At 68.7% G+C, this 176,751-nt stretch carries 130 protein-coding genes, 1 tRNA gene, 6 pseudogenes and 1 riboswitch; of the genes and pseudogenes, 67 read left to right on the forward strand and 70 right to left on the reverse strand.

The annotated features are described in order from the left end of the window. From AB0I21_RS08555 to AB0I21_RS08565, 3 genes are all read right to left on the reverse strand, one after another. A partial coding sequence (locus AB0I21_RS08555) for a glycosyltransferase (protein WP_162189887.1) occupies nt 1-93 on the reverse strand: 93 nt, incomplete at its 3' end. Next, entirely contained in the window at nt 93-1,472 is a 1,380-nt protein-coding gene (locus tag AB0I21_RS08560) for a hypothetical protein (protein ID WP_360559724.1), read from the reverse strand. The genes AB0I21_RS08560 and AB0I21_RS08555, both read right to left, overlap by 1 nt. Further along, nucleotides 1,469-1,861 (reverse strand): hypothetical protein, encoded by a 393-nt coding sequence (locus AB0I21_RS08565; protein WP_360559725.1) that lies wholly within the window; start codon nt 1,859-1,861, stop codon nt 1,469-1,471. Before AB0I21_RS08565 ends, AB0I21_RS08560 begins: the two co-directional genes overlap by 4 nt. A gap of 1,638 nt (nt 1,862-3,499) precedes the next feature. On the opposite strand from AB0I21_RS08565, the gene AB0I21_RS08570 reads away from it, so the two are divergent. Continuing rightward, complete coding sequence (locus tag AB0I21_RS08570; RefSeq protein ID WP_360559726.1) at nt 3,500-10,780, forward strand: polymorphic toxin-type HINT domain-containing protein; 7,281 nt, start codon at nt 3,500-3,502, stop codon at nt 10,778-10,780. A gap of 56 nt (nt 10,781-10,836) precedes the next feature. On the opposite strand, the gene AB0I21_RS08575 is transcribed toward AB0I21_RS08570, so the two are convergent. The 3 genes and pseudogenes from AB0I21_RS08575 to AB0I21_RS08585 form a co-directional block, all read right to left on the reverse strand. Next, on the reverse strand, nt 10,837-11,472 hold the full coding sequence (locus AB0I21_RS08575) for a hypothetical protein (protein WP_360559727.1): 636 nt from the start codon (nt 11,470-11,472) through the stop codon (nt 10,837-10,839). 619 nt (nt 11,473-12,091) lie between these two features. Continuing rightward, the gene (locus AB0I21_RS08580) at nt 12,092-12,283 is read right to left on the reverse strand and encodes a hypothetical protein (protein ID WP_360559728.1); all 192 of its coding nucleotides are present in this window, start codon (nt 12,281-12,283) and stop codon (nt 12,092-12,094) included. A 410-nt stretch (nt 12,284-12,693) separates the two neighbouring features. Further along, nucleotides 12,694-12,918, reverse strand: a pseudogene (locus AB0I21_RS08585) (glycosyltransferase); the annotation flags it as partial. Between the two features lie 397 nt (nt 12,919-13,315). On the opposite strand from AB0I21_RS08585, the gene AB0I21_RS08590 reads away from it, so the two are divergent. Together AB0I21_RS08590 and AB0I21_RS08595 are read left to right on the forward strand one after the other, a co-directional pair. Continuing rightward, nucleotides 13,316-13,957, forward strand: a complete 642-nt coding sequence (locus tag AB0I21_RS08590; protein WP_360559729.1) for a DUF6461 domain-containing protein — start codon at nt 13,316-13,318, stop codon at nt 13,955-13,957. A gap of 54 nt (nt 13,958-14,011) precedes the next feature. After that, nucleotides 14,012-14,575 carry a hypothetical protein gene (locus AB0I21_RS08595; protein ID WP_360559730.1) on the forward strand — a complete coding sequence of 188 codons (564 nt, stop codon included), beginning with the start codon at nt 14,012-14,014 and terminating at the stop codon, nt 14,573-14,575. A 53-nt stretch (nt 14,576-14,628) separates the two neighbouring features. Here AB0I21_RS08595 and AB0I21_RS08600 read toward each other — a convergent pair whose 3' ends face one another. Then, on the reverse strand, nt 14,629-15,249 hold the full coding sequence (locus tag AB0I21_RS08600; protein WP_360559731.1) for a DUF6308 family protein: 621 nt from the start codon (nt 15,247-15,249) through the stop codon (nt 14,629-14,631). A gap of 238 nt (nt 15,250-15,487) precedes the next feature. On the opposite strand from AB0I21_RS08600, the gene AB0I21_RS08605 reads away from it, so the two are divergent. The 5 genes and pseudogenes from AB0I21_RS08605 to AB0I21_RS08625 all read left to right on the forward strand — a co-directional run bounded on the left by AB0I21_RS08605 (nt 15,488) and on the right by AB0I21_RS08625 (nt 21,048). Continuing rightward, on the forward strand, nt 15,488-16,846 hold the full coding sequence (locus tag AB0I21_RS08605; RefSeq protein WP_360559732.1) for a recombinase family protein: 1,359 nt from the start codon (nt 15,488-15,490) through the stop codon (nt 16,844-16,846). A 513-nt stretch (nt 16,847-17,359) separates the two neighbouring features. After that, complete coding sequence (locus tag AB0I21_RS08610) at nt 17,360-18,511, forward strand: ISAs1 family transposase (RefSeq protein WP_360559733.1); 1,152 nt, start codon at nt 17,360-17,362, stop codon at nt 18,509-18,511. Between the two features lie 230 nt (nt 18,512-18,741). Then, nucleotides 18,742-19,053: pseudogene (locus AB0I21_RS08615) on the forward strand (nitroreductase); the annotation flags it as partial. 533 nt (nt 19,054-19,586) lie between these two features. Further along, nucleotides 19,587-19,901 carry a hypothetical protein gene (locus tag AB0I21_RS08620; RefSeq protein ID WP_360559734.1) on the forward strand — a complete coding sequence of 105 codons (315 nt, stop codon included), beginning with the start codon at nt 19,587-19,589 and terminating at the stop codon, nt 19,899-19,901. A 322-nt stretch (nt 19,902-20,223) separates the two neighbouring features. Beyond that, nucleotides 20,224-21,048 carry a sigma-70 family RNA polymerase sigma factor gene (locus AB0I21_RS08625; protein WP_360559735.1) on the forward strand — a complete coding sequence of 275 codons (825 nt, stop codon included), beginning with the start codon at nt 20,224-20,226 and terminating at the stop codon, nt 21,046-21,048. A gap of 314 nt (nt 21,049-21,362) precedes the next feature. Here AB0I21_RS08625 and AB0I21_RS08630 read toward each other — a convergent pair whose 3' ends face one another. Further along, nucleotides 21,363-21,929 (reverse strand): DUF5994 family protein, encoded by a 567-nt coding sequence (locus tag AB0I21_RS08630; RefSeq protein ID WP_360559736.1) that lies wholly within the window; start codon nt 21,927-21,929, stop codon nt 21,363-21,365. 372 nt (nt 21,930-22,301) lie between these two features. On the opposite strand from AB0I21_RS08630, the pseudogene AB0I21_RS08635 reads away from it, so the two are divergent. After that, nucleotides 22,302-22,842 (forward strand): annotated as a pseudogene (locus AB0I21_RS08635) (inorganic diphosphatase). Between the two features lie 74 nt (nt 22,843-22,916). On the opposite strand, the gene AB0I21_RS08640 reads toward AB0I21_RS08635, so the two are convergent. Further along, nucleotides 22,917-23,585 (reverse strand): BON domain-containing protein, encoded by a 669-nt coding sequence (locus AB0I21_RS08640; RefSeq protein ID WP_360559737.1) that lies wholly within the window; start codon nt 23,583-23,585, stop codon nt 22,917-22,919. 546 nt (nt 23,586-24,131) lie between these two features. On the opposite strand from AB0I21_RS08640, the gene AB0I21_RS08645 reads away from it, so the two are divergent. From AB0I21_RS08645 to AB0I21_RS08655, 3 genes are all read left to right on the forward strand, one after another. After that, nucleotides 24,132-25,049, forward strand: a complete 918-nt coding sequence (locus AB0I21_RS08645; RefSeq protein WP_360559835.1) for a hypothetical protein — start codon at nt 24,132-24,134, stop codon at nt 25,047-25,049. A gap of 226 nt (nt 25,050-25,275) precedes the next feature. Then, complete coding sequence (locus tag AB0I21_RS08650; RefSeq protein ID WP_360559738.1) at nt 25,276-25,623, forward strand: DUF6401 family natural product biosynthesis protein; 348 nt, start codon at nt 25,276-25,278, stop codon at nt 25,621-25,623. A gap of 381 nt (nt 25,624-26,004) precedes the next feature. Next, nucleotides 26,005-26,134, forward strand: a riboswitch (TPP riboswitch). 203 nt (nt 26,135-26,337) lie between these two features. After that, on the forward strand, nt 26,338-26,691 hold the full coding sequence (locus AB0I21_RS08655) for a fumarylacetoacetate hydrolase family protein (protein ID WP_360559836.1): 354 nt from the start codon (nt 26,338-26,340) through the stop codon (nt 26,689-26,691). Nucleotides 26,692-27,247: 556 nt separating this feature from the next. Here AB0I21_RS08655 and AB0I21_RS08660 read toward each other — a convergent pair. The 8 genes and pseudogenes from AB0I21_RS08660 to AB0I21_RS08695 form a co-directional block, all read right to left on the reverse strand. Further along, entirely contained in the window at nt 27,248-27,442 is a 195-nt protein-coding gene (locus AB0I21_RS08660; protein WP_360559739.1) for a universal stress protein, read from the reverse strand. 181 nt (nt 27,443-27,623) lie between these two features. Next, a complete protein-coding gene (locus AB0I21_RS08665; RefSeq protein WP_360559740.1) occupies nt 27,624-28,352 on the reverse strand; it encodes a GAF and ANTAR domain-containing protein in 729 nt (242 codons plus the stop codon). A gap of 40 nt (nt 28,353-28,392) precedes the next feature. Further along, nucleotides 28,393-29,025: a GAF and ANTAR domain-containing protein gene (locus AB0I21_RS08670; RefSeq protein WP_360559741.1), complete on the reverse strand. Its 633-nt coding sequence runs from the start codon at nt 29,023-29,025 to the stop codon at nt 28,393-28,395. A gap of 210 nt (nt 29,026-29,235) precedes the next feature. Then, complete coding sequence (locus AB0I21_RS08675; protein WP_360559742.1) at nt 29,236-29,496, reverse strand: hypothetical protein; 261 nt, start codon at nt 29,494-29,496, stop codon at nt 29,236-29,238. Between the two features lie 152 nt (nt 29,497-29,648). After that, on the reverse strand, nt 29,649-30,722 hold the full coding sequence (locus AB0I21_RS08680; protein ID WP_360559743.1) for an acyl-CoA desaturase: 1,074 nt from the start codon (nt 30,720-30,722) through the stop codon (nt 29,649-29,651). 11 nt (nt 30,723-30,733) lie between these two features. Continuing rightward, nucleotides 30,734-31,849, reverse strand: a pseudogene (locus AB0I21_RS08685) (ferredoxin reductase). Nucleotides 31,850-31,947: 98 nt separating this feature from the next. Then, entirely contained in the window at nt 31,948-32,676 is a 729-nt protein-coding gene (locus AB0I21_RS08690) for a GAF and ANTAR domain-containing protein (protein ID WP_360559744.1), read from the reverse strand. 28 nt (nt 32,677-32,704) lie between these two features. Further along, complete coding sequence (locus AB0I21_RS08695; protein ID WP_360559745.1) at nt 32,705-33,400, reverse strand: GAF and ANTAR domain-containing protein; 696 nt, start codon at nt 33,398-33,400, stop codon at nt 32,705-32,707. Between the two features lie 632 nt (nt 33,401-34,032). Between AB0I21_RS08695 and AB0I21_RS08700 the strand changes: the two genes are divergently transcribed. Beyond that, nucleotides 34,033-34,341, forward strand: coding sequence for a hypothetical protein (locus AB0I21_RS08700; protein WP_360559746.1), 309 nt, complete (start codon nt 34,033-34,035; stop codon nt 34,339-34,341). Nucleotides 34,342-34,729: 388 nt separating this feature from the next. Here AB0I21_RS08700 and AB0I21_RS08705 read toward each other — a convergent pair whose 3' ends face one another. Then, nucleotides 34,730-35,758 (reverse strand): site-specific integrase, encoded by a 1,029-nt coding sequence (locus AB0I21_RS08705; RefSeq protein ID WP_360559747.1) that lies wholly within the window; start codon nt 35,756-35,758, stop codon nt 34,730-34,732. Continuing rightward, entirely contained in the window at nt 35,748-36,212 is a 465-nt protein-coding gene (locus AB0I21_RS08710; RefSeq protein ID WP_360559748.1) for a hypothetical protein, read from the reverse strand. The genes AB0I21_RS08705 and AB0I21_RS08710 overlap by 11 nt, the downstream gene beginning before the upstream one ends. Nucleotides 36,213-37,260: 1,048 nt before the next feature. Between AB0I21_RS08710 and AB0I21_RS08715 the strand changes: the two are divergent. Together AB0I21_RS08715 and AB0I21_RS08720 are read left to right on the forward strand one after the other, a co-directional pair. Continuing rightward, nucleotides 37,261-38,085 (forward strand): annotated as a pseudogene (locus tag AB0I21_RS08715) (DUF6444 domain-containing protein); the annotation flags it as partial. Nucleotides 38,086-38,138: 53 nt separating this feature from the next. Next, on the forward strand, nt 38,139-38,966 hold the full coding sequence (locus AB0I21_RS08720; protein WP_360559749.1) for a VOC family protein: 828 nt from the start codon (nt 38,139-38,141) through the stop codon (nt 38,964-38,966). A 29-nt stretch (nt 38,967-38,995) separates the two neighbouring features. On the opposite strand, the gene AB0I21_RS08725 is transcribed toward AB0I21_RS08720, so the two are convergent. Further along, nucleotides 38,996-41,518, reverse strand: coding sequence for an NB-ARC domain-containing protein (locus AB0I21_RS08725; protein ID WP_360559750.1), 2,523 nt, complete (start codon nt 41,516-41,518; stop codon nt 38,996-38,998). A 146-nt stretch (nt 41,519-41,664) separates the two neighbouring features. Between AB0I21_RS08725 and AB0I21_RS08730 the strand changes: the two genes are divergently transcribed. From AB0I21_RS08730 to AB0I21_RS08760, 7 genes are all read left to right on the forward strand, one after another. Beyond that, nucleotides 41,665-43,032: a hypothetical protein gene (locus AB0I21_RS08730; RefSeq protein ID WP_360559751.1), complete on the forward strand. Its 1,368-nt coding sequence runs from the start codon at nt 41,665-41,667 to the stop codon at nt 43,030-43,032. After that, nucleotides 43,029-44,159, forward strand: a complete 1,131-nt coding sequence (locus AB0I21_RS08735; RefSeq protein WP_360559752.1) for a ThiF family adenylyltransferase — start codon at nt 43,029-43,031, stop codon at nt 44,157-44,159. Before AB0I21_RS08730 ends, AB0I21_RS08735 begins: the two co-directional genes overlap by 4 nt. After that, nucleotides 44,160-45,095, forward strand: a complete 936-nt coding sequence (locus AB0I21_RS08740) for a hypothetical protein (RefSeq protein WP_360559753.1) — start codon at nt 44,160-44,162, stop codon at nt 45,093-45,095. Nucleotides 45,096-45,103: 8 nt separating this feature from the next. After that, on the forward strand, nt 45,104-46,342 hold the full coding sequence (locus AB0I21_RS08745; protein WP_360559754.1) for an MFS transporter: 1,239 nt from the start codon (nt 45,104-45,106) through the stop codon (nt 46,340-46,342). Between the two features lie 145 nt (nt 46,343-46,487). Next, nucleotides 46,488-48,377 carry a S9 family peptidase gene (locus tag AB0I21_RS08750; protein ID WP_360559755.1) on the forward strand — a complete coding sequence of 630 codons (1,890 nt, stop codon included), beginning with the start codon at nt 46,488-46,490 and terminating at the stop codon, nt 48,375-48,377. 444 nt (nt 48,378-48,821) lie between these two features. Continuing rightward, a complete protein-coding gene (locus tag AB0I21_RS08755) occupies nt 48,822-49,160 on the forward strand; it encodes a hypothetical protein (RefSeq protein WP_360559756.1) in 339 nt (112 codons plus the stop codon). An 88-nt stretch (nt 49,161-49,248) separates the two neighbouring features. Continuing rightward, nucleotides 49,249-49,485, forward strand: a complete 237-nt coding sequence (locus AB0I21_RS08760) for a LuxR C-terminal-related transcriptional regulator (protein WP_360559757.1) — start codon at nt 49,249-49,251, stop codon at nt 49,483-49,485. A gap of 60 nt (nt 49,486-49,545) precedes the next feature. Here AB0I21_RS08760 and AB0I21_RS08765 read toward each other — a convergent pair whose 3' ends face one another. Further along, entirely contained in the window at nt 49,546-50,805 is a 1,260-nt protein-coding gene (locus AB0I21_RS08765; protein ID WP_360559837.1) for an MFS transporter, read from the reverse strand. 2 nt (nt 50,806-50,807) lie between these two features. After that, nucleotides 50,808-51,395, reverse strand: a complete 588-nt coding sequence (locus tag AB0I21_RS08770) for a helix-turn-helix domain-containing protein (protein WP_360559758.1) — start codon at nt 51,393-51,395, stop codon at nt 50,808-50,810. A 391-nt stretch (nt 51,396-51,786) separates the two neighbouring features. Here AB0I21_RS08770 and AB0I21_RS08775 point away from each other — a divergent pair, with 391 nt between their 5' ends. The 13 genes from AB0I21_RS08775 to cmdF all read left to right on the forward strand — a co-directional run bounded on the left by AB0I21_RS08775 (nt 51,787) and on the right by cmdF (nt 75,097). Next, complete coding sequence (locus tag AB0I21_RS08775; protein ID WP_360559759.1) at nt 51,787-54,351, forward strand: condensation domain-containing protein; 2,565 nt, start codon at nt 51,787-51,789, stop codon at nt 54,349-54,351. Continuing rightward, a complete protein-coding gene (locus tag AB0I21_RS08780; RefSeq protein WP_360559760.1) occupies nt 54,344-55,204 on the forward strand; it encodes an alpha/beta fold hydrolase in 861 nt (286 codons plus the stop codon). The genes AB0I21_RS08775 and AB0I21_RS08780 overlap by 8 nt, the downstream gene beginning before the upstream one ends. 1 nt (nt 55,205) lies before the next feature. Next, nucleotides 55,206-56,915, forward strand: a complete 1,710-nt coding sequence (locus AB0I21_RS08785; RefSeq protein ID WP_360559838.1) for a non-ribosomal peptide synthetase — start codon at nt 55,206-55,208, stop codon at nt 56,913-56,915. A gap of 127 nt (nt 56,916-57,042) precedes the next feature. After that, on the forward strand, nt 57,043-58,812 hold the full coding sequence (locus tag AB0I21_RS08790) for a carbamoyltransferase C-terminal domain-containing protein (protein ID WP_360559761.1): 1,770 nt from the start codon (nt 57,043-57,045) through the stop codon (nt 58,810-58,812). Then, the gene (locus AB0I21_RS08795; protein ID WP_360559762.1) at nt 58,802-62,296 is read left to right on the forward strand and encodes an amino acid adenylation domain-containing protein; all 3,495 of its coding nucleotides are present in this window, start codon (nt 58,802-58,804) and stop codon (nt 62,294-62,296) included. The genes AB0I21_RS08790 and AB0I21_RS08795 overlap by 11 nt, the downstream gene beginning before the upstream one ends. Then, complete coding sequence (locus AB0I21_RS08800) at nt 62,296-62,850, forward strand: condensation domain-containing protein (protein ID WP_360559763.1); 555 nt, start codon at nt 62,296-62,298, stop codon at nt 62,848-62,850. The genes AB0I21_RS08795 and AB0I21_RS08800 overlap by 1 nt, the downstream gene beginning before the upstream one ends. Nucleotides 62,851-62,873: 23 nt before the next feature. Next, nucleotides 62,874-64,160: an IS21 family transposase gene (gene istA / locus AB0I21_RS08805; protein ID WP_360559764.1), complete on the forward strand. Its 1,287-nt coding sequence runs from the start codon at nt 62,874-62,876 to the stop codon at nt 64,158-64,160. After that, nucleotides 64,157-64,981 carry an IS21-like element helper ATPase IstB gene (gene istB, locus AB0I21_RS08810; protein WP_360559765.1) on the forward strand — a complete coding sequence of 275 codons (825 nt, stop codon included), beginning with the start codon at nt 64,157-64,159 and terminating at the stop codon, nt 64,979-64,981. Before istA ends, istB begins: the two co-directional genes overlap by 4 nt. 68 nt (nt 64,982-65,049) lie before the next feature. Next, entirely contained in the window at nt 65,050-70,968 is a 5,919-nt protein-coding gene (locus AB0I21_RS08815) for an amino acid adenylation domain-containing protein (protein ID WP_360559766.1), read from the forward strand. A gap of 4 nt (nt 70,969-70,972) precedes the next feature. Beyond that, nucleotides 70,973-71,206: an MbtH family NRPS accessory protein gene (locus tag AB0I21_RS08820; protein WP_360559839.1), complete on the forward strand. Its 234-nt coding sequence runs from the start codon at nt 70,973-70,975 to the stop codon at nt 71,204-71,206. A gap of 3 nt (nt 71,207-71,209) precedes the next feature. Further along, complete coding sequence (locus tag AB0I21_RS08825) at nt 71,210-72,271, forward strand: pyridoxal-phosphate dependent enzyme (RefSeq protein ID WP_360559767.1); 1,062 nt, start codon at nt 71,210-71,212, stop codon at nt 72,269-72,271. Further along, nucleotides 72,268-73,305, forward strand: a complete 1,038-nt coding sequence (locus AB0I21_RS08830) for an ornithine cyclodeaminase (protein WP_360559768.1) — start codon at nt 72,268-72,270, stop codon at nt 73,303-73,305. The genes AB0I21_RS08825 and AB0I21_RS08830 overlap by 4 nt, the downstream gene beginning before the upstream one ends. A gap of 205 nt (nt 73,306-73,510) precedes the next feature. Next, nucleotides 73,511-75,097: a tyrosine 2,3-aminomutase gene (gene cmdF / locus AB0I21_RS08835; protein WP_360559769.1), complete on the forward strand. Its 1,587-nt coding sequence runs from the start codon at nt 73,511-73,513 to the stop codon at nt 75,095-75,097. A 127-nt stretch (nt 75,098-75,224) separates the two neighbouring features. On the opposite strand, the gene AB0I21_RS08840 is transcribed toward cmdF, so the two are convergent. The 10 genes from AB0I21_RS08840 to AB0I21_RS08885 form a co-directional block, all read right to left on the reverse strand. Further along, nucleotides 75,225-76,292, reverse strand: coding sequence for a site-specific integrase (locus AB0I21_RS08840; RefSeq protein ID WP_360559770.1), 1,068 nt, complete (start codon nt 76,290-76,292; stop codon nt 75,225-75,227). Next, a complete protein-coding gene (locus tag AB0I21_RS08845; RefSeq protein WP_360559771.1) occupies nt 76,282-76,767 on the reverse strand; it encodes a hypothetical protein in 486 nt (161 codons plus the stop codon). The genes AB0I21_RS08840 and AB0I21_RS08845 overlap by 11 nt, the downstream gene beginning before the upstream one ends. Nucleotides 76,768-77,555: 788 nt before the next feature. Further along, nucleotides 77,556-78,674 (reverse strand): aminotransferase class I/II-fold pyridoxal phosphate-dependent enzyme, encoded by a 1,119-nt coding sequence (locus tag AB0I21_RS08850; protein ID WP_360559772.1) that lies wholly within the window; start codon nt 78,672-78,674, stop codon nt 77,556-77,558. A 401-nt stretch (nt 78,675-79,075) separates the two neighbouring features. Continuing rightward, a complete protein-coding gene (gene pabB, locus AB0I21_RS08855) occupies nt 79,076-81,178 on the reverse strand; it encodes an aminodeoxychorismate synthase component I (protein WP_360559773.1) in 2,103 nt (700 codons plus the stop codon). Further along, nucleotides 81,175-83,868: a condensation domain-containing protein gene (locus AB0I21_RS08860; RefSeq protein ID WP_360559774.1), complete on the reverse strand. Its 2,694-nt coding sequence runs from the start codon at nt 83,866-83,868 to the stop codon at nt 81,175-81,177. The genes pabB and AB0I21_RS08860 overlap by 4 nt, the downstream gene beginning before the upstream one ends. Continuing rightward, a complete protein-coding gene (locus AB0I21_RS08865) occupies nt 83,865-88,055 on the reverse strand; it encodes an amino acid adenylation domain-containing protein (RefSeq protein WP_360559775.1) in 4,191 nt (1,396 codons plus the stop codon). The genes AB0I21_RS08860 and AB0I21_RS08865 overlap by 4 nt, the downstream gene beginning before the upstream one ends. Next, complete coding sequence (locus tag AB0I21_RS08870; protein ID WP_360559776.1) at nt 88,049-89,206, reverse strand: prephenate dehydrogenase/arogenate dehydrogenase family protein; 1,158 nt, start codon at nt 89,204-89,206, stop codon at nt 88,049-88,051. The genes AB0I21_RS08865 and AB0I21_RS08870 overlap by 7 nt, the downstream gene beginning before the upstream one ends. Nucleotides 89,207-89,238: 32 nt before the next feature. Then, the gene (locus AB0I21_RS08875) at nt 89,239-89,979 is read right to left on the reverse strand and encodes a Type 1 glutamine amidotransferase-like domain-containing protein (RefSeq protein WP_360559777.1); all 741 of its coding nucleotides are present in this window, start codon (nt 89,977-89,979) and stop codon (nt 89,239-89,241) included. Beyond that, a complete protein-coding gene (locus tag AB0I21_RS08880; RefSeq protein WP_360559778.1) occupies nt 89,976-91,733 on the reverse strand; it encodes a carbamoyltransferase C-terminal domain-containing protein in 1,758 nt (585 codons plus the stop codon). The genes AB0I21_RS08875 and AB0I21_RS08880 overlap by 4 nt, the downstream gene beginning before the upstream one ends. Before the next feature lie 8 nt (nt 91,734-91,741). Continuing rightward, the gene (locus AB0I21_RS08885; protein WP_360559779.1) at nt 91,742-93,277 is read right to left on the reverse strand and encodes an MBL fold metallo-hydrolase; all 1,536 of its coding nucleotides are present in this window, start codon (nt 93,275-93,277) and stop codon (nt 91,742-91,744) included. 199 nt (nt 93,278-93,476) lie between these two features. Between AB0I21_RS08885 and AB0I21_RS08890 the strand changes: the two genes are divergently transcribed. Then, entirely contained in the window at nt 93,477-95,213 is a 1,737-nt protein-coding gene (locus AB0I21_RS08890) for a non-ribosomal peptide synthetase (protein WP_360559780.1), read from the forward strand. On the opposite strand, the gene AB0I21_RS08895 is transcribed toward AB0I21_RS08890, so the two are convergent. The 3 genes from AB0I21_RS08895 to AB0I21_RS08905 all read right to left on the reverse strand — a co-directional run bounded on the left by AB0I21_RS08895 (nt 95,133) and on the right by AB0I21_RS08905 (nt 98,740). Continuing rightward, on the reverse strand, nt 95,133-96,671 hold the full coding sequence (locus AB0I21_RS08895) for a carbamoyltransferase C-terminal domain-containing protein (RefSeq protein WP_360559781.1): 1,539 nt from the start codon (nt 96,669-96,671) through the stop codon (nt 95,133-95,135). The genes AB0I21_RS08890 and AB0I21_RS08895 overlap by 81 nt on opposite strands. 81 nt (nt 96,672-96,752) lie before the next feature. Next, nucleotides 96,753-97,766: a 2,3-diaminopropionate biosynthesis protein SbnB gene (gene sbnB, locus AB0I21_RS08900; RefSeq protein ID WP_360559782.1), complete on the reverse strand. Its 1,014-nt coding sequence runs from the start codon at nt 97,764-97,766 to the stop codon at nt 96,753-96,755. Then, the gene (locus tag AB0I21_RS08905; RefSeq protein ID WP_360559783.1) at nt 97,763-98,740 is read right to left on the reverse strand and encodes a pyridoxal-phosphate dependent enzyme; all 978 of its coding nucleotides are present in this window, start codon (nt 98,738-98,740) and stop codon (nt 97,763-97,765) included. Before AB0I21_RS08905 ends, sbnB begins: the two co-directional genes overlap by 4 nt. Nucleotides 98,741-99,944: 1,204 nt before the next feature. Between AB0I21_RS08905 and AB0I21_RS08910 the strand changes: the two genes are divergently transcribed. Further along, nucleotides 99,945-101,258: an IS701 family transposase gene (locus tag AB0I21_RS08910; RefSeq protein ID WP_360559784.1), complete on the forward strand. Its 1,314-nt coding sequence runs from the start codon at nt 99,945-99,947 to the stop codon at nt 101,256-101,258. A gap of 151 nt (nt 101,259-101,409) precedes the next feature. Here the strand turns inward: AB0I21_RS08910 and AB0I21_RS08915 are convergent, their stop codons facing one another. The 7 genes from AB0I21_RS08915 to AB0I21_RS08945 all read right to left on the reverse strand — a co-directional run bounded on the left by AB0I21_RS08915 (nt 101,410) and on the right by AB0I21_RS08945 (nt 111,381). Next, complete coding sequence (locus tag AB0I21_RS08915) at nt 101,410-102,303, reverse strand: IS982 family transposase (RefSeq protein ID WP_360559785.1); 894 nt, start codon at nt 102,301-102,303, stop codon at nt 101,410-101,412. Nucleotides 102,304-102,559: 256 nt separating this feature from the next. Further along, nucleotides 102,560-103,462: a site-specific integrase gene (locus tag AB0I21_RS08920; protein WP_360559786.1), complete on the reverse strand. Its 903-nt coding sequence runs from the start codon at nt 103,460-103,462 to the stop codon at nt 102,560-102,562. A 115-nt stretch (nt 103,463-103,577) separates the two neighbouring features. After that, a complete protein-coding gene (locus AB0I21_RS08925; RefSeq protein WP_360559787.1) occupies nt 103,578-104,051 on the reverse strand; it encodes a hypothetical protein in 474 nt (157 codons plus the stop codon). Nucleotides 104,052-104,422: 371 nt separating this feature from the next. Continuing rightward, nucleotides 104,423-106,330, reverse strand: coding sequence for a hypothetical protein (locus AB0I21_RS08930; protein ID WP_360559788.1), 1,908 nt, complete (start codon nt 106,328-106,330; stop codon nt 104,423-104,425). 319 nt (nt 106,331-106,649) lie between these two features. Beyond that, complete coding sequence (locus AB0I21_RS08935) at nt 106,650-109,817, reverse strand: DEAD/DEAH box helicase family protein (protein WP_360559789.1); 3,168 nt, start codon at nt 109,815-109,817, stop codon at nt 106,650-106,652. 496 nt (nt 109,818-110,313) lie between these two features. Then, the gene (locus tag AB0I21_RS08940) at nt 110,314-110,565 is read right to left on the reverse strand and encodes a hypothetical protein (RefSeq protein ID WP_360559790.1); all 252 of its coding nucleotides are present in this window, start codon (nt 110,563-110,565) and stop codon (nt 110,314-110,316) included. Between the two features lie 291 nt (nt 110,566-110,856). After that, nucleotides 110,857-111,381: a hypothetical protein gene (locus AB0I21_RS08945; RefSeq protein ID WP_360559791.1), complete on the reverse strand. Its 525-nt coding sequence runs from the start codon at nt 111,379-111,381 to the stop codon at nt 110,857-110,859. Between the two features lie 1,030 nt (nt 111,382-112,411). Between AB0I21_RS08945 and AB0I21_RS08950 the strand changes: the two genes are divergently transcribed. After that, nucleotides 112,412-112,933: a hypothetical protein gene (locus AB0I21_RS08950; protein WP_360559792.1), complete on the forward strand. Its 522-nt coding sequence runs from the start codon at nt 112,412-112,414 to the stop codon at nt 112,931-112,933. A gap of 8 nt (nt 112,934-112,941) precedes the next feature. Here AB0I21_RS08950 and AB0I21_RS08955 read toward each other — a convergent pair whose 3' ends face one another. Together AB0I21_RS08955 and AB0I21_RS08960 are read right to left on the reverse strand one after the other, a co-directional pair. Continuing rightward, complete coding sequence (locus tag AB0I21_RS08955; RefSeq protein ID WP_360559793.1) at nt 112,942-113,898, reverse strand: hypothetical protein; 957 nt, start codon at nt 113,896-113,898, stop codon at nt 112,942-112,944. 14 nt (nt 113,899-113,912) lie between these two features. Then, on the reverse strand, nt 113,913-114,065 hold the full coding sequence (locus AB0I21_RS08960; protein ID WP_360559794.1) for a hypothetical protein: 153 nt from the start codon (nt 114,063-114,065) through the stop codon (nt 113,913-113,915). 466 nt (nt 114,066-114,531) lie between these two features. Between AB0I21_RS08960 and AB0I21_RS08965 the strand changes: the two genes are divergently transcribed. Together AB0I21_RS08965 and AB0I21_RS08970 are read left to right on the forward strand one after the other, a co-directional pair. Further along, nucleotides 114,532-115,221 carry a hypothetical protein gene (locus AB0I21_RS08965; RefSeq protein ID WP_360559795.1) on the forward strand — a complete coding sequence of 230 codons (690 nt, stop codon included), beginning with the start codon at nt 114,532-114,534 and terminating at the stop codon, nt 115,219-115,221. Nucleotides 115,222-115,417: 196 nt separating this feature from the next. Then, entirely contained in the window at nt 115,418-116,428 is a 1,011-nt protein-coding gene (locus AB0I21_RS08970) for a hypothetical protein (protein ID WP_360559843.1), read from the forward strand. Between the two features lie 347 nt (nt 116,429-116,775). Here the strand turns inward: AB0I21_RS08970 and AB0I21_RS08975 are convergent. After that, nucleotides 116,776-117,591: pseudogene (locus tag AB0I21_RS08975) on the reverse strand (ISAs1 family transposase); the annotation flags it as partial. A gap of 441 nt (nt 117,592-118,032) precedes the next feature. On the opposite strand from AB0I21_RS08975, the gene AB0I21_RS08980 reads away from it, so the two are divergent. The 4 genes from AB0I21_RS08980 (at nt 118,033) to AB0I21_RS08995 (ending at nt 126,159) form a co-directional block, all read left to right on the forward strand. After that, nucleotides 118,033-118,251, forward strand: a complete 219-nt coding sequence (locus tag AB0I21_RS08980) for a hypothetical protein (protein ID WP_360559796.1) — start codon at nt 118,033-118,035, stop codon at nt 118,249-118,251. A 247-nt stretch (nt 118,252-118,498) separates the two neighbouring features. Continuing rightward, on the forward strand, nt 118,499-120,478 hold the full coding sequence (locus AB0I21_RS08985) for a CHAT domain-containing protein (RefSeq protein WP_360559797.1): 1,980 nt from the start codon (nt 118,499-118,501) through the stop codon (nt 120,476-120,478). Between the two features lie 171 nt (nt 120,479-120,649). Then, nucleotides 120,650-123,970 carry a hypothetical protein gene (locus AB0I21_RS08990; protein ID WP_360559798.1) on the forward strand — a complete coding sequence of 1,107 codons (3,321 nt, stop codon included), beginning with the start codon at nt 120,650-120,652 and terminating at the stop codon, nt 123,968-123,970. Continuing rightward, nucleotides 123,967-126,159, forward strand: coding sequence for a CHAT domain-containing protein (locus AB0I21_RS08995; RefSeq protein ID WP_360559799.1), 2,193 nt, complete (start codon nt 123,967-123,969; stop codon nt 126,157-126,159). Before AB0I21_RS08990 ends, AB0I21_RS08995 begins: the two co-directional genes overlap by 4 nt. Here AB0I21_RS08995 and AB0I21_RS09000 read toward each other — a convergent pair. Continuing rightward, nucleotides 126,152-127,408 carry an alpha/beta hydrolase gene (locus AB0I21_RS09000; RefSeq protein ID WP_360559800.1) on the reverse strand — a complete coding sequence of 419 codons (1,257 nt, stop codon included), beginning with the start codon at nt 127,406-127,408 and terminating at the stop codon, nt 126,152-126,154. The two genes, AB0I21_RS08995 and AB0I21_RS09000, sit on opposite strands and share 8 nt — an antisense overlap. Before the next feature lie 142 nt (nt 127,409-127,550). Then, the gene (locus AB0I21_RS09005) at nt 127,551-127,961 is read right to left on the reverse strand and encodes a hypothetical protein (RefSeq protein WP_360559801.1); all 411 of its coding nucleotides are present in this window, start codon (nt 127,959-127,961) and stop codon (nt 127,551-127,553) included. Between the two features lie 122 nt (nt 127,962-128,083). Between AB0I21_RS09005 and AB0I21_RS09010 the strand changes: the two genes are divergently transcribed. From AB0I21_RS09010 to AB0I21_RS09025, 4 genes are all read left to right on the forward strand, one after another. Then, nucleotides 128,084-128,968, forward strand: a complete 885-nt coding sequence (locus AB0I21_RS09010; RefSeq protein ID WP_360559802.1) for a GNAT family N-acetyltransferase — start codon at nt 128,084-128,086, stop codon at nt 128,966-128,968. A 191-nt stretch (nt 128,969-129,159) separates the two neighbouring features. Continuing rightward, complete coding sequence (locus AB0I21_RS09015; protein ID WP_360559803.1) at nt 129,160-131,001, forward strand: hypothetical protein; 1,842 nt, start codon at nt 129,160-129,162, stop codon at nt 130,999-131,001. 598 nt (nt 131,002-131,599) lie between these two features. Continuing rightward, entirely contained in the window at nt 131,600-132,106 is a 507-nt protein-coding gene (locus AB0I21_RS09020) for a hypothetical protein (protein WP_360559804.1), read from the forward strand. A 617-nt stretch (nt 132,107-132,723) separates the two neighbouring features. Beyond that, entirely contained in the window at nt 132,724-133,011 is a 288-nt protein-coding gene (locus tag AB0I21_RS09025) for an HNH endonuclease signature motif containing protein (protein ID WP_360559805.1), read from the forward strand. 122 nt (nt 133,012-133,133) lie between these two features. Here AB0I21_RS09025 and AB0I21_RS09030 read toward each other — a convergent pair whose 3' ends face one another. From AB0I21_RS09030 to AB0I21_RS09060, 7 genes are all read right to left on the reverse strand, one after another. Continuing rightward, nucleotides 133,134-133,937, reverse strand: coding sequence for a DUF4145 domain-containing protein (locus tag AB0I21_RS09030; RefSeq protein WP_360559806.1), 804 nt, complete (start codon nt 133,935-133,937; stop codon nt 133,134-133,136). Between the two features lie 208 nt (nt 133,938-134,145). Beyond that, on the reverse strand, nt 134,146-134,490 hold the full coding sequence (locus AB0I21_RS09035) for a hypothetical protein (protein WP_360559807.1): 345 nt from the start codon (nt 134,488-134,490) through the stop codon (nt 134,146-134,148). A 286-nt stretch (nt 134,491-134,776) separates the two neighbouring features. Then, a complete protein-coding gene (locus AB0I21_RS09040) occupies nt 134,777-135,817 on the reverse strand; it encodes a tyrosine-type recombinase/integrase (protein WP_360559808.1) in 1,041 nt (346 codons plus the stop codon). Next, nucleotides 135,807-136,271: a hypothetical protein gene (locus AB0I21_RS09045; RefSeq protein ID WP_360559809.1), complete on the reverse strand. Its 465-nt coding sequence runs from the start codon at nt 136,269-136,271 to the stop codon at nt 135,807-135,809. Before AB0I21_RS09045 ends, AB0I21_RS09040 begins: the two co-directional genes overlap by 11 nt. A gap of 126 nt (nt 136,272-136,397) precedes the next feature. Beyond that, nucleotides 136,398-136,480: transfer RNA gene (locus tag AB0I21_RS09050), tRNA-Leu, on the reverse strand. A 180-nt stretch (nt 136,481-136,660) separates the two neighbouring features. Continuing rightward, nucleotides 136,661-136,807 (reverse strand): GPGG-motif small membrane protein, encoded by a 147-nt coding sequence (locus AB0I21_RS09055; protein WP_360559810.1) that lies wholly within the window; start codon nt 136,805-136,807, stop codon nt 136,661-136,663. A 39-nt stretch (nt 136,808-136,846) separates the two neighbouring features. Further along, nucleotides 136,847-137,491 carry a hemerythrin domain-containing protein gene (locus tag AB0I21_RS09060; RefSeq protein ID WP_360559811.1) on the reverse strand — a complete coding sequence of 215 codons (645 nt, stop codon included), beginning with the start codon at nt 137,489-137,491 and terminating at the stop codon, nt 136,847-136,849. Between the two features lie 143 nt (nt 137,492-137,634). On the opposite strand from AB0I21_RS09060, the gene AB0I21_RS09065 reads away from it, so the two are divergent. From AB0I21_RS09065 to AB0I21_RS09080, 4 genes are all read left to right on the forward strand, one after another. Continuing rightward, nucleotides 137,635-138,465 (forward strand): SGNH/GDSL hydrolase family protein, encoded by an 831-nt coding sequence (locus AB0I21_RS09065; protein WP_360559812.1) that lies wholly within the window; start codon nt 137,635-137,637, stop codon nt 138,463-138,465. Nucleotides 138,466-138,548: 83 nt separating this feature from the next. Next, the gene (locus AB0I21_RS09070) at nt 138,549-139,850 is read left to right on the forward strand and encodes a M20/M25/M40 family metallo-hydrolase (RefSeq protein ID WP_360559813.1); all 1,302 of its coding nucleotides are present in this window, start codon (nt 138,549-138,551) and stop codon (nt 139,848-139,850) included. A 43-nt stretch (nt 139,851-139,893) separates the two neighbouring features. Beyond that, the gene (locus tag AB0I21_RS09075) at nt 139,894-140,604 is read left to right on the forward strand and encodes a hypothetical protein (RefSeq protein ID WP_360559814.1); all 711 of its coding nucleotides are present in this window, start codon (nt 139,894-139,896) and stop codon (nt 140,602-140,604) included. Between the two features lie 1,190 nt (nt 140,605-141,794). After that, the gene (locus AB0I21_RS09080) at nt 141,795-141,986 is read left to right on the forward strand and encodes a hypothetical protein (RefSeq protein ID WP_360559815.1); all 192 of its coding nucleotides are present in this window, start codon (nt 141,795-141,797) and stop codon (nt 141,984-141,986) included. Nucleotides 141,987-142,067: 81 nt separating this feature from the next. Here the strand turns inward: AB0I21_RS09080 and AB0I21_RS09085 are convergent, their stop codons facing one another. From AB0I21_RS09085 to AB0I21_RS09095, 3 genes are read right to left on the reverse strand one after another with little or no spacing between them, the layout of a single operon-like run. Further along, nucleotides 142,068-142,259: a DUF5703 family protein gene (locus tag AB0I21_RS09085; protein WP_327010753.1), complete on the reverse strand. Its 192-nt coding sequence runs from the start codon at nt 142,257-142,259 to the stop codon at nt 142,068-142,070. A 12-nt stretch (nt 142,260-142,271) separates the two neighbouring features. Then, the gene (locus AB0I21_RS09090; RefSeq protein WP_360559816.1) at nt 142,272-143,231 is read right to left on the reverse strand and encodes a hypothetical protein; all 960 of its coding nucleotides are present in this window, start codon (nt 143,229-143,231) and stop codon (nt 142,272-142,274) included. Between the two features lie 10 nt (nt 143,232-143,241). Continuing rightward, the gene (locus AB0I21_RS09095) at nt 143,242-144,213 is read right to left on the reverse strand and encodes an aldo/keto reductase (RefSeq protein WP_360559817.1); all 972 of its coding nucleotides are present in this window, start codon (nt 144,211-144,213) and stop codon (nt 143,242-143,244) included. A gap of 105 nt (nt 144,214-144,318) precedes the next feature. Between AB0I21_RS09095 and AB0I21_RS09100 the strand changes: the two genes are divergently transcribed. The 5 genes from AB0I21_RS09100 (at nt 144,319) to mshC (ending at nt 148,864) form a co-directional block, all read left to right on the forward strand. Continuing rightward, the gene (locus AB0I21_RS09100; protein WP_360559818.1) at nt 144,319-145,368 is read left to right on the forward strand and encodes an LLM class F420-dependent oxidoreductase; all 1,050 of its coding nucleotides are present in this window, start codon (nt 144,319-144,321) and stop codon (nt 145,366-145,368) included. After that, nucleotides 145,365-146,063: an MSMEG_4193 family putative phosphomutase gene (locus tag AB0I21_RS09105; RefSeq protein ID WP_360559819.1), complete on the forward strand. Its 699-nt coding sequence runs from the start codon at nt 145,365-145,367 to the stop codon at nt 146,061-146,063. The genes AB0I21_RS09100 and AB0I21_RS09105 overlap by 4 nt, the downstream gene beginning before the upstream one ends. Nucleotides 146,064-146,166: 103 nt before the next feature. Continuing rightward, nucleotides 146,167-146,730, forward strand: a complete 564-nt coding sequence (locus AB0I21_RS09110) for a DUF3090 domain-containing protein (protein ID WP_344502147.1) — start codon at nt 146,167-146,169, stop codon at nt 146,728-146,730. A 5-nt stretch (nt 146,731-146,735) separates the two neighbouring features. Beyond that, complete coding sequence (locus tag AB0I21_RS09115) at nt 146,736-147,539, forward strand: SCO1664 family protein (RefSeq protein ID WP_354902688.1); 804 nt, start codon at nt 146,736-146,738, stop codon at nt 147,537-147,539. A gap of 74 nt (nt 147,540-147,613) precedes the next feature. Continuing rightward, nucleotides 147,614-148,864: a cysteine--1-D-myo-inosityl 2-amino-2-deoxy-alpha-D-glucopyranoside ligase gene (gene mshC / locus AB0I21_RS09120; RefSeq protein WP_360559820.1), complete on the forward strand. Its 1,251-nt coding sequence runs from the start codon at nt 147,614-147,616 to the stop codon at nt 148,862-148,864. Nucleotides 148,865-149,451: 587 nt separating this feature from the next. On the opposite strand, the gene AB0I21_RS09125 is transcribed toward mshC, so the two are convergent. After that, on the reverse strand, nt 149,452-150,327 hold the full coding sequence (locus AB0I21_RS09125; RefSeq protein ID WP_360559821.1) for a LysR family transcriptional regulator: 876 nt from the start codon (nt 150,325-150,327) through the stop codon (nt 149,452-149,454). Nucleotides 150,328-150,399: 72 nt separating this feature from the next. Between AB0I21_RS09125 and AB0I21_RS09130 the strand changes: the two genes are divergently transcribed. The 3 genes from AB0I21_RS09130 to mctP all read left to right on the forward strand — a co-directional run bounded on the left by AB0I21_RS09130 (nt 150,400) and on the right by mctP (nt 153,534). Beyond that, nucleotides 150,400-151,314: a pyridoxal-phosphate dependent enzyme gene (locus AB0I21_RS09130; RefSeq protein ID WP_360559822.1), complete on the forward strand. Its 915-nt coding sequence runs from the start codon at nt 150,400-150,402 to the stop codon at nt 151,312-151,314. A gap of 336 nt (nt 151,315-151,650) precedes the next feature. Continuing rightward, on the forward strand, nt 151,651-151,872 hold the full coding sequence (locus AB0I21_RS09135) for a DUF3311 domain-containing protein (RefSeq protein ID WP_360559823.1): 222 nt from the start codon (nt 151,651-151,653) through the stop codon (nt 151,870-151,872). A 6-nt stretch (nt 151,873-151,878) separates the two neighbouring features. Further along, nucleotides 151,879-153,534, forward strand: a complete 1,656-nt coding sequence (mctP, locus tag AB0I21_RS09140) for a monocarboxylate uptake permease MctP (RefSeq protein ID WP_360559824.1) — start codon at nt 151,879-151,881, stop codon at nt 153,532-153,534. A gap of 78 nt (nt 153,535-153,612) precedes the next feature. Here mctP and AB0I21_RS09145 read toward each other — a convergent pair whose 3' ends face one another. From AB0I21_RS09145 to AB0I21_RS09155, 3 genes are all read right to left on the reverse strand, one after another. Then, a complete protein-coding gene (locus tag AB0I21_RS09145; protein WP_360559825.1) occupies nt 153,613-154,710 on the reverse strand; it encodes a hypothetical protein in 1,098 nt (365 codons plus the stop codon). Further along, complete coding sequence (locus AB0I21_RS09150; protein ID WP_360559826.1) at nt 154,646-155,236, reverse strand: SigE family RNA polymerase sigma factor; 591 nt, start codon at nt 155,234-155,236, stop codon at nt 154,646-154,648. Before AB0I21_RS09150 ends, AB0I21_RS09145 begins: the two co-directional genes overlap by 65 nt. A gap of 191 nt (nt 155,237-155,427) precedes the next feature. Next, entirely contained in the window at nt 155,428-156,222 is a 795-nt protein-coding gene (locus AB0I21_RS09155) for a GntR family transcriptional regulator (protein WP_344502155.1), read from the reverse strand. 126 nt (nt 156,223-156,348) lie between these two features. On the opposite strand from AB0I21_RS09155, the gene AB0I21_RS09160 reads away from it, so the two are divergent. Then, the gene (locus AB0I21_RS09160; protein WP_360559827.1) at nt 156,349-157,563 is read left to right on the forward strand and encodes a pyridoxal phosphate-dependent aminotransferase; all 1,215 of its coding nucleotides are present in this window, start codon (nt 156,349-156,351) and stop codon (nt 157,561-157,563) included. 12 nt (nt 157,564-157,575) lie between these two features. Here the strand turns inward: AB0I21_RS09160 and AB0I21_RS09165 are convergent, their stop codons facing one another. Beyond that, nucleotides 157,576-158,460 (reverse strand): PAC2 family protein, encoded by an 885-nt coding sequence (locus AB0I21_RS09165; protein WP_344502157.1) that lies wholly within the window; start codon nt 158,458-158,460, stop codon nt 157,576-157,578. A gap of 105 nt (nt 158,461-158,565) precedes the next feature. Between AB0I21_RS09165 and AB0I21_RS09170 the strand changes: the two genes are divergently transcribed. Continuing rightward, a complete protein-coding gene (locus AB0I21_RS09170; protein ID WP_360559828.1) occupies nt 158,566-159,540 on the forward strand; it encodes a 2-dehydropantoate 2-reductase N-terminal domain-containing protein in 975 nt (324 codons plus the stop codon). A gap of 54 nt (nt 159,541-159,594) precedes the next feature. After that, the gene (locus AB0I21_RS09175) at nt 159,595-160,230 is read left to right on the forward strand and encodes an HAD family phosphatase (RefSeq protein WP_360559840.1); all 636 of its coding nucleotides are present in this window, start codon (nt 159,595-159,597) and stop codon (nt 160,228-160,230) included. A 174-nt stretch (nt 160,231-160,404) separates the two neighbouring features. Here the strand turns inward: AB0I21_RS09175 and AB0I21_RS09180 are convergent, their stop codons facing one another. The 7 genes from AB0I21_RS09180 to AB0I21_RS09210 all read right to left on the reverse strand — a co-directional run bounded on the left by AB0I21_RS09180 (nt 160,405) and on the right by AB0I21_RS09210 (nt 171,525). Further along, nucleotides 160,405-162,969: an FtsX-like permease family protein gene (locus tag AB0I21_RS09180; RefSeq protein ID WP_360559829.1), complete on the reverse strand. Its 2,565-nt coding sequence runs from the start codon at nt 162,967-162,969 to the stop codon at nt 160,405-160,407. A gap of 2 nt (nt 162,970-162,971) precedes the next feature. Then, complete coding sequence (locus tag AB0I21_RS09185) at nt 162,972-163,727, reverse strand: ABC transporter ATP-binding protein (protein WP_360559830.1); 756 nt, start codon at nt 163,725-163,727, stop codon at nt 162,972-162,974. A gap of 224 nt (nt 163,728-163,951) precedes the next feature. Beyond that, nucleotides 163,952-166,501 (reverse strand): FtsX-like permease family protein, encoded by a 2,550-nt coding sequence (locus tag AB0I21_RS09190; protein WP_360559831.1) that lies wholly within the window; start codon nt 166,499-166,501, stop codon nt 163,952-163,954. A 3-nt stretch (nt 166,502-166,504) separates the two neighbouring features. Then, nucleotides 166,505-167,290 carry an ABC transporter ATP-binding protein gene (locus tag AB0I21_RS09195; protein ID WP_360559832.1) on the reverse strand — a complete coding sequence of 262 codons (786 nt, stop codon included), beginning with the start codon at nt 167,288-167,290 and terminating at the stop codon, nt 166,505-166,507. A 104-nt stretch (nt 167,291-167,394) separates the two neighbouring features. Continuing rightward, a complete protein-coding gene (locus AB0I21_RS09200) occupies nt 167,395-168,066 on the reverse strand; it encodes a response regulator transcription factor (RefSeq protein WP_344502163.1) in 672 nt (223 codons plus the stop codon). A gap of 14 nt (nt 168,067-168,080) precedes the next feature. Beyond that, the gene (locus AB0I21_RS09205; RefSeq protein WP_360559833.1) at nt 168,081-169,289 is read right to left on the reverse strand and encodes a sensor histidine kinase; all 1,209 of its coding nucleotides are present in this window, start codon (nt 169,287-169,289) and stop codon (nt 168,081-168,083) included. Nucleotides 169,290-170,670: 1,381 nt separating this feature from the next. Then, complete coding sequence (locus AB0I21_RS09210) at nt 170,671-171,525, reverse strand: RecB family exonuclease (protein WP_344502165.1); 855 nt, start codon at nt 171,523-171,525, stop codon at nt 170,671-170,673. A gap of 169 nt (nt 171,526-171,694) precedes the next feature. Between AB0I21_RS09210 and AB0I21_RS09215 the strand changes: the two genes are divergently transcribed. From AB0I21_RS09215 to AB0I21_RS09225, 3 genes are all read left to right on the forward strand, one after another. Next, nucleotides 171,695-172,807, forward strand: coding sequence for a site-2 protease family protein (locus AB0I21_RS09215; RefSeq protein WP_360559841.1), 1,113 nt, complete (start codon nt 171,695-171,697; stop codon nt 172,805-172,807). Nucleotides 172,808-172,890: 83 nt separating this feature from the next. After that, nucleotides 172,891-173,739 carry a tRNA (adenine-N1)-methyltransferase gene (locus AB0I21_RS09220; RefSeq protein WP_360559842.1) on the forward strand — a complete coding sequence of 283 codons (849 nt, stop codon included), beginning with the start codon at nt 172,891-172,893 and terminating at the stop codon, nt 173,737-173,739. Next, nucleotides 173,717-174,286: a hypothetical protein gene (locus AB0I21_RS09225; protein ID WP_033362888.1), complete on the forward strand. Its 570-nt coding sequence runs from the start codon at nt 173,717-173,719 to the stop codon at nt 174,284-174,286. The genes AB0I21_RS09220 and AB0I21_RS09225 overlap by 23 nt, the downstream gene beginning before the upstream one ends. Before the next feature lie 4 nt (nt 174,287-174,290). Here the strand turns inward: AB0I21_RS09225 and AB0I21_RS09230 are convergent, their stop codons facing one another. Then, a complete protein-coding gene (locus tag AB0I21_RS09230; protein WP_360559834.1) occupies nt 174,291-174,566 on the reverse strand; it encodes a ferredoxin in 276 nt (91 codons plus the stop codon). 146 nt (nt 174,567-174,712) lie between these two features. On the opposite strand from AB0I21_RS09230, the gene arc reads away from it, so the two are divergent. Then, the gene (arc, locus tag AB0I21_RS09235; protein ID WP_344502168.1) at nt 174,713-176,479 is read left to right on the forward strand and encodes a proteasome ATPase; all 1,767 of its coding nucleotides are present in this window, start codon (nt 174,713-174,715) and stop codon (nt 176,477-176,479) included. The last annotated feature ends 272 nt before the right edge of the window (nt 176,480-176,751 follow it).

The following is a 176,751-nucleotide window of genomic DNA, read 5'->3' on the forward strand; positions in this document are numbered from 1 at the left end:
CTCCGTCGGGTAGTCCACGTCGAGCGCCTGTTTGACGGCGTCGGCGACGCGGACCTCCTCGTTGTAGACCGGCATCAGGATCGACAGCTTCATCAGGTGCTCCGGGGGTTGGTCGGTGCGAGGGCCGGGACCGGTGGGTCCGGCTGGACGGTGGAGGTCGGGCGGATCGCGGTGAGCAGTGGGGTGAGGGCGGTGACGGCCCAGCAGGCGGCGCTGGCGCAGGCGAGGACGGCCAGGACGATGGTGACCCGGTCGATCGAGGTTCTGAGGTGCCAGCCCAGGTCGTACGGGGTGACGGTGTAGATCAGGACGAGGCCGGCGGTGTGCAGGGCGGCGATGACCCAGAGCCAGCCGTCGGCGCCGAGGTCGAGCTCGGCGCGCCGCTGGCGGAGCAGGACGTTGCCGAGCACGGCGGCGGCGATGGTCAGCACCGCGAGCCAGCCGATGCGGTCGGTGAATGAGGCGTAGATGTCGGGCAGGCGGCCGAGGATGGCCGGGTCGCCGTGCAGGAGGGCGGAGAAGCTGCCGGCGGCGAGGACGTCGGTCTTGGCGTGCAGCAGGCGGGCGGTCACCGACCACACGGCGGTGACGCCGAGTGGGATCCACAGCGGCGCGGCGCGGCGCAGCTCGCGGCGGTACTTGACGGTGGCGACCAGGGCGAGGGCGGCGACGAGGCTGACGCCTTCGTTCTTCATGAGGGCGGCGGTGGAGGCGAGGAAGACCGCGAGGGTCAGCTGGCCGGGTGCCGGGCGGGCCAACAGGATGAGCACGGCGGCGGCGGCGAACGCGCAGGCGCACATGGCGTCGCTGAACCCGTCGGTGGGGCTGCGCCAGAACGGGGTCCAGGCGGCGTACCCGGCGGCGATCGCGGCCGGCCAGGACAGCAGCGCGGGCCCGCGGGCGGTGGCGACGCGCACGGCGTACACGACCATCGCGATGGCGGAGAAGGTGAGGAACCCGGTGACGAGGTGCGCCGGGTAGAAGGTGCGGATGCCGAGCAGTTCCCAGACGAGCGCGACGGGCGCGGAGGCCAGCGGCGGGTAGTCGGGGTGGGTGAAGCCGAGGATCGGGTTGCTGATGGCCTCGCGGGCGTAGTCGCCGCCGTGGGTGAACCAGCCGGCGTGCAGCCACCAGATGAGGTGGGCGTCGGTGCCGACGGGTTTGGCGGCGAGGGGGAGCAGCGGCGGTACGAGCGGCACGCTCACCAGCAGCGCGTCGCGCCAGCCGCTCAGGGGCAGCCGGGGCCGGTGGCGCAGCCGCCACGCGAGGGCGAAGGTCAGCGCGTACACGGGGATGAACCACGCGACGAGGGGGCCGGTGAAGGCCAGCATGAGCAGCACGGCGGCGGTGGCGACGGCGGCGCCGGCGATGGGGGCGACGACGAGGGCGAGCGGCACGGCGCGGGTGAGTGCGTACCCGAGCGGCAGTCCGGCCACGATCAGGATGAGCACGGCCAGGGCGACGTCGATCATGCGGAGGCCAACTGTTCGGTCTTGAGCCACATCCCGTGCGGCGCGGCGGGGTCCTTGTGCAGGTAGACCTTGACGGTGGCGCGCTCGCTGACGACAACGAGACCGTGCAGCACGGCGAACTCGATGAGCCGCAGCTGCAGGTCCTGGGTGTCCTCGACGATGGCGACCCTGGTACCGGCCGGCACCTGCCGGTGCAGCTCGGCGCTGAGGTACGTGATGAGCTCGTAGTACTCGATGCTGGTGGGCGCCGGCTGGTGCCCGGTCCGCACCGTGTAGAGGCCCTTACGACCGGATTGCACCGCCGGCTGCACTGCGAGCAGCAGCGCCGCGCCGCACACGGCGGCGACGAGCAGACTCATGGCGATCTGCAGGGGCGGTAGTCGGCGCATCGGCACACCTTAGGGCCTCGCCCGGTGCCGTCGGCAAGAGGCCAGCACAATTCGGGCGGGCACGTGCTGCAACGTGGGCGGAGAGCCCGACGCGGCCGCGGACCTGCCGTCAGCGATCCACCCCGAAGATACGCGTGTCCCAGCGCCTCGTTCAGTACCATCCCCGTTCCGGCCCTTCGCTCCGCTGAGGGCTGGTGCCAATCCGAAGCGCAGTGCGTGTTGCAGGAGTGCCGCGACCAGTCATCTAACGGGCGAGGCCAGCTCAAGTGTCCGGTGGGCACGTTGCAGAGCCCGGCTACTCACGTGCTTCGCATGCACCATAAACGAACCACAGATGGTTCCCTACGTGGACACCTCGAGGAGTACAACCTGCCCAGGAGTGGCAATCGCTGCTGTGGCGGCCGAGCCAGGACCGGGATGGGCGTCGGCCCGGGCGAATATGCACTCAGTCGGGTCTGCGGGACATGCTTGCTTGGACCGGCCTGCCGTGCTTGGTGGGCGGCCGCGTGCCTGGACCGTAGTGGCGGGGGCGGCTAAACCGGGCAATCGATGCAGCAACGGAAGTCTGGCGCCACCGCTGCCAATCATCTGCCGGGTCTGCTCAAGGTCGAACTCCAAACCGATCAGACGTTGCTGATACCTGCGGGCGACAGCTTCTGCCCGTTCGTAACATCAACTATCCAGTACTACGTAATAGTGTTTGGTCTAGTGATGTTGATGTGGCTCGCTCAATGCTGCCGCTGTGGGCATCGCACGTATGGTGCGGTCGCCGCCCGAGGTCTGCAGCTCCGTGAAGCAGCAGCCAGGAGGCCACGCGACGTTCGATGAACGGGTCACCGAATGCGTTCGAGAATCCAAATTTGACATGGTTCGGCATCGCTTCTATCGTCCCTTCTGTGTAGGTGGCTCGAAATGTGTCTCGCGGAGGACGATCGAGTTGCAAACCCTCCTTTGGCTGGGCCTCGAGAAGTTGTTCCGGGGGTGTGAGTTGCGGTCATGCAACAGCAGTCTTCCCGTGTTGTCGGCTTCGCATGCGCGATTCTGTTGATCGATCAGATCAATCCTTGCGTGTCTATCGATGAGGTGCGGTCGTTCTCGGGACAGTCGTTGCAGTGCTGGCCAGGAGGCCTGCCGGCGGCCATCGGGTGCTGGCGTTGGCCGGGTCCCCGATTTCCGGCGAGGTGTCGGCGGTATCGCGGCGATTGTTGGGGAATCCACCAGAATCGGTGGTCAGATCGGTATACGTTAAATGTGCATCGGTTTGCGGTCCGTTGTCTGAATGTGCAGTCAGTAACCATCGCAATGAGGTGTATCGCTGTTGTTTTCGTCACGACGCAGGTTGCAGCAGTTTGAGTCGTCCGCGTTGATGCCTGTGCCCCGTGGCTCTATGTGATTTGTAGTCGTGACCTCTTGTGTCGCGATCATGTCGCCGCGTAGCTTCCCGTCCGTCGATGTCCGGCTCGCGGGCTCGGCGCACGGGGAGGCTTCATGGCGGCGTCGGCTCGGTCTATGTCTGGTCCTCGGCGGAGCCGGTGGGCGCCGTCCCGGTCGCGGTTGCTGACTGCGACGACGGCCGGCCTTCTGCTCGTGTCCGGGTTGGCGGTGTTGCCCGCTGCGGCGAAGCCACCCTCGTGGCCAGTGCCCGCCGCACCGGCCGCTGGCAAGTCTGTACCGGTCTCGAGCGTGCCGGTGAAGGCGCCGGCAACGGCGGCGACGGACACGGCGAAGCAATGGGCGTCGACTGCGGTCTGGCCGGCCGGTGGTGAGGCGGTCGTGCCAGTGGACGCGGCCGCGTCGGGTGCGGCCCGGGCCGCGACCGCGACGGTGACCGCCGGGAAGGGCAAGCCGGGCGGGTTGCCGGTGGTGGTGCGGGGCAGCGCGGTGTCCAGCGACGCGCGCAGCACGCAGACCGCTGCTGCTGCGCCGGGGTCGGTGCGGCTTGCTGTCGCGGGCCAGGACGTGAGCGCCAAGGCGGGTGTGCGGGGTGTGTTGTTCACCGTTGCGCGGGCTGATGGTGCGGCGGGCACGTCGCGGGTGGCGTTGGACATCGACTATGCGGGGTTCGCCGACGGGTTCGGCGGTGACTACGGGCGTCGGTTGCGTCTGGTGCGGATGCCGGCGTGTGTGTTGACGACGCCGGAGTTGCCGGCGTGTCAGGTGCAGACCCCGGTCGAGGGGACGAGTAACGACCCGGAGACGCGGGTGATCTCCGCGGATGCGGTGGATGTGACGCAGTCTGCGGTGGCGTTGACGTCGTCGGCGACGTCGAAGACGTCGGAGCCGAAGCTCGGCGATGTCGCGGCCGGCACGGTGAAGCCGGGCGAGCAGTCGAAGGCGACGTCCACCAACACCAAGAACGAGACCGTGGCAGCGGCGCCGTCGGGCGGAACGGTGTACGCGCTGGCGGCGCAGTCGTCGGGCCCCGGTGGGGACTATGGTGCGACGTCGTTGTCGCCGACGTACGGGTGGGCAGCCGGTTCGCAGGGTGGCGAGTTCACGTACTCGTACCCGTTGCAGGCGCCACCGAGTTTGGGTGGCCCGACACCGGACCTGAAGCTGCAGTACTCGTCCGGGTCGGTGGACGGCAAGACCGCGCTGACGAACCCACAGTCGTCGTGGATCGGTGAAGGCTGGGACCTGAACGTCGGCTACATCGAGCGGCCGTTCAAGCCCTGCTATGACGATGGGATCGCCGGGGTCGGGGACCTGTGCTGGTGGACCAACGACGTGTTCACGATGGTGTTCGGCGGCAGATCGACACGGCTGATCAAGGGCAGCGACGGTAAGTGGCACGGCGAGGTCGACGACGGCTCCCGCATGGAGTTGCTCAGTGACACCACCCGCGGCAACGGTGACTTCAACGGGTACTTCTGGCGGCTCACGACCCAGGACGGCACCCAGTACCACTTCGGGTTGCACAAGCGGTTCGCCGGTGACACCGCGCCGACGAACAGCGCACAGAAGGCTCTCGTGCACAGCAACAACGCCGGCGAGCCGTGCCAGAACGGCCCCGCGTCCACGAGCGGTTGTTACCAGGTGTACCGATGGAACCTCGACTACGTCGTGGACCCGCGCGGCAACTCACTGACGTACTACTACCAGAAGTACGAAGGCAGCTACGGGCACTGGAACAGCAACAGCACGTACGCCTACGACATCACCGCCGCACTGATCCGCGTCGAGTACGGCACCCGCGCCGGGCAGGAAGCCGCCGGCGCGCCAATGCGGGTCCGCCTCGACGTCGGTCTGCGCTGCAATCTCACCAATGACCAGCAGTGCCAGGGCAACTTCGGAGCCTGGCCGGACACGCCGTGGGACCAGTACTGCGCCGTCGGCGCGCCGTCGTGTACGGAGAAGACGCAGACATTCTGGACGCCGTGGCGACTGAGGTGGGTCACCACTGAGGTGTGGGACCCGACCGGCACCCCCGGGTACCGGCAGGTCGACCGGTGGGAACTGCTGCACGCCTACCCGGTGCCCGGTGACGGTTCGCCGACGCAGATGTGGTTCGACGACATCATCCACACCGGCATGGACACCACCGGCGGCGGCAGCCAGATCACGCTGCCAGCACCGCACTTCGGCGGCATCAGCTACGCCAACGTGGTCAACGACGTCACACTCAAGTACAAGCGGTACCGGCTCACCCTGATCACCAACGGGTACGGCGGGCAGACGCTCGTCGAGTACTCCCCGCCGGAGTGCACCCCGTCGAACATGACCGGCATGCCGTGGGACCAGATCTGGCGCCGGTGCTATCCGCAGTACCACGACGGCGGCTGGGACCTGTATCACAAGTACGTCGCCACCAAGGTCACCGACATGGACCTCACCGGCGGCAGCCCCGACGTCTCCACCGAGTACTCGTACCTGCTGGACGGCAACGACGCGTACGTGCTGTGGCAATACGACAAGAACGACGCCGGCAACGGTTCCTACCGGACCTGGGCTGACTGGGCCGGCTACAGCACCGTCATCGCCACCACCGGCCCGGTCGGCGGCACCCAGACCAAGACGAAAACCCTGTACTTCCGCGGCATGCACGGCGACAAGACCGGCACCGGGACGCGTACCGTCAACATCACCGACTCCCTCAGCACCGCCATGCCGGACCTGCCCGCCTACCGCGGCATGGCCCGCGAAACGTCCACCATGGACGGCACCACGGTACGGGTGAAGCACATCAGCACACCCCAGCAGTTGCAGACCGCCTACCGGTCCGCGCCGTGGGTGATGGGCAACGTCAGCGCCCAACGCGTCTCAACTGCAGGCGACAAAACCGGCACGTTCATCGCGGCGAGCAACACCTGGCGCTGGACCAAACGCACCTACGGCTACGAAAACACCTACGGGCTGCGGACCCTCGTCACCGACCTCGGCGACGAAGCCATCGCCACGGACGACACGTGCACCACCACCACGTATGCGACACCGGACACCACGAAGTTCATGGTGGCCTACCCATCGCAGACGATCACCACGGACTGCGCGGCGACACCGTCCGGCGGCAACTACCTGTCCGGATCGCAGACGCAGTACGACACCCTCGCCGTCGGCGCGACCCCGACCAAGGGACTCATCACCCGCAGCAACGTCCTCTCGTCAGTATCGGGCACCGCGCTGACCTGGCAGAAGAGCTCCGGTACCACGTACGACACGTACGGCCGCGAGCTCGAGACCTCCGACGCGCTGGACCGCAAGACCACGATCGCCTACACCCCGGCCTCCGGCACCTCCCCAACGACGGTCACCAGCACCAACCCGCTCGGACACGTCACCACTGCCACGGTGGGCTTCACCCGCGGGCAGACCCTCGGCGTCGTCGACCCGAACAACCGCACGACCACCAACAAGTACGACGCGCTCGGCCGGCTCACCAAGGTGTTCCAACCACGCAACTCGGTTGGCGCCACCACCGCTTACACCGCAACGACGTCGACGGTGCCGTTCGCCGACATCGACGGACCCGGCTCGACCACCGTCGCATTGACCGGCGACGAGAGTCACACCCAGATCAGCCTGCCGTTCGCGTTCAACTTCTACGGCACCAACTACAACAGCGCCTACCTGTCCAGCAACGGCCTGCTGTCCTTCACCGGCCAAGCCACCGACCACACACCCACCACCCTGCCGAACACCGCTGCACCGAACGCCGCCCTGTACCCGTTCTGGGACGACCTCAACCTCGACGCCACCTCACAGGTCTACACCCGGACCAGCGGCACCGCACCGAACCGGCAGTTCGCCGTCGAGTGGTACCAGGCCTACCTGTACGGCCGCAGCACCCGCGTCTCGTTCACCATCACTCTGAACGAGAGCGACGGCAAGATCACCTTCAACTACGGCGGCATCGACAACGACATGGACCGCGGCAACTCCGCCACCATCGGCGTGGAAAACGCGTCCGGCACCGTCGCCACCCAGTACGCCTACCGCCAGACCCTGCTCGCCAACGACAAGTCGATCACGTTCACGCCGACCGCTCAGCCGCCGAACCCCCTGCCGGACATCGAATACAGCTACGCCGTGCAGTACACGGCCCCCAGCTGGGTGTCGACGAAGACCCTTGGCCCGAACGGCAACCAGATCGAGTCGTTCGCGTTGTACGACGGGCTCCTCCGTCAGCGACAGACCCACGAGCCTTCCGCCGGCGCGAGCGGAGGACGGGTCATCACTGACACGCAGTACGACGCTCGGGGACTCGTGGTCAAGAACAGCGTGCTGTGGAACGCCGGCACACCGACTGGCACCCTGCACAGCTTCAACGATGTCGATGTCCAACTGCAGCAACGAACAACCTACGATGCCCTTGGCCGGCCCGTCAGCGACTCGGCGTGGGCCGCCAACGTGCAGAAGTGGCAGGCCACCACCGCGTATGACGGGGACAAGGTCGTCATCACCCCGCCGATCGGCGGCGCAAACGCTGTGACATACGACGCCCTCGACCGCGCCACCTCGCTGCAGCTGTTCCCGACGAGCAACGGCACCGGCACTCCCGAAACAACCACCTACAGCTACAACCGTCTCGGGGCGCTCACTACGGTGACAGACGCCGGAGGTAACAGGTACAGCACCACCTACGATTTGCTCGGCCGAGCTACCACGGCAACCGATCCGGACGCCGGAACTACGGCAATTCAGTACGACCAGGCCAGCCAGATCACCTGGACCATCGACGGCCGCCAGCAGAAGATCTCCCACGAGTACGACGCGCTCGGCCGCGAAACCCGGCGCTGGTCAGGTGAAATCACCACCGGCGGCAAGCTCGCCTCCTACACCTACGACGCCAAAGCCAAAGGTTTGCTCGACGAAGCTGTCCGCTGGGTCGGCGGTGACCAATACGTCGAGACCGTTGACGGCTACACCACCAGGTACCAGCCCACCGGTCTTACGACCACCATCCCGATGATCCAAGGCGCTCTTGCCGGCGCCTATCAGGTGACCTATGGCTACAACGAGTTCGGCGACCTTACCTCCGTCGGCTACCCCAACAAGCATGGAATGCCGGCCGAGACCGTCAGCTACGCGTACACCAACCTAGGCCTTCCGAGCACCTCTGCAGGCCTCGACCCCTATGTCACCGCCAGCACATACAGCGAGTACGGCGAACTCAACCAACGGGTCTACGGCGCCAGCGGCCCTGCCCAGTTAACCCGTAACTACACGTACCAACCCGACACCGGCCGGCTCGCCAACATCACCTCGAAACTGCCGAACCAGGCTCAGCCGGGTCAGTTCAACACCGTCCAGAACGACACCTACACCTACAACCACACCGGCGACATCACCCGCGTCCTCGACGGCACCGACAACCAAGCCCAGTGCTACCGCTACGACAGCCAGCACCGGCTCACTGACGCCTGGACCGCCGTTGACGCGTGCGCCGCCAACCCGGCCGCTGCCGCCATCACCGGCTCTGGCAAGTACCCGTACTGGGACACGTTCACCTTCGACACCAGCGGTCGCCGAACGACGGACATCCATCGCACCAGCGCTACGGCTACCACCTCGCGCACATTTTCCTACCCGGCCACCGGTCCAACCTCGCAGCGCGTCCACGCTGCGACCTCGGTCGCCTACACCGGCGCGACTACCCGCACTGACACCATGACCTACGACAACGCCGGCAACACACAACAGCGCACCATCAACGGCGTCGTCACCGACTTCACCTACAACTCCGAAAACCAGTTCGCCAGCGCCACCGTCCATGCCGCAAGCGGCGACCAGCAGACCACCCATCTCTACAACGCCGTTGGTGGCCTGCTCGTCCGCAAGGAACCCGGCGGTACCACCCTGTATGCCGCAGGTCAGGAGTACAAACTCACTGGCGCCAGCACCGTCACCGCAACCCGGTACTACAACCATGGCGGCGCCACCGTCGCGGTCCGCATCGGCAGCGCGCTGTCCTGGCTCGCGGCCGACCACCAGGCCAGCACCAATCTCACCGTCAACGCCACCACAGGCGCCGTCCAACGCCGCTGGTACACCCCCTACGGCGCCGACCGCGCCACCCAGGGCGCTTGGCCCACCGACCGCGGCTTCCTCAACAAGCAGAGCAACACTTCAACCGGACTGCTCGACGTCGGCGCCCGCGAGTACGACCCCAACCTCGGTGTATTCCTCAGCCCCGACCCGCTACTGAACCTTGCCGATCCAAGGCACTTCAACGCCTACGCCTACGCCGCACACAGCCCCGTCACCTACAGCGACCCCAGCGGGCTCATGCAAAGCTCCGACGGTGGTCAACGCGCAATGTACAGCGGCGCGGGAGTCAAGGTCCCGGTCCGGCCCTTGCCGCCGCCCGGCAAGGGCTCGCAGCCGAATAAGAAACGCACCATTGAAGAGCAGAAATACGACCAGAGGCTGTACGAGTGGGGTAAAACGGTTGACTGGCACAATACCCCTTCGGCGAAGCAGCATGCGGAGGATCAAGAGCAGACCTTAAACTTCCGCAAGCAGCGCGGACAGATTCGAGAGGAAGAGCGGCAGCGGGTCCGCAACGAAGAAGAGTCGCGACCCGAGGCCAAGGAGGATGCCGAGGAGTCTACGTGTCACAGCTTTGATCCCGACACGGCAGTGCTCATGGCCGACGGCGCTCAAAAGGCGATCAAAGACATCGTCGTGGGTGACATTGTCACGGCCACTGACGCTGCTACGTCAGAGACCAAGGCGCAGACCGTAACCGCTTTGCATGCCAATCTTGACACGGACCTCACGGATGTCGCCGTCGTGGATTCCGATGGCGACATCCACGTGCTTGAGACGACCGACCATCACCCGTTCTGGTCGGATACAGCAAACAACTGGGTCGATGCAGCCGAACTGACACCGGGCGATCGTCTCCGCGCCGCTGATCACCGCACAATGGTCGTGCTGAAGGTCTACAGTCGCATTCAGGCCAAACTGATGCGAGACCTTACCGTCGGCAACTTCCACACCTATTATGTGGTTGCTGGCGACACTCCGGTCCTAGTGCACAACAACAACACTGCGTGTGACCGTTCGGCGCGTAGAGGTCTTTCGCTTGCTGCGGAAGCGGCCGAAGGGTTCGAGTATCCGGGCGGATCTACCGGTGCTCTGCACACCAATTTGGGATGGTTCGATGATCCGCTCTCATCTGGGAGTGGAAACATTCACCCAAGCATTCGTGATAGTCCTGCGCCAGGAACTAAGCGCGGTTGGGAGCATCATCTGGAGGCGCAGGTTGCAGCACTGATGCGACTCAACCCCGGCATGCGAACCGCGACTCTCTACGTCCACTTTTGGAGCAAGACCGCAAAGCGGGAAGTGTGCGAAGTATGTGACGAAAGGATTAGGGACATGCTGCCTGAAGGTGCAACCTTGCAGGTCGTCATCATGATGCGTGATGCCAGGATTTACAGGTCGGAACCATACGTGGGAAATAGTCGAATGTAGTCGATTTTGATGCGGCGTCGAGGGCTTCAGTCGCGGCCCTCGACGCCGCGCTTTCTTTATGCCCCTGGCGTCCGCCAATCTGCATCTGGAATGGTTCTAAGGCGAGACAGGGTCTCGGTCTTCAGGGTTGCCACTTCTATGTCCCAGGCCGAGCCCCCCCTCGTGTGGACGATTTCCACGAGCATGTCGTCCGCCATGAAGATTCGATACCCGGGCGCCGGCCAGTTCCAGCGCCCGAAGGCGACCTCTTCTAAGGGCTCGAGGACCTCCGCCAACGCTCGATCGGGTAAGAAGTAGGCGCTCAACCTGGCCGGCGCCGCGTAAATTGCCTCTCGTGTTGCATTGTGAACCAGGAATTGAGCTAGTTGCTCCGGGTTTAACGCCCAGGCTTCATGGCGCTCGGCTTCGTAGACTGCGTCGGGATTGTGAATGTCGAAGGACCAACTCCAGTCTGCAGTTGCGTCGACCATGAAGGTCGCCTTGCCGTCAACTCCTGCCCGAATTTCCTGTGGTGAAATCATTGATGTCGTAAACGTAAGAGGTGAATTTCGCTGTGAAGCGAGGTAGTGCCATTCGTGCAACGCTTGCGGCAGCCATTCGGTAGAGGGTGGAGCGGGGTCCGGGTCCCGAGTGGCGGGGCCGTGCCACGTGGCTACAAAGTTGGAGAGTGAGATGTTGCTGGGATCGATCACGGCGCCATTGTCTCACATGCAATTGTGGCGGAGGCAAGCTCGCCGTGGGTTGGGCGTCCTCAACGTCGTTGGCAATATTTTGCGTCATTCGGCGAGCTGCCTTGTTGATGCCGATGGCGGCGGTGCGACACGGCGGCTGAACCGTGAAATACCTCGTCTCCCATGTGAATCCGTGCAATATATGTCAGTTGTCTATGCGGAGGCAGTTGCGTTCGAGTCCTCGTGCCCCTGTCGGGCGCCCTACCGGGATGTAGGCCGAGCTGAACATGGCACGGGCCAAGATCCGCCGCGACGGCGAGCGGGCCGCCGCGCTCAGCATGACCCATCAAGGCGTTGCTCGCGGACTCCTCGGAGACGCTGAACGAATTTCTCAGCCGTGGGCTGCCGGGCGGCAGCTCAGGCGGGGACCGGCTGCAGGCGTAGCGACAGCCAGTCGGTCGGCGCGCTGATCGCGTCGAAGGGGGCGTCGAGGTAGACGACTCTGTTCGGTCAGCGCGGCGATGATCTGCTCGACCGGCCGCTCACCCATCGGGGAGCGTTGGCCGGACTATCTCGACCAATTTGGCCCGGCCGGCCCGCCTGGCGCAGTCCGGCCCGGCCGCCGCGGCGCGACAGTAGTTTAGCGCGACAGTAGTTTAGTTCGAGCACTGCTGGGCAGGCCGCATTTGGCAATGCGGAAGTCGACCGGCGGCTCGCCGCGGCCGTCAACGGTGGTCTGCCCATCGTTGACCTCGCCGCTCGGCTGGTCGACATCGAGGTTGTGTTGACAGTCGTCGGGCACCGCATCCGCATCAGGCTGAGTGCTATCCATCGAAATCATGGATATTGGACGAGTGATGAACAAGCGCGGCGAACCCGACGGCAACCTGCTGCGTCGTGGGGCGCGATTTCAATCAGCGCCCAAAGCACGTAGTAGTCGATCGCGGGGGAGTGGCACACCTGTCTGACGTAAGAGCCGTTATCGCACACCTGGTCGAAATCTCCGTCACCGGCCGGGCCGCAGGCCGACCAACCGGCACCGTCAGTGCACGTCGAGGACCGTCGCGCTGCGTTGCTGCGTGGACTCGGTCCGGGTTGCCGGGTCTCGGCGTGACCGCTGATGCGGTAGACCTGGGACATGAGCCGGTGGCCGAAGCTGCACCCACACCAGGCGGACCTGTTGCGCCGCATCGCCGACGGCGGAGACCCGGTCATGGCCGCCGAACCAGCCTTGGCCGCCGCCTTCTTTGACCTGCGGCGTCGCCACCTGGTGGCCACGCCGCGGACCCAGGGCATCTGGCGCTTGTCGTGAAGCCCGTTGAGGATCTCGGCGGTGCGGTCCCGGCTGCCGTCGTCGACGATGACGAGCTCGGTCTCGGTCGGGTAGTCCACGTCGAGCGCCTGTTTGACGGCGTCGGCGACGCGGACCTCCTCTTGTAGACCGGACATCAGGATCGACAGCTTCATCAGATGCTCCGCGGGTTGGTCGGTGTGGGTGCCGGGACCGGTGGGTCCGGCTGGGCGGCAGGGGCCGGGCGGATCGCGGTGAGCAGCGGGGTGAGGGCGGTGACCCCCAGCAGGCGACGCTGGCGCAGGCCAGGACGGTCAGGACGATGGTGACCCGGTCGACTGACGTCCGGAGGTGCCAGAGCAGGTCGTACGGGGTGACGGTGTAGATCAGGACGAGGCCGGCGGTGTGCAGGGCGGTGATGGCCCAGAACCAGCCGTCGGGGCCGATGTCGAGCTCGGCGCACCGTCGGCGCAGCGCCGGCGCAGCAGGATGTTGCCGAACACGGCTGTGGCGAGGTCTGGTGAATCCGGCCGAACGCACCCGTCGTAGCCGGACGTCGTCGACAATCTGGCCATGAGTGATGAGCTGGCAGGCTCGTACCTCGACGTCATCGGAGGCGAGAACGAATGGTTCGGTGTCGCCGGCTGCTGGACCGTCGTGCAGCCGGCGGCCTCGGACGCCGTCGACATCGACCGGGTGGTCCGCCGGCTCGGCTGCGACCCCGTTGGCCTCGTCACCCGTGCGCCGAGCCGTGCGTGGGAGGTCGAGACGGGCGGAGACGAGCTGGTATTCCTGGTGCAGACCGGCCCGGCGGTGTCAATGATCGAGGTCGGCGGATACCAGGGCACCCGCGACGTGGTGCTGTCCCGCCTCAGCGAGGCGGCCACGGTCCACAGCGCCTGCTGGAACGTCCTCGGCAAGCGGTACCTCGCCTACGCCGCCCACGGCGAGGTCGTCACCTACCTGCACAGCCACTTCCCGGACCGGCTCACCGGCGCCGATCCGGCGGCACTCGACGAGGACCTGCGAAACTTGCTGACGCTGGGCGAGGTCATCCGCAACAGCGCCTCGGACGACCTCGCCGACGGCGACGACTGGCTCGCGGAGATGCTCGCGGTCGTCGAACGCCGCACCGGCGTCCGTCTGAGTCCGGACCAGCTCTACGAGCAGCACCCGTCGATCGTTCTCAGACCCCTCCCGGACGAGGGACGCTGAGCCGGTGGAGCACACAGCACCGTCCGCGGGCTCCGAAAAGTTGGCCCGCGGACGGTGCTGTCGTTGCTGGATTCGTTACTGGAAGGTCTGCACCAGTGCACCGCCGCTGTTCGACCGTGGCAGGTACAGCTTCGTGTTGTCCGATGCGATACCCGTGATGCTGGTGATCCCGGTCCCGCTCGTGGCCGCGAGGGCGCCGGTCTGCTTGTCGATCCGGCCGAGCACGGAGTATCCGCTGCCGTAGCGTTCGAGTCGGCCGCCCGGCAACGCAACCTCGACAAACAGGCAGGCTTCTACGTTGACCGCGACGACGTCATCCTGTCTCCGCTAGAGGCTGGTGCCGAAGGAGTGCCGGACCTTGTCGTCCTAGCCGCCCAGGCCATCGAGATGCAGCTAATCGAGGACCATACGCGCCAGCAGGACGCCCTCGACGGCGCGCCGGTTGACTCGTCGCAGGATCTCCACTGGATGATTTTGCCGCTGGCTCATCCAGACGAGTTTGCTGACTTCATCGGGCGCAGCATCACGGCCGATGCCGCCACCGAGCAGGACGACCCGACACCCCGGGAACCTGACGGCGTCGTGGGCGCCGAACGTGCTGAGCCGAACCGATCATAACGACCAAGATCGAATGCGTGCTGCTGCCGCTGTCCGGGCGCGCGGCTATGTGGTCAGTGATGCTCCATCCAAAGCAGGACGTCCAGAATTCGGAGGGCGCTCGTCCCGGCCGGAACACCGTGGACAGCTGCGGCGAGTTCAACAAGCTGGCCGTGCAGACCGTCCTGTAGCCGGCGGTGGAGCGGTTCCCAGAACACCGTTGGATCGCCCAGTGCCCTCATGGTCACGGCGTCTTGAATCGGCACGAGGCGTGGTCGTTTGCGGGCAAGCAGCTTTGAGGTGATCGTCCGTCCGACGTCGTGCAGCGGTCGGATCGAGTCCCAGAGCTCGAGGCACGTCGAGGTGTCAGGGGCGGCTACCAGGTCAAGGTCGGTGGGGATGCAAGCCAAGAGTTGTCCAAAGCGGCCCGTCTCGTCGCTGACGAGCTGCCACGCCACGCGGGCGGGCACCTCAACGCCGAGCATGGTCACGGCCGTCATGTCTGCGGCAGTGAATCGGTTGGCGACTCCGTGTCGGTCACCGCCACCGTCGAACCGCTCAAACCATGAGCCCGTGTAGCCAACCTCGCCGGACCAGTCGACATCGCGGAAGTACTCCGACAGCAGACTCCTCGCGTGTGCCGGCGCGGCGATCAAACGTTCAACCACAGACCAGTCGGGCTCTCGAGTCGCCATGGAATCCAAGGTAGTGCACGAGGCGGAGGGCTCCGGGGCGTGGGCGACCAGAGCGGACCCATGACGCGGTCCCAAATCGACCGTGTCCGCCGGAAATACTCCCGAGCACACCAACCGCGATCAACGTGCTCGCGCACGATGCGGCGCGGATGCGGCCGAGTGTCAAGTCGACGTCTGCATTTGTGGACGGCAATGGGCAGGCTGTGATGTCGGCTGTCGATGAAGGTGGTGGCTCGGAGTGGGTGAAGACCGGGGCAACGTTGATCTTCTGGCGTCCTGGCTGGACCAGTCGCGTCCCGCGGTGCAGGACCGCCGTCGGCGGCCGGACCAAGCCGGTGGCTTGCGGTTCGCGTTCTACGGGCGCGTGTCGACGGCGGACTTCCAGGAGCGGGCGTCGTCGAGGCGATGGCAGCGGGATGCGGCGGATGAACTCGTCGCCGGTCATGGCGTCATCGTGGCGGAGTTCTTCGATGCGGATCGCAGCCGGCGGTTGCCGTGGCGGGACCGGCCCCAGGCCGCCAGGTTGCTGCAGTGCCTCGCGGATCCTGCGCGTGGGTTCGATGCGGTGGTGGTGGGGGAGTACGAGCGGGCGTTCTTCGGTGATCAGGCGTTGACGGTGCTGCCGTTGCTGGATGCTGCCGGAGTCCGGTTGTGGCTGCCGGAGGCGAACGGTCCCGTCGACCTGAGCCAGGCGTCGCATCAGGCGTTGATGATGCTGCTCGGTGCCCAGTCGAAGCGGGAGGTGCTGCGGGCGCGGTTCCGGGCGCTGACCGCGATGCGAGCGCAGGCACGTGACGAGGGCCGGTTCCTGGGCGGCCGGCCGTTGTTCGGTTATCGGCTGATTGACGCGGGCCCGCATCCGAATCCGATGCACGCGAAATGGGGCCGGCGGCTGCAACGCTACGACCCGGACCCGGTGACCGCGCCGACCGTACAGTGGATCTTCGCCCAGCGGTTACTCGGATGCAGCGTGTCGGGTATCGCCGCTGAGCTGAACCGTTCTGGTGTGCCGTGTCCGTCGCAGGCTGATCCCAGCCGGAACCGGCACCGGGCGGGCAATGGATGGATGCTGACCACGGTTCGGGCGATTCTAGGGAATGCGAAGTACACGGGCCGGCAGGTGTGGAACCGTCAGCCGGCGCAGCACACTCCGCCGCACCTTCCGGGCCCGTCGAGGGTACAGCGATGGACGGGCACCGACGATTGGGTGATCTCCACTCGGGTCGTGCATCCCGCGCTGGTGTCCGAGAGCGACTTCGTCGCTGTCCAGCGACTTGCCGCGGCCGCCACGCCTGACGCTCCAGTCCATCACTACCTGTTCGTGGGCCTGCTGCGCTGCGGCCGATGCCGACGGGTGCTGGACCCGTGCTGGTCGCACGGGCGTGCGGCGTATCGCTGCCGACACGGCCATACGAGCGCTCGGCCACAGCATGGGCGTCCGAGAAACCTGTACGTGCGGGAAGACCGGATGTTGGTGATCATCCGTGACCTGCTTGCCGTCATGGAGCTGGCTCCGGCAGCTCTCGCCGAACATCTCCGCCGTGAACGGCTCATGGTGCGTTGCACCGAGACGGGTTGCTCACTGCAACCGCTATGACCGCTTTACCCGCAAATGCCTGCGGGTGGGGGTACGTGTCGAAGGGGGATGTGAACCCCCACCCATAGCATCCCTGCAAGAAGCAGGGATGCATGCGTTCGACCATATCGACGAAGAGTCGTTCCTTCAAGCGTGTGGACGGTGACTCATTCTGTGGTCGTGGTTCGACTCGTGGATTGGATCGGCGCTGGCGTGGTCGCCCCGATCGTCGCGAGCCGCACAAACGGGGCGCAGTTGCGCGGTAGGGGTGTCGGTGGGTCCGAGGAAAACCGATGGCGTGCGAGGTGAACCAGGGCGATTCTGTAGTCTGAGGGCGGGCCTTTGAGCTGGGGTTTCGCCGGGGTGGGTGGCCTCTTTGGAGACGAAGGGGGCGGGTGAGATCACGTCGGTGATCATGAAGTTCTCTACGCCACACGAAGCCCCGAGGACCTCACCCGCCGATGGCATCATCGCTCATTGCCGCACTGACCGTCACGACACCCCACGCCGCCGTTCCGCCCGCTCCGATCACTGATGGTGAGCGCAACGGCCCTGCTGGCCGTGCTGTCGAAGGTTCCGGATCCGCGCGACCCACGCGGGATCCGGTACCCGCTGTCCGCGGTGCTCACCGTCGCGGTGTGCGCGGTCATGGCAGGGGCCTCAACGTTCGCGGCGATCACCGACTGGCTCCATGACCTCGACGAACACGCCCGTACCCGCCTCGGTTTCGTCGGCGGCGTGCCCGCCGGCACGACGGTGTGGCGGCTGTTGATCCGGCTCGATGCCGAGATCCTGTCGAGGGTCCTGGCCGGCTGGCTGCACGCCCGGACCGACCCACCGGACCCGCCGAGTTCGTGGTCTGTTCGCCGGTACCGCAGAGTGATCGCGGTGGACGGCAAGGCGCTGCGCGGCGCCCGCCGCGAGGACGGCCGTCACGTCCATCTGCTGTCCGCGCTGGACACCGGCACCGGCGTCGTGCTCGCCCAGGTCGCCGTGGACGCGAAGTCGAACGAGATCCCCGCGTTCGCGCCGCTGCTGGACGCCGTCGAGACGGTGCTCGGCACCCTCGCCGGAGTGCTGTTCATCGCCGATACCCTGCACACCCAGACCCGTCACGCCGACGAGGTCACCGCCCGCCAAGCACACCTCATGGTCCAGGTGAAAGCCAACCAGCCGACCCTGTTCAACCAGCTCAAACGACTGCCCTGGGCGCAGATTCCCGTCGGGGACCGCACCCGCGACCGCGGTCACGGCCGCCGCGAGACCCGCACCGTCAAAGCCGTCACCGTTCGCACGCCCGGCGGCATCGCGTTCCCACACGCGCAGCAGGCCGTCCGGATCACCCGCACCCGTATCGTCGCTGGCAAGACCAGCCGCGAAACCGCCTACCTGACCGTGTCACTACCCACCGGTCAAGCCCTGCCCCGCGACCTGCAGACCTGGATCCGCAGGCACTGGCACATCGAGAACATGATCCACCACGTCCGTGACGTGACGTTCCGTGAAGACCTGCACCAAGCCCGAACCAGCAACGGACCGGCCGTCATGGCCACCCTGCGTAACACCGCGATCGGCTGGCACCGCACCACCGGCGCGACCAACATCGCCCGCGCCATCCGCCAGGCCAATCGCCGCTCACACGACCTGATTACCACCGTGACCAGCGGTTACCCGAGAACGCAATGACCCTGAACCGGGACGGAGCCACGCCCCGGTCGCGATCACCACCGTCGACGGCGACCGGGACAACGGGGCTCGTGGACCTGCGGGCGCCGGTAGCCGAATTGACGAGGCCCCCGAACGACCAGTTGGTCAATACGCCTCCGCTGACCGTACAGGCGTCGATGAGATCGGATGGTGCTGCCCATGCCGGAAGTTCTCAACACCCCGCAACGCGAGGGCCTGGAGACACAACCATGAGTGAGATGCAGCGGCAGGCGTCGTTGTCGGCCGGGGATGTGTTGTACGAGGCGGCCCGCGTGGCGTGTCTGGCCCCGTCGATCGAGAACTCCCAGCCGTGGCGCTGGCGCATCCGCGGCAACACCCTCGAACTGCACGCGGATCGCTCCAGCCAGTTGACCGCCACCGACCCGGAGGGTCGGTTGATGATCGTCAGCTGCGGTGCGGTCCTGCACCATGCCACCGTCGTGCTCGCCGCCCTCGGGGCCGCCGCCACCGTCGAACGGATCGACGATCCAGCCGATCCGGACCTGCTCGCCAGGCTGACACTCATCGGCCACCACCAGGTGACAGCCGAGGACATGCGCCTGCATCATGCGTTGCGCACTCGTTGCGCACTCGTTGCACGACGAGACCTAGCGTGGCGCCGGCGCCCAGTAGCGCGAGGCGATCAGGAGGGCGGCGTGGGGGAGGTGCTCGCTCGTCTCCGGGTCGTGTGCGATCGGGTGAACAGGCGTAGGGTGAAGACGCTGCTCCGGACCCCGGTGGCCGACAGTCCGTCGTTGATGGACGCGTTCCACTGATCGATGTCGTCTCTTGTGCGATGTGCATGAATTGTCATCCTGGCGCGGGAGGCCACCGCTGCCGCGCCGTCTGCGTCGGCCGGCTCGGACCCATTGGAGCTGCCCGCGGTACCGAATGGAAAGCCGGTCCCGTCGGCCAGGGCGTAGTCGCCCGTCCGTGTTCGAACCTCGACCTTCCAAGAGACCCAACCGGCCCGCCGCACACGCCGGCGAGTGAGAGCCATGACCGCGTGAGCCGACGTTTCGCCGTCGGCGGTCCACTGATCGGAAGGTGCGAGATGGCTGTCCGGTACGGGTTTCTCGGCCCCGGCGTGCTCACCGAGACGGTCGTCGGCAGCATCCTGGTCCTCGCCACCACTTTCCCGCACGCCGTCGAACCGCTCAGTGACGGGCGCGGAGTGCTTGTGCCGCATCGGAACCCGGCCGCCTTGGCGACCGCCATCCGTCGGATCCTCATCGATCCCGCCACGGCCGCTCGCCTGTCCCGGCCTCGTGGGCCAGTCGTGCGCTCGCCTGCGGGCGCTGCACAGTACGAGGTGCTCGCGGGCCGGCTCATCGCCACACCGGCAGCCACCCGCGGCTCTGAACCGTAGCCCGTACGGTCCCGGCCGTGAGCGACTCGGTCTTGGTGTCGCGGCATGATCCTGGGCCTGACCCCAGATCCGCGACCGGTCATCATCAAGCTCTTCATGCCCGGCGAGCACGCCGTGCTGGTCCGCCGCCGTACGCACGCCTTGGTCGATCCTGCAGCGGTCCCGTCCACGACGGTGTCCTGTGACTGTCCCTACGGAGCCAGCAACATCCGCGTCGGCTTCGCCGCTGTCACCCCCACCGCACTCATCGCGGCGATGAAGCGTCCCAAACGCTCGCTGCGACCTGACCCCGAAGGGGGCGTTGATCCCTATGGCTCTTCTCATGGCACCGACCGTCCACATTGCTGCTCCCGCAGAAAGAGGTCTTCGGGCCGACCGGGAGGTGACCACGGAACAGCTGCTCCGTGCCCTCAGGAATCTACCGGCCGGTCATCCTGATCGGGAACCGCTGCGTGCACGGGCGATCGAAGCGAACCTGCCGCTGGCCAACCGGCTGGCGCAGCGCTACGCCGGCCGAGGCGAGCGCCCCGACGACCTCGCGCAGGTCGCCGCGCTGGCACTGGTCAAAGCGGTCGACGGCTACGACCCGGACCGGCTCGCACCGTTCGCCAGCTACGCCGTCCCGACGATCGTCGGCGCGCTCAAACGGCATTTCCGGGACACCGCGTGGGGCATGCGTGTCCCGCGCACCACGCAGGAACTGGTGCTCGGCGTGCGAGAGGCGACCGGCGACCTCGAGCAACTGCGTGGTCGCACCCCGACGGCCATCGAGCTCGCCGCACACCTGCGCGTCGATGTCGATGTACTCTCGGACGCGATCATCGCCTCGCAGGTGTACCGCCTGCAGTCGCTCAACGGGCCCTGCACCGGCAACGACGGCACCGAACCTGTCGATCTGATCGGCCGTATCGACCCACGCTTTGCCCGCATCGATGAGCGGCTGTCACATGGGGAGCTCGGCCGGCTCGTCGCGGCGCTGCCGCTGCGCGAGCGACGCATCCTCGCCATGCGGTTCTCCGACGAGATGACCCAGGCCGCCATCGCCGCCGAGCTCAGCATCTCGCAGATGCATGTCTCCCGGCTGTTGAGGGGGTCCCTCAACCGACTCCGGGTCGGCCTCCTCACTTCGGTCGAGCCGACGGCATGACCGAGAACAACGAGCACACCGGTCGGCCCGCCAGATCTGGAGCATCACCGCGGCCGTCACGGCGGAGGACACACGGCTGCACACCGTGTCCGCAGACCAGGTCCCCGAACTCGCCACCGCAGCCGACCACGCCCGACGCGCCGAAACCGGCGAACCCGCCTCGCGCGCCGACCTGTCCTACTGGACTGGCGGCGACCGGCATTCCCGACCCCGCGATCCCAGCCCGCGCCACACAGACCACCGTCCCCGAGCTTCCTTGGGGACGAGCATCCGCGGAACCTCGATCAGGCCGAACCGGCGGTTCCGAACGCAGGTCATGAGGCGTTCGCCGGCTGGGCTGGGACATGCCGTCGCGAGGGCTCCCGGGCGCTGTGGCCGCCTTCGTTGTCCCAAACGGTGCTGGGGTCGACGCCTTCATTGCGTTCGGCGGCTGGTGCGGTGCGGGACGCGGCGAGGATGGCCGGAGCGTGCAGTTGGTTGGCCGGGTCGGCGGCCGTGGCCATGGCGATGGCTGCGGCGGCGGCGTTGGCCTCGGGGGGCACGACGAGCAGGTCGATCTGGTCGCCGCGCTCGGTGGTGGCGATGAGCATGCCGGGGTCGACGGTGCTGAACCACCCGGCCCGCACCACGCGGGTGCCGACCGCGAGGCGCCGGAAGTGGCTATCCCAGCTGTGGCTGTTGAGCATCAGTTGACGGATCGGTCCGTACCGTTCGTTCAGGGCCAGGATCAACCCCGGCAGTTCCGCCACCGGGTCCCTGGAGCGGGGCCACCACCCGCCGTCGAGGACGGCTCGTGTGGCCCGCACGGCGGTGAGCGACAGCCGTGGCTGGGTCGGTGGTCCTGGCGCAACGACGGTGACGCGTTGGGCGGCGGTGAACATGACTGGCCCCTCTCCCGACCTGCGGCTGCCTCCGGGAGGTGACCGGTATGGGAAACCTGCCGCTTTGCGTCGGCGTGACTCGGTCCGCGCTGCGCCGACCGTGGTCCGTCGGCGGTGCACATTTCGGTCACCGGGGTCTCGAGTGCCCAGAGCCAACTCTACGCCTGCAGCACGAGAACGACGGGATGCCTCGTCGACGTTCCTGACGACTCCTGCGATCTCAGCGTCACGGGTTTGCCGGGGGAGTGGAGGTGCCGGCCGCTGTACCGTCGGAAGCGCCGTCGCGGCGAGCGACGGTCAACGGATCCGGCCGCAGCGCCGCACGATTCCCCGGTTGAGGCGGTGGCGGAGAGGCATGCGAGGGCGGAGCGTATGGAGTTCGACGTGACGGTCGAGAGTCCCAAGGGCACGCGCAACAAGTACGAGGTGGACCGCCGCACCGGCCGGATCCGGTTGGACCGCACTCTGTTCACCGCCACCCAGTACCCGGAGGACTACGGCTTCATCGAGCACACGATCGGCGAGGACGCCGAACCCCTCGATGCGCTCGTGCTGGTCCGGGAACCGACCTTTCCGGGCTGCCAGATCCGCTGCCGGGCATTCGGCATGTTCCGCATGCTCGACCCGAAAGGCCCGGACCCGAAGGTGCTCTGCGTCCCGACCGCCGACCCGCGCCTGGCCTACCTGGTGGACCTGCCCGACCTGGGAAACGTTCCACAAGCTGGAGATCCAACACTTCTTCGAGATTTACCAGGATCTCGAACCGGGCAAGACCATCGACGCCGAGCACGGCGTCTGGGCCGACCGCGCCGAGGCCGAGACGGAGATCACCCGATCGCGCCACCGTGCCGTCCACGCCGCAGACCGGTCCGGAGGCGGGACGGGAACCGAGAGGACCACAGCGCGCCGCTGAGACCAGCGTCGGCGCGTAGAGACAGCGAACGGCCGCGGGCGCGGATGCGCTCGCAGCCGTTGATCACAGCCGGGTCAGGACGCGATGTGCAGTTCGTTCCGAACGCTGGTCACGCCGGCGGCACTCCAGGCGGATCGCTCCGCCTCGCGCAGCTCCGACCACGACCCGACGCTGCCGTGCAGCGTCAGTTCGGATCCGTCGAGGTCGATCGTGATCCACCGCGGGTTCAGCATGGCGTTGCGTCGCATCGCGGCCTCGGCCGCTGCCTTGGTGTCGGCGGTCGGCGGCTGCGACTCGAGCGAGATCTCGTTGCTGATCTGCGTCACGCCCTTGAGGTACATGACCGCCCGCACTGCGGCGTTGCGCTGGTACTCCCATGTCACCTCACCCGAGAGGGTGACCTTGCGGTCGCAAACATGGGCGGTGACCGCGTTGGGCGGGACGTCGACTGCCCATGCAAGGACCTGCCGGGCGGCTTGGGCGATGTCCTGGTCGTTCATGCCCTGGGCCGTGGGGGCGCGGACGTTGGTCTTGTTCGTGACATTCTTGACGCCGCCGACCCGGATGGCGGCGTGCTTCGCCGCGAGCCGTTCCGGCAGGCTGGCGACCTCGCCGGACAACGTCACCGTTCCGTCGCTGACCTGCACTTCGACGCCGGATGCGTCGACGCTCGGGGTGTATTGCAGTTCCTCGATTACGGCGGTCTTCAGTTCCTGGTCGGTCTTGTGCGGTGTCTGTGCCACAAGCCCCACGATGCCCCACATCCGGAGTGGGCGCCAGCCCAATTCGGTCCATATTGCTGAGATCTTTTATGATCTGCGATAAACGCCCAATTTTATGGCTATATAGGCACTTCATTCGGCAAGGTATTTGGCCTTGAGTATTGGGCCGGCAACGGTTGCTCCAGGCCCCGGCAGCGTGCTCTCCTCGCTCAATCGGTGGTTTGCACGCGTTCTGCCTCAGCCGAGGCCCGGCGCACGTGGCGACCAGCCTGGTGGATTCGCACCGAGGGCGCTGCACCACGTGCAGACAGTCGGCCGGGATGACCGGCCAGGCAGGCCAGCCAGCTGGTGGAGTCCAACGGTTCGTGCAGCGCCAGGTGGCACTCCGCCGAAGGCGACACGGCCCCGCGAACAACGTCGCCGACCCTCGGTGATCACCACGACACATCATGTGTGCTGCGGTTCCGGGTGCTCCGGGTGACGGGCTGGTGTGGTGATTTGTGGTTTTCGGGTGATTGATCGGGTATACGGGTTAGCCCCGTCACTGTCCACAAATGAGGAGTCATGATGTCCCAATACCTTGCCGTGCGGAGCGTGGACATCGGCAGCCCGCTCAGCAACATGCTTCGGTCCGCGGCTGCCTTCCTCCCCCGAGCGATCGCGTTCATTGTCGTCCTGATCGTCGGGTATCTGGTGGCTCGCCTGCTGCGCGCGGCGGTCGACAAGTTGCTGGAGCGTGTGGGATTCGACCGGCTCGTGGAGCGCGGCGGTCTCAAGACGGCGCTTGCCCGGTCCCGCTACGACGCCTCCGGCATCGTCGCTCAGCTCGTCTTCTACGCGGTGCTGCTGATCACCCTGCGGATAGCGTTCGACATCTGGGGCCCGAACGCGGTTTCCACGCTCATCACGGCTGTGATCGCCTGGCTGCCGCGGCTCTTTGTCGCAATCCTGATCGTCGTGGTCGCCGCGGCGATCGCCTCCGCGGTGAAAGACATTGTGTCCACAGCATTGGGGGGAATCTCCTACGGTCGCGCGGTGGCGAACATCGCCTTCGTGTTCATCCTCGGTATCGGCGTCATCGCCGCGCTCAACCAGATCGGGGTGGCGACCACTGTCACGACCCCGGTGCTGATCGCGGTTCTCGCCACTGTGGCCGGCATCTTGATCGTCGGCGTCGGCGGCGGGCTGGTGAAGCCGATGCAGGCGCGCTGGGACCGATGGCTGGACCGGGCGGAGACAGAGTCGGCCCGCCGCTCCGAACTCCCGAAGGCGTACGCGGCCGGCCAGAGCGACGCCGAGCGGCTGATGGCAGAAAAGCAGCGGCCCGCCGCCGCGCCGGTCGCCGCCGGCCAGCAAGCGTCTTCGGCGTACCGCGACCAGTCCGTCGGCCAGCGTGCCCGCCCGCCGTCGGCACCGTCCGCGGCGGACGACGACACGCGGGCCGTGCCTCCGCAGACCGGTCAACGGCCGCCGGCGACCCGGTAGCGCGGGTGCTCGACTGCGGCGGTGATTGCGACCCTCCCGGGCCGTGCCACCGCCGTCCCTGGTGAGCGGCAACCCGGCAGTCCCGGCATACCGGGTTGCCGGGTCCGGCGGATCGTCCCGGACTCGCCCGTTCGGCCAGTCGGTCGGCAGCCGAACGGTCAGGATGCCGGTAAAGGAGCGGTTGCGGCATTTTCGCCCCGGTACGCCGTCTCTATGGTCGTACCTCATGAACATCCCCGCCTCGAACCTGGGCACCGACCACGCGACCGTGCAGATGCTGCTCGACCGCCTCCACCGCCGCATCGGCGCCGCCGGCCTCGCGGCAGCAGCTATGGTTCCCAGCCTGTCGGCGCGGGTGGACCAGCACGCAGCCGAGGTGCGGGACCTGCTCGGCGTCCGCGGCCGCCGGCCGACGCCCGCAGCGTTGGCGAGCTACGCCGACGGCCTGCTGGACGGGGCCACCGACCGCGGATGGCAGCCGCCGCAGCACGATCTGGCCGGCTGGGTCGACGCCGACGGTGTGACGGTCCGGCTCGTGGCCCTGTGCGACTTGGCCTGCAGCGCCATGGCGTAGCGGCAGAAGCAACGTTTCGCCTCCTGCTGCTCAGTGAAGGGCGCTGTACTCCTCGCGCATCGTCGAGTGGCGGCGGGCCCGCGACGCCAGCGCTCTGGCCGGGGTGGCCGACGAGCCGCGCCTGGTTTACCGACCTCGGCCCAGGCTTCTACGACACCCGCGTCAATCCCGAACGCCGCAAACGCAACCACATCCGCCAGTTCGAAGCCCTCGGCTACACCGTCACTCTCGCCCCAGCCGCCCGACCGGCCCGTAGTAAGCAGCATCCCAGCTGCGCCGGGATGCTGCCGCCTGCCCTCTCACCCTGCATTTTCGGATCAGCTTCACCCGAGCTCTCACCCTGCACCTGCCGGTTTCCGGCGTAGCGTATGTGAGTGCCTGCGGGACAAGCGGGAGAGCGAAGCTATTAGCCCAGCGGAGCTGAGAGGCCGAAAGATCGGAGAGGTTGGACGGCGATCCCCATTCACCTGATCCGGACAATGCCGGCGCAGGAAAATTGCCTCGCAGGTTATTCATCTGCACCGACCACTCGGCGCGCCGTCTTTGATGATGTCAACGGCCATGGCGATGTGGCGTGACGCATGTTGCGTGATCGGGATCAAGACTACTGCCAGTGAGGATCGCCGGGGTGGATGCCGCGCGCGATCCCGCGCAACGCGCCCTGCCGTGTCGTCGCCCAGATGACGAACTTCATCTCGCACGTCGACGAACTTCATCTCGCACGTCAAGGACACGGGCGGCAAGCCCGAGACGGTCCCGTTGACGTTCTTCCGCAAGACGTCGGGCTCGATCAGCGGCCCGTTCGACGACGTGGTCCGCCCCGGCCACGTGCGGCTGCTGGACTACGAGGTGGAGATCGGACTGGTCTTCGGCCGCCAGATGCCGGTCGGCACGACGGTCACCGCGGACAACCTCGCCGACTACGTCGCGGGCATGGTGGTTACCAACGACATCGCGGCGCGTGACGTCCAGCTTCCGCAGACCCAGCTCTACGAGGCCAAGTCGTCGAGACCGCCGTCGCCACCGACGACGGCGCGATCGACCTCGGCCGGCAGCGCACGGTCGTGAGGTACGCCCGATGACCGGGGACCTGCTGTGGCCGTACTACGCCGCGCCCGATGACCTGGCCACGATCGAAGCCGTACCGCTCAGGGCGCGGGGCCTGCCCGAATCGACCTACGCACCAAGCGGTCGCCCGCGACGGCCTGCTCGACGCCGTCCTCGTCCTGCGGCCCACCGAGGCAGCAGCGCGCCCCCAGCCGCTGCCCGCCGTTGAGGGCGCACGGCGATCCTGGCCGAGGGCTACGGGCTGAGCGAGGCGTCCTGCGCGAGCGCGCGCAGCTTCCCGGAAGCGCCGCGGCCGCATTCGGTCGGGCAGTGCCCGCCCTACCAGCAGATGAGGGTGGTGCGTGCCGGCGCCGACGGAAGCTGGGAGGACGTGCCCGCTGGGGGGAGAGTGGCTTGCTGGGGATCAGCGGCCCTACCGTCTTCCGGGGTTACGTCACCGGCCGCGGCGAGAACGGCCACGTCCTCGGGTGCCGCCGGTAGCATTGCCCGGGGCCGGGTCAGCCGGCCGGTGATCTGTTCGACCATCCGTAGGTCGCTGCCGCCCCAGGTCGCGGGTTCATGATGCTGCCTTCTCGGCATGAACGCGCGACGGGACGACGACGACCGGGCAGGGTGCGTGTTGCACGCAGTGTTGGCTGACCGAGCCGAGCAGGATCCCGGTGAACGTGCCGTGCCCGCGGCTGCCCACCACGAGGAGTTCGGCGCCGTTCGCGGCGTCCAGTAGGACCTTCGCCGGGTGGCCCTGCACCACCCGGGTGACGACATCGACGGTGGTGGCGTGCTGGGCGTTGACATCCGCGACGGTGTCGGCGAGGGTCTGATCGCCCTCGGCTGAGCCTCGAGAGTGTCACGGCGGGGCACCTGCACGTGGGCACGTACTCGCGGCGGCATTCCACAGTCCGGCGGGCAGGTCGTCGCGCCTGCGCACCGGGTCAATCAGCGGTGAGGTCGGGCAGGCTGGTCACGTCGGTGAGCACGCGAAGGGCGACGTCGCTGAGGCGGCGGTGGGTGCGCCGGGCGTGGGCCCGGATCAGCTCGAAGGCCGCGTCGACGGAGACGTGGTGCGCCTGCGCGACGGCCCCTTTGGCCTGTTCGATGATGATTCGGTTGTTCAACGCGCCCTGCAGCTGCTCGGTGAGCACCTCGCCGTGGTGGATCGCCCGTTCCTGCAGCAGGCCGATCGCGGCGACGTCGGCCAGTGCCTGCACGATCTGCACGTCGGCGTCGTCGAGGTCGTTGCGGCCGGTGCCGAAGACGCCCATCGCGCCGATGACGTCGTCGCGCAATCGTAGCGGGAACGCGTGCACCGAGCGGAACCCGGCGGAGGAGGCGTAGCGCGCGAACTGCGGCCAGCGGGGGCTTGCGGTGGACAGATCGGCGTTGACGACCGGCGCCGCGCCGCGGAATGCGTCCAGGCATGGCCCGTCCCGCCATTGCAGCTGCAGCAGCTCCAGCAGTGTGGTCGTCTCGTCCGAGGCGGCCATGAAGTGCAACCGGTCCTGCTCGTCGGCAAGCAGCAGGCCGACGGTGGTGTCGGTGACCAGCCCGGCGACGCGGTCGGCGAGCATCTGCATGAACTCGATCAGGTCGAACCCGCCGACCAGGGTGTCGGCCACCTCGACGAAGATCGTCGCCAGACGTTGTTCGGATACGGTGGTCATGACGGCTTCCCGGCCTTTCGTGCGGTGTTCGTGCCACTGTTCATGGATGGTCGGTGTCGAGGCGGAGCCGGTGGGCGAGGATGTCCGCGGCCACCTCGCTCAACGGCCGGTCGGTGGCGTAGGCGTAGGCCCGGATCCGCGCCAGCGCCTCCGCGAGGGAGGTGCGCAACTGAACCATCACCATGCCCTGGGCCTGGAACAGTGCGGCACGGTGCTCGAATGCCTCGTCGAGCTCGTCCGTGCCGGTGGTCCGTTCCTGACCGTCCAACAAGGTCGTCACGACCTGGTCGGCGAGCGTCAGCGCCCGGCCCAGCTCCGGTCTGGACATCGCCCCGGAGCGGGCCCGGAACACGTCGAGGACGCCGAGGCGAGCCGCCCCGACCTGCAGGGGAAACGCGAACACCGCCCGGATCCCCTCGTCCAGGACCGCAGCGGCGTACATCGGCCATCGGCGCATCGCCCCGTCGGTCAGGTCCGGCACCAGCACCGGGCGGCCGGCCGCGGCCGCGTCGATGCACGGGCCTTCCCCGAAGGTGAACTGCAGCTCCTCGATCCGCGCGGTGTCCGGGTCGGACGCCGCTGCCATGCCGTGAGTGCCGTCGGAGGCCATCAGGCTCACCCCGACCCCGGAGGCCGACAAGGCCTGCGCAGCGTCGACGCAGACCCGTTCCATCAGCTCCACTGTGCCGCCCACTGTAGAGATGTCCGGTGACGAGCCCGACCGGTACGGCCGCCGCTCGATCGTGACCCACGCCGGTCACGGCGACAGAACAACGTCGCGCGGCCGCAACTCGGCGCGGCAACGTGGGCGGCGGCTGGGGTTTCTGAGGACAGCCGCTTTCGACCGGACGCCGGACCAGCATCACTCCTGGTAAGGCTACCCTCACGCGTTCGGCTGGACAACGATGGCGACGCGGCCGGTGAAGTCCGGCCCCGCTTGAGGACTGTATGGATCACGAGCGCGGCCTGGCCGAACGTGACGGCGAGGAAGGCGGCCGTCACCAGCTGCCACCAGGACGATCCGGATGAGGAAGAACGCCTTCCAGCCGCCGAGGAACATGAGCGTGACGAGGCTCAGCCGGGCGAGGTAGTAGGCGGGCCGGCGCTGCCGCAGCCCCTCGGCGCCGATCCTGCGGGCCAGCACGGCGAAGTCGCTGCCGGGCGTCGTCCGTTGACGGCGTCGACGTGATCGCCGGTGTCATGGTGATTGCATGCTTCTATCGAACCGCCCGAGGCCGGCGTTGTCAGGAGCGCTACGTTCCGGGGCCCCGATGGTGCTGGCACCCCATAAAGCCCTCACTGGCCGGCTGGGCCTCGGCCGGGCAGGGCGAGGCGGACGATGGTTTTCCAGACGCTGGCGGTCTGGTGGGCGAGGGAGCCGGTGTTGTACCGCAGCCCGAACCGTTCGCAGAGGTCGCGGACCATCGGGGCGATCTCCGCGTAGCGATTGCTGGGCAGGTCGGGGAAGAGGTGGTGCTCGATCTGATGGCTGAGGTTGCCGGACAGGAGGTGGAACAGCGGGCCGCCGTCGATGTCGGACGAGCCCAGCAGTTGCCGCACGTACCATTCGCCGCGGGTCTCGCCGTCGAGCTGGTCCTCGGTGAACACCTCGGAGCCCTCGGGGAAGTGGCCGCAGAAGATGATGGTGTGTGACCACACGTTGCGGGCCACGTTCGCGAGGAGGTTGCCGAGCAGGGCCGGCACGAACGACGGTCCGGCCAGCAGCGGGAACGCCACGTAGTCCTTGATGATCTGGCGGCGGGCCTTGCGCAGCACCCCGCGCAGCTGGGTCAGTGCCTCACCCCAGCGTTTCTCGCCGCGCCAGGCACGCTCCAGCTCGACGTCGTAGATGGCGATGCCCCACTCGAAGACGACGGCCAGTGCGGCATTGTAGAGCGGCTGGGCGAGGTAGATGGGGTGCCAGGGCTGCTCGGGGCTGACCCGCATCGCGCTGTATCCGATGTCGCGGTCCTTGCCCAGCACGTTGGTGTAGGTGTGGTGCACAACGTTGTGCGAGTGTTTCCACATGTCGGCCGGCGCGGCGTGGTCCCACTCCCAGGTGGTGGAGTGGATGTCTGGGTCGCGCATCCAGTCCCACTGACCGTGCAGGACGTTGTGGCCGATCTCCATGTTCTCCAAGATCTTGGCGACGGCCAGTGCCGCGGTGCCGGCCAGCCAGGCCGGCGGCAGGATCGAGATCGCCAGCAGGGTGCGGCCGCCCGCCTCCAGGACCCGCTGGACGGCGATGACCCGGCGGATGTAGCGGGCGTCGTGGTCGCCCAGGCTGGCGGCCACCTCGTCACGGATCCGGTCGAGTTCGCGGCCGATCTCCTTGATGTCGACCTCGGTGAGATGTTCGGGCACAGGCACAGGTGGATCTCCTACACATCGATCTCGACGGGACCGGCCGCCGCGCTGACGCAGGTCTGGATGAGTTCACCCTCGTCGCCGTGCTCGCGTCCGGTGCGCAGGTCGCGGACCCGGCCAGCCCGCAGCCGCACCACGCAGCTGTGGCAGATGCCCATGCGACACCCGCTGGGTATGAGCACACCGGCGTGCTCGCCGACCGCCAGCAGTGGTATGCGCCGTCGGCGTCGGCCAGACGTCCGCTCGTGACGAAGCTGACCCGGCCGCCGGCACCCCCGGGGCATCCGGGCGGTCCGGAAGCGCTCGATCCGCAGGCGGTCGCCGGCTCCCGCCCGCCGCCAGTGCCGTTGCGCGTCGTCGAGCATCCCGGCCGGGCCGCACGCCCACGTGTGGCGTTCACGCCAGTCGGGGCAGATGTCACGAACCTGCGCCATCGTGATCCGGCCGCCGGTGCGGGTGTGCCGCTCGTACAACCGCAAGCTCTTCCAACCTGCGGCGAGGGCCCGCAGGTCCGGGCCGAGGATGACCTCCTCGGACGTCGGCGCGGACAGCACCAGTACTACGTCCGGCATACGATCCTGGGCGGCCAGGCTGTGCAGCATCGCCGCCACCGGCGTGACCCCGCTACCCGCGGTCAGGAACAACAGCCGTTGGGGCGCCGGGTCGGGTAGCACGAAGTCACCCTCGGCCGGGGTGAGGTGCACGATCGTGGCGGGCGTCACGCGGCGCACCACGTATGGCGCCACCAGCCCGTCCGGGGCGGCCTCGACGGTGATCGTGAGGCGTCCGTCGGGGCCGTGCGGTGGCGAGGACAGCGAGAAGGGCCGCCAGTGCCGGACACCGTCGATGTCGACCCCGACCCGCACGTACTGACCGGCGCGGTGACCTGTCCAGCCGATACCCGGGCGGATCACCAGGCACGCCGCGGAGGTGGTCTCCGGCCGCACCTGCTCGACCCGGCCACGCAGTCGCCGCAGCGACCACAGCGGATTGACCAGCCCGAGATAGTCATCGGGCAGCAGCGGCGTGCTCAGCCAGGACGCCGCGTCCAGCACGCCCCGACGTACCGTCGACCGGAGGCTGTGGTCGCTGCGGCGACTGGCAGAGGCGTAGAACGACGACCGGTGCACGCGTCGCTTCTACCCCTCTGTACCGGCGCTAACCTCGGCAGCCGGAGCGGCCACCACGAAGCACCGTCCGGCTTGCGTGAGTCCGGCCGTGCGTCCGGTCAGTCGGCGGTGAGGTTGTGCAGGGCGCTCAGGTCGGTGATCACGAGGCTAGCGACATCGCTGAGGCGGCTGTTGTTGCGTCGGGCGTAGGCTCGGAGCAGGTCGAACGCGGCGTCGATCGAGACATGGTGTGCCTGTGCGACGGCCCCCTTGGCCTGCTCGATGACGATGCGGGTGTTCAGGGCGCCCTGGAGCTGTTCGGTGAGGACCTCGCCGCGGTGGATGGTTCGTTCCTGGAGCATGCCGATCGCGGCGACGTCGGCCAGTGCCTGGACGATCTGCACATCGGCCTCGTCGAGGGCCGTGTCGCGGATGCCGAAGACGCCCATGGCGCCGATCACGTCGCTGCGCAGCCGCAGCGGGAACGCGTGTACCGAGCGGAATCCGGCGGTGGCGGCGTAGGGCGCGAACCGCGGCCAGCGGGCGCTCGCCGCGCTCAGGTCGGCGTTGACGACGGGCTCGCCGGAACGGAATGCGTCCAGGCACGGGCCGTCATGCCATTGCAGCTGGAACAGTTCCAGCAGCTTGGTCGTCTCGTCCGAGGCGGCCATGAACCGCAGCCGGTCCTGTTCGTCGGCCAGGAGTAGGCCCACCGTGGCGGCCTCGACGAGGCCGGCCGTGCGGTCAGCGAGCATCTGCAGGAACTCGATCACGTCGAACTCATCGACCAGAGTGTCGGCGACCTCGACAAAGATCCTCGCCAGGCGTTGCTCGGATACGGTGGTCATGACAGTGTCCCGGCCCTTCCATCAGTGGTCATGTGCGGTCGGTGTCGAGCCGGAGGCGACGGGCGACGATGTCCGCGGCCACGTCGCTCAGCGAACGGTTCCTGGCGTAGGCATAGGCCCGGATCCGAATCAGGGCATCCGCAAGCGGGATTCCCAGCTGGACCATGACCATGCCCTGGGCCTGGAACAGCTCGGCCCGGCTCTCGAACGCCTCGCCCCAGTCGGCGCCCCATGCCGCCCGGTCGATGTCGGCGGTGCGCGCCTGGTCGTCCAGCAGCGTCATCACCATCAGGTCGGCGAAGGTGAACGCCTGGCCCAGCTCGTCCCTGGACAGCGGCCCGGGACGGGCACGGAACACATCCAGTACCCCGAGGCGGGCCGCACCGATCTGCAACGGGAATGCGAACACCGCCCGCACCCCCACATCTTGGACCGCCGGGGCGTACACAGGCCATCGGCTGGTCGCCCCGTCGGCCAGATCCGAGACGAGGACCGGCCGGCCCGTCGTGTACGCCTCGATGCACGGGCCCTCCCCGAAGGTGAACTGCAGTTCCTCGATCCCCGCCGTGGCCGGGTCCGAGGATGCGCCCATCCCGCGCACACCATTGCCGGCCATCACGCTCATGCCCACCCCGGAGGCGGACAGCGCTCGCATGGCGTCGGCGCAAACCTGCTGCAGAACGTCAGCCACCCTGTCGGCCTCGGGGCCGACGCCGCGGAACACGAAGAGCGTCTCGCGCGCCGACGTTGACCGTGTTGGCGACCGGGACCATGGGCGGCATGCGGTTGCCTGTCGGTGCCGGGCCCTGCTCGTCGGGTCGGTCTCGGTGCTCGATCATCGCCGCATCCTTCCGAGACAGGCATTGCAGGCTTCCGAGACAGGCGTTGCAGGGGCCGGGCAGCCGGACGCCCGGTGAGGCACCGCACCGAGAACGCTACTCCCGGCTGCGCCTTGACGACAGCGCCGCTCGTGTGTATGGGCGTTTGCCCCCGCTACGCGGCGCGACCGGCCGCACCGCTGCGTCCAGCAACCGCGGCCGCCGGCGGACGGGGGTTACGAGCGGAGCTCTCGCAACCGGGCCGGTGAAAGGTCGTCCGTGGGGATGATGCCGAGGGCGAGCGCGACGTGCCACGCGTCGCGCCGGGTGCGTACCGCGAGCTTGCGGCAGATCGACGCGATGTGGGTCTTGACGGGCCAGCACCTTCGTGATGCCGTGGAGGATGTTCAGGGCATCGGCACCGGCGTAGATCTTGCGGTACAGCTGCCGGTAGGCGTCGTCGTAGACGGTCTTGAACGCGGCGCTGGCGAGGAGCGTTCCTTGAGCTTGTGGCCGCCCATCCCGGCGAAGCCGCGCCTTGACATCGACGTGGACCCAGGCCCAGGCCGTCCTGGCCAACGAGGGCCGGCTGGTCCTGGTCGGATTGGCACCCCAACCGCTGACGATCCACCAGACCACCCTGTTCAGCTTCCTGAAGCAGCAGGTCCGCGGCCACTACGGCAGCGCACCCGAGCACGTCGAGCAGCTCGTCTCCCTGGTGGGCCACCACCGCCCTGACCTTTCCGGGTCGATCAGTGATGTGCTGCCGCTGGCCGAGGCGCCCCGATGCGTCGAACGGATTGTGAAGAAGGAGGGCGGCCCGATCCGGCTGGTCCTCAAGCCCTGATCGCTGTTGCGGGAGGTGAGGTTCAGGCCTCCCGCACGCTGCGGTCGACGCCGGCGTGCCCGCAGGTTGGGCGGTCCGTCGGCTCAGCCTGCCGATCCGCCGCGACATCGGTCGAGGAGGCCGAGCGCGGCGGTTCGCCCGGCGTGCGCGGGCCGGTTCTGCCGCCGCGGTCGACCGGGCGGCGGCTTCTTCACGTCGTCGAGGACCTCGTCGCGCGGGGCACGCGAGACGGGGGCCGTCAGGCTTGACAGCCGCCCGCCGCGGCGATCGAGGCCGGCGACAGCAGCGCCTGCCGGCTGCCGCTCGTCCATGCCGCCCCCGCTGGGTCGGGGGTGCATTCGGCGACGACACACCGCAGCGCTGCGACGCAGGCGTGTTCAAAGTTTCACTAGACCACCCGATCGTCGTCGATGGGTTGCGCGAGTGGGTGCGGCTGACCGGTCATCGCAGCGAGCGCGGCGGCGACGGCTTGCAGGTTGGCCCGGATGCAGGTCGTGGTGGCCGGCCCGGTGGTGTCGGTGTGGCCGGCGTAGGCGCGGGCGGTGCCGTACCCGAAGTGCCACTCCACCCAGGTCAGCGTGGTGTGGCGCAACCAGTGTGCGGTGACGCCCTGCGCGGCGACCCACGGCAGGTGCCGGCCGATGCGGCGCCACAGCTCGTCGTAGCGGCGGCCGGTCAAGGCGTTGCCGTTGCGGTACCTCAGCAGCGGGTCGGCCGGCAGGACTGCGCCGCGGACGGCGGCGTGCTGGACGAGGCTGGCGGCGAGATCAAGGCTGATCGGCTGCCAGCGGACGGTGCCGCCCTTCTCGCGCAGGAGAAGTAGGCCGCGGTCGGCGTCGAGGTCCTGCAGCCGCAGGCCCAGGGCGCCGGCGCGCCGGCAGGCTGTCTCGGTGTGCAGCCGCAGCAGCAGTGCGTCGAGGATGGTGTCGTTGCCGGTGGTGCGGGCGACCTGGTTGATGTCGGTCAGTTCGGCCGGTGTCAGTGCTCGCCGGGTGCTGGGCAGCCGCCGCGGTTTGCCGACCCGGTGGGCTGGGCTGTCCGCGGCCTCGATGAGACCGTCGGCGATGGCCTGGTTGTAGAAGGTACGGGCGGCGGCGATGAGCAGCTCGCCGGCGTGGCGGCCGCCGCGGTTGTTGCGGCGGGCTCGTGCGTTGGCCACGATGCGCCGCTGAAGCGCCTGGATGTCGCTGGCGGTAACCGTGTCGATGGCGAGGCCGCCCCATGCCGTGGTCATCCGCTGCCAGTAGCTGCGGTAGGCGCGCAGCGCGCCCGGGCCGGCTGCGGCGAGCACCTGCGGCAGGTACTCGTCGAAGGTGGGCACTGCCGGTCGGGCGTCGCGTTGCAGATCGGCGAGGGTGACGCCGAGCTCGGCCAGGGCCGTCCAGGCGGCGTCGAGCCGCTGACGGTCAGCCGGCATTGCCAGCGGCGAACTGGCCGGCGAGGAGCCGGGCGACGGTTCGAGCGGGGTGGATGAGCAGCAGGTCGCGGCCGGGTTGGGCGAGGAGGACGACGAGGTCGCCGGCGGTGAGGTGACACAGCTGCCGGATCGGCGCCGGGGTGGCGAGGAGACCGGTGGCGCCGATGGTGTGTCGTCCGGCCGGGTCGGAGGTCGCGGTGATGACGCCGGCCGTGATGTCGAACTGGATGCGGTGTCCGGGTGGCCAGCCCAGCAGGTGCAGTAATGCGCGGGCCGAGATTCGGCCGGACGGGTCGAGCCGGCCGACGTCAAGGTGCGCCTCGGCCTGGTCGGGCCTGGTGGGAGGGTGGGGCAGGTCGGGCAGCGGTGGCCGTGGCGGGCGGGCGCGGGGGAGCGGCGCGGGGATGATCGCCGCGATCACCTGCTCGGCCGGGGCCGGAATGCTGCGCCGCACGCGGGTCATCGTCGCCGCCGGGGCGCGGTCCGGACATGCCGAAACCCGACCGGGTGATCACCCGCTCGGGTCTGATACAGCGATGCTACGAGATCCACGATCTTGGTAAACATTCACCAAGACCAGTGTCGAAGGGGGGACCCCGACACGAAAAGCCAGCACACACGCTGGAAACGTGTGCACATGCCGATAGCGTATCTAGCTCAGCGTACGACCTTAACCGGCATGGAGGCAGTCCCCGGGAAGGGTGACTCGGTCGGATCGAGCCTCGACGTGAGAACCCAGAACTGGGGGACAGACGTTCATTCCAATCACTGCGGCGAGATCTTAAGTCGCATGATCATGCCAGTTCATGACGTCCGGGGCGAGCCGGCACGCTCGACGTTTTACTCCAGGGCCGGGAGCAACGGGAGCCGAACGACGGCGGCGTCATCAGAACGCGAGACCGCCCAGTTTGAACTGGACCCTCCCAGGGCCGAATAGCTCGAACGCCGCACGCAACGCAGGTCCTGGCAACTCGTCCCCATCGACGTGAATGAGCATCGGGCCGCCAGGCTCCCGCAACCCCCACCGGGAGAGCCGCACACCGGCCCGCTCCAGATCCGGCATCTTGTGCTCGATGAACGTGTCCAGTGCGGCGCGTTGACGATCGGACAGGATGGCACTAGCGAACGTGACGTCGACCTAGTCTGGGGCTGCGGCCGAGTAAGCATCGGTCGCAGGGCCTCCTGGCGCGACCGTGTAGACGACCAGGACACCCTGCCTGGCATCGATGCCGACGTCAGCGAAGTCGGCATCCGACCGCCCGATTCGTCGGATCTCGCCTGCTTCCCGCTCCAGCTCGGCCTGACGCCTCCACGGATCGTCGCCGCTTCGGCGTTCCTGCTCCTGATTCAAGACAACCTACCGCCGCCCTAGAGTCGGCCACCCGCACCAACGGACGGGTGACCGGCGTCGAATGCCATACTCTACGTCTCAGGTGACTGGTCAGGTGCCCGGTCGGCGGGTTGGTTTGACTTGGGTTGATTGATGTCTGGATCATGTTCTGGTGTCTGGGACTCCGTCGATCGAGCAGTTGCTGGAGCGGCTTGTCCGGTTGGAGGCCCTCGTCGGTGAGCTTGAGCGGGACAACAGTGTCCTGCGGCAGCAGAACGCGGTGCTGCGGGCGGAGAACGCGGATCTGAAGGCCCGGTTGGGGCAGGATTCGTCGAACTCGTCGAGGCCTCCGTCGTCGGATGGGTTGGGTAAGCCGGCGTCGAAGTCGTTGCGGGCCAGGTCGGGGCGCCGGCCTGGCGGGCAGCCGGGTCATGAGGGCCGCACGTTGCGGCAGGTGGCCGACCCCCACGTGCGGGTCGTGCATGAACCGGCCGGGTGCGGCGGGTGTGGACATGATCTGCTCGCGGCGCCGGTGGCTGCGGTGGCGGTGCGGCAGGTGTTCGATCTGCCCGGTATCGGGGTGCGGGTCACGGAGCATCGCCTGGTGTCGCGGCGGTGCGGGTGCGGGCAGGTCACCTCCGGGCGGGCGCCGGACGGGGTGGACGCCCCGGTGCAGTACGGGGCACGGACGCAGGCTGCAGCGGTGTATCTGCAGCAGGCGTTGTTCGGGGCGCAGGCCCGCACCGCCCAGGCGATGCAGGATTTGTTCGGGGTGGCGATGTCGGCCGGTGCGGTCGCCGCCGCCCACACCCGGGCCGGTGATCTCCTGACCAATTCGGAGTTTGTCGACCGGGTCCGTGACAGGTTGACCGGCGCGGATGTGGTGCACGTCGACGAGTCCGGGCTGCGGGTCGCGGGCAGGCTGCAATGGGTGCACGTGGCGACCACCGGGAAGTACACGCTGATCTGGGTGCATCCGAGACGGGGCCGGGCCGGGACCGACGCCGGGCAGGTCATGGCCTCGCGCACCGGGATCACGGTGCACGACGTGTGGGCACCGGCGTGGGGGTCGTCGCGATCGGCTGCGACGATCCCGCTGCGGTCTGGAACCGGGCGGTCGCGGCGGGCGCCACAGCGCCGCCCGCCACGGCGGGCGGCGCGGCGGCAGCCGGGATCGCCGTGCGTGTGCCGGGCATGGAGCCGGTCACCCACCTGCTCGTGCCGCGGGCGAGGGACGCCGCCGGGCGGGGCCCCGGCGAGCCGGGGTCCGGCGACGGCACGGCCCCGCAGTGCGTCGACCATCTGGCGCTGAGCGTGCGGACCGGGGAGCTTGCCGGCGTCACCGGCTTCTACCGCGACGGTCTCGGCCTGACCCGCATCCACACCGAATACGTCGAGGTCGGCGATCAGGCGATGGACTCGACGGTGGTCCGCAGCGGCTCCGGCGGTCTCACCCTCACTCTGGTCGAGCCGGTCGCGGAGCGGGAGGCCGGTCAGCTCACCGACTTCCTCGCCGCCAACGACGGCCCTGGCGTGCAGCACGTCGCCCTGCTCGTCGGCGACCTCGTCACGGCGAAGGCCCGGGTCGCGGCGGGCGGCGCCGGGGTGCGGTTCCTCGACACCCCGGACAGCTACTACGACGTCCTCGCCGAACGCGTGGCCCTGCCCGGCGGCGAGATCGATGCGCTCCGTGGCACCGGCATCCTGCTCGACACGGACGGGTTCGGCTCGCTGCTGCAGATCTTCACCAGGTCGCCGTTCCCGCGCGGCACCCTGTTCTACGAGCTCGTCGAACGGCGGGCCGCCCGCAGCTTCGGCAGCGCCAACATCCGGGCCCTGTTCGAGGCGGTCGCCCGTGACCGGCTCAAGCTGCCCTGATCCGGGCGGCCGGCGCCGGTCGCGGCGGGTCAGGCGGCGCTGAGGGCGGCAAGCAGGGCGGCGGCGCGCTGTGCGCTGCGGCGGTGACCGGCGGCCAGGTGGATCTCGTGGCTGCGTTCGGCGTGCTCGTTCGCCCGGCCGGCGTCGCCGAGCGTGCGGTGGGCGCAGGCAAGGACCATGTGCGCGTCGCCTTCGTAGATCCGGAACGCCGACACCTCCGAGATCGCGAGCGCCGCCTCGGCCGTACGGACGGCGTCGACGCCGCGGCCCAGCCCGGCCTCGGCACCGGCGAGGCCGATGAGGGCTTCGACCTCGAAGAGGCGGCTGCATTCGTCGCGGCTGACGACGAGGGCCCGGCCCAGGAAGGCGGACGCTTCGTCGTGCCGGCCCGCCTCGAGGTGGATGGTGCCCAGGGCGATCTCCGCCTCCGCCTTGAGGATCGGCTGGCCCAGCTCGACGGCGAGGTCGAGGGCGGCGCCGGCGGTCCGCAGGGCGTCGCCGAGGCGGCCGGCGTCGCGGTGGGCGATGGCGATGTTGAGCAGCGTGTGCGCCTCGCCGTGCCGGTCGCCGAGCGCTTCGAAGGTCTGTTTGCCGCGCCATGCGTAGTTGAGGGCGGCGTCGAGGTTACCCGCGGCCGTCTCGGTCGCGGCCAGCCGGTGCAGGGTGAACGCGGTGCCCTGCAGCCACCCGGTCGACCGGCACAGCGCCTCGGCCTGCAGGTGAGCGGCGCGGGCCGCGTCGATGCGGCCGGCGACCAGGTACGTCATCCCGAGATGGCCGCGCGCCGCGATCTCGCCTCGCCCCCAGCCGGCCCGGTGCATCGCGGCGGCGGCCGCCTCGAACGCCGCGATCGCGTCGGCCAGCCGGCCCTGGTGTAGATGGGCCTGGGCGATGCTGAGCAGCGACGCGCCCTCGCCGTCGTGCGCCCCGGCGGCCCGGGCGGCGTCGTGGCCGATGGTCGCGGTGAGCAGCCAGTCGTTCCAGTGCCCGCCGAGCCAGAAGTAGCCGCGCAGCGCGTCGGCGAGCAGCCACGCCTCCTGCCCGCGGCCGTGCCTCACGGCCTGCGGTACCGCGTGGATCAGGCTGTCGCGTTCCGTGGTGAGCCACTCGTTGGCCGCGTCGCGGCCGGCGAACTCCGCCAGCGGCGGGCCGCACAGCTCCGCCGCGACCGGCAGGCGCAGCCGCTCCGGGTAGAGCAGCCGGGCCGCGCCGTCGACGGTCGCCAGGTAGGCCCGGTAGAGCCGGGTCAGTGCCGCGCTGGCGTCGTCCCGGGTGTCGGTGACTTCGGAGCGCTCCCGGGCGTAGGCACGGACGAGGTCGTGGAATCGGTACCGCTGACCGGGCAGCTCGTCGAGCAGATGCGCCCCGGTCAGTGCCCGGACGAGCCGCCGGGTGTCCACGACCGGAGTGTCCAGCAGCGCGGCCGCGGCCGGAACTCCCAGGGTCTCCCCGGGGGCGACCGCGAGGAGCCGGAACGCGCGGCGCTGCGGCGCGTCGAGGGTGCGGTAGGACTGCTCGAACACGGTCCGCACGGTGGTCTGCTCGTCGTCGGTGGTGAGCGTGCCGAGGCTGTCGTGCCGCAGGGCCTCGACAAGGTCGGCGATCGAGCCGTGTGCTCGGGTGGCGATGTTGGCGGCGGCGATCCGCAGTGCCAGGGGCAGCCCGGCGCAGGCCAGGGCGAGCTGGGCCGCGGCCGGCGACTCGGCGGCGACCCGCTCGGCGCCGAGCATGCCGGCCAGCAGGCCGACGGCGTCCGGCAGCGGCAGGACGTCGACGTTGAGCAGGACGGCGCCGTCGAGGGCGACGAGGCCGCTGAGCCGAGCGCGGCTGGTCACGACGACGACGCTGCCACCGCCGCCGGGCAGCAGCGGCCGGACCTGGTCGGCGCCGCGGGCGTTGTCGAGCACGATGAGCAGCCGGCGCTGGGCGACGAGCGACCGGAACAGGGAGGCGGCCTCGTCGGCGGTCGTCGGGATCTGCTTGCCGGGTACCCCGACGGCGCGCAGCAACGTCGACACCGCGTCGAGCGGGGTGACGGGCGAGCGGGTGTCGTAGCCACGCAGGTCGATGTGCAGCTGCCCGTCGGGGAACTCGCCGGCGCGATGGTTGGCCCAGTGCACGGCCAGCGCGGTCTTGCCGATCCCGCCGGGCCCGACGACGGCGATGACCGAGATCCCGTCGCCGGAGCGCGACCGGGTCAACCGGTCGAGGGTGTCCAGCTCCTGCGTGCGACCCGTGAAGTGGGTCACGGGAGCGGGCAGCTGCCGGGGGACGGTGAAGTGCGGTTCCGCGGCCGGCCCGGCGGCACGCCGGCTGGACCACAGGGCGTCGCGGGCGGCGACGAGGAACTCCTCGCGCTGCCGCCCGGCCAGGCCGACGGCGTCGGCGAGCAACGCCGCCGTGCTCGCCCGGGGCGCCGCGACGGCCCCACGCTCCAGGTCGCGGACGGTCCGCGAGCTAACCGCGGCCCGCTCCGCCAGCTCCTCCTGGGTGAGCCGGACGGCGAGCCGGAGATCTCGTAGCAGTGCACCGAAGACGCGCTCGTTCCCCACCGGAGTTCCCCCCGAAACGGTGGCGGATGTGTAGACGATGCACAGCTTAGCTCGCGCATAAAATCGATGCATCTGCGTATTTGACGCTCTGATATGGTGACGTCGCTCAATACGGCGGGAACGAAGCACGAGGACCGGGGGCCTGTGTGGGTCAGTTCGTCGCGGACAGCATGATCCTGTCCCGGATTCGTGAACGCCTGGACGACCCCGCCGAGATCGCGCGCCGGATGCGGCAGTTGAGCGAGCGGATGCACGAGGACGGCCTGCACATGGAGGGCCGCCCGTACCGGATCGAGGCTCGGCCGCTCATCGTGACCGCCGCGGAGACCGCCGCGATCGACGCGAACGTGCGGGAGCTGTACCGCGCCGTCGAGCACGCCCTCACCCTGTACGCGAAGGACGACGAGGTCCGGACGCTGTTCGCCGAGTACGCCCCGGCGCAGGACGCGATCCTCGACGTTCCGCCGTACACGCCGCTGATCCCGCACTGCAGGTTCGACAGCGTGTGGAACGGCGGTGGCGACTTCCGCATCCTGGAGGTCAACGCCGCCTGCCCGAGCGGGGTCGTGCAGATCCCGATGGCGACCCGCGCGTGGCTGTCGACGCAGTGGGCGGCCGACCTGCTCGACGGGCTGCCGCAGGAGCCGTACCCGATGCTCGCCGACCCGGACGCGTTCACCCGCGCGCTGCTGGCGGCGGCCGGGCAGGCTGGCTACGACGTCACCGCCGCCGCCGTGGTGAACCTGCGCGGGGTCTACACCAACGAGCTGGAGTGGCTGGCCCGCAGCTTCCACCGCATCGGGCTGGAGGCGCAGATCTGCGACGCGCGCAGCATGCGGGAGCGCAGCACCGCACTGTGGTGCGCCGGGGGGGATTACCAGCTGGTCTACAACAAGCTCGACCCGCTCGCCCTGCTGACCGATCCCGCCGCCGGGCAGTACGTCGACATGCTGCGCCGCCACCGCGCCTACAGCGTCAACCCGCTCGTGGCACAGACCATCGCCGAGGACAAGGCGATCCTGGCGGTGCTGAGCGACCCGCGCTACGCCGGCCTGTTCGACGCGGAGCACCGGGCCGCGATCGGCCGGCACGTGCCGTGGACCCGGCTGATGCGTCCCGGTGTCACCACCGACCCGGACGGCAGCCGGCACGACCTGCTCGACTTCGTGGCCCGCAACCGGCAGCGGCTGGTGCTCAAGCCGGCGAACCTCACGCGGGGCGAGTCGGTGCTCGTCGGGCCGTACGTGACCGACGAGGCGTGGGCCGCCGGCATCCGCGCCGCGGCCACCGACCGCTACGTGGTGCAGGACTACGTGCGGTTGCCGAGTCTGCGGGTACCGGCACCGGACGCCGGCGGGTGGCGTGACGTGTTCGTGGACCTGACCCTGCAGGTCGTGTCCGGGCGGCTCGCCGGGTACTTCTCCCGCTGCTCGTCCGGCCCGGTCGTCAACATGGGCGTCGGCGGGTCCCTCGTCGCGGTCGTGCAGCTGGCGGCCGCGGAGCCGGCCGCATGAGCGGGCAGTCCCGGTTCACCCGGCCGAAACTTATCGACGCGGTTGCCGCGGTCCGGCTCGACAGCGGCCGGCTGGCACTGCGCGACGGCGCTCGCGGCCGGACCGCGCTGGTTCTGCACGTCGGCCCGGCCGCCGCGGCCGCCCTGCCGGACCTGCTGGACGGGACGCGCGACCCCGATGCCGTCCGCCGCGCCCTCGCCGAGCACCTGGCCACCGGCGACCCCGACGACGTCCTGCGCCGCATCGAGGACGCCGGGCTTCTGGAGGACGGCGCCGCGCCGGTGACGCTGTCCGACGAGCAGGCCCGGCGGTACTCCCGCAACCTCGCCTGCTACGCCGCCGAGGCGGCCGGGCGTCCCGGGGACGCGACCCTCGGCTCGAAGTACGACGTCCACGAGCGGCTGCGCGCGTCACGGGTGCTCGTCCTCGGGCTCGGCGGCATCGGCTCGAACGTGGCGCTGGGCCTGGCCATGCTCGGCGTCGGCACGGTGGCCCTGGTCGACTTCGACACCGTCGAGGTGCAGAACCTCAACCGGCAGGTGCTCTACGACACCGCCGGGCTCGGCCGGCCGAAGGCGGAGGCGGCCGCGGAGCGGCTGCGGGCCGTCAACCCCGAACCGGACTACCCGTACCTGACCCGGCGGGTCGGCGGCACCGCCGACGTGGTGGAGCTGATCGAACGGTTCCGGCCGCAGATCACCGTCCTGGGCGCCGACCGGCCGGTCCGCGCGATCGACCGGTGGACGAGCGCGGCGAGCTGGCAGACCGGCGTGCCGTACATCACCGGCACTGTCAACGGCGGGTACGGCGCGGTCTGGTCGCACTTCCCCGGCCGGACCGGATGCGAGGAGTGCACCCTGCTCGGGCTGCGTGACCGCAGCGCCGAGGAGTACGAGATCGCCCGCCGCCGCGAGGCCGAGGACATCCTGCCGCTGACCTCCGCGCTCGGGTTCGGGGCGCAGACCGTCGCCGGGCTCATCGGCTACGACATCTACCACCACCTGATCGGGCTCACGGTGCGCTCGGCCGGGGTGTGGCTGCGCATCGACTTCGGCACGTTCACCGTGGACGAGACCCCGCAGCCGGTCCACCCGGCATGCGGCCTGCACATCGCGGGCACGGCCTAGATGGCCCGCCCCGGCGTATGGGTCCTGGACCGGTTCGCCCCCGGCGCCGAGGAGCTGCACCTCGCCGAACTGCTCACCGCCCGCGGCGTCGCCTCCCGGTGGCTGAACTGGGACGAGCTGAGCTTCGGCATCGGCGGGCAGTGGTGGTACCGCGGGGCCCCGGTCGCCCCGCCGGCGGCCGCGGTCGTCCGCTCCCGCGTCTTCACCCGCGCCACCGACCTCGCCGTACTGCTCGACAGCCTCCGGCTGATGGAAGGCGCCGGAGTCCGGCTGATCAACTCCGCCGACGCGATCGCCGCGGCGCACAACAAGGTCCGCGGCGCCGACGTCCTGGCGGCCGCCGGACTGGACGTGCCGCCGACGCGGCTGGTGCGCACGATCGAGGAGGCCGGGCGGTGCCTGCTCGACTGGTCCGAGGTCGTGTTCAAGCCGCTGACCGGGCACGCCACGATCGGCCTGGCCCGGCTGTCCCTGGAGCCCAGGGACACCGAGGACACCCCGCCGGGGGTCAGCATGTACCAGGAGATGCAGCTGTGGCACATGCTGCGGCACCACTCGGCGCTGTGCGCGCAGGAGTACGTCGCGCATCCCGGTCCGGAGCTGCGGGTGGTGGTCGTCGACGGCGACGTCGTGGCCTGCAACCGGCGCACGTTGCGCATCACCGACACCACCGGGGACCGCGGGCTCGGCGGGGCCCAGATGACCCCGGCCGAGTGCACCCCCGGCATCGCCCGGGTGGCCACGACCGCCGTGGCCGCGTTGCGGCTGTCGCACGCCGCCGTCGACATCCTCGAAGCGCCACGCGGGCTGGTCGTCGTCGAGGTCAACCCGATGATCTCCAGATGGATCGAGATGGACCGGCTCGGACTGCACAGCACCGAGCACGGCGTCGGCCCCCGGCTCGCTGACGCCGTCGCGGCGCAGGCGAGCGCTTGAGGCCGGGGATGACCGCGTCATTGGCCGGCGGGCTGCGGCACCGGTACTTCGTCTCGTTGCGGTACGCCGGCTACCGCCGGTTCCTCGGCGCGCAGCTGCTGTCCTCGACCGGCACCTGGATCCACCTGGCGGCGGAGACCTGGCTGCTGGCCCGGCTCGGCGCCGGCGGTCTGGGGCTCGGCGTCACCGTGGCCCTGCAGTTCGGGCCGATCCTGCTGCTCGGCCCGGCGGGCGGCGCCGTCGCGGACCGGTTCGACCGGCGCCGGCTGCTGCTCGTCACACAGCCGCTGCTGGCCGCAGTCGCCGCCGGCCTAGCGCTGCTCGTCCACCTCGACGCCGCCCGGATCTGGACCGTGTGGGTCGCCGCCGTCGTGACCGGTGTGCTGCTCACGGTGGACGGTCCGGCCCGGATGGCGTTCGCGGCCGAGCTCGTCGATGCCGAGCACCTCGCGAACAGCGCCGCGCTGGCCAACGCCGTCGCGGTCAGCGCCCGCGCGCTCGGCCCGGCCGTCTCCGGCCTGCTGATCGCCGGTGCCGGCGTCGCCGCGTGCTTCCTCGGCAACGCCCTGTCCTACCTCGCCGTCGTCGCCGTCCTGCTCGGTGTCCACCGGCGGCGCACCACCGCGGACCCGCCGGAACCGTCCCGCCGCAGCGGGCTGGTCCGGGAAGGGCTGCGGCACGCCGCCCGCGACCCGGTCCTGCGGGCCGTGCTCGGCATGATGACCGTCGTCGGTGTCTTCGGCCTGAACTTCCAGCTGCTCATCACCCTGCTCGCGACGGACACGTTCGGGGCGTCGGCGCGGTGGTTCGGTGCGCTCATGTCGGCCCTCGGCGTCGGAATGGTCCTCGGCTCGCTGCTGTCGGCCGGCTGGCACCGCCCGAGCCCGGGCGGGGTGGCGGTGCTGGCCGTCATGACCGGGGCCACCCATGCCGCCACCGGGTTCGCGCCGAACCCGTGGTTGGGCCTCGCCGCGCTCGCCGCGCTCGGCACGGCCGCCGGGATGTTCCTCGCCTCGGCCGCCGGTGTCCTGCAGCGGCGGGCCGGTGACGCGATGCGCGGGCGGGTCATGGCGCTGTACTCGGTGGCGTTCCTGGGCACCGGCGTCGTCGGCGGCCCGCTGATCGGGTGGGTCGCCGACACGGCCGGGGTCACCGTCGCGTACGTGACCGGCGGGGCGTGCTGCGCCCTCGCCGTGTTGCTGGCCGTCCCGGCGGCCGGGCCCGTAAGGACCGGCGACGGTGGATGACCCGGGCCCGGAACACCGCAACCCGTGCGGCGCGGCGCCTGTCCTGAGAGGATTCCCTGACGCTGCGTCGGGCACGGCTCGTCGACTGCGGACCCGGCCGGACGCACGCCGGACATGACGTCGTCGAACTGCGAGGTACAGCATCGTGAAACCCGCCGACCTGGTCCACGTCCAGACGCCCGACTCGCCGGCGCTCGCCCCCGACCGGCGAAGCGTCGTGTTCGTGCTGCGCCGCGTCGACGGCGACGGGTATGCCGGGAGCCTGTGGCGGGTCCCGGCCGACGGCAGCGCACCGCCGGAGCCGTTCCTGCAGGGCCGCGCCGACAGCTGCCCGAAGTTCAGCCCCGACGGCCGGTGGATCGCATTCCTGCGCGCCGACGGCGGGCCGCCGCAGTTGCACGTCGTCCCGGCCGGTGGCGGGCAGCCGCGGGCGGTCACCACCGCACAGACCCACCCGCTCGGCGTCGAAGGGCCGGTGTGGAGTCCCGGCTCGGACCGGATCGCCTACATCGCCAGGATCGCCGAGGCCGGCCGGTACGGCACCGCCGGGCCGGCGGCCGACCCGCCACGGCTTATCACCGAACCGAAATACCGCCGCGACGGGCAAGGGTTCCTCGACCGGCCCGGGCAGGTCCACGTCATCGACCCGTACGACGGCGACCCGGTCCCTGTACGGCTCACCGCCGGCGAGTTCGACAACACCGGCGTCGCCTGGAGCCCCGACGGCCGGCGGCTGGTCTTCGCCTCGGCCCGGCACCCGCAGCGGCACAGGACGATGAACGGCGACGTCTTCGTCATCGGCGTCGACGGCACCGGGTTGCGGCAGCTGACCGGCACCGACCGCACCGCCGAACGACCCGCGTTCTCCGCCGACGGCACGCAGGTGTACTTCGCCGGCGCCGAACTCGGTGCGTGCGGCTACGACTGGTTCGCCAACCAGACCGGCGCGTTCGTCGTGCCCGTCGACGGGCACGCCCCGCCGCGGCGTCTGTCGGACGCCGAACGGTTCACCCTCGACGGTCACTTCGGCCCGGGCCTGGGCGGACTGCTGTTCGCGAGCCAGCGGCAAGGTGCCGTGGAACTGCTGCGGTTCGCCGGCGACGGCAACGCGGACGTCGTCATCGGAGGTGACCGGCAGGTACGGGCGGTCGACACGGTCGGCGACACCGTCGTCGCCGTCGTCACCGACCCGATGTCCGCTGGTGACCTCGTCCTCATCGACGGCACCGGCGAGCGGACCCTGACCGCATACGGCGCAGCGCTGCGAGCACTCGTCCGGGTGCTGCCGATGACCGAGCTGACCGGCGCCGCCCCGGACGGCTATCCCGTCCACGGCTGGCTGGTCACCCCGCCCGGCGACGGCCCGCACCCTGTCGCGCTGCTCGTACACGGCGGGCCGTTCGCACAGTACGGTTGGACCCTTTTCGACGAGGCGCAGGTCTACGCCGAAGCCGGCTACGCCGTCGTGCTCGGCAACCCGCGCGGCTCCTCCGGCTACGGCCACCGCCATGGGCGCCACGTCGTCGGCGACGTCGGCGCCCGCTCCGCACCCGACCTCCTCGCCCTGCTCGACGTCGCGCTGCGGGATCCCGCCCTGGACGCCTCGAGGGTCGCGGTGCTCGGCGGCTCGCACGGGGGATACATGGTCGGCTGGCTGCTCGCGCACACCGATCGGTTCCGGGGCGGCGTCAGCGAACGATCCATCAACGCCGTGGACAGCCTCATCGCGACCAGCGACATCGGCTGGGCGTTCCGGTCGCTCTACGGCGACGACCCGGCCGGCTACGCCCGGCAGAGCCCGCTGACCTACGCCGACCGCATCACCGCCCCGGTCCTTATCATCCACTCCGAGGACGACCTGCGCTGCCCCATGGAACAGGCGCAGCGGCTGTTCTTCGAATTGTTCCGGTTGGGCCGGCCGGTCGAGCTGCTGCTGTTCCCCGGTGGCGGGCACGAGCTGTCCCGGTCCGGCAGGCCGAATCACCGCATCGCCCGTTTCGAGGCGATCCTGGACTGGCTCGCCCGGCACGTCTGAGCGGTACCACCGGCAAACCTCCGGTGAAAGCTCCGGTCGTCCCTCCTCGACCCGCGCTCCCTCGCGGCGCAAGGATGGGACGCGGCACGCCCCAGGCGTCGCCGACGGACCGACATTCACGGGGGTGTACGTCGCTGGTGACGCCGAAGCCGTCACATCCTCTGGAGGAGTAACGACGCATGTCGTAGGACGGCCTCGGTGATCTCTTCTGGCCGGAGGGCGGCGGCTGCGACGTCCGCAGTCTCCGCCGCGTCTTTGCCGCAGGCCGGCGCCACGCTGTGATCGGAAGGGATCTTCGGGCTTGCTTATCGACGTACCGTCACGGGAAGGACGTTCGATGAACGAAGAGCCGTCGTGGGTCATCGACCATGAGGAAGGCGGCCGGCCAGCGTCCCTGACACCGAGCGGGATCGACGTAAGGGGTGTGGTTCGGGGGAGGTTTGTATGACGACGCGAGTGCTGCTGTTCCACGAGTTCGGTATGGCGCTCATCGGCCTCCGTGTGTTGCTCCAGGTCGCCCCGGACGTCGAGGTCGTGGGAGCAACGAACGAGTTCGCCGACACCATGAGGCTGACTATCGATCTGCGTCCCGACGTCGTCGTGCTGGACGCCCAGTCCATCGGCACCTCGGCCTCAGATGCTGTCCGGTGCGTCAGACACGAGGCTCTGCGGACGGGTGAGGCTGGTGTGCTCGTAGTAGCCGCAGGGCTGGACGGGCGGCTGGTCGAGGTGTTCCGGGGCGGGTGTCAGCGGGATTCTCCTGGCAGAGTGCGGGCACCGTGAGCTCATCGCGGCCATTCGATCCATCGGCGCTGGTGGAACCCACTTCTCTCTGCCCGCTTCGCGTTACCTTGCCTCGCACCTGTCGCCGGTGCTCGCCGGCGGCGCGTTGTCAGGCTGCGACGATCTGACTTCACGAGAGTTGGAGGTGCTGCAGTTCGTCGCCGAGGGGATGTCTAACACCGAGATCGGCAGTCGGCTTCATGTGTGCGAGGCGACTGTGAAGTACCACGTATCGGCGTTGCTGCGGAAGCTGCGACTGCGGGACCGCCTACAGCTGGCAGTGTTCGCGTACAAGCAAGGCATCGCGATGCCCTGGCGATCTTGAGCCACCGCCGGGATCTCCTGCGACGTCGCACCGCTGAGTAACTACCCCGGACCTGACCTTTCAAGATCTGTAGTGACCGGGCGGGGTGGTTCCGGACTGCCGCAAAGCGGGGATGCGAATGGTGGCAGTCACTGCCACGAGCCCGACCGCAGCTATGGCGAGCGTCAGGAACAGTCTCTCGATCCCGATGAGCTTCACCATCAGGCCGCCGAATGCCGCACCGAATGGGATCGTCCCGAAGACCAGGAGGCGGGTGCCGGCGGTAACTCGACCAAGGATGCCCGTGGCTACGACGGACTGCCGTACGGTCACCATAAGGACGTTCGCCACGGCGATCGCGAAGCCGGCCAGCCCGATACCGACGCCAATGACCACTGGACTGGATGTCGCGACAGGCAACGCGAATGAGCCTGCCAGCAACACCGCGGCGGCCGACAGCACGAGTGCCGGTAACAACGCAGCGATCAGTCTCGCGGCAAGGATTGCCCCGGCTACCGAGCCGACCGCCGCACCTGCCAGCAGTAGCCCGTAGTCTGCCTCGGAGAGCCGCAGCGGCGCTGTCCTGCCGACGGCGTAGATCACGAAGACAGACATGAACGCACTCTCGGTCAAGTTCAGTACGCTCGCGTAGACCGCCAGACGGCGAAGCGTGGGTTCGCGGACAAGCTCAACGAGTCCGGTCTTGATATCGGCCAGGACAGACCTGGGTGGTGCCTTCCCGCCATCCGTCGATTGCGCACGGTGCTGGCCCGATATTCTCAGCAGAAGCAGACCCGCGATGACGTACATCAAACCAGGTGCGCCGAGGGCGGCAAATGTCGAGACCGCCACCAGTGCGCCGCCCAACGGGCTTCCCACGAACTCCATCAGGACCACCTGGGTGCTCATGACGCGTCCGTTGGCTCGCATGAGGTCGTCCTGCGTCACCAGGCCGGGAACCAAGGTCTGCGTGCCTGTGTCGTAGAGCGTGCTCGCGGTTCCGACGGCGAGAGCGGTGGCGTAGAGGATCACGATGTCAGTGCCGAAGAAGGTCACAACGACCGCCGCCGCACCAAGCGCCAGCCCGCGGAGCGATGTCACACCCACCATGAGTTTGCGGCGGTCAAGGCGGTCCAGGATCACGCCCGCGAAGAGCCCGAAGACCAGCCAGGGAAGGGTGCCCGCCACGCGGACCCCGGCCACCAGTGCAGGTTCGTTCGTGAAGCGCAGGGCGATGAGCGGGAGAGCGACCAGGACCACGCCGTCGGCCAGGTTTGCCGAGGCAGTGGCCGCCCACAGCGTGTGGAAGCGCCAGCCGAGACCGCTTCGTCGGGCGGCCATCGTCACGCCTCGCCGTCGATGTCCGGCTCCACCGTGGTGGCCATGAAGATTCGTACGCGGCGCGCGCCGTCGGGACGCCGGTTCGGATCCATCAGGCGGTCGAGGTAGCGGTCTGCGACCGCCTTGAGTTCCTCGCCCAGTTCCTCGAGCTCGGTGGAGGTCAGCCAGGTCGACGTACCGGCCGTCGTTGTCGCCCGCCGCCACTGGGCGGGCTCAGCAGCGGCACGGGACCGCCACGTTCGGATACGGCCCATCTCCCGCTCGATGAACACGTCTGCGAGGGCCTCCACGTCGGCGGCATGGTCCATCTCCGCGGCGTCGCGCGGTACGACCTGGGAGGGGTTGGTCAGCCTCCAGGGCTTTTCCCGCCCCGGGCCGACCACTTCCTCGATGAAGCCGTGCCGGGCGAGTGTCCTGAGATGGAACGAGCAACTGGCCACGCTTTCACCGATGACCTTGGCACATCGCGTGGCTGTCACCTCGGGTTCCGCCGCCAGCACTTCGAGCAGGGCAAGGCGGGTCGGATGGGCAAGTGCCTTCAGTCGACGGGGATCGTCCACCAGAGCGGAAGGTTGAAGAGAGGTCCGCATACGGGCCACCTTCCTGTAGCAAGGAACGTTTAGCACCACTACTTTAGCAAGAAACCTTTGTAAAGTCTCGACCGCTCCGGCTCATAGCTCGGTTCGGCCCCTCGGCAGCCGCAGCGGACTCGTGGCTCGTCGAGCCGCGGCGCCTGCCTAGACCTTGGGATAGGTGCGTCGCCTGGTGGAGAGGCCAGGAAACCTGCCTTTGCGAGGTATTCGCTTGCTTCCGCTCATCTGGCGAAGTTACGTGATACGTACCGGGCCGGGTCAGCGAGGGTAAAGGAAGGGCAGACGAGTGCGCGAAGCTTTCGGCGATCATGCGGCAGGATCTGCTGTGCGCGGAACTCCTGAGTCCGACCAGATACCACGCCGTGCCACGGATGCCGAGATTCGTCTGATGGGTACCCAGGAACGGCTCTGGTTTCTTGACCAGATGACTCCCGACACGGTTGCGTACAATGTGTCGGCAGCATTCCGCGTTCGAGGTGACCTGTATACGGATTCACTCGAGGCGGCGCTTGGGTACGTGTTCTGTCGCCACGAGGCGCTGCGGCTGCGGCTTGCCACGGAGGAAGGCCGCCCCGCGCCGACGTTGTGGCCGACGTCGGCCGTGGTGCCGTTGCGGCACATCACCTTTGCGGACCACCGCGATGCGGACGAGGATGCGCTGCGAGGCGTGGCCGTCGAGGAGCTGGCCATCCCCTTCGACCTGGCGAACGAGCCACTGTTCCGTGCTTGCCTGCTACGGCTTGACGACACCGACCACCTGCTGATGCTGACATTTCACCACGCCGTCATCGACAAATGGTCCATCGACCTGGTCCTCCAAGAAATGGCCACTGCCTACGGCGCCCATCTGGCCGGAACGCCGTTGGAGCCGACGGAGCCGACGTATCGCTACTTCGACTACACGGCCTGGCTCGCCGAACACCTGGCGTTGCCCGCGGCGCTTGCCGGACCGCTCCGGTACTGGAGTCATTGCCTGAGTGGCATCCCACCATTGTTGGACCTGTGTCTGGATCATGCCCGTCCGGTGATGAGCTCGCATGCGGGCGCATCGCAGAAGTTCGCCATATCGGCCAGTACGGTCAGCCGGATGCGTTTCTTCGCGGTCAATCAGGGCGCCACGCTCTTCGTCATAGCGATGACCGCGTTCGTAACCCTGCTGTCCCGCCATAGCGGGCGTACAGACATCGTGGTGGGGGTACCCGTTGCGGGACGGTATCGTCCCGAGCTCGAAACGATGGTTGGCCTCTTCGTGAACACGTTGCCGATCCGGGTCGACCTGTCCGGCCAGCCAGCCGGTGTTGTGGCAGTCGATAGAGTCGCAGAGGCGTTGTTCGACGCCTTCGACAACGCAACCCTCCCGTTCGAGCGGCTCGTGGAGATCGCCTGCACCGATCGGGACCCGGCATTTCATCCACTGGTCCAGGTCAGCTTCCAGATGCTGCACCACGGCGGCGGTGGTACACCCTGCTGGCCGGGGCTCAGGGTCACTCCCTGGCTGGGCGGCGACGAGGCGGCCGTACGCCTCGACCTCGAACTCACATTGGAGGAGACGGTGGACGGCGAGCTCCTCGGGCTCGTCAGCTATCGCACCGACCTGTTTGAAACGGCGAACGTCGACGATCTGGTTGACCAATTTCTGAAATTGCTGAGCGCGCTGGTCGATGCGCCGCATCTACCGATCGGGAGCTCCGCAAGCCCGCCCGTGAGTTCCGGTCAGAGGGGACCGCGCCGCGACCGTGCATCGAGCGGCGGCGACTGTCTCGGGATCGACTTGCCGAAACGGGCTCCGCGGTCCACCGCCGCGGTGATCTCAGCTCGCGGCTCCCTGACGTACGGCGAACTGGATGCACGCATGCAATGCGAGCGGCACCCCGTCCTCGGCGACGGCGAACTGCCTGAGTACGGGGATGAGCTGAATGATGTTTTGACGCTTCTCGCGGCCCTCCGCAGCCGGCAGGGCGATCGGCCGCGGAGGCTTGCGGCCTTGGCCGGTTCGGCGCTGCGGTGTCGACCGCTCCGTCTTGCGGACCGGACCCTCGTCCTGCCGGCGGCTGCGGGAATCGCCGGTTGTGCCTGGTTGCTCGAGCCACTCATGGCCGGCACGACGGTCGTGCTCGCTGGCGAGCCGGGCGCGGTTCCGCCAGAACAGCTGGTGGAGCTGATGATCCAGGCAGGCGTGGATGGACTGCTCGCGGCGCCGTCAGGTCTGCGGCAGTTGATCAAGGGCCTTGACGGAGCGAGGTTTCCTGAACTGCGCCTGTGCGAAATTGCAACCCCAGAGCCGCTTCCTCCGAATCTGCTGAGGCGGGCGCGGGCCAGTTTCCCTCGGGCCCGCCTGCTGATCCGCTATGCCATGCCGGACCACGAACTCCTCGGCTGGGCCGATGCACAGGCTGCGGATTCGATGTTCCCGCCCGAGGCCGTGTTCCGACCATCGGCAACGTCACTCGTAGTCCTTGACCGCGTCGCGCGTGGGGTGCCGACCGGTGTCGTCGGTGAGCTGCACACCGCAGTGGCAGGCGGGGAGCCCATTGCCACCGGGCAGTTCGCTCGTACGCGCAGGGACGGCACAGTGCAGTTGTTGGGCCCGGTTCACGACCGAATCGCCGGCCCCGGGCGGGACATCTACCCGCACCACGTCGAAGGTCGGCTCCTGGAACACCCAGCCGTGGAGGTCGCAGCGGTTGTCGAATCCAAGGTGTCCGGTGGTACGGCCGCCTACTTGCAACTCGCCGACACTGTTGGGATCCCGCCCACCGCCGCCGAGATGCGCCGGTTCCTCAGCGGCCGTCTGCCGAAGTACCAGATTCCGGAGCTGTTCGTGCCCGCCCCGGTACCCCTGACGACCGCCGGTGTGCCGGACCGTGCCGCGTTGCGCAATGCTCAGGCGGCAGGGAAACACCTGGCCGAGGAGCCTCTTGTCCTCGATCTGACCCGCGCCGGGCGTGGCTGACGTGCCCATATCTGAGATCTGGTTCCCCGCCGGAGCCGATTCCGACTCGCTGGAAGCGACCGACCGTGGGCCGAGCGGCGCCGCGCGGTCGCATCTGCCACACCGCGTCGATGACTGGTTCTGGCTTCCCCGGCCACGACCTGAAGCCACCACCCGGCTGTTCTGTTTCGCCCACGCCGGTGGCGGGCCGACCACTTTCACCGACCTGGCGAAGGGACTGCCGGGCAGCGTCGACGTGTGGGCCGCCCAGATGCCGGGCCGCGGTTCCCGCCTGACCGAACCTTGTCCGGACAACCTCGATGAGTTGGTCGCACAGCTCAGGTCCACCGTGCTGCCGAGAATGACCACGTCGTCCGTCCTCCTGGGACAAAGCTTTGGAGCGCTACTCGCGTACGAGTTGGCACGGCAGGCCCCTGAAGGCGCTGACATGTCGGGTCTCATCGTGATCGGTCTGCGTTCCCCGGACGCACTGGCCGAGATGTCGCCGGCCAACGGCAGCGACCTCGTTGACAGGCTCCATCTGACCGCCGAGGAAGAGGCGTTACTCCGCGACTCCGAGATGCGTGACCTGGTGTTGAGTGGAGTCGAGGCTGACCTGCGACTGTGCCAGAGCTACCGGCACAGCGCCGCTCCTGCGCTCAGGACTCCCATCGTCGCAATCGTGGGAGATCAGGATCCCGCGGTGACGCCCGACCAGATGGCCGACTGGCGTCGCTTCACGACGGGAACGTTCCAAATGGTGGTTGTGCCCGACGGTCACCTCGTGGTGCGCAATGGTGCGCCGCACGCCATTTCCGCCGTAACCGAGGCGCTGAACGTCTTCTCGAGGAGGAACGGTGACGTTGGACACTAAGGTGTGGGACGCGTTGGAGCGCCACTCCCGCGACTCGCCAAGTCGCGTCGCGGTGCTCGGTGAGGGTGCACATCTCACTTACCGAGAGCTCGCTGATCGTGTGCGGATCTACATCAGATCGATGCGGAGCAGGGGTGTGTCGCGGCGTGATCTGATAGCTGTGACGATTGAGGAAGGTCCCGACGCCATCGCCGCGCTGCTCGCCGGGTTCGTGTCGGGGATTGTGTTCGTATGGATGGACACTGCGCAGCCCGAACCGCGTCGGCAGCTCCTCCTGGACGACTGCCGGCCCCGGGGCATGCTCACCACCAGCGGGGGCGACCTCCGGATCGACTGGTTCGACTCGATGGGCGCCGGAACGCCCTTGCCGGACGATACCGCCTGCCTTGTCTACACGTCCGGCTCCACCGGAATCCCCAAGGGTATCGTCCAGTTTCGCGACAATCTCGAACAGTTCTGCGCCTGGTTCGCCGATGAGGTCCGTCTCGGCGCGAGCAGCCGCATGCTGCAGCTGGCGAACATGACCTACGACGCCGCCTATGCGGAAATTCTCACGGGAATCCTGGCGGGTGCCTCACTGATCGCTCCTGATGCCAACGTGAAGCGTGACGTCGCAAGCGTTTCGGATCTCATGGACCGGACCGACCCGACCCATATGATACTCGTACCGAGCGTCTGCCGATACCTGCTGCAGGTTCGCGCCGGGCGCCGCTCGTCTCCCCGTCGAGCCGTCGAGGTCGTGGGGCTGTTTGGCGAGACGCTGCCCCCCGACCTTCTCGGCGGGGTTCGAAAGCACTTCCCCGATGCCCGCGTCTACAATCTCTATGGCCCGACAGAGGCGACCTTGGCCACCTTCTACCGAGTGCCACACGACTTCGCGGACCACGTGGTTCCTATCGGCTGGCCGATTCCCGGCAGGGAAGTCATGTTGCACTCGGACTCCGCGGAGGCCGACGCGGATACCGGCGAAATATGGATTCGCAGCCGATATCTGGCGCACGGATATGTGAATCGTGATCAGGAGACCCGGGAGAGGTTCCTGCCGGACCCATCAGGTGTACCCGGTGTGCGCATTTACCGCACAGGTGACATTGGTCGGCGTCTGGCCGATCAAAGTCTTGTTTTCGTGGGGCGCCTCGATGACGAAGTGAAGATCCGGGGGGTGCGAATCCAGCTTGGTGAGGTGGAGGCCACGGTACGCTCCGCCCCCGGCGTGACGCACGCCAGCGTCCGGTTTTTCCCGGAGCATGAGGGTGGTCCTCGCCTCGCCGCCTACCTGCAGCCGTTGCCCGCGTCGAAGGTCGATGTCCGGACTGCGCACCGGTACGTTGCTGACAGATTGCCGCCCGCGATGGTGCCCTCGGCCTACGTCGTCCTGGACGAACTACCGCTGACCTCCACAGGGAAGGTGGACAGGAGCAAGCTTCCGAACCCATGGGATGTGCCAGACCGCCAACCGGGTTCCGAGGCCGATGCGAAAGGCCTAGATCCTACCGCTCTGGAGTTAGGTCGAATCTGGCGCGACGTCATCGGTTGTCCGGACGTAACGGTGGATGACGACTTCTTCGCTGTCGGCGGTACGTCGTTGTTGGCGCCGCAGGTAATTGCCGGTGTGCAGGCGAGCTTCGGTGTACGGCTGCCCCTGCAGGCGGTTTTTCAACAATCCCGGCTGGGGGACTTCGCGGAGTTGATCGAATCCAATCGATCTTGACTGCATTCGCGAATTCCCTGTCGTTCGGGTCGTGTGAAGACTATCCCCAGGGATAGGGATAAATGAGCAATATCCGACTATCGTTGCCCATGAAAGCAAATTGCTGGATGATGGGGGAGGTGGCGGCGTGCGTGTTCTCGGCTATAGCGGGCTGCATGGCAGCGTCGACTTCAAGAAGGGAATGTTCCCGCAGCTGGAGAATCGGCGATACCGCTTCTCGCAGGGTTTCGACTCGGCGGCTGCCCTGGTGGTCGACGGCGAGATCGTCGCAGCAGCGGCCGAGGAACGATTTACCGGCGACAAGACGACGGGGTCCTTCCCGGTCAATGCCATCTCGTACTGTCTGGCCGAAGCCGGGATAAAGCTGGACGAGGTCGACCGCATCGCACACGGCTTCGCGTACGCGCCGCCGTCGGCTTCTGCGTCGGACGCACGGGCGGCCAAGCGGTTCGAGCAGGTCTACTCCGCCCGAGCGCAGCTCAAACACTTTGCGGAGTTCCTGCCGACCCAGAACTGGCAGGATCGGTTCACGTCGGTGCCCCACCACCTGGCGCATGCCGCCAGCACCTTCTTCCCGAGTGGCTTCGAGAACGCGCTCGTCGTGGTCACCGACGGCATGGGGGAGTCCAGCAGCCTTACCATCGCGACCGGCCGCAACGACCACCTCGAGGTCGTGACCACCATCCCCGCGCTGCACTCGATTGGGATGCTCTACAGCCTCGTGACCCACTACCTCGGCTTCGTGCCCGCCATGGACGAGTACAAGGTCATGGGGCTCGCTCCGTACGGCGAAGCCGGTCGCTACTTGGACGTCTTCTCAGATTTTGTTCGGCTCCGAGAAGACGGCACCTACACCGTTCCGCTTATGGCCCGCGACCGTACCGCCGACGAGCGGGAGACGCACGACGGTGTACTGAGGGAGCTGGCGGAGCGGCTCGGACCGGCCCGCCGACCGGAGGAGCCGACCGGTCGGCGGCACGCGGACATCGCCGCGGCGCTTCAGGTGACGGCCGAGACAGCGTTGCTGCATGTGCTGCGGGTGGCCAGGTCGCGCACCGGTCAGCGGCGGCTCTGCCTCGCCGGTGGAGTAGCGCTCAACTGCACGGCCAATGGCGTGGTGTCGCGCAGCGGCCTCTTCGACGACATCTTCGTGCAGCCGGCCGCCGGCGACGACGGCACGGCCATCGGGGCCGCCCTCTACGTCGACGCCGCCGCCGCGGCGCACCGCGGCCGGATGACGATGCCGTATTGGGGACCCGGCTACGACGACGCGGAACTTGCCACCGTCGCCGCGGCTGCGGACGGATGCACCGTCACGGAGCTTGCGGAGGAGGCCCTGGTCGACCACGTGGCGGAGCTTTTGGTGGGGGGTTTCATCGTGGCCTGGTTCCAGGGTCGAATGGAGTTCGGCCCTCGCGCACTCGGTAACCGCAGCATCCTCGCTGACCCTCGGGACCAAAGCATGCGTGACAGGCTGAATGCCGTTGTCAAGGAGCGGGAGGGCTTCCGGCCGTTCGCGCCCGCTGTAGCCTCCGCGCAGGCGAGCGACTGCTTCGACATCGAGCCGGGCACCGAAGGCCGTTACGCGCACATGTTGTTCGTGACACAGGCTCGGCCGCAGTGGCGCGACAAGCTTGGTGCCGTCACCCACGTCGACGGCAGCGCTCGTGTCCAAACGGTCCAGCAGCGGGACAATCCGCGATTCTGGGGTGTCATCCAGGCGTTTGGTTGCCGCACAGGCGTCCCGGTCATCCTGAACACTTCCTTCAATCTCCGCGGCCAGCCTGTCATCGCTTCCCCGACCGAGGCGCTGCGCACCTTTCTCCGGTCCAATCTCGATGCACTCGTACTGGGCCGCACCGTAGTCCACAAGGGGGCAGCCACTCATGCTGACTGAATTCGACGCTCGTGCGGCCACGCAGCGAACACTTGCCGCGCTCTGGACGGAGACACTCGCTGGGCTGGCGCGACCGGACGAGATTGACGGTGCCGCAGACTTCTTCGCCCTCGGTGCTGACTCCCTCCTCGCGACAAGGCTGGCGGCTCGTGCTCATGCAGCTTTCGGCGTCGAAGTCACGGTGCAGGATGTTTTCGAACATCCAACGTTGTCCCAGCTGTCCAAGATGATCAGCACCCGCGACGCAGTCGCGGCGGTGCCGCCCATCCGGCCGGTTGGACGTTCCCTGCCGCTGAACATGTCGTCGCAGCAGCGAGGGATCTGGCTCGCTGAACAGCTCCGCCCGGGCACCTCGCAGTACAACGTGCCATTGGCTTGGCGGATCGATGGCCCATTGGACATAGAGGCCCTTCGTCGAGCCCTCGACGAGACCGTTGAGCGGCATGAGCCGCTGCGAACTGTCTTCGCCACCGCGGACGGCGATCCTGTCCAGATCGTGAGGCCGGCGTCGTCGGTGCCGTTGGAGATTGCGACCGTGCCCCCTTCCGACGATGGCGTGGCGCTGACGGAACTGGTCGACCGGGTGGTCAACGCGCCGTTCGACCTGGCCGGCGGACCGCCGCTGCGCGTGCTCCTGGCGCGTATGGCGCCCGAGAGGCACGTGCTGGTGCTCGTGATCCACCACATCGTCAGCGACCAGTGGTCCAATGCAGTGATCATCCGCGAGCTGAGCCAGCGGTACCGCGGCCACCCAACGGCTGCTCCACTGCACGTACAGTACGGCGACTTCTCGGTCTGGGAGCATGGACGTCTCAGCGAGCGCGGCGAGACCCTGCTCGCCTACTGGCGCACGCAACTCGCCGATCTACCGGCGGTCGAGCTGCCAACCGACAGGCCCAGGCCCGTAACACGTTCCGCAGCCGGTGCCACGCTCCGGTTCACGCTCCCGGACTCCTTGATCGCGGACCTTGACGGTATTGGGCGACACCATCGGGCAACACGGTTCATGACGTTCTACGCGGTGTTCCTCGTCCTGGTGCATCGCTATACGGGACAGACGGATCTTCCTCTGCTGACGTCTGTCGCCGGCCGCAACCATCCCCAGCTCGATCACCTCGTCGGGTCGTTCGTGAACACCGTGCTGCTCCGAACGGAGGTCCAGGGCACCCTCACGTTCGAAGACCTGCTCGCTCGTGCCCGGGACACCGCCGTGAAGGCGTTCGCTCATCAGGAGCTTCCCTTCGAGCACGTTGTACGGGCGGTCCGTGCCGAGGCGGACGGTGATCGAACGCCGCTGAGCGATATTTTGTTCGAGTTCCAGAATTCGCGCGTAGCCCCGCTGGTTCTGGGCGACACGACGGTCGAAGAGCTCGTGACGTACCCGAATACGTCTCGCTACGACCTGTTGGTGTCGTTCCGCGAGACCACACAGGGCCTGGCGGGCGAGATCGAGTACTCGACGGATCTCTACGACCAGTCGACGGTGGAGCGACTGGCTGAGCACTATCAGACTCTGCTGAGTGCAGTGGTGGAGAACCCGAAGGCGAGGCTCGCCGACCTCCGCATGCTGACCGTAGCCGAAGCCGATCGGATGACCCGCGAGTGGAACGCAACCAGCCGGTCATTTCCTGGCAATCGGTGCCTGCACGAGCTGGTCAGCGAACAGGCGGCTCGGACGCCGGACGCGACGGCCGTGCTCTTCGAAGGTCAAACGCTGAGCTATGCGGACCTGGAAGCCCGGGCCAACCGGCTTGCCCACCACCTTCGAGGTCGCGGAGTCGGCCCGGAGACCCCGGTTGGCGTTCTGGTCGAACGCAGTCTCGACCTGGTCGTCTGCCTGCTCGCAACCCTGAAGGCCGGCGGTGCATTCGTTCCGCTCGAACCGAGCTATCCGCCCGAGCGGCTCGGCCTCATCCTCCGACAGGCAGCGACCCGGATGGTCATCACCCAACCGATGCTGCGGGAAAGGGTTCCCGACGGTGCCCTGCAGATCGTGGACCTCGTGGCGGACGCGGGGGTGATCGACGCGTGCTCGTCGTCTGCGCCGAGGTCGATGACGGATCCGCGCAACCTCGCATACGTGGTGTTCACGTCCGGGTCCACGGGAGTGCCCAAGGGGATTGCCGCTCACCACCGTGGCATCAACAACTACCTGACCTGGATGCAGGCCGACTACCCCTTGGGCCCCCAGGACCGTGTGCTTCAAGCAGCCTCGATCGGCTTCGATGTCGCCGTCTGGGAGATCTTCTGGCCGCTGCTTGTCGGCGCCGCGACGGTGATCCCGCGGCCGGGCGGCCATCGTGACCCGCTCTACCTGGTGCGCCTGATCGAAGAAGCCGAGGTCTCGACGATGCACCTGGTCCCGTCTCTGCTGCAGGTCTTCGTGGAGCACACCGCACCGGGGCGTTGCCGGTCTTTGCGGTACGTGTTCTCCAGTGCGGAGCCGCTCACTGTGGCACTTCGTTCCGACTTCTTCGCGACCCTCGATGCGCAACTGGTGAACCTGTACGGCGCGACGGAGGTTTCGGTCGACTCGACGCACTGGCTGTGTCGATCGGCAGACGGGGCAGTCGTGCCCGTTGGGCGGCCGATCGCGAACACTTCTGTATTCGTCCTCGACCGCTACGGCGGGCACACACCGGTTGGAGTTGTAGGTGAGATCTTCCTCGGCGGCGAGAGCGTGTGCCGCGGGTACCTCCGCCGGCCCGCGCTGACGGCGGAGCGTTTTGTTCCTGATCCATCCGGTCATGGGCGGGTCTACCGGACGGGGGACATGGGCCGCTGGCGTGCCGACGGCAGCCTGGAGTTCCTCGGACGTCGCGACCACCAGGTCAAGATCCGCGGAGTGAGGGTTGAGCTGGGTGAGGTCGAAACCGCCCTCCTGCAGCACACCGCCGTCCGGAGGGTGGCCGCGGTGCTCCGCAAGCAGCCGGCAGGCACTCCTCGTTTGGTTGCCTACCTGGTGCCACAGCCCGGATGTAGCGTGGACCCGGCCGAGTTGCGTCGGTTCCTGGGCGAACGACTGCCCGAGGCCATGATTCCGAGCATGTTCCACCCATTGGACGAGCTGCCGATTAACGACAACGGCAAGATCGATCGTGCGGCGCTCCCGGAGGTTGACACGTCTACCCCGGCACGAGGCGTGCGGGCTCCACGTACCGGGTTGGAGATGCTCGTCGCCCGCATGTGGGCAGACGCGCTGGGGTTGGACGCCGTTGGGGTGGACGACGACTTCTTCGACCTTGGTGGCCACTCGCTCGTGGCCACCCGGATCCTCGCCAAGATCACCGAGATTCTGCACGTCAAGGTACCGATGACCGTCCTGTTCGAGCAGGGCACGGTAGGGGCCATCGCCGCCCACATCGAGGCGAACGAGACCGAGCCCGGAGCTATCGATCGACTGGTACGCGTCGCGCAGATCATGCAGACCGCCGAAACTCCCCAGCCGTCGGGGATGCGGGCGGAGAACGGAGCCCACCGCTGATGTCAACGGCCGACCTGCATCGCAACGTCGGGACAGCGCTTTCACCCGCCCAGCGGGGCATATGGTTCACGGAGCAGCTCGGCGCCGCTGATGGCACCTTCCATGTACCCGTTGCGCTTCGAATCGCCGGGCCGCTGTTGCTCGAAAGCCTGCGGCACGCCGTTGAGGAACTCGTCCGGCACCACGACGCACTGCGGGTCCGCCTGCGAACCGTTGCCGGCGAGCCTTTCCAGTCAGTTCTGGACCACGCGACGGTTCCATTCGCGGTGCGCAACGCTCCCAGCGAGGAGATTGCACGCCAACTGCTGAGCGCTGAAGCGAAGCTGCCGTTCGACCTGCAAATCGAGGCGCCGCTCCGAGTCTTGGTTATCCACCTCGCGCCGGATCAGCACTACGTTCTCCTGACAGCCCACCACCTGGTGCTCGACGGCTGGTCAGTCGACGTGCTGCTGGATGACATGGTGACGCTCTATTGCGCCCATGCGGAGGGGCGCACCGCCGTGCTGTGTCGACGGCGGCCTGAGACTGACCCCCTGCCGGCGGATTGGAATTGACCCCTCTCCGTAAGTGTGGAGGGGTGATCAAGTTGGAGGAGTGGGCTGAGATCCGGCGGTTGCACCTGGCTGAGGGTGTGCCGATCAAGGAGCTCGCTCGGCGGTTCGGGTTGTCGCGGAACACGGTGCGCTCGGCGGTGCGGGCGGTGGAGCCGCCGCGGCGTGAGCGTGGGCCGCGGGGTTCGTCGGTTGATGTGTTCGAGCCGCAGATCCGGTCGTTGCTGGCGCAGTGGCCGTCGATGCCGGCTCCGGTGATCGCGGAACGGATCGGTTGGACGCGGTCGTTGACGGTGTTGAAGGACCGGGTTCGGCAGTTGCGCCCGTTGTTCGTGCCGCCGGACCCGGCGGACCGCATCGAGTACGCGCCGGGCGAGGTCGCGCAGTGCGATCTGTGGTTCCCGGAGCCGGAGATTCCGGTCGGTGCTGGTCAGCAGCGGGTGTTGCCGGTCTTGGCGATGACGTGTGGGCACTCGCGGGTGACGGACGCGGTGATGATCCCGTCGCGGAAGGCGGGCGACATCCTGGCCGGAATGTGGGAGATCATCGGCGGGTGGGGTGCTTGCCCCCGCACGCTGCTCTGGGACCGCGAGTCCGCGATCGGCGGCACCGGGAAGCTGACGGTCGAGGCGACCTCGTTCGCAGGGACGCTGGGGGTCGGCATCCGGCTGGCGCCGCGACGTGATCCGGAGTCCAAGGGTCTCGTCGAGCGGCGCAACGGCTACTTCGAGACGTCGTTCCTGCCGGGCCGCACGTTCACCTCGCCGTTCGACTTCAACGTCCAGATCAGCGACTGGTTGACGACCCGGGCGAACGTCCGGCACCTGCGCGCGATCGGCGCGTCTCCGGCGCAGCGGTGGGACGCCGACCGGGCTGCGATGGTCGGCCTGCCGCCAGTGGCGCCGGCGATCGGGTTGAACCACCGGGTCCGGCTGGGCCGCGACTACTACGTCCGGGTCGACACCAACGACTACAGCGTGGACCCACGCGCGATCGGCCGGTTCGTCGACGTGTTCGCCAACCCGGCCCGGGTCGTGGCCTCCTGCGCCGGTCAGGTCGTCGCCGAGCACGCCCGCTTCTGGGGCACCCGGCAAACGATCACCGACCCGGCCCATCAAGCCACCGCCAGACTGCTGCGCGCAGAACTGGCGCAACGCCGACGCGAGCACGACCGCGAGGGGACCAGGACCCACACGGACGGCCATGTCGTGGCCATCCGCGCCTTGCCCGACTACGACGACCTGTTCGGTGTCGACTTCGATCCCCGCCCCGTCGAGCACCTGTCCGCACCCACTGCTGAAGGGATTTCATGACCACCACATCGAGCACACGGAGCAAGACCGCAAGACACAGCCACACCGCGGCCCGGCCGGACGGTCTGACGTCGAAACTGGCCTACCTGGCCCGGGTGTTGAAGACCCCCACGATCGGCCGGGTCTGGAAAGACCTCGCCGACCAGGCCCGCGACGCGAACTGGTCGCACGAGGAATACCTCGCCGCCGTCCTGGAACGCCAGGTCGCCGACCGCGAATCGGCCGGCAACATGATGCGGGTCCGCACCGCGCACTTCCCGGCCATCAAGACCCTCGAGGACTTCAACCTCGAGCACCTGCCCAGCCTGCGCAAGGACGTCCTGGCGCACCTGGCCACCGCCACGTTCGTCCCGAAGGCCGACAACGTCGTGCTGCTGGGACCGCCCGGGATCGGCAAGACCCACCTCGCGATCGGCCTGGGCATCAAGGCCGCCCAGGCCGGCAACTCGGTGCTGTTCGACACCGCCACGAACTGGATCACCCGACTCGCCCGAGCCCACCACGCCGGGCACCTCGAAGCCGAACTGAAGAAAATCCGCCGCTACCGGCTGATCATCATCGACGAGGTGGGCTACATCCCGTTCGACACCGACGCGGCGAACCTGTTCTTCCAGCTGGTCGCGTCCCGCTACGAGCAGGCCTCGATCCTGGTCACGTCGAACTTGCCGTTCGGCCGCTGGGGGGAGGTCTTCGGCGACGAAGTCGTCGCCGCCGCGATGATCGACCGGCTCGTCCACCACGCCGAAGTCCTCACCCTCGCCGGCGACTCGTTCCGCACCCGCGCCCGCCGCGAACTCCTCGCCAAGAACCGGGACAAATGACCAAACTGACCTGACGGGGGGTCAATCCCAAACCGTCCAGGAGGGGTCAGTTCTAATCCGCCGTTGACATGCTGGAGCCGCCGCGACTGCGGTACCTAGAGGTCGCCTCGCAGGCGAACGCATACTCGCAGCAGGAAGTCGATGCCCACGTCTCGTACTGGCGAGAGGCACTGACCGGAGCGCCGCCCGTGGTGGACCTGCCCACGGTACGTCCGCGTCCGCCGATCCAGACCACGCGTGGCGCCACGACGCTCGTCACCATCCCCGCGGAGCTCACAGAGGATCTGCGGAGATTCAGCCGGGCTAACCGAGCGAGCGTGTTCATGACGTTGCTGGCCGGCTTCGCCGGGATGTTGGGCCGGTACACCCAGCAGCCTGATCTCGTCCTCGGCACTCCGGTGACGGGCCGCCACGATTCGCGGACCGAGCGGACGGTTGCCTCACTGGCGAATCTGGTTCCGCTGCGGATCCGGGCCGACGGAGCACAGTCCTTTGCTGAGGTGCTGCGCGGGATCCGGGCCGTTTGCGCCGAGGCGTTGGATCACCAGGAGCTCCCATGGGAGGTGCTGGTCGATCGGCTCCGTCCGGAGCGGGCCCCCAGCCACTCGCCGATCTTCCAAGTCGTCGTCGGCTACCGGCTCACGAACCCCAGCCGCCTGAGTCTTCCGAGCGCCGAGGCGTTCCGGGATTTCGTGAGTACCGAGACGGCGAAGTTCGACCTCGTGTGGAACGTCGTCGATGACGGCAGCCGGATGTGGCTGGAGGCGGAGTACCGCACCGACCTCTTCGATGCGACCACGGTGGATCGTATGGCTGGGCAGTGGTTGAGGTTGCTGACCGCGGCTGTCGCGGCTCCTGGGACCGCTGTCGGCGACCTCGACCTGTTGTCGTTGGGGGAGTGGCGGTGGTTGGTGGCTGCGGGTGATGGTGGTGTGGTTGCTGGTCGGGGGGTGTTGTCGAGGTTTGCTGAGCAGGTGGCGCTTCGTCCGGATGGGGTGGCGGTGTGTGGTGAGGGTGGTTCGTTGACGTATGGGCAGTTGGCGGCGCGGGCGGATGCGGTGGCGGTGTGGTTGCGGGCGTCGGGTGTGGGGGTGGAGGACCGGGTTGGGCTGTGTTTGCCGCGGTCGGTGGACATGGTTGTGGCGGTGTTGGGTGTGTGGCGTGCCGGTGCGGCGTATGTGCCGGTGGATCCGGAGTATCCGGCGGCTCGGGTGGAGTTTGTGTTGCGGGATGCGGGTGTGAAGGTGGTGTTGTGTGTCGATGGCACGCGTGGGTGTGTGCCGGTTGGGGATTGGGGTGTGGTGGGGCTGGAGGAGGTTGGTTCGGCGGTTGCCGTGCCTGCGGAGCTGGTCTCGGAGCCGGTGCCGGAGAGTCTGGCGTATGTGATTTATACGTCGGGCTCGACAGGCACCCCCAAGGGCGTCCAAGTGTCCCATCGCAACCTGGCTGCCCTCCTGAGCGCAGGCAGCCAGATGGTGACCCCGACCAATCGCGACGTCTGGACCCTGTTCCACTCCGTGGCATTCGACTTCTCAGTCTGGGAGATGTGGGGAGCGCTCGCCTTCGGCGGGCGGCTGGTCATCGTTCCCTATCTCGTGAGTCGCACTCCCCAAGCCTTCTACGACCTCCTCGTCCGCGAGAGCGTCACAGTCCTCAACCAGACGCCCTCAGCCTTCCGGCAGTTGGTTGCCGAGGACTCGGGGCGCCCCAGCGACCGGCTGCGGCTCAGGCTGATCATCTTTGGTGGGGAGGCGATCGACCCTGGCAGTGTCCGCGAGTGGTACCGCCGTTACGACGTCCTTTCGCCGCAGATGGTCAACATGTATGGCATCACGGAGACCACGGTCCACGTAACTCATTGCGATCTTTTCGGCCTGTCGGAAACTCTCGACCGCAGTCCAATCGGACGTGCGATGCCGGGCTGGCGCGCTCTCGTACTCGACAGTCGAGGTCAGCTTGTCCCAGTGGGCGTCCCAGGCGAGCTGCACATCGGTGGCGCGGGGTTGGCACGGGGATATCTCGGCCGGCCGAGTCTGACGGCCGACCGGTTTGTTCCCGACCCCTTTGCGACAGAACCTGGTACACGGCTCTACCGCACCGGCGACCTCGCCCGGTGGGGCGAAGACGGCACGCTTGAGTACCTGGGACGAGCCGACCATCAGGTGAAGGTCCGAGGATTCCGCATCGAACCTGAAGAGATCGAAGTACATCTATCTAAACATCCTGCTGTCGGTGCCTGCGTGGTCACCGCGGATGGGGAGCGGGAGCATCGCAGACTGCTCGCCTACGTCGTCGCGGCGGAGGCGGGCCGAAACGGCACGGTCTCTTCCGATATGTTGCGCGCCTGGCTGGGGCAACGTCTCCCCGCGCACTTGGTGCCTGCCGTCATCATCTCACTGGATGCCCTACCTCTGACCCCGAGCGGCAAGGTCGACCGTCGCGCGCTTCCGTCGCCGGACCTCAACCGTTCGACCGAACGTGGCACCGCCTACGTCCCTCCCCGGACGCCGACGGAGCGGCTGCTCGCAGACGCGTGGGCTGAGGTCCTCCAGGTCGACGACGTTGGTGTCGGCGACAACTTTTTCGACCTTGGGGGCGACTCGATCCGCAGCATTCAGGTGGTGGGAGCCGCTCATCGCCGCGGTCTTCCCCTGACCGTCCGTCACCTCTTCGAACATCTGACGATCGCCGAAATCGGACAGATGATCCACGAAGAGGGGGAGGTTGCCCGCCCGGCATCCCGGCCCGCGCCATTTAGCATGCTCGGCCCGGATGATGCCGATCGGCTGCCGGAGGGCATCGAGGACGCGTACCCGATGACGGCACTCCAGGCCGGCATGGTCTACCACATGGCGTCCGACACGGAGACGATGCCGTACCTCAATATCGACAGCTATCGCGTTCGTGGAGACTTCGACGAGGAAGCCTTCCGCCGGGCAGTGCAGGCCGTGGTGTCGCGGCATCCCGTCCTCCGAACCACATTCGACCTTGTCGGCTACAGCGAGCCCATGCAGATGGTGCACCGTTGGGCGTCCGTCCCGATTGTGGTGGAGGATCTTCGCCACCTATCCGCAGACGTTCGCGAGGCAGCTGTCGATGCGCTGGTCCGGCGCGAACGGCAGACTCCATTCGACCTGAACCGCCCTCCGCTGCTTCGCTTCTTCGTCCAACGACTCAGCGACTCGCAGTTCCAATGGACCATTGTGGAGCATCACGCCATTCTGGACGGCTGGAGCCTGTGGTCGACCATCTCTGAGATCCTGGCGCAATACAGCCGTCTGCTGGCCGGCGAGGACCTACGGATCAGCGCGCCACCAGAGTCCACGTACCGCGACTTCGTGGAACTTGAGCGGCAGGCTGCCGCATCGGTCGAGGCGGAGCGGTTCTGGACGAGCGCGCTGAGCGGATACGCCGGTTGTGCCCTACTGGCCGATCACTGGGCACCAGCCGCACCGGCCTCGGCCCGGTCCGATGTGAAGTATCTGACGCTGACCGCCGGCGCCATCGACCGCTACGGCTGGCATGATCTCCGCCTACCCGAAAAGCTGGCGCAAGGCTTGGAGGAGACGGCGCGCCGCCTGGGCGTCACGCCGAAGAGCATTCTCCTGGCCGCTCACCTGCAGGTGCTGGCCGCACAGTCCGGTCAACGGGACGTTTGCTGCGGACTCACCCTGAACGGCCGTCTCGAGGAACCAGACGCGGCGGAGGTGCGCGGGTTGTTCCTAAACACCGTGCCGTTCAGGCTCTTGCTCGCCGCAGGCTCACGCCGCGATCTGGTGCGCAGGGTTTTCGAGTCGGAGCGGGCGATGATGCCGCACCGTCGGATGCCGCTGTCCCGGATCAATCAGGTGGTCGGGGCCGAGCAGCTCTTCGCGACCAACTTCGTGTACATCAACTTCCATGTCTTGCGCGATTCGTTGACCGATAGCCGGGTCCGGTTGCTCGCGACCGACGAGGACCTGTCGGCCACGCGGCGTCTCGAGCCTGCTGACGTCCCGCTCACCGTCGCGTTCTTCAAGAACCCGCCCACAGGCGAGCTGCTGCTCTACTTGGACTTCGATACCGAGCGGCTGGATCCAGGCCGGGTGAGTGACATCGCCGCCGAGCACATCCGTGCGCTGGAACTCCTCGTCGAGGAGCCCGACGGCACGGTCGAGCAGACCTCCGTGTTGTCGTTGGGGGAGTGGCGGTGGTTGGTGGCTGCGGGTGATGGTGGTGTGGTTGCTGGTCGGGGGGTGTTGTCGAGGTTTGCTGAGCAGGTGGCGCTTCGTCCGGATGGGGTGGCGGTGTGTGGTGAGGGTGGTTCGTTGACGTATGGGCAGTTGGCGGCGCGGGCGGATGCGGTGGCGGTGTGGTTGCGGGCGTCGGGTGTGGGGGTGGAGGACCGGGTTGGGCTGTGTTTGCCGCGGTCGGTGGACATGGTTGTGGCGGTGTTGGGTGTGTGGCGTGCCGGTGCGGCGTATGTGCCGGTGGATCCGGAGTATCCGGCGGCTCGGGTGGAGTTTGTGTTGCGGGATGCGGGTGTGAAGGTGGTGTTGTGTGTCGATGGCACGCGTGGGTGTGTGCCGGTTGGGGATTGGGGTGTGGTGGGGCTGGAGGAGGTTGGTTCGGCGGTTGCCGTGCCTGCGGAGCTGGTCTCGGAGCCGGTGCCGGAGAGTCTGGCGTATGTGATTTATACGTCGGGCTCGACAGGCACCCCCAAGGGCGTCCAAGTCGGCTGGAACTCACTGAACAACCTTGTCGGTGTCGCGGATCGCGTCCTGGACCTGGCCTCTGATGACCGCCTGCTCACGTTCGCCTCTCTCTGCTTTGACGTCTCGGTCGTGGATCTTGTCGGCGCGGTCGCCTCGGGTGCCACCTGCGTCGTCTCGCCGGGCGGCGATCACCGGGTCGGTCCGGGACTCCGGCAAGCACTGCTCGACTTCGAGCCCACCGTTCTATCCTTGCCGCCCAGCGTCCTGGCGCTGCTCGATCCCGCCGACCTCTCCGGGCTACGCCGCGTAGTAGTCGCCGGCGAGGCGCTTCCTCCGGCTCTGGCAGCCTCTTGGCGCCGCGTAGCCGAGGTGGTCAACGCCTACGGTCCAACGGAGGCGACTGTCTACGCGACCAGCTACATGTGCGAGCGAGACGATGCCTGCCCGATCGGGCGGCCGGTGCCCGGTACGACGGCATACGTCCTCGACGGCTTCGGTCAGCCGGCACCCATGGGTGTGCAGGGCGAACTATGCCTCGGCGGTGCCGGAGTAGCCCGGGGATACCTCGGACAGCCTGGCTTGACGGCCGACCGGTTCGTGCCGGATCCCTTCGCAGCTGAGCCCGGTGCGCGGCTCTACCGCAGCGGCGACCTCGCCCGGTGGGGCGAAGACGGCACGCTTGAGTACCTGGGACGAGCCGACCATCAGGTGAAGATCCGGGGGCTACGCGTCGAGCTCGGCGAGGTCGAGGCGCAACTCTACGAGCACCCCTCTGTGCGTGCCTGCGTTGTCGTCGCCCGGCATGAGGAAGCTGGGGGCTCCTACCTGGTCGGGTTCGTCGTGGTGGCGGACGGATCGTTGCAGGCCCAGAATCTGCGGGACTGGCTAGGGGAACGCCTGCCCGTTCATCTGGTCCCGTCGGTCATCACCGTGCTGGACGAGCTGCCGCTCACCCCGAGCGGCAAGGTCGATCGTCGGCGGCTGCCGTCTTCCGGGGCACCGGATCGCGGCGGCTATGTCCCACCGGAGAACGCGCTCGAACAGCGGCTCTGCCGAATTTGGGGCGCTGCGCTTGGGCGTGACCGCGTCGGCAGGCTCGACAACTTCTTCGACCTGGGTGGACATTCGCTGGTCGCCGTACGGATCGCATTCAGCGCTCAGCGCGACCTCGGGCTTCCGATCAAGCCCGCGAGCGTATTGCGCCATCCCACCGTGGCCCGGCTGGCCGAGCACGTCGCCTCGGCGATGACCGCCTCAGGCGGCGCTACCGACGCCAACCCTACCGATATCTGAGGAGATCACAGTGTTCGATGACGCGGACATGACGTACAAGGTCGTGGTCAACGGCGAGGAACAGTACTCCATCTGGCCCAAAGGGCGGGTCACGCCAGCAGGCTGGCGCGAGACCGGGCACAGCGGTGCCAAACAGGATTGTCTCGCGTGGATCGAGGAGGTCTGGACCGACATGCGGCCGCTCAGCCTGCGCCGATGGATGGCCGGCGACGCCGCCGTTGGCACCGACGGGGGCTGATTCATGGCGACGCGGTCGGTAGTTCAGCGCGGTACCTCGCCGCCCGGATCGCTGGAACCGGCAACGTTCTCCGCGGCCCGGATCGGCAACACGCCGTTGGTCGGCGTCCGGCTGCGCGTACGTGGCCACTGGCGCCGGCTATGGCTGAAGCTGGAGCACCGGAACCCGGGCGGGTCGATCAAGGACCGCACGGCCTACGGACTGCTCGTGGCCCTGTTGATGAACGGGCAGTTGCGGCTGGGTCGCACGGTCGTCGAATCGACCTCCGGCAATCTTGGTATCGCTCTGGCATACCTCGCCCGAGAGTGGGGCTTCGTGTTCGTTGCGGTGCTCGACCCGAAGGTTCCACCGGGCGTCGCTGGCCTGCTCGAGCGCCTCGGCGCCCGGCTGGACCGGATCGACGATCCGCGCGGATCGGGTTTCTACCTGCGGCGTCGGCTTGCTCGCGTGCAGGAGTTGCTGTGCGAGGATCCGGACACACTGTGGACGAACCAGTACGGTAGCCCTGCCAACCCGAGGATCCACTTCGAGCAAACGGGCCCGGAGATCCTTCGTCAGTTCGGTGTCGCCCAGCCGGGGGCAGTGTTCGCCGCGGTGTCAACCGGCGGCACCCTCGCGGGCATCGGCCGGTACATGAAGGTCGCTGCCCCGCGCGTGCGCGTAGTGGGCGTCGACATGCTGGGGTCTGCGGCGCTGGGCGGCGCACCCGGCAATTGGCTGCTCAACGGAATCGGCGCCGGCCGAAGGTCCGAGTTCCTTCGACCCACCTACTACGACGACACCTCACTCGTTGGGGATCGCGAAGCGATCGCTGTCTGCCATGTGCTCGGCGAGTACGCGGGCCTGCTGCTCGGGGGCTCCAGCGGAGCCGTCATCGCTGCGTGCACCCGGTACCTCGCTGAGCATCCCGACGTCGGCGACGTGGTCTGCGTATGCCCGGATGGTGCCGATCGTTATTACGAAACAATCTACGACAGCGAATGGTTGGCGGCTCGCAGCGTCGACGTCACGCGAGCCGCCGACCGGCTCTACTTCGACGAACTCGAAGTCCTGGGGGAGAAATGATCAAAGACGATGAGTTGTTATACCTCAGCCTGACGGCCGTCATCGAGGCATGCGTGGAGCTGGACCCGGTGGCCACCGTGTACGACACCCTTGTGCTCCATGCGCGCGACGAGGTGCGGATGCCGGACGAGGCGTATCTCGGCTGGCGAACCCCGGATGGCGCGGCGGCCCGCAGCCTCAACATGCCAGCGCATCTCGGGGGAGAAATCCAGGCATTGGGCACGAAGATCATCAACTCGAACCCCGACAATATCAAGCGCGACATGCCGCGGGCATCGGGACTTACCGTGCTGTTCGACCCGGCGACTGCTCGGCCTCTGTGCGTGATGGAAGCAACGCACATCAGCGCCCTCCGAACTGCCGCCGTATCGTTTGTTGCGGCGCGTGCAGTGTGGGCCTCCGAACCGCAGACAGTTGCGGTCTTTGGGGCAGGTCCGATCGCCCGGACACACATCGAGCTCCTCGTTCCACGCGCCCCGCGTATCAAGCAGCTCTTCCTGTACGACCTCGACCGCGGCCGCACCGAGGCCCTCGCGAGAGACCTGGCACCCCTCTCGGTGGGGCGCGACCTCACTATCACCGTCGTGACGGAACCGGTTGCGGCACTGGCGGCGGCAACCCTGGTCATCGCGGCGACGAGCACGACGACGCCCTACATCGGCGCGGCGCACCTCAAGCCGGGGACCGTGGTGGTCAACGTCTCTCTCGATGACGTCGACGCCGGGCTGATGCTCTCTGCGGACCGGCTTTACGTCGACGACTGGGGACTCATCTGCGCCGATCAGCACCGTCTGCTCGGACGGATGGCGCGGGACGGACGAATCAGCGGCCCCGGCACGACGGCGCTCGCGAACGGTCGAGCGGTGGACGGCACAATCGGGCAACTCCTGCTCGGCACGTGCCCGTCACCCGCCGGCGTGGCGGATAGCGTGGTGATCAATCCCTTCGGAATGGCCATCCACGACATTTCCCTCGCGCGGCAGGTCTACTCCGTCGCGATTCAGCGCGGACTCGGCCATCGGCTTCCGCGGTAGTGAGGAACGTGGAGCCTCGCACCATTTGTTGTGCCACCGCCAACTGGGAGACCTCCGCGACGAGCGGTTGGCCCCGTTGCCCCATCGGACCCCTGCTGCGACAGACGAGGTGGTGAGGCGCTGGACCCACGGAGAAATCGAGTGATGGGAAGCCCATCGGCGACATTGCACATCCCCGATATCCAAGGACAGTGAGGATTTGAACATGTCCCACCTGGTGATCAACGGCTCCGATCTCACGCTGGACAAGGTTTACGCGGTCGCGGTTTCCCGGCAGCCAGTCGAGATTGCCGGTGCGTGCATGGCTCAGGTGCGCAGCGCACACGACCGAGTCCAGCAGTGGGGCCGGGAGGGCCATCCGATCTACGGCGTCAACACCGGCTTCGGCGAGCTTGCGCACGTGGCTGTTGCCCAGAACAAGAAGACCGATCTGCAGGTGTATCTGCTGCGCAACCACGCATCCGGTGCTGGCCCCCGGCTCAGTGACGAAGCCACCAGGGCGGTGCTGCTGGCCCGGGTGAACTGCCTCGCTCGTGGCTACTCGGGCGCCAGTGAGGGCGCGGTGCGGATGCTGGTCGAGTTCCTCAATCGCGGCATTCATCCGGTGATTCCCGAGCAGGGCTCGCTCGGCGCGAGTGGAGACATCTCGCCGCTCTGTCATATGGCGCTTCCAATGATCGGTGAGGGCACCGTGGTGTACAACGGAGCCGAGAGGCCTGCCGCGGAGGTGCTCGCGGCCGAGGACATTGAGCCACTGACGCTGGGATTCAAGGAAGGCCTCGCACTGATCAACGGCACCTCCGCCTCCACCGGTACGGCGGTCCTCGCGATCCACCGCGCCGAACGGCTGCTGGCCCAGGCCGTCTTCCTGTCGTCCGTGTTCGTGCAGGTGCTGCGCGGTAGCAGCCGGGCGTTCGAGGCGCGAGGCCATGAGCTGAAGGGGCATCCGGGTCAGATTCGCGTCGCCGCTGCCCTGAGCGACCTGATTTCGGGTAGCAAGCTGGTCCGCGAGCACGCGGACCTGATGCGTGACATCAGTGAGCGCGCCAGCGGTGCGGCGGTGGAGGACGTCGGCGTCTACATCCAGTCGGCCTACTCGCTGCGCTGTGTTCCGCAGATCCTGGGGCCTGTCCTGGACACTCTCCGCTTCGGCCGACGTGTCGTCGAGCAGGAACTGAACTCGTGCAACGACAACCCTCTGATCTTCGACACCCCCGAGGAGACCTTCCACGGCGGCAATTTCCACGGCCAGTACCTCGCGATGGCGGCGGACTTCGTCGGCATCGCGCTCGGCGAGATGGGCGTTCTCACCGAGCGTCAGATCAACCGGCTGATCGACCCCCACCTGAACGGGGACCTGCCCGACTTCCTGGCCGCCGGAGACTCCGGCCTGTCTTCAGGTCTCAGCGGGACGCAGTACCTGGCCACCAGCATCGCCTCGGAGAACCTGGACCTCGTGGCACCGGCATCTGTGAAGTCACTGTCGTCCAATGCCGGGAACCAGGACGTGGTCAGCATGAGCCTGAATTCGACCCGGAAGGCACTGCGGCTGTGCGACAACGTCGCCAGCATCCTGGCTGTGTACGGTGCCTGCCTCTTCCAGGCGGCCACCGTCGTCGGTGTCGACCAGCTCAGCGATTCCGCCCAGGAGTGGCACCACCTTCTCGGTAAGTCGGTGTGCCTCTACCAGGACGAGTTTCCCGTGAAGGGCATGGTGGACGGGGTGCGCAGCTTCGCCGAAAGCCCTGAGGCGGTAGACTTCTTCACCAACGCGGCAACACTCGCGCCCTGACAGCCGTGTAGGCCGCCGGATGCCAGAGTCGGTCGCAGTTCGTCGATGGCGGCGCAGCTTTCGAATCGGTTGCGGCTCTCCTACTGGTGCTCCGACCACGAACGTCCACGGTTGGATGACACGCCGCTTAGCTTTCGGGCCGGGCGGCGTGTCTGCCGTCCGGCTGATTCCCACCCGGGCGTCGGTCGCCCGGTTGGGCCAACGGGTGCGACTGGCCGGTCATTGCAGCGAGGGCTGCTGCGACTGCCTGGAGGTCTGCCTTGATGTATGTGGTAGTTGCTGGTCCGGTGGTGTCGGTGTGGCCGGCGTAGGCGCGGGCGATGCCGTAGCCGAAGTGCCGTTCGACCCAGGTGAGGGTGGTGTGGCGCAGCCAGTGGGTGCTGATGCCGTGCGCGGTGACCCAGGGCAGATGCTGGCCGATGCGGTGCCAGAGGTGGTCGTAGCGGCGGCTGGTCAGGGCTTTGCCGTTGAGGTAGCGCAGCAACGCGTCGGCAGGTTGGACCGCGCCGCGGACTGCGGCGTGCTGGGTGAGGCCGGCGGCGAGGTCGAGGGTGATCGGTTGCCAGCGGACGGTGCCGCCCTTCTCTCGCAGCAGGACGAGTCCCCGTGTTGCGTCGAGGTCCTGGAGTCGTAGGCCGAGGGCGCCGCCGCGTCGGCAGGCGGTTTCGGTGTGCAGACGGAGCAGGAGTGCGTCGAGGATGGTGTCGTTGCCGCTGGTGCGGGCGGCCAGGTTGATCTCGGTGAGCTCGTCCGCTGTCAACGCCCGCCGGGTGCTGGGCAGCCGTCGAGGCTTGCCGACGCGGTGTGCTGGGCTGTCGGTGGCTTGGATGAGGCCGTCGGCGATGGCGCGGTTGTAGAAGGCGCGGGCGGCGGCGACGAACAGTTCCCCGGCGTGGCGGCCGTCGCGGCTGTTGCGCCGGACGTGGGCGTGGTCGGTGATCTGTTGTCGCAGGGCCTGGATGTCGCTGGCGGTGACCGTGTCGATGGCCCAGCCGGCCCAGGTCGTGGCCATGCGTTGCCAGTAGCTGCGGTAGGTGCGTAGCGCGCCGGGCCCGGCGGCTGCGAGGACCTGAGGGAGGTATGCGTCGAACGTCGGTCTCGCTGGTTGGGCGTCGTGTTGCAGGTCGGCGAGGGTGACACCGAGTTCGGCCAGCAGTGTCCACGCCTGCGCGATTCGTGCCGGGTCAGCGGCCATGGCCGCCGGCTGTCAGACGGGTGTAGAGGTCCGCGAGCAGTCGTGCCACCATCGCTGCGGGGTGGACGATCAGGAGGTCGTGGGTGTGCTCGGCGGCGAGGACGACGAGATCCCCGGTGTCGATGGCGCACATCTGCCGCACTGCGACGGGCAGAGCGAGGTCGCCGCGAGCACCGACCAGGGGTCGGCCGTCGGATGCTGGCCAGATGAGGATCGCGCCGTCGATGACGTCGACACGCAGGCGGTGGCCGGGACGCCATCCGAGCAGGCCGAGCAGCGATCGGGCCGACACCCGGCCAGAGTGGTCCAGCCGGGCGATGTCCAGCGTCGGCACGACTGGCTCGGCTTGCTCGGCCCCGGACGACAGGGTTGGCAACGTCGGCAGCGGTGCAGGTTCCGGCCGGGGACGGGGGAGTGGCGTGGGGATCAGCGCGGCGATCATCTGCTCGGTGGCGGCCGGGACGCTGCGTTGCATGCCGGTCATCATCGCCGCCCTGCCAGGGGCCGTGACGTGCATAAACCCGACCGGGTGGTCACCCGCTCGGGTCAGTCGGCGTGCCCGCCGTCGTGTGTGCTGGATGCTGATCTTGGTGAAATTCCACCAAGGGTGGTGTCGAAGGGGGGAATTGAACCTCCACCCATAGCACCCCTGCAAGAAACAGGGGTTCATGCTTTTAATGCTATCGACACCGAGTCATTCCTTCAAGCCCGATCGTGTGCTTTCGCTTGCGTCATCGTAAACAGTCGGATGCAGGGACCGGTGTCGGCATGGTATTACTCGTTGCTGTGCGTGCCGCTACGGGATGTAGTTGCATCGCGGCGGTAGGCGGTCGACGACGAACGCGACGCTGTGCCGTGCGCGGGTGACCGCGACGTAGAGCCGGTCGGGTGCCTTGAGTGGCCTGGGGTCTGCGGTCCTCAGCTACGCGAGCATCGGCTTGGTGGGGAAGATGAGGACCCGGTCGTAGGTGCAATGCCACGTAGCTACAGTTGATCAAGGTTGCGTGCTGGGAGTTTGTGGGTTGCTCGGTGTGGCGGCGTGACGAGGCCGTGGTGGGCCTGTTTGATGGCCAGCCATGGAATTGGGATCGGTGGTCACGCCGGATCAGGTGTCGTTGGGTGTGCTGATCTCGTCGGTGTTAGGCCAGTAGTTGAGGGCTACTACCTCACCCGATCCCTGTGTCACATGGTCAACGAGGTCGTACAAAGTCCAGAAGACCCTCATCTCCCGCGGCCTCCTCAGGTAGTACCGGGCATAGTTGGTCAGCCGGCGTCCCGGCCGTCCATGAGGCAGTCGATGGCGGCCGGATTCAAGAGGTTGATGCGCGCGTAACCTGGGTAGCCCGTGCCGCCGTAACAGGACATGTCCATTGCGAGAAAGCGATCCGCGGGCACCGTCGGCCTGGCGAAGAGAAAGTAGCCGCAGGAGGGCTCGACTGCCTGAGTGACCGCGCGAGCCGACCAGAGCCGTCGGTACCGGTCCTGTGCGAACGTCATCAACGGCAGGGCGCCTTCGTCGCTGGCGAGCACCTGCACCGCCCGATGGGCGAACCTCCTGTCGGCCAGTCCTGGCGCGCCGTGCAGTCGTCCGTGCAGCTCCGTGAAGTCCATATAGTGCCGCTCCGGCACGATCGCGTATGCGAAGCGGAATCCGTGTAGCCCGAGAGTCTTCGTCGGGCAGATCAGCCGGAAGGTCAGGTCGGGATCAAGCCGCGACGTCATTTCGGGTCGTCGACCGTGCCAATCCATGTGCTGGAAGGTGCCGTCGACGATGACGGTGGAACCTGTCTTGTTCTGCCAGTCGGCGATGACGTCGACAGTCCCGGCACGCACAGGGATTCCGGCGAACCACACCGGATCCGTAAGCCACAACAGACTGCGCCCGGTGGGCAAGGCCAGGTCGACCTCTTCGGCGAAGTCCACATCGGAGGCGACCCGGCGGACGGAGAACCCCAGGGTTCTCATCCACCAGGCCGCGTTGTAGTAGACAGGGGGCAGATACGCCACCTCCCGAACGCCCTTGAGGTACTGGAACATCAGGAGCGTTGTCAGGAAACTCGTGGAGCCAGCGCCGGGTAGGCACTGTCGCGCCGTCACGTCGACCTCACCGTACTTTAGGTTGTGCAGTTCCGCGATCTGCGTGGACAGCTCGGGGTCCTCGTCCATGTGACTGTAGGCCGACAATGAGCCAAGTTGGTGAACGGGCATGTCTGCGAACTCACCGAGAAAGTGATGGATGAACGGATGCTCTCCGTTCCAGTCCGACACGAACGGCCGGTCCGGCTCGGCTAGTAACTTCGAGCCGAGGCGGTCGTGCGCATCCAGTTCCGAGTAGAGCAGGCGCCGATCGTCGACCGGGTCCGTATCCGCCGGCAGCGGCATGCGACCTCTCCTTGGTTAAATATGCGGTGATCGAGTCATGCGGTGTCGTCGGACACCTGAGCCGCGGGTGCTATAGCCTTCGCTATCACCGACTTGGCCGCCATCCATCGCCCTGGGCACGTGGTCAGGTCCTGCGCCATGTCGAGCGGTGCGGGAGACGTGCGCGGTGAATGTGCCTGCGCTCTCATCGAGCTTGACCTCGGCTGCTTCGGATCCAGTTTGGTGAGATGGCGCCCCTCGGTCGACGAGCTGCAATACGCCGAGGGAAGGTGTACGGGTTCCGCGTCGATGTCGTTGCTTGTGAAGCGTTCCGATCGAGCCGCGGCCGCGGCGCGGTAGCCATGGCAGACGATGCGTCGCAGCACCGCAGGCGGCGCACTAACCTTGTCCGGGCCGGTCGGTTAGCCCATCAGGTCACCTCCCGGCATGCTGACCCGGCCGGCGACCGTTTCGCTGTCGAGCGTGAGGCGGACTGCACGGAGCAGCGCACGGACCTTGACCAGCGTTTCGTCGATCTCGGCCTGGGGGTCGGACAGCGCTGTGATGGCGCCGCCCGTGCCGGCCGTCAGCCGGCCGGGCTCGACAATGAAGGTCCTGATCACCATGCTCAGGTCGAGTCCGCCGTCGAATGAGAGGAATCCACTGGCGCCCGAGTAGATCCCGCGCGCTGCCCCCTCGAGGTCGTCGATGATGGACATGGTCCGCTCCTTGGGTGCGCCGGTCATGGAGCCACCCGGGAACGTCGCCTGGACACAGCCGATCGCTGAACGGCCGTCGGCTACATCGGCGCACACGACCGAGATCATCTGATGCACGTGCTCGTATGTCTGGACTCGGTATAGATCCTCGACCCGCACGGTGCCCGGCTTGGCGATCAGGCCGAGATCGTTGCGGACCAGGTCGGTGATCATCAGGTTCTCCGCGCGATCTTTGACGCTGGTCCGAAGGTCCTCGCGGAGGTGCTCGTCCTCGTCCGGGGTGGAGCCTCGTCGACGGGTTCCCTTCATCGGCTTCGACCTCACCGACCCGTCGTGGATCGTGAGGAACCGCTCGGGTGAGGCCCCAACGATTGCGAGGGTCTTTGTGCGGAAGAAGGTACTGAACGGTGCTGGACTCGTCTGCCTCAGGATGCGGAACAGGGTGAGTGGATCTACGTCCGCATCGATCGTGAGGTGATTTGTCAGGCAGACCTCGTAGGTCTCGCCGTCGCGGATGTGTTCCTGGCATGCGGCGATCATGTGGGAGTAGGTGGCAAGGTCGTGGCGCAGCACGACGTCGGGCCCGCATTCCGGTTCAGCGCCCAGGTCCGGCATGGGCTCTTCCGGGAGCCGATCGAGACGATCGGACGCGGACCGCCGCCACGCTGCGGCCTCTGGCGCCGTCATGTCGTCTTCCAGTGTGGCGAGCCAGGCAGTGGACGCCGAATGGTCGATGATGAGCATCCGGTCGGCGAGTACAAAGAACGCATCCGGATAGGGGGAGGTGTGGCGTTGGGCACCAGTCGTGAGCGACTTGAGTTCATAACCGAACCAGCCCACGTAGCCGAGGTTGAGCGGCGCAGGGGCGTCCACTGCGAGTCGGTGGGCGGCGAGCCGTGGGTTGAGGTAGTCGAAGATGGTCGCCGCCTCGGTTCGCTGGCCGTCGGGCCGGCTCACGGTCACGCTTGCTCGGCCCAGGTCATACTCGACCGTCTCGGAATGTGGGCCGCCGGAGCCACCGACATAGGTGTAGGCGTTGTCCTCCGAGTCGACGCCCAAGGTGTCGATCCAGAACGCGACGTCCTGTTCGCCGAAGAGGGCGCTGATCGCCGCCGCCGGGTCGGGTACGCTCTCCAGTCGCTGCCAGGAGACGCGGAGCTGGCCGCTTGACTCGCCCACCTGGGCCTGCGCGACCGGTCTGCGGGCACCGCCCGGTCGCCTCCGGCGAGGATCGCCGCCGGTGAGCCGCAGGAAGTTTGCCAGGAGTTCTGCTCCGAACTCTGTGCTGATCGATTCTGGGTGGAATTGGACTCCCCAGGCGGGCCATCGTTCGTGACGCACGGCCATGACGACATCGTCATCGGACCGGGCCGTGCAGGTGATGGCCGGCGGAAGGTCCACCGCTGCGAGAGAGTGGTAGCGGACTGCCCGGAAAGGGCTCGGGAGTCCCTCGAAGAGCTCACTTCCGTCATGGCGGATCCAGGAAGCACGGCCGTGCATCGGCTCCGGGGCTCGGACTATCCGGCCGCCGGAGACGACGCAGAGGCCCTGGTGGCCCAGACACACACCGAGGAGCGGGCGCAGCTGGTCCCGGACGGCGATCAGGCTGAGGCCGAAGTCCCCCGCCCGGTCGGGCCGCCCGGGGCCTGGGGAGATCACGATCCGGTCGATGTGGTCGAAGTCGAGTCGGTGCCAGGCTGCCAGGTCGTCGTTGCGGACGACGAGCGTTTCGCCCTGAAAGTTGGCCAGCAGCTGGTAGAGGTTATACGTGAATGAGTCGTGGTTGTCGATCAGAAGCGTGGTCACGCTCGGCCTCCCAGGATCGTCGCGACCGCTGCGCCGATGCGGTCCGGATCGTCCTGAGTGGTGCTCACCTCGATGACGAGTCGTTCGCCGCCGGTGTGCACATAGGCCGTAACCACCGATGGTGAGACCTCCCGCCGCCACATCGAGAGTTCGCGCCATGCGCGCACGCTTGACGTGCGCATCATCCATTCGTCTTCCGGCAGGTCCGACTCGGTGACCAGGAGGAGCCGGAACAGCTCCTCATCGGGTGGACAGCGCACTGCCTCGCGGATTCCGGCCTCACCGATGTGGCCGTTTTCCCGCGCCATGTTGATCGCCGTTTGGATGGAGGCGGCCGCGTCCTGGTCTGTGGTGAAGTCGAAGCGCAGCGGCGCCTCGAGTGTGGCCTGGCCGGCCATCCGTAGACTGCCGGGTATCGTGGCCGGGCGAAGCCCGACCCGCACGCCGATCGGCTCGTGTTCCGGGAGGTCCAGGACCTCCTGGAATGCCCGGCCCGCGAGCGCCAAGACGCTCGAGTTCAGGGTGGTCCTCGGATCTACGTGTTTGGTGAACTGCTCCAGGCGACCTGCCGGTTTCGGGGCGGACCTGCGCCGGTCCAGGACAGGACCCAGCTGGTTGAACCGGAACGTCGAGGTACCGGCCAGGTAGTGGGCCCACACCGCCGCGCTGTCTCCCGCCCGCGACGCCGACCATCTCCGGAACTCGTCGATCGAGGCCCCGAATGCGGGCGGTGGCAACAGGCCAGCGTCGTCGGCCATGTAAGCGTCCTGGATCGACCGCATCAGCGTGGCCGTCGACCAGCCGTCGAGGATCGCATTGTGCCAGCTGGCGACGATGGCGGTCGCCGCGGGCGCGCGCACGAGCCAGCAACGATAAAGCAGGTCGCCGGGGCCGAATCCCCGTGCGAGATCTGATGCGAGGATCTTGCGCGCGGCGGGGTCCAGATCGGACACGGACGGCACGTCCACGGCGTGGATCGGTGGCCCGACTGGGTCTGCCGCTAGGGTCCATTCTGGGCTGGCCGCCCATCGGGTGTTCACCACTCCGGTCGTGCGACCGACGTGGGCGACGGCCCGGGCGAACCGGGCGACATCGAGATATGTAGCGACCACGATAATGCTCTGCTCGTGCATGGGCTGGCGACCGAGACGATGCTTCTCCGTCCGTTGCAGTAGGCTGCGCTCCAGAGCCGATGTGGCGGTGACGGTCATGGCATCCGATGTTGCCGGCCCGGCGAGCCGGGCCGCGAGCCCACGCGGTGTTCGCCGCTGGAAGATGTCCGAGACGGAGACGGGTAGACCGGCTTCGGACAGTGCCACCGCAAGACGCATGAGGTCGAGCGAACCCACGTCCAGGCCGGTGAGATCGGTGTCCGACTCGAGGTCGGGCATGGCGAGCGCGCGGGCGCAGACGGCGACGACGGTTCGGGTCTCGCCGTCGCCGGCCCCGCCGACCGCCCGTGGTGCGGCAGCGCCCAGGTCGACGCCGGGCTGCACGAACGTTCGCGTGGGCGCGGCGAGCGCCTGCATGATGTGGTCGGTCAGCGGCGGACCGACATCGGGAACGCGGGCGGGGTCGGCGTGAATGTGGAGACTGGCGTCCTCGTCTAGCACGAGATCCAGGCTCACCGCGAACTCGGTCGCCTCGAAGGCAGACAGGATCTGCCAACGGTGGCGTTCCGCCGTGTCCGGTGGGATCGGCCTGTGCACGGTCAGCAGCACATCGGGCATACCAGCGACGCCGGCGGCGCGGAGTGGTCTGAGGAGATCGGTCAAGGAGACCGGTCGACGCCCGGCCACCGCGCCGCGGCCGAGGTGGATGACACGGACGAGTTCCCGGAAGGTCAATGCGCCGCCCGGATGCCAGGTGGCGGCAACGCCGCTGAACATGCCAGGCACCCCGTGCCGGCGGGGCGGGCGCAGATCCTCGGCCGTCAGCAGGAATCCGCCTGCCGGGACGGCGGCGGCGAGGGCGCTCACACAGGCAGCGATCGCGACCACCGCAGCGGTTGAGCCCGCGTCCGCGGCGATCCTCACCAGAGCCGCGCCATCCAGGCTGTGCGTCGTCGTCGCGATCGCGTCCGAGCGCCGTCCTGGAAAGCCGCATAGGTCGCGTGGGGGCGAGCCGAGCGACTGGGGGAGCTCGATTGGCACGAGCGTCTGCAGTTCGCGCGTCACGTCGACGAGCGGCACCGGCGCCGACGATCGGACCTCGTCGCCCTCGCAGAGTTGGCGCAACTCATTAAGGAGAGTCGTAACCGCCGGGCCGTCAAGCAGTTCGTGGAGCCAGGTCAGTGTGAGCACCGTATGCCTGTCGGCGTTGAGCAGACCGAGCGCGGCGGGCGCACCGGCGAGGACCTGGTCGGCGAGACGACTGTCAAGGTCCCGCAGTATGCGCTGCTGTTGCCGGTCGTCGACCCCGCTCACGTTTAGGCCTTCGAAGTTCGTGACCTTGGGTTCGTCGTCCACGACGAGGAGCCAGCTTCCGTTGTGTTCGACGAGCCGGCTGCGAAGAGCCTGCCATCTTCGATGCAACGTGCTCCAGGCGGCGGCAACGCCGTGGGGCTCGAGTGCCGGTGTCACGCGGTACGTCCGGGAGTCGACATAGCGTCGGCTTCGTGGGTCCGCTGTTCTCAGCCGGGCGATGGCCACCTGCAACGGCAGGGCGGGGAGGACCGCCTCGATGGTCACCGTTGCTCCAGATCGAGTTGGGTCAGCAGCCCGGCGAGTTCTTTGGCGTCCATGTCCAGGAGATCGAGCCCCGCGGGGACCTCCGATCGGGCCCCGTCGAGCAGGTCGAGGATCGCCGCCCGAAGTGCGGCGGCGTCCACGTCCCAGGCGCGGTCGCCCTGCTGTCGCACCGTCAGTGTTACGTGGGTCGTGTGTGCGGTCGTCGTCATGTCGACGACCACGGGTGTCGGCATACTGCGGGCGTTGAGCTGCGGTACTTCGAGCAGGTCATGGACTTCTTGGACATGTGCGAGTGCTAGCGCGGAGATGCCGGCCCTGGCGGTGTTGACCATGATGTCGGCGCTGCCCCATCCGCTCGTGTCGGCCGCGGCGCCGAGCGCGAGCGCGCACGAGCGCACGAGCTCCCTGTCGTCGCCGCTGACGTCCAGGTCGGTGGCGGCCAGGCCGACGTAGCACCCGACGCCCGTGGGCGCTGGCCGCGGGCCCGTCCTAGGGCCGAACCGCAGGTCGCGCTCGACTACCACGCGGGCCGTTGTTCGTCGCGCATGGGCGCTCCAGCCGCGAGCGACGACGGCGACGACGGCGGCTTCGACCGTGGCCGTGTCGGTTCCAGGCCGTGAAGGAATCTCCAGGCGGTGGATCGCTGAGGTGGCGTCGGCCTCACGCGACGGCGGGATCGTCACCGGTTCGTCGCCGGTGGCGCAGTGTGTCAGGTATCCCCATTCCGGGCTGGCGGGGCTCCCCCCGTCGAGGACATGATCGAGGTCACCGAGCAAGGCGGTCCAGCTCGAGCTGTCGACCACTGCGTGATGAGCGACCAGGGCCACCCTGGTGCGGCCGGGCAGGGCAGTGGAGGCCCACGCGACAAGTCGATCTTCACAGAGCTGCTCGATCGCGCGTTGCGTCAGCTCTTCCGGGGCTGTGCCCGTTGCGTGGAGCCAGATGTCGTCACCCGCTGTTGGGTCCAGCAGCCACCGTCCGTCGTGAAGTCCGATCCGTCCACGCAGGACCGGATGGGCGTCGAGAACCCGCGTGATCGCGTCGGTCATCTCCTGCTCGGAGACGGCTGCCTCGAAGGTCACGCCTTGGAGGAACGTGGGTCCGTCGGAGCCGAGATGCCACTGGACCACTGCGGGCAGTGGGACGCTCCGGTCTGGCGCGGGTTGCGGGTGGTCGACGAGAAGGTCGATGAACGCATCCAGCGACTGTGCGGTGTAGAGTGCTGAAATTTCGGCTTGAACGCCGTGCCGCCGAAGCCGGGTGATGACCTCGATCGCCCGCAGGGAATCTCCGCCAAGGCCGAAGAAGTTGTCGGTTCCTGCCACGGCGCCGGTTCTCAGGACGTCGGCCCACGTCGCCCGCACGAGCTCATGGGTCGCTGCTGGGATCGAGGTAGTGGAGTGGTCCAGCGCGAGCAGAGCGTCGCGGTCGATCTTTGCGTTCGCGGTCAGCGGAAGGCTGTCGACGATGACGACGCGAGGGACCATGAACGCGGGCAGCTGTGCGAACAGCCCCTCGCGCAGCACGGCCGCCGTGAGCGAGCGGTGGCCCGTGACGAATGCGACCAGTCGCGTTCCGGCTCCTCGACCTGAGGCGATGACAGCCGCCGAGGTCACACCATCGACGGACGCGCACGCACTTTCGATCTCGCCGAGCTCGATACGCCGCCCTCCGACCTTGACCTGCTGATCGCGACGGCCTTGGAAGACGAAGCGGTCGTGCTCGATTCTGCAGACATCGCCGGTCAGATACGTCCGCCCTGAGGAGCTGTCGTGGTCGGCGTGAAAGGCACCCCGGGCGTCCGGTTCGAGGTATCCGTTGCCGACGGCGAGGCCGCCAACCAGCAGCTCACCGTTGAGGCCTCGGGGTCGCATCCGGCCCCACCTGTCCACGACGAGCAGCTCGGCGTTGGCGACAGGGAGCCCAATGGGAACGACGACGCTCGCATCGTCCACCGTGCCGACGTGCAGCGCCACGTCGTCGCTGGCCTCGGCCGGGCCGTATGCGTTGACCAACGTCGCCCCGGGAAACATCCGCACCAATCTCTTCGCGAGACTCGTCGGGAATGCCTCGCCGGTGACATACAGGACCCGTATGGCCGGGTCCGTTCGCTCGGCGTTGGTGGCGGCGAGGTGATGCCACATTTCGAGATAGGAGGGCACTGCCTGCAGCACCGTGACGCCGGCGGCAGCGCACACTCTGGCCAGCTCGAGCGGATCCCGCAGTTCCTCCTGGCTGATGAGCCGCAGGCGCCCGCCCAGGACCAGCGGCGCCAAGATCTGCCAGATGTGTACGTCGAAGCTGAGAGGCGCCAGCTGCCCGAACACGTCAGTCGCCGAAAGATCACCGATCCGGATCATCTCGTCGAGATGGTTGATCATGCCGGCGACATGGATCTCGGCTGCCTTCGGGCGACCTGTCGAGCCGGAAGTGAAGACGATGTAGGCCGGGTCTCGGGGAGAACTGGGTTGATGGATCGGGCCCGACTCGCCCATGATCGTGCCCGAGGAGAGCTCGAGCATGACCGGCGGCGTTCCCATGCCCGCGAACCCGTCCGCCGGGCCGTCCACCAGCAGCACCCGGGCCGCGACGAGATCGAGCATGGTCGTGACCCGCGGCGGCGGGTTGTTACGGTCGATTGGAACATAGACGCAGCCCACTGCCCAGGTCGCCAGCATCGCGGCGACAAGGTCGAAGCTCCGCTCAAGGTGCACGGCGATGCGGTCGCCGGGAACGACACCAACGGCCTTCAGCATCGCGCCGATGCCGTCGACGCGGTCCGCGAGATGTCGGTACGTATAGGTGCACGACGACGTTTCAACCGCGATGTCATCCGCGCGGCCGGTCACGTGGGCGAGCACCCGGTCAACGACGGACCGCTGGTCGACCGCACGGTCAGGTCCCGATCCGAAGGCACGTAACGCTGCCGCCTCTCCGGGTTCCAGCAGTGGCACGTCCCGGAGCTGGGCCTCGGGGTCGTCGACCCAGGCCTGGGCGAAGCGGCAGAACAGGTCATGCAGGAGCTCCGCCTTTGCCGAGTCACGTCCGCGGACCTGCCAGCAGAGCTCCAGGTGATCGTCGTCCGCTATCGCTGAGAGGCTCACGTCGTACTGCGGCGCGACAACGCATTGGGCAGCGGGCGTGATGGTCAGTCCGGCCGCGGCCGCCGCGGCGGGTGGGACCCACGCCGTCATGACATTGAACTCGTAGTCGGTCAGCCACGACGAGCCGTCGGCTCGACGGCCCAGCCCGACGCGCCGGGCCAGCCCCACCACGCCGACGCTCCGATGGCGGTAGGCCATGAGGAACTCCTCGCGAAGTACGGAGCCCATTTCGCGGAGTGTTTGGTCGCCAGCGATCGTGCTGCGGACCGCGATTGAGCTCACCCCCATGCCCCAGGCGGCCCGGTCCGCGCGGCTGCGGATGTCGACCGGGGTGATCAGGACCAGGTCGTCGCTGTCCGACCAAGCGTGGGCGACGGTGGCATATAGCGTGAACAGGCAGTGGCTCAGCGAGAACGCCGCTGCGCGGGCGGTCGACCGCAGTGCCCTGGCGAGGTTGGCATCGACGGTGCGCTGCACCACGGTTACGGACCCGGCGTCCGGCTCTGGGCCGTCGAATGGCCTGTTCTGTTCAACACCGGCCAGGGACAACTCATACTGTCGCGACGCGGTCTCCGTGGGCGGCGCCGTGCCTGTGAGCCGCTTCGATGGAGGGGTCACGGGTTGGCCGCAGTAGGTGCTGAGCACGCCGCTGACGATGGCGTCGACCGAAGCACCGTCGAGGGCAAGGTGATGACCGACCGCGGTCAGCCACACGTCCGACGAGCATCGCTGCACCAGGAACCGTAGCCCGGGTTCGGTGTCCAAGGAGAACGATCGGCCGCAGAACCGCACCCGCCGAGCCTCCGCCGCCATGAGTCCCTGGTCCGAGAGATCCTCGATGGTCGCCTCCACCGGGCCTGGGGCGACCTCGTGGATCTCGAGCCGTCGACCTTCGGTCGCGTACCGCACGTGCAGGGCCGCCAGGGTGGAGGTGAACCGGTGAATGGCGTCGACGAGCCCGGCGACGTCCACGGGACCAGCGATCCGGACGGACCGGCAGATGTGGAACTCCGGCCCGCCGCCGACCTGAAGCGCGTGCCACACCGCCAGTTGGCCCGGGGTGGGCTCCACGGTGGCTACCACGGCTGGTCCACCCGTTCGATCAGCGCGCGCGCTGCCAGAAGGAATCGGCCTTCGCCCTCCTCGGTGCGGACGCCGGGCGACGTCGTCATGACCTGATCCCGGTAAGTGTTCCACGCCGTCGACCCGCCCTGCGCGAGTTCGAGCGCTGCAGCGGCGAACAGCGATCGCGCATGCGCCGCGTAGGGATTCATCGACTGGATCTCGGCGTAGGTCTCCGGGCCTGCGCGCAGCATTCTGGAGACCATAGCCTCGAGCAGCTGGTACGGCGGCGGGGCTGCCCGGTCCGGCGGATCAGAGGGAGCTTCGAGGAAGCGCGACGCGTGGCCGAACGCGAGGAGTGCGGCGTGGGCGAGGGCCTGCCATCGGGCGCAGAGCCGGTCATGCTCGCCGGCGTCCGCGAGCCGCAACACTGTGAGGCCGGCCCCCCGCAGCGCGCTGAGCACGTCAGGACAGCCCGACCCGGTCCGGTAGGTGACCGCGAGACAGACGGGGTTGGCGGGTGCGATGTTGCGCCCGAACATGGGGTTGAGGCCGATGGCTGCGCACCTCGGGTCCAGCCGCGCGACGAGCTCCGAATAGCTTGTCTTCGATGAGAGGAGGTCGATCACCACCGCATGCGGGGCGCATTGGACAAGCAACTGTTCGGCTGCCCGGTGAGTGACGTCGGACGGGGTCGCCAACACGATGAGGTCTGCTGCCGAGACCGCCGTCATCAGCTCGGGCGTGAGGGCCAGCACATCGCCGACCACGCCTGACGCCTCAACATCCTTGAGGTCGACCCTCGTGGTGCTGATGCCGGCTCGGTCGAGCCACTCGCACGTGATGCCTCCGGCTGTGCCCATGGCGCCGAAGACGATCGCGGTGGTGCCCTGGACCCGCGGGGCGAACGCCTGGGACTCCAGTCGGCACGCCTCACGAATGATCAGCTCGAACAGTTCCCGGGCGAACGTGGCCGACAGGCCGGCATCGGTCGCACCGGCCTCCGCCCGGTCCAGGACCTTCGAGACCTGATCCGGCTGCATGACTGACAGCCCGGTCCGCCCCTTGAGATGCGCCACCTCCAGGACCAGTTCGAGACGGCGGGCAAGGTGACCGACGATCTCGCGGTCCTCGGCTGCGATGAGTCCGCGTAATTCGTCCAGCGATCGCATCTCAGGCATTCCTCTCATCTCGTGCCGGTGCATCACAGTCCGCTGCCTGACAGGACCTCGAACCGGCTCCCCGGAGGGAACACGTTCGCGTGGATGCCTGCATCGGTGCGCCAGACGCGGTAGACCGAGTTGAGACCCGACACCGTCGCACAGCCCTGCCTGACGGTGAGAGCGGTGTTTTCGTCCACCAGGTAGCAGTCGTCGACCAGGCCCTCATGGATCGCGTGCAGCGTCCTTGAGACGGTGCCCCACTGGGTCCCATGGACGTCCACCGTGAACGGCACGAGCCCGAGTCCGTCCGCGGCAGCGATCGTCTCGATGCCCTCGTTTCGCCGTTCGGCGCAGACAGGCACCTCCAGACCTGGCAGGCGACGCCGCCAACCACCAAGGAGGGCCCGGTCAGCCGCGATCACGGCGCCCGCCGAGAAACCCGCGTAGGGAACGCCGTCAGCCATCACGAGCTGCCGCGCCTCTGCCGCGACGTCGTTGAAGGCGCTTTGATAGAGCGGGTTACTTCCGCCGCACACGAAAATGCCGTCGGCGTGGCGGAGTTCCCGCTGGGCCACCGATCGCCTCGCCGAGATTGTGACTCTGCGGACCGAGGTCAATCCCAGCTGTGTGAAGACGTCGACGAAGCGCGTGCCCGGGGTTCCGCTCTGCAGCACGTAGGCGAGTCGGCCGCCCCGGGCCCGGACCTGGGCGGCGAACTCGCCATACATTGCCGGCAGTGCCGCCGGGTCCCAGCCTCCGCCCAGCAGATACACCGAGCTCATGTCCGCTCCCGCAGGATGTCCTCCGCTGTCCAGGGTGGACGAAGAAGTACAGCCGCTCCGACGAACAGGGCGTCAAGGGCGGAATGCTCGAACGTCCAGAGCGCCTCTCGCGCGTCGCGCGCCATCGGTTGGCCCTTGACATTCAGCGAGGTGTTGAGGACGACCGGAACACCAGTGATCCTGAAAAACTCTTCGATGAGCGCCGCGAAGGTCGGGTTGGTCGCATGGTCGACAGCCTGCAGGCGAGCGGTTCCGTCGGTGTGTACAACCGCCGGTATGGTGGCACGCTTCGGGACGTGCACCGGGACCGCCACGGTCATGTGGCGCACGTCCGCGCCCGCGGGTATGTCGAAGTAGTTCGCCGCGTGGCTGGCCAGCACCGCCGGCGCGAGCGGCCGGAAGTCCTCCCGGAACTTGACCGTCGCGTTGACCTTCGTCCGCATCGCGGGATCCCGCGGGTCGGCGAGGATGCTGCGGTTCCCCAGCGCCCTGGGGCCGAACTCGAGCCGGCCCTGCGCCCACCCGACAACCGCACCGGAGCTGATGAGCCTTGCTGCCGCCCTCGCGGCCGCGGCGACACTCGGCAGAGATATCCACGCCCGACCGCTGCCCTCGGGTACCCCGGGATCTGGTCCGTAGGACGGGAAGGCGGGCACCATGGCCTGGGCCGTCTCGGGCAGCAGGGCCAACGCGGCGCCTACGGCCGTGCCCTCGTCGCCCGACGCGGGCACGACGAAGAGCCGTTCCACGCCGTGCTGGAGCAGCACACCGTTCGATACACAGTTGAGCGCGACGCCGCCAGCGAAGGCGATGTCCCGCGCGCCCGTACGGTCCATCCAGTGGCTGATAACGTGCAGAATCGATTGCTCGAGACGTCGCTGGCAGGCCGCCGCGACATCGGCGTGCTCCGGCCCCAGCCCCCCGTCGGCGTCCGGCACCGACGGTGTGGTCCGCTCGGCAAGCCACCGGCGTCCTGCGCGGTACTGCTCGCGGAACGGATCGTCGCGTGCGGAGTTCAGCAGCGGCACCAGGATGCGCCCGTCGCCAAGCAGCGTGACGGCGTCGGCCATGACGTCGGCGAACCGCTCCGGATCGCCGTATGCTGCCAGCGCCATGACCCGGTGTTCATCGCTGTTCGGCTGGAAGCCGAGATGCATGGTCACCAGCGAGTAGTACAAGCCCAGCGAACTGCGCATATCCAGCGCCATCAGATGGTCCAGCCGGCCCCCGCGCCAACGGTACACGCTGACTGAGTCGGTCTCGCCCATGCCGTCCATGACGACGGCGAGGCAGTCGTCGAACCCCGAACCGACCGCTGCGCTCAGAGCGTGGGCGCGATGGTGTCTGATGCCGGTGACCTGGACCCGGTCGAGCAGCTCAGGAAAGTGCTGCCCGAGGAGTTGCTGCTGACGCTTCGGTGAGTAGACAGCGGCGTACCGTTCTGCGCCGGACACGCTGGACTCCATCAGTCGGCGGTACGGCCCGAAGGCAAATCCATGGGCGACGGCATCGACGTCCCGGGGCTGGATTCCGGCTTCTTGCAGGCACCAGCGCATGGCGGCGGCCGGATAGCGGTTCTCGTATTTGTTCCCGGTGAAGCGCTCCTCCTGGACGGCCGCCACCAGATGGCCATCGACGAACAGAGCGGCTGCCGAGTCCATGCCTTGGAAGATGCGTCCCTCGTGCCCGACCAAACCCGGCTTTGCGGCAAGGTAGTCGGCGGAGTCGTGCAGGCCGCTGTAGCCGAGCACCACTCGCGGGATCACCTGGGGTCCCCGAGGCGTAAATCCTCGCCCGGCGTCCGGAGAACGAGGATGTCGAGGTCGGCCGCGACCGCCATCGCGCGCAGTCTGGCGCATTCTGACAGTGCGCGGGATGCGTTGCCGCTCGACCGGCCAAGAATGTGCTCCATCCCGGGCGCGCCAGTTCCGTAGATACGCACCTGTCTGGCCCCGAGCGTTCGCGCGATCTCCAGCACCTCTTCCGCGGTCGCACCCGCCAGTGGCTCGTCGGCCATGTGGCGTTGGCGATGGGCTGCGGCCAGCAGCGGCCCGTACAGCCAACCGGCGCGTGCGCCAGCCGGCTCGATGCCGATGACGAGCGCGTCGACGCGCCCGCCGATGTCTCGGTTGAAGACCGCCGGGTCGAGGCCGGTGGCGTCAGCGGCGAGCACAACCCCGAACTGGTCTGTCTCGACATGGAACGCCGCCTTGGCATGGATCGGGAGGTTGCCATGCTCTCCCAGGAACGGCAGCGCCGTCAGCCTGACCTCGTCGGTCTCGAAGGTTTCATACGGTCCAAGCTCAATCACCGAGGTGAACCCGAGGACCCTGGCGCCGTTCGCCAGGGACGCGTCGAAGCGGCTGCCGTCGACATTGCGCGGCACGACGACGGTGGGCTGCTGAGCCACCAGTGACAGCAGCGCTTCCGGACTGAAGTGGTCGGGATGACCGTGGCTGATGACCACGACCCGGACGTCGTCCAGGCCTCGGGCCGTGGGGCTGGAGGACGGAGGAACCGGATCGCTGACCAGGCGTCCGCCGCGAAGACGCAGCGCGACGCTGGCGTGCCCGAGGAATGTCGCCGCCCCGGCGCCGGGGTCGGGCGGTGGAACGGGCGACATGATGCCCTCGGTCCGGAGCCCCAGTGCCGCCGCACGGGCCACTAACGCGTCGGCGGGACAGGGGCGATGGTAGGCGTCCATCAGCGCCGCGAGCATTCCTGCAGCGCCCTCACCAACCTGCATGCGGGGGTCGTCGGCCAGACGCGGAGTGGAGCCGAACGAGGGTCGCCGCCGGCCGTCCTGCCACATCGCCGCCCCGATGGCGGGCCGGCTCGCGTGGGGACCACGCAAGATACGCATGCTGGGCCGGCCGTCGTCGGAGCGCCGCAGTTCGACACGTCCACGAAGTTCCGCGGGCAGGGCGCCGTATGCCGGAAGGGAATCGCATTTGACCAGTTCGTTTTGCAGGTCATTGAGTGCCTCGCCGAACCGGATCATCGGTTGGCTCACGTCCTCGTACCAGGCGAGATATCGCCGCACCTGGTCGAGGTTGACCGAGCCGAGATCGCAGAACGAACCCCCGGCCAGCCGTGTGTCCAGCACTGCCTTGGCATGCCGCTCCGGGTTGGCCACATAGGACCGGAGCAGAGCGACATGACGCTGGCGGTAGAAGCACGCGCCGATCGGATCGAGCAGGAACAGCCAGGCGGCCCAGCCGTCGACCGTGGGTTCGATCGCCACGTCGGGCGCGAAAGTTACCAACGACGGTTCGATCTTCTCAACACCGTCGGACATCGATTGAGATCGAGCAGGCTCATTTCGGACCAAATGACCGCCCCGGCTTGTCGGAAGCGTCAATTGTCCCTCCTGAGCTGAGACGGTGGACCGCTTGTGCCGCCTGGTGAAGGATAGCCTCATTGGCGCCGGTCCGTATAGCATCGGTCGACGGACGGCAATCAGCGCAGGTACGCGCACGGTCAGACGGAGGTTGCGTGTGATCGGGCCGACCCACACGAACGGGCAGATCGGGCGGCTCTTCGCCGAAGATGCTGCCAGCTCCTTCACCATCGAGGGTCGCGGACACCGCCTGCAGCGTGCAGACCTGGCTCGCGCGATCGGCGAGGTCGCCGAGCAGCTCGAGTTCCCTGCTTCTTCGAGAACCGTTCTTGTCGTGGCGCCGCGATGTCGAACCTCGACCACCGTGATGCTTCTGGCGCTCTGGGCCAACGGAATGGTCCCGCTCCTGGTCGACCGGGCATCGCCGACGGCTCGCGTCGATGCGGTGCGGCGGCTCGCCGATCCGAGCACGGTGGTGACGTTCGAAGGCGAGACCGGGACCAACCATGAAATCCTGGACGATCATTGGACTTCGGAGTACCGCGCCGCGGCGGTCGACACCTTCGATGGCTGCCCTGACCCCGCATACGTGTCGATGACGTCGGGTAGCACCGGCGACCCACTGCTGGCCCTGTGTCGCTGGCGAGGCCTGGACCTGGTCGCCCGGGAATGGGCGCGGGTGGCCGAGCTTGGCCCGGCCAGTAGGGTTCTCCAGTTCGCGTCGCCCGCATACGACGCCTTCTATACCGAAGTAGTGCCCGCCATCGTGGCAGGCTCGACGCTCGTGTGCCCCGACGACGACAGTTGGGCGGTGCCGTCCAGACTCGCCACGGCGCTGCGGGCGCGCAGGATCACACACTTCACCGCGCCACCCAGTGTCCTGTCGAGGGTCCTGGCAACGCCCGTGCCCCCGAGGCTCGAATTTCTCGGATCAGCGGGCGAGAAGCTCGAGACGACACTGGCGCGCACCGCACGTAGGCACTGCTCTCGCCTGGTCAACGCATACGGACCTGCCGAGGCGACAGTCTGCGCGACCGTTCATGTCGTCGACGGCAGCGAGGACGAGGTCCCGATCGGTCGTCCCTTGGAGGGCGTCGACGTCCGGATCAAGGATGGCGAGATTACCATCGCCGGGACGACCGTCGCATGGGGCTACCTTGGCCAACCGGCGGCCGGGACCCGGTTCGAGGCCGAGACACCAACGTCACCGGCCGTGTTCCGACCCGGGGACCTGGGCGAGCTGCGCGACGGTCTCATCTACTTCAGGGGCCGGCGCGACCGGCAGGTGAAGATCCGGGGTCACCGCCTCGACCCGAGTGCAATCGAGTGGCACCTGCGCCGGATAGCCGGCGTGACGGACTGCGCGGTCTTCGTCCACGGTGGCGATTTGGCGTGCCTCATGGTCTCGGACCGGCCCCTCAGTACGGTGTCGCAGGAATCGCGAACCATCCTTCCCGCCGCAGAATGGCCGGCACGGTGGGCCCGGGTCGACGCGATCCCGTATCTTCGTAGCGACAAGTTGGACGTCGCCCGGGCGCAGGTTCTTCTGGACCGCTTCGAGACACGAGACGCCCAGTCGGCCGGGACGGCGGACGGTCCCCGCTGGCTCGCGGAGCTCTGGGAACGCCATGCCTCCTTCACGGGCGACGACGCTGACTTTTTCCTCAGCGGCGGCGATTCACTCTCCGCGATGGAGCTGCTCGACGCCGTATACGAGTCGTGCGGAGTCGACGTGGATGTCGCCGACTTCCTGGCGGAGCCGACCTTCGGCCACCTTCGTCAGCTCGTGTCCAGGGGTGCAGGGCCGGGCTTGTCACCCGTCCCGCGACCACAGGCGGTCGTCGACGACGAATCGGTCGAGCTCCCTGGTCTCCGCGAACGCCAGCAGTTCTGACATCCGGTTGATGAACCCGCGACCGGGAAAGTTGAGCGAAGTGTTGCACAGCACCGGCACACCGGTGATCCGGCCGAATGCCGCCAGCAGGTCGTCGAGCCGTGCGTTGGCAGGCGGGACAACCTGAGGTCGGGCGCTTCTGTCGACGTGCGTGACTGCCGGAATCCGGTCGTCGATGACGCGGCAGAAATACAGCATGTACCTGTCCGGCGGACCGTCGAAGAACGTGTCGAAGTCTGCCTCTCGACAGCACGGCGCGATGGGCCGGTATCCCTCTCTGCCCTTGAGCGCGTTGAGGCGTTGCGTCATCGTTGCCTGCAGCGGGGACGCGAGCATGGACCGCTGGCCCAGCGCCCGCGGGCCGATCTCGGCCCGGCCCTGAACGAATGGAATGACCGCGCCGCCCGCGATCAGGGCCGCGATTTCGCGGGGATCCGCTCGCCTGTCACGCCAAGGCTGCGCGGGAACGGCGTCGTGCACGAAGTGCGCTCCGGAATCGACCGACCACTGCAATCGGTGGCCACCACCGAGCGCGTTCTGGATGTCCACCGCTGTCCCGATGGCGGAGCCGGAATCATTGGTACAGGGAGGCACGAAGACATCGACGAAGTGCCCGCACGACATCCAGCGCGAATTCCACTCACAGTTGAGGCCGCACCCGCCGCCGATGAGCAGTGGCAGGCCCGCCGGGAGCCGCTCGGTTGCCGCTTCGAGGAAACGATCGAAGATCCGGTCGGTCAGCAGACGCGCGGCGTGCCGGAAGTCCTCGTCCTCGAAGCCGCAGTTCCAGAGCGACGACGAACGGAAGTCCGCCTTCTTCAGCGTGAACGCCGACTCGGGTTCCAGGATCGCCCCGACGACACGGACGGCCTCGTCGCTGGCCTGGTCGGCGTCGCCGAACGCTGCCAACGCCATCAGCTTGCCGGCCACGTCGAGCGGCACGTCCCCACCCGGGAATCGTGGATCGGCCAGACAGTACAGGAAACCGTAACGATGGCCCGGTCCATGCAGGACGGGTATTCGCTCGATGTGCTCGCCGAACCCGTGCACGCGGTAGAACGATCCGATCACGCCTTCCCAGACCAGCACCGCCAGATCGGCCGACGCAGCTGTCGACATCCCCAGTGACATGAAGATGTGAGATCGCTCGTGGCTCGACGTTCCCACCACGCACGGCACGCCCATGACCGACCGCGCCCGCAGCCGCGGGGGCTCCAGCCCCACATATCCGGCCTCAAACGAGGATTCGAAGCCCGCGAGGCTCTTGTCCCACCCGCCGACGGCTATGGCATCGGGCGGAGATTCGAGCTTGAGCAATGACTCGACCACGACGACAACAGACAAGCCACCGTTCCTCGGGAACGAGTCCTTCTCCGATTCGAGGCTCCAAATCAGCCTTCCGTCCTCAACCAACGCGGCGGCTCCGTCGTGACCTGGGTTAAAAGCGAGGATTCTCACTACCTTCTCCCTCAGGCGCCACGCGTTGGCAGACGTCGACCGGGTGCCGACATCGGCGAGCGTACACACTTCCTTGTCGCGTCACGCGCCGTGCTCGTTGGAGAAAGGCGCGAAAAAGCCCGGGATCTCCTGTGCCAAGCCGTTCTTGATCGCCTGACGGTACACATGGCGAGCGACCGCAAGGTCGAGGACGCCGAGCCCGAATGGTGAGAACACGCGTGGCCTTGCCGGATCGGGCTCGAGAGCGCCGGCGATGACCTGGGCAAGAACACCCGAGACGAAGGCCCGGTGGCCCACGGCCTGCTCTGCCCGGTGCAGGGATGTGTTGGCCTTGAGCGCGTGATCGATGTCATCGACGATGTTCTGCGCGCGAAGAACCACGCCCACGGCAAGGTCGCGGAGCGAGAGATGGAGTACGGTATGCCGGGCCGTGAACAGGTCCTCAGCGAAGACGTGCGGTTCGACCGCGGTCGTTGTGAAGACCACAAGCTCTGAGCGCCGGACCACCTCGGCCACGGACGCACAGCGACCGCTGACGGCTGCTGGTCCGACGTGGTCGGTGAACGCGGCCGCCCGCACGGGGTCGACATCGTACGCCGCCACACTATCGAAATGCCAACCGTCCGCAGCCAGGAAGTCCAGCAACGCCCGCGCGATCACGCCACACCCCACCACGCCGAGACGCTGCCGCTGGGTGGACGGGTGCAGATGTCTGGCCGCGATCGCCGCGGACGCCGCGGTGCGAGCGGCCGAGATGAGGGAACCCTCGATACATGCATACGGAAATCCCGTGGACATGTCATTGAGTATTACGACGGCCGATGCACGTGGCAGACCGCGGCCTAGGTTCCCGGGGAAGCTCCCTATCCATTTCAGCCCGGCGTCGTCACCAGCATCGTCGGACAGCCGAGCGGGCAGGGCGATTATGCGGTCCGCGGGCCTGTCCGGAAACCGGAGAAAGTAGCTGTCCGGATTCACCGTATGACCGGTGTAATGCTGGAGATAGGCGGCACGCACAATATCCCGGATGAGCGGCCGCCCAGAATCCAGGATTGTCCGCACCGCCTGGACCCCGACCACGTGGAAGGTGCTCACCGACGAACCCTCGGAGTTGGAGAGTCGTCGGGCGACGCCCCGATGTGCCGCTCGACCCAGTCGTCGTTGTAGACCGTGTCGAGGTAGCGCTCACCATTGTCGGCGGAGATCCCGACGACCACGTCCGACGGCCCGAATCTCGACGAGTCGGCCCTGATCGCGGCCACGACCGCGCCGGTAGATCCGCCGAGAAGGAGACCGTACTCTGACACCAGCCAACGGCATGCGGCAACGGAGTCGCCCTCAGAGACATACTGGACCCGGTCCACCCGATCCCGATCCGCAATGGGCGGGACCTGACTCGTACCGATCCCTGGAATGTGACGCTTCGCTGGACAACCACCGAACGTAACCGATCCGATCGGCTCGACGGCCACGATCTGCAGTCGCTCGCGCATTGCCGACAGACCCATGCTGATGCCCATGATCGTGCCGGTGGTTCCGGTGCCGGCATAGATGTGCGTGACATCAGGAACGCATCTCATGATTTCCTGGGCAGTCGTGAGTTGATGAGCGGCCGGATTGGACGCATCCGCATACTGGTTGGGCCAGACATAGTCCGGATACTCCGCCAGTAGTTCACGGATGCGCTTGATACGTGTGCCGAGGTATCCGCCATTGTCGTCACGTCGACTGACGATCTCGACCACGCCTCCGTAGGCCGTGATAGCCGCTGAGTTCGCCGCTGAGATGTTCGGGTCACTGACACATACCGAGCCATATCCGCGGACTCGACACACGAGCGCCAACGCGACCCCGAGATTGCCCGAGGAGGATTCAACGACCGTGGATCTTCCACGGACGAGCTCGCCCCGCGCCTCGAGTGCGGTAATCATCGAACTCGCCGTCTTTAGCTTTATCGAGCCGGATGCGTGATAGCCCTCGAGCTTGAGCAGCGTTCTCGCGCAGGTGACCGACCCAAGGTCGAAGAACAGGTCGCCGAAGACGAGGTCCAAGGCGCTGGCGACGATCACTCCTTCACTCTAGGCGAGCCACCGCCGGACGAGAAGCGCCACAGCATCCCCAGTATTAGTCGGCGTCCCACATCGCGGCTTTCGCGGCCGCCGTGTCCCGTGCCGACCGCGCTTCCAGCGGCCTGTCTCGCTGGTTTAGCACCGCTCGCCTGGCGAGTCGACAGCATCGGCTTCCGTCTGGGCCCCGGCCGGGTCTGGTCATGCTCGCCCATTACGGCCACGCCCGTTTCGTTGTGGGCCGGGCCGGAACCGGGCAGCCCATGTTCGACCACGTCGACACGGCGCCGGTGATCGTGTCGAGGAGCCACGACAGGATCGGCAGCGCTCCGTCGAGCGACTTCAGGTGTTCGTCAGCAACTACTGGCAGGGTCGGCGCGGTGCCAACATGGTGGTCATCGCAGGATGCAGCCTCTGTACGTGCGCGTCGACAATGAGTCGGTCAGCCCTACTGGGAGCTGGTAGCAGTGCACGCGAGTCGCCATTCGCCGCACAACGCACTCGCCGCGGTGTGATCGCACCACGAATGCCTGCGTATCGTCCCGCACCGGCCCTCCTCCACGCATTCACGGCTTCGGCTCAGGTAGCGAGGTTGAAGGCAGTCCGTACAGGTCCGCCGCGGCTACTTGAGTAGCGCGAGCACTGCGACCGATGACAGAATCGCAACGATGGCGAATGCGATCGTGAAGGCCAATGTGGCACGATGCTTCGCGAGCCGAGCGCATCCGTTCGCATGGTTGTTGCCAGTTTCGTTGTCCCAATCTGTGTAGACATCATCGGGAAACCGTTCGATTCTTGTGAAACGATTCGACCAGTGCCGTGGTACAGCCATGGAACACCTGCCGTTTGTTCAGGTCGTGCTTGCGGTTCGCCGTCGAATTTCTCGATGAGCTGTGTGGTTGATCGGCCGTCGACATAGGGTAGCACCGCTACCTAGCCCCCAGTTGCTCATGACTTCAGACTCCGCTCTGAGGCCCATCGCGTAATCGCCGCCCTTGACGACGATGTCGGTTTCAGGAGTCGGAGCGCCTGCTCGGGCGTTTCCTCGTCGAATATCAAGACGGCGTCGACGCACGCTAGCGCGGCCAACATCGTCATGCGTTCACTCTGCGGTACTAGTAGGGCTTTGTTAGGTCGGCGTGTCGTGGGGTCGCTGGGACCGAGCGGGTAGTTTCATGCTTCGGTGACCCCTGACGAGCTTTCGGTTGTGCGGCAACGTCTTGAGGCGTTCGCGGCGGAGATGTTCGCGCCCATGGCACGTTCGGATCAGCGGGCGAAGGGCGAGACGTATCTGCGCGGGCTGTTGTTGAGCGGGCGGCGGAAGTCGATGCAGCCGATGGCGGAGCGGCTCGGGGTGGATCATCAGGGGCTGCAGCAGTTCGTGACCACGTCGACGTGGGACACGGCGGCGGTCCGGACGCGGCTGGCCGCCCGGGCGGTCGACCTCGTCCAGCCCGTCGCGTGGGTGATCGACGACACCGGCTTCCCGAAGGACGGCACCGGCTCGCCGGGAGTGGCCCGGCAATACTCCGGCACTCTCGGCAAGGTCGCCAACTGTCAGATCGGGGTGAGTGTCCACGCAGCCACCGACACCGCGTCGTGCCCCCTGGACTGGCGGTTGTTCCTGCCGGAGTCGTGGGACGTCCACAAGGCAGGCCCAGCGGCGGTGAAGGCGGCCAAGGCCAAGCAGCGCAGAACGTTGCACAACGCACGGCAGGCTGCCGCACCAGCCGCACCGACCGATACCACCATCGACGTCGAGGCGGTGACCGAGGCGGCGCGGCAGCGGCGGCGCAAGTCAGCAGTACCCGAGGATGAGGGTCACCGTCCGAAGTGGACCCTCGCTGTCGAGATGCTCGACAGCCTCGCCGGGCATGGGCTGCGGCCACCGCTGATCGCGGCGGACTCCGGATACGGTGACAGCGGCCCGTTCCGGGCCGCCCTCGACGAACGTGGCATCGCCTACAGCGTCCAGATCAAGGGCGAAACCCTCGCCCAGGCCGCCAACGCGGCACCGGCGGTCCCCGCCTGGTCCGGCACCGGCCGCCCACCGACCCGTCCGGACTACCCCGACGACGCGACCAGCCTGGCCGGGCACGTCCTGACCGCCGGACGCGCCGCAGCCGTCACCATCTCCTGGCGTGAAGGCAGCAAAGGCACCCTCACCTCCCAGTTCGTGATCCTGCGCGTGCGACCGGCGGGGCACCGCGTCCCCACCGCATCCGACGGCAGCCTGCCCGAACGGTGGCTGATCACCGAATGGCCCGACACTGAACCCGAACCAGTCACCTATTGGCTGAGCAGCCAACCCGCCGACACCACACCCGCCGACCTGATCCGCACCGCGAAACTGCGCTGGCGGATCGAACACGACTACCGCGAACTCAAGACCGGCCTCGGCCTGGACCACTTCGAAGGCCGCTCCTGGACGGGCTGGCACCGCCACGTCACCCTCGTCACCGCCGCGCACCTGTTCATCACCATGCTCAGGCTCGACCCAAAAGCGGATGCGCCGGCCTGACCCTCTACAAGGCCATCCACGAGCTGCAACTGCTGCTCGCAACCTGGACCGGCGCATGCCCCACCTGCCACCAAACCGTAAAACCGTTACGCCGCAACAACCATCGCCAGACCTAACAAAGCACTACTAGACGAGTAAGTCCGAAGTCTGGTCAGTGGTCGTAGGTGATCAGTGACCTGGTCACGGGCTGGCCGGTGGCGCGGTTGTGCCAGATCGCGGCGGTCATGGCCAGGAGGCGTTGGGCAACGCGGGCGGCGACGCCTTCGATGCTGCGCCCGCCATGCAGCTCCAGATCGAGTTGGCCCTTGAGAGTGTCGTTGACCGATTCGATGAGCTGCCGGATCGGTTTGAGCAGATGTTCGCCCGGTCGTGGGGTCCGGTTGCGGTACGACGGTCGCAGCAGCCGTACCCCACGCTCGGCCAGCCACCGGTCCAGCTCCGCGGACACGTAACCCTTGTCCGCGACGATCAGCAGCCCAGGCCGGTCCGCGATCAGGTCCGGGTCGTGCTCCAGGACCGCGGTCAACACTTGCCGCTCGTCGACCTTCGGCGTGGCCAGGGCCCACACGATCGGCAACCCGGCCGGGGTGCAGACCAGATGCAGGCGTAGACCCCAGAAAGACCGGGAGTGCGACGCGCAGTAGCCGTAGCCGGCCCACCCGGCCAGGTCCGAGCGTTTGACCGTCGGCCGGGACCGGCCGCACTCCACCGGTGTGGAGTCCACCACCCAGGTCGTGTCGTCCCACAGATCGGTGTCCGCCGCAACAACCCGGATCGCCCGCTTCAACAGCGGCAACGCGGCCCGCAGCCGCTTGTTGTACCCAGACTGCCCCGGCAGGTACGGAAACGCACCGGGCAGACGCCCCGGCACGAACCGCAGCCAACGGGCCTCGGACCGGACCCCGAGCAACGCCTGCGCCACCGCCAGGGTCAGCAGTTCCGCGTCGGACAGCCTCGGCGGCCGCCCACCTCTGCGTGGCCGCCCGAGCCAGTCATCGATCTTCACGTACAGTGCGGTCAGAAGGGTGTTGAGGTCTGTCGTCACAAACGGATCTTCAACACCCTTCACCCATGCCCACACCCCGGGGTCCGTTAGGACTTACTCGTCTAGCGGTCGAAGCAGCCTCCGGCGGCAATGACGCGGTCGCCGGCCGCACGGGTGCGTTCGGCGATCGTGAGGGCGTCGGCAGGTCCGGCCCGGCGAACGCGCGGTCGCTCGAGTGCGGCCTCGCCGCCTTGGCGACGTATTAGCCCGCCACGCCATGCCGCAGTGCTGCGACGCAAGCGTGTTCAAGGCTTCGCTAGACCACCCGATGACCGTCGATGGGCTGCGCAAGCGGGTGCGGCTGGCCGGTCATGACGGCGAGGGCGGTGGCGACGGCTTGCAGGTCGGCGCGGATGTAGGTGGTGGTGGCCGGTCCGGTGGTGTCGGTGTGGCCGGCGTAAGCACGGGCGGTGCCGTACCCGAAATGCCGCTCGACCCAGGTCAGGGTGGTGTGGCGCAGCCAGTGCGCGGTGATGCCCTGGGCGGAGACCCAAGGCAGATGGCGGCCGATGCGACGCCAGAGCTCGTCGTAGCGGCGGCCGGTCAGCGCGGTTCCGTTGCGGTAGCGCAGCAACGCGTCGGTGGGCAGGACCACGCCACGGACGGCGGCATGCTGGGCGAGGCTGGTGGCGAGGTCGAGGCTGACCGGTTGCCAGCGGACCGTACCGCCCTTCTCGCGCAGCAGGAGCAGGCCGCGTTCGGCGTCGAGGTCCTGGAGCCGCAACCGCAGGGCGCCGCCTCGTCGGCAGGCGGTTTCGGTGTGCAGGCGGAGCAAAAGCGCGTCGAGGATGGTGTCGTTGCCGGTGGTGCGGGCGACGAGGTTGATCTCGGTCAGTTCGGTTGGTGTCAGTGCTCGTCGGGTGGTGGGGAGCCGTCGGGGCTTGTGGACTCGGTGGGCCGGGCTGTCCGCGGCCTCGATGAGACCATCGGCGATGGCCACGTTGTAGAAGGCGCGGGCGGCAGCGATGAGCAGTTCGCCGGCGTGGCGGCCGCCGCGGCTGTTGCGCCGGGCTCGCGCGCCGGCGACTACACGTCGCTGTAGCGCCTGGATGTCGCTGGCGGAGACGGTGTCGATGGTGAGGTTGCCCCATGCCGTGGTCATGCGTTGCCAGTAGCTGCGGTAGGCGCGCAACGCGCCGGGCCCGGCCGCGGCGAGCACCTGCGGAAGGTATTCGTCGAATGTCGGTAGCGTGGGTCGGGCGTCGCTCTGCAGGTCGGCGAGGGTGATACCGAGGTGGGCCAGGGCGGTCCAGGCGGCGTCGAGCCGTGCTCGGTCAGCCGTCATCGGTTGCGGCGAACTGGTCGGCAAGGAGCCGTGCGACGGTGCGGGCCGGGTGGATCAGCAGGAGTTGACGTTGGGGGGCGGCGAGGAGGACGACCAGGTCACCGGAGGCGAGGTTACACAACCTTCGGGTTGCCGCCGGGACAGCGAGGAGGCCGGTGGCGCCGATGGTGTGGCGACCGGCCGGGCTAGAGGTGGCGGTGATGGTGCTGTGAGCGATGTCGAACTGGATGCGGTGGCCGGGTGCCCAGTCCAGCAGGTGCAGGAGCGGGCGGGCCGATATCCGGCCGGACGGGTCGAGCTGGCCGACGCCCAGGTGCAGATCAAGCGGGTCGAGCGTGGTGGGCTCTGCTGGCAGGTGTGGCAGCGGCGGCCGTAGCGGGCTTGCCCGGGGGAGTGGCACCGGGATGAGTGCCGCGATCATCTGCTCGGCCGAGGCCGGAACGCTGCGCCGCACGGGGCTCATCTTCGCCGCCGAGGAGCGGCCCGCACATGCTGAAACCCGACCGGGTTGTCACCCGCTCGGGTCTGCTGGGATGCTACGAGTTCGTGGGTCTTGGTAAACATTCACCAAGACCAGTGTCGAAGGGGGGATGAACCCCCACCCATAGCACCCCTGCAAGAAACAGGGGTTCATGCGTTTATGCTATCGACACCGAGTCATTCCTTCAAGTCGTCGTCAGATCGATCAAGCGGTTACCGATACAGCTGACCCAAGGCCGACTTTGACAACCGTACAGACATCGCTCCCGCCGTGGTCAGGTGTCGGCTGCCCTGCCCTGCCATGTCGAGGTGCTGGCTTGAGTTGCGAACGGGCGTTCGGGCGGCATGAGGCTTTCAGCGTCCGCGCGTGACGATGGATAGGGCTGCAACGCAACGGCGCCACCATCGATCCTGCCGCCGGTTGCCGGTTGGCGTTCTCAATGTCGCTCGCACCTGCGCGGCATCGCGGCCTGCTGCGTTGCCGTTGGTGACCAGCACCAGGACCGCGGCGGCACGCAATGCCAGCGCGGCATCGACCGGCCCGACACCGTCGGCGTAGCCGTGTGCGATGAGGTTCCGGAGGTTGGTGCCGTAATTGAGCAGCAAGGTGCGCAGGAAGCGTTCCCAGTCAGGGTCGAAGTCATTCTCAACCAGCAGCGGCAACAAGCTCCCGAGGCCGGGAAACTGGCCAACCGAGTCGCCGACGGCGGCCCGGTACATAGGTTCGTTGAGTTCGAGTAGCAACGCTCTCGTGGCGGCTTCTATCTTCGGCACGATGAGGTGGCAGCATGCGTCGTATTCTTCGACCCAGTACAGCTGGAACGCCGTGGCCAGTGCCTGGGCAAAGTTCGGCGCGGCTTCTGATTGGAGTAGAAATGCCTTGAGGTCGGCCTGGGATGGTATTCCGAACTGCTGTTGAAGTTGAACCAGTGCGCGGGCCAGGAAACGGCCGCGCATCTCCATTGTCTGTTGTTCGATCTGCACGAGCGCGTGCTCCAGGCGATCTGCGTCGCCGTCCAGCGCTCGGGCTGGAAGGTCGCCGTCGCGGAAGATCACCATGGAGGCGAGGCGGGTCATCACCGACGCCTGAAGGTTTCGGTTGGCTGCGCGTTCGTTGGCGGTGAAGCTGCCGCTGGGTGCCGTTGAGTGCAGCCAGATCGTAAGTGCTTGCCGCCACTCGGATGCCTGCGAGAAGCCGGGCAGGTGGGCATGGAAGAACCGGGATGGCGTAGTGATCTTGTACTCGGAGACGGTCCAGGAGACCCTGGGCGCAGACTGCAAGCCTGCGACCGCACTCTTCTCCAGATCGGCCAAACCGTACGTGTGGGCGGCCGCCGCGGCCTCGCTGTACCGATTCCTGATGATCATCGCATCGGTCGCTGCGTCGGCCTCGGCGATCATCGCGTTGACCTCGTGCCTGCTCGCCTGTTCGGCCCGCTCGCTGCCTTCGCCGGCGCGGCACCGGATGAGGGTGGCGAATCCGCTGATGATGTGGACCTGCGAGTACGCGAGGAGTGCCCGGTCCAGCAAGGTATCGACCGCGGGGTCGACTGATTCGGACCGTGTCCGCCCTGGGCTGATCAATGCCGCGAGGACTGTCATGGCGGGGTACGGGTCGCCTTGGTCGACGCCCTCCGTCGCCAGCGTCTTCATGGCCTCGCGGATCGCGTTGGACGTCGCGGTGTCGTTGAGGCTGACCCGGCGGGCGAGGACCCACGCTCGGACGAGGCCGTCGCCTCGGTGCCGACGTGAAGTAGGTGGCTTGGATGCCTCGAGGTACGCGTTTATCGCCTGCTCGGCGGAGGTGCGGCGGTTACGCACCAGGGTGAGGGTGAAGACGATGTCCCAGCATCGTGCGCGTGCCATGGGATGCCGAACATGTTCGGCAAGCCCGAGCCAAAGTGTGCGCATCGCTTCAGTGGCGTCGCGCAACGCCACCGGCAGCAGCGACGGTCCGTCCAGCGGCTCCAACCGTGCGTCGACTCGGGCCTGGTCCGGTGTCGTCACCTCCAGCAGGTACATGAACGTGTGAAACAGCGCCATCTTCTCGGAGCGGCTCGTCAGCGGATCGATCTGCGACGAGAGCTCGTCGACTCGCAACGCGACGCCATGCGGATCCGCTGCGCCATCACAGGCGGCGTCAACCAACGTTGCGAGCGCAGGCAGTCGCTCCGGATCGTAGGTGTATGGCGGGATGCGACCGGCTGTCACCACGTCGTCATCTGACGGAGTGGAGAGGGCGTCAACTTGTGGCTCGATCACGATGCCTTCCTGCAATACGTGGAGGGAGTCAAGTGAACCAGGTCATTCAGTTGCCGCTCCAACCGTTTACAGCGGGGCGCAGCGTCGGCGCCCGCCGCGGGTGGGCCAGTGGGGCTTTCTTGCTGATCTTGGCTCGTGCCGCACATGAGCCTGGGGTAGCATCCGGCGGGCCTCGGCCCTGCGGTGAGGACTCCAGACTCCAACTGCCGTCACTGGCGCGGGCTGCAAGCGAGTCCCCGCCGGAGAGAAGGCTGTCTCCGGTTGGGCTGGAGCATTTCGGCGCCATTACGCCAAGGTGCGGAGCGCTGGCATCAAGTAACTAACTGTTGCAGAGCACCTCGAGTGGTGCGTTGGCGGTCTCGTAGAGGTACGTCTCGGCGCAGGCGAGCAGTTGCAGTTGAGCTGCGCTGGCGCGGGCAGCGGACAGGCCGGGTTGGACGATGGTGACCTCGAGCCGAGCCCTGGTGACCCGGGCTCGGTGCTGAAGACTGCGGAGGGTGGCGTCGTCGCCGACTTCGATGCCGGTGTGGCCGTGGTTGGCTCTGCGGTCGCGTTCCCGCCTGATGAGGTGGTCGAGCAGGCGAGGGGCGTGCTTCCAGATGTTGGACTTGTGGGCTTGGCCGCAGAGTTCGTAGAGGTCTGCGACGCGGGCGCCGGGTGTGGGCTCTGATGAGTATTTGCAGTGCACCAGTCTGATGGTCATCTGGAGTGGGTCGGTTGCGATGGCGACGATGTCGGCGGCTTCGCCGGAGCCGTCGTCGTCGATGACGATGTCCCAGTCGCGTTCGGCGATGATGCGCTGGATGACGTGGTGTTGGATCGAGGTGGGATCGCGGTGGCGGCCTTGCGATTCCTTCTTGATGTCGATGCCGGTCCACGCGACGGTCGTCAGTTTGCTGCGGGGGAATGGCTCGATGGTCCGGTCGGGCCGGAGGAGGATGCCACCTTGTTCGACCGTCGTGTCGTCCTCGAAGTACATCGTGAGGCCCTCGCGCTCGAGCAGGTCGGTCAAGGGGTACTCGGAGCGTGGTGCCTGGACGTACACCTGCTGCTGCGCGGGCTTGTAGACGATACCTTTGTCGGTGAAGGCCGCGGTGTATGGAGCGGTCCAGGCGGGTGCGACGATCTCGAACTCGATCGGCCCGTGCAGCTTGTGCGATGCGACGCGCAGCTCGGTGTCGAACAGCCGCGCCGTCTGCCCGTTGAAACGCAGGAGCGTCTCGTCGCTCGTGTTGAAGTAGATCGCGTGGGGCCAGTCGACGCCGATGAGCGTCAGCGGTGGCCGCTCGTTGATGATCACCGGCCGGATGAAGCCGCGCATGACGTCGTCGACGGCGATGGTGTCGTCGGTGAGCTTCTCCCCGACAGCGTCGCACCAGTCTCGCCACTCGCTGAGTGAGCGCGCCGCGCGGTTGCTCCAGACGCGTCCCTTGAGCGAGCCGCCGAACCCGACGCGCGAGCCGTCCTCGTAGCCGTACGCGAAGATGTTGGTCTTGGCCTTGGTCTGTGCCTCGGCGGTGGGAAAGCCCTCGGCGACGTCGGCGCCGACGTGCATGGAGAACCGGCGAGCTCGGCTGCGCACGTCGAGCAGGCCGATGTTCGTGGGCACGGGTCGGTGGATGCTGGCCATGATGCGGTAGACCTGCTCGCCGCTGATGATGGTCGCCGTATCGCCCGCGACTGCCTCTGCCAACGGTCGGTGCACGCTGTCAGTGTTGGAGCTGTTGATGTAGAGCAGACCTCGGCTGGCATCCCAATAGAGTGCGTACAGGTTGTAGGCGATCTCGTCGACCGCGTGCAGGTTGCCCCACTTGACCGGTGTGCGCTCTTCTGTGACGAACCACGCCACGTTGTGCTGCCTGTTGACGGCGACCGTCGGGGTGAGCAGCGCGTGTTCCGGAAAAATCTCGTGGACGCCGAGCGTCGACCAGTCGGCGCACTGAGTGCGGTACACGACCGTGCTCATCTTCGGTGCCAAGGCGCGGATCGGGACTTCGTCGGGCAGGAACTGGAAGCCGGCTTCGAAGTCGCTGATGCGTTGTTCGGCGCCGGTTGCGTTCTGGGCCAGTTCTCGGATGACCTGGTTCCAGTCGGCGTCGTCGGCGTACAGGTCTCGGAGCGTCTCGTCGTACTCCGGGTCCGGTCGGTTCACCACGACGCACGCGTCGCCGAGCCGATCGGACTCGGCACGAGTGAAACGGCCGAGGAATTGCAGCGTGATCGGTAGGGACTTGTGTGCGTCATGGATGGCAGCGACCTTCAGCGCCGGCAGATCGTAGCCTTCACCGAGCATGTCCACGCATATGACGATTCGGCTGGTGCGTTGCTCGATCGCCTGCTTGCCGGCTCGTCGGAGTGTCGTCGGCATGCCGCTGTGCACCATGACCGGTGCGAAGTCGGTGGCCAACTCCTGGTAGATCGCAAGGACTTCTTCGGCCCGCTTGATCGTGTTGACCCTGGCCATCATGAGGTGGTTGTGGCCGGCCGCGATGTCGGCTCGCAGGCGTTCGATCGCCGTTCGGGCGATCGCCCGGTCCGGATCGGTGAAGTCGGTGACCGGCAGGTAGTCGATCCGTGAGAAGTAGCCGAGGCGTTGGGCTTCGCGCAGCGGGAACGTGAAGACCATTCGGCCGCCGAGGTGACGCCCGTCGGCGCGGAACGGCGTCGCGGTGAACTGCACCACGTAGCGGTCGTCGAAGTGCTGCCGGATCCGGTCCCACGAGGCCGCCGCGATGTGGTGGGCCTCGTCAACGAACAGGTGGCTGCACTCGTCAACAAGCGCTCGCTGGATCGTCTCGTCCGACCGGCACAGCGCAGCGACCGTCGTGATGATGACGTTGCATCGCTCAGTGAACGCCACTGCCTCGTCCGTCGAGGCGAAAGCGTGCCGGATGGTTCCGACCACGGGAAAGGGTGCCGTCTCAGGCAGCGCACCGACGGCTGGCAATATGCCCCAGGTCTGGAACTTCCGGGTCAGCTGCGTGCGGAGGGCGTCACTCGGCACGACCACGAGAAGGCGTTGCACCTGCCCGGTGGCGAGCAGCGCGATCATCGTGTCGGTCTTTCCGGTGCCGGTCGGCATCACCACGGTCGCGGGCTGCTGAGGCGCGCTCGCCCAGTACCCGAGTACCGCATGAACGGCCCCGATCTGGGGCCGACGAAGTCCCGCCCGCGTACCGTCAGTGGTGCCCTCAACGAACCGGAAGCCATCCGCGATCCCTTCCAAGACCTCAGCGGGATCGGCCACCTCCCAAGTGCCTCCGGCCCATTGCGCCGCGGCGGCGTCAACGCCCTGCGGGGAGCGAACGAGAACCAGTGCATGTGGATGGGTGGCGTCGTCCGGTGGCTGGTCTATGACCGGCCACGTATGCCGCTCGGTGCGCGCAACCAACTCTCCGCCAGCGGCCACGTCGATAGCCGCGATGGTCTCCGGTTCGATGAGCTGACGGATTTCGCCGCCGGACGATGTGACCGGCTCGGCCCACAACTCTGGGACGACGACGTTGATGTTTGCCTCACAGGCCAGACGTTGACGTGGACTCGACAGGAACCAGATCGACGTTACCCTCTGTGACGATCGACTGAGGGCTGGCTTGTCACTCGATCGGGCTCCGTCGACTGGTCAGTTCATGACAGTCGAACAGGCCTGACAAGTGCGGGAGCTGACGTATTGGGTACCGGTGATGTTCCGTCGGTACGAAGCGACATCACGCTCGGTGATAGGTCGACGCTCCTTGCCCGTCCCGACATCGCTGCACGGGCGTGCTGCACGGGCGGTTCGACTCGGCACACGCGCCATTGCAAACGAACCGGCAGGCGAATCGTCAGCGGCTGGATTTCCGTCGCGGTGCCAGCGTCCTGACTGGCGTGGTGAGCGATCCGCGAGCGACAACTGGCGCAACTCGTGCTTCGGTCAGTGGCGTCGGCAGCGGGCAAGCCAGTCCGGTTGGCGATGCCGGGCGGACGGACGTCTGCGCCGCATCTTAGTTTGCGGTGCTGGTGGCGGCCAGGTCGTTGAGCGCGGCGTTGATGACTGGCCAGCACATGTTTAGCGTGTCGCGGTCGGGCGCGTGGCCTTTGCGGACTTGCGCGTGCGGGTGGACCAGGTTGCGGTATTCGCGGAGCTTGTCGGCGAAGCCGTGGACGTCGGCTTGGATCCACTGCTGTTGATGCGCGACGTTGATGAGCCGGCTTAGCGTCCAGTTCTCGGCGGTCGGCTGGTCGCGTTCCGGCAAGCGCGTCGTCGCGCGTGGATCAGCACACCTTCCAGGAGGCTTCCGAGCATGATGATGGCGCTGGCGAACGCCCCGTTGCGGTCGCAGATGCGTGCCTCGGCCAGCCGGCCCTCCAGTACCTCGGCCAGGACTGGGTCGGTGACGAGGTCGGTCATCGCCACGTGCAGGACCGCGTTGGGGTTCTCGGCTTCGTCCTTGGTCTCCGGATTGAACTCGCGGATGACGGGTCGGCCGCGATGGTGGGTTACCTGGAAACCTTCGAACTGACGGTAGGGAAAGGAATGCGAGCCGTCATGAGGCGATCCGGCAGCAGGACGTACCTGGTCGACCGAACGCGATCGGGTGCTCAGTTCGTGGCCTCACCGACCTCGTCGGCGATTGCTTCGGCCATGGCCTGGTCGTCGGGGTTTGGCGGGCACGTTCGGCGAGGAGGTCGCGGCGGGCGCGCGGGCCGTCCCGGAAGCCGGTGTGGCGGCGCAGGACGGAGAGCCGCCCGTCGGTGACGGTGAGTTCGTCGAGGTAGCCGCCGCCGTTCCAGTCGTAGACGAAGCCGCGGGTGTCGGTGACGTGCGGGGCGATCCGGCGCAACGCGTTGTGCAGGTCCCCACCCGTGCAGGTAGGCACGGTCGGCGGGTGTGTCCAGCTCGAAACCCTCGACGAGCGCGGCACCCTGGGACTGGAACGCGAACGTCGGCACCATCGCAGCGCCGGGTCGAGGTCGCGGAAGCTCAGCGCCAAGCCGTAGTCGTACGCCGCCTCGCGGGCCTCCGGACGGACCGGGAAGGAGAGGCCGACGCTGTCGGTCGCCGGCTGCACGTGGATCGTGGCGAGCGAGTGTGAGCGGCCCCGCACGGCGCAGGCCGGGTCGTCGCCGGCGATGTCCCGGCCAGGTCTGGATCGTGCGCGGAGCGCTCGGCGAGCCGCGCAGAGCCGTCGGCGATTGCGGCAAGCAGCTCGGCCCGGGCAAGGCGCGGCCCACCCACGACTGCGAGGGTGCAGGCGAGGTCATAGCGGCCGCCGGGATGGTACGGGTCCCGAGCCAGCGCATCGTGAAACATCCGTTCGACCCAGCCGTCGCTGCCCCCTCGCGGCCGAGCGCGAACGCCTCGGCAAGCATCCGGTCGACTGGCGGCAGCCGATCGGCGTACGCCAGCGCGTCGCCCGGTTCCCGTTCGGGGCACAGCCGCAGGTACAGCGTGGTCAGCTCGTACCGGGCCAGCCTGTCCACGTCGCCGCCAGGGCGCGTCCGGCCCCAGCAGGCACGTCCGCCGGGCCTCGTCGCCCGCGCCGAGCCGGTCGCGTTGCAGGACCGCGAGATCGCGCACGGCCCGCAGACCCGCTCCCGCGTCCACCACCTGCCGCAGCGCGCCCGCCGCGTCGTCTACCCTGCCGGTGGCGGCCGCCAACTGGGCGTACCGACGACCAAGCGCCACACCGCCCACCTCAGCGAATCCCTGCCCGGCCACGGTGCGCGCCTCGTCGTCCCGCCCCACCGCAACGAGTCGCGCCACGCTGTTCAGATACTCCGCCGCCGTGTCTCACCCAGGGCCGGTCATCGTACCGCCGCCGAAAGGGGGAATGGGTATCGTGTGCAGTCCACGTGGAGTGGCAGAGGAGAACCATGAGACGGCTGCTGGCGCTCGTGACGGCAGGGGCGGTGGGGCTCGGGTGCGGGGGTGGGACGGCGGTCCGCGAACCGACCGCGCCAGTGTCGCGGGCCGTGCCGACGTCGGCCGGGGCGGTGTCGGGTCGGCCGGCCGGGACTTCGGTGGCGGCCTCAGCCGCCGCGCGGCTCGTGTGGTCCGGTGCGCCTGACGCTGAGCCGCCGGTACCGGCGCTGCCGCCGATGCCAGCTGCCCGGCCGTTCGTGGCCAGGTCGAATGATCCTTCGACGTTTTACGGCGGGTCTGCGGTCGTCACGGTCAGCGGCGCGTGGCGTGGGACGTTCACGTTCGAGGCGGCGGATCAGCGGGTGGCCTGCATGATGTATCAGTCGACGCTGCGATGGCTCGGCGGCGGGCGACTGCTCGGTACGTCCGCCGCCGCTGCCGACGACGGGGTTTCCTTCCAGGTCGATGAGGTCCACGGCCGGGTTGACCAACCACACACAGTCACCGGCAGACAGGTCAGCTTGACTCTGCGCGACAGCGGCGGCACCTCCTTCGAGGGCGCGGCCTCAAAACGCGACGGTGTGCCGAAGATGGCGTTGAGCGTCAGCCGAGACCGGCGGCAGATCGCGGTCAGCGCGACGATGCTGGCCCACCCGGCGTTCAGCCTGACCGACAAGCGGATCGGCTGGATCACCGTGCAGATCGTGGTGAGCTGCGATGGGCAGCCGCCCGCGCCGAATCCCACCATGGCCCGGTGACGTTGCCGTCACGCTGAGCGCAGGACCTGCCACTGGCTCCAGGCGAGTTCCGGCTCGATGTCGGCGTAGCCGCGGGTGCGTTCGAGGTGCTGCGCGTCGCCATACTGCATCGCGATGCAGGCGCCATCGCTGGTGAGGCGTTCCACCTTATCGCGGTGCAGTGGGCGGCCGGCCTGCCGCTCGGCGGCGGCGAGCACGGCGACCAGCGCGGGGACGAACACCAGCCGAAGCTCGCGCCGCGGATCCGCCACGCCGCCCTCGGGGCCCAGCCGCCAGGCGCCGAACGGGTTGTGGCAGGCGTGGTCCTGCGGGTAGCCGGCATCGGGCCAGCGTTCGAGGCGGCGGCGTGGGGTGTCCATGTCCGGCTGGAAGGTGTCGCCGGTGACCAGGACCGGGTCTTCGGCCAGCTGGTACACGTTGAACACCCCGAGGAGCCGGTTGGCCTCGGCGGGCGGGGCCTCGACCTCCGCGTCCGGCAACCCGAACGCGTGCATGCCGCAGGAGCGCGACACTCCGCCGTCCTGCAGGACCACGACGGTGCTGCGGTACAGCAGCCACGGGTCGCCGCCCTGCAGTGCCTGCATCCAGCGCGGGACGGTCCAGCCGAGCTTCGACTGCTCCAGCCGCACGCCCAGCGCCCCGGCGTCGCCCAGCGCGGCGATCAGCGCCGCCACCTGGTCCGCCGCCGCACCGAGGTACACCGGCAGATCCAGCACCAGCGCGCTGCCGGCACCGGCAATGGCGCGCTGCTCCTGCGGCGTCACCGTGCCGTAGCCGAACGAATCCCCGAACGAGCCGTCGTTGGCGACCCACTCCGCCAGCGCGCGGAGGCCGAGGTGCTGCGACGTGAGCGAGTCGCCGTCCAGCGTCAGGCCGGACCGTCCCAGGGCGTCCTGCCATTGGGCCGGGTCCGCGGCGGTACCGGGGACGAACAGCCGCACCGCGTACACAAGATCGTCAGCCATACCGCAGAGGGTAGTCAGCCCGTCCGGCCGTCGGGCAGCGTGTACTCCCAGCCTTCCCGCCAGCCGAACGGCGCCGTCGTCGCCACCCGCACCTGGCCGGTCTTCCAGTACGTCGAGGCGAAGATGGATGAGCCCGGATTCGACGCGAACGCCGTCATGAGCTCCATGCCCGTGATCTCCTGCGGGCAGCTGGCCTACTTCCTGATCCGCCGGCCGAGCATGCCGTCGCCCGCCACGAGGATCGAGCTGACCGTCGCGGCGCATGGCCCACGCGCCGACGCTCGGCCCGACCGTCGACATGTTCCTCGCAGTCCTCGCCGAACTCCGGATCCGTAGAGGTACTGCTGGCTTCGGCCACCTGCGGGTGATCGAGATCGTCGTGTCAGGCCCGCAGCTCGTGGCAGAACTTGGCTTGGCCGATTATCCGCACGCTAGCCTGCGGCTGGAGTGCTTGAGAAGGGTGACCAGCCCAGGTCTCCGACGATGAGTTAAAACAGCTGCCGGATCGCTATTGGTATCGCAAACAGGCCAGCGGCGATGGTGTGGCGACCGGTAGTGCTGGAGATGGCAGTAACGGCACGTCGACCGGCAAATTGCGGTGTCGAGACGCGGCCGCCGAGCTATCTTCTGCCGGTGACGAAAGACAACGAGTGGATCGGGGACCTGGGCCACCTTGCCCTCGCCGATGCGTCGCTTGGCGTGCTGCTGGTCGACATGCTGAGTCTCCTCGCCCATGCTGGTTACCCTGCTGGACCGTCCGCAGTGGACACCGGCAAGACGACCAGGCAATCGGCCCGGGCCGTCCAAGGTCTCCTGAGTGCGCAACCTGAGCTGTTCGGCGACACAGCGGGTGACTGGTTGTCGGACTTGATCGCAGTAACGGAGCTGCGTAACGAACTGCTGCATGCCGTGGCGTTGAATCGCTGTAGTGCCTGTGGGACGGCCAGCAGATTTCTTCATCCACGGTCAGGTAGAGAAGTCGATCGGTCCGAGCAGGTGGTGCGGGACGTTACTGCGCAAGCCTTGGCACTCTACAAGACTGGCATGGTCGTCGCTGCGCAGATTGCCGAGCGTGTCAACGCGCGCATCGTGGCCGGGGCCCGCCTGCAGGCGGAAGCTACGGGTGAAGTACAAAATCCGCCTCAGGTTTACCCACACCAGGCAGTCCACGAGTGCGCGAATTGTGCGGGCAATGGCCGCGGCAGGACGACGATGGCTATTGGTACAGCGGTTGAGGTCTACCCTCGCGAGCAGTTGCAGGCATTGATGGACGGTCAAAGAAGCTGCGGCCCTGACACCTCGCGAATCATCGCCGAGACCTGACCGAACACCGGCGGGTGGTGGGTCGAGGCTGTAGCTCTGTAATGACAGCCCAACTGATCCGCGTTGATGCTGCCAAAGGTTCCGGAAATGGTAGGTCGTCCGGCAGGAGCTCAAGGGGTGCTTAGTGGCCTTCCACTTCAGGATTCGATTCAGGTTCTCAGATGGTGCTCGGCTTCCCGTTGAAGACTCGGTCTGGGTGCTAGAAGACGACGGAGTGTCACAGGTTTACATGCGGTCACTCAAGGAGGCCGAGCCGCTTATTGAGGCGACCAATGCGGCCTTATTTGGAATTGGCTACCCCTCGGCGGGGGAGGCGCAAGCTGCGGGATCGCGCTGGCGATCCATTTTGCACGTGGCCTTCGCCCGCCTTAATATGGGAGTGGACTTCGGCGATCGCTCGCCCGCTTTTGAAGGTGGGTTGTCGGATTTTGGTATTGCGATGCTGTCGGATCAGTACGGTCAGCAGGTAATGAACGACCGACCTGGTGTTCTCGTGTACGGCGATCCCAAACCGCTATTCTTCTCTTCGTCGGCCATCGCCCGCGTACTTCCGAGTCGACGCAGGGCAGAGGGGACTTTCCTTGAAGCCGCACGGCTGGAGGGCCTTGACGTTACTCAGGCGGAGAGATTGGCATTTGAGCTATATGGAGCCTCGTTCTTTGAGACGCAAGCTGATGCTCGGCTCCTCATGGTCATGATGGCGCTTGAAACGCTGATGGAACCTCGACCTCGCGCACCTGAGACGCAGGCTCTCGTTCGTGACCTTATTCGTCAGGTGAAGGGATCTGACTTGCCGACGAGTGAGGTATCGTCGATTGTAGGCAGCCTGAAGTGGTTGGAAAGCGAGTCGATTGGCCAAGCGGGTCGGAGACTGGTGAGTGTGCTGGGTGGCCGCAGGTATATGGACATGGAGCCTGCTAAGTTTTTCACTAAGTGCTACACCCTTCGGAGTGCGCTTGTCCACGGCCACCTTCAAAGGCCAAGCCGCATGGACGTGGACATCGCTGCGTCGAACCTGCAGATGCTAACAGGTGAGTTGCTGGGTCGCCGTTTGTTGCACGTGACCGAGGAATGGCTAGTAGAGCAAGGGATGACGGAAGATCTGGAAACCCGCCAAGACACGGTAAACGACGAAGCGGGGCGAGGTCGAGCCGGGTCGATTTGGCGTACCGTACGGCGTCTTGCCGGCCTGCGGCGTGCCAGATAATTGATACCGATTTGGGGTAAGTCCCTATATCGGTCGCATTCGAGGTGATGTAGGCGCGTTCGCTTGTCGCCGCATCGCTTCCCAATGCCCCTGTGTTCGAGGCTCGTAGTCGGCGCCTGCGCGACCGAGCAGGTAATCGACCATCGCCCAGAGCGTTGCTGCGTCGCTCGGCGTCGACTTGCCCCTGATCCCAGGGTCATTGCGTTCTCGGATAGCTGCTGGTCACGACGGCAATCAGGTCGTGTGAGCGGCGGTTGGCTTGGCGCGTGGCGCGGGCGATGTTGGTCGCGCCGGCGGTGCGGTGGTAGCCGATCGCGGGTCTCGCGGCGACCGTGACCCCGGTCGCGGGTCCGGTCCCCGGCCGGGATCTGCGCCCAGGGCAGGCGCTTGAGCCGCTTGAACAAGGTCGGCTGGTCGGCTTTCACCTGGACCATCAGGTGCGCATGACGGCGGGTGACCTCGTCGGCGTGGCCGGTCTGGGTGTGCAGGGCATCCGCGATGAACAGCACGCCGGCAAGGGTGCCGAGCGCTGCCTGCACGGCGTCGAGCAGCGGCGCGAAGGCCGGGATCTCATTGCTCTTGGCGTCCACGGTGACCTGGGCAAGGACTATGCCGGTACTGGTGTCCAGCGCGGACAGCAGATGGACTTGACGGCCGCCGCCGAGGCGAGCGCCGCGCAGCGTCTTGCCGTCCACGGCGATCACCATGCGGTACCGCGTCGATCGCGGCGCTTGCGGTGTCACGGCCGGGGGTGCGCGTGCGGAGCCAACCGGCAAGAACGGCGCTGAGCAGCCGTCGTCGAGGCGGGTCAACAGCCGCCAGACGGTGCTGCCGACCGGTACCCTGCGGGTGAACCCGAGTCTGTCCTGAGCGTGTTCGTCCAGGTCGTGCAACCAGTCCGTGATTGCGGCGAAGGATGACGCCCCCGCCAGGACGGCGCAGACCGCAACCGCCAACAACGAGGTCAGCGGGTAGCGCACGCCGCGTGGGTCACGCGGATCGAGAACTGCGGCGAGGGCGTGCAGCAAGCCACCGCGTTCACCATCGGTGACCGGTGCAACCGGGCTGATGGAGGCGGGTGCCGTCACGGCCAGTGCTGAGATGAGAGATGATGCCATCGGCGGGTGGGTCTTCCTCGGAGTCGTGAAGCGTCGCAACTCCATGGTCACCGATGCGGCCTCACCCGCTCCCTTCGCCTCCACGAAGGCCAATCACCCTTCAAAACCCCTGTTCAACGCCCTGCCGCCCGACTACGCAATGGGCCTGCCCCTGATCCAGCCTTCATTGACGAGTCGGTCACCTTCACCGCGGGCTTCCGACCGGCTGCGGCCCGCACGATCATGCTCCACTTCGGCGATCCTGCCGCGGCGTACAGGCGCCGGAGCTCGCCGGCGAGTCTCGCCGCGGCACCGTCGCCCGTGGAGGTTATGGCCCAATCCAACACCACCGAGTTCGGGATGGAGCGGTCGCTCCCCGGAATCTCCGGAGAAGTTGCATTGAGCTGCACAAATGCCGGTCGCGGAGGTCGCTGGACGTCGCCGGAACTGTCGCTAGGCGCGACAACTGAACCGGGTCGGCGACTGGTGCAGGCCCACTACCCGGAGGTGACGATGGAGATCCTTAGCGACGTCGTGGGCTATTGCTTGAGCGGCGGCAAGATCGGCGCCGTGCTCGCGGGCAGCTACGGCTGCACGACGATGTACGCGGCCGTCGCGGCGGTCCGCGCGAAGCCCGCCACCCGCCGGCACGCGGCGGAACGTGTCCTCGCCATGCTGACGCAGCGGCGTACTTGTCGTCGCGTCTGTTGCACGACCACTCGGTGATCTACGTGCGCTTGGGCCGCCGGGCTCCGCCCTTGTGCCCGCAGGCAACGTGCCCCGCACCACCAAGCGGTCCACGTCTCGTCCGGCGACATGCCGCGGAATGCTGGGACAGCCCGCCCGGCCGGCTCACCCGAGCCGGCCGGGCGGCCAGCCCAGGTCACCGTTCGGACCGGATGCGTCGCGCAGCGTGCACCACGCCGGCGTGACGTGATTCGATGGCCTCAACCGAGAGGGAGGCCGTTCAAGCGTGGCGCTGGTCCTGACGGCGACGGACATCCAGAGCCCCACCCGGTGGCGCTGGCTGCTCAGCGACGAGACGGGCGCGTCGTGCGCCGACCGGGTCGTCGACCTCGACCCCGCCTCAGCACAGGTCGCAGCCCTGCGCGACCTGACCGCGCTTGCTGGACCGGCCGGGACCGCCGATATCGCCGCGCTCGGCGAGTGGATCGGGCGGGAGATCTTCGGCCCGACGTTATGGGCCTACCTCGACGACGTCGTGGTCGTCGTCGCGCTGCCGCCCGCGGCTGGATTCCTCACCGGCTACCCACTCGAGTTGGCCGCGTCAGAGGGCCGCTCGCTGAACGACCGCCTCGTCACGCTCGTCTACGAGTTCACCGGATCTGGACCCGGAGCCGGTGCCCGGCTGAAAGAGCCGGTCGGCGACGTCCTGCGCATCCTCGCCCTGTACTCGGCACCGACCCGCGAGGCACCGCTGAACCTGCGGCAGGAGCGGTTCGCGTTCGCGACCGCTGTGCGTCGCATCGAGTCGCGGCTACGCCGATCGGTCGAGCTGCGAGTCCTGCAGTACGGGGTGACCCGCGAGCGGCTGCGCACGGTCGCCGAGGAGTATCCCGGCTGGGACATCCTGCACGTCAGCGCGCACGGCCTGCTCGGCAGCCTGGTGCTGGAGGACGCGGCAGGCGCGCCCGACCCGGTGCCTACCGCCGAGCTCATCGACCTGCTGACCCCGGATCGCCGCCGGCTCAAATTCGTCACCCTGGCGGTCTGCGACTCCGGCGCCGCCGCGGCCGCGGAAGTGCTGGACACCGCTGGCCTCGAAGACCCGGCAGCGAAGGCCCTCGCCGCCGCCGAGCACCCGGCCCCCGGTCCGGTGGAGGGTCTGGCCCAGGGGTTCGTGCGCCAGCTCGACGCGGTCGTGCTCGCCATGCGCTATCCCGTCAACGACCGGTTCGCTGCCGCGCTGGCCGGTTCACTCTACCCGCGGCTGCTGGAACAGCGGTTGCCGGTCGCTCGGGCCCTGACCCTGGCGCTGCCGGAGGCGTTGGCCCAGGCCTCCGGCCCGGGACTGTCCGCGGCGGTGCCGATGCTTTACGGCGCCCAGGCCGAGCACCTGGTTCTGAACCCGCCGTCGGGCACCGTGTCGCTCGACCCGGCTGCCGTACGAATGGCTGGCTTCGACCCGGAACCGGATATTTTCGTCGGGCGCACCGCGACGCTCGCCGCGGCCGGCGCGCTGCTCGCCCCGGACAGCGGCGCCGCCGGCGTGCTGTTCCTCGGCCGCCGCGGCACCGGCACGACCAGCTGCGCCCTCGAGCTCGCCTACCAGCTGCAGGACCGGTTCGGCGCCCTGGCCTGGTGCCGGCTGCCGCGCGGCGAGGACCTGACCGCCGGCTTCACCGCCCTCGCCGCCACACTGCGCACTCAGCTCGGCATCGTCAACGTCCCGGACCTGTCCCGACCGGCCGACCTCGCGGCATTCCTGCCGGCGCTGCGCCGGTTGCTGCGCGAGAGCTCGCTCCTGCTCGTGCTTGACGATGCCGGCGCGCTGCTCACCGCCCAGGCCGGGTGGCGCGCGCCGCTGTGGTCGGACATCTTCGACACCCTCACCGGCCACGGCGGCGACTCCCGGCTCATCCTCACCGGCGACGTAACTCCGCCGGGCCTGGACGCCCGGCGGTTGCGCGTACTGCCGGTGGGGCGGCTGACGCTGCTGGAGGAATTGCAGGCTGTCATGCAGCGGGACCCGGCGGCGCCCGGCATCGGCGGCGCGCAGGCCCGACGGATGCTGACCCTGGCCGGCGGCCATCCGATGTTGCTGACACTTGCCGATCGGGCAACCCGCAGCAGCTCGGGCGTTTCGGCCGACCCGGGCGAGGCAGCCGACCAGCGCCTGCACGAGACGTTGGTGGCCCGCATCGACGCGGGCGACGACTGGGACACGATCGCCGGCCACCTGCAGCGCGCGCTGCATGGAGAGGGAGCTTGAATGGGCGGCAACGAGATGGAACTGCGCGCCGAGGAGACCATGCCCGGCCACTGGCGGTGGTTATTCCGCGGCCATCATTGCCGGGCAGTCTTCGATCCGCACGGCCCCGAGACCGGCTGGCGCGGTGAGCACGGCCAGCGGTCAGCGACCGCGGCCTGGATCTCTGATCGGGTGCTGGGACCTGAACTCGTCGAGGAAATCCGGCGCGAACGCCCGCACGCCCTGCGCATCGTGGCGCCACCGAGCGTCCTGCGGCTGCCGCTGGAGCTCGGCATCTCCGTCCCGATCGCCTACGAATTGCCCGATGGGCCGTCGTACCGGGCGCACCGGCCAATCGACCGGCTGCGGATCCTGATGATCGCAGCGACCGAGCCCGCACTCAGCCACAGCGTCCGCCGCGAGCAGCAGACCCTCACCCGGGTGGTACGGGCAGCCGCCACCCAGCACGGCAAGGCCGTCGAACTGCGGGTGCTGCAGCCCGGCCTAACCCGCGACCAGTTGCGCGAGACAATCGAGGAGTTCCCCGGCTGGGACGTGCTGCACCTCAGCGCGCATGGCCGCACCGACGGCATCGTGCTCGAACGCCCTGGCGGCGGTCCGGACCTCGTCGACAGCGAAAGCGTGCTCCAGCTGCTGCGCCCGACAAGCGACCGGCTGCAACTCGTCGTTGTCAGCCGCTGCCACAGTGACCGTGAATCCCTCGCCGAAACCCTGGACTGGCTCGGCCTGTCCGGCGAGCAGACCCCGGAGGAGTACCGGGGCCCAGGCTGGCACCACGGCGACCCGATCGGCTGGGCCGCGCTGGCGCACCGCAAGCTCGGCGCCGCCGTTGTGACGATGCGCTACCCGATCACCGCCGAACTCAGCAACGCCTTCGTCGGCACCTTCTACGAGGGACTACTCGGCGACGGCAACGTGAGCATCGACCGAGCCCTGCACGACGCCGCGGCCGACGCCGTGCAGCACAGCGCGATCGTCATCGGCGACACCACGCCGCTGCTCGTCCCGGACGGCCCCGCCGAGGCCGAGCCCGATCTTCGGCACCTCGACGGATTTCCGGAGCGGCCGGCGCGCTTCACCGGCCGCACCGAACAGGTCATCGCGGCTGGCGCAGCCCTCGCCGCCGACAGCGGACTGCCCGGCGTGCTGTTCCTCGGCCGGTTCGGCGTCGGCAAGACCGCATGCGCGATCGAGGTCGCCTACCAGCACCAGGACCGCTACCAGGCCCTGATCTGGTGGCAGGCCGCCCCCGGGATCCCCGGTCACCCGGCCGCCGTCGCGCTCGCGTTCGCGCTCGAGCAGGGACTCGGCCTGCCGGTGGTGCAGGCCGCCAGCGGCGAACCGCACCTGCGCCGATTCCTGCCACAGCTGCGCGCTGTATTGCGCGACCGGCCGGTGCTCGTCGTGCTCGACAACGTCGACGCGCTGCTGGACGACGACGGTCAATGGCAGGAGCCGCTGCTGCGCCAGCTCGTCGGCGCGCTGCTCGACCACGGCGGGCAATCGCGGGTGCTGATGACCAGCCAGACGGTGCCGGCCGACCTGACACGCAGGCCGCTGCGCTGCCGGCTCGACCCGCTGTCGGCCGGCGAGTCGGCGCTGCTGGCTCGGGAGCTGCCCAGGCTCGGCAAGCTCTTCCGCGAAGATCCCGAACTGTCCCGGCGGGTGCTGGTGCGCAGCGGCGGGCTGCCGAAGCTGCTCGAGCTGCTCGACGCCGCCTCCGCGGACACTGGCGCGCTGTCGACCAATTTGCTGCGCATCGGCGACGAGCCGACTACCGACGCACCATTCAGCGCCGAGCTGCTCGCCGACTGGACCCGGATCCTGCTCGAGGCACTCCCGCAGGCGGCGCGACTGCTACTGCAATTGCTCGCGCAGATCGAGGACGATGACCGCGTGGAGACGATCGTCCGCGATGCCTGGGTGGGCCTCGGCGACGAGTTCGCGCCGGACGCCCCGCCTCCGTTCCGCGACGCGCTCGCGCCGCTGCTCGCCAGCCGGATGGTCGAGGTCGTCGAACCCGAGGAGCCCGCCGACGAGCTGTCCACCTTGCGCCTGCCGAGCCCCCTGGCCAAACTCGTCTGCACCGCAATGCCGGCCCACGTTGCCCGGCTCGTCAACCGGGTCCTCGCGAACTACTGGAGCGAGGCATTCGAGCGGCTCCTCCACGAGGGTCACGACGGCGACGAAACTCCTGAGGCGGCGCTGCGGGCCCTGCCGTACCAGGTTCGCGGCGAACAATACGACGAGGCGCTGCGGTTGATGCGCAGCGTCGACCAGCGCGACCGGCAGCCGGCCGTCACCTTCGCGCTGCTGGGCCACCTGGCCAGGATCATCGCCCGGGACCCGGAGCCGGTGGTACGGGTGCCGGCCGAGGCCCTCGAGGCGCAGATCCTCGCCCGCCGTGAACCCGCCCAGGCCCGCGACCGCCTCCAGCACCTCTACCAGGCGGCCCGTGCGGAGGGCCTGGACCACGTCGCCGCCGCCGTAGCCACGGACCTGGCCACGGTGCTGTGCGAGCGCGGTGAGTTCACCGCCGCGGCGGACCTCGTCGGCGAGCGCAACCGCCTCGTACATGGGGTGTGGGACCAAGTCACCACCAGGTGCCTCGGACTGCACATCCAGGGCGCCCGCGGCGAGCTGGTGCCCGCACTTCACGGCGCCGTCAACCTCGCGGGCCGGATCCAGAGGTGGCCGCTGGCTGACCCTTCGATCGCCGGCGCCACCACGCCGTCGCGGGCCACCGAGGCCCTGCTGCGCGTGGCGTACAACGCGGCCGTCAGCCTGGACCGATGGCCGCTCGCGCTGCGCCTCAACGAGGCGATCGTCGCGAGCCTGAGCCGCCGCGGCGCGAGCCGACACGAGCGGGCGTGGGTCCAGTTCAACGCCTGCACTCCGCTGCTGCGTACCGGCGACCACGACGGGGCCCGGCGGCTGCTGAAAGAGTGCCTCGATATCTTCGAGCAGACCCATGACCTGCGCGCGCTCGGCGCCGCCTACAGCGCACAGGCGGAAATAGCGGCGCTGGCCGGCGACCGGCACGACGCGCGGGTCCTCGCCCTGGATGCTCTGAGGCTCACCTACTCCGGTGCCGAGCCGAACAACGTCGCCGCCGGGCACCACAATCTCGCCCGATACCTGGTCGCCGACCGCTCGCCGTTTGCCCTCGCCTCCGCGCACCGCATCGCGGCCGGCATGCTCCTGCTGGCGACCGGGCGGCACGGGCCCCTGGCCGCCACCGTGCGGGCGCTCGCCGCAGACCTGCGGGTCCACGGTGATGTGGACCTGCCGGGCAGCATCGACGTGTGCGTCAGCCGGGTCCAGTCCGCCGACGGCGTGCGCTTCGCCGACCTGCTCACTCTGCTGGCGCCGGACCCGGACCGGCAGACCGCGCTGTTCGCGGACGTGATCGCCGGAGCCAAGGAGGCCGGCAGGTCCGGCGATGAGCTGCACTCGACGCCGACGCTGCCCATCATCCTGGGGGCGTTGTGAGCGACGTCTACATGCTGCGCACCCACGACGTCGCCAGCGACACCCGGTGGCGGTGGGTGCTCACCGACGATGCCGGCGTCGCCGTCCTCGACCACGACGTCGAGCTCGATGGAGCGTCGTGGCAGTACGAGGCGTTCCGGGACTTGTACCGCTGGGTGCACGAACCGCAGGACACACCCGCGGCGAAGCTGGTGGCCGACATCGGCGACTGGATCCGCGCGGAGGTCCTGGGGCCGGCGATCGCCGAGCGGGTGTCCGGATCGACCGTGCGCGTCCGGCTGGAGCAGGACTCCGCATTCCTCTACGGTCTGCCGCTGGAGCTGCCGTTCGCGGCGACCGAAAGCTACACGACGTTCGTCTACGAGCTTGACGATGGTACGTCCGGCGGTCCCGCCGCAAAGACGCCCGTCACCGACGAGCTGCGGATCCTGGGTCTGTTCTCCACCCCGCGCGCCGGCACGTTGCTGCAGTTCCGCCGGGAGCGCTACGAACTGGCCCAGCACCTGCAGCGCATCGGCGGGAAGCTCCGCGTCGATCTGCGCATCATGCAGTACGGAGTCACCCGGGAATCGCTGCAGGAGGCCGTCGAGGAATACGAGAGCTGGGACGTGCTGCACCTGTGCTGCGGCGGCACCATGCCGGGCTTCTGGCTCGAGGGCCCCGACGGCCGCCCCGAGCGGCTCACGCTGGAGGAGCTCATCGCCGTGCTGCGCCCGGCCCGGAAGCGGCTCAAACTTGTCGTGCTGTCCGCCTACCGCTCCGGCGCCGACGCGGTCGCCGCCCTGCACACCATCGGCCTCGACGCTGTCGCGGCGGATCTGACGCTGGAGCTCGACGCGCGGCCGGACGATGGCGCGTTCCCGATCCGCGAGCTGATCCACGGTCTCGTCCGCGAGCTCGACGTGGCCGTACTGGCCATGCGGTACCCCGTCGTCGATGACTTCGCGATCACGTTCGCCCGGGACTTCTACTCCTCGGTTTTGACGTCCAAGAACCCGGTGACGCGGGCGGTCGCGCTGAAGCTGCCGAAATACCTCGCCGGGCCGCCATCGCTGCTGCGTCCGCCCCTGTCGGTGTCGACGCCTGCGCTGTTCGGCCGGACCGCCGTCGACCTGTTCCTCAAGCCCAGCGGCCGGCCGCTGAAGCCGCTGCCGGAGTATCCGTTCGTGCAACCTGAGGCGACGGCCCTCGTCGGACACGTCGATGCGCTCGCCAACGCCAACTTCAGCCTCACCCCGGACAGCGGCGTCGCCGGAGTGTTGCTCATCGGCCCGGCCGGCGTCGGCAAAACCACCTGCGCGCTCGAGCTCGCCTACGAGCGCCGCGAGCGGTTCAGCAAGGTGATGTGGTGGTGCGCCCTCGGCAACCCCGCCGAGCTCGCCGCGATGCGCGCAAGCCTGACCGCGGCGCTCGTCGAGCAGTTGGACCTGCACCACCCCGACGACGAGGCCCCGGACTTCGACCGCATCGTCGGCCGAGTGCAGCACCTGCTGCAGACCGAGACGTACCTCATCGCCTTGGACGGTGTGGAGGCGCTGCTCACCGACGCCGGGGACTGGCGCGACGAAAAGATCCAGCGTCTCGTCGGCGTGCTGACCGGTATCGGCGGCCGGTCCCGGACGATTCTGACCAGCCGGGTGCTGCCGACAGCGGCCGTGACGGCGCTGCACCACGAGGACGTCGGCCCGCTGCGTGACGAGGATGCCGTGATGCTCTGTTGCGAGAAGCCATGCCTCGGCGAACTGCTGCATTCCCCTGACGGAGCACCGGACGCGGAGGCCAGCCGCGCATTCGCCCGCGGCGTGCTCAAAGCCGCAGGTGGCTCACCGCGCCTGCTGGCGCTCGCCGAGCAGGTCATCGGCTTCGCCCGACGGTCCGCTGTCGACGCCGGTGGTGCTGCGGTGGGGCCGTTCGGCCCGCAGCGGGCCGCCGTTGTCGAAGCGCTGGCCCGGTCTGCCAGCGGGGCCGACGAGGCGGAGACCGGACTGCTCAGCGAGATCCTCGGCAGTCCGCTCGGCGGTCCACTGTGGATGGAGGTTGCGCCGGTATTAGCGCGAGTGGTCGCCGGCGAGCGCGGCGAAGCTCTCATGGTCGCGCTCGGCGCCCCAGCGGCGGCGCTCGTCGGCGAAGTTCTGGCGGCCTCCGCCGGTCCCTGCCCGGTGAACGCGGCCGACGGGCCAGTCAGTTAGCCAGGGCGCTGAACAGCCAGTAGTCGCGGCCCGCACGGTTCTTCCGCCCGCGCAGGCCGAACCGCTCGGCCGGCGGGTGGCCGTGGCGGATGAGGTCGAACAGGTCGGACAGCACCGAGGTGCGGTCGCCGAAGTAGGCATGGCCCATCAGGCCGGTCTCCAACAGCGACGCGTCGATAGTGTCCACGCCGTCGACGACCAGGATGTCCGGACCTGCCTGGCCGGCGCGGGGGTAGCCCTGCACCATCTGCGACGCGCGCAGCGCTTCATCGTTGGACGAGGCGTACAAGGTGTAGCCGGTCGCGCGGCCGGCGAAGCGGGCGGCTTGCTGGGTGAAGGACGAGGCGTCGACGTCCGGCGCGGCGAAGGCGACCTGGCCCAGGTGCCTGGCCGCGTCCGGACCGAGAGTGGCCAGGCCGTCAGTAAGGACCCGGTTGCCCATGCTGTGAGCAATGGCGTGCACGCGCCCCGCGCCGACACCGGTGAGCGCGAGGTCCAGGAAGTCCGCGAAGTGCCCTGCGGTCTCGTCGGCGTTGTTCTGGTCGGCGACGTAAGCGTGCAGCTGGGCTCGTGACGGCCAGCTGTACAGCATCGGTACGCCGGGAAAGTTGAGGTCGTAGGCGATCTGGGCGGCCCGGCGGGCGGCGTCGGCGAACGCGACGTTGTAGCCGTGCACGAATAGCAGGAGGTCGCCGCCCGCGATCGCGGCGCTCGTCCGGACAGTGAACGCGGCCCGGTCCAGCGGATCGACGCCAAGCAGCACGACGTGCTTCGCGGGGTCCGGACGGAACTGCAGACGCCACAGCTGGGGCTTTTCCAGGCCGCCCATGCGGTGGTCGTCGGGGATGCTGACACAGGCCACCCCGAACGACAGCTCACCACGATCGCCGCCGAAGCGCCGCTCGGGCTCGGTGCGGCCGGTGGCGGCGCGGTCGGTGGCGTAGTGGACGGGCACCTCGACATACCGCTCGTGCGCGACGGCGCCGGGGATACCAGGGCCGCGAGTGAGGTCGGCCTCCAGCAATACGGCGGCCAGCTGCCGCACACGCGCCCAGGCCGCAGGCCAGGAGGCGAACGCGTCCTCGACGGTGTACTCGGCCTCGACTGTCCCGGTGGACTCAAGCTCGCGCAGCGCCGGCAGCAGCGCCGACTCGAGTGCCGCCACGCCGTCCGGGCCGAGGTCCGGCAGCGCCAGCAGCTCCGGCCACGCCAGTGCGATCGCATCGACCAAAAGCCGGGAGCTGTCCATACGCGGATTCTGTCATTTACACCCGTGCGCCGGCCCAGCTCCGGCGCCGTTTTGTCCGAACGTCTCGATCAATGCCCCGACCCGCCAGTGTCCGCAGCCCGGGGCGCTGACCCCTGACCTTGGACTCCTCCTTGGACCCAGATCACATCCGTTCGACGTAGCCGGCGGCGCTGTTCTCGGGCGGGGTGGTGTACACCTGCGGGATCAACGCTGGGATGTCGGAGCCAAATCGCACGTACTGTTCGGCGTAGGTGCGCAGGATCCGTCGCTCGGCGTCATTGCCGCGTAAGGACTGATCCAGCCGGCTGTAAAGGCTCCGGGAGACGTCTGTCGACGATCGGCCGGTCAAGCCTTCCCGATCGGCCCACCAATCGATGAGCTCCTTCCAGGTGAGTCCGTTAGGACCCAATGGCCGGTCGTAGACCAGGCAGTACTGCTCGTTCTCCACAATGTCGAGGTCGTTTGTTGACCGCGTCACGGAAGACGATCTTCGGTTGGGCCCGTTCGCCGCAAAGATCAGGTTCTTAAGGTCACCGACGACGCCGGTTGGCACAGAGGGCAACCCGCCTTGCACTGACGCGCTAGCCAGTGGGACCGCCGAAGCGGACATCGAAAAGTGTCGTACCGTATCTGTATGGTGGCCTTCGGTGATGGGTCGAACTGGAAGGGGCACCTGTGAGCAAACGCAGCAGCCGGGCACGCCGCCGCGAGCGAATCCGCCACCCGATCCCAGCTGGCAGGCTGTCGCCCGGGGGTGAGCGCCGCTCGGGCGGGGACCTGACCGAACAGCACATGCGTGAGGGGTGGCGGGTCGACGACGGCGCGCTGCTGATTCGGCTGGCCCGCGCGGAGGAATTGCCGGCCATACGGAGGCTGCTGCCGTTGACAGGTGTACTGCTTGAGCCCGAGGTAGCCGATGCGGTAGAGACGGGCGTCATGGCGGGCGCGCTGCGCGTCGCGGTTCGTGAGGGGCGCGACGCGATGCTGCGGCATATGGCCGGCCAGTTCTTCAGCCACCAGGGCGGCGATTCCGTAGTGCCGCTGCAGCAGGTGACGCTGGTCCTGGTCGCGGAGCACCCGGCGCGCGGGGTGGTCGGCGTCGTGCTCGCCAATCCGCCCATCAACGTGATCCACCAGTTGACCGACCAGAGTCGGCGCGCCGCTGTCGGCCGGCAGCAGGTGACGCAGATCTTGCTGTCCGGCACGCTCGGCATCGCTCGTATCCGGGCGCTCGCGGTGGCCGAGGAGTTTCGCGGTCGAGGCGTTGGCGGGGAACTGTTGCGCCGCTGCTGGCAACTGTTCGACCATGCCGGCTACCTGATCGTGTACGGGCAGGCGCCGGACACCGAGCAGCTCGAGCGGTTCTACCGCTCCCAGGGCTTCGACGTTCTTGCCCCAGGCGCCGGATGGGATCCGTGGGTGGTGTTCGGCGTGCACGCGGACGTTCGGTCCGACGCTGAGGAACGGGTCTTCATCCGACATCGCCCGTCAGATGCGGAACGGCGGCGGGAACGCGCGATCCCGACACCGCGCCGTGGCGGCACGGCGGCCGAGTCCTGACTAGCGCTTCGCCGCCGACTGCGGCCGTCAACACCGTGCCCGGACGCTTCTCGAAGCAAAGGCGTTCGGACCATCGGCGGGTCTTCTGCGAACGCCGCTGTCTGGTGCGCGAAGCCATCTGACCACGGCGCCGCGACATCGGGTGGCTGCTGTTTATACATCTACATCTCTAGATGCAGGGAGAACCGGTAGTGGACGAGCGCAGTGACGCGGCGGCACCGGAGCGGCCCGACGGAGAACCTCTGAAGGGTGCTTCGGAGTCGTGGCTTGCAGAGGCAGGCAGTGTCGTGGTTGCAGCGGCCGAATCAATGTGGCGACAGGCTCGCGATCGTGAACACAGGGACTGGCCACCAACCTGGCTCAAACTGTTCATCGTCTTGGCCGCAACCGTGGTTCTAGCCATCGTTGTGGTTCCGCTGATGCGTGGTATCGGCATCGGCGTGGCCAAACTCACCGGCTGGGGCCGGGAGCAAGCGTTGGCGCGTGTCGTGCTCGACCCGGTGAACCGCTACCTCAACGAGCACGCCGCCGCTCTGCCGGTGGACGCAGACACACTGTGGTGGACCTGGTGGCTCACCGGCGGGGTCCTGGTGCTGTTCAGTGCGTTCCGTTCATTGGGCGCTCGGATCGGGTGGGTGCTGTACGGCGCGGCCGGAACGGCCATGATCACCGCCGGCACCGCCACATCCGGACGCTGGATCGCCGGCGGCGTCGGTGGTCTGTGCTGGTGCCTGCTGTCCATACCCGTACTACGGCGACCGCCTACGGCTCCAGCCATCACGGTTGTCGGCCCGGCGCCGGCCGCGACCGGACCGGCGGCGGATCGTCCCAACGGGCCGCCGACGCGAGCGGCGGATGCCGCAACCAACGGACCGGCGGATTCCCCGCCCGATGATGACGATGTTGCTTGGGCCGCACAAATGTACGAGGTTCTGCTGCGGCGCGAGCGTCTCGCCACGCGGTCCACCCAACGCTGGACCGCAACGACGCACGGCGCCAACGGGTTCACCGCAGTCGCCGACGACGGCCGGCGCGCGGCCGGCATCGCCATCTCAACCGAGGCGGTCCACGAGATGCTCGCCGGACTATCCGACCCGCCCGGTCAACGTCCCCGCATCGACTGGACCACCACGCCGCCGGCCGCGCCCCACACCCGCCGCGTGAACTATGACGACCTGCAAACGCCAGACGCGATCCATGACTTCGTCCGCCGCAATCGCAACGTCCTCGCGCAACTCATCGACGTCTTGCAGGAGCGTCGTGAGACCTGGCCGACCGAGAAATCCGAACTCCGTACCCGGATCGACGAGCGCGCAACGGCACTGAACCTCGGCTGCCCGCTGGCGAGCGCCGCGTCGTCGTTCATGCCCGAGCCCGCCGGCCCGGACACCTTCGGCACGATCGCCCTCAACGACTGGGTACCGATCGACACGATCATTGCCGGAGGCGGAGCGGCGTCCTGGAACGACTTTGCCACGCACCGGCCGCGAATTGTTGGGATGATCATCCAGAAGCTGCTCACAGCCGACGATCCGCAGCAAGCATTGCTTGAGATCCTTGCCGACGGCGGACACCTGTACCTGAGCCGCTACCACGGGCCCGCCGGACCGATCCACGTCATCACCATCAACGGCACGCATCGCACACATGCGTTGCGCCTGCTCGACGTGTCGCTGATAGCCGCCGAGGTAACGGTCGACGCCTTGCCCCCTCGAATTGATGTGTTCAGCACATCGAACAGCGACGGCTGGGGCGAGGATCGCCACCACGGGCCCACAGAGGCGCTCTGGCGGGCCTTGATGGACCGCGACCTGCTCACCGGACGGATCGTCAACGCCGGCTTCGACGCCGTGCTCGAGCCCTACCGCGTCACCGCGCCGTGGTTGCTCTGCAGCCCGCGCGACGCTGCCGCGACCAGCGCCGCCTACGAGCGGCTCTATCCAGGAGCCCTTGGTATCCCGATCGAAGCCATGGGCGGTCCCGCGCAATGGTGCCGTTGGCTACTCGACGACCCATTCCCCTCGCACAGATAGCCGCGGCGGCGACGGGCTGGGGCGGTGCGGCGGGCCCGATCGGCACCTCTTGGTACTAGTTGTTACCTTGCCGGCGGCGCGGGCGCGAGCATCACGATCGTGGTCGCCTCGTATCAATAATCGCCCGTTGGTGCAGCGCCGTCGGACCCGCTCCCGCCCGTCACGCCGTGCCGCAATGCTGCGACGCACGCGTGTTCAAGGCCTCGCTAGACCACCTGGTGGCCGTCGATGGGCTGCGCGAGCGGGTGCGGCCGCCTGGTTCCTCTGGGCCGCGTCCAGCACTCGGTCGAGCTCGAGTACGCCGATCGCGACTTGCAGTTGGAAGCCGCTGGCAAGCACGGCGAGCCATTACTGAACCTTGGTCTCGACGTTCCAGGCGCCTTGGCGAGGTCGCTGATGTCGGCCTTGTGTTTGAGCTTCTCGGCGAACGCATCGAGCTTGTCGATGACCTCGTTGCATCGCGGTTACCTCGATGCGCGAAGATCGTAGGATGCAGGACCCAGCCACCGGGCTCGTGCCTCACACTTTTGCACTAGCTTCGCACGTCCAGCGTGTGGACCTATCGATCGACGTGCACCGGCAGAGTGGCTACGGTCACGTGGGCGCCATCCTCGTTGACGCTATCCTGCAAGCTGGTATGCGATACGAGACGGTGAACGCCCGAGCACACCGGTTCCGCTCCGAACAGCCAGATGCGGACACAACAAGTGGTCTGTTGGCACTCGGCGGCCCAGATCGCCTACGCGAGATGCTCAAGTGGCCCGGCAAAAAGCCGGACCGCATCCATCGACTTGCCCTTCACCTGGCTACCCACGGCGTCGATACGGTCGAGCAACTTGCGGCTTTCGTCAGCAACCGAGAGAACGTCACCGCACTCTGTGCGATAAACGGTGTGGGTCCAAAGACCGCGGATTACCTGTGCATTCTGGCTGGCGTGTCCACTGCAGCAGTCGATGTTCATCTTCGTTCGTTTGCCGCCGACGCCGGCTTGCCGGATCTCTCATACGGCGACCTGCACAGCTGCTACTTAGGGGCCGCTGAGCGCCTTGAAGTGGATCCCCGGGACCTGGATCGTGCGGTCTGGAGGTATGTCTCGGGTCGTTAGAGCAACGACCGTGGTGAAGCCCGATCGGGCAACCCCAACGGGCCGACAGCAGGGGCAGACGGTGAGCGCCGAACAGGGGCAGGCAGTGATGCGATGAGCGAGTACGTCTATCCAGTCAACGAGAACGACCCGGAAGCGTGGGGATACGACGAGCGTGTACTCGACATGTTCCGAGCCGTCCGACCAGGCGACATCGCCGATTGGCACCTCGGCAGCAGCTTCCGCCTGCTGAAGGCCGCCGACACCATCTGGGTGTATGCAGGCGTTCCGTACTCTCGGATCGTCGCGCGCGGCGTTGCCGTTGATGGCCCTCGCTGGTCGGAAGCCCATGCCTGTTGGCGGATCTACATCCAGTGGGATACGCAGACGACCAGGCAGCTCCTCTCCGCCTCGACGCCGCCCGAGGTCCTGTCCTCCTCCCCGCGGACCGTACGCACGCTCGACTCGGCCGAAACTGACCGGATACAGGACTGGCTCGATGCCGTACGTGCACCGCGACCGCAGATACTGCCGAAGTCCCGCATCCGGAGACTCCAGCAGGTACTGGACCGACAAGGCCAACCGGCATTCCGGGCTGAACTTATGAAGGCCTACCACGGGCGGTGTGCGATCAGCGGGTGCGATGTCAGCGACGTGCTTCAGGCCGCTCACATCGACCCAGTCGCCAGCGGCGGACTGACCACGTCAGCAACGGCCTATTGCTACGTGCGGACCTGCACAACCTCTTCGACAAGACGCTCATCTGGGTCGACGGCCGCAACCACGTCCGCGTAGATCCAAGACTCAAGAACTCCGAGTACGCCGAGTTCGATGGAGTATTGCTACGTCAGCCGAGCGGATCCGCGAGTCGACCAGACAAGGAAGCGCTCCGTCGTCACCGAGAGCGAAGCCTCAGCAGCTCGTAGTTGGCGCTCGCAGGCACAACCTCCGACACGCGTCACAGCGAGTCCGCCCGGCTAGCGTCGATTCCCGACGTCCGCACGAGCAGGACAGCCAGCGAGAACTGCCACGGACCGGTCCGGGTGATTCACTCCTTGGCGGAGGTCGCTATGTCACGAGGGGCTGGCCCTCGGTGCTCGTTCACCAGGGCTGCACGGCGTTTCAGGTCCGCCTCGCTTGGGTCGTAGAGCAGCCGCAGCGCGTGGCTAAGCATCTGAGCGCCTTCCAGGACGTCCTGAGGGCTTAGCCCCGACTCGTGGCTGCCGGAGTTGCCAATCCACTTCACCGCCAGGAGCATTTCGGCGGCATCGGGCTTGGTCTGGGCGAATTCCGTGATGCGCTCGTGAGCCGTTCGAGGCTTAGGCGGCTGCCCGCCACCCTGCGTGTTGACCGGTCTGTACTTGTCGATCGCCTGCACGGTCATCAACTCCTCGACCGCCACCCGCAACCGGCCCGCGGCTCCGGCCGAGTCGGTCCACATCACCACCGCGGCCGCGCAAGCTGCGTCTTGAACCGTCTTCGGCGTGAGCGGTGGGCAGGCCACGATCGACGGCGCCGGGTACGCGAACCGCAACCGATACCGCTCGGCGTACCGCTCCTGATAGTTCCATTCGTTGAGGGGAGTGGGTTTATCGACGACCTCAAAGCCACCGGCCACCGCCACACCTTCCAGGCATCCGGAAAGCGAGCAGGTCAGAACGCCGGTAAAAACGCCCGTTATCCACTCCGGTTCGAAGCCCTCAGGGCATTCGGCCTCGGACTGACGCGACACTGCGGAGCGCTGCGTGACGAACTCACCAGTCTTCTCCAGATGGCCACGCGAGCAGGAGGGGCAGACGATGTACGGCAGGTCGAAGAACCAGTCGGTCAGCGGAAGAAGCGGGTGGTCCACCCCGGACACCGTACGCGGCCACGAATCTGTGCGCCATCCACATTCCTGCGGTACAGCTTGACCCACGTCGTGCCACTTCTGTCCGGAGCGCACCATTCGACCTCTCCGGTGGGCAGCGCCGGAACGGGCGGAGCGGTCGCCGGGCTTGCCACGGTCGACCGGGCTCGGGGCCGCCGGTCAGATCGCCCATTTTCCGCCCGGACCTGGATCAGCCACCCGTCGGCCATTCGTCACCCGTTCGGGGATTTTCCTTTGAACGCCGTGCCCAGACGGCCGACGATGGGCAGCCGGCAACGGCGTCAGCGTGGCCGTCCTGCTGCTCGGCACGACAGTCACCGCGTTCCATCAGCGGGCTGGCGTGGGCAGCACCCGCTTCGGCGACAACGCGTGGAAGAACGCCCCGGCCGTCGTGGCCCGCAAGGGGTTCGCGGCGATGATGGCCGGCCGGGACCACGTCATCGGTGGTGGCCAGGCCAAGGTCGTCGCCAGCGCGGCCGCGCACGTCGACGAGGTCCGCCGCGTCGATTTCGACCCGCTGACCGCGGCGCAGCAACGGCAGCTCGGCGCCATTGCCGAGCGAATGCTCCGCGCGGCCCGACGAGCAGGATGCGGGCCTGCTTCGCGCCGGCGTCGTACGCGGCCAGTGCCTGGGTGGACCGGTTCTGGTTGGCGAGGGAGACGGCGACGGTGTTGCCGGACATCAGCCCGTACCAGTGGTAGAGCCACCAGGCGCCGGTGGCACGGTTGTTCTAGGTGACGAGCTGGTCGAGGTCGCCGGGTGGGGCCCAGTAGGGGTAGAGCGCTCGCCAGGACTACGCAAACAGGCTTGGCAGCGGTGTTCAAGGTCGAGCTAGACCACCGTTGTACCTGTCGATGGCCTGGGCGAGCGGGTGTGGTTGCCCGGTCATCGCGGCGAGGGCGCCAGCGACGGCTTGCAGGTCGGCGCGGATGTAGGTCGTGGTGGCAGGTCCGGTGGTGTCGGTGTGGCCGGCGTAGGCGCGGGCGGTGCCGTAGCCGAAGTGCCGTTCGACCCAGGTGAGGGTGGTGTGGCGCAGCCAGTGGGCGGTGATGCCCTGGGCGGCGACCCAGGGCAGGTGGGTGCCGATGCGGTGCCAGAGCTGGTCGTAGCGGCGGCTGGTCAAGGCGCGACCATTGCGGTACCGAAGCAGCGGGTCGGTTGGTACGACGGCGCCGCGGACGGCGGCGTGCTGGACAAGGCTGGCGGCGAGATCGAGGCTGATCGGCTGCCAGCGCATCGTGCCGCCCTTCTCGCGCAGCAGGAGCAGACCGCGTTCGGCGTCCAGGTCCTGCAGCCGCAACCCGAGCGCACCGGCGCGCCGGCAGGCGGTTTCGGTGTGCAGGCGCAGCAGCAGCGCGTCCAGGATCGTGTCGTTGCCGGTGGTGCGGGCGACCTGGTTGATGTCGGTCAGTTCGGCCGGGGTGAGCGCCCGCCGGGTGGTGGGGAGCCGCCGGGGTTTGCGGACGCGGTGGGCCGGGCTGTTCGCGGCGTCGATGAGGCCGTCGGCGATGGCGACGTTGTAGAAGGCGCGGGCGGCGGCGATGAGCAGTTCGCCGGCGTGGCGGCCGCCGCGGCTGTTGCGCCGGGCTCGGGCGTTGCCAACGACGCGTCGCTGGAGCGCCTGGATGTCGCTCGCGGTGATGGTGTCGATGGTGAGGTCGCCCCAGGCCGTGGTCATGCGCTGCCAGTAGCTGCGGTACGCGCGTAGCGCGCCGGGGCCGGCCGCGGCGAGGACCTGCGGGAGGTACTCGTCGAACGTCGGCAGCGTGGGTCGGGCGTCGCGCTGCAGGTCGGCGAGGGTGACACCGAGCTCGGCCAGGGCTGTCCAGGCGGCGTCCAGCCGTGCGCGGTCAGCTGCCATCGCCTGCGGCGAGCTGGTCGGCCAGGAGTCGCGCGATGGTTCGGGCCGGGTACACCAGCAGCACGTCATGGGCGGGATCGGCGAGCAGGACGACCACGGCGCCGGCGGCGAGGTGGCACAGTTGCCGGACCGACGCCGGGATGGCGAGCAGGCCAGTGGCGCCGATGGCGTGCCGGCCCACCGGGTTGGACCTGGCCGTGACGGCGCCGTATGCGATGTCGAACTGCACACGGTGCCCGGGTGGCCAGCCCAGCCGGTGCAGCAGCGGGCGTGCCGAGATCCGGCCGGACGGATCGAGCCGGCCGACGTCAAGGTGTGGCTCGACCTGGTCGGGCCCGGTGGATCGTGCGGGCAGGTGGGGCAGCGGCGGCCGTGGTGGGCGGACGCGGGGGAGTGGTACGGGTATGAGCGCCGCGATCATCTGCTCGGCCGGGGCCGGAACGCTGCGCCGCACGCGGATCATCGTGGCCGCCTGAGCGCGGTCCGCGCATGGCGAAACCCGACCGGGTGGTCACCCGCTCGGGTCTGCTCCTGGGATGCTACGAGTTCGTCGATCTTGGTAAACATTTACCAAGACCAGTGTCGAAGGGGGGACTTGAACCCCCACGCCCTTGCGGGCACTAGCACCTCAAGCTAGCGCGTCTGCCATTCCGCCACTTCGACTTGCTCCGACCATCCTACCCGGTCGCTTTCTCACCGCCCGGCTGGCCGACGGAGACATTACACGGTCTACGCGGATCTTGGCGAATCGGGGGGTGCGACACGCGAAGGGCCCCGGCGGAGGGGGGAGCGCCGGGGCCCGTTTCGCCTGGGTGGCCGGTGGGGGGTGCCGGCCGCCCGACGTCAAACGTTGAAGATGCTCACGCCGCCCGGGCCTACGAGTAGGGCGACGACGATGAGGATGATGCCCCACAGGATCTGTCGGCGGAGAAGTGCGACGACGCCGGCGATGCCGATGAGGACCGCGATGATCCACAGAAGAGTTGCCATGATGGTCTTGTACCTCCGGGGAGAGATCGATAAACGTGGTCAGCCGGCGAGGTCCTCGGGCCAGGTGGTGCGGCGGGTGAGGACGTCGCGGACCTTGTCGACGACGGCGACGGCCGGGTCGACGAGCTTGTTGAGCGGCGGTTTGGCCGGGGTGTTGGGGTGGGGTCGGGTGGGTGCGGCGCCGCGGGCGATCAGGACGCGGTTGCCGAGCCGGACGAGCTCGGTGTCGCTGCACTGTTCGCGGAGACGGGGGAACACCCCCTTGCCGGTGCGGTCCGCGTGCGAGCGGACGTGGGTGGCGACCGCTTCCAGCGCGTCGTGGTACGCGGCACCGGCGGCGGCGGGGGTCGCGTGCAGCCGCTGCAGGGCGAGGAGCAGCTCCGCGTCCGCGGCGACCTCCTGCGAGGCGATCGGGTCGCCGTCGGGCAGGACGGCCTTGACCGTCGGGTAGAGGTACTGCTCCTCGGCGGACAGGTGCCGCGCGAGCGTCGCCACCAGCACGTCCTCGATGTCCTGCGGCCTGGCCTTCTCCTGCTCGTCGGGGGTCGCGAGCCGGTCGCAGAGCTGGGCGAGCTGCTGGTGGTCCTCGTCGAGGAGGTCGAGCATGCTCGGTCCGCCGAAGACGACCTCGTCGTCCTCGATGCCCGGCACCGGCGGTAGCGGCGGCAGCGGTGCGGCACTCACGTGCGCCTCCTCGATCGGTTGTTGTCGTTGCCGCGTCGGTACCCGAGGCGTGACTTCTTGAAACGAGTGGTTACCGGCCAGTACGCTCCCATGTACCGCCTTCGATGGAAGCCGGCCGCCACCTGCTACGGAAAGGGGCCGCCATGTCCCTCACCAGGCGGGGACTGACCGTCCTCGCCGCCACCCTGGTCGTGCTGCTGGGAGCCACCGCTCCCGCGTACGCCGCAGCCGGGCCGCCACCCGGATCGATCGCCAGCATGGGCGACTCCATCACCCGCGGGTTCAACGCGTGCGGATGGTTCGCCGACTGCCCGTCCCGCTCGTTCAGCACGGGCAGCACAGCTTCCGTCAACAGCCACTTCCTGCGGATCCGCGCGGTGAACCCGGCGATTGACGGCCACTCGTACAATGACGGAAAAAGCGGGGCGAAAGCCGCTGACATGCCAGGTCAGGCCCAGACCGCCGTCTCGCAGCGTGTCGCCTACGTCACGATCCTGATCGGCGCCAATGACGCCTGCACCGCGTCGGAGTCGACGATGACCAGCGTGGCCGCGTTCCGGGCGTCGCTGGACGCGGCCCTCGGCACGCTGAAGGCCGGCCTGCCCGAGGCGAAGGTGCTGCTCATCAGCGTGCCCGACCTGAAGCGGCTCTGGCAGGTCGGCAAGGACACCTCCGGCGCGCGCACGGCCTGGGGCCTGTTCGGCATCTGCCAGTCGATGCTGGCCAACCCGACGTCGACCGCGTCCGCCGACACCGCGCGGCGCGACCGCGTCCGGCAGCGGGTCGCCGACTTCAACGGCCAGCTGGCGTCGGCCTGCGCGGCGTACGGCGCCAACTGCAAGTACGACGGCGGCGCCGTCTTCGGCTACCCGTTCCAGCTGTCGCAGATCTCGACCTGGGACTATTTCCACCCCAACGCGTCGGGGCAGGCGGTGCTCGCCTCGGTGAGCTACGCGGCCGGTTTCGGCTGGTGAAGTCAGTGTGGTCCGGTGACGCTTCGTGGTAGCCCACCGGACCACCCGCCGAAATTGTCACAGGCGCCTGGTATGACTTCTTCATGGACGCCACCGACGAGGTCATCGAGCTCTGCCGCGACCTGCTGCGCATCGACACCACCAACACGGGCGACCTGGAGACGAGCGCCGGGGAGCGGCTCGCCGCGGAGTATGTCGCCGAGAAGCTCGCCGAGGTCGGCCTCGATCCGCAGATCCACGAGAGCGCGCCCGGCCGGGCCAGCGTCGTCGCCCGCTTCGAGGGCAGCGACCCGACGCGTGACGCGCTGCTGATCCACGGACATCTCGACGTCGTGCCCGCCGACGCCTCCGAGTGGTCCGTCGACCCGTTCGGCGGTGAGATCAAGGACGGCTACCTGTGGGGGCGGGGCGCCGTCGACATGAAGGACTTCGACGCGATGGTCCTGGCTCTTGTACGGCAGATGCGCCGCGAGGGCCGCAAGCCACCGCGGGACGTGGTGCTCGCCTTCGTCGCCGACGAGGAGGCCGGCAGCACCTATGGCGCGCAGTATCTCGTCGAGCGGCACCCGCACTACTTCGACGGGGTGACCGAGGCGGTCGGCGAGGTCGGCGGCTTCTCCGTCAGCGTCGGCGGCGACCAGCGCCTCTACCTGATCGAGACCGCGCAGAAGGGCATCGACTGGCTGCGGCTGCACGCCAAGGGGCGCCCCGGGCACGGCTCGATGATCAACGACGACAACGCGGTGACCGCGGTCGCCGAGGCCGTCGCGCGGGTCGGCCGGCACCGCTTCCCGGTGATCATGACGCCGACCGTGCGAGCGTTCCTGGAGCAGGTGTCGGAGATCCTCGGCATCGAGCTCGACCTCGACGACCCCGAGCGGGCCGTGGAGAAGATCGGGCCGATCGCGATGATCATCGGCGCGACCCTGCGCAACACGGCGAACCCGACCCGCCTCGCCGCCGGGTACAAGGACAACGTGATCCCCGGCCGCGCGTCCGCCACCATCGACTGCCGCACCCTGCCCGGGCAGTCGGAGCTGTTCGAGCAGCAGCTGCGCGAGCTCGTCGGCCCCGACATCGAGCTGGAGTACATCCACCGCCAGGCCGCGCTGGAGACCACGTTCGACGGCGCCCTCGTCGACGCGATGACGGCTGCGCTCAAGGCGGAGGACCCCGGCGCGTTGCCCGTGCCGTACATGCTCAGCGGCGGCACGGACGCCAAGCAGTTCGACAAGCTCGGCATCCGCTGCTTCGGCTTCTCACCCGTGCGGCTGCCCGCCGACCTGAACTTCGGCGCGTTGTTCCACGGCATTGACGAGCGCATTCCCCTGGAGGGACTACAGTTCGGCGTGCGAGTCCTCGACAGGTTCATGCAGCAATCCTGATCAACCCGACCGTCCCACCACCGATATCAGGGGGAGTCCCATCATGACCGACCGGCACGCGGAGCTTGACGCCGCGCTCGAGCGCGTGATCACGGCGGCCCGCGACCACCTTGCCGCGGTCAAGGCCGCCGACGGGCGGGCCGACGACGACGAGGTGTGGCGCGCCTATGTCGAGCTCAACAACGCCTCCAACGGCTACGACGAGCTCCTGCTCGACGCCTTCGGCGAGGTCACCCCGTGGGACGTCGAGGCCATCGACCCCGACGAGGCGGACCGCCAGTTCGGCGTCGGCATCGGCGGCGTCGACGGCACCGAGGCCGAAGACCCGCACCCGCAGATCATCTCCGTCCGCCAGCGCCGCGACTACCGTGTCCCCAGCGTCGCGGCCCTGCTCCGCCTCGCCGACGCCGCCCGCCGCACCAACCCCGGCGACGGCGACACCGCCTCCGTCGAGACGGTCGGCGAGGCCGTCCTCGAGCTGATGCAGGCCGGCGACGGCTCGCTCGGCGCCCTCGACATCCCCGAGCTGGAGTCCCTCGACGGCGTGGTCGTCGTCGCCGAGGTGGCCACCCCGCTCGACCCCGAGGCGTATGAGGACAACGACGGCACCGGCCCCTTCGCCGTCGGCGCCGAGGACCGCGTCGTCGACCGCCTCGACGAGCACGCGTTCGTCGAGCTGGACGAGGACCTCGACGAGGACGAGCCCGCCACGGGCGACGCCTCCGACAAGAACACCGAGCCGGCCGACCGCTGACCGACCGCCGCAGCCGGGCCCGCACCTGCCGGCCCGGCCGCGGCCGTCAGCCCGCGGCCGTTCGGCCGTATCTCGTCGCTGGTGCCGTCGCTCCAGACCACGTAACGGGGTCGGTGCCCGGCGGCGACGCCTCCGAGCCAGACCACCAAGCCCGCCGCCCGTCGCTGACCACGGCCCGCTCCGCTGCTCATGGCTGCCCAGCCTTCGACCGGGGCGGTGCGGGTCCGGCGGTGGGGCCGCGGGCGAATCTGGTCGGCCCTCACTGTCCTCGGTGGGCGGAGTCGGGTGCGGGCTCGCCGATCCATGTGGGTCACAGGTCAGGCCAGCACGGAGGTGGGGTTCTTCCGCCCGGCTGGGGACCCGGGCGCCGGGTGGCGTGGTCACCGTCCGTGTCGTGGTTGCGGTGTTGTTACCGGCAGCCGTTCTCGGATGGTCGGGCGCTGTTGAGGGTGTCGCTCGATGCTGCGTGCCGGTGACCGGTGCGCAGCAGTTCGTTCGCTGGCGTCGGTGCTGCCGGGCGTTGGTTGCGCCGCCGGGGCCTGTGATCGAAGTCGTGTGGTGGTCGTCTGGGCGGCCAGGGGTGTCCTTCGATCATGGTGGTGGGTGGTTGCGGTCTGTGCCGTGGTTGCGGTGATGTTCGCCGGCGGCTGGTCTCGGATGGTCGGGCGCTGTTGAGGGTGTTGCTCGATGCTGCGCGCCGGTGACCAGTGCGCATCAGGTCGATTGCCGGTGCTGCGCGGCCGGGGCTTGTGATCGAAGTCGTGTGGTGGTCGTCTGGGCGGCCAGGGGTGTCCTTCGATCATGGTGGTGGGTGGTTGCGGTCTGTGCCGGGGTTGCGGTCACGTTTCTCTGGCGGCTGTTCTCGCCTGGTCCAGTGCTGTCGAGGATGTCGCTCGATGCTGCGCGCCGGTAACCGGTGTGCATCGGTTCGATCGCGGGTGCTGGCGGTGGTTGTGCAGGTGGGGCTTGTGATCGAAGTCGGGTGGTGGTCGTCCGGGTGGCCGGAGGTGGCCTTCGATCATGGGGGTGGGCGCTGTCGGTCGTTGAGCGGGTCTGGGGGTGCGAGGACTGGTGGCTGAGTGGGATGTGTGGGAGCGGCGGAGTGAGGCGATCACCGGGATGCTCGGGGCGGGGATGGCTGTGCCGCCGTCGGGAGCGGTGATGGCCTCGGCGCTGGGGGAGGCGCGGCGGTGTGGGAGCGCCGGGAGCGCGGGGTGGGGATCGGCGAGTGGCTGGACGGGGAGATCCGGCTGCAAGGGATCCGGGAGAACGCGGCCGTGCTCGAGGTGCCGGAGTGGCGGGACGGGGCCGCGGCCAGGTATCGCGGGGCGCATCCTGAGCGGGCGGGGGTCCTCGAGGCGGTGCTGGCCGTCATCGGATAGGCGCCCGTTGTTCACCGGCCGTGGGTGGTCGGCGTGCGGCTGGGGCGCGCACGATGAGGGTGGATCGGTGGGACCGCGGGCCTACGTGCTGAGGCCGGGCATGGCGTCGCTGGTGAGTTTGCGGCGGAGCATGACCTGGCGGGTGCCGTCCGCGTAGAGGCGGACCCTGGCCAGCTCCCAGCCGCCGTATTCGGCCTGGATCGTCAACTGTGCGTTGGCGGTGAGCCGGTCGACGTTCGACGGCAGCCGCAACGGCACGTATTCGTAGTCCATGAACCGATATTGCTACGGCGAAATGCGCTGCACCAGCCCTTCAGCCGACCCGGCGACGGCGATGGTGCCGGTGGAGGGGTCGGCGGCGACGGCGATCGGGAGGCGGACGGTAGGGTGGCGCGCGACCTCGCGGGGGGTGCCGCCGCTCAGGTCGTAGCCGACCAGTTCGTTACGCTGGGTGACTGTGACCCACAGCACGGAGCGGGCGAAGGTGAGTGCGTACGGGCCGCCGGGGACGGGGTAGCGCTGGCGCAGGAGGAGCGGGCCGGTCTCGAAGACCAGGAGTTCGCCGTCGCGGGCGTCGAGGACCACGAACCTGCCGGTGTCGTCGGTGGTGACGGTGACGGCGCCGTCGCCGGCGCGGAGGCCTTCGCGGCGGGTGCCGGAGGTGGCGTCGTACACGGTGAGTGACGTCTCGGCGGGGTCCAGGACGCCGATGAGGTCGCCGGTGAGGGCCACGCTTCCGGGGCGGCCGCCGGTGTGGATGGTGCGGGTGACGGCGCCGGTGGGGGAGAGGATGATCACGTCGCCGAGGGTGGGGACGGTGACCGCGGTCCAGCCGGACGGGTGCACGGCGAGGGCGGTGCCGGGGGCCGGGAGCTCCCAGCGGTCCGCGGTGCCGCCACCGCCACCGACGGTCACCACGGTGCTGCCCGCCACGGCGCGGAAGCCGTGGCCGGACGGAAGGGCCACCACGGCTCGTACAGGATCCGATGTGGGCAACAGCGCAGTGCCTGAGGTGTCCAGAACGGCGAGGCCGGACGGCAGCCCGACCGCTGTCTGGGACCCGGAGACGGCGACGGCGGAGGCGGGTCCACCGGCCGGGGCGACGGTCCCGGCGGGTGAGACGGACGGTGCCGGCGCCCAGGTGGGGGTCGGGACCGTCGCGTCCGGGTGGCTGACCGGGGCCCCGGAGTCGCACGCGGCGAGGAGCGCTACCAGTACCAGGGACGACAACGCGGATCGGATCATGATCTGCTGATTATGTCTGCCGCTCGGGATAGCCCGACGTCGGAGCCGACACGTCGTCGAGGGCGGCGCGGATCTCGCGGGGCAGCTCGATCTCCTCGGTCTGCAGCGCGCCGAGGAGCTGGCCGACGGTGCGGGCGCCGAGGACGGGGGCGACGACGCCCGGCCGGTCGCGCACCCACGCGAGCGCGACCTCCAGCGGCGACACGCCGAGGCCGCCGGCGGCGGTGGCGACCGCCTCGACGATGCCGGCGCAGCGGTCGTCGAGGTACGGGGCGACGAACCGCTCGAAGTGCGGCGACGCGGCGCGCGAGTCGGCGGGGACGCCGCCGCGGTACTTGCCGGTGAGGACGCCGCGGCCGAGGGGCGACCAGGGCAGCAGGCCGATGCCGAGTGCGGAGCAGGCGGGGATCACCTCGCGCTCGATGCCGCGCTCGAGCAGCGAGTACTCGACCTGCGTGGAGACCAGCGGGGCGCGGCCGGGCCAGGCGGCCTGCCAGGTGGCGGCGCGGGCGGTCTGCCAGCCGGAGAAGTTCGACACACCCGCGTAGCGCGCGCGGCCGGTCTGCACGGCGGTGTCGAGCGCGCTGAGGGTCTCCTCGAGGGGCGTGTCGGGGTCGTACCCGTGGACCTGCCAAAGGTCGACGTGGTCGGTGCCGAGGCGTTCGAGGGACGTGTCCAGGGCGCGCAACAGGTGGCTGCGGGAGCCGTCGCGGCGGCGCGCCATGCCGGGTCGCAGGCCGGCCTTCGTGGCGATGACCAGCTCGTCGCGGGGCACGAGCCGGCCGACGAGGGCACCGATCACCGACTCCGCCTCGCCGTCGGCGTAGACGTCGGCCGTGTCCAGCAGCGTGCCGCCCGCGTCGCGGAACGTCTTGAGCTGGGCGGCCGCATCGTCGGCGTCGGTGTCACGGCCCCAGGTCATGGTGCCGAGGGCCAGCCGGGATACCGCCAGCCCGCTACGGCCGAGCGGTCGCTGTTGCATAGGTGGAACGATACGGCCGGATCCCACCGAAGGCGGGTAGGTGGGCCCCCCGCTACCCTTGGTGCCGCCCGTGCAGGGTCGCGCGGGGGACCCTGGGAGGCAGTTGTGCGGCTCGCGTTGAACCTCGGATATCTCGCGGCGTGGAATGAACCGGCCGGGCACCTGGCCCTCGCGCAGGAGGCCGACCGCCTCGGTTTCTCCTGCGTATGGGTGGCGGAGGCGTATGGGTCGGACGCCCCGTCGATGCTCGCGTGGTTCGCGGGCCAGACGGAGCGCATCGAGCTGGGCTCCGCGGTGTTCCAGATCCCGGCCCGGACGCCGGCGATGGCGGCGATGACCGCGGCGACGATCGACAAGCTGTCCGGCGGCCGGTTCCGGCTCGGTCTCGGCGTGTCGGGCCCGCAGGTGTCCGAGGGGTGGCACGGCGTCCGGTTCGGCAGGCCGCTGCAGCGCACCCGCGAGTACATCGACATCGTCAACCTCGCGCTGACCCGCAAGACGGTCGCCTACGACGGGCAGCACTACCGGCTGCCGCTGCCCGACGGCCCCGGCAAGGCGCTCAAGCTGACCCTGCACCCGACCCGCGACCACGTCCCGGTGTACCTCGCCGCGGTCGGGCCGAAGAACCTGGAGCTCGCCGGCGAGGTCGCCGACGGGTGGCTGGCGATCTTCTTCTCGCCCGAGTTCGCCGCGGAGTCGCTGAAGCCGATCGAGGCGGGCCGGGCCAAGGCCGGCAAGACGCTCGACGGTTTCGAGATCTGCGCCGGTGTACCAGTGGTCGTCGGCGACGACCCGCAGATGTGCGCGGAGCTGGTGCGGCAGTACGCGGCGCTGTACGTCGGCGGGATGGGCAGCCGGGAGCAGAACTTCTACAACGCGCTCGCCACGCGGATGGGGTACGGCGACGCGGCCCGCGAGGTGCAGGACCTGTACCTGGCGAAGAAGCACCGCGAGGCGGCCGCGGCGATCCCGTTCGAGTTCATCGACCGCACGTCGCTGATCGGGCCCGTCGAGCGGATCGCGGAGCGGCTCAAGGCCTACCAGGAGGCCGGCGTCACCGAGCTGGCGGCGCTGCTCTTCGGCGACCACGAGCACGGCACGCAGACCATGCGGCAGCTGATGCGCGCGTACGAGATGGCAGGCTTGTCCGCGTGACGACACTGCTCCTGCTCCGGCACGGCCGGACCAACACCAACGCCAGCGGGGTGCTCGCCGGCCACCAGCCCGTCGGGCTCGACGAGGTCGGGCAGGCGCAGGCGCTGGCGGTCGGGGAGCGGCTCGCCGCGGCGAAGCTGCCCCTAGCGGCGGTGGTGTCCAGCCCGTTGCCGCGCTGCCGGGAGACGCTGTCGCTGGCTCTTCCCGACTTTTCCGACATTTCGGTGGATGAGGGGATCGTTGAGTGCCGGTACGGTGACTGGACCGGCCGGCCGCTCAAGGAGCTCGCCAAGGAGCCGCTGTGGGCGACGGTGCAGGCGCACCCGTCCGCGGCGGTGTTCCCCGGACCCGACGGCGAGTCGATGGCCGTGATGTCGGCCCGTGCGATCGCCGCCGTCCGTACGTGGGACGCCAAGCTCACCGAGTCGCACGGCGCGGACGCGGTCTGGCTCGCGTGCAGCCACGGCGACATCATCAAGGCGATCGTCGCCGACGCGCTCGGCATGCACCTGGACCTGTTCCAGCGCATCGCCGTCGAGCCCGCGTCGGTCACGGTGATCCGGTACACCCCGCTGCGGTCCTTCGTCCTGCGGCTGAACGACACCGGTGGGGACCTGTCGCCGTTCGTCCCCAAGATCGACGAGGAGCCGACGTCGGATGCCGCCGTCGGGGGCGGTTCGGGCGGTTCCGTGTGATCTTGCTGCCTGGCGTGAGCGCTGACCGAAGCATGCGGATAGAGTTCTAGCATGAGCGGTCCGGAGCGTCGCGGACGAGCCGCAGCGCAGCGGAGGTGACGGTGTGAGCCACCAGGTGTATGCATTTGAGCCGCCCGAGCGGTTCGTCGCGGGGACCGTGGGCGCGCCGGGGGAGCGGACCTTCTTCCTGCAGGCGCGCGGCGGGGGGCGGCTGGTCAGCGTCGCCCTCGAGAAGGTGCAGGTGACCCTCCTGGCCGAGAAGCTCGAGGAACTCCTGCTGGAGGCGCAGCGCCGCTTCGGCGTCGACCTGCCCGAGACCGCGGCCGTCGACACCAGCGACAACGAGCCGCTCGACACGCCTCTCGACGAGGAGTTCCGGGTCGGCACGCTCGGCCTCGCCTTCGACGTCGACACCGCGACCGTGGTCATCGAGGCCATCGCGGTCGGCGAGGAGGAGGCCGAGGAAGCCGAGGACGAGGACGACGACGAGCTCAGCAGCGCCGACCGGGACCGGCTGCGGGTCCGGCTGACGCCGCAGGCGACCCGCGCGTTCATCGACCGGGCCAAGCGGGTCGTCGCGTCCGGACGGCCGCCCTGCCCGCTGTGCGGCCAGCCCCTCGACGCCCGCGGGCACCTCTGCCCGCGTCACAACGGCTACCGCCGGTAGACGCCGTGCCGGCATTGCCCCAGGACGAGGCGCTGGAGCTGCTCCGCCACGGCACCATGGAGATCGAAGGCCGGCTGATGGACGCGTCCAACGCGACCCTGCGGGCCGTCATCACGCACGGGTCGACCGTCGCCCGGTGCGTGTACAAACCCGTCAGCGGCGAGCGGCCCCTGTGGGACTTCCCCGACGGCACCCTCGCCGGCCGTGAGTACGCGGCCTGGCTGTTGTCCGAGGCCACCGGCTGGTCCGTGGTCCCGCCGACCGTCCTGCGCGACGGGCCCCTCGGCACCGGCATGGTCCAGCTGTGGATCGACGACGAGCTGCAGACCGACGACGCGATCCTCGGCTTCGTGCCCGCCGCCAAGGTCCCACGGACGTGGAAGCGCATCCTCAGTGCGCGCGACGAGCGCGGGCGCCCGTTCGTCCTCGCCCACGACGACGACCCCCGGCTCGCGCGGATGGCGGTCTTCGACGCCGTCGCCAACAACGCCGACCGCAAGGGCGGGCACATCATCGACACCGTCGACGGCCGCGTGTACGGCGTCGACCACGGCATCTGCTTCCACGCCGAGGACAAGCTGCGCACCATCCTGTGGGGCTGGGCCGGCGAGCCGCTGCCCGACGAGGCGATCGAGGTGCTGGAGAAGCTGCGCGCCCAGTACACCGCCGGGCTCGCCGAGTCGCTCTCGGACCACCTGACCGCGGCCGAGGTCGGCACCGTCGCGCTGCGGATCACCCAGCTGCTGCAGGAGAAGCGGTATCCGGCCCCCGACGAGGACCGCCACGCCATTCCGTGGCCGCCGATGTAAGGCCCTGTCTACGCTAGGTTCGTCACACCGGTTTCCCCGATGTTTCGGTCGTACCCCGCGGATAGTCTTGGCGGATGGACTCATGGTCGGCACCGGCGGTGCCCACACTGCCCCGCACCGCTGCCGGTGCGACCACCCTCGCCCTGTTCGACTCCGCGCGCCGCGAGATCGCGCCGGTGCGGATCGAGGGCAGGCCCGCCACCATGTATGTCTGCGGCATCACCCCCTATGACGCCACGCACCTCGGCCACGCCGCCACGATGCTCGCGTTCGACCTGGCCAACCGGGTCTGGCGCGACGCCGGCCACGAGGTCGACTATGTCCAGAACGTCACCGACATCGACGACCCGCTGCTGGAGCGCGCCGCCCGCGACGGCGAGGACTGGGTCGTGCTAGCGATGCGGGAGACCGCCCTCTTCCGCGAGGACATGGAGGCGCTGCGGATCATCCCGCCGAAGCGCTACGTCGGCGCCGTCGAGTCCATCCCGCAGATCGCGCGGCAGGTGTCCGCGCTGATCGCGAGCGGCCACGCGTATGCGCTGGAGGACGGCACCGGCGACGTCTACTTCAGCGTCGCGACCGCCCCCGGCTTCGGCAGCGAGTCCAACCTGTCCCGCACCGAGATGCTCCGCCTCGCCGCCGAGCGCGGCGGGGACCCGCAGCGTCCCGGCAAGCGCGACCCGCTCGACCCGCTGCTCTGGCGCGGCCTGCGCGAGGGCGAGCCCGCGTGGGACGGCGGCGACCTCGGCCCCGGCCGCCCCGGCTGGCACATCGAGTGCGCCGTCATCGCCCAGAGCCTCCTCGGCGACACCATCGACGTGCAGGGCGGCGGCAACGACCTGCTCTTCCCGCACCACGAGTGCTCCGCGGCCCACGCCGAGGCCCTCAGCGGCAAGACCCCCTTCGCCACGCACTACGTGCACGCCGGCATGATCGGCCTCGACGGTGACAAGATGTCCAAGAGCCAGGGCAACCTCGTCTTCGTCTCCCGCCTCCGCGGCGACGGTGTCGACCCGATGGCGGTCCGCCTCGCCCTCCTCGCCGACCACTACCGCAACGACCGCCAGTGGACCGACGACGTCCTCAAGACCGGCCAGCAGCGGCTCTCCCGCTGGCGCTCCGCCGCCAAGGCCTCCATCGGCCCGTCCGGCATCGAGCTGCTCGACCAGCTCCGCGACCGCCTCGCCGACGACCTCGACACGCCGGGCGCCCTGGCCGCCGTCGACGCCTGGGTCGACGCCACCCTGGCCGACGCCGGCGACGACCGCGACGCCCCCGCCGTGCTGCGCCTCGCCGTCGACGCCCTGCTGGGCATCAAGTTGTAGCCGGTTCCCACCGCCGACGCGCCGCCGGGCATCAAGCCCAGACCCACGTCGTTGAACCGGTTGAAGGAATTGCGCGGGCGGGCAGGCCTGATCGCCGCGCCCGGGTCCGTCGGACGCCCCGGGTCGCCGCCCGGCGGAGGCCCCCCGCCCGCGCTGCTTCGCTCCCGTGCCCCGGCCTTGCTACATCATGACCGGTCGCGAGGGCGCATGGTTCCTCGTTATTGCCAGCTCGCCCGCTCTGCTGGCCCGGCCCGCTCTGCTGGCCCGGCCCGCTCTGCTGGCCTGCCTGCCCGGCCTGCCTGCCGGAATGGTGCGGGGCTTGGTGGGCCACCGGGTCTGCCGGTCCCCTCGCATCGCCGCGGGTAACGGGCCGGTCTGTGGCCTCTGAGCGCCAAAACGACGGGGGAGCCAGAGCGGACCGGCTTCGGAGTCGCGGAGGTGTGGCAAGTGTTCGAGGACTGCGCGGCGGACGTTGCCGACCGTGAACAGCGCCGCGCCGGTGGCCAGCACCAAGGTTCACGACCGGTCTGACGATCTTGCCGCCGTCTCCGTTGTACGGCGGGCGTGCCACCCGGAGACCCGGACGGCTAGGTGGGGGACCCGGTTGCCAGGAGGGCGGCGAGCAGGGCGGCGGGGGCGGGAGGGTCCGGGGGCGTGCCGTAGAGGGCGGCGGTGACGCGGCGGCCCGGGCCGGGGAGTGGCTGCGCCCGGACGCCCGCCGAGCGGTGCGCGCGCAGCGCCAGGTCCGGCAGGATCGTGACGCCCAGGCCGGCGGCGACCAGGGCCTGCACGGCGACGTAGTCGTCGGTGGTGAAGGCGATCTCCGGCGTGAATCCGGCCGCCGCGCACCGCCGCACGAGGCTCGTCCGGCAGCGTTCGCAGCCGCCGATCCAGCGGACGCCGGCGAGGCCGGCCAGGTCGCGGGTCTCGGCGAGGCCGGTGACGAGGTGCAGCGGCTCGTCGAACAGCGGGGTCAGCCGGACGCCGTCGTCCGGGACCGGGTCGCCGGCGGCGTAGTCGAAGACGACCGCCAGGTCGACCTCGCCGGCCTTGAGCAGCCGCAGGGCCTCCGGCGGCTCGGCCTCCACCAGGTTCAACGCGACGCCCGGGTGCGACGCGGCGAAGCGGGCGGCGGCGAGCGGCACGAACGACCCCAGCGCCGACGGGAACGCGGCGAGCCGCACCCGGCCGGACGTCAGGCCGGTCAGCGACTCGAGCTCGGCCTCGGCGGCGTCGAGCCGGCCCAGGATCTCCTCGGCGCGCTCGGCGAGGAGCCGGCCGGCGGGCGTGAGGCGCACGCCGCGGCCGACGCGCTGCACGAGACACGCGCCGGTCTCGGCCTCGAGGCGCGACAGGTGGTGGCTGACCGACGGCTGGGCGTAGTGCAGCGCCTCGGCGGCGGCGGTGACCGAGCCGTGCCGGGCGACCGCGGCGAGCACCCGCAGGCGCGTCACATCCAGCATAGATCCCACCTATGAGTTTCCGAGAAACTCGGCATTGGATTTATATATGGTACCGGCACCAAGCTGGACCGCATGGTGAGTCTCAACGATGTGCTGCGTGCCCGGCGGGTGCTCGACCCGCACCTCCCGGCGACGCCGTCCTGGTCGTATCCGCTGCTGGACGAGGTCGCGGGCCGCCGGGTCGTGGTCAAGCACGAGAACGCGCAGCCGACGGGCGCGTTCAAGGTCCGCGGGGCGCTCAACCTCATGGCCGGACTCGGCGCGGGGGAGCCCGTCGTCACGTACTCGACCGGCAACCACGCCCGGGCGATCGCGTACGCCGCCCGCGCGTTCGGCGTCCCGGCGCACGTCGTGATGCCGGCCGGGGCCGCGGAGCTCAAGGTCCGTGCGGTGCGGGCGCTCGGCGCGACCGTGACCCTGCACGGGAACAACATGGCCGACGCGGAGGCGCACGCCGGGACGGTCGGCGGGCGGCTGGTCAGCCCGGGCGACGAGCCGGCCGTGATCGCGGGCGTCGGGACCGCCTACCTGGAGCTGTTCGAACGGCACCCGGACCTCGACACGGTGGTGGTGCCGGTCGGCAGCGGTACAGGAGCGGCCGCCGCCTGCGTGGTCGCCGCCGCGGTCGCGCCCGGCTGCCGGGTCGTCGGCGTGCAGTCCAGCGCCGCGCCGGCCGCGCACGACTCGTGGCGGTCCGGGGCGTGCGTGCGGCGGGACAACCGGACCAGGGTCGACGGGCTGGCGACGGGGCGCGGGTTCGAGCTGCCGCAGAAGATCCTGCGGGACCTGCTCGCCGACTTCGTGCTCGTCGACGACGACGCGATCGACGACGCCCGGCGGGTGCTGTCCGGCAGCGCGCACACCCAGGCGGAAGGCGCCGGTGCCGCCGCCCTGGCCGCGGTCCTCGCCCGGCCCGACCTGATGGGGGATCGGGTCGCGGTGATCCTGACCGGCGGCAACGCCGCGCCCGCCGAACTGTCGCGATGACCGCCCGCCCGGCCCGCCGCCGCGCGCCGGGCCCTGCGGAAGGCCTGCGGAAGGCCCGCGAAGAGCGCGCGGACAAGGCCCGCGAAGAGCACACGGAACGGGCCCAGCGAAGAGCGCGCGGAAGGGCCCGCGAGAAGCACACGGAAGGGGGCCGCGGAAGGGCCGCAAGGACCGAACGGAACCCCGTTGGTGTGATCCAGGACACCGTCCGGCGCGCGGAACCGACCGTTCGCCGATCCGTGACCCCACCGGTCAGCGGCCGGGACGCCGATCAGGTTACGTCGATCTACCTGGCCGCCCGCCAGGCGCGCACAACCCTCGTGAAGGAGGTTGGCCGTGACCGGTCCCGAACGCCCCGACACCCCCCGGGCCGCGGACAAGAGCCCGTGGAACTGGCTGTTGTTCATCCCGATCGTGCTGCCGCTGGTCACCGTCTGGTACAACGCCGACAGCCCCCGCCTGCTCGGCTTCCCCCGGTTCTACTGGATGCAACTGGCCATCGTCGCCGTCGGGGTCGGCACCACGACGCTGGTCTACCAGATGACGAAGCGGCGGTGACCGGCGATGTGGCGTGACCATCAGGTCGAGATCGCGATCTTCGTCATCCTGTTCGTCGGGGTGAGCGTGGTCGGCTTCGTCGCCGCCCGCTGGCGCCGCCCGGACAACCTCAACCACCTCGACGAGTGGGGACTCGGCGGCCGCAACTTCGGCGGCTGGATCACCTGGTTCCTCGTCGGCGGTGACCTGTACACCGCCTACACGTTCGTCGCCGTCCCGGCGCTGCTGTTCGCGGCCGGCGCGGCCGGCTTCTTCGCCGTGCCGTACACCGTCATCATCTACCCGCTCGTGTTCCTGGTCCTGGTGCGGATGTGGTCCGTGTCGCACCGGCACGGGTTCGTGACGCCGGCGGACTTCGTGCGGGCCCGGTTCCAGTCACCGACGCTCGCGCTGCTGATCGCGGTCACCGGGATCGTGGCGACCATGCCGTACATCGCGCTGCAGCTCGTCGGCATCGAGTCCGTGCTCAAGACGATGGGGGTGACCGGTGAGGGCACGATCGCCCGGCACCTGCCGATCATCGTCGCGTTCGCGATCCTCGCCGCCTACACCTACTCCAGCGGCCTGCGGGCGCCGGCGCTCATCGCGTTCGTCAAGGACACCCTGATCTACGTCGTCATCCTCGTCGCGGTGTTCTACCTGCCGTACAAGCTCGGCGGCTGGGGCGCCATCTTCGACGCCGCCGACGCGAAGTTCGACAAGACCCCGGCGGCGACCGACGGCATCCTCCTCAACGCCAACAACCAGCTGCAGTACATCACCCTCGCCCTCGGCTCCGCGCTCGCGCTGTTCCTCTACCCGCACAGCCTCACGGGTGTACTGGCGAGCAGGAACCGCGACGTGATCAAGCGGAACATGTCGGCGCTGCCGGCGTACTCGCTGCTGCTGGGCCTCATCGCGCTGCTCGGGTACGCCGCGATCGCCGCCGGCGTCACCCCGCTGAAGAACCCGAACGGCACCAACGACAACAACACCGTCGTGCCGATGCTGTTCGACAAGCTCTTCCCCGACTGGTTCGCCGGCATCGCCTACGCCGCGATCGGCATCGGCGCGCTCGTCCCCGCCGCCATCATGTCGATCGCCGCCGCGAACCTGTTCACCCGCAACGTGTACCGCGAATACCTGAAGCGCGACGCCACCCCGCACCAGGAGGCGACCGTGTCGAAGGTGACGTCGCTGCTGGTCAAGGTCGGTGCGCTGGTCTTCGTCGTCTTCGTCGACCCGCAGTTCTCCATCGACCTGCAGCTCATCGGCGGCGTCATCATCCTGCAGACCCTGCCGGCGGTCGCGCTGGGCCTGTTCACCAGGTGGTTCCACCGCGGCGCGCTGATCGGCGGGTGGGTCGCCGGGATGGGCCTCGGCATGTGGATGCTGTACCAGATCCCGAACGCCGCCACGAAGCGCGCCCACTTCGGCGGCTCGGCGTTCCCGCTGAAGGAGTTCGGCTTCGACTCGGCGAAGACGATCTACGTCGGTTTCGTCGCGGTCGCGGTCAACCTGATCGTCGCGGCGCTGCTCACGCTGATCCTGCGGGCCGCGTCGGTCACCGACGGCGGCGACGACACCAGCGCGGCGGACTACTTCGCCGACGAGGGCGACCCGCGCGTCGACACCGCCCGCCCGGCCACCAAGCCGGAGGTCGCCCCCGACCCGATCACCTGACCGATCACCTGAACAAGGCCCGGAAACGATGACGGCCACCCACCGACCGGTGGGTGGCCGTCGCCGTCGTCAGGGACGTCAGGCCGGCACGGGTGTCCAGGTGCGCTCGTTCTTCACGTCGGCGAGGGTGGCGCCGTCGAGGACCTTCGTCATCTCCGTGTCGGTCAGCCGTCCGCCGCTGCTGACCTGGATGTTCACGCCGCCGACCCACCGGTTGCAGAAGCCGTTGCCGCAGGTCACGCCCGGCGAGGGTTGCTGGTTGGAGTTGGCGGCCGGCACGACGTACACCACGAAGCTGCCCTTCGGGTCGGCGCCGTCCTCACCGCCGAACGGCGCCGTCAACCCGGCCGTCGGCAGGGCCGGGTTGCTGAACAGCAGGCCCGCGTAGTCGCCGTCGCGGGCCGCGGCGATCCCGTTGAGCCCCGTCATGGCGTGCATCGACGCCTCCTGCAGGCGGTATCCGGCCGGCACGTAGCCCAGCTTCACCGGCGCCTTCGCCGGCACCGGCGTCTGACCGCGCAGCCCGGCGGCGAGGTCGCGCAGGTCCTTCGCCGACGGGTACGCGGCGTCGTCGGAGCTGGCCTGGATCACCGCCCACGCGTCCGTGTTGTACTGCCACGCCAGCGTCCGCCGCGTCGCCCAGCCGAGGTACGGGCCGCCGGCCTCCAGCCCGGGCCGCCCGCCGACGGTCACCGGCTGCGTGCCGGTCAGCTTCGACGGGTCGTACGCACCGGCCCGGTACACGGTCAGGTACGCGTACAGCCTGTCGCCGCCCCGCGCCGGGGTGTCCGGGTCGGCGGCCTTGTCGGCGGTGGTCAGCCCGTCCGCGTACACGGAGGCGAGCTGGTACGCCGTCGACACGTCGACCGGCTGCGCCACCCGCAGCTTCCCGACCTTGTAACCACCGAACGTGAACGTGAACGGCTCCGCCGTCGCGGGCACCGGCTGGTTGTTCTCCGGGGCACCCATCTGGAGCTGCGTCTCCTCGCCGCCCCGTCCGAGGGCGGGCACGGCGACGGCGGCGGCGATCACCCCCAGCACCGCGGCCGCGGCGGCACCGGTCGCCACCCTGCGCCGGCGCTGGACCCGCCGGCCCGCCGCCAGGATCTGGTCAGCGTCTTGCCGCAGCGGCGGTGGCTCTGACGTCGCCAGCTCCACCAGGTCCTGCATCTGCATTGGTCCACTCTCCGAGTTCCGACGGTTCATCCAAGACCACGCCTCCGGCGGCGAGGGCCGCCCGGAGATTCGCCAGACCTCTGGTCGTCTGGCTCCTGACCGATGCGGCCCGGATCCCGAGCACCTCCGCGGCCTCCTCGGCCGTCATGCCCAGGTAGTACCGCAGCACCAGCACCGCCCGCTGCCGGACGGGCACCGCCTGCAGCGCCCTGCGTACGGTCAGGCGTTCGTCGGCGGCACCGCTGGGATCGGCCTGCGCGACGTCCGGCACCTGGTCGCCGGCGGACCGTTCCCGCCGCCACCACGGCCGCCGGGTCTCGTCGATCGCCGCCCGCACGACCATCGTCTGCGCGTACAGGTCCGGTCGGTCGAGCCGCGACCAGCGCGGATACAACTTGGCCAGGGCGTTGGCGACGGCGTCCTCCGCCGAGTGCCAGTCCCCGCACGTGACGTATGCCAGGTTTCGCAGCGCCGCCATCCGCGCCGCCACGAACTCCCGGAACCCGTCCGGATCGTCTGCCTTCAAAGGGCCGCTCCCTCCGCCGCGGATAGAACGGTCCCCGCCCACCCGAACGCTGCACGCCCGCCGGAACTTTTCCCGGATGTGCGGTCGCAAGTGTGCCGGACCGGCCTGACCTGCGGCGTCGCATCAGCGGCCGGTCGTCGTGCGACGACCGGCCGCGGCGGTGGGTGACCGGCGGAGGGTCCGGGTGGGGGCTAGCCGAGGGCCAGGTCGGGCTCGTCGGTGGGGAGGCCGGGGCGGACGCCGGGGATCTTGTATTCCTCGGTCAGCGAGGTCATCGGGCCCGGCCAGGCGGCCTGGGCGACCTCGATCGGCTTGTGCTCGGCGTCGTATGCGATGTGCAGCAGCACCAGGACGGGCGTGTCGGGGCGGATCTGCAGCAGCTCCGCCTCCTCGCGGGTGGGGAGGCGGGCGCTGACCTGGTCGCGGGCGCTCGTGTAGCGGCGGCCCGTCTCGGCCTCGACCTCCTGGTAGAGCGGGCGGTCGAACACGTCGGGGCGCTCGATGGACGTGCCGCGGACGTCGGCGGGGCGGAACCAGGAGGCGCCGACCTCGACCGGGGCGTCGCCGGTGCGGACGAGGTGGCGGCGGACGAGCAGGTGGACGCCGACGTCGATGCCGAAGGCCTCGGCGACGTCCGGGGGGCAGGGCATGGCGCCGACCTGCATCAGGTGCTGGCGGTAGCGAGCGGCGAGCTCGGCGTGGTAGCCGCGCTCCGCGCCATAGCGCCCGCGGGAGAGCCGGTTCATCCGGCGCTTCGTGCCGCGGACGAACGTCCCCGAACCGGGGCGGGTGATCAGCAGACCCTCGATCCGCAGCTGGTCGATGGTGCGCTGGACGGTCTGCTTGGCGACCCCGAACTGGGTGGCGAGCGACGGGATCGACGGCAGTCGCTCACCGGGGGCCCAGTCGCCACGGTGGATCCGGGCCCGGAGCTGCGCGGCGATCTGCCGGTGCGGGAACTCCGCGGCCCCCGGGTTGATGGTCATACCTAGAAGGCTAGCCTCCTAGGATGCTCTACGCAAGGCGAACCGGGTCACGGCAGGCGGCACAACTTCGCCACATCCTGGGAACTGGCTACTGAAGCATGGGAGCGGGGCTCGTACTGTGGCTGCATGCAGGTGACTCAGTCCGCGAAGCTGGCCAACGTCTGTTACGACATCCGCGGACCGGTCATGGCCGCCGCCAAGCAGATGGAGGCCGAAGGCCACCACATCCTGAAGCTCAACATCGGCAACCCGGCGCCGTTCGGGTTCGAGGCGCCGGAGGAGATCCTCCAGGACGTCATCCTGAACCTGCCCTCCGCCCACGGCTACGGCGACTCCAAGGGCCTGCTGTCGGCCCGGCGCGCGGTCGTGCAGTATTACCAGCAGAAGCAGGTCTACGGCGTCGACATCGAGGACGTGTACCTCGGCAACGGCGTCTCCGAGCTCATCGTGATGGCGCTGCAGGCGCTGCTGGACAACGGCGACGAGGTGCTGATCCCCTCGCCGGACTACCCGCTGTGGACCGCGTCGGTCAGCCTGTGCGGCGGGCGGGCCGTGCACTACGTCTGCGACGAGACCAACGACTGGATGCCGGACGTCGACGACATCGCCAAGAAGGTCACGCCCCGCACCAAGGCGATCGTCATCATCAACCCCAACAACCCGACCGGCGCGGTGTACTCGCGGGAGATGATCGAGCGGATCACCGAGGTCGCCCGCCGGCACAACCTGCTGGTCTTCTCCGACGAGATCTACGACAAGATCCTCTACGACGACACGACGCACGTGTCGACGGCCGCGGTCGCTCCGGACCTGCTGACGCTGACGTTCAACGGGCTCTCCAAGGCGTACCGGGTGGCCGGCTTCCGCACCGGCTGGCTGGTGCTGTCCGGGCCGAAGCAGCACGCGACCAGCTACATCGAGGGCCTGGACATCCTCGCCAACATGCGGCTGTGCCCCAACGTGCCGACGCAGCACGCCGTGCAGACGGCGCTCGGCGGGTACCAGAGCATCAACGACCTCATCCTGCCCGGGGGCAGGCTGCTCGCCCAGCGTGACACCGCGTGGCGGATGCTGAACGAGATCCCGGGCGTGTCGTGCACGAAGCCGCAGGGCGCGCTCTACATGTTCCCGCGCATCGACCCCGAGGTGCACCCGATCAAGGACGACCTGCAGTTCGCGCTCGACCTGCTCCGCAAGGAGAAGCTCATGGTCGTGCAGGGGACCGGGTTCAACTGGCACAATCCGGACCACTTCCGGATCGTGACGCTGCCGCGGGTGTCCGACCTGGAGGACGCGATCGGGCGGATCGGCCGCTTCCTCAGCACATACCGCCAGGTCTGACCAGCGTAGCCGCTACCAAGCGCCCGTCGCGGAAGGGCCGGCCTGGCCCCCGCGGCGGCGCAGGTACTTCTCGAACTCCTGGGCGATCTCGTCGCCCGACAGCGGCTGCAGGCCGGCGTCGCCGGAGCGCTCCTCCAGCTCGCGGACATACTCGGCGAGCTCGGCGTCCTGCTCGGCGGCCTGCTTGAGCCGCTCCTCCCACTCCGAGGACTCCTTCGCCAGGTCGCCGGTCGGCACCGGCAGGTCCAGGACCTCCTCGACGCGGTGCAGCAGCGCGAGGGTCGCCTTCGGGCACGGCGGGTTGTTGGCGTAGTGCGGCACGTGCACCCAGAAGGACACGGCCTCCAGGTCGGCGCGGGCGCACGCGTCGTGCAGGACCCCAACGATGCCGGTCGGTCCCTCGTACCGAGTGGGCGTCAGGCCGAGCCGCTCGCCGGCGTCGCCGGTGGTGGCGCCGCGGGGCGCGGAGCCGCTGACGGGCAGCGGGCGGGTGTAGGGCACGTCGGCGAGCAGCGCGCCGAGCAGCACGATCCGGCTCACCTCGAGGCTGTGGCAGACCTCGAGGACCTGCTCGCAGAACGTGCGCCACCGCATGCTGGGCTCGATCCCGCGGATGAGGACGATGTCACGCTCCGCGTCGGGCGGCGTGGCCACCGAGAAGCGGGTGGTGGGCCACTCGATGCGGCGGGTCTCGCCCTCGGACATCATCACCGTCGGCCGGTTGACCTGGAAGTCGTAGAAGTCCTCCGGGTCGAGCGAGGCGATGGGCTCGGCGCCCCATTCCTGTTCGAGGTGCTCGACGACGGCGGTCGACGCGTCGGCAGCGTCGTTCCACCCTTCGAACGCGGCAATCGCGACAGGGGAGCGCAGCACGGGCAGGCCGTCGAACTCGGTCACGGTCCCAGCCTACGTTGGACACCGCCGGATGGCTTGCCGGCCGCGCCCAGGGTGTCGATTTCCAAGATCACGTCCGCTCCGGGCGGCGGCGAATACTCTGGGTCGATGCGATGGCTGATGTACGGGGCGGGTGCGGTCGGCGGTGTGGTCGCGGGCCGGCTGGCGATGGCCGGGCACGACGTGGCGGTCGTCGCGCGGGGCGCGCACCTGGCGGCGATCCGCCGCGACGGGTTGACGCTGCGCCAGCCGTCGGGTGACACGGTCGTCAAGCTCGACGCGGTCGAGCACCCGGGGGACACGCACAAGGACGTCGTCGTGCTCGGCATGAAGAGCATGGACACCGCGGCCGCGCTGGTCGCCCTCGAAGGGTTCGACGGGCCGGTCGTGTGCCTGCAGAACGGGGTCGCCAACGAGCGCGCCGCCCTGCGGCACTTCGCCCGCGTGTACGGCGTCCACGTGATCCTGCCGGGCAGCCACCTGGAGCCCGGCGTGGTGACCGCGCACTGCGCACCGGTCCCCGGCATCCTCGACCTCGGCCGCTTCCCGTCCGGCAGCGACGCGACCGCGCAGGCCCTGGCCCGCGACCTGGAGTCGGCCGGGTTCGTGTCGCAGCCGCGGGCGGACATCATGCGCTGGAAGTACCGCAAGCTGCTGATGAACCTGGGCAACGCCGTGGAGGCGCTGTGCGGCCGGGTCGACGGCGTCGACGAGGCGGCCGAGCCGGTCCGGGCGGAGGGCGAGGCGGTGCTGCGGCACGCGGGGATCGACGTGGCGTCCGCGGCGGAGGACCGGGAGCGCCGTGGCGACATCATGCGCTGGCCCGGGGGAGCGGGGCGGGCCGGCGGGTCGTCGTGGCAGAGCCTGGCCAGGGGCACCGGCACCGTGGAGGCCGACTACCTCAACGGCGAGATCGTGCTGCTCGGCCGCCTGCACGGGGTGCCGACCCCGGCGAACGAGACGGCGCGGCGGCTCGTGCAGCGCGCGGCCCGCACGCACGACGGGCCGGGCAGCATGACCCCCGCGGAGTTCCTGGCCGCCGTGGACGCGGCCGTGACGTTGGGCACGAACGACGGACGGTGACCGCCCCGCTCAGGCAGGATCCGTCAGGTGGCTTCTGACGACCGGCTCGCGGCCGTGCTCTTCGACATGGACGGCACCCTCGTCGACAGCGAGAAGGTGTGGTCCGTCGGCCTGACCGAGCTCGCCGCGCACTACGGCGGTGAACTGTCCGCGCAGGCCAGGCACGCGATGGTCGGCAGCAACATGACCGACTCGATGCGGCTGCTGCACGCCGACCTCGGCCTGCCGGCCAGCATCAGCACCGACGCGAGCGTCCGGTGGCTGGAGGCGCGGGTCAAGGAGCTCTTCCACGGTGGCGTCGAGTGGCGTCCCGGCGCGAAGGAGCTGCTCGCCGCGCTGCGTGCGGAGGGTGTACCGCTCGCGCTGGTCACCGCCACGCACCGGCACCTGGTGGACGTGGCCCTGCTGACGATCGGGGCGGACAACTTCGACGCGGTCGTCGCCGGCGACGAGGTGGACCAGACGAAGCCGCACCCGATGCCGTACCTGACGGCGGCGCGGCTCGTCGGGGCGGTCGCGATGGACTGCGTCGCGGTGGAGGACTCGCCGAACGGCGTGCGCAGCGCCCGGGCCGCCGGCTGCGCGGTCCTCGCCGTGCCGTGCGAGGTCGACCTGGACCCCACCGGCGTGACCCTCGTCGGGTCCCTGCTCGACGTCGACGTCGCGTACCTGCGCAAACTGGTCGCGTAGCGGCGCGCGCGACCTGAGGGTGCCGGCGGGACGGCGTCCGGTCTCCGGTCGCCTGGCGAGGTCGCGGGTCACTGTGCGGACCGGTCGCGCCGCGGGTGTCCGTACCGACGCGGAAACCGGAAACGGAGCAGGGGCGCCTCCCCGAGCAGGCGCCCCTTGGTCCGTGCGGCGTGGTCAGTCGTGCGCGATCGCCTGCAGGACGTTGACCCGCGAGGCCCGGATCGACGGCAGGATCGCCGCGAGGACCCCGACGAGGGCGGCGAGCAGCAGGTACGTCGCCATCTGCGTCCACGGGAAGGCCATCTTCGAGAAGCCGTCGTCCTTCAGCGCCCGGACCACGGCCGCGCCGAGGCCGGTGCCGACCGCGAGGCCGAGCAGCGCGCCGAACGTGGAGATGACGACCGCCTCGACGGTGACCATCCGCATCGTCTGCGCCCGGCGCATGCCGATCGCGCGGAGCAGCCCCAGCTCGCGGGTCCGCTCCAGCACCGACAGGGCGAGGGTGTTGACGATGCCGAGGACCGCGATGAGGATCGCCAGCGCCAGCAGGATCTGGATCATGGTGAGCAGCTGGTCGAACTGCGCGGACTGCGCGTCCACGAACTCCGCCCGGTTCGCCACCGACACCTCGGGGTTGTCGACCAGGAGCTGGTCGACCTGCCGCTGGATGTCGGCGACCGCCGTGCCGTCGCTGACGCGCAGGTAGCCCCACGACGGCTGCGCGGTGCGGAAGTCCTTCACCACGTCGCCGGAGACGATCGTGCCGCCCATGACGTCGCTGCGCTTGTAGAGGCCGACGACCGTCACCGTGTGCGGCTCGCCGCGGGTGAACTGCATGGTCATCGTCGAGCCGACCTTCAGGTTGCGCTTTTTGGCGTTCTCGGTGTCGACCACGGCCTGGTTCGGGCCGGTCCAGTTGAGCGTGCCCTCCGTCGCGGTCAGCTTGAACATGCCGGCGTACGCGGCCATGTCCGGCGTGGCGGAGATGCCCGTGCCGCCGGTGCCCTCCAGCTGCGCGAAGTCCCAGTACTCGCTGGCGGTGCTCGACACGCCCGGCAGCTTCGCCGCGGCGGTCATGACCGCCGGGTCGAACTTCGCCGGCCCGTTGTCGTCGCCGTCACCGGAGATGATCAGGTCGACGGTGACCTGGGTCGCGGCCTGCGACGACAGGCTCTGCTTCGCCGAGGCGAGGATGACGTTGACGCCGGTGATCAGGGCCAGGCCGACCATGAGCGCGGCCGCGGTGATCGCGGTGCGCCGCGGGTTGCGGCCCGAGTTGAGCCGGCCCAGCTTGCCCGGCACCGACCAGGAGAACAGCCGGCCGAGCAGCGCGACCACCGGCCGGGCCAGCAGCGGCGTGAGCAGCGCGACGCCGATGAAGCTGATCAGGACGCCGCCGAGGATGAGCCACAGCGTGTTGTCGCCCTGACCGGCGAGGCCGAGGCCGAGCATCGTGCCGCCGGCCGCGCCGATGAGGGCGCCGCTGACGGTGAGCTTGGTCAGCGGGCGGTCCGGGGTCGCGACCTCCTGCAGCGCCGCGATCGGCGGGATGCGGGAGGCGCGCAGCGCCGGCAGGACCGCGGCGACGACCGTCACCAGCAGACCGACCACGAACGCGCTGATCACGGCGGCGGCGGGCACGCCGACGCTGGCGAGGGCGACGCCGCTGACGTTGCCGAACACCCAGGCGAGCAGGACACCGACGCCGACGCCGGCGGCGAGGCCCAGGACCGAGGCGATGAGCCCGATCGCGACCGCCTCGATGATGACCGAGCCGAGCGTCTGGCCGCGGCTGCCACCGAGGGCCCGCATCAGCGCCAGCTCACGCGTCCGCTGCGCGACGATGATCGAGAACGTGTTGAGGATGAGGAACGTACCGACGAACAGGGCGACACCCGCGAAGCCGATCAGGACGTTGTTGAAGAACGACAGCCCCTCCCGGAAGTCCTTCGTCGTCTCGTCCTGCAGCTGCTTGCCGGTCTTGACCTGGAACCCGCCGGCCGCGCCGCTCTCGCCGCCCAGCGCGGCGGCGACATCGGCGCGCAGCTGGTCGTGCGAGACGCCGGGCGCCGCGGTGACCTTCAGCGAGCTGAACACGTCCTTCTCGCCGAGCATCAGCTCCTGCGCGACCGGCGTGGTGAAGAAGACCTCGAGCGAGCCGCCGAGGGAGTCGCGGTCGCCGCTGTAGCCGACGATGCCGACGAGCTTGAACACCTTCTTGCCGGGCTGCAGCGTCAGTACGCCGACGTCGTCGCCGACCTTGATGCCGGCGGCCTTCGCCGTGGTCGCGTTGACCACGATCTCGTCGTCGGCCTGCGGGCCGCGGCCCTCCCGCAGCTGCATCAGGTCGGACGTGCCGACCCAGTTCTCGCCGAGGCGCGGCGGGCCGAACGTGGTGACGACCTTGCCGTTCTTGCCGATGACGCGGGCGCCGTCGGACGTGGCCTCGCCGACGACCTTCGCGACGCCGGGCACGTTCTTCACCTTGTCCAGCGTCGCCGCCGGGATGTTCGCCGCCTGCGACGGGCCCATGTCCTGGCCGTCGACCTTCGGCTTCTGGGTCACCTGGACGTCGGTGTCCTCGAACACCGACGCGAACAGGCTGTCGAACGAGCGGCCCATCGTGTCGGTGAGCACGAACGCCCCCGACACGAACATCACCCCCAGCACGACGGCCAGGCCGGACAGGACCAGCCGCAGCTTGCGGGAGAGCAGGCTCTTCAGTGTGGCGCGCAGCATCGTCAGGCCGCCTTGTCGAGACGCTTGAGACGGTCGAGGACGGCGTCGGCGGTCGGCGCGTACAGCTCGTCGACGATGTGCCCGTCGGCGAGGAACACGACCCGGTCGGCGTACGAGGCGGCGTTGGGGTCGTGGGTGACCATGACGATGGTCTGGCCGAAGTCGCGGACCGAGTTGCGCAGGAACGCGAGGACCTCGGCGCCGGACCGGGAGTCGAGGTTGCCGGTCGGCTCGTCGGCGAAGATGACCTCCGGCCGGGACACGAGCGCCCGCGCGCACGCGACCCGCTGCTGCTGGCCGCCGGACAGCTGGCTCGGCCGGTGCTTGAGCCGGTCCCGCAGGCCGACGGTCTCGATCACGGTGTTGTACCAGGCGGCGTCCGGCTTCCTGCCCGAGATCGACAGCGGCAGCAGGATGTTCTCCTCCGCGGTCAGCGTCGGCAGCAGGTTGAACTGCTGGAAGATGAACCCGACCTTCGTGCGGCGCAGGTTCGTCAGGCCCCGGTCCGACAGGCCGGTGATCTTCGAGTCGCCGATGTAGACCTCGCCGCGCGACACGGCGTCGAGCCCGGCCAGGCAGTGCATGAGCGTCGACTTGCCCGAGCCCGACGGGCCCATGATCGCGGTGAACCGGCCCTTCTCGAGCTCCACGGAAACGCCGCCGAGCGCGTTGACCTGCGCCTCGCCCGTGCCGTATGTCTTCCAGACGTCGACCGCCTTCGCGGCCACCTCGGTGCGCGTCGCAACCGATGCAGTCATGATTCCCCCTGGTGAATGGTGTGCCTTCATCCTCGGGGCGGTTCCGGCTCGTCTCGTCCGCCCGCAGGGCGACCCGACCACCGGTTTTGGGCGGGGGTTTGGCCCGGAGCGGAAATCAGGGTCAACCCCTAGCCCGCCGTTCTCAGCCTTCACAGAAAGGGCTCCGGAAAAGCGGAAAAGCCGGTCGGGGGAGACCCCCGACCGGCTTTTGTCAGCGCTGGTGCTTATTCGTACGCGATGGCGTTGAGCACGTTGAGGCGCACCGCCCGGATCGCGGGGATCAGGCCGGCGACCGCGCCGACGACGAGTGCCCCGATGATGTAGGCGATCATGTACCCCCAGGGCAGCGTGACCGCGCCGAAGCCGATCACCGACTTGAGGGCGGTGACCGTCGCCGCGCCGAGCCCGGCCCCGACGACGAGCCCGAGCACCGTGCCGAACAGCGTGATCACCACGGACTCGATCGTCACCATCGACCACGTCTGCCGGCGCCGCAGGCCGATCGCCCGCAGCATCCCCAGCTCCCTGGTCCGCTCGATCACCGACAGCAGCAGCGTGTTGATGACCCCGAGCACCGAGATGCCCAGCGCGATGAACAGCAGCACCTGCACGATGACCAGCGCCACGTCGAACTGCTGCCGGCTGGAGCCGACGAGCTCGTCCTTCGTCTGGACGCTGACCTCGGGGTTGTTCTTCAGCACCCCTTCGACCGCGGCCTTCGCGTCGGCGATCGTGACCCCGTCCTTGACCTTGACCATGGCCTGGATCGGCTGCGGGAACGCGAACCCGGTCTGCGCGTCGGCGTTGGAGATGACGACGCCGTTGCCGTTGCTGGTCGAGTTGCTGATCCCGACCAGCGTCAGCGTCTTCGTCTGCCCCTTCGCGAACGTCACCGTGATGGTGGTGCCGACCGTGTACTTGCGGTCCTTCGCGGTCTTCTCGTCGGTGGTGAACTCGCCGCTGGCGAGGCGGTCGATCCGGCCCGCGACCGGCCGCAGCTTCAGGACGGTGATCGCCGCCGACGAGTCGTCGTAGGCGAACACGAAGTCCTGCTTGCCGTTGAGCTGCACGCCGTCGTAGGTCACGGCGGCGACCGTCTGCGCCTGCGGCAGCGCCTTGATCTGTGTGAGCTCGTCAGGCTGGATGACCGGCGGCACGTCGGACGTCTGCTGCCCGTAGATGACCAGGTCGGCCTGCAGGTCCTTCTCCACCGACTCGCCGATCGCCGTCGACAGCGACGAGAAGATCGTCGAGATCATCGTGATGATCGCGATGCCGATCATGACCGCGCCGGCCGTGATCGCGGTGCGCCGCGGGTTGCGCGACGAGTTACGCCGCCCCAGCCTGCCCGGCACCGAGAAGGAGAACACCGCGCCGAGCCCGGCGACCAGCGGCCGGCTGACCATCGGCGCGAGCAGCGCCACGCCGATCAGCGTCAGCAGCACCCCGCCGAACACCAGCAGCAGCGTCGCGTCGCCGGCGCCGGCCAGGCCCCACGACAGCGAGCCGACACCGACCGCGGTGACGACGGCACCGGCGATGGTGATGCCGGTCAGCGGCTTGTCGGTCGTCGCCGCGTCCCGCATCGCCGCGATCGGCGCGACCCGGGCCGCCTTGATCGCCGGCAGCACCGCCGAGATCATCGTGACCAGGATGCCGATGGTGAACGACGTCACGATCGCGGCCACCGGCAGCCCCAGGCCCGCGGACTCCATGTTGGCCAGGGCGGTGAACGCGCTCGCCCCGACCGCGCCGAGCCCCATGCCGACCAGGAACCCGAACAGCGACCCGACGACGCCGATGAGCAGCGCCTCCAGCAGCACCGACCGGATGATCTGCCAGCGGCTCGCGCCCATCGCCCGCAGCAGCGCCAGCTCCCGCGTGCGCTGCGACACGATGATCGAGAACGTGTTGAGGATCAGGAACACGCCGACGAGCAGCGCGATCGTGCCGAACCCGAGGAAGAAGTAGTTGAAGTACTTCAGCAGCCCCCGGATCGCCTCGCTGGACGCCTTGGACAGCTCCTCGCCGGTCTGCACGGTGAACGTGGGGCCGAGCGCCGCCTTGATGTTGTCGCGCAGCTGGTTGTCGGTGACGCCCGAGTTGCCCTTGACGTCGATGACGTTGAACACGCCGGGCTCGCCGAGCATCACCTTCTGCGCGGTCGCCTCGGTGAACAGCACCGTCGTCTCGCCGGCCATCGAGTCGCGGCCGCCCGCGTACTGCATGATGCCGGTGATCTTGTAGGTCTTGCGGGCCTCGGCACGGGCGATGATGTCGACGGAGTCGCCGACGGCGAACTTCCCCAGCTTCGCCAGCCCGTTGTTGATGACGATCTCGTCCGCGGCCGCCGGCGCCTTCCCGGCGATCAGCTTCGTCAGCTCGTCCTCGCCGGTCCAGCTCCCGCCGAACTGCCCGGACTGGCTGATGACCACCTTGCCGTTCTTGCCGACGACGCGGGCGCCGGTGACGAACACCTGCCCGGTCGCCGAGCGCACCCCGTCGACCTTCTCGACCCGCGCCACCTCGTCGGCCGGGATCGGCAGGATCGCCTGATTGTTGCCGGACGCCTCGTCGGCCGTCTGCGACTTCGCCGACACCTGCACGTCGGTGTAGCTGTAGATGTTGGAGAACACGTTGTCGAACGTGCGGCCCAACGTGTCGGTGAGCACCAGCGACCCCGACACGAACATGACCGACAGCACCACGGCGAGGGTCGACAAAATCAGCCGGAGCTTGCGCGCCAGCAGGCTCTTGAGCGTCGCGCGCAGCACGGCTCAGCCCGCCTGCGGCGCGTCGGTGGCGCTCTCGACCTTGGCGTCCAGGCCCTTGAGCTTGTCCAGCACCGCGTCGGCGCTCGGGGAGCGCAGCTCGTCGACGACCCGGCCGTCGGCCAGGAAGATGACCCGGTCGGCGTAGGAGGCCGCATTCGGGTCGTGCGTCACCATGACGATCGTCTGCCCGAACTCGCGCACCGAGTTGCGCAGGAACGACAGCACCTCCGCCCCCGACCGCGAGTCGAGGTTGCCCGTCGGCTCGTCGGCGAAGATGACCTCCGGCCGCGCCACCAGCGCCCGCGCGCACGCGACCCGCTGCTGCTGGCCACCGGACAGCTGGCTCGGCCGGTGCTTCAACCGGTCCCGCAGCCCCACCGTCTCGATCACCGTGTCATACCACTTCGGGTCGGCCTTGCGCCCCGCGATCGACAACGGCAGCAGGATGTTCTCCTCCGCCGTCAGCGTCGGCAGCAGGTTGAACTGCTGGAAGATGAACCCGACCTTGGTCCTGCGCAGGTTGGTCAGGTCCCCGTCGGACATCCCCGTGAGCCGGGTGTCACCGACGAAGATCTCACCGCGCGTCACCGAGTCGAGCCCGGCGAGCGTGTGCATCAACGTCGACTTGCCGGACCCGGACGGGCCCATGATCGCGGTGAACTGCCCGCGCTCCAACTCGACGCTCACCCCGTGCAGCGCGATGACCTGGGCCTCGCCGCTGCCGTACACCTTCCACACGTCCACCGCGCGGGCGGCGACCGCCTGCCCGGTCGTGACTGTCGTGGTCACGCTCGATCCCCCTCTGGTTTCGTGAATGCACTCACGCTACGGGGTGATCGTGGGTGTGCCGTCCTCCCGGGGTGCCGGTCGGGGGTACTCCTTGGGAAGGAGGCCTATGAGCCTGGGCGTACGAGACCGGTCTCGTACGCGAGGACGACGGCCTGGACGCGGTCCCTGAGGCCGAGCTTCGTCAGCACGTGCCCGACGTGGGTCTTCACCGTCGTCTCGCTCACCGACAGCGCCCGCGCGATCTCCGAGTTGGACAGCCCCCGCGCCAGCTGCACCAGCACCTCCCGCTCCCGGTCCGTCAGCACCCGCAGGTCCCGCGGCGGCTCCGCGTCCGGGTCGGGCAGCGCGTCGGCGAACTTGTCCAGCAGCCGTTTCAGGATCCGGGGCGCGACGACCGCCTCACCGGCCGCCACCGTCCGGATCGCGGTGACCAGGTCGTCGGCGGGCACGTCCTTGGCCAGGAACCCGCTCGCGCCGGCCCGCAGCGCGCCCACCACGTACTCGTCGAGGTCGAACGTGGTCAGGATCAGCACACGTACGGGCAGCTTCGCCTCGACGATCGCGCGGGTCGCCGCCACGCCGTCCATGCGGGGCATCCGGATGTCCATCAGCACCACGTCGGGCAGCAGCCGCCGGGCCAGCTCGATCGCCTCGACGCCGTCACCCGCCTCCGCGACGATGTCGAGGTCCGCCTCGCCGCCGAGCACCATCCTGAACCCGGTGCGCAGCAGCGGCTGGTCGTCCACGAGCAGGAGCCGGATAGGCCTCTCGTTCAAGCTCTGCGCCTTTCCTATGCGGGCAGCCGTTCCACGCTGTCCGCATGCTGTTCGATGGGGATCCTCGCGTGCACACGGTAACCCCCGCCGGGCCGCGGCCCGGTGCGCAGCGTCCCCCCGTACAACATGACCCGCTCCCGCATGCCCAGCAGTCCGTGCCCGATCGCGGCCGTGCCCAGCTGCGGCCCGCGTCCCGTGTCGCACACCTCCACGACCACGTCCGAGCGGCTGAACACCATCCTCACCTCGACCGTCGCCGCGCCGGCGTGCTTCAACGCGTTCGTCAGCGCCTCCTGCACGATCCGGTAGATCGTCAGCGCGATGCCCGGATCCAGCTGCCCCGGCACGCCCTCCACCCGCAGCACCGCCTGCAGACCGGCCTCCCGGATCTGCTCCACCAACCCCTCCACGCCGGCGAGCCCCGGCTGCGGCGCCAGCTCACCGGCCGGCTCCGCCTCCGTGCGCAGCACCGTCAGCAGCCGCCGCATCTCCCGTAACGCGGTCCTGCCGGTCTCCTCGATCGTCGCGAGCGCCTCGTCCGCGGCACCCGGATCCCGCTGCAGCATCCGCCGCGACCCGGTGGCCAGCACCCCCATCACGCTCACGTGGTGCGCCACGACGTCGTGCAGCTCCCGCGCGATCCGCCGCCGCTCGTCGGCCACCGCCTGCTCCGTCAGCGCCCGCTGGCTCGTCTCCGCCGTCCTCGCCCGGTCCTCCAGCGCCGCCACATACGCCCGCCGCGTCGCCATCATCCGCCCGACCGTGAAGCACACCAGCGCGTTCATCGCGTTGAACAGCAGGAAGACCTCGGGCGTCAGCCCGAGCGGCTCGTCATTGGTGCGCCCCAGCACCGTCGCCAGCACCATCCCCGGCACCCAGATCAGCAACCCGGCCGCGATCGCCCGCCGCAACGGCAGATACGCCGCCGCCGTGTACGTGAGGACGACCACGGCGAACCCGCCGTTCATCACCGGCAGCACCTCGAGGAACGGCACCACGGTGTGCGCCGCCGTGAACCACACCGCCCCCCACAGCCACCGCCGCCGCACCGCCACCGCCAGCAACCCGACTGTGTCGAACGCCACCTGCAGGACCAGGTTGCCGGCCCCGAGCACATGCTCCGCGAGCGCCGTCGCACTCCCGCTGACCACAGCGAGCACGACCGCGAGCACGATGTCCTGCACCAACGGGTCCGCTCGGCGGCTCAGCACGCGCTTCAGCACTCTTCGTACGCTATCGGCTCCAACCCCGGTTGGATTCGTCGCCGCGTCCGACCCGCGCCTCCTGCTTGAGGATGAGACGCCCGTCCCCCCACCCCCCCACCTACCGCGACGCGCCGCCCGCGGCCGCGTGATCCAAGGCCGGTTCTGGTCGTCCCGACGGCCAGAACTGTCCTTCGATCAAGCAGCCCGCGCCCCGCAGCGGCACGGCACCCGCCTGGCACCCGCCCCCTGCGGCCCGTCGAGCGCTGACGGATGCGAGGTTCGTGATTGGAGATCGAAGGCCGGTTCTGGTCGTGCCGGCGGCCGGGGCTGTCCTTCGATCAAGCAGGCCGGGCTCGCAGCGGCACGGCACCCGGCCGGCACACGGCGCCTCCGGCAGCTCGAGGCCGATCCGCGTGTCGACGGCGGTCGGGCTGGGATACGGGCCCCGGCCACTCGGACGCCTCGCCGGGCTGCTTGCCGAGACGACCGAAGCCGGCCGGCTGGCCGGAGCGGACGGCTGGCGGAGACGCGTGCGATGCTCACGCCCGTGTCATGCCCCTGCCCGCGCCGTGCAGTGCCGGGTTGCACCTGCGCCGCGCCTGGCGGGACAGCCAACATCTGACCCACGACCGGCTGCGGGTTGCCCAACGCATGCACCGGCTGCGCCCGGTCCACGATCGCGACGGTCCGAACCCGCCCTGCCGCACCAGCGTCGCGCGGTACCCGTGCCGTGCCCACACCCGCTCAGTGTCCGCGCCCGCGCAGTGCCGCGCCTGCGCCCACGCGGCCCCCGCATCCGGCCCATGGTCCACCCGCGCCGTGTCTGTGCCGCGTCCGTCCCGTGCCGCACCCGTGCAGTGCGCGTGTCGTACTTCGGCCAGGATCACGGGACGAGCTAGGTCATCGTGCCGGGTGGCACCCGTCGCCGGCGGCACTGGGCTCGCCGCGCCGGCCAGACGGAGCCTTGAGCGCATCGTGTGGCGCTCGGGCCCTGCCACCCCGCACCGCGTCCGGTCTCGAAACGGCCCGTGCCGGTTCCGGGTGAGTCGAGCGACACACCGCCCGGCCCGCTCCAGATCACGCCCGTGCCCGCCTGCACCCAGCGCCGCTCCGGCACCGCGCGGTGCCCGGGCCGTGCTGCGCCGTGTCCGCAGGAGGTCCTGGGGCTGTGCCGACGCACCAAGTCACCGCGCCGGGTGGCACCCCCTCACGGGACGGGCTGGACTCACCGCGCCGGCCTGACGGTGTGGGCCCTGAGCGCTGCGCGTCGACCTGTCGCCCCGGCACGGCGTCCGGTTTCGATCCGGCGGCGTGCCATCCGCGACGTGCCGGCCCCCAACGAGTCGACCGACACACCGCCCCGGGCCGAACCGGGCCGAACCGGGAGCGGCGGCCAGGGTCACTCGTCGCGGCCCGCGGCGGGCTCCTCCTCCGTCGACAAGGGCAGCGCGGCAGCCGTCGCCGGCTCGGGGAACGGCGGCGGCGTCCCGCCGAACGCCGGGCACAGCGCCTGGTGGGCGCACCAGCCGCACAGCCGGCTCGGCTGGGCCCTGAAGTCGCGCTCGGCCGTCGCCCGCTCGATCGCCTGCCACAGGGCCAGCAGCGTCCGCTCGAACCTGGCCAGCTCGTCGGCGTCGGGGGAGAAGTCGCAGACCTCGCGGTCCTTCAGGTACATGAGGCGTAACACGCGGGGCACCACGCCGCGGGTCCGCCACAGGACCAGCGCGTAGAACTTCAGCTGGAACATGGCGCGCGCCTCGAAGGCCTCGCGGGGCGCGCCGCCGGTCTTGTAGTCCACGACGCGGAGGTCGCCGGCGGGGGAGACGTCGAGGCGGTCGATGTAGCCGCGGATGACGAGCTTGCCGTCGACCTCGGCCTGGACGAACGCCTCCCGCTCCGCGGGCTCCAGCCGGTTGGGGTCCTCCACGGCGAAGTAGCCACCGAGCAGCTCGCGGCTGGACTCCAGGAACGCCTCCGTGTCCGCGAACAGGTCGGCGAGGCCCTCCTCGGTCTCCACGAGACGCTGCCACTGCGGCGCGACGAGGGCGGCGGCCCGCTCGGGAGTCCGGCTGCCGCTCGGCTCCTCGAACAGCGCCTCCAGCACGGCGTGCACGAGCGTGCCTCGCATCTGGTCGGGGGTCGGGCGCTCGGGAAGCCTGTCGATGCTGCGGAACCGGTACAGCAGCGGACACGTCTTGAAGTCCGCGGCGCGCGACGGCGACAACGTAGGCAGGGTGGTGATGGTCTCCGTCATGCGTGGAAGGTTAGGCCACGGGTACGACAGTTTTCGCGGACCGACCCCTCGGCGCGGACTACACGTAGCATCATGGGCAATGGACGACTACCGCTCGGCTCCCGCGCCGGCGTCGTCGGCTGCCCGGACCCGGCCGCCGGAGCGCGGCTCCGGGATCCCGCTGGGGCGGCTGTTCGGCGTCCCGATCTTCCTCGCCCCGTCCTGGTTGCTGCTCGCCGCGCTGATCACGCTGACGTATAGCCAGTTCCTGTCGGCGCAGCGGACGCTGCCGATGACGACCGGGTTCGTGCTGGGCTTCGGGTTCGTGGTGTGCCTGCTGCTGTCGGTGCTGCTGCACGAGCTCGGCCACGCGGTGACGAGCCGGCACAGCGGGATCGGTGTGAGCGGTATCACGCTGGAGATGCTCGGCGGCTACACGGAGATGGAGCGGGAGGCGCCGCGGCCGGGCGTGGAGCTGTTCGTGTCGCTCGCCGGGCCGGCCGTGTCGCTGCTGCTGGGGCTGCTGGCGGGCGGCGTCGCGCTGGTGCTGCCGGCGCACAGCCTGGCCGAGACGTTCGCGTTCCAGCTGGCACTGAGCAACATCGTGGTGGCCGTGTTCAACGCGCTGCCCGGGCTGCCGCTGGACGGCGGGCGGGCGCTGCAGGCCCTCGTCTGGAAGATCAGCGGTGACCCGAATCTCGGCCGGCGGGTCGCCGGCTGGTCGGGGCGCCTCGTCGCGGTCGCCACCGCCGCCACCGTGGTCGTGCTGTACTCCCAGGGCGTCCTCGACAGGGTCTTCGGCCTGCTCTTCACGCTGCTGGTCAGCATCACGATGTGGGTCGGCGCCGGTCAGGCGATCCGGCACGGGCGGGTCGCGTCGAGCCTGCCGCCGTTCAACGCGCGGGAGCTGGCCAGGCCGGTGATCCCCGTCGCCGCGGCCACGCCGCTGGCGGAGGCGGAGCGGATCGCCCAGCAGAGCGGCGGCCAGCCCCTGGCCGTCGTGGACGGGGCCGGGGCGATGCTCGGGTTCGTGCACGGCGCCTCCGCGCGGGCGGTCCCGGCGGAGCGCCGGCCGTGGGTGCCGATCGGCGACGTCACCCGCCGGATCGACGAGCACCACGTCCTGGCAGGGGATCTGCGGGGCACCGACCTGCTGCACGCCATCCGGGACGACCCGGGCGGCGACTACCTGGTGGTCTCGGGTGAGGATGTGCACGGCGTCCTGCGCGGCGCCGAGCTGCTCTCGTTGCTCGAAACACGCAGATCCACCAGCAGGCCCACCAGCAGAAGGAATCGCACGTGACTGTGTCCCTCGACCTCCCCACCACCCGCCGGGGACCCTTCCAGCCGGGTGACCGGGTCCAGTTGACCGACCCCAAGGGGCGGATGCACACGATCGTGCTCGAACCGGGCAAGGAGTTCCACACCCACCGCGGCGCCCTGCCGCACGACGACCTGATCGGCTCGCCCGACGGCAGCGTCGTGACGAGCGCCGGCGGCACGGCGTACCTCGCGCTGCGGCCGCTGCTGTCGGACTACGTGCTGTCCATGCCCCGCGGCGCCCAGGTCATCTACCCGAAGGACGCCGCGCAGATCGTCGCCATGGGCGACATCTTCCCCGGTGCCCGGGTCCTGGAGGCCGGGGCCGGCTCCGGCGCCCTCACCTGCTCGCTGCTGCGGGCGGTCGGACCGAGCGGCAGCGTCACGTCGTACGAGATGCGCGAAGACTTCGCAGCGATCGCCAGGCGCAACGTCGAGGCCTTCCTCGGTGGGCCCCAGGCAGGGTGGACCTTGCGAGTAGGTGACGTAGCGGGCTGCGAAGATGTCGGTTTTGATCGGATAATTCTAGACATGTTGACCCCGTGGGAGATCCTGCCGCTCGTGTCGCGGGCGCTGATTCCAGGCGGGGTGTTCATCGGCTATGTGGCGACCACGCCGCAGCTGTCCGAGCTGGTGGAGGCGTTGCGCGAGGACGGCGGCTACACGGAGCCCCGGGCTTGGGAGAGCCTGGTGCGTGACTGGCACGTCGAGGGTCTCGCGGTGCGGCCCGATCACAGGATGATCGCGCACACCGCGTTCCTCGTCAGTGCCCGGAAGCTGGCGCCGGGGGTGACGGCGCCGCCGCGGCGCCGCAAGCCGAGCAAAGGCGCCGAAGCGTATGCGGCGCGGCGGTTGGCAGCCACCGCGGTCGCACGGGAGGAGGAGGCAAAGGATGAGCCGTCCGAGCTTCAGTGACCTACCTGCCGTATTTCCGGACTGGTCGCCCTATCCGGACCTCGAGTCGGCGGCCAGGGCATACCTGCGGGACCCGGACATCGCGCTCGACGCGATGGCCGGCGTCCTGCGCGGGCAGAGTGTGCTCGGTTTCACGCTCGAGCGGTTCGTCAACGACGTCAACGGGGTCTGGCAGGAGGTCGTCGTCTGCGACGGCACCCGGCTCATCCTGTGGCACGGCGAGGACATCCCGCCCGAGGAGGCGCCGCCGGGCTCGATGACGTCGTCGCTGCGGGTCGTGGCGCTGTCGGCGGTGACCGAGGTCGGCTGCCGCCGCCGGCTCAGCCGCAACCCCAACGGGCACGCGAGAGTGGACAGCGTCGATGTCTACCTGCTGCTGACCTCGCTCGACGAGGCGAACGTCGCCGCCGAGGAGGCCGGCTCCGTCATCCGCCACGACGCGTTGCGCTTCGGTAAAACTCTCGACGACGGCGGCGCCGGACAGATCGCCCGATTGGAGGAGTTTGCCCGGCTGGTCTCTTCTCTCGTGGGCAAGCCGATGCTGTGAGGAATCAGTCGGCGTTGGGTCCGGCGACGGGCACGTCGTCGGACGCCCGGTGCACGTGGATGCAGTCGCCGGGGCACTCCTTGGCCGCGTCGATGACCTCGAGCCGGAGGTGTTCGGGCACGTCGACGCGGGTGCCGGGGGCCAGCCGCAGCTCGCCGTCGGTCCCCTTCACGTAGGCCAGACCGTCGACGTCGAACTCGAATACCTCAGGCGCGTACTGCACACACAGGCCGTCGCCGGTGCACAGATCCTGGTCAACCCACACCTCAAGAGCGCTCACGCTGCAACATTACAGGGCTGGTGGAAAGCGCCTCCAGGCCGCACGATTTGTAAAAGCCCTGTGGCGCACGGGTTCGAAGGGGCCCAGACCGGCGAACAGCAGTTAGTGTTAGAGCACAACGTTCAAAGCCCCCGGGGAGGTGGGACGTGGCACGCAGCGACGACGCGGAGACGCGCGCCGCACGATGGGAGAAGGACGCCCACGATCTCTCCACGCAGGTCGCTTTCCTCCAGGAGGAACTCGCCCTGGTGCGGCGCAAGCTGACGGAAACCCCGCGACACGTGCGACAGCTCGAGGAGCGGCTTGCCGCAGCGCAGGCGCAGATTGCCCGGCTGACCGAAAACAACGAGCGGCTCGTGGCCACCCTCAAGGAGGCCCGCGCCCAGATCGTGACGCTGAAGGAGGAAGTTGACCGCCTGGCACAGCCGCCGAGCGGTTACGGCGTCTTCCTCGCCCGCCACGAAGACGGTTCCGTTGACGTCTTCACCGGTGGGCGCAAGCTGCGCGTGGCAGTTTCCCCGGCCATCGAGGTCGAGGAGCTGCGCCGAGGCCAGGAGGTCCTGCTCAACGACGCCCTGAACATCGTCGACGCGCTCGGGTTCGAGCGGGCCGGCGAGGTCGTCATGTTGAAGGAGATCCTGGAAGGTGGTGACCGCGCTCTCGTCATCTCGCACGCCGACGAGGAGCGGATCGTCCACCTGGCCGACACCCTCGCCGAAGCGCCGTTGCGCGCCGGCGACTCGCTCATGATCGAGCCCCGCTCGGCGTATGCCTACGAGCGGATCCCGAAGAGCGAGGTCGAGGAGCTGGTGCTGGAGGAGGTGCCCGACGTCGACTACACCGACATCGGCGGCCTCTTCTCGCAGATCGAGCAGATCCGCGACGCCGTGGAGCTGCCGTTCCTGCACGCGGAGCTGTTCCGCGAGCACCTGTTGCGTCCGCCGAAAGGCGTCCTGCTCTACGGCCCTCCCGGCTGTGGCAAGACGCTGATCGCCAAGGCGGTCGCCAACTCGCTGGCGAAGAAGATCGCCGAGCGACGCGGCGAGGAGCGCAGGACCAGCTACTTCCTCAACATCAAGGGTCCCGAGCTGCTCAACAAGTATGTCGGCGAGACCGAGCGGCACATCCGGCTGATCTTCCAGCGCGCCCGTGAGAAGGCGAGCGAGGGCACCCCGGTCATCGTGTTCTTCGACGAGATGGACTCGGTGTTCCGGACCCGTGGCTCGGGCGTCTCCTCCGACGTCGAAAACACGATCGTGCCTCAGCTGCTGAGCGAGATCGACGGCGTCGAGGGCCTGGAAAACGTCATCGTCATCGGCGCGTCCAACCGGGAAGACATGATCGACCCGGCGATCCTGCGCCCCGGCCGGCTCGATGTGAAGATCAAGATCGAGCGACCGGACGCCGAGGCGGCCAAGGACATCTTCTCCAAGTACATCCTCACCACCGTCCCGCTGCACAAGGACGACATCGCCGAGCACGACAACTCGCCCGAGGCGACGGTCGCGGCGATGATCGACGCGGTGGTCCTGCGGATGTACTCCGAGACCGAGGAGAACCGGTTCCTCGAGGTGACCTACGCCAACGGCGACAAGGAGGTCCTGTACTTCAAGGACTTCAACTCCGGCGCGATGATCCAGAACATCGTCGACCGGGCCAAGAAGATGGCGATCAAGGACTTCCTCAGCAACGGCCAGAAGGGCATGCGCCTCCAGCACCTGCTCGACTCCTGCGTTGACGAGTTCCGCGAGAACGAGGACCTTCCCAACACCACCAACCCCGACGACTGGGCCCGCATCTCCGGCAAGAAGGGCGAGCGGATCGTCTACATCCGCACGCTCGTCTCCGGCGGCAAGGGCGCGGAGGCCGGCCGGTCCATAGAGACCGCGACCAACACCGGCCAATATCTGTAACACCGCGACACCGGCGGGCGGCGACCTCGGCAGAGGCGCCGCCCGCTTCGCATGACCCCAGCAGCGCACCAGCAGCGCATCAGGAGCCAGAGCCAAGGGCAAAGAGCCAAGTTCATGGCTCCGGTCCGTCGTGGGCAAGGCCGTTGCTCCCGCAGCCAACGGTCGGGCCTTGGCGGCCCTCCCTGCACGTCCGCGTGCAGTTGCGCAGACCGCGGCGCCGGCCGGGGCGCCTCCGCGGACTTCCGCTGGAGCAGGTCCCCGTCGACTTCGGC

Source organism: Dactylosporangium sp. NPDC050588 (assembly GCF_040654975.1).
GTDB lineage: Bacteria > Actinomycetota > Actinomycetes > Mycobacteriales > Micromonosporaceae > Dactylosporangium > Dactylosporangium maewongense.

Excerpts from the sequence above, each read along its gene's own strand:
- cmdF (WP_360559769.1), top strand. The coding sequence starts at position 73,511 with ATGTCCCACCTGGTGATCAACGGCTCCGATCTCACGCTGGACAAGGTT.
- AB0I21_RS08610 (WP_360559733.1), top strand. The coding sequence starts at position 17,360 with ATGGTGAGCGCAACGGCCCTGCTGGCCGTGCTGTCGAAGGTTCCGGAT.
- AB0I21_RS08590 (WP_360559729.1), top strand. The coding sequence starts at position 13,316 with ATGAGTGATGAGCTGGCAGGCTCGTACCTCGACGTCATCGGAGGCGAG.
- AB0I21_RS08580 (WP_360559728.1), bottom strand. The coding sequence starts at position 12,283 with ATGGATAGCACTCAGCCTGATGCGGATGCGGTGCCCGACGACTGTCAA.
- AB0I21_RS08670 (WP_360559741.1), bottom strand. The coding sequence starts at position 29,025 with ATGGAACGGGTCTGCGTCGACGCTGCGCAGGCCTTGTCGGCCTCCGGG.
- AB0I21_RS09055 (WP_360559810.1), bottom strand. The coding sequence starts at position 136,807 with ATGGCAACTCTTCTGTGGATCATCGCGGTCCTCATCGGCATCGCCGGC.
- AB0I21_RS08705 (WP_360559747.1), bottom strand. The coding sequence starts at position 35,758 with ATGCCGGCTGACCGTCAGCGGCTCGACGCCGCCTGGACGGCCCTGGCC.
- AB0I21_RS09065 (WP_360559812.1), top strand. The coding sequence starts at position 137,635 with ATGTCCCTCACCAGGCGGGGACTGACCGTCCTCGCCGCCACCCTGGTC.
- AB0I21_RS09180 (WP_360559829.1), bottom strand. The coding sequence starts at position 162,969 with ATGCTGCGCGCCACACTGAAGAGCCTGCTCTCCCGCAAGCTGCGGCTG.
- mshC (WP_360559820.1), top strand. The coding sequence starts at position 147,614 with ATGGACTCATGGTCGGCACCGGCGGTGCCCACACTGCCCCGCACCGCT.
- AB0I21_RS09220 (WP_360559842.1), top strand. The coding sequence starts at position 172,891 with ATGCACACGATCGTGCTCGAACCGGGCAAGGAGTTCCACACCCACCGC.
- AB0I21_RS09155 (WP_344502155.1), bottom strand. The coding sequence starts at position 156,222 with ATGACCATCAACCCGGGGGCCGCGGAGTTCCCGCACCGGCAGATCGCC.
- AB0I21_RS08620 (WP_360559734.1), top strand. The coding sequence starts at position 19,587 with ATGGCTGTCCGGTACGGGTTTCTCGGCCCCGGCGTGCTCACCGAGACG.
- mctP (WP_360559824.1), top strand. The coding sequence starts at position 151,879 with ATGTGGCGTGACCATCAGGTCGAGATCGCGATCTTCGTCATCCTGTTC.
- AB0I21_RS09085 (WP_327010753.1), bottom strand. The coding sequence starts at position 142,259 with ATGGACTACGAATACGTGCCGTTGCGGCTGCCGTCGAACGTCGACCGG.
- AB0I21_RS09225 (WP_033362888.1), top strand. The coding sequence starts at position 173,717 with ATGAGCCGTCCGAGCTTCAGTGACCTACCTGCCGTATTTCCGGACTGG.
- AB0I21_RS08840 (WP_360559770.1), bottom strand. The coding sequence starts at position 76,292 with ATGGCCGCTGACCCGGCACGAATCGCGCAGGCGTGGACACTGCTGGCC.
- AB0I21_RS08955 (WP_360559793.1), bottom strand. The coding sequence starts at position 113,898 with ATGGCTGACGATCTTGTGTACGCGGTGCGGCTGTTCGTCCCCGGTACC.
- AB0I21_RS08925 (WP_360559787.1), bottom strand. The coding sequence starts at position 104,051 with ATGAGCCCCGTGCGGCGCAGCGTTCCGGCCTCGGCCGAGCAGATGATC.
- AB0I21_RS08875 (WP_360559777.1), bottom strand. The coding sequence starts at position 89,979 with ATGAGCTCGGTGTATCTGCTGGGCGGAGGCTGGGACCCGGCGGCACTG.
- AB0I21_RS08795 (WP_360559762.1), top strand. The coding sequence starts at position 58,802 with ATGCTGACTGAATTCGACGCTCGTGCGGCCACGCAGCGAACACTTGCC.
- AB0I21_RS08800 (WP_360559763.1), top strand. The coding sequence starts at position 62,296 with ATGTCAACGGCCGACCTGCATCGCAACGTCGGGACAGCGCTTTCACCC.
- AB0I21_RS09210 (WP_344502165.1), bottom strand. The coding sequence starts at position 171,525 with ATGACGGAGACCATCACCACCCTGCCTACGTTGTCGCCGTCGCGCGCC.
- AB0I21_RS09170 (WP_360559828.1), top strand. The coding sequence starts at position 158,566 with ATGCGATGGCTGATGTACGGGGCGGGTGCGGTCGGCGGTGTGGTCGCG.
- AB0I21_RS08665 (WP_360559740.1), bottom strand. The coding sequence starts at position 28,352 with ATGACCACCGTATCCGAACAACGTCTGGCGACGATCTTCGTCGAGGTG.
- AB0I21_RS08950 (WP_360559792.1), top strand. The coding sequence starts at position 112,412 with ATGCCAGCTGCCCGGCCGTTCGTGGCCAGGTCGAATGATCCTTCGACG.
- AB0I21_RS08650 (WP_360559738.1), top strand. The coding sequence starts at position 25,276 with ATGAACATCCCCGCCTCGAACCTGGGCACCGACCACGCGACCGTGCAG.
- AB0I21_RS08560 (WP_360559724.1), bottom strand. The coding sequence starts at position 1,472 with ATGATCGACGTCGCCCTGGCCGTGCTCATCCTGATCGTGGCCGGACTG.
- AB0I21_RS08765 (WP_360559837.1), bottom strand. The coding sequence starts at position 50,805 with ATGGCCGCCCGACGAAGCGGTCTCGGCTGGCGCTTCCACACGCTGTGG.
- AB0I21_RS08850 (WP_360559772.1), bottom strand. The coding sequence starts at position 78,674 with ATGCCGCTGCCGGCGGATACGGACCCGGTCGACGATCGGCGCCTGCTC.
- AB0I21_RS08845 (WP_360559771.1), bottom strand. The coding sequence starts at position 76,767 with ATGCAACGCAGCGTCCCGGCCGCCACCGAGCAGATGATCGCCGCGCTG.
- AB0I21_RS08565 (WP_360559725.1), bottom strand. The coding sequence starts at position 1,861 with ATGCGCCGACTACCGCCCCTGCAGATCGCCATGAGTCTGCTCGTCGCC.
- AB0I21_RS08630 (WP_360559736.1), bottom strand. The coding sequence starts at position 21,929 with ATGTTCACCGCCGCCCAACGCGTCACCGTCGTTGCGCCAGGACCACCG.
- AB0I21_RS09125 (WP_360559821.1), bottom strand. The coding sequence starts at position 150,327 with ATGCTGGATGTGACGCGCCTGCGGGTGCTCGCCGCGGTCGCCCGGCAC.
- istB (WP_360559765.1), top strand. The coding sequence starts at position 64,157 with ATGACCACCACATCGAGCACACGGAGCAAGACCGCAAGACACAGCCAC.
- AB0I21_RS09130 (WP_360559822.1), top strand. The coding sequence starts at position 150,400 with ATGGTGAGTCTCAACGATGTGCTGCGTGCCCGGCGGGTGCTCGACCCG.
- AB0I21_RS08870 (WP_360559776.1), bottom strand. The coding sequence starts at position 89,206 with ATGCGATCGCTGGACGAATTACGCGGACTCATCGCAGCCGAGGACCGC.
- AB0I21_RS08645 (WP_360559835.1), top strand. The coding sequence starts at position 24,132 with ATGTCCCAATACCTTGCCGTGCGGAGCGTGGACATCGGCAGCCCGCTC.
- AB0I21_RS09070 (WP_360559813.1), top strand. The coding sequence starts at position 138,549 with ATGGACGCCACCGACGAGGTCATCGAGCTCTGCCGCGACCTGCTGCGC.
- AB0I21_RS09145 (WP_360559825.1), bottom strand. The coding sequence starts at position 154,710 with ATGCAGATGCAGGACCTGGTGGAGCTGGCGACGTCAGAGCCACCGCCG.
- AB0I21_RS08625 (WP_360559735.1), top strand. The coding sequence starts at position 20,224 with ATGGCACCGACCGTCCACATTGCTGCTCCCGCAGAAAGAGGTCTTCGG.
- AB0I21_RS08770 (WP_360559758.1), bottom strand. The coding sequence starts at position 51,395 with ATGCGGACCTCTCTTCAACCTTCCGCTCTGGTGGACGATCCCCGTCGA.
- AB0I21_RS08740 (WP_360559753.1), top strand. The coding sequence starts at position 44,160 with ATGGCCCGCCCCGGCGTATGGGTCCTGGACCGGTTCGCCCCCGGCGCC.
- AB0I21_RS09000 (WP_360559800.1), bottom strand. The coding sequence starts at position 127,408 with ATGGACAGCTCCCGGCTTTTGGTCGATGCGATCGCACTGGCGTGGCCG.
- AB0I21_RS08600 (WP_360559731.1), bottom strand. The coding sequence starts at position 15,249 with ATGGCGACTCGAGAGCCCGACTGGTCTGTGGTTGAACGTTTGATCGCC.
- AB0I21_RS08775 (WP_360559759.1), top strand. The coding sequence starts at position 51,787 with ATGGGTACCCAGGAACGGCTCTGGTTTCTTGACCAGATGACTCCCGAC.
- AB0I21_RS08735 (WP_360559752.1), top strand. The coding sequence starts at position 43,029 with ATGAGCGGGCAGTCCCGGTTCACCCGGCCGAAACTTATCGACGCGGTT.
- AB0I21_RS09040 (WP_360559808.1), bottom strand. The coding sequence starts at position 135,817 with ATGGCAGCTGACCGCGCACGGCTGGACGCCGCCTGGACAGCCCTGGCC.
- AB0I21_RS08815 (WP_360559766.1), top strand. The coding sequence starts at position 65,050 with ATGCTGGAGCCGCCGCGACTGCGGTACCTAGAGGTCGCCTCGCAGGCG.
- AB0I21_RS08960 (WP_360559794.1), bottom strand. The coding sequence starts at position 114,065 with ATGGAGCTCATGACGGCGTTCGCGTCGAATCCGGGCTCATCCATCTTC.
- AB0I21_RS08885 (WP_360559779.1), bottom strand. The coding sequence starts at position 93,277 with ATGTCCGACGGTGTTGAGAAGATCGAACCGTCGTTGGTAACTTTCGCG.
- AB0I21_RS08755 (WP_360559756.1), top strand. The coding sequence starts at position 48,822 with ATGACGACGCGAGTGCTGCTGTTCCACGAGTTCGGTATGGCGCTCATC.
- AB0I21_RS08690 (WP_360559744.1), bottom strand. The coding sequence starts at position 32,676 with ATGACCACCGTATCCGAGCAACGCCTGGCGAGGATCTTTGTCGAGGTC.
- AB0I21_RS09075 (WP_360559814.1), top strand. The coding sequence starts at position 139,894 with ATGACCGACCGGCACGCGGAGCTTGACGCCGCGCTCGAGCGCGTGATC.
- AB0I21_RS08745 (WP_360559754.1), top strand. The coding sequence starts at position 45,104 with ATGACCGCGTCATTGGCCGGCGGGCTGCGGCACCGGTACTTCGTCTCG.
- AB0I21_RS08830 (WP_360559768.1), top strand. The coding sequence starts at position 72,268 with ATGATCAAAGACGATGAGTTGTTATACCTCAGCCTGACGGCCGTCATC.
- AB0I21_RS09090 (WP_360559816.1), bottom strand. The coding sequence starts at position 143,231 with ATGATCCGATCCGCGTTGTCGTCCCTGGTACTGGTAGCGCTCCTCGCC.
- AB0I21_RS09095 (WP_360559817.1), bottom strand. The coding sequence starts at position 144,213 with ATGCAACAGCGACCGCTCGGCCGTAGCGGGCTGGCGGTATCCCGGCTG.
- AB0I21_RS09185 (WP_360559830.1), bottom strand. The coding sequence starts at position 163,727 with ATGACTGCATCGGTTGCGACGCGCACCGAGGTGGCCGCGAAGGCGGTC.
- AB0I21_RS08825 (WP_360559767.1), top strand. The coding sequence starts at position 71,210 with ATGGCGACGCGGTCGGTAGTTCAGCGCGGTACCTCGCCGCCCGGATCG.
- AB0I21_RS09160 (WP_360559827.1), top strand. The coding sequence starts at position 156,349 with ATGCAGGTGACTCAGTCCGCGAAGCTGGCCAACGTCTGTTACGACATC.